The sequence below is a fragment of the Pseudomonas sp. LBUM1647 genome, assembly GCF_059716175.1.
In genome coordinates, this window is record NZ_CP166809.1 from 4,819,751 (window position 1) to 5,050,436 (window position 230,686).

The window sequence follows — 230,686 nt, forward strand, 5'->3', positions numbered from 1 at the left end:
GAGGACGGCTGGACAGGCGTCCACGAATGGGAAAAGGAGATGAACAAGGCCGATGCCAAGTTCGGACCGATCTTCGCCAAATTCGCGGCGATGCCCGTGGAAGAAGTGGCCACGGACCCGCTAGCGTTGAAAATGGGCGGTCGCCTGTTTGCCTCCAATTGCGCGGTCTGTCATGGCTCGGATGCCAAGGGCGCCTTTGGCTTTCCGAACCTGACGGACACCAGCTGGCGCTGGGGCGGCAACGCCGACACCATCAAAGCCACGATCATGGGTGGGCGCATGGCGGCGATGCCGGCCTGGGGTGAAATCTTTGGTGATGCCGGCGTTAAGAACGTCGCGGCTTATGTGCGCCATGACTTGGCCGGCCTGCCGTTGCCTGCCGACAACGGTGCCGACCTGCACGCCGGACAGCAAGCGTTCAGTACCATGTGCGTAGCCTGTCATGGGGCAAACGGCCAGGGCACTGAAGCCATGGGCGCGCCGAATCTGACGCAGCCGGCCGGCTTCATCTACGGTACAAGCCTGGCGCAACTGCAACAGACCATCCGTCATGGCCGCCAAGGCCATATGCCAGCACAGAATGAATTGCTCGGTAACGATAAGGTGCAATTGCTGGCCGCTTACGTTTACAGCTTGTCACAGGGGCTGAACACTGAGCGTTTGCAGGCTGAAGGCAAACACGAATAAATCTCGACCGCTCTGCTGCCGCATTCTCCCGGATGCGGCAGTTCCCTGCTTCTTTGCGACCAAGTGTCGCACCCCTCCGTTAGTCCTCCTTTCGGTTCCCCAGATTCGGGTCTAAGCTTTCTCGATGCGGACTGGCATGAGCCGGTTCCAGGTCGACCCAACCCGATGTGTTCGACGAATCTGCTCGATGACAAGCCGCAAAGGCTGGTAGATACCGGCTGTCGTGCCAATTGCCATCTGTCACCCGATCGTTGGGTTTGAACACACCCCGTTACATCCGACCTGACCCCCTCACCATTTTCGTCTGCTGCGACATTTTGCCCTTGGGCAATTTTGTCCTTACGCGGCGCATGGAAAGGCCGCAGAATCAGCTTTTGAAAGCATTGACCCAGGTCATGGCGCGTTGCAATGACCCCCCGCTTTCTCCATACTTGCGGCCGATTTTTACTCCTAATAAAACACCCAAACCGTGGAACCTTAGAATGAGCACAGCAATCAGTCCGACTGCTTATAACTATAAGGTAGTCCGCCAGTTCGCCATCATGACGGTGGTCTGGGGGATCCTTGGCATGGGGCTTGGTGTCTTCATCGCCTCACAGCTTGTATGGCCGGAATTGAACTTCGGTCTGCCGTGGACGACTTTTGGACGCTTACGCCCGTTGCACACCAACCTGGTGATTTTCGCCTTCGGTGGTTGTGCTCTGTTTGCCACTTCTTATTATGTCGTGCAGCGAACCTGCCAAACGCGACTGATTTCCGACAGCCTCGCCGCCTTCACCTTCTGGGGTTGGCAAGCGGTGATCGTCGGCGCGATCGTTACCTTGCCGCTGGGTTACACCACCACCAAGGAATACGCGGAACTGGAATGGCCCCTGGCTATTCTGCTGGCCATCGTCTGGGTTACTTACGGTCTGGTGTTCTTCGGCACCATCACCAAGCGCAAAACCAAGCACATCTATGTGGGTAACTGGTTCTACGGTGCCTTCATCGTTGTGACCGCGATGCTGCACATCGTCAACCACGCCTCCCTGCCGGTCAGCTTCTTCAAGTCCTACTCGGCCTACGCCGGTGCGACTGACGCGATGATCCAGTGGTGGTACGGCCATAACGCGGTGGGTTTCTTCCTGACCACGGGCTTCCTGGGGATGATGTACTACTTCGTTCCGAAGCAGGCCGAGCGTCCGATCTACTCCTATCGTCTGTCGATCGTGCACTTCTGGGCGCTGATCACCCTGTACATCTGGGCCGGTCCGCACCACCTGCACTACACCGCGCTGCCGGACTGGGCTCAGTCGCTGGGCATGGCGATGTCGATCATCCTGCTCGCGCCAAGCTGGGGCGGCATGATCAACGGCATGATGACCCTGTCGGGCGCCTGGCATAAGCTGCGCACCGACCCGATCCTGCGCTTCCTCGTTGTGTCGCTGGCCTTCTACGGCATGTCGACCTTCGAAGGCCCGATGATGGCCATCAAGACCGTCAACTCGCTGTCTCACTACACAGACTGGACCATCGGCCACGTTCACGCCGGTGCCTTGGGCTGGGTAGCGATGATCTCGATCGGCGCCATCTACCACATGATCCCGAAACTGTTCGGTCGTGTGCAGATGCACAGCATCGGCCTGATCAATACGCACTTCTGGCTCGCGACCATCGGTACCGTTCTGTACATCGCTTCGATGTGGGTCAACGGCATTACCCAGGGTCTGATGTGGCGTGCAATCAACGACGATGGCACCCTCACCTACTCGTTCGTCGAAGCGCTGCAAGCCAGCCATCCTGGTTTCATCGTTCGCGCCCTGGGCGGTGCGTTCTTCGCCAGCGGCATGCTGTTCATGGCCTACAACGTATGGCGTACCGTACGTGCCTCGAACCCGGCTGAAGCCAAAGCTGCTGAACAGATTGCTGTAGTTGGAGCTCACTGATGAAGCATGAAGCAGTCGAGAAGAACATTGGCCTGCTGGCCTTCTTCATGGTTATCGCCGTTAGCATCGGCGGCCTGACCCAGATCGTTCCGCTGTTTTTCCAGGACGTCACCAACAAGCCGGTCGAAGGCATGAAGCCTCGCACCGCCCTTGAACTGGAAGGCCGCGACATCTACATCGCCAACGGTTGTGTCGGCTGCCACTCGCAGATGATCCGCCCGTTCCGCGCTGAAACCGAACGTTACGGCCACTACTCGGTCGCCGGTGAAAGCGTCTGGGACCACCCGTTCCTGTGGGGTTCCAAGCGTACCGGTCCGGACCTGGCCCGTGTTGGCGGTCGTTACTCCGATGACTGGCAGCGTGCGCATTTGTACAACCCGCGCAACGTTGTGCCTGAGTCGAAAATGCCGGCTTACCCGTTCCTCGTGGAAAACAAGCTCGACGGCAAAGACACCGCCAAGAAAATGGAAGTCTTGCGCACGCTCGGCGTTCCTTACACCGACGAAGACATCGCCGGCGCCAAGGATGCTGTGAAGGGCAAAACCGAAATGGACGCGCTGGTGGCCTATCTGCAAGGCCTGGGCACCATCATCAAAAGCAAACGGTGATTTAGATGGATATCGGGATGATTCGTGGCCTGGGCACCGTTGTTGTGATGGTGGCCTTCATCGGTCTGGCGTTGTGGGTATTCAGCCCCAAGCGCAAGTCGGAGTTTGAAGACGCGACCTTGCTGCCTTTCGCGGATGATCCCGAAGCCATCAAGCACGTCGAGCAAGCTTCTAGGAGTAACAAAGAATGACTACGTTCTGGAGTCTGTACGTCACAGTCCTCAGTCTCGGCACGATCTTCGCCCTGACCTGGCTGCTGCTGTCCACCCGCAAGGGCCAGCGCAGCGAAGCCACCGAAGAAACGGTTGGCCACTCCTTCGACGGGATCGAGGAGTACGACAACCCACTGCCGAAATGGTGGTTCATGCTGTTCGTGGGCACCATCATCTTCGCCCTGGGCTACCTGGTGCTGTACCCGGGCCTGGGTAACTGGAAAGGCCTGTTGCCGGGTTATAACTACCTGGATAACGAAAAGCAGACCGCGTTCGCCAACGGCCAGAGCGGCTGGACCGGCGTTCACGAGTGGGAAAAGGAAATGGCCAAGTCGGACGCCAAGTTCGGCCCGATCTTCGCCAAGTTCGCTTCCATGCCGATTGAAGAAGTCGCCAAGGACCCGCAAGCCCTGAAGATGGGTGGCCGTCTGTTCGCCTCCAACTGCTCGGTCTGCCACGGCTCCGATGCCAAAGGCGCTTATGGCTTTCCTAACCTGACTGACGCCGACTGGCGCTGGGGCGGTGAAGCGGAAACCATCAAAACCACTATCATGGGCGGCCGTCACGCGGTCATGCCGGCGTGGGCTGAAGTGATCGGCGAGCAAGGCGTTGCGAACGTTGCCGCGTTCGTACTGACCAACCTCGATGGCCGCAAACTGCCGGAAGGCACCAAGGCTGACCCGGTTGCCGGCCAGAAGCTGTTCGCTGCCAACTGCGCGGTGTGCCACGGTCCGGAAGGCAAAGGTACGCCAGCAATGGGCGCACCTAACCTGACCCACCCGGCAGCGTTCATCTACGGCTCGAGCTTCGCTCAACTGCAGCAAACCATCCGTTACGGCCGTCAGGGCCAGATGCCTGCGCAAGAACAGCTGCAAGGCAACGACAAGGTTCACCTGCTGGCCGCCTACGTCTACAGCCTCTCTCACGGTGAGAAAGCGCCGGTAGCGGATGCCCAGTAAGGCAAACGCCTGATGCAACAAAAAACGGCCCCGCCAATGTGAATTGGCGGGGCCGTTTCAGTTTTTACCGAGTGCCTGTTTACTTAAGAACAGGGATGGTCTTATCGAGCTTTCGGCTAGGCCAGTTACTGTTACGTACAACGTTCACATTCAGCTCTTTACGATCCTTGGAGAAGCTGGCAATCAGATAGGTTTGCTGAGACGCGGCACCGCTCATGAATACGGGAACCTGACCAAAGTAGTCATATTTTGTCCAACTGTAATAGCTCCCCGAGACAAAGTGGTCGTGCCCACCAAAAACCGCTGTCACCTGATATTTCGCAATCATGCCCCTGAACCTTGCGATCTGCTCATCACTTCCCGCCCAATCAAAAACCTTGTGCATATTAAGAATGATGATCTTGCCTTGTTCCCGAGCAGCCTTTAAATCTCGCTCCAGCCAATCGAGCGACGGGGTAATGTCATACACAGTAGGTGCAATGGGATTACCACCAGAAAACTTTACGGCATAGGTCGGTTCATTGTTCAACTGAACCATATGAACATCACCAAAATCCTTCGAATAAGCAAGACTGCCGGAATAATGGCTCCCCCCTAACACAGCGCCCCGTACAGACAAATCCATCGAAGAAGCCTTCCCCCAATAACGCGCCTTTAGATCATTCACACTTCCAGCAGCACAATTATTCAGAAAACAGTCATTCACATTATTCGCGTAATCATGATTACCCAGCCCATAATCATACAACCCACCCAACTTGCCCTCAAAGACGGACTTCATGTAAGAGCGCTCACCGCCATGACCAAACGCGGTAACATCACCATTGATCATCACGGGAATACGCGCCGCCCCGCCATTCAACTGTCTGAAACTTGCAACGTCGGAATACTGCAAGCCAATGAGCTCCCTGGAACGCTTCTCCTTGTTTGGATCAGACACATTTTTATCTGTGAGATCACTCCAGGGATATTGTGGGTCGGACATAAATATCAAATGTCCTGGCATTTGCTCAACGGTCGCTGCATGAGAAGCAGGAACAAACACACACAGCGCAAAACAAGCCGCCAACTGACGAAACTTAAATAAACTCATAGAATTCCATTTCCATTATTAACAAAGTCAGTGCCGCCTTAATGGATAAGCACGTCACATACAAAACTAATCAAGTAGAAAAACAAACACAACCCACACTCACCGACAAAGCAATAAGGCATGTTTCACGATGCACGGATTCATTACCCCATTACTGAGTCCGCATAAAATTAACTAAGGATCATCTACACCAAACTCTCATCATGATCCTGCCCCCATTACGGGTACATCCAGACAGCTGCACAATCTGAAAAACCGTCCATACTGAACAAGTCAATTGATCTGCATCACGACTTGTTACATTTGCTACACCATCCACGAATTTTCCCCAACGCGACCAAAGGTCGCACCCTTGAACTAGAGCGACAGGCGTATCATTGCGCCACTGCAACACCTCTTTTTGACCGCGGTCGGCATGTACTGACTGAGGCATTTTTCCACTGCCGTGGGATGCAATGATGAGCAATCAGATTCCGGTACACGACGTCACTCCGCCTGCCAAGAACGCGAACAACAGCGTCGATCTCTACGCCTCTCGGGAAAAAATCTACACACGCGCCTTCACCGGCCTGTTCCGCAACCTGCGGATGATGGGCGGTGCCGGGTTGTTTCTGCTGTATTTCGGTACGGTCTGGCTGAGCTGGGGTGGCCATCAGGCCGTCTGGTGGAACCTGCCGGAGCGCAAATTCTTCATCTTTGGCGCAACCTTCTGGCCTCAGGACTTCATCCTGCTATCGGGAATCCTGATCGTCAGCGCCTTCGGCCTGTTTTTCATTACCGTGTACGCCGGCCGGGTCTGGTGCGGCTATACCTGCCCGCAAAGTGTCTGGACCTGGATTTTCATGTGGTGCGAGAAGGTCACCGAAGGCGACCGCAACCAGCGCATCAAGCTCGACAAAGCGCCCATGAGCGCCAACAAATTCCTGCGCAAGTTCAGCAAACACGCGATGTGGCTGTTGATCGGCTTCGTGACCGGTATGACCTTCGTCGGTTACTTCTCGCCGATCCGCGAATTGACCATCGACTTCTTCACCGGCGAAGCCGACGGCTGGTCGTATTTCTGGGTCGGTTTCTTCACCCTCGCCACCTACGGCAATGCCGGCTGGTTGCGCGAGCAGGTATGCATTTACATGTGCCCGTACGCGCGCTTCCAGAGCGTGATGTTCGATAAAGACACCCTGATCGTTTCCTACGATCCGCGTCGTGGTGAAGCCCGCGGCCCGCGCAAAAAAGGCGTCGACTACAAGGCCATGGGCCTGGGTGACTGCATCGACTGCACGATGTGCGTCCAGGTCTGCCCGACCGGTATCGACATCCGCGACGGCCTGCAAGTCGAATGCATCGGCTGTGCAGCCTGCATCGATGCCTGCGACAGCATCATGGACAAGATGGATTACCCGCGCGGCCTGATCAGCTACACCACCGAGCACAACCTGTCCGGGCAAAAAACCAATAAACTGCGCCCGCGCCTGATCGGCTATGCCACGGTGCTGCTGGCGATGATCGCCTTGCTGATGACCGCATTCTTCATGCGCTCGCTGGTCGGTTTCGACGTCAGCAAGGACCGCGTGCTGTACCGCGAGAACGCCGAGGGCCGGATCGAAAACGTCTACAGCCTGAAGATCATGAACAAGGATCAGCGCGACCACACCTACGTGCTCGAAGCCGCTGGCCTGCCGGACCTCAAGCTGCAAGGCAAGCGCGAGATCAAGGTCGCCGCCGGGGAGATTTTCAGCCAGCCGGTCGAACTGTCCAGCGCACCGGAGAAACTGCCATCGAGCACCAACGAGGTGAAATTCATCCTCAAGGATGCCGATGACGATAGCGTCCACATTGAAGCCAAGAGCCGGTTCATCGGCCCACAAGTTCGTTGAGAGAAGTGATCATGCCCGCAGCAAATGCCGCAAGTCCCTGGTACAAGCACCTTTGGCCGTGGATCATCATCGCCATCCTGGCGTGTTCCGTGACCCTGACCTTGTCCATGGTGACGATCGCGGTGAAAAACCCGGACAACCTGGTCAACGACAACTATTACGAGGCCGGCAAAGGCATCAACCGTTCCCTCGACCGTGAGTTGCTGGCGCAGACACTGCTGCTGCGCGCCAGCGTTCATCTGGACGACGTGACCGGCGAAGTCGACCTGCGCCTGAGTGGCAACAGCCAACCGAAAACCCTGGAGCTGAACCTGATCTCGCCGACCCAGCCGGAGAAGGATCGCAAGATCACCCTGGCGCGTAGCGAAACCGAACAGGGCCGCTACATTGGCCAGTTGAACGACAAGGTCGACGGTCGCCGCTTTGTAGAGCTGCTGGGCGTGCAGGATGACAAGACCTGGCGCATGTTCGAAGAAGAACAGGTCAGCCATGACAAGGATCTGCTGCTGGGTGATGAACCGCTGCAAGGCGCCGAAGACCTGAAAAAACCGTAAACCCTGCAAACCTGTGAAACCTGTAGGAGCTGTCGAGTGAAACGAGGCTGCGATCTTTTGATGTTGTTTTTAAAGAATAGCAAGATCAAAAGATCGCAGCCTCGTTTCACTCGACAGCTCCTACAGGGATGAGGCCCCTCCAGGACGATATCGACTTCACCCATGACCACCCAACTGTCCTGCTACCACTGCGCCCTGCCCGTCCCGGCCGGCAGCCGCTTCACCGCTACCGTCCTCGGTGAAACCCGCGAGTTCTGCTGCCCGGGTTGTCAGGCCGTGGCCGAAGCCATCGTGGCCGGTGGACTGGAAACCTATTACCAGCATCGCAGCGAGTCATCGGCCAACCCCGAAGCCTTGCCGGTGCAGTTGGTGGACGAACTGGCGCTGTACGACCGCGCCGACGTGCAAGCCCCCTTCGTCCGCCACGAAGGCGAACTCGCCGAAACCACCCTGTTGATGGAAGGCATCAGTTGCGCCGCCTGCGGCTGGCTGATCGAGAAACACCTGCGTGGCTTGCCGGCAGTGGCCGAAGCGCGCCTGAACCTGTCCAACCATCGCCTGCACGTGCGTTGGGCCGACGCGCAATTGCCGTTGAGCCAAGTGCTCAGCGAACTGCGCCACATCGGTTACGCCGCACACCCCTATCAAGCCGACCGCGCCAGTGAACAACTGGCCAGCGAAAACCGCCTGGCCCTGCGCCAACTCGGCGTCGCCGGGCTGCTGTGGTTCCAGGCGATGATGGCGACCATGGCCACCTGGCCGGAATTCAACATCGACCTCAGCCCCGAGCTGCACACCATCCTGCGTTGGGTCGCGCTGTTCCTCACCACCCCGATCGTGTTCTACAGCTGCGCGCCATTCTTCAAAGGCGCCATGCGCGACTTGCGCACCCGCCACCTGACCATGGACGTTTCGGTCTCGCTGGCCATTGGCAGTGCCTACATCGCCGGGATCTGGACCTCGATCACCGGCGTCGGTGAGCTGTATTTCGATGCGGTCGGCATGTTCGCACTGTTCCTGTTGGCCGGGCGTTATCTCGAACGTCGCGCCCGCGAACGCACCGCTGCCGCCACCGCGCAACTCGTCAATCTATTGCCCGCCTCGTGCCTGCGCCTGAGTGCCGACGGCCAGAGCGAGCGGATCCTACTCAGCGAACTGCGTATGGGCGATCAGGTGCTGGTGCACCCCGGCGCGATCCTCCCGGCTGACGGCAAGATCCTCGACGGCCAGTCGAGCATCGACGAATCCCTGCTCACCGGCGAATACCTGCCACAGCCGCGGACGCCGGGCGATGCCGTCACCGCCGGCACCCTGAACGTCGAAGGTGCGCTGACCGTGGAAGTCCTTGCCCTCGGCCAGGACACCCGACTGTCCGCCATCGTCCGCCTGCTGGACCGCGCCCAGGCCGAGAAACCGCGGCTGGCGGAAATTGCTGACCGCGCCGCGCAATGGTTCCTTCTGCTGTCGCTGATTGCCGCGGCCATCATCGGCCTGATCTGGTGGGAACTGGATTCTTCGCGAGCCTTCTGGATTGTACTGGCGATGCTCGTTGCAACGTGCCCGTGCGCCTTGTCCCTGGCCACGCCGACCGCCCTCACCGCCGCCACCGGCACGCTGCACAAGCTGGGTTTGCTGTTGACCCGCGGCCATGTGCTGGAAGGCCTGAACCAGATCGACACGGTGATTTTCGACAAGACCGGCACGCTCACCGAAGGTCGCCTGGCCTTGCGATCGATTCGCCCGCTCGGCGCGCTCAACAGCGATCAATGCCTGAGCCTGGCCGCCGCCTTGGAAAACCGCTCTGAACATCCAATCGCCCGCGCGTTTGGTCGGGCGCCGCTGGCCGCCGAAGAAGTCCACAGCACGCCGGGGCTAGGCCTCGAAGGCTTGGTCGGTGAGCAACGCTTGCGCATTGGCCAACCGGGTTTTGTCTGTGAACTCAGTGGCGCTGCCGTGCCATCGATGCCGGACGAAGCCGGCCAATGGCTGCTGCTCGGCGACAGCCAGGGACCGTTGGCATGGTTTGTTCTCGACGACCGCCTGCGTGCCGACGCGCCCGCCCTGCTCGCGGCTTGCAAGGCTCGCGGCTGGCGCACGCTGCTGCTGTCCGGTGACAGCTCGCCGATGGTCGCCAGTGTCGCCGCGGAACTGGGCATCGATGAAGCCCGTGGCGGTTTGCGCCCGGACGACAAATTGCAGGTCCTGCAACAGCTGCACAAGGAAGGCTGCAAGGTGTTGATGCTCGGTGACGGGGTCAACGACGTGCCAGTGCTGGCCGCCGCCGACATCAGCGTGGCGATGGGTTCGGCCACCGACCTGGCGAAAACCAGTGCCGACGCGGTACTGCTGTCGAACCGCCTCGATGCACTGGTCCAAGCGTTCAGCCTGGCTCGACGCACCCGCCGGGTAATCATCGAGAACCTGCTGTGGGCCGGGCTGTACAATGGCCTCATGTTGCCGTTCGCCGCCCTCGGCTGGATCACTCCGGTATGGGCCGCGGTCGGCATGTCCATCAGTTCGTTGACCGTGGTGCTGAACGCCCTGCGCCTGACTCGCATGCCAAACACGCCTGCGGTCAGTGCCACGCCAGAAACCCGCCCGCTGCCGGCCTGAGCCGCACGGGCATGGAGTCAAGATGCCAGCTCTCTACGTGATGATCCCGGCCGCGCTGCTGATCGTGGCCATCGCCATTTACATCTTCTTCTGGGCAGTCGACAGCGGTCAGTACGACGACCTTGACGGTCCGGCCCACAGCATTCTGTTCGACGACCAGGACCCGAACCACAAGGCCGCCGTCGACGAAGCCAGCGGCCATCCGGCCAAACCGGACGACAAGGCGCCACCTCATGCTTGAGTTGGCGCCGCTGCTGGTGTCTGCGGTGATTCTCGGCCTGCTCGGTGGCGGGCATTGCCTGGGCATGTGCGGCGGTTTGATGGGCGCGTTGACCCTAGCGATTCCCAAGGAACAACGCAGCCGGCGTTTTCGACTGCTGCTGGCCTACAACCTGGGGCGAATTCTCAGCTATGCAACGGCCGGCCTGCTGATCGGTCTGGCCGGGTGGGCGGTGGCCAACAGCCCGGCGGCGATGTTCATGCGCGTCATCGCTGGATTGCTGTTGGTCGCCATGGGCCTGTACCTCGCCGGTTGGTGGAGCGGCCTGACCCGCATCGAAAGCCTCGGTCGCGGCCTGTGGCGGCACATCCAGCCCGTTGCCAACAAACTGCTGCCGGTGTCGAGCGTCCCCCGCGCGCTACTGCTGGGCGCGCTCTGGGGCTGGCTGCCGTGCGGGTTGGTTTACAGCACCTTGCTGTGGTCGGCGAGCCAGGGCAATGCGCTGGACAGTGCGCTTTTGATGCTCGCGTTCGGGCTGGGCACCTGGCCGGTGTTGCTCGTCACGGGATTGGCGGCTGAGCGGGTCACGGCGTTGTTGCGCAAACGTAGCGTGCGGATGACGGGCGGATTACTGGTGATCCTGTTCGGCATCTGGACCTTGCCGGGGCCGCATCAGCATTGGCTCATGGGGCATTAAAGATCAAAAGATCGCAGCCTCGTTTCACTCGACAGCTCCTACATGGACCACGTATCCCTTGTAGGAGCTGTCGAGTGAAACGAGGCTGCGATCTTTTGATCTTGACACCCGTTGATGCAAATCAAGATGCCTCACCGCGCCTCCCCCTAGACTCGCTGACACTGCCAGCCTATCCGGGGGAATGCCCGCATGATGCTCGACGCCATTCGTTGGGACACCGATCTGATCCGCCGTTACGACCTGGCGGGACCGCGCTACACCTCCTATCCGACCGCGGTGCAATTCGATGGTCAGGTCGGCACGTTCGACCTGTTCCACGCCCTGCGCGACAGCCGTAAAGCCCTGCGCCCGTTATCGCTGTATGTGCACGTGCCGTTCTGCGCGAACATTTGCTACTACTGCGCCTGCAATAAAGTCATCACCAAGGATCGCGGCCGCGCCCAGCCCTATTTGCAGCGCCTTGAGCAGGAAATCCAGCTGATCGCCTGCCACCTCGACCCCGCGCAGAAAGTCGAGCAACTGCATTTCGGCGGCGGCACCCCGACCTTTCTCAGTCACGATGAACTGCGCCAGTTGATGGCCCAGTTGCGCAAAAGCTTCAACTTGCTGGACGACGATTCCGGCGACTACGGCATCGAAATCGACCCTCGCGAAGCCGACTGGTCGACCATGGGCCTGCTCCGTGAACTGGGATTCAATCGGGTCAGTATCGGCCTGCAAGACCTCGACCCGGCGGTGCAACGAGCGGTCAATCGCCTGCAAAGCCTGGAAGAAACCCGCGCGGTGATCGACGCGGCCCGCACGCTGCAGTTTCGCTCGATCAACATTGACCTGATCTACGGCTTGCCGAGGCAGACACCCGAGAATTTCGCCCGCACGGTTGATGAAGTCATCAACCTGCAACCGGACCGCCTCTCGGTGTTCAACTACGCGCACCTGCCGGAACGCTTCATGCCGCAACGGCGAATCAACAGCGACGAACTGCCGACACCGGCGCAAAAACTGGAAATACTCCAGGGCACCATCGAGCAGTTGACCAAGGCCGGTTACCGCTACATCGGCATGGACCACTTCGCGCTGCCCGACGATGAACTGGCGATTGCTCAGGAAGAATCGACCCTGCAACGCAACTTCCAGGGCTACACCACCCACGGTCATTGCGACCTGATTGGCCTGGGCGTGTCGGCCATCAGCCAGATCGGCGACTTGTATTGCCAGAACAGCAGCGACCTCAATCAGTACCAGAACACGCTGGCCAGCGCACAGCTGGCCACCAGCCGTGGTCTGCTGTGCAACGCCGATGACCGCCTGCGACGCGCGATCATCCAGCAACTGATCTGCACGTTCAGCCTGGAATTCGCGCAGATCGAACACGCCTTCAACATCGACTTTCAGGGCTACTTCGGCGAACTTTGGCCGCAGTTGCAGGGAATGGCCGACGACGGACTGATCGACCTTGATAACGAACGGATTACCGTACTGCCCGCCGGACGATTGCTCGTGCGTTCGGTGTGCATGGTGTTCGACGCGCACCTGGAACAGCAGAATCGCCAGCGGTTTTCGCGGGTGATCTAGCCATCACCTCACTGACCGGTCTCCGAAACGCTGACTTTACGACCCTGCGACAAAATCGCCGCGTGCCTGAATGTCCTCCCGTGGGTTACCCTTACGGCTTATGTGTGTTTTCCCACAAGGATTGAAGAAATGTCCGAGCCAGTAAAACTGCGCGCTCATAGCCAGGCCCATTGCAAGGACTGCAGCCTGGCCCCCCTCTGCTTGCCACTTTCTCTGAATCTGGAAGACATGGAAGCGCTGGACGAAATCGTTAAACGTGGCCGCCCGCTGAAAAAGGGCGAGTTCCTGTTCCGCCAGGGCGACACCTTCGATTCCGTTTATGCAGTACGCTCTGGCGCTCTGAAGACCTTCAGCCTGAGCGATGGCGGCGAAGAACAACTCACCGGCTTCCACCTGCCAAGCGAACTGGTCGGCCTGTCGGGCATGGACACCGAAAAACACCCGGTCTCGGCGCAAGCCATGGAAACCACCTCGGTGTGTGAAATCCCTTTCGAACGCCTCGACGAACTGGCGCTGCAACTGCCGCAACTGCGCCGTCAGTTGATGCGCGTGATGAGTCGCGAGATTCGCGACGATCAGCAAATGATGTTGCTGCTGTCGAAGAAAACCGCCGACGAGCGCATCGCCACGTTCCTGGTCAACCTGTCGGCGCGTTTCCGCGCCCGGGGTTTCTCGGCCAACCAGTTTCGCCTGAGCATGTCGCGCAACGAAATCGGCAATTACCTGGGCCTGGCGGTGGAAACCGTGTCCCGGGTGTTTACGCGCTTCCAGCAAAACGAACTGATTGCGGCTGAAGGCAAGGAAATCCATATCCTCGACCCGATCCAGCTCTGCGCCTTGGCCGGCGGCTCGCTAGACGGCTGATTTTGGCGATGGCGGCTGAGCGAAACGGTTCAGCCGCCGTTATACTGCGTCGTTTGCAGCCTGCCAGGACACCTCGACGATGGTCTTCGACTCCTTCGACATCAAATCCCTTATCCGCCCTGTGATCGACTTTCCCAAGCCGGGCGTGATCTTTCGCGACATTACCCCATTGTTCCAGTCGCCCACGGCCCTGCGCCTGGTGATGGACAGCTTCGCCCACCGTTATGTCGAGGCTGACTTCACCCACATCGGTGCGATGGACGCGCGTGGTTTTCTGATCGGTTCGGTCCTGGCCTATCAGTTGAACAAGCCGCTGGTGCTGTTCCGCAAGCAAGGCAAGCTGCCGGCCGACGTGCTGGCCGAGGGTTATGCGACCGAATACGGCGAAGCCTTCCTCGAAGTCCACGCCGACAGCCTGTGCGAGGGCGATTCGGTGGTGATGTTCGATGACCTGATCGCCACCGGCGGGACGCTGATTGCGGCGGCAAACCTGGTTCGACGCATGGGCGCGCGGGTTCATGAAGCGGCGGCGATCATCGATTTGCCGGAGCTGGGCGGGTCGCAGCGTCTGGAAGACATGGGGATTCCGACCTTTTGCCTGACGCAGTTTGCGTTGAGCGATAAGTAACAAACGTCAAAAGATCGCAGCCTTCGGCAGCTCCTACATTGGAATGGTGTAACCCCTGTAGGAGCTGCCGAAGGCTGCGATCTTTTGCTTCTAAAGTCCCATCTGCTTACTGATGATCTCGTTCATCACTTCCCGCGTCCCCCCACCGATCGACAAGATCCGGTTATCCCGATACAGCCGCTCCACCAGACTCTCGCGCATGTAGCCAAGGCCGCCGAGGATCTGCACAGCATCTGTGGTGATCCGATCAGCCGTATCGGTAGCAAAATTCTTGGCCATGGAAATCTCCTTGATCACACTCTGCCCCGCCGCCATTTTCGCCGCCTGGCGGTAGGTGAATTCCTGTGACACCTCCAGCGCCGTAGCCATTTCGGCAAGGCGATGCTTGAGCACCTGAAACTGGCCGATGGGTTTACCGAATGCTTCACGCTGGCGAGCCCATTTCAGGCTCTCTTCCAGCGCCAGTTGCGCGGTCATGTTGGCCATTAGCGCCAGCGCCAGGCGTTCGCTCTGGAAGTTGCCCATGATGCAGGCGAAGCCCATGTTTTCGGCGCCGATCAGATTTCCTACCGGCACCCGGCAATCGTCGAAGAACAGTTCGGCAGTGTCCGACGCCCACCAACCCATTTTCTTCAACTGACGGCCGACGGTGAAACCGGGCGTGCCCTTCTCGATCAACAGCAGGCTGATGCCACCGAACCCCGGCGCGCCGGTGCGCACCGCGACGGTGTAGAAATCCGCGCGGACGCCACTGGTGATAAAGGTTTTGCTGCCGCTGACCCGGTAGAACTCGCCGTCGCGCACGGCGCGGGTTTGCAGGTTGGCAACGTCGGAGCCACCACTGGGCTCGGTCACGGCCAGGGCACTGATCTTCTCGCCGGCGAGCACCTGCGGCACAACGCGATCGCGGACTTCAGGCCTGGCCCACTTGAGGATCGGCGGCAGACCGATGTCCAACGAGCCGAGCCCCGCCACCAGACCGCCGGAACCACAGCGCATCAGTTCCTCGCTGGCGGCCACCTTGGCGAACAGATCACCTTCGTGGCTGCCACCCAGGGCTTCGGGATAACCGATTCCCAGAATGCCCGCCGCGCCAGCCTTGAGGTAGAGCTCGCGGGGAAAGCTTTCAGCTTCTTCCCAATGGTCGATGTCCGGCAAGATCTCGCGCTCGACGAAACGTCTGACGCTGTCGCGGACCAATTGGTGACTGGGGTCGAAGTATTCCTGAAAGGCAGGCATCGGCGAGCTCCACTGAATGTTCAGCGAAGTTAACCGAGCGTTTGCTTGGTTTTCAACAGGATTGTGTGAATCAGGGAGACCGAGGCGTGCCATTCGCGAGCAAGCCCGCTCCCACATTTGATTTGTATACGCTGGAGATCAAATGTGGGAGCGGGCTTGCTCGCGAAGGCGTCAGTTCAAGCACTACAAAACGATCGGCTTACGCCCGGCAAACGAATGCGCCAGCGTCCCGCCATCCACCAATTCGAGCTCGCCACCCAATGGCACGCCATGGGCGATGCGCGAGGCGATCAGGCCTTTGTTGCTGAGCAACTGGGCGATGTAGTGCGCCGTGGCTTCACCTTCCACCGTCGGATTGGTCGCGAGAATGACTTCAGTGAACGTGCCCGCCTCTTCGATCCGCGCCAACAGTTGCGGAATACCGATGGCCTCAGGCCCGAGTCCGTCGAGTGGCGACAGATGGCCCTTGAGCACAAAGTAGCGACCACGGAAACCGGTCTGCTCCACTGCGTAGACGTCCATCGGCCCTTCCACTACGCAGAGCAAGGTGTCGTCGCGACGGGTATCGGCGCATTGAGGGCAGAGGTCGTCTTCGGTCAGTGTGCGACACAACCGGCAGTGACCCACCCCTTCCATGGCCTGGCTCAGTGCCAGGGCCAGTCGCGAGCCGCCGCTGCGATCACGCTCGAGCAGCTGCAACGCCATGCGTTGGGCAGTTTTCTGACCTACACCAGGCAAAATTCGCAGGGCGTCGATCAGTTGGCGAATCAAAGGGCTGAAGCTCATGGGGAAAAGTCCGACAAAACAACGAGACGCGGTTTATACCCGCGCCTCTGTTTAGCGTCAATTACTCAGTCCTGGGCGACCCGCACAACCAGTTTGCCGAAGTTGCGTCCTTCCAGTAGACCGATGAACGCTTCAGGTGCCTGCTCCAGGCCATCGACCACGTCTTCGCGGAACTTCACCTTGCCGTCGCGCACCCACGGCGCCATGGCGCTGACGAATTCCGGCTGACGATCACCGTAGTCGTCGAACACGATGAAACCCTGAATTCGCACACGCTTGGTCAGCAGCGTGCGCTGCAGTTGCGGCAGTCGATCCGGGCCGGTCGGTGCTTCGTGAGCGTTGTAGGACGCGATCAGTCCGCAGAGTGGAATTCGCGCCTTGGGCTTGAGCAACGGCAGCACGGCATCGAACACCTTGCCGCCGACGTTTTCGTAATAGATGTCGATGCCCTCGGAGCACGCCTTGGCCAATTCATCGGCGAAGTTCGGGCTCTTGTGATCGATGCAGGCATCAAAACCCAGGTCATCGACCACATAACGGCACTTGTCCGCGCCACCGGCCACGCCGACCACGCGCAAACCCTTGATCTTCGCTACCTGACCGACCACCGAACCCACGGCGCCGGATGCAGCCGCAACCACCAGGGTTTCGCCGGCCTTGGGCTGGCCGATGTCCATCAGGCCCATATACGCGGTCATTCCTGGCATGCCCAACACGCCCAACGCCATTGACGGGCTCGGCAGCCCGGACGGCACCGGAATGATGTTGCGACCGTCGCTGAGGCTGTGGCTCTGCCAACCGGTGGAACCGACCACCAGATCACCTTCGTGGAATTTCGGATTCAGCGAGCGCTCGACCCGGCTGACAGCGCCACCGGTCATCACCTCGCCGATTTCAACCGGAGCGGCGTAGGACGGCGCGTCGCTCATGCGTCCGCGCATGTAGGGATCAAGAGACAGGTAAAGGGTCTTGAGCAGCACCTGACCGTCGGCCAGATCCGGCAGCGCAATGCGCTCCAGACGGAAATTCTCCGGCGTCGGCGCGCCTACCGGGCGGGACGCCAGGACGATACGTTGGTTGAGGGTCAATGCTTGTGGCATGTGAGCTTCTCCTTTGATCGATGAATTCGGCGGTATAGGGAGCAGACCGTTGTGGTGGTGGCGCGTTCGATGTTTCGTCAGTTGTACCGAGGTGACTTCATCGCGGGCAAGCCACGCTCCCACAGGATTTAGGTGATCCCTGTGGGAGCGGCGGTGCGGCGATCCGACTTGCCCGCGAAGGCGACCGCACAGGCACCATAAATCCAACAGCCAGAAACAAAAATGCCAGGCGCGATGCCTGGCATTTTTTTGTAGCCCATCCGACGCGCTTTGGCGAATCAGAATGGCAGTTTCATACCCGGTGGCAGTTGCATGCCAGCGGTCATGCCGGACATTTTGTCCTGGCTGTTGGCTTCGATCTTGCGCACGGCATCGTTGACGGCGGCGGCGAACACAGCCTCCAGCATCTCTTTGTCGTCTTCACTCAAGCCTTCGACCAGGCTTGGATCGATGGTCACGCGCTTGACGTCGTGACGACCGGTCATCACCACGGTGACCATATCGCCACCGGCTTTACCGGTGACTTCGGCGTTGGCCAGTTCTTCCTGCATCTTGGCCATTTTTTCCTGCATCTGCTGTGCCTGCTTCATCAGGCCGGCCATGCCACCTTTCATCATGGGAATCACCTCAAAAGTACTTGGATAAAAACAGCTCCCGGCCCTTTCGGCCGAACGCCTTCAGTTATTAGCCCTGAGTGACCAGGGTCTCGACAGGTTCAATAGTATCGTTACGGACCACCGCACCGAACTGCTGCATCATTTGCTGGATGAACGGATCACCGTGAATCGACTCTTCGGCCTCGCGCTGACGGTTCGCACGGCGACGGGACGCAGCCTGGGCCGGCGTTTCCTGCTCGGGCTTGATCAACTCCATGCGCAGGGTCAGCGTACGCCCGTGAAATTGGTTCAACGCATCGTTCAAGCGACGCTGTTGAGTCGCGTTGAACAACGCGCTGTGGGCCGGGTCCAGGTGCATCAGCCAATTGTCACCCTCGACGGCGATCAGCGTGCAGTTGGCGGCAATGCTGCCGGTCATGCCGGAGATCGGCAGTTTCGGGAACAACTCCAGCCATTGCAACGCCAGACCGGTAGCCGGCATGGCGGCCGGCTCGGGCTCGGCTTCCGGCACTGGCTCAGCGGTGTGCTCGCTGGCCAGTTCATCGAGGTAGCTGTAGGCCGATTCGATATCTGGCTCGATGTAGTCCTCGTCCAGCGGCGGCTCATCGTCCAGTTCCATGCCCGGCGTCGCGGCATCGACGTCGGCTACCGACGGCTCCGGAATCGGCGCAGCGGCCCACTCCGGTGCGTCCGGCACCACGCTGTCAGGCGTCGGCAATGGCATCGGCGCCAAATCGGGCTGTTCGCTGGCAGTTTCCAGCACCGGCTCGACAGCGGGTTGCTGAACGACTTCGGGTTCTATCGGGTCGTTCCAGGGCAGATCGACGACGACTTCGACCGCTACAGCCTCAACGACATGCTCGGGCGCAACGACGGGCGCAACCGGCTGAGGCTCGGGCGCTTGTACTGGAGCAACCACCGCCGCAACCGGCGCAGGCGCGACGGGTGCAACTGCCGCCGCGACTACCGGCGCAACAACGGGCGCGGCAGCCACTGAGTTTGCGGAATCAACTGTGGCTTGGCTGATCCCCACTGGCTTTAGCGGTTGCCTTGGGGCGTCCGCGGTGTCTGCCGGCCGGAACGCGAGCATTCGCAGCAGGACCATTTCGAAGCCACCGCGCGGGTCCGGCGCCAGCGGCAAGTCGCGGCGACCGATCAGGCCCATCTGGTAATAGAACTGCACGTCTTCGGCCGGCAAGGCATGGGCCAGCGCCAGCACCCGATCACGGTCGCCATGACCGTTGTCGACGCCTTCAGGCAGGGCCTGGGCGATGGCGACACGGTGCAGCACGTTGAGAATTTCCGAGAGCACGCCGTTCCAGTCCGGGCCTTGTTCGGCTAGATGACGGACGGCTTCGAGCAAGGCCTTGGCGTCGCCTTCGATCAGCGCATGCAGAACGTCGTAGACCTGACCGTGATCGAGCGTGCCGAGCATCGCCCGCACGTCGGCAGCCATGACTTTGCCTTCACCGAAGGCGATGGCCTGGTCGGTCAGGCTCATGGCGTCGCGCATCGAACCGTCGGCAGCACGGCCCAGCAGCCACAGCGCGTCGTCTTCGAACGGCACGTTCTCGACACCCAGCACATGGGTCAAATGCTCGACCACACGCTCTGGCGTCATGTTCTTCAGAGAGAACTGCAGGCACCGCGAAAGAATGGTTGCAGGAAGTTTCTGCGGATCGGTCGTCGCCAGGATGAACTTGACGTAGGGCGGCGGCTCTTCAAGGGTTTTCAACAGCGCATTGAAGGAATGGCTGGAGAGCATGTGCACTTCGTCGATCAGGTAGACCTTGAAGCGCCCGCGGCTCGGCGCGTACTGCACGTTGTCGAGCAGTTCGCGGGTGTCTTCGACCTTGGTCCGGCTCGCGGCGTCGATCTCGATCAGGTCGACAAAGCGACCTTCATCGATCTCGCGGCACACCGAGCACTCGCCGCAAGGCGTTGAAGTGATACCTGTTTCACAGTTCAGGCATTTGGCGATGATCCGCGCGATGGTGGTCTTGCCGACCCCGCGGGTACCGGTAAACAGATAGGCGTGGTGCAGCCGCTGGCTGTCCAAGGCATTGATCAGAGCCTTGAGCACATGGGTCTGGCCGACCATTTCGCGAAACGAGCGCGGACGCCATTTACGTGCAAGAACCTGATAACTCATCGAAAACCGTCGCAACGAAGGAACAGAAGCGGCTAATGCTAGCGGAGCAAGGCCAAAATTGCATCCGGCGCGCTCGTCTAATCTGGCTAAGATGGTCTTTGGGGGGGCTTTTATCGGCTCGGGGTTTATCAATACCGGAGCGTTTATGCGGCTGGCCTTGGGGGCACTGCTGTTGATCAGCCTGAATGTCGCTGGCGCCGAGGCGCCGCTGCGCTTTGTGGTGCCCGACAGTTGGGCGATGCCGATGGTGCAACTGGAACGTGGCCATCCGACCCAAGGTATCCTGCACGACATAATGGTCAGCCTCGCGACCCAGGTCGGTGTACCTGCCGAATTTCACGTGTTGCCTCGGGCGCGGGTGCAAAACGCCATGGAGCACGGTGAGGTTGATATCCGCTGCTACGCCGCGCAGTCCTGGCAGCCGAATCAGTCCGGGGACTACATCTGGAGCATTCCGCTTTGGTTTCAGCGCGACCTGTTGATCAGCCGGCAAGATCCGCTCACCGCAGTGACGCCTGCAAACTTGCCGCGACAATCCGTTGGCACGGTGCTCGGCTACACCTACCCCACGTTGCAACCCCTGTTCGATGCCGACCGCCTGCATCGCGAAGACGCGCGCAACCAGGAACAGGTGCTGGAAAAACTCCTGGCCGGACGCTATCACTACGCCGTGAGCAATCAATGGACGCTGGATTGGTTCAATCAGCGCCTGCTGCCTGGCCGGCAACTGCAAGGCGTGGCGGTTTTGCAGGAACAGAGTGTCGGTTGTTATGTGCGCAACGATACCAAGGTGCCCGTGCAGCGCATTTTGCGCACCTTGGTGCGAATGAAAATGTCCGGGGAAATCGACGACATTATCCGGCTCTACATTGGTGGCGAGCCACTCAAGGCGCCCAATGGCAAGCCTTGACCCGCCTGCTCCAGCACCTGCCATTGCGCCGGAGCGACAAAACCCTCGACCCAGCCCGGTACTTCTGCGGGCGGCATCGGCCGGGCAATGAAACAGCCTTGAGCAACTTCGCAACCCAGGCGCAGCAGCAATTCACCGTGCTCGATACTTTCCAGCCCTTCGGCGATCACCTGCCGGCCAAAGGCCCGAGCCAGACCAATGACCGCCATGGTCAGGGCCAGATCATCACGATCATTAACGATGTCGCGCACGAACGACTTGTCGATCTTGATGGTTTGGGTTTGCAAACGCTTGAGGTAGCTCAGGGACGAATAACCGGTGCCGAAGTCCCCCAGTGAAAACTGCACCCCCAGCGCCTGACAGGCCTGTAAACAGGCGCTGACATGCTGGATGTTCTCGATCGCCACCGACTCGACGATTTCCAGATCGAGCATCTGCGGAGCCACCTGGGCATGCCGGGCGAGCACGTGTTTGAGCCGGTCGACAAAATCCGTGCGCTGGAAATGTCGTGCCGCAATATTAATGCTGACTGGCCAGCCCTGCCCCGCTTGCTGCCAGTGGTGCAACTGCGACAGGACCTGATCCATTACCCACTCACCAATATCGATGATCAGGTCCGTTTCTTCCACCAGCGGCAAAAAATCCCGGGCCGGCATCATGCCGTGTTGCGGATGCTCCCAACGCAATAACGCCTCGAAGCCGACAACCTCGCCACGACGCATGTTCACCTTGGGCTGGAAATGCACACGCAACTCACCGGCAGCCAGCGCCTGACGCACTCGCTCGACCGTCTGGTGAGTGGCCTTGACCTCCTGATCCCGGGACACGTCGAACAAATGAAAGCGATTGCGACCGCGTTGTTTCGCCACGTACATGGCCTGATCGGCATGACGCAGCAGGGTTTCGGCATCGTGATTGTCGTCGGGGAACAGGGTGACGCCGATACTGGCAAATACATTGACGCCCTTACCATGCAGCGAATACGGCGCCGAAATAGCGCCGAGCACCCGGTTCAACGCCGCACGCAGTTCCGGCAGATCTCGCACGTATCGCAACACCAGCACAAACTCGTCACCGGCCAAACGTGCCACCACATCTTCGCAGCGAACAATGGTTCGCAAACGCTTGGCCACCTCGACCAACAGCAGATCGCCACTGGCATGCCCGTAGCTATCATTGACCGCTTTGAAGCCGCCGAGGTCGAGCATGCATACCGCCAGCGGGATGTTTTCGTGACGGGAGAACTCCAGCGCCTGATCCAGCAAATCCGAGAGGAACGCGCGATTCGGCAGCCCGGTCAGCACGTCATGCCCCACCCGCCATTGCAGGGAATGCAGCAATTGGTGTTTTTCGCTGCGGCCATTCGGCGCTATCGCAAGGTCGCTGGGCTTACTCAGGCTGAACTCGGCGAAAAAACCGGTTTTGATCCCAAAACCATCAGCCGCTTCGAAACCGGCACCTACACCCCCAGCGTGGAAGCCTTGTTCCTGCTTGCCGATGTGTTGGGCGTGAAGCTGAAAGCCTTTTTCGCAGATTTAGGCGATGAAGATGAACAGCGGGCGTATCTGTTCGGTGTCATACATAAAGCCACCCCGAAGGATCTGGGAAAGCTGATTGCAGCGGTTGACCAGGCCTTGTCCAAGCCTTAGTGCCAGAAATGAAAAAGGCAGATTTGTCGAATCGACACATCTGCCTTTTGCTCATTCAGGTGCCTGAAAACCGCCCCACCCGGTATTGAAGATCGTGCATCGATAGTGGCCATCCGATACTCTTCGCATGAAATTAATTCAAAATGTAAGGGACTACGATGAAACACCTCCGCCCGATCCTCATGGCAGCACTGCTGTGCGCACTTCACGCCCCCGTGCAAGCGGCCAGCAACCCTCCCCCGGCGCCCGCTGAAGTTGCCCAAGCGCAGCAAACGCCCGAACAATTTCTCGCCACCCTGAAGCAGCAGCACGGCACCATCACCCTGCCCTCCGGCATTGCAACGCTGAAGCTCAGTAAAGAATTTTATTACCTGGACCCGAATGACACTGAACGCCTGCTGACCGAGGGTTGGGGCAACCCACCCGGCCACAAGACCTTGGGCATGATCATTCCAACAGCCGTAAACCCACTGACCGCCAGCGGCTGGGGCGTGATTGTCAGCTATAAGGACGACGGGCATATTTCCGACGAAGATGCGGCAAAAATCGACTATGCCGACCTGCTCAAACAAATGCAGGAAGAGGATGAGGAAGACAATAAGGAGCGGCAGAAGCAGGGCTATGCCGGCCTGCACCTGCTGGGCTGGGCCGAGCAACCGCACTACGACGAAACCAGCCACAAAATGTACTGGGCCCGGGAACTGAAAGCCGATGACGCCGAGGACAGCACGCTGAATTACAGCATTCGGGTGCTGGGCCGCAAAGGTGTCCTGGAGTTGAACGCTGTTGCCTCAATGGCAGACATGCCGATGATCAAGCAGGAATTACCCAAAGTCATCGCCTTTACCAACTTCACTGAGGGCAACCTGTACACCGACTACAACCCTGGAACCGACAAACTGGCGTCTTATGGCCTGGCGGCACTGGTGGGTGGTGGTCTGGCTGCCAAGGCCGGGTTATTTGCCAAGATCGGCATTTTCCTGCTGGCCGCGAAGAAGTTCTTGATTGTGGGACTGGTGGTGATAGCAGGCTTTGTCCGCAAGCTGTTCAGCCGAAAACCTTAAGGTTCTGGCCCTTCCGTGCTGCCGGGTGACGCTGGCAGCGCAGGATCTGCAGGCATGACAAACCCGCTACAGGACAGCGCAGCAGACGAACAAAAATAAGGTTTTTTAAAACGAGATGTATCGGAGGATGTTGCGCGCTCAAGCCCTCGAATCTGAGGACATGGCGTTATGGAGGCAACCCCACCAGCCACACCCCGGCACACAATGTTCCCGCTGTGGCTGCTTCCTTCCGGATCTGACCAGGTTCACGGGTAATCGTTGCGGGGGGACCGATGGGGTCACCATAACGACGCTCACCTGACGGCGAGCCGCGCCATTGTACCTATCTGAGACGAAGTTACAACCGTTCGGGGGGATTAAAAATATGAGAGAGCTCAAGCACTTGCTACTGCGCTTGCAACACCTCATCCGCCCGGCCGCCCTCTTGCTGGATCACCAGGTGGATGAAGTGCAGCTTGGAGATCACTGCTGGCGGCAGGACGAACGGATAGAAATCTGGCTGCCCCATGCTGCGCGACAGTTCATTCAGCATACCGGCCAGTTCGATCCACGCATTGACGAACGACAGGAACGCCGCGCCGCCGGGATGCTGTGGATCGTAGAGGGTACTTGGGGGAAACGGCTGATAGTCGAAGTCCATCTCCCTGGCACTCATCCCGAACCCCAACGCCGTATCCACTGCGTCCATCATGTGCAGGTAGTGAGCCCAGGTTTCGGCCCAATCTTCCCACGGATGCATGGTCGCGTAGGCGCTGACGTAATGAGGCTGCCAGTCGAGCGGCGCGCCTTGCTGGTAATGCCGTTCGAGGGCGTCGGCATAACTGGCGCGCTCGTCGCCGAACAGGCCACGGAACGGTTCCAGCCAATGACTGTTGGCGATCAGCCGGTCCCAGTAGTAATGCCCGACTTCATGCCGAAAATGCCCGAGCAACGTGCGATAAGGTTCGTGCATCTGCACCCGAATCTGCTCGCGATGAGCGTCGTCGGCTTCTTTGATATCGAGGGTGATCAGACCGTTGGCGTGACCAGTGGTTGGCGGCTTGCCTTCGAGGTCGACACCAATGAAATCGAAAGCCAGCCCGGTCTCTTCGTCCACGGTTTTGGGAATCACCTGCAAACCCAGGCTGACCAACTGTGCGACCAGACGCCGCTTGGCCGTTTCGACCTTGCGCCAGCGTTCGTGATTTTCGGCAATCGACAGGTCGGGGATGGTGTGGTTCAGGCTACAGGCGATGCATAACGCATCATGGTCATTGGCGGGCAACAGCCAATTGCACGCGGCCGGGGAATCGAGGTTGGCGCAGCGGCGCAAGACACCTGCTTCGGGATCGGCGTCGAGCAACCAGGTATCAGCCTGCAAGCCGGGCTGCAGCGACGATAGGCGACTCTGCTCCGGTTGATACCCCAACGCCGCCGAACACGCCAGGCACTGGCTGTTGCGAAAAAACAGCGACTGCCCGCAGCGGCACTGCCAGACCTTACTGTTGCGCGAGCTTTCGCCGATGAAGGGCGCGGCGATGCGTGTACTGAGCTGTTCGAAGAAGCGGTACATGGCGATCTCTCCCTGGGGCTTGCCAAGACTAGATCATTCCCGCGCCGTGATCGTTCCCGCGTTTTTGCGTGGGCAAAACCAAAAGATCGCAGCCTCATTTCACTCGACAGCTCCTACAGAGGATATGCATTTCAATGTAGGAGCTGTCGAGTGAAACGAGGCGGCGATCTTGGCGACCTTAAACGTTGATGCCGTGCTTACTCAGAAATTCGACAAACGCCTCTTCATCCAAAACCTTCAACCCCAGCTCATTAGCCTTTGCCAACTTCGAGCCGGCACCCGGCCCAGCGACCACACAATGAGTCTTGGCCGACACCGAGCCCGCTACCTTGGCACCGAGGCTTTCAAGTTTGTCCTTGGCGATGTCGCGGCTCATCAACTCCAGCGAACCGGTCAGCACCCAGGTCTGCCCGGCCAGCGGCAAGCCTTCAACGACTTTCTTCTCGCTCTGCCAGTGCATGCCGAAATCGCGCAGCTGTTTCTCGGCGGCTTCAGCAATTTGGCGATTTTGCGCAACCGCAAAAAACTCCCGAACCGAAGTGGCCTGTTTCTCCGGCAGCGCCTGACGCATATCCAGCCAGTCGGCGCTGAAAACCCCTTCAAGCGAACCAAACTTGTCCGCCAGTTTCTGCGCCCCACCCGGCCCGACCGAAGGAATATGCAACTTGTCGAGGAAACCGCCCAGCGTGGTGCTGGCGGCAAACTCGGCACCCAGCTCACCCTGATCCTGAATCTGCAGGCCGTGCTTGAGCAGGTCCTTGATCACCTGCTGGTTATGCGCATCTTCAAAGAAGCTGTGAATCTCGTGAGCCACTTCCAGGCCAACGTCCGGCAAATACGTGAGCACTTGCGGCAACGCCTGCTGAACCCGCTCCAGCGAGCCGAGAGAACGCGCCAGCACCTTCGCCGTCTCTTCGCCGACATCGGGAATTCCGAGGGCGTAGATGAAGCGTGCCAGGCTCGGCTTCTTGCTGTCTTCGATGGCGCTGAGCAGGTTCTTGCTCGACAGTTCGGCAAAGCCTTCCAGATCGACGATTTGCTCGAACGTCAGCGCGTAAAGATCGGCCGGCGAATTTACCAGACCTTCATCCACTAACTGCTCGACGCTCTTCTCGCCCAGGCCTTCAATGTCCATGGCGCGACGGGAGACGAAGTGAATGATTGCCTGCTTGAGTTGCGCACCGCAGGCCAGACGACCGACGCAGCGGTACACCGCGCCTTCACTGACGGTCTCGCGACCTTTGCTGCGCTTGACCAGTTGCGTGCGCTCGACATGCGAGCCACAGACCGGGCACTTCTCGGGAATCTGTACTGGTCGTGCGTTGTCCGGACGACGCTCCATGACCACCTGCACCACCTGCGGAATCACGTCGCCCGCGCGGCGAATGATCACGGTGTCGCCAATCATCAGGCCCAGACGCGCCACTTCGTCCATGTTGTGCAGCGTCGCGTTGGCCACGGTCACACCGGCGACCTTGACCGGTTTCAAGCGCGCCACGGGCGTCACCGCACCGGTACGACCGACCTGGAACTCCACGTCGAGCAATTCAGTGAGTTCTTCCATGGCCGGGAATTTGTGCGCGATCGCCCAGCGCGGTTCACGAGCACGGAAGCCCAGCTCACGCTGAGAGGCAATGCTGTTGACCTTGAACACCACGCCGTCGATTTCGTAGGGCAGCGAATTTCGGCGCTCACCGATGTCACGGTAATAATCCAGGCATTCATCAATGCCGTGAGCCAGTTTCAACTCATGACTGATCGGCATGCCCCAGGCTTTGAGTTGCTGCAGATTGCCAATGTGCGTATCAGCAATATCGGCCGAAATCTGACCGATGCCATAGCAGCAGAACTCCAGCGGACGGTTGGCGGTGATCTTCGAATCGAGCTGGCGCAAGCTGCCGGCCGCCGCGTTGCGCGGATTGGCGAAGGTCTTGCCGCCGACTTCCAGCTGCGTGGCGTTGAGGCGTTCGAAACCGGCCTTGGACATGAACACTTCGCCGCGCACTTCCAGGGTCGCGGGCCAGCCAGTGCCGTGCAACTTGAGCGGAATGTTGCGCACGGTACGGACGTTGACGCTGATGTCTTCGCCGGTGGTGCCATCGCCACGAGTCGCGCCGCGCACCAGCACGCCGTCCTGATACAGCAAGCTGACCGCCAGGCCATCGAGCTTCGGTTCACAGCTGTATTCCACCGCCGCGCCGCCGCCAAACAAATCGCCAACCGGCAGATCCAGCCCTTCGGTTACCCGACGATCGAACTCGCGCATGTCGGTTTCTTCGAAGGCGTTGCCGAGGCTGAGCATCGGTACTTCGTGACGCACCTGAGTGAACGCCGACAGCGCCGCGCTGCCAACACGCTGGGTCGGCGAGTCGCTGGTGATCAGTTCGGGATGGGCCGCTTCGAGGGCCTTGAGCTCGTGGAACAACCGATCGTATTCGGCGTCCGGAATGCTCGGCTCGTCCAGCACGTGGTAGCGATAGTTGTGCTGATCCAGCTCAGCGCGCAGCTCTAGAATGCGGTTTTTGGCGGCGGTCATGGGTGTTCTCTCATAAAGCAAAAGAGCAGCCGTGGCTGCTCAATCTCATTTCATCCAGATCAAGAGATCGCAGCCTCGTTTCACTCGACAGCTCCTACAGGCGAAGTGATTTTCTGTAGGAGCTGTCGAGTGAAACGAGGCTGCGATGTTTTGACCTTAGCGCTTCTGGGTCAGGGCGCGACGTTCAAACTCAACGATGCGCTGACGGTAATGCTCAATCGTCTGGGCAGTCAGCACGCTGCGCTGGTCGTCTTTCAGTTCGCCGTTCAGCTCCTGAGACAGTTTACGCGCCGCGGCCACCATCACATCGAAGGCTTGCTTCGGATGACGCGGGCCTGGCAGGCCGAGGAAGAAACTCACTGCCGGCGTGCTGAAGTGGTCGATGTCGTCCAGATCGAAGACGCCCGGCTTGACCGCATTGGCCATCGAGAACAGGACTTCGCCGTTGCCGGCCATGCTTTCGTGGCGGTGGAAGATGTCCATCTCGCCGAAACGCAGACCGCTTTCCAGAATGTTCTGCAACAGCGCCGGCCCTTTGAAGCCGGCGGCGTCGCGGCAGATCACGCTGATCACCAGCACTTCTTCGGCTTGCGGTTGTTCCTTGTCGCTGGCCGAACTCGAAGCCTTGGTGTCATCCGGGAAATCGTCGTCACGGCTGCTGAAGCTCGGGCCGCCGTCCAGATCCAGACTGAGGTTCATGTCGCCCTGGGAAGGCTCGCCATGGCCACGCTTGCCGCGCTTGGAACCCGACTCACGCGACTCACGGGCAGGCATGCTCACCGACGGCAGATCGTGCTCGTCCAGTTGCGGTTCTTTATGCGTATCCAGCACGCGGGGCGGGCCCAACAGCTCGGCGCTGGTGTCCTCTTCCGGCAAGTTGGACAAACTTCGGTCGAGACGGAATTTCAGTTTCCCCTTGCCGCCGCGCATGCGACGCCAGCCATCGAAAAGAATACCGGCAATGACAATAATGCCGATGACGATCAGCCACTCGCGCAGACCGATTTCCATGTAATCCCGTGCCTCTATAAAAAATGCTGAAAAATAAGAGGTTTACAACTCGTAAACCGCTTTAAAACGTGGCGCCAACTCTATGTTCTGACAGGCGTTTTGCCCACGTATACGAAAAATTGACATTAAACTAGCACGACCAAAGGCAACTTTACACCGTCTGTCACAATGGCTTGCGCGAATATGTCGATTGGCCAGCAAGTCAGGGCAGGTAAATAAGTCCTACAACTCAAAAATACCTCTCCTACAAGCGCCGACTCAGGCATCCACCATCGCCATCGCCTCCTCGACATCCACTGCCACCAAACGCGAGCAACCCGGTTCGTGCATCGTCACCCCCATCAGTTGCTCGGCCATTTCCATGGCGATCTTGTTGTGGGTGATATAGATGAACTGCACCGTCTGCGACATCTCTTTGACCAGTCGTGCGTAGCGTCCAACGTTAGCGTCATCCAATGGCGCGTCAACTTCATCGAGCATGCAGAACGGCGCCGGATTCAACTTGAAGATGGCAAAAACCAGAGCCAAGGCCGTCAGGGCTTTTTCGCCACCGGAGAGCAAATGGATGGTGCTGTTCTTCTTTCCTGGCGGCTGCGCCATGATCGTTACCCCTGTATCGAGTAGATCTTCGCCCGTCAGTTCCAAATAGGCGCGTCCTCCACCGAAAACTTTTGGGAAAAGGGCCTGTAAACCGCCATTGATCTGATCAAAGGTATCTTTGAAGCGGTTTCGGGTTTCCTTGTCGATCTTGCGAATCACGTTCTCGAGCGTATCCAGCGCCTCGACCAAATCGTCGTTCTGCGCATCCAGATAACGTTTACGCTCGGATTGTTGCTGGTATTCGTCGATGGCCGCCAGGTTGATCGCACCGAGGCGCTGAATCCGCGCGGCAATGCGCTCGAGTTCTTCTTCGGCGTCTTTCTCGTTGGCCTCGGCCACGAGCGTGGCGAGTACGCCATGAAGGTCGTAGCCGTCTTCAAGCAACTGATCTTCGAGCGCCTTGCGGCGCACGGTCAGGGCCTGCCATTCCATGCGCTGGGTTTCCATCTGGCCGCGAATCAATTGCGATTGCTGCTCGGCCTGGTTGCGACGTTTTTCCGCATCACGCAATTCACGGTCAGCGTCTTCAAGAGCGATCTGCGCAGTCTTGAGTTCTTCGTCGACGGTCATGCGTTTGTCGAGCAACTCTTCGAGTTTGAGGCGCAACTCTTCCAGCGGCGCCTCGCCCTCCTCCAGATTGAGGCTGAGCTGTTCGCGCTTCTCGGTCAGGCGCTCGGACTGCATTTCCAGACGTTCCAGCGCCTGACGCGTCGAGTCGTGTTGCGCCTTGAGCGAACCCAGACGCACCGCCAGTTGATGGGCGTGATCCTTGTGCTGCCGGGCTTCCTGCCGCACCCGATCGAGTCGCTCGCGCAAGCTGTCGCGCTGAGCCAGCAGCAACTCGCGCTGCTCGGTGTCCAGCGCCATGCTGTCGAGGGCTTCCTGCAATTGCAGACGCGCCTCGCCGATATTTTCGTGTTCCAGAGCGCGTTGCTCAGCCAGCTCGGTGAGCTCTTCGTCCAGTCGTGTACGGCGCAGGGTCAGTTGTTCGGCCTTGGCTTTACCGGCGGACAATTGCGCTTTCAGTTCACCTTGCTGACGCGCTTCGTCTTGCAGCAAACGACGCAGATGTTCGCGACCGTTTTCCTGCTGACGCTGCTGCGCCCTGAGATTTTGAAGTTGGGTTTCCAGGGTTTCGACCGTGGCTTCGCGCTCTTCGCGCTCAAGGCCCAGACGCTGGATTTCCTGACCACGAGCCAGCACACCGCTTTCCGCTTCGCTGGCCCGGCGCACGCGCAAGAAGTGCCGACCGACCCAGTAACCGTCGCGGCTGATCAGACTTTCGCCGGCCGCCAATTGACCACGCAAGGCCAAAGCCTGTTCAAGACTGTCGACCGGTTTAACCTGCCCCAGCCACGGCGCCAGATCGATCTGCGCTTCAACTTTATCGAGCAAGCTGCCGGGCACGCGCACGCCATCAGTGGCAGGGCTGAGCAAGCGCAAATCGCCTTGGGCAAAACCGGCCAGATCGAAATCGCCGAAGTCATCCACCAGCACCGCTTGCAGGTCGGCGCCGAGCACGGTTTCCACCGCCAGCTCCCAACCGGCTTCGACTTTCAGACCTTCGGCCAGACGCGGACGGTCCGCCAAATGTTGTTCGCGCAGCCATTCAGCGGTGCCGGTGCCCGGATCGAGTGCGGCTTGTTGCAAGGCTTCAAGGGAGGCGAGGCGACCGTTCAGACGCTGCAAATCGCCCTGAGCCTGCTGCTGATTTTGCAGCGCTAATTGCAATTCCTGACGCAGTTGCTCAAGGCGTTCGACCTGGGCTTCTTCGCTGGCCTGCAAGTCTTCGAGGGTCGCTTCACTCGCGGCCAATTGCTCGCTGAGTTCCATGATCGCCGCGTCTTCCGGGTCTGCCGAGAGCAACGCGCGCTCTTCGCCGAGACGCTTCTGACGATCGGCCAGTCGCTCCATGCTGGTTTCCAGCTGCTGGATGCGCGACTGCTGAACTTCGGACTGGCGACGCGGCTCGGCGGCCGTCAGGTTGAAGGTGTCCCATTGCTCTTGCCAGGCGTGCATGGTGGTTTCGGATTCTTCCAGCGCGGCGGCAGCTTCTTCGGCGGCGGCGCTGGTGACTTCCTGTTCGGGGGTGAGCATGTCCAGCTCTTCGCCCAGGGTCAGCAGCAAGGTGCGGTCATGACCCAAGTGAGACTCGGTTTCCAGACGCGCACGCTCGGCTTCTTTCAGATCGTCCTGCAGCTGGCGTAGGCGTTGCTGACCGTGCTGGATGCTCTGCTCGACCCGGGCAATGTCGCCGCCGACCGAATAGAAGCGCCCCTGCACCAGATTGAAGCGTTCGGACAGGTCGTGGTGCCCGTCCCGGAAGCGTTCGATAGCCGCATCGGCGTTGCGCTGCTCGGCCACCAGCGCTTCGAAGGTAACTTCCTGATTGCCGATGATTGCTTCGCGCTGACCGACCTGCTCGTTCAACGCCTGCCAGCGCAGCGCCGACAGTTGGGCCTTGAGCTGACGCTCCTCGCCCTTGTATTCCTGATACTTCTTGGCGGCCTCGGCCTGGCGGTACAAGCGTTCAAGCTGACGCTCGAGTTCTTCGCGCAGGTCGGTCAGGCGGGCCAGGTTTTCGTGGGTGCGGCGGATGCGGTTTTCAGTCTCGCGCCGGCGCTCCTTGTACTTGGAAATGCCCGCGGCTTCTTCGATGAAGTTACGCAGGTCTTCGGGCTTGGACTCGATCAGCTTGGAGATCATCCCCTGCTCGATAATCGAGTAGCTGCGCGGGCCCAGGCCTGTGCCCAAAAAGATGTCGGTGATATCGCGACGGCGGCATTTGGTGCCGTTGAGGTAGTAGGTGGTCTGGCTGTCGCGAGTCACTTTGCGGCGAATGGAAATTTCCGCATAGGCCGCGTATTCGCCGAGCAGGGTGCCGTCGGAGTTATCGAACACCAGCTCGATGCTGGCCTGGCTCACCGGTTTGCGGCTGGTGGAGCCGTTGAAGATGACGTCGGTCATCGACTCGCCGCGCAGGTTCTTGGCCGAACTCTCGCCCATCACCCAGCGGACGGCGTCGATGATGTTCGACTTGCCGCAACCATTGGGCCCGACCACCGCCGCCATGTTACTGGGGAAGTTCACCGTGGTCGGGTCGACGAAGGATTTGAACCCCGCCAGCTTGATGCACTTTAGCCGCACGCTTAAGCGTCCGTCAGGGCAGAAACCACCAGATCACTGCTGCGCTGGGCATACGCCGTCAGCACAATGCGGATCTGCGGAAAATCACGGGCCAGCACGGCGGCGAGCAAGCGTTCGAACAGTTCGAGGAACTCGCTCATCGAGGCCTTGCGCTGTTCCAGGGCGAGGAAATACGCGCGGCTCATGGCCGGCTGCAGATTCTCGACGGTTTCCTGCAAGTACGGGTTGTTGGCGAACGGATACGCGGCGCGCATCACACTGAAGCTGTCGTCGACAAAGGTGCGAATGTCCTGACGCTCGTAGCTGGCGGTCAGACGCTGCTGGATTTGCACGAACGGCGCCATATCGGCCTGGACTTGCCAGCCGCTGGCCACTGCATTGCCCAGCAGAATGTAAAGCTCGCTCATCAGCGTGCACAGGCTCTGGACCTTGTGAACCGTGAGTTCGGTTACGTGGGCGCCGCGTCGCGGCAGGATCGCGATCAGGTGGCGGCGCTCGAGGATCAGCAAGGCTTCACGGACCGAACCGCGGCTGACATTGAGGGCCAGCGTGACCTTCTGTTCCTGGATGCGCTCCCCGGGCTTCATTTCGCCACGAATGATGCGTTCGGCGAGGTGGTGAGCAATTTGCTCGGCGAGGCTGTCCGGCGCCTTGAACGTCATGGTTGTCCTTCAAACTCTTCGATTTGCACAAGCGGCGCAGTGTAGCGCACATGAAGGGTCATGGCGGAGTGCCCACTCGGCGGTTTTTGGCACGAATCCAGCAAAAAGCAGGCTATCCCGTAAGGGTCAATAATGAAGGAACGAGTCGTTGATCGACAAAATGCTATTTCCTGACCTTTAAGTCAGAAAATCATTGACCGCAAAGTCAGACCTGATAAATTCGGTTCAAGTCGGTTAACAACAATAATGAGTCTGCGAGGCCTTCCGTGATCCAGTTTTTACTTAACCAGGAACTCCGTAGCGAGCACGCCCTGGACCCAAACCTGACCGTGCTCAATTATCTGCGCGACCATGTGGGCAAACCCGGCACCAAAGAAGGCTGCGCCAGCGGTGACTGCGGCGCCTGCACCGTGGTGGTTGGCGAGCTGCAAACGGATGACGATGGCCGCGAACACATTCGCTATCGCAGCCTCAACTCGTGCCTGACATTCGTTTCGTCACTGCACGGCAAACAATTGATCAGCGTTGAAGACCTCAAGCACCAAGGCGAACTGCACAGCGTGCAGAAAGCCATGGTCGAATGCCACGGCTCGCAATGCGGTTTCTGCACGCCTGGCTTTGTGATGTCGCTGTTCGCGCTGCAAAAGAACAGCGATCAACCGGATGCTCATAAAGCCCACGAGGCGCTGGCCGGCAACCTCTGCCGCTGCACCGGCTATCGGCCGATTCTGGCGGCTGCCGAACAATCCTGCTGCGGCAAGCAAACGGACCAGTTCGACGCCCGTGAAGCCGACACCATCGCTCGCCTTAAAGCCATCGCCCCCACCGACATCGGCGAACTCAACAGTGGCGACAAGCGCTGCCTGGTGCCGCTGACCGTCGCCGATCTGGCTGACCTCTATGACGCTTATCCACAGGCTCGCCTGCTGGCCGGCGGCACGGATCTGGCGCTGGAAGTCACGCAGTTCCACCGCACCCTGCCGGTGATGATCTACGTCGGCAACGTCGCCGAGATGAAGCGCATCGAGCGTTTCGACGATCGCCTGGAAATCGGCGCCGCCACCGCCCTCTCCGATTGCTATGAGGCCTTGAAAGCCGAGTACCCGGACTTCGGCGAATTGCTGCAACGCTTTGCCTCCCTGCAGATCCGCAACCAGGGCACCCTCGGCGGCAACATCGGCAACGCTTCACCCATCGGTGACTCCCCGCCCCTGCTGATTGCACTCGGCGCGCAGATTGTCCTGTGCAAAGGCGAAGTCCGCCGCACGATGGCGCTGGAAGATTACTTCATCGATTACCGGGTTACCGCGCGTCAGGAAAGCGAGTTCATCGAAAAGATCATCGTGCCGCGTGCCAGCGCCGAACAACTGTTCCGCGCCTACAAAGTATCGAAACGTCTGGACGATGACATTTCCGCTGTCTGTGCCGCGTTCAACCTGCGCATCGACAACGGCGTGATCGCCGACGCCCGCGTCGCCTTCGGCGGCATGGCGGCAACGCCAAAACGCGCCAAGGCCTGCGAAACTGTATTGCTCGGTGCCACCTGGAACAACGACACCGTCGAACGCGCCTGCGCTGCGCTGGCCGAAGATTTCACGCCGCTCTCGGACTTCCGCGCCAGCAAGGAATACCGCCTGCTCAGCGCCCAGAACCTGTTGCGTAAATACTTCATCGAACTGCAAACACCGCACATCGAGACTCGGGTGACCGCTTATGTCTAATCATCACGCCGTAGAGAAGACCCAGGCCGAATTGGCTGAACTGTTCGCCAAGGACCTGACCACCGGTGTCGGCCGTAGCGTCAAGCACGACAGCGCCGCCAAGCACGTGTCCGGTGAAGCGCAGTACATCGACGACCGGCTGGAATTTCCAAACCAGTTGCATGTTTACGCACGCCTGTCGGACCGCGCCCACGCAAAAATCATCAGCATCGACACCAAACCTTGTTACGCCTTCGACGGCGTGCGCATCGCTATCACCCACAAAGACGTGCCGGGCCTGAAAGACATCGGCCCATTGCTGCCGGGTGACCCGTTGCTGGCCATCGACGACGTGCAGTTCGTCGGTCAAGTGGTGCTCGCCGTTGCGGCGAAGGACCTGGAAACCGCACGCAAAGCCGCGATGGCCGCGATCATCGAATACGACGATCTGGAGCCGGTGCTGGACGTGGTCGAAGCACTTCGAAAACGCCACTTTGTGCTCGACAGCCACACGCATCAGCGCGGAGATTCGGCCAACGCGCTGGCGACTGCTGAGCATCGTATCCAGGGCACGTTGCACATCGGTGGCCAGGAACACTTCTATCTGGAAACCCAGATCTCTTCAGTTATGCCGACTGAAGACGGCGGCATGATCGTCTACTGCTCGACGCAGAACCCCACCGAAGTGCAGAAACTGGTGGCCGAAGTGCTCGATGTGTCGATGAACAAAATCGTCGTAGACATGCGCCGCATGGGCGGTGGTTTCGGCGGCAAGGAAACCCAGGCCGCGAGCCCGGCGTGCCTGTGCGCAGTGATCGCGCACCTCACCGGCCAGCCGACCAAAATGCGCCTGCCGCGGGTCGAAGACATGCTGATGACCGGCAAGCGTCACCCGTTCTATGTCGAGTACGACGTGGGCTTCGACAGCACCGGTCGGCTGCACGGTATTGCCCTGGAACTGGCTGGTAACTGCGGTTGCTCGCCGGACCTCTCGGCGTCGATTGTCGACCGCGCGATGTTCCACGCCGACAACTCGTACTACCTGGGCGACGCGACCATCAATGGTCATCGCTGCAAAACCAACACCGCGTCGAATACCGCTTACCGGGGCTTCGGCGGCCCGCAAGGGATGGTCGCCATCGAAGAAGTAATGGACGCCATCGCCCGCCATCTGGCCCTCGATCCGCTGGCGGTGCGCAAGGCCAACTATTACGGCAAGACCGAGCGCAACGTTACCCATTACTACCAGACCGTCGAGCACAACATGCTCGAGGAAATGACCGCCGAACTCGAAGCAAGCAGCCAGTACGCCGAGCGTCGCGAAGCGATCCGTCGCTACAACGCCAACAGCCCGATCCTGAAAAAAGGCCTGGCGTTGACCCCGGTGAAATTCGGTATTTCCTTCACTGCCAGCTTCCTCAATCAGGCCGGTGCGCTGATCCACATCTACACCGACGGCAGCATCCACCTCAACCATGGCGGCACCGAAATGGGCCAGGGCCTGAACACCAAAGTCGCGCAGGTCGTGGCCGAAGTGTTCCAGGTGGAAATGGACCGCGTGCAGATCACCGCGACCAACACCGACAAGGTGCCGAACACCTCGCCGACCGCCGCGTCCAGCGGTGCCGACCTGAACGGTAAAGCCGCGCAGAACGCCGCTGAAATCATCAAGAAGCGCCTGGTTGAATTTGCCGCGAGGCAGTACAAGGTCAGCGAAGAAGACGTGGAATTTCACAACGGTCACGTGCGGGTTCGCGATCACATCCTGACCTTTGAATCGCTGATCCAGCAGGCGTATTTCGCTCAGGTGTCGTTGTCGAGCACCGGGTTCTACAAGACCCCGAAAATCTTCTACGACCGTAGCCAGGCGCGGGGCCGGCCGTTCTACTACTACGCCTTCGGCGCAGCGTGCTGCGAGGTGATCATCGACACCCTCACCGGCGAGTACAAAATGCTGCGTACCGACATCCTCCACGACGTCGGCGACTCACTGAACCCGGCGATCGACATCGGTCAGGTCGAGGGTGGTTTCATCCAGGGCATGGGGTGGCTGACCATGGAAGAACTGGTGTGGAACAACAAGGGCAAATTGATGACCAACGGCCCGGCCAGCTACAAGATCCCGGCGGTCGCGGACATGCCGCTGGACCTGCGGGTGAAGCTGGTGGAAAACCGCAAAAACCCGGAAGACACAGTCTTCCATTCCAAGGCCGTGGGCGAGCCGCCGTTCATGCTGGGTATCGCGTCGTGGTGTGCGATCAAGGACGCCGTTGCGAGTCTTGGCGACTACAAGCATCAACCGAAAATCGACGCACCGGCGACGCCGGAGCGGGTGTTGTGGGGCTGTGAGCAGATGCGCCAGTTGAAGGCGGCGAAGGCTGTCGAGGCTGAGCCTGAGTTAGCTTCGCTCTAAAACCGCGTCGCGGCCTTCGCGAGCAAGTCGAATCGTCGCACCGCCGCTCCCACAGGGGAATGCGTTCCAAACTGTGGGAGCGGGCTTGCTCGCGAAGAGGCCCGAACAGACAACAGAGATGTCGAGGTGAAACATGTACAACTGGATCGACGCCCTCGCCGACCTGCAATCCCAGGGTGAACCCTGCGTGTTGGTGACCATTATCGAAGAGCTCGGCTCAACGCCGCGCAATGCCGGTTCGAAGATGGTCATCAGCGCCAACCAGACCTTCGACACCATCGGTGGCGGGCATCTGGAATACAAGGCCATGCAAATCGGCCGCGAGATGCTTGCCAGCGGTAAGCAGGACACGCACCTTGAGCGCTTCAGCCTCGGCGCCAGCCTGGGTCAGTGCTGCGGCGGTGTGACGGTGTTGCTGTTCGAACCGATGGGCCAGGTCCAGGCGCAGATCGCCGTATTCGGTGCCGGCCACGTCGGCCGGGCGCTGGTGCCGCTGCTCGCCAGCCTGCCCTGCCGGGTGCGCTGGATCGATTCGCGGGAAGCCGAATTCCCGGAACAGATCCCCCACGGCGTACGCAAAATCGTCAGCGAAGAACCGGTGGACGAAATCGATGACCTGCCCGCCGGCAGCTACTGCATCGTCATGACCCACAATCATCAGCTCGACCTCGAACTCACCGCCGCGATCCTCAAACGCAACGACTTCGCCTACTTCGGCCTGATCGGTTCGAAGACCAAACGGGTGAAGTTCGAACACCGCTTGCGTGACCGTGGTTTCGACAGCGCCGTGCTGCAACGCATGCGCTGCCCGATGGGCATCGGCGAAGTCAAAGGCAAGTTGCCTGTGGAAATCGCCATCTCCATCGCCGGCGAAATCATCGCCACCTATAACGCCAATTTCGGCCAGCACACCGCCAGCGCCGGATCATCGATCGCCAAACTGCTGCCTGCCTCACGCCGCAGCCAAGCCACGAATTGAGAAATTTTATGCCTCTGACTCGCAAAGCCTACCGCGCCGCCATTCTGCACAGCATCGCTGATCCTGCCGAAGTCGGTATTGAAGCCTCTTATGAGTATTTCGAAGACGGCTTGCTGGTGGTTGATAACGGCCAGATCAGCGCCCTTGGTCACGCCAGCGACTTGCTGCCGACCCTGCCGGCCGACATCGAGATCACCCATTATCAGGACGCGCTGATCACCCCAGGCTTCATCGACACCCACATTCACTTGCCGCAAACCGGCATGGTCGGCGCCTACGGCGAGCAGTTGCTGGACTGGCTCAACACCTACACCTTCCCGTGCGAAAGCCAGTTCGCCGACAAGGCTCACGCTGACCAAGTCGCGGACATCTTCATCAAGGAACTGCTGCGCAACGGCACCACCACGGCGCTGGTGTTCGGCAGCGTGCACCCGCAGTCGGTGAATTCGTTCTTCGAGGCCGCCGAACAACTGGACCTGCGGATGATCGCCGGCAAGGTGATGATGGACCGCAACGCGCCGGACTACCTGACCGACACCGCCGAATCCAGCTATATCGAGAGCAAGGCGCTGATCGAACGCTGGCACGGCAAGGGTCGCCTCCACTACGCGGTCACCCCGCGCTTCGCCCCGACCAGCACCCCGGAACAGCTGACCCTCGCCGGCCAGTTACTCAGCGAATTCCCAGACGTGTACATGCAGACTCACATCAGCGAAAACCTCAAGGAAGTCGAGTGGGTCAAGGAGCTGTTCCCGGAGCGCAAAGGCTACCTGGACGTCTACGACCACTACAAATTACTCGGCGAACGTTCGGTATTCGCCCACGGCGTGCACCTGTGCGATGACGAGTGCGCGCGACTGGCGGAAACCGGCTCGGCGATCGCCTTCTGCCCGACGTCGAACTTCTTCCTCGGCAGCGGCCTGTTCAACCTGCCGATGGCCGAGAAGCACAAATTGAATGTCGGCCTCGGTACGGACGTCGGTGGCGGCACCAGTTTCTCGCTGCTGCAAACGTTGAATGAAGCGTACAAGGTCATGCAGCTGCAAGGTGCGCGACTGAGCCCGTTCAAATCGCTGTACCTGGCCACCCTCGGCGGCGCTCGCGCGCTGCGCCTGGAAAACAAGATCGGCACCCTGCAACCGGGCACTGATGCGGACTTCCTGGTGCTGGACTACAACGCCACACCGCTGCTCAGTTATCGCTTGAAGCAGACCAATAACATTGCCGAGACGTTGTTTGTGTTGATGACGCTGGGGGATGACCGGACGGTGTTGCAGACGTATGCGGCGGGGAATCAGGTGCATCAGCGCTAGGTTTTTTCGGGCACAAAAAAATCCCCCGCAGCTCTGCAGCCCCGGGGGATTTTTATTGCCTGTCAGAAGATCAAAAGATCGCAGCCTCGTTTCACTCGACAGCTCCTACATTGGAAAACGTACCCCTGTAGGAGCTATCGAGTGAAACGAGGCTGCGATCTTTTCAACAAGCAACAACCAACAATCAGAGCTTGACCGCTGGCCGCCCTGGCTTTTTGGTCTGCAACAAATGCGAGAACACCGCATGCAAATCATCCGACGCGCTTTCCTCGTCGAGGTTGAGTTTGCTGTCGATGTGATCCATGTGATGCATCATCAGGTCCACCGCCAGCTCAGCGTTGCGCGCTTCGATGGCGTCGATCAGCTGCGTGTGCTCATCGTAGGAACAGTGGGAGCGATTGCCGCTTTCATACTGGGCAATGATCAACGAAGTCTGGGACACCAGGCTGCGCTGGAAGCTGATCAGCGGCGCGTTTTTCGCCGCTTCGGCCAACTTCAAGTGGAACTCGCCCGACAGACGGATGCCGGCACCGCGATCGCCACGGGAGAAGCTGTCGCGCTCGTCGTTGACCATCTGGCGCAACTCGGCAATCTGCTCGGCAGTGGCGTGCTGCACCGCCAATTCAGTGATCGCACGCTCCACCAGACGCCGGGCCATGAACACCTGGCGAGCCTCTTCGACACTCGGGCTGGCGACGACAGCGCCACGGTTCGGACGCAGCAGCACGACGCCTTCATGGGCCAGGCGCGAGAGCGCGCGGCGAATGATGGTGCGACTGACCCCGAAAATTTCCCCCAGCGCTTCTTCGCTCAACTTGGTACCGGGCGCCAGACGCTGTTCGAGGATGGCCTCGAAGATATGCGCATAGACAATATCGTCCTGGGTACCGCTGCGGCCGGCTTTGCCTGCTCGCGGTTGTTTCTTTAGGGGTTGCAACTGTTCGTTCATGGGCACTCGAGTCGGAAGAACTGCGGCGAATTGACCGTGACTGTAATACGGCACAGTGGGTCGCTGGCAAGTATCGCGTAAAAAACACTGCGATTGTACACAATGGAGGGTGGCAACACGACTGTACGGCTGTTTGTCACTTCCGCTGTATTGCAACGACTGGTTACTTTTGAGTTTAGGCTTGAACGCAGAATCCTGTAGGAGCTGCCGAGTAAAACGAGGCTGCGATCTTTTGATCGTAGAAAATCAACATCAAAAGATCGCAGCCTCGTTTCACTCGACAGCTCCTACATTGGAAGACTTCACTTCGGAACATCTTCATACGTAAAAAGGAACACCGCTGTCATGAACGACGTCACGCACACGCAACTCCGCCCTTTTTCCGATACGTCGCCTTCTGCGATCGTCGCCGGCTTCATCGCGATGATGACCGGCTACACCAGTTCCCTGGTGCTGATGTTCCAGGCCGGGCAAGCGGCGGGTCTGACCAGCGGGCAGATTTCCTCGTGGATCTGGGCGATTTCGATTGGCATGGCGGTGTGCTCGATTGGCCTGTCCCTGCGTTATCGCACGCCGATCACCATCGCCTGGTCGACACCCGGCGCAGCGTTGCTGATCACCAGTCTGGGCGGCGTAACCTACGGCGAAGCCATTGGCGCCTACATTACCTGCGCGGTGCTGGTGACGATTTGTGGCCTGACCGGCAGCTTCGAACGGCTGGTGAAAAAGATTCCGGCGTCATTGGCCGCTGCGCTGTTGGCGGGGATTCTGTTCAAGATCGGCAGCGAAATCTTCGTCGCCGCGCAGCATCGCACCGCGCTGGTATTGGGCATGTTCTTCACTTATCTGGTGGTCAAACGTCTGTCGCCACGTTATGCCGTACTCGCCGCGCTGTTGATCGGCACGGCGCTGTCAGGGTTCATGGGCCTGCTGGACTTCAGCGGTTTTCATCTGGAAGTGGCGACGCCGGTCTGGACCACGCCGCACTTCTCCCTCGCCGCGACCATCAGCATCGGCATTCCGCTGTTTGTCGTGGCAATGACCTCGCAGAACATGCCCGGCATCGCCGTGCTGCGCGCCGACGGTTACACCGTGCCGGCCTCGCCGTTGATCACCACCACGGGCATCGCTTCGCTGCTGCTGGCGCCGTTCGGTTCCCACGGGATCAACCTGGCAGCCATCAGCGCGGCGATTTGCACCGGGCCGCATGCCCATGAAGATCGTAACAAGCGCTACACGGCGGCCGTCTGGTGCGGGATTTTCTACGGGATTGCCGGGGTGTTCGGCGCGACACTGGCGGCGCTGTTTGCCGCGCTACCGAAAGAATTGGTGCTGTCGATTGCGGCACTCGCGTTGTTCGGCTCGATCATCAATGGCTTGAGCATTGCGATGAACGAAGTGAAGGAACGTGAAGCGGCGCTGATTACCTTTATGGTCACGGCGTCGGGGCTGACGCTATTTTCCATCGGTTCGGCGTTCTGGGGGATTGTGGCGGGGGTGCTGACGTTGGTGATTCTGAATTGGCGCAAGGCCTGAAAGGCAAAAGATCGCAGCCTCGTTCCACTCGACAGCTCCTACACAGCTCTTACAACGATTGCGTCCACCCTGTAGGAGCTGTCGAGTGAAACGAGGCTGCGATCCTTCGATCTCCGCAAAAAAAAACGGCGACCCTTGGGTCGCCGTTTTTTAGAACATCAAGCTACCGGATTGATCGGCTTTTCCGGGTACCAGACGTCGATCAGCGGGCTGACAGTCGCTTCAGTCAGTTCGCTGCGGCCTTTGAGCCAGGCTTCAACAGCGGCACGCTGCTCTTCGGACACCGAGCCACGCTTCTGCAGGCAAACCAGACCGAAGTCGTCGCCGCCAACATAGCCCAGACCGTTGGCTTCCATGGCTTCTTTCAGGAACGCGTCGAGGAAAGCATCAATGGCTTCATCAGCCAAATCTTCTTTGAAATCCAGGTTCAGTTCGAAACCCAGCTCTTGAAATTCATCGACGCACAGTTTTTTGCGCAGACGCTGGGAACGGTTAGTCGCCATTGGAACAATCCTCATAAGTAATAACGGGCGGCACTTTAGCAGTTTAAGGCGCCGATTGCCCGTCTCTCTGGGCTGCAAGCCCTACCGTCGGTAAAAAATAGCGGATTAGAAGGCCAGGGCACGGCACAAGCCGCTACACCTTGGGGCATAATGCCGACACTTTCATGACCACTGAGGGAATTTATCTTCATGCCCTCGTCTTTTTCCCCCTCGGCTGTAGGGTTTTATTTCACATGATCAAATCTTTGCGTCCATTGTTACTGGCCGGTTTTCTGCTCCCGCTGGCCTTCTCTGTTTCCGCCGCTTCGATCAACACCGCGCTGTCGCCCAACGTTGAAAAAGCCCTCAAGGCCAGCAAGATGCAGGACAACGCCCTGTCGCTGGTGATGATCCCGCTCAACGGCCCTGGCACCCCGACCATTTTCAACGCTGACGTCTCCGTCAATCCGGCCTCGACCATGAAACTGGTCACCACTTACGCAGCGCTGGAAATGCTCGGCCCGAACCACCAGTGGAAAACCGAGTTCTACACCGACGGCACGCTCAGCGGCGGCATCCTCAACGGCAACCTCTACCTCAAGGGTGGCGGCGATCCGAAGCTGAACATGGAAAAGCTCTGGTTGCTGATGCGTGACCTGCGCGCGAATGGTGTGACGCAAATCACCGGCGACCTGGTGCTGGACCGCAATTTCTTCGTACAGCCGCAATTGCCGCAGTTCAACGACGACGGCAATGACGATAACAAGCCGTTCCTGGTCAAACCTGACGCGCTGATGGTCAACCTCAAGGCCCTGCGCTTTGTGGCGCGCAACGACAACGGCCGGGTGCTTGTGTCGGTTGAACCGCCGATTGCCACCATTCGCATCGAAAACCAGGTCAAAGCCGTCAACTCCAAGCAATGCACCGGTGGCGTGCGTTACAACCCGGTGACCCAGGCCGATGGCAGCGTGACCGTGACGGTTGGCGGCCAGTTGGGCGAGGGCTGCAGTTCCCAGACTTACCTGTCGCTGCTCGACCACGCGACCTACACCGCGGGTGCCGTGCGAGCGATCTGGAAGGAACTGGGCGGTAGCATTCAGGGCGTGGACCGTCTGGCGCCAACACCTAAAGATGCCAAGGTCCTGGCTCGGGCCTTCTCACCGGACCTGGCGGAAATCATCCGCGACATCAACAAATACAGTAACAACACCATGGCCCAGCAGCTGTTCCTGAGCCTGGGTGCGAAGTTCCGCACCGAGGCCGACGGTGACGATGCCAAGGCTGCACAGCGTGTCGTGCGTCAGTGGCTGGCGAAGAAAGGCATCACCGCGCCGCACCTGGTGATGGAAAACGGTTCCGGCCTGTCCCGTGCGGAACGGGTGAGTGCGCGTGAAATGGCCGGCATGCTGCAAGCGGCCTGGAAAAGCCCGTATTCGGCCGAGTTCATCAGCTCAATGCCGATTGCCGGCACCGACGGCACCATGCGCAAACGCCTGAAGACTACTGCGATGCGCGGTGAAGCCCACGTCAAGACCGGCACCTTGAATACCGTGCGGGCGATTGCCGGCTTCAGCCGCGACATCAACGGCAATACCTGGGCGGTAGTGGCGATCCTCAACGACAAGGCACCGTTTGGCGCGTCGTCGGTGCTGGATCAGGTGCTGCTGGACCTGTATCGCCAGCCGAAACTGCCGGAAACGGCTTCGGTGTTGTAACCTTTAAAATCAAAAGATCGTCCGAACGCGGCCCGAACCTTCGGCAGTTCCTACAGGTGTACACATAACCCTGTAGGAGCTGCCGCAGGCTGCGATCTTTTCAATTCACCCAAGATCTCCCGGCAGGCTTAGTTCATCTCTCCTTCAACCCGATCCCGTCCTGCCAGTTTCGCCGCATATACCCCCGAATCCGCCCGCAGCAGCAGCGCATCCGCGCCCTCCCCGACTCGCCAACTGGCAATCCCGAAACTGGCGGTCACTGTCCCGACGCCTTCGATCGGCGAACTGCGCAACCCTTGCCATAGCTGCAAGGCCAGGACATGGGCATGCTCGCCGTTGATATCCGGGCACAGCACCATGAACTCTTCGCCACCCAGGCGACAGAACACGTCGGTGCGCCGCAACCGATGGCCGATACGTTCGCACACGATCTGCAACACCCGATCGCCGACCGCGTGGCCATGCTGGTCATTGATGCGTTTGAAGTGGTCGATATCGAGCATGATCACCGACAGTTCGCCGCCACCGCGTTCGACCCGGGCCATTTCCGTAGTCAGGCGTTCCTGGAAATAGCGGCGGTTGTGGATCCCGGTCAGAGAGTCGGTGATCGATAGCGCCCGCAGTTCTTCTTCCACCCGTTTCAAGTCGGAGATGTCCGAGATGTAGCCGTGCCAGAGCACGCCGCCGCCGGGCAGTTCCTCCGGCGTCGCCTCGCCACGAACCCAACGCAGGCCGCGCAGGGGCAGCTGCACGCGGTACTCCTCGCGCCAAGGGCTGAGGGTGTCCGCCGACGCCCGGATCGAAGCGCGGACCCGGGTGGTGTCCTGCGGATGAATCCGCGTGAAAATCGCTTCGGCGTTGAACAACAGCACATCCGGTTCAAGTTCGTAGATCTCGCGAATACCGTCGCTGGCGTAGATCACGCTGAAGCGCCCATCGAACTCCATCTTGAATTGGTAAATCCCGCCGGGCACATGGGCGCTGAGTTTCTTCAACAACAGGTCCCGTGCCGCCAGGGCCTCGTGAACCCGCTTGCGCTCAGTGATGTCGATACAGATCGCCAGGTGCCCGACCCACAAGCCTTGCTCGTCGAGGACCGGGGTCGCCAGCATGTTCACCGTCAAATGGCTGCCATCGCTACGCAGCAGCGTCCATTCCCGCGCTTCGTGACCGCCCTCCTCGCCGCCCTCGACCAACATCGCCTGGCAGGTCGGAATCGGTTTGCCATAACGCGCGCTCAACTCCGCCGAACGTGCCAGGAGTTCTCGAGGCAGGTGCAGGTTTTCCAGGGTCATGTGGCCCACCACTTCGGCGCTGGTGTAGCCAAGCATTTGCTCGGCACCGGCATTAAAGGTTTGGATAACCCCGCGCAGATCAGTGGCGATGATTGCCACTTGGGTCGCGGCATTCAGCACGCCGCGCAACTGGCCATGGGTGCCGCGCAACTCCTGCTCGCGGGCGTGTAGTTCCTGGGTCCGTTGCTCGACCATTTTCAGCGCCCGTTGACGCTGACTGACCAGCACATAGAGCAAGGCACTGAGCAACAGACTGAGCAAGCCGCCCAGCACCACCAGAGTGGTCACCGAAGAGTGGTTGGCTCGCAGGAAGGCATCGCTGGGCTGAATGTCGACTTGATAGTCATGGTCGGCAAGCCGTAGCAGCCGGGTCGCGGCCAACTCACTGGGGGCCGGCGTGTTGGGGGACTCATAAAGCACTTCGTGCTGATCGTCTGTGGATAAGTCGAGTATGCGCACCGAAAGGTAGTCACGGCCGGCCTCCGGCAGCCCGTCTGCGAGCAACTGGCGCATGCTGATCACGGCCATGACATAACCGTACGGTTTCACCCCCGTAGCCGGACTATTGCGCAGCAGCACCGGTGCGACCAGCAGCACGCCGCGCGCATAGGCCGGTTCGATACTGACCAGATGCATCGGCTGCGATACCGCCATGCCGCCGTGCTGATCCGCCCGTTCAAGGGTGGAACGGCGCAAGGGTTGAGCCCACAAGTCGTAGCCCAGCGGCGAACCCAGTTTGCTTTGGGTCTGGCTATACAGCACCGCCACGTACTCATCCCGTTCGGCCGCCAGTTGCAGTTGGCCGTCGGCATTGAGTTCGCGCAGGGTGAAGTCGGGTAAACCCTCTGCACGCATCTGGCGTTCAAATACCGCGCGTTCGGCACCGGTTACCCGCTTGGCAAAGGAGTACGCCTGAGTCCGGTGCAGCAGCGGTTGGGTGTAACCGTCGAACTCCGCGCGGGAGACCGAATCGGAATTGGCAAAGAACCGGCGCAGGCCATCGAGGCGCTGCTCCTGATCTTCGAAGCGTTCTTCGATACGGCTGTAACGTTCACTGGCCAGCAGTTGGAAACGTTGCCGCAATTGATGGTGGAACAGATTCAGCGTCGACCACGCCAGCAATCCCGTGAGAATCCCGCCGACAGCCAATACCAGCAGCGCGATCAGCCAGGCCGAGACATCTTCACTGATAAAACCCAGGATCTTCGGGCGCACGGCGTGCAACGACATAGACGCAACTCAAAACGCCAGGTGCGGGAAAGCCCATTGGCCATGCGTTGAGTTATAGCTATTAGCCATCAATTTGACCAGCACAGAAAGAAGCCAAGAGCCTTTAAAAATCAAGGCTCTGTGGATCCAATCCCTTCAAGTGTCAACGAGCCGTGATTTTCCAGGCACGGTGGATCTTGCCATTACGGGCGAAATCCGGATCGATGGTCTGGGCAGTGATTTCTTCTACGGCGTAACGCTCGGTGAGGTTCTCCTCGAGCTGGAACTTGCGGAAGTTGTTGGAGAAATACAACACGCCGCCCGGGGCCAGACGCGCCATGGCCAGGTCGATCAATTGCACCTGGTCACGCTGCACGTCGAAGATCCCTTCCATGCGCTTGGAGTTGGAGAACGTCGGCGGATCGATGAAGATCAGGTCGTATTCATCACGGCAGGCATCGAGCCAGGCCATCACGTCGCCCTGCTCCAGACGGTTCTTCTCGGAGAAACCGTTCAGCGACAGGTTGCGACGCGCCCAGTCCAGATAGGTTTTCGACAGGTCGACGCTAGTGGTGCTGCGCGCGCCGCCCTTGGCTGCGTGAACACTGGCGGTTGCGGTGTAGCTATACAGGTTGAGGAAGCGCTTGCCGGCTGCCTCTTTCTGAATCCGCATGCGCATTGGCCGGTGATCGAGGAACAGCCCGGTGTCGAGGTAGTCGGTGAGGTTCACCAGCAGCTTCACGCCGCCTTCGTTGACCTCGACGAACTTGCCCTGTGCCGCTTGGCGTTCGTACTGCTTGGTGCCGCTCTGACGTTCGCGACGCTTGACCACCACGCGGCTCTTGTCGATGTTCAGGGCCTGCGGAATGGCGGCCAGGGCATCGAACATGCGCGCCGAGGCTTTTTCCGGATCGATGGATTTTGGCGCGGCGTATTCCTGGACGTGGACCCAATCCTGATACAGGTCGATGGCCATGGAATATTCCGGCATGTCGGCATCGTAGACGCGGTAGCAGTCGATGCCTTCACGCTTGACCCACTTGCCGAGGGCCTTGAGGTTCTTTTGCAGACGGTTGGCGAACATCTGCCCGCCTTCGCTCAAGCGCGGCTGCTCGATCACCACCGGTGCCGGTTTGATCGGGTTGCCGTTCTTGTTGTACTTCTCGTACTTGCCGGGTGCTACGTCGTTGTCTGCGACTTCGACTTCGGCTTGAACTTGTTCACGCTCGACCTGACGCTGTTCCGGAGTGCGACGTTCGCCGGTGACGAACTGGTCCGGCGTGACTTTGATCAGCAGCAACTTGCACGGCAACGCGCCGTTCCAGAACGAATATTGTTTGTGGCTGCGGATGCCCATGCGCTTGCCCAGGTCCGGGGCGCCGGTGAACACCGCGGCTTCCCAGTTCAAGCAAGCCTGACGCAGACGTTCGCCGAGGTTCTGGTAGAGATAGAGCAAGCTCGCTTCGTCACCCAGACGCTCGCCGTACGGTGGGTTGCAGATCACCAGGCCTTTCTGGTTCTGGTCCGGACGTGGCTCAAACGTCCCGACTTCGCCCTGGTAGATCTTGATCCACTCGCTCAGGCCGGCACGTTCAACGTTGTTGCGGCCCGGTTGAATCAGACGCGGATCGGCTTCGTAACCGCGAATCCACAGCGGTGGCTTGGCCAGACCGGCAGCGGCGCGTTCGGTAGCTTCTTCGTGAAGCTTTTTCCATAGCGCCGGGACGTGACCGAGCCAGGCGGTGAAGCCCCACTGCTCACGACGCAGGTTCGGCGCCATGTCGGCGGCGATCATCGCGGCTTCGACGAGGAACGTACCGACACCACACATCGGGTCAGCCAGCGCGCCGCCATCGGCCGCAATGCGTGGCCAGCCGGAACGGATCAGGATCGCGGCCGCGAGGTTTTCCTTCAGCGGCGCCGCGCCTTGCTGCAAGCGATAACCGCGCTGATGCAAGCTGTGGCCGGAGAGGTCGAGGGACAGGATCGCTTCGCCGCGGTCCAGGCGCAGGTGAATGCGCAGGTCCGGGTTGAGCTTGTCGATGGACGGACGGTCGCCCTGCGGCGTGCGCAATTTGTCGACGATGGCGTCCTTGACTTTCAACGCGCCGAAGTGGGTGTTGTCGATGCCCGAACCGTGACCACTGAACTCGACGGCCAGGGTGCCGTCGTTGAGCATGTGGTCTTGCCACTCGATATCCAGCACGCCGTGATAAAGGTCTTCGGCGTCCTTCATCGGGAAACGCTTGAGCACCAGCAGCACCCGGTTCGCCAGACGCGACCACAGGCACAGGCGATAAGCGGTTTCCATGGTGGCCATGCCGCGCACAGCCGAGGTGTGCTCACGCGCTTCTTCAAGGCCAAGCCCAACGGCTTCCTCGATGAGCAGGCCTTCAAGGCCTTTTGGGCAAGTGAGGAAGAGTTCGAAACGATCGGACATGGTAATTCCAGAGCCTTTAGCTAAGTGAACCGGCAACGCATTGCCGGCCCGGTTTTCAATCAGGCGCTTTTCTAAAAGAGCGCCCGCGTGGCACGAAGGTGTGCCGTCCCACCCCTGCAAGCTCGGGTTAAAAGAGCTTAGATGCAAAGACAGATAAAAAAGTTGATGCAACAAAATGTCATAAGTCGACCCTTCGTCGAATAGTCCCCTTGCTCAACAGGAGGCATTCTCACTAAAGGATTAACCCCATCATGCAGCGCGGGGCTGATCATACCGGGGTTTTGCCAATAAACACGGGACAACATCGTGTTACTTATCGCCATACCATCTTTATCGTTACGTCCTTATGACAAAACGATCATTCCCTCGATGTGACGCATTGGTTAGAACTCAATACAGGTTGACGCCGCAATGACGTCAACACCTTGGCTCGCGACGCCGGCAGCGAGCCCCAACGGCAGGAGTTTTTCTGCCAGACCTCAATTGAGGTCGACGCGATAAATACAGTCAACAAGTGAGGGCAACACCCTATGAGAAGACTTAAGCGTGATCCGTTGGAAAGAGCATTTTTGCGCGGATATCAATATGGCGTTGGTGGCAAATCCCGTGAGCTTTGCCCATTTACTCTACCGTCGGTACGCCAAGCCTGGATTAACGGCTGGCGAGAAGGACGCGGCGACAACTGGGACGGTATGACCGGCACTGCGGGAATCCATAGACTCAACGAACTTCACGCCGTCGGCTAACACAGGGCACACACTCCGACACGACAATCTGATTACGTAACGACTTACCACGCACGCCCCATCCGGGCGGCGGGCTTCGGCCCAGGGGCTCCTTCGAGGAGCCCTTTTTTATGCCTGCTCTAAACTTAGCGATGGACCCCTGTGGTGAGGGGGCTTGACTGTGGCGAGGGGATTTATCCCCGTTCGGCGGCGAAGCCGTCGTAATCCATTGGACGCGGTGTGGCTGGAAAAACAGGGGCCGCTTCGCAGCCCAACGGGGATAAATCCCCTCGCCACAGATAACTCACCTCACCACAGAAGCACTTGCCGCAGGGATTAGCGCAAGGCGGCGATGGCGTCTACGGATTCACGAATCAGCGCCGGGCCTTTATAGATGAAGCCGGAATAGAGCTGCACCAGGCTGGCACCCGCAGCGATTTTCTCAGCCGCGTGCTTGCCTTCGGTGATGCCGCCCACGGCGATGATCGGCAAGCGACCGGCCAACTCGGCCGCCAGCACCTTCACGGTGTGGGTGCTCTTGTCACGAACCGGTGCGCCGGACAGACCGCCCGCCTCGTCCCCGTGCTCCATGCCTTCTACGCCGACGCGGCTCAAGGTGGTGTTGGTGGCGATCACCGCGTCCATCCCGGTTTCGATCAGCGCTTGCGCGACCTGAGCGGTTTCTTCGTCGGTCATGTCCGGCGCAATCTTGATCGCCAGAGGTACATGTTTGCCGTGGCGCAGCGCCAGTTCTGCGCGGCGCGTCGCCAGGTCGGCCAACAATTGCTTCAGCGAATCGCCGAATTGCAGGCTGCGCAGGCCAGGGGTGTTCGGCGAACTGACGTTGACCGTCACGTAGCTGGCGTGGGCGTAGACCTTGTCCAGACAGATCAGGTAGTCGTCGACCGCCCGCTCAACCGGGGTATCGAAGTTTTTGCCGATATTGATGCCCAGCACGCCCTTGAACTTGGCCGCCGCCACTCGAGCCAGCAGGTGATCGACGCCGAGGTTGTTGAACCCCATGCGGTTGATGATCGCCTCGGCTTCCGGCAGACGGAAAATGCGTGGCTTCGGGTTGCCCGGCTGCGGACGCGGGGTGATGGTGCCGATTTCGACGAAACCAAAACCCAGTTGGGCAAAACCGTCGATGGCCGCGCCGTTCTTGTCCAGACCGGCTGCCAGACCTACCGGGTTCGGGAAGTCCAGGCCCATGACGGTCACCGGCATTTTCGCCGGTGCCTTGCACAGCAAGCCGTTGAGGCCCAAACGCCCGCCCGCGCCGATCAGGTCCAGGGACAGATCGTGGGAGGTTTCCGGGGAAAGTTTGAACAACAGCTGACGGGCCAGGGTGTACATGGGCGGGTTTGACTCTGGGCTACGAAAAGTGGCGGCGATTATAGCCGGGCATCGGGGTTGCAGGCGAGGCGCGCGACAAAATCAGCGAACGATGGCATATGCCTTGCACCGTCACTGACATCAGCACTCATGCCAACGGCGGGATGAGTCGAAAGACAAAGGCGTCGTCACTTGGCCTTGCCCTGGCAAGCAGCCCGGTACGGCGCTTTTTTTTTGGAAGGTGTTTAGCCATGAATGAAACCACAGCGGGCCCTCTGGCCTGGGTAAACGGCAGCGATGCCCCCGAAAAGACCGAAATCAACCTCGGCTTCATGGCCCTGAGTGACTGCGCCTCCATGGTGGTCGCGGCCACGCAGGGCTTTGCCCAACCTTATGGCCTGACCCTGAACCTCAAGCGCCAGTCGTCCTGGGCCAACCTGCGGGACAAACTGGTCAGTGGCGAACTCGATGCCGCCCACAGCCTGTACGGTTTGATCTACGCCGTGCATTTGGGCATCGGTGGTGTCGCGTCGACCGAGATGGCGGTGCTCATGGGCCTGAATCAGAATGGCCAGAGCATCAACCTCTCCCATGGCTTGCAGGCTCTGGGCGTGATCAGTCCTGAAGCGCTGGACCGGCACGTGCACCAAAGTCGCCCAAAACTCACCTTCGCCCAGACATTTCCTACGGGCACCCACGCCATGTGGCTGTATTACTGGCTCGCGAGTCAGGGTATTCATCCGTTGCAGGACGTCGACAGCGTGGTCGTGCCGCCGCCGCAAATGGTCGCGCACCTGCAAGCCGGGCGCATCGACGGCTTCTGCGTCGGCGAGCCATGGTCCGCCAGCGCGGTGCAGCAAAACTTGGGGTTCACGATGGCCACAACCCAGACCATCTGGCCCGATCATCCGGAAAAAGTCCTCGGTTGCACCCGCGCCTTTGTCGAGCAATACCCCAACACCGCACGGGCGCTGGTGATGGCGATCCTCGAAGCCAGCCGCTTCATCGAACAAAGCACAGAAAATCGCCGCAGCACCGCGAAGCTCTTGAGCGCGCCCGAATACCTCGACGCACCGCTCGACTGCATCGAACCGCGATTGCTCGGTGACTACGCCGATGGCCTGGGTAATCGCTGGCAAGACCCGCACGCCCTGCGTTTCCATGGTGGTGGTGAAGTCAACTTGCCGTATCTGTCCGATGGCATGTGGTTCATGACCCAGTTCCGCCGCTGGGGTTTGTTGCGCGACGACCCGGATTACCTGGGCGTGGCCCGCCAGGTCCAGCAACTAGACTTGTATCGAGAGGCCGCCACCGCCGTCGGTGTGGCCGCGAGTGATCAGCAAATGCGCAGCAGCCAGTTGATCGACGGAAAGGTCTGGGATGGCCTGGACCCCGCCGGCTATGCCCGCAGTTTCAGGTTGCACGCGATGAGCGACAGCTCGCCCCTTCTCGCCAGCCGCTGACAGGAGGCTACGAATATGTTGCGTATCCTGCTGATCAACGACACCGCGAAGAAAGTCGGTCGCCTGAAGGCGGCCCTGACCGAGGCCGGGTTCGAGGTGATTGACGAGTCGGGCCTGACCATCGACCTGCCCGCGCGCGTCGAAACGGTGCGTCCGGACGTGATTTTGATCGATACCGAGTCACCGAGCCGCGATGTGATGGAGCAAGTGGTGCTCGTGAGCCGCGACCAACCGCGGCCGATTGTGATGTTTACCGATGAACATGACCCCGATGTGATGCGTCAGGCGATCAAGTCCGGGGTCAGTGCCTACATCGTCGAAGGCATCCACGCACAGCGCTTGCAGCCGATTCTCGACGTCGCCATGGCACGTTTTGAAAGTGACCAGGCCCTGCGTGCCCAACTCAACGCCCGCGACCAGCAACTGGCCGAGCGCAAGCGCATCGAGCTGGCCAAAGGGTTGTTGATGAAAATGAAGGACTGCAACGAGGAAGAGGCCTACACCCTGATGCGCCGCCAGGCGATGAGCCGGCAGCAGAAGCTGATTCAAGTGGCGGAGCAGATCATCGCCATGAGCGAGTTGTTGGGTTGAAGAGCAAAAGATCGCAGCCTTCGGCAGCTCCTACATGGGATGCGTACACCCTGTAGGAGCTGCCGAAGGCTGCGATCTTTTTGCCTTAACAAAAATTCCGGATGTGGCACAGATCTCGCTAGGTAATCACTACAGGTAACCAACGGCGGTTGCCCCACCTACGACAAAGACGTCGCTCACCTCATTTGCCCTTTGGCGAATCCGGTGGCGGCGTTTTTTTGTTTTGGCCCCACAGACCGGGGCCGGTGGTGCGGCCGATGCGGCGCCCCACCTGCAAGCTCAAGACTCCTTCTCGAGACTCCTAACAGCTGAGGTGCGCGATGAATTCAAGCTTCTGGAAATCTGGCCATACCCCGACATTGTTCGCGGCCTTCCTCTATTTCGACCTGAGTTTCATGGTCTGGTACCTGCTTGGCCCACTGGCAGTGCAAATAGCCGCAGACCTGCACCTGACCACCCAGCAGCGTGGACTGGTGGTGGCCACACCGATTCTGGCCGGGGCGGTATTGCGCTTTGTAATGGGCTTGCTGGCTGATCGCCTGTCGCCGAAAACCGCCGGGCTGATTGGCCAGGTGATCGTCATCTGCGCCCTGTTCGGTGCCTGGAAACTCGGCATCCACAGTTATGAACAAGCGCTGGTGCTGGGCCTGTTCCTTGGCATGGCTGGCGCGTCCTTCGCCGTCGCCCTGCCGCTGGCGTCGCAATGGTATCCACCACAACACCAAGGCAAAGCCATGGGCATCGCCGGTGCCGGTAACTCGGGCACTGTGCTCGCTGCACTGATCGCCCCGGTGCTGGCCGCGGCTTTTGGCTGGAGCAACGTGTTCGGCTTCGCCCTGATCCCGCTGATTCTGACCATCATCGTCTTCGCCTGGTTGGCCAAAAACGCGCCTGAGCGGCCAAAAGCCAAGTCCGTGTCCGACTACTTCAAGGCCTTGGGCGACCGCGACAGCTGGTGGTTCATGTTTTTCTACAGCGTGACCTTCGGCGGCTTCATCGGCCTGGCCAGCGCCCTGCCCGGCTATTTCAACGACCAATATGGCCTCAGCCCGGTGACCGCCGGTTACTACACCGCAGCCTGTGTGTTCGGTGGCAGCTTGATGCGTCCATTGGGCGGCGCGCTGGCCGACCGTTTCGGTGGCATTCGCACCCTCTTGGGGATGTACACGGTGGCGGCGGTCTGCATCGCAGCGGTGGGTTTCAATCTGCCGAGCTCCTACGCGGCACTGGCACTTTTCGTCTGCACCATGCTCGGTTTGGGTGCCGGTAACGGCGCTGTTTTCCAATTGGTGCCGCAGCGTTTTCGTCGGGAGATCGGTGTGATGACCGGTTTGATCGGCATGGCCGGCGGTATCGGTGGGTTTGCACTGGCTGCGGGCATGGGCGCGATCAAGCAAAGCACCGGCAGTTATCAACTGGCCTTGTGGTTGTTCGCCAGCCTTGGCGTTCTGGCCTGGTTCGGTCTGCACGGCGTGAAACGTCGCTGGAGAACAACCTGGGGTTCGGCAGCCGTGACTGCTGCTCGGGTCTGAAGCCTCAATGAGCCTGCAACTGAGTTTTGCCGAAGCGAGCGCCATCGGCCCTCGCGAGGAGAATCAGGACGCCCTGCGCCTGGTGACTCCAGCCCCGGCGCTGGCGGCGAGCAAGGGTTACCTGTTCGCCATCGCCGATGGCGTCAGCCAGTGCGCCGATGGTGGCCTCGCCGCCCGCTCGACGTTGCAGGCCCTGGCGCTGGATTACTACGCCACGCCGGAAACCTGGGGCGTCGCGCAGGCACTGGATCGTCTGCTGCTGGCACAAAATCGCTGGTTGCAGGCCAATGGCGGTGGGCAACCGTTGCTCACCACCGTCAGTGCTTTGGTCATGCGCGGTAGGCGTTTTACCTTGGCCCATGTCGGCGATTGCCGGGTTTATCGCTGGCACGCCGACAACTTGCAACGGGTCAGCGAGGATCACGTCTGGGACCAACCGGGCATGCAGCATGTGCTCAAGCGAGCGTTGGGGCTCGATCAGCATTTGGTGCTGGATTTTCTCGATGGCGAACTGCGGTTGAACGAAAGTTTCGTACTGCTCAGCGACGGCATTTGGGCCGTGCTGGGCGACACCGCGATTGCGGCAATTCTGCGCGATCAACCGGATTTGAACAGCGCTGCGCAGACCTTGGTCAGTGCGGCGCATCTGGCCGGCAGCCAGGACAACGCCAGCGCCTTGCTGGTGCGGGTCGATGCCCTCGGTGAAACGAGCATCGGTGATGCGTTGGTTCATTTGCAGCAATGGCCACTGCCGCCAGCCTTGAAAGCAGGTCAGGCTTTCGAAGGCTGGCAGGTCGAAGGGATACTCGGCCAGAGCCAGCAGTCGCTGCTCTATCGGGTGCGCGATGGCCAACAACAACCCTGGCTGCTGAAAACCTTGCCGGGCGCGCTGCGTGACGATCACCTCGCAGGGCAGGCGTTGCTGTCGGAAGAATGGTTTCTCAAGCGCGTGGCCGGGCGGCATTTCCCTGAAGTCCATGCCGCCAGTCAGCGTCAGCATTTGTACTACGTGATGCGGGAATATTCCGGATCCACCTTGGCGGAGTTGCACGCCGATGTCGGACCGCTGCCTCTGCCCCAATGGCAGGATCTGGCCGAACTCCTGCTGCGCGCCGTTGGCATGCTGCATCGACGGCAGATTCTCCATCGCGACATCAAACCGGAGAACCTGCTGCTGGGGGACGACGGCGAGTTGCGCCTGCTGGATTTCGGCCTCGCCTACTGCCAGGGCCTGTCCGAAGACCAGCCTTCTGCCCTGCCCGGAACGCCCAGCTATATCGCGCCGGAAGCCTTTCGCGGGGAAGCACCGACACCGCAACAGGACTTGTATGCCGTCGGCGTGACCTTGTATTTCCTGCTCACTGGGCATTATCCCTACGGCGAAATCGAAGCCTTCCAGCGCCCACGGTTCGGGGTTCCTGTCAGCGCCAGTCGCTATCGACCCGACCTGCCGGAATGGATTGCGCAAAGTCTGGAGCGTGCCGTGGCGGCGGATCCGGATCAACGCTTTGAAACGGCGGAAGAATGGTTGTTGCTGCTGGAGCAAGGTGAGCGACGCAGTTTGAGCGTGCGACCCAGACCGCTGCTGGAGCGCGAACCATTGAAGGTCTGGCGGACCTTGGCGCTGGTGTCGTTGCTGGTGAACCTGGTGCTGCTGATTTTGGTGTTTCATGGCTAAAAGATCGCAGCCTGCGGCAGCTCCTACATGGGATCGCGTACACCCGTAGGAGCTGCCGCAGGCTGCGATCTTTTGACTTTCTGCTTCAAAACCGGGCGTCACGCCTTGAACCGGTGCACTAAAACACCCTCCCCCTCTAAGGAACGCCCGTAAATTCGGCCTTTTGGACAGTTGGCACAACCACTGCATTACCTCTCTCACCATACATAAAGCCCAGCCTTCAACGACGAAGGATGCGCTGCCCGAGAGAACGGGACCAGGACAAAGGCGTCCTCGCTAGGCAACTAGCGGGACGCCTTTTTTTGTTTGCGCAAAATTTGTCGAGCAAGACCTGAAAGCCCTGATGAGGCGAGTCTGAGCTCCCCGGAGAACCTGATGAAAAAACTAAAACTGGTGATGATCGGCAACGGCATGGCCGGGGTTCGTACCCTGGAAGAACTGCTCAAGCTGAGCAATGAGCTGTACGACATCACGGTCTTCGGCGCCGAACCTCATACCAACTACAACCGCATCCTGCTGTCACCCGTACTGGCCGGCGAACAGACTTTCGAAGAGATCGTGCTGAACGATCTGGACTGGTACCTGGAAAACAACATCAAGCTGCTGCTCAACCGCAAAGTGGTGGAGATCGACCGGGTGAAACGCCGGGTCATCGCCGAAGACGGCAGCGAGGCCGAATACGATCGTCTGCTGATCGCCACCGGCTCGACGCCGTTCATCCTGCCGATCCCCGGCAACACCTTGCACGGTGTGATCGGCTACCGCGACATCGCCGATACCCAGGCAATGATCGAAACCGCGAAAACCCACAAGCACGCCGTTGTGATCGGTGGCGGCCTGCTCGGCCTGGAAGCCGCCAACGGTCTGATGCTGCGCGGCATGCACGTCACCGTGGTGCACATCGGTGAATGGCTGCTGGAACGGCAACTGGACAAAACCAGCGGCCAGTTGCTGCAAACTGCCCTGGAAGCCCGCGGCCTGCACTTTCGTCTTTGCGAGCAAACCCAGGCCCTGCACGATGCCGGCAATGGCCGGGTCGGCTCGGTTGAGTTCAAGAATGGCGACATCATCCCCGCCGACCTGGTGGTGATGGCCGCCGGTATTCGGCCCAACACCGAACTCGCGGAAAAATCCGGCATCCCCTGCAACCGCGGGATTCTGGTCAACGACACCCTGCAAACCTACGACCCACGCATCTACGCCATCGGCGAATGCGCCAGCCACCGCGGCATCGCTTACGGCCTGGTGGCGCCGCTGTTCGAACAGGCCAAGGTCTGCGCCAACCACCTCGCCCAACTGGGCTTCGCCACCTACAAGGGCTCGGTGACGTCGACCAAATTGAAAGTCACCGGCATCGACCTGTTCTCCGCTGGCGACTTTATGGGTGGCGAAGGCACCGAAACCATCACCCTCTCCGACCCGATCGGCGGGGTCTACAAAAAACTGGTGATCAAGGATGACGTGCTGGTCGGGGCCTGTCTGTACGGCGATACGGCAGACGGTGGCTGGTATTTCCGGCAAATCCGTGAGAACCACGCCATCGACGAGATCCGCGATCATTTAATGTTTGGTGAAAACTCCATTGGCGACGTAGGACATCAAGGCCAGGACAAAGCCATGAGCATGGCCGACACCGCCGAAGTCTGCGGCTGCAACGGCGTGTGCAAAGGCACCATCGTCAAGGCGATTCAGGAACACGGGCTGTTCAGCGTCGACGACGTCAAGAAACACACCAAGGCTGCCAGCTCCTGCGGCTCCTGCGCAGGTTTGGTGGAACAGATTCTGATCAACACCGTGGGCGGCGCGGCGGACGTTAAACCGAAAAGCGAAAAAGCCATCTGCGGTTGCAGCGACTTGAATCACGGGCAAATCCGCCAGGCCATCCGCGAGCAGCATTTGCTGACCATCGCCGGCACCCTGAGTTACCTGAACTGGCGCACCCCGAACGGCTGCGCCACGTGCCGCCCGGCGCTCAACTACTACCTGATTTCCACCTGGCCGGGCGAAGCCAAGGACGACCCGCAATCGCGCCTGATCAACGAACGGGCCCACGCCAACATTCAGAAAGACGGCACTTACTCTGTCGTCCCACGGATGTGGGGCGGTGTGACCAATCCTTCGGAACTGCGGCGCATTGCCGACGTGGCCGACAAATACAACGTGCCAATGGTCAAGGTCACCGGTGGCCAGCGTATAGATTTGCTGGGGATCAAGAAGCAGGACCTGCCGGGCGTCTGGAAGGACCTCGACATGCCGTCCGGCCACGCCTACGGCAAATCCATCCGCACCGTGAAGACTTGCGTTGGCAGTGAGTTCTGCCGCTTCGGCACCCAGAACTCCACGCAACTGGGCATCGAGCTTGAACACGACCTGTTCAACATGTGGTCGCCGCACAAAGTGAAACTGGCCGTCTCCGGTTGCCCACGCAACTGTTCGGAAGCGGGCATCAAGGACGTCGGAATTATCGGCGTAGATTCGGGCTGGGAGATGTACATCGGCGGCAACGGCGGGATCAAAACCGAAGTCGCGGAATTCTTCGTCAAGCTCAAGACCGCCGAAGAAGTGCGTGAATACAACGGCGCGTTCCTGCAGCTCTATCGCGAAGAAGCTTTCTACCTCGAACGCACCGTGCACTACCTCCAACGGGTCGGTATGGAGCACATCAAAAAAGCGGTGCTGGAAGACCCGGAGCGGCGCAAGGCGCTCAACGATCGCCTGCAATTCTCCTTGTCGTTCGAACAGGACCCGTGGAAGGAACGCCTGGAACAACCGCTGCTGAAGAAAGAATTCGACGTCATCACGGTGAAGAATCTGGAGGTGCCGGCATGAACTGGCTGGATATCTGCGCACTGGAAGAAATCAATGCCCTGGGCTCGCGGATCATCGCCGGCCCGAAAGGCGACATCGCGATTTTTCGTACCAGCGACGATGAAGTTTTCGCACTCGATGACCGCTGCCCGCACAAGGGCGGGCCACTGTCCCAAGGTTTGATCTACGGCAAACGAGTGGCCTGCCCGCTGCACAACTGGCAGATCGACCTTGAGACCGGTGAAGCCCAGGCCCCGGACATCGGTTGCGCTCACCACCATTCAGCACGGGTCGAGAATGGCCGGGTGTTGCTGGCCCTGCGGGAAGCAAGCTGATGAACCAGATCACCGCTTCCACCTGCTGCTATTGCGGGGTCGGCTGCGGCGTGCTGATCGAGCATGACGGCGAGCGCATTCTCGGCGTCAGCGGCGATCCGGCCCACCCGGCCAACTTCGGCAAACTGTGCAGCAAAGGCTCTACCTTGCACCTCACCGGCGACCTCGCAGCCAGGGCGTTGTATCCCGAACTGCGCCTGGGCAAAGGCCTGGCCCGCAGCCGCACCGACTGGGACACCGCCCTCGATCATGCCGCCAGCGTTTTTGCCGAGACCCTCTTCGAACACGGCCCGGACAGCGTGGCGTTCTACATCTCCGGGCAATTGCTGACCGAGGATTACTACGCCTTCAACAAACTGGCGCGAGCGCTGGTGGGCACCAACAACATCGACAGCAATTCGCGCCTGTGCATGTCTTCGGCAGTGGTCGGTTACAAGCGCAGCCTGGGCGCCGACGCACCGCCGTGCAGCTACGAAGACCTGGAATTGAGCGACTGCGTGATGATCGTCGGCAGCAACATGGCCTACGCCCACCCGATACTTTTCCGTCGCCTGGAGGAAGCGAAATCCCGCCGGCCGCAGATAAAAGTCATCGTCATCGACCCGCGTCGTACCGACACCTGCGATTTGGCTGACCTGCACCTGGCGATTCTGCCAGGTACCGATGTCGCCTTGTTCCATGGGATTTTGCACCTGCTGCTGTGGGAAGACTGGGTCGACCGCGACTTCATCAAGGCCCACACCGAAGGCTTGGCCGAACTGAAAAACCTGGTGCGCGATTACACGCCGCAGATGGTTTCGCAGCTCTGTGGGATCAGCGTCGAGCAACTGCAGCAATGCGCCGAATGGGTTGGCACTTCACCGAGCTTCCTGTCGCTTTGGTGCATGGGCTTGAACCAGTCCACCGCCGGCAGCGCGAAAAACAGCGCACTGATCAACCTGCACCTGGCCACCGGGCAAATCGGCCGCCCCGGCGCAGGACCTTTCTCCCTGACCGGTCAGCCGAATGCCATGGGTGGCCGCGAAACAGGCAGCTTGTCGAACCTGCTGCCCGGCCATCGCGAGGCTGCCAATGCCGAACATCGCGCGGAAGTGGCGGACTATTGGGGCGTTGAACAACTCCCCGAAAACACCGGGCTTACCGCCATTGAACTGTTCGAGCAGGTGCGCAGCGGCAAGATCAAGGCGCTGTGGATCGCTTGCACCAACCCCGCGCAATCAATGCCGGATCAAACCGCCGTACGCGCGGCACTGCAAGCCTGCCCGTTCGTGGTGTTGCAGGAAGCGTTCCGGACCACCGAAACCGCCGCGTTTGCCGACCTGTTGCTGCCCGCCGCCAGTTGGGGCGAAAAGGACGGCACGGTGACCAACTCCGAACGGCGCATTTCCCACGTTCGTCGAGCCGTCGTCGCACCCGGCGAAGCCCGCTCTGACTGGGCGATCACCGTGGATTTCGCACAGCGCCTGGAAAAGCATCTGCGTCCCGGGCAAACCAGCCTGTTTGCCTTTGAAAACCCGGCGCAGGTCTTCGACGAGTACAAGCAATTGACCCGCGGGCGTGATCTGGACTTGTCCGGCATCAGTCATGCACTGATCGACCGCCTCGGCCCGCAGCAATGGCCCTTCCCCACTGGCGCCCGCGAAGGCACAGCCCGGCTGTACCTGGACGGAATTTTCCCGACGGCCAGTGGACGTGCACAATTCGTGGCCGACCCATACCGCGCCGCCAAGGAACAACGCGACGCGCGCTTCCCGCTGACCCTGATCACTGGCCGCCTGCGGGATCAATGGCACGGCATGAGCCGCACCGGCACCGCCGCACAGCTTTTCGGCCACGTCAGCGAAGCCGTGTTGAGTTTGCACCCGGATGAATTGCGTCGGCATCGGCTGCAATCGGGCGATCTGGTCAGCCTGAAAAGTCGCCGTGGCGCAGTGATTGTCGCCGTCGGCAGTGACGACAGCGTGCGACCCGGTCAGGCCTTTCTACCGATGCATTGGGGTGATCGCTTCCTCAAGGGCGGCGTCAATGCGCTCACCCAACCGGCTTTCGACCCTTTGTCGAAACAACCCGAACTCAAACACAGCGGCGTGTGCCTCGAACCTGTAAATCTCCTATGGCAGCTATTCGCCCTGATCGAGGGCGATGTTCAACAGCATTTTGAGACGCTACGACCACTCTGTGAGGCGTTTTCCTACGTCAGCCTCAGCTTGGCCGGCCGCGAACGCCCCGCGCTGCTGATACGCGCTGCCAGCGCCGTCGCGCCCGATCCGCAATTGCTGCGTGATATCGATCGATGCCTGGGACTCAACGATGGCCCGGTTTTGGCCTACGACGACCCACGGCGCTCCATCGGTAAACGGGTGCGGATCGAGAACGGCCGGATCACTGCAATTCGCCTGGCCGGTGAAACCCTTGCCCAACACTGGCTGCAAAGCCTGTGGCTGGAAGGTCGCGCTGACGAACAGCTGCGGCGCTGGCTGCTGGCACCGCTGAGCGCACCGCCGGGCAACACCAGTACGCCGGCCATCGGTAACAAAACCCTGTGCAACTGCAAAAACGTCAGCCAAAGCGCGGTCTGCGCCGGCATTAGCCGCGGTCTGGACCTGCAGGGTTTGAAACAAGAATTGGGCTGCGGCACGCAATGCGGCTCCTGCGTCCCGGAAATCAAGCGTTTGCTGGCCGCCACTGCGCAGCCGGTCGCCGTCAACTCGTGAGGAAAAACACTATGAGCGCAAAAGTCTGGCTGGTGGGTGCGGGTCCTGGCGATCCGGAATTGTTGACCCTCAAGGCCGTGCGGGCGTTGAGCGAAGCAGATGTGGTGCTGATCGATGACCTGGTCAACGACGCGGTGCTGGAGCATTGCCCGAAGGCGCGGATCATTCCCGTGGGCAAGCGCGGCGGCTGTCGCTCCACTCCTCAGGCATTCATTCATCGCCTGATGCTGCGTTATTCCCGCCACGGTAAATGCGTGGTGCGGCTCAAGGGTGGCGACCCGTGCATTTTTGGCCGGGGCGGCGAAGAGGCGCAGTGGCTGCGTGAACATGGGGTCGAAGTGGAACTGGTCAACGGCATCACTGCCGGGCTTGCCGGCGCAACGCAATGCGATATTCCGTTGACCCTGCGGGGCGTTGCGCGCGGCGTGACGCTGGTCACCGCCCACACTCAGGATGGCAGCAGTCTGAACTGGCAAGCCCTGGCCCAAGGTGGCACGACGCTGGTGGTGTATATGGGTGTCGCAAAACTGAGCGAGATTCGTGAGCAACTGCTGGCTGGCAGAATGGCGGCGGATACACCGGTGGCGATGATTGAAAATGCTTCCCTGCCACACCAACGGGAATGTCGGAGCGATCTGACGGCGATGGAAGAAGACGCCTGCAGCTTCGAGCTCAAAAGCCCGGCGATCCTGGTGATCGGTGCGGTCGCGGCCTGCAAAGAAAGTCAAAAGATCGCAGCCTTCGGCAGCTCCTACACAGCTTCTGCGTTCAACCTGTAGGAGCTGCCGCAGGCTGCGATCTTTTAAAAGCGACGCAAACCCCAATCTGAAACCCAAATCGCAGACAAAGAAAAGCCCGGCCTAAGCCGGGCTTTTCAGAGCTGCGCGCTAATTACTTAGCGTTAGCTTCAACCTGCGCTTCTACGCGACGGTTTACAGCGCGACCAGCTTCAGTTTTGTTGTCAGCAACTGGGCGGGATTCGCCGTAGCCAACAGACTGAACGCGGGACGATTCAACACCGTACTGGTTGGTCAGAACTTGCTTAACGGCGTTTGCACGACGCTCGGACAGTTTCTGGTTGTAAGCGTCAGGACCGACGGAGTCAGTGTGACCTTCAACAGTAGTGCTGGTGGATGGGTACTGCTTCATGAAGTCAGCGAGGTTTTTGATGTCGCCGTAGCTGTTAGGCTTGACTACCGACTTGTCGAAGTCGAATTTCACGTCCAGCTCAACACGAACAACTTCAGCAACTGCTGGGCAGCCGTCAGCGTCAACAGTTACGTTGGCTGGGGTGTCCGGGCACTTGTCAACGTTGTCGCAAACGCCATCGTTGTCGCTGTCGGAGCAGACTTCAGCTGGTGCTGGAACTGGAGCAGCAGCAGGCTTGGAGCCGCCACCGAAGTTCACACCGATACCGACGCTTGGAGCCCACTCGGTGTCGCCCTGGTCGATGTTGTATTGAGCTTCAACGCCAGCACGGGCATAGAAGTTCTCGGTGAAGTACAGCTTGGCACCGCCGCCAACGTTGGCGAAGGTGGAACGGTTACGACCGCTGGAGCCGTTCTGACCGATGCTTTGATCGGAGAAGCCAGCCGATACGTACGGACGCAGCATGTCGCCCGGGTTGTTGAAGTGGTACAGAGCGTCCAGAGCGGTGTTAGCGCCCTTGATGTTACGACCGTCGTCGGAACGCACGTTGTGCACTTCGTCGTAGCCCAGACGCAGTTCAACGTCGTCGGTCAGGAAGTAACCAACCGAACCACCGAAGAGGTTGCCGTTGTTCTTGAAGTTACGAGCGCTGTCGAATTGTTCTTTCTTGGCGAAGCCTTCGATTTCAACTGCGCCTTGGCCTTGTGCCAGAGCGCCGAACGAAGTGGCGGCAATCAAAGAACCAATGGCCAAGCCCAAGGTGTTTTTCAGTTTCATCCGTTAAATCCCCATCTGGTGATTGTGAAGCAGTCCCGCAAACCGGGGGACAACTCGGCGGCAAGTCTATCAGAACTTGCCTACACGTAAGAGATATTTGCGCCGAACTAAGTTTCAGCAATGCCTGCAAATTTCTCACGCAATTTATCTAGAGCACGTTTGTAACGCATTTTTGTCGCACTCAAACCCATGTGCATGATATCCGCGATCTCTTGAAATTCCAGCTCTGCGACAAATCGTAGCACCAGAATTTCACGGTCAATCGGGTTCACATACACTAACCAGCGATCGAGTCCACCCTTGTCCTCGGGTTTCGGCGCCTTTTCTTCAGACGCTTCCTCGAGGGGGTCCAGACTCAAAGCATCCATCAAGCGACGCTTTCGCCGTTCTTTCCGATACTGCGTGATGCATTCGTTGTACGTGATGCTATATAGCCATGTCTTGAACTTCGATTTGCCCTCGAAGTTCTTCAGACCATACAACACCTTCAACATCACTTCCTGACAGACATCGTCTGCGTCACGATCGTTCCCAAGATATCGAGCACAGACGTTAAATAATGTTCGCTGGTAACGCCGCATCAGTTCTTCATAGGCGCGCGTTACGTGAAACAGCTCGGTATGCGAGCGCGCGACCAACTCCTCATCAGAGAGCTCGCGGGGGTCGTAGCGCGTGGACAGCGATTGAGCTTTATTCAAAACAAGTCGGGCCGACAGTCAGGTCAATGTCCGCCGCAACCCTTTTCAGGGCATTTTTGCGGCGGCATACATTAGCAGGGTTTGCCGGGTTAGCGGCTACTCACATGCTGCTCCAGGAGGATCCGATTGGAGAGAGAGACTAGCTCACCCTCATCGGTCAGCAATGTGGTTTTAACCGTGCCGATCTCTTCGATCTGACCTTCGACCTCGCCAACACGCACTTGTTGCCCAACCTGATACAACTCACGCACATAGATTCCCGCAAGAATCTGACCGGCAATTTCCCGGCTTCCCAACCCCATGGCCAGCGCAACTGCCAGACCAACGGTAATCAATACGATCACAATCACGTGGTTGAGCAGGTCAGTCTTGACCTCCAACTGGCTGATTGCGACCGAAATACTGATGATAATCACCAGGCCCTGGGCAATTCGCCCCAGGCCCGCAGCGTAATCCAGCCCTACGCCCTCTGCCGCACCCCGCACCAGCCCATTGGCCAATTGCGCGAGCAAAACACCCACCAGCAGCACCAGCGCGGCGCCAAATACTTTCGGCAAATACAGCGCAAGCATGTCAAGCGTAGCCGAAACTCGCTCAAGTCCAAGGGATTCTGCGGCAGAAACCAGAAAAATCAGCAGAACGAACCAATAGACAATCTTGCCAATCAAGGTCGAGATCGGCACTTGAAGGCCGGCCCGGGACAGCAATTTTGTCAGACCGGTGCCGCCCATCAGGCGATCGAGTCCCAGCTTGGCGAGCAACTTGGACAACAAAGTGTCCAAAAGTTTCGCAACGACGAAACCCAACAGCAGCACAACCAGTGCGCCGAACAGGTTCGGGATGAAATTTGCAACCTTGGTCCATAACGCAGTCATTGCAGTGACGAGGCTCTGAGTCCAGAGATCAAGTTCCATATTCAATCAGCCTTATCAGCAGTGCGAACGGTAGGTTTACGGTGGCGGGAAACCGGAGCGACATGGGCCGATCCGTTATTCAGGGCGATCATCAGCGCGGGCAGCCAGCGGCCCAGCAGGCTGAACAGATCACCGGCGCCGACCTGGCGGTTGGCGGTTTTCAGTACACGCCCAAGGCACGCATCGTCGTCCCGGGTGGACGGTGATGCCTTGAGCATGTCACGCAAAGACTGTTCAAACGGATCGTGCATACGCACCTCTCGTGATGTCTGTGAAAGACGCGGTCAAATTTGCTCGGGTCACATGGATCACCCTCATACCCAGCGCAAACGTCGGAATAACCACCACTGCCCCAGCGCCACCGAGACCATCATCAGGCAAGCGATCAGGAAGCCATAGGGGCTTGCAGAGAACGGAATCCCGCCGACATTGATGCCCAGAAGACCCGCCAGAAAACTCATCGGCAAAAAGATCCCGGTGATGATCCCGAAGCGGTACATCGTGCGGTTCATTCGCACGCTCAAACGTCTATCTTCGGCCTCGAGGACCAACCCCACCCGCTCCCGGGTCAATTCCAGCTCCTCGAGATACCGGGTCAGGCTGTTGTTCAATTCGTTCCAGTAATCACCGTCGTCTTCGACGAACCAAGGCAGTTTTATCCGAGTCAGCTGACCGAAAATTTCCCGCTGCGGCGCAAGAAAACGTTTCAGCGCAGCGGCCCTTCGACGGATCTGCAAAACGGCGCCGTGCTCGGGTGTATACCGTTCGTCGGCATCCAGCTTTTCTTCTTCCTCATCGACCACTTCCGAGAGGCAACTCACCAGATCCTGCACCTTGTTGGTGAGGTATTGCGCCATATAAAGGATGAGTTCTGACGCCGTTTTCGGTCCTTTGCCTTCGGCGAGCTGCACCAGCAACTCATCGGTGGCGCGCAACGGACGCAAACGCAGAGAAATAACCCGCTGGGCCGACGCGAAAATCCGCACCGAGACCATGTCTTCCGGCTCGGCGCCCGGGTTCAGGTTGACCCCACGCAAAAATAGCAGCAGTTCGCTGTCGGAAAGCTGTAAGAGACGCGGTCGGGTGTTTTCTTCAAGTAACAGATCACAGCTGAATTCGCTCAGACCGCTGGATTTTCGCAACCAGGTCTGGGTTTGCGGGTGACTGCGATCCCAGTGCAGCCACAGGCTTTCATGGGCCTGCAACTGCAAGTCATCGAGTTCAGTCCGGGCTATCGAACGCGCACCGCCTTTACCGTCCAGCACCAGGGCATGCACCAGCCCCCACTGCGCGTTTTCTTCCTCGAACATCCTCATCCCTATGTTGGTCTTGCGCTTTATTCAGGCATCTTCAGCGGGCTTGGCGAGATGATCACGCCATTATTGTCCGCATAGATGTATTCGCCCGGACGGAACGTCACCCCGGCAAACGTCACTGAAACGTTAAGGTCGCCGAGCCCGCGACGGTCGGACTTCCTCGGGTGGCTAGCGAGGGCCTGCACGCCCAGATCGGTCTGCGCGATGATATCGACGTCGCGGATGCAACCGTAGATCACCAGCCCTTCCCAACCGTTTTTCGCGGCTTTCTCGGCCAGCATGTCACCCAGCAACGCGTGACGCAGGGAACCGCCACCGTCGACCACCAGTACCTTGCCATTACCCTTGAGTTCGACCTGCTCCTTGACCCGCGAGTTGTCTTCGAAGCACTTGATGGTGACGATTTCGCCGCCGAAAGAATCACGGCCGCCGAAATTGCTGAACATCGGTTCCAGCACCTGCACCAACTCCGGATAGGCGTCGCACAGATCGGGCGTAAGGTAATGGTTCATCGAGAAACTCCTGTAAAGAGGAAGACAATCGAGGATGTCGCAAAGTGACCGGAACAGCTCAATGCGTCATATCTTAGCCGCATGCCGATCAGAGCGAAATGCCCTTGTTAGAGCATCAGGCTCAGATTGCCGCGGCTAAATCCGGCTTTTCTCCCAGCAAAGGCGTTTGCTGATCGGCCAGCCACCGCGCCACGAACGGCCAGACTTCGGCTTGAGCAGCTTTGCTGACGAGCATTTCCACGTGACCAAAATTATCGCCAAAACCCTGCTCGCGGCCAAGGTTGATGAATTGCTTGTGTTCGGAGCCCACTTGATCAAACAGCTTGCGGCACGCCCATGCCGGATCCTGATGATCGCCCGCGGCACTCACGGCCAGCACTGGCAATTGAACCTCGGCCAATCCCGCCCACCAATCCTTGTCCGCATCGCCGAAGCGCCCGAACAGGCCATACCAGCGCATGCTTTCCAGGGCCAGGCCAATCGGCTCGTCCTCCGGGCCACGCTTGAGCCGTGAACCGGATAGCTGGGCGAAACGCTTGAGGATGAAGCGCCCGCTCCATTCCACCGGAGGAATCTTCAACGGCCAGTAGGTACGGCTTACCTGCGTACCGAAGAACGCCGCAGACGCGACGACAGGCTCGCCGATGTATTCCCCACCCAGCGCCGCCGCCAGCGTGATGCCGCCCAGCGAGTGACCGATCCAGTGCGGGACTTGCCCGCTCTGCTCGCGCACAAAGGCGCCAATGGCCGGCAGATCATAACGGGCGTAGTCGGCAACGCGGTTCTTGCGGTAGTTCTGATTGCGCTGGGACAGGCCGTGGCCGCGCATTTCGGGAATCCATACATCGAACCCCAGACGCGTCAGGTAGGCGCCCAGCCCAAGCCCTTTCGGCGAGAACCAGAACCGGCGATTGGAAAAGCTGCCGTGCAACAGAATCACCGGAACGCCACGCACGGACGGTTCATCGGCCATGCCAAGACGCGTCACAGCCAGTTCGACGGTGCCGTCAGGGCTGTTGCCGGGTTTCAGACGATAGACATCTTCGCTCAGATCACCGCGCCGCTCGGCGCTGATCAGGGCGACAGGAAATAGGTTGCTGCTGCTTTGCATAATGCTCTTGCACAAAAAAGGGCGGCATCCAGAGGAGCCCGCCCTACTTGAATCTCTAAAAAGGCCGGCCCGTGTAGGAGCGAGCCTGCTCGCGAAAGCGGTATATCAGCCGACACCGCTGCTGGATGTCAGTCCGTCTTCGCGAACAGGCTCGCTCCCACAGGAAGCGGCCCGTTCACTCACATCATCAAGCCGAAGCCTGACCTTCAGCCAGGAAGAACCAGGTTTCCAGTACGGAATCGGGGTTCAACGAAACGCTTTCAATGCCCTGCTCCATCAGCCATTTGGCCAGATCAGGGTGGTCCGAAGGACCCTGACCGCAAATACCGATGTACTTGCCAGCCTTGTTGCAGGCCTGAATCGCGTTGGCCAGCAGCTTCTTGACCGCCGGATTACGCTCGTCAAACAGGTGCGCGATGATCCCGGAGTCACGGTCCAGGCCCAGGGTCAGCTGGGTCAGGTCGTTGGAGCCGATGGAGAAGCCGTCGAAGAACTCGAGGAATTCTTCAGCGAGGATCGCGTTGGACGGCAGTTCGCACATCATGATGATGCGCAGACCATTCTCGCCGCGGGCCAGGCCATTTTCGGCCAACAGATCGATCACCTGGCTAGCTTCGCCCAGTGTACGGACGAACGGCACCATGATTTCAACGTTGGTCAGGCCCATCTCGTTGCGCACACGCTTGAGGGCGCGGCACTCGAGTTCGAAGCAGTCACGGAACGCTTCGCTGATGTAACGCGAAGCACCACGGAAGCCCAGCATCGGGTTTTCTTCTTCCGGCTCGTAGAGCTTGCCGCCGATCAGGTTGGCGTATTCGTTGGACTTGAAGTCCGACAGACGCACGATGACCTTTTTCGGGGTGAAGGCAGCGGCCAGGGTGCTGATGCCTTCAACCAGTTTGTCGACATAGAAGCCAACCGGATCATCGTAACCGGCGATGCGCTTGTCGACGCTGTCCTTGATGTCCTGCGGCAGACCGTCATAGTTCAACAGCGCTTTCGGGTGAACACCAATCATGCGGTTGATGATGAACTCCAGACGGGCCAGGCCCACACCGGCGTTCGGCAGCTGCGCGAAGTCGAAGGCGCGGTCCGGGTTGCCGACGTTCATCATGATCTTGAACGGCAGATCCGGCATGGCATCGACGGAGTTTTTCTTGATGTCGAAGCCCAGTTCGCCTTCGAAGATGTAACCGGTGTCGCCTTCAGCGCAGGAAACGGTCACGCCCTGGCCGTCCTTCAACAGCTGGGTAGCGTTGCCGCAACCGACCACGGCGGGGATGCCCAGCTCGCGAGCGATGATCGCCGCGTGGCAAGTACGGCCGCCACGGTTGGTGACAATGGCGCTGGCGCGCTTCATGACCGGTTCCCAGTCCGGGTCGGTCATGTCGGAGACCAGAACGTCGCCGGGCTGGACTTTGTCCATCTCGGACACGTCCTTGATGATGCGGACCTTGCCGGCGCCGATGCGCTGGCCGATGGCGCGACCTTCAACCAGCACGGTGCCGGTTTCTTTCAACAGGTAGCGTTCCATGACATTGGCCGAGGTGCGGCTCTTCACGGTTTCAGGACGGGCCTGAACGATGTAGAGCTTGCCGTCGTCGCCGTCTTTGGCCCATTCGATGTCCATCGGGCACTTGTAGTGCTTCTCGATGATCATCGCTTGCTTGGCCAGTTCGCTGACTTCGGCGTCGCTCAGGCAGAAACGTGCGCGATCAGCCTTGTCGACGTCGATGGTCTTGACCGACTTACCGGCCGTGGCCACTTCGCCGTAGATCATCTTGATGGCTTTACTGCCCAGGTTCCGACGCAGGATGGCCGGACGACCGGCTGCCAGCGTGCCTTTGTGGACGTAGAACTCATCCGGGTTCACCGCGCCTTGTACGACGGTTTCACCCAGGCCGTAGGCGCCGGTGATGAACACCACGTCACGGAAGCCCGATTCGGTATCGAGAGTGAACATCACGCCGGCGGTGCCGGTTTCGGAGCGGACCATGCGCTGCACGCCAGCCGACAGGGCAACCAGCTTGTGGTCGAAGCCCTGGTGGACGCGGTAGGAAATCGCGCGGTCGTTGAACAGCGAAGCGAACACCTCTTTGGCGGCGCGAATAACGTTTTCGACACCACGGATGTTCAGGAAGGTTTCCTGCTGACCGGCGAAGGAAGCGTCCGGCAGGTCTTCGGCGGTAGCGGAAGAGCGCACGGCCACGGCCATGTCAGGGTTGCCGGCCGACAGCGTGGCGAACGCGGTGCGGATCTCGGCGTTGAGCTTCTCGGGGAATTCGGCTTCCATGATCCATTGACGGATCTGGGCGCCGGTCTTGGCCAGGGCGTTGACATCGTCGACGTCCAGGGCGTCGAGGGCGGCGTGGATCTGATCGTTCAGGCCGCTCAGCTCGAGAAAATCACGATAAGCCTGAGCTGTCGTGGCGAAGCCACCGGGCACCGATACACCGGCACCTGCAAGGTTACTGATCATCTCGCCCAGGGATGCGTTCTTGCCCCCCACATGCTCTACATCATGGACGCCGAGCTTATCGAGGGAAACTACGTACTCTACCAAGGTGATCTCTCCACTAACTGTGTTGGAAAAGCTCAGAAGCCGGCTGCTCTATGGAGCGTTTGCCAGCTGTATGGCCTGGACCTGGAAAATAAGTGAGAATGCGGGCCACTGGCGGCCGGCAAATCGCGCCTACTATATCCAAGATTCGTCACTAGCTTAAGGCCCAAGGTGCAAATGAAACGATCTGCTTTCTTTATTTCCGACGGCACCGGCATCACAGCCGAGACCCTCGGCCAAAGCCTCCTGGCGCAGTTCGAAAACATTACCTTCAGCAAATTCACGCGGCCATACATCGACAACGTGGATAAAGCGCGGGCCATGGTACAACAAATCAACAAAGCCGCCGAAACCGACGGCTTTCGGCCGATCATCTTCGACACCATTGTCAATCAGGACATCCGTGAGATCCTCGCAACGTCCAATGGTTTCATGATCGACATTTTCTCGACCTTCCTGGCGCCTCTTGAACAGGAACTGACCGAGCATTCTTCCTACACCGTCGGCAAGTCCCACTCCATTGGCAGCAACTCCAATTACATGGAGCGGATCGAGGCGGTGAACTTCGCCCTCGACAACGACGACGGTGCGCGCACGCATTATTACGACAAGGCGGACCTGATCCTAGTGGGCGTGTCGCGTTGTGGTAAGACGCCGACGTGCCTGTACATGGCCATGCAATTCGGCATCCGCGCGGCCAACTACCCGCTGACCGAAGACGACATGGAACGCCTGCAACTGCCAGGCACCCTGCGTGCCCATCAGCACAAACTGTTCGGCCTGACCATCGACCCGGATCGTCTCACCGCGATCCGCAACGAGCGCAAGCCCAACAGCCGCTATTCGAGCTACGCCCAGTGCGAATTCGAAGTGCGTGAGGTGGAGAATCTGTTCCGTCGCGAGAACATTCCGCACATCAATTCCACGCATTTTTCGGTGGAAGAGATTTCGGCGAAGATTCTGGTGGAGAAAGGCGTGGAGCGGCGCTTCAAGTAGTTCTTTAGCGACTCTTAGACCGCTTTCGCGAGCAAGCCCGCTCCCACAGGGGATTTCGGTGGTACACAAATGTTGTGTCCACTGAATATCCAATGTGGGAGCGGGCTTGCTCGCGAAGAACGATCACTCGGTCTCAGCCAATGCTCCCACCAAAGCTTCAAACCCTTGAAGCAACAACCGATCATCCCCCGTCGAATTACACACACTCGCCCTGATGAACTGCGGCACCGCCCCATGCCCGACTGCAAACATCTCGGCGGTAGCCACCAGATAATTATTCGCCTTGAGCTCCTCAGCAATCTGCGAGGCCCGCCAAGGCTCGGACACTTCGACCCAGAAGTGCGGGCTATGGGGATGGGTTTTGTACGCCAACCCCTCCAACAGCCCACTGACCAGCGCCTTGCGCCGACCGATCTCAACAATCTGCTGGCCCAGCAACCGCTCGGTGATGCCGTTTTCTATCCACAGACTCGCCACCTCCAGCGACAACGGACTGGCCATCCAGCACGTCCCCCGCACTGCTGCGCTCAAGCGTCCGATCAACGGTTGCGGCGCATGCAGGTAACCGACTCGCAAACCCGCCGAAACCGCCTTGCTCAGGCTGCCGATCAGCACCGAGCGCTCCGGGGCGAAATGGCTCAAGGGTAACGGTCGCTGTTGAGCTAATACCGCGTGGGCTTCGTCTTCAAAGATCAACAGATTGTGCTGCCGACAGACCTCTACAATCGCCTCGCGCCGTGCGACGGACATCACAGCAGCCGTAGGATTCTGGATCGTCGGTGTGCAATACAGCGCCGACACACGATGGTTGCGGCAAACCTCCTCCAGCGCATCGGGCATCAGGCCTTCATCATCCATCCCGACGCCGATGAGTTTTATCCCGAGCTGGCGTGCGACGCTGATCAACCCCGGGTAGGTCAGGTGCTCCGTCACCAACGTATCGCCCGCCTTGAGCAACCCCATCAAGGCACACAACAGACCGTGCTGGCCGCCGTTCACGCAAACGATCTGCTCGGCATTCGGTACAAACTCTTTATGCCTGAGCCAATGCGCGCCCGCCGCACGATAGCGTGGCAAACCGACATCGGCGATGTAGCCGCTGATGTGTTGCAACGCCTCAGGATCAAGGGACAACGCTTGCAGGCTCTGACTCAAAAAAAGCGCTTCCTGCCCCGGAATCGGTTGATTGCGGCTCATGTCGAAAAACGCCCGAGGCTCATCACTGACATTGCGAAAGCCACCGTCCCGCGGCCGTTCCATCCCGCGCTGACGCACATACGTGCCGTCTCCTACTCGCGCGACCACCAATCCCACACGTTCGAGTTCACCGTAAGCGCGGCTGATGGTACCAATGGTCACGCCGAGGCTATCCGCCAGCAACCGATGAGGCGGCAATTTGCAGCCGGGCTCGATCAGCCCTTCAGCGATGCCTTTTTCGATCGCGTCGGCGAGGCGCTTGTATTTCACACCCAGACCGTTCGCCAGGCCGTCGCGCAGGATTGACACCATGGCAATACTTGTTTTGACAGTCATTCCAGCCCCGAATAGCGTGCTTGAAACAGGTTCAATCAGGGATAGACCTTTTGCAGATGAAGGTCAATTCCGAACATAAAAGGAGCTCGCTCATGTCCATTGCCGTCAGTGCACCTTCATGTACTGCAAAACCCTGGCTGGCCGCCCTGGTCACCAGCGTGTTGTTTCTGATCGTGTGCCTGAGCTGGGGCACCACGTGGCTCGGGATCAAGATTGCCGTTGAAAGCGTGCCACCGCTGACCGCCGCTGGCCTGCGGTTCCTCATCGCCTTCCCGCTGTTTCTCGGCTTCGCCCTGATACGTCGTGAGCCGCTGCTGTTTCCCAGAGAAAGTCGCTGGTTCTTTGTCTTCGTCACGTTGACGTATTTCAGCCTGCCGTATTACTTGCTCAACTACGGCGAGATGCACGTTTCGTCCGGCCTGACGGCGCTGCTGTTCAGCTGCATGCCAGTGTTCATCCTGCTGTTTTCCGCGCTGTTTCTGCGGGAGAAAATCTATCCCTCGCAAGTGCTCGGCATCGCCATCGGTTTCGGCAGCCTGTTCATGATCATCCGCAGCCAGGGGTTGCATCTGGACCATGCCGAGTTGTTCGGGGTGTTGGCGATTCTCTGCGCGGCGGTGATGCATGCGCTGTGTTACGTGGTGACTAAAAAACACGGTACGGCGATCAGCGTCATTACCTACAACACGCTACCGATCGGCATCGCCGGTTTGATGCTGTTTGTCGCGGGATTGCACTTCGAAACGCCTGTGTTTGCTGCGATCAGCCTGCGTTCCTGGAGCGCCCTGCTCTATCTCGGGCTCGTGGCGTCGGTGGGCGGATTCATTGTTTATTTCATACTGCTCAAACGCCTGAGCCCGATCATTCTGTCATTCGTATTCATCATTTTTCCGGTGTTCGCGGTGATCATCGGTGCCTGGTACGAAGGGCAAACCTTGTCCCGGGAACTGATGATGTACTCGGCGATTTTGCTGACGGGGTTTGCGATCACCAAATTGCCAATAGAAAAATGGCTGACACGGCCCCTGTAGGAGCTGCCGAAGGCTCGGGCCGCGTTCGGCAGCTCCTACGGGGGATTGGCGTTTATCCGATCAAATGACGAACAAGTCGACAAACCGGTTCACCGGCGTGGTTTCAAGCTTCGCCTGATCCTTGCACAACGCAAAAATCTCGGCGCTGCGTTGGGCGGTGAAGCGCGTCGCCAGGTTGGCCTTGAACTTGTCTTCCAGCAGCGGAATGCCGTCGGTGCGGCGACGGCGATGGCCGATGGGGTACTCCACCAACACGTTTTCGGTGCTGGAGCCGTCCTTGAAGAACACCTGTATCGCATTGGCGATGGAGCGTTTGTCGGCCTCCAGGTATTCGCGGGTGTAGCGCGGGTCTTCGACGATGACCATTTTTTCGCGCAGCACGTCGATGATCGGATGCGCCGCGTGGAAATCGTCCTCGTACTGCTCGGCCACCAGATTGCCGAACGCCAGCGGCACGGCTGTCATGTACTGAATGCAATGGTCACGGTCCGCAGCGTTGGCCAACGGGCCGACCTTGGAGATGATGCGGATCGCCGATTCGTGGGTGGTGATGACGATTTTGTCGATTTCGTGCAGGCGATTTCTGACTTGCGGGTGTAACGTCACGGCCGCTTCGCAGGCCGTTTGCGCGTGGAACTCGGCCGGGAAGCTGATTTTGAACAGCACGTTTTCCATCACGTAGCTGCCGTACTGTCGGGAGAAACTGAACGTGCGTTTGTCTTCGGGCTTGAGCGCCAGGTCGTTGTTGGTGTGGCTGAACAGCACGTCGTAAAAGCCCCATTGTTTGGCGGTCAGTACGCCGGGGATGCCCATCTCGCCACGCATTGCGATGTCCGCCAGACGCACGCCACGGCTGGACGCGTCGCCGGCCGCCCAGGATTTACGCGATCCGGCATTCGGCGCATGACGGTAAGTGCGCAGCGCCTGTCCGTCGGCGAAGGCGTGGGACAACGCGGACAACAACTGCTCTCGATTGGCGCCCATGAGTTTGGCGGTGACAGCGGTCGAGGCGACTTTCACCAGAATGACGTGATCCAGGCCTACACGATTGAAGGAGTTTTCCAGCGCGATCACGCCTTGGATTTCGTGGGCCATGATCATGGCTTCGAGCACCACGCGAACGGTCAGCGGCGCATCGCCATTGGCGAGGCGTTTTTGCGACAAGTGATCGGCCACCGCGAGAATGCCGCCGAGGTTATCGGACGGATGGCCCCATTCGGCGGCGAGCCAGGTGTCGTTGTAGTCGAGCCAGCGAACGATGCAACCGATGTCCCACGCTGCTTTGACCGGGTCGAGGCGATAACGGGTGCCGGGGACGCGCGCGCCGAACGGGACGACGGTGCCTTCCACCATGGGGCCGAGGTGTTTGGTGCATTCGGGGAAGCGCAGGGCCAGCAGGCCACAGCCCAACGTGTCCATCAGGCAGTTGCGGGCGGTGTCCAAAGCTTCTTTGGATTCGATTTTGAAATTGAGGACATAGTCAGCGATGTCCTGCAGGACCGTGTCGTAGTCGGGGCGGTTGTTCTGGTCGACGTTGGTGCTCATGTTCGATTCACTCTTGAAGTGGTTCGTTGATGGGACCTCGGTTCAGGGCAATCTCATTCTTATTATTGAAATGCGATCCCGTAGGAGCTGCCGAAGGCTGCGATCTTTTGATCTTGCCTTTAAAAAAATCAAGATCAAAAGATCGCAGCCTTCGGCAGCTCCTACGGGGGTATTTGTCAGTTAGAAAGAATCGCCCGGCACACGGACATAACCTTCCATCAACACCCGCGCACTGCGGCTCATGATGGCCTTGTTCACGGTCCACTCGCCGTTCACCTGGCTCGCCTCAGCACCCACGCGCAAGGTGCCGGACGGATGCCCAAAGCGCACGGCATTGCGTTCAATACCGCCCGCTGCGAGGTTCACCAGCGTGCCGGAAATCGCCGCCGCCGTACCAATCGCCACCGCCGCCGTGCCCATCATCGCGTGGTGCAACTTGCCCATGGACAACGCGCGCACCAGCAGATCGACATCGCCCGCCGCAATCGCTTTGCCACTCGAAGCAACGTAGTCCGCAGGCTTGGCCACAAAGGCAACCTTAGGCGTGTGCTGACGCTTAGCCGCTTCGTCCAGATCCTTGATCAGGCCCATGCGCAATGCGCCGTAAGCCCGAATGGTTTCAAACATCAGCAACGCTTTCGGATCGCTGTTGATCGCACCTTGCAGTTCGGTACCGGTGTAGCCGATGTCTTCGGCATTGACGAAGATGGTCGGAATACCGGCATTGATCATGGTCGCCTTGAAGGTCCCGACGCCAGGCACTTCGAGGTCATCGACCAGGTTGCCGGTGGGGAACATTGAACCGCCGCCGCCCTCTTCTTCCGCCGCAGGGTTCATGAATTCGACCTGCACTTCAGCGGCCGGAAAGGTCACTCCGTCGAGTTCGAAATCGCCGGTTTCCTGCACTTCACCGTTGGTGATCGGCACGTGGGCGATGATGGTCTTGCCGATATTGGCCTGCCACACGCGAACCACGGCAACGCCGTTGTGCGGGATGCGGCTGGCGTCCACCAAACCATTGCTGATGGCAAACGAACCGACCGCCGCCGACAGGTTGCCGCAGTTGCCGCTCCAGTCGACGAAAGGTTTGTCGATGGACACCTGACCGAATAGATAGTCGACGTCGTGATCGGCCTTGATGCTTTTGGACAGGATCACGGTTTTGCTGGTGCTGGAGGTCGCGCCACCCATGCCGTCGATTTGCTTGTCATACGGGTCGGGGCTGCCGATCACGCGCAGCAACAAGGCATCGCGAGCTGGACCGGGAATCTGTGCCGCTTCGGGCAGGTCTTTCAGGCTGAAGAACACGCCTTTGCTGGTGCCGCCACGCATGTAAGTGGCGGGGATTTTGATTTGAGGTGCGTGAGCCATTGGTGCTCCTTAAGGGCAGACACGGGACTGAAATCCCGTGCCCACACATCGTGTTTTTAGACGGCAACCGCCGACTCTTCGAGGAAGTCCTGAGCGAAGCGTTGCAGCACGCCGCCCGCCTCGTAGATCGACACTTCTTCGGCGGTGTCGAGGCGGCAAGTCACCGGCACTTCGACGCGCTCGCCGTTCTTGCGGTTGATCACCAGCGTCAGCTCGGCACGCGGGGTGCGCTCACCGATCACGTCGTAGGTTTCGCTGCCATCGATGCCCAAGGTCTTGCGGTCGGTGCCCGGTTTGAATTCCAGCGGCAACACGCCCATGCCCACCAGATTGGTGCGGTGAATGCGCTCGAAACCTTCGGCGGCAATCGCTTCCACACCTGCCAGACGCACGCCTTTCGCTGCCCAGTCGCGGGACGAACCCTGACCGTAGTCGGCGCCGGCGATGATGATCAGCGGCTGCTTGCGTTCCATGTAGGTTTCGATGGCTTCCCACATGCGCATCACTTTGCCTTCCGGCTCGACGCGGGTCAGCGAACCCTGTTTGACCTTGCCGTTTTCCTTAACCATTTCGTTGAACAGTTTCGGGTTGGCGAAGGTTGCGCGTTGCGCGGTCAGGTGGTCACCGCGGTGCGTTGCGTAAGAGTTGAAGTCCTCTTCCGGCAGGCCCATTTTCGCCAGGTATTCGCCGGCGGCGCTGTCGAGCATGATCGCGTTCGACGGCGACAGGTGATCGGTGGTGATGTTGTCCGGCAGCACCGCCAGCGGGCGCATGCCCTTGAGCGGACGAGCCCCGGCCAGCGCGCCTTCCCAGTACGGCGGACGGCGGATGTAAGTGCTCATCTCGCGCCAGTCGTACAGCGGCGTCACTTTCGGACCGGTGTCTTCGTGGATGGCGAACATCGGAATGTAGACCTGACGGAACTGCTCCGGCTTGACCGAAGCCTTGACCACTGCGTCGATTTCTTCGTCGCTCGGCCAGATGTCTTTCAGGCGGACTTCCTTGCCGTCGACCACACCCAGCACATCTTTTTCGATGTCGAAACGGATGGTGCCGGCGATGGCGTAAGCCACCACCAACGGCGGCGAAGCCAGGAACGCATTCTTGGCGTACGGGTGAATCCGTCCGTCGAAGTTGCGGTTGCCTGACAGCACAGCGGTGGCGTACAGGTCGCGGTCAATGATCTCTTGCTGGATCACCGGATCCAGCGCACCGGACATGCCGTTGCAGGTGGTGCAGGCGAAGGCGACGATGCCGAAACCGAGTTGCTCCAGCTCGGTCGTCAAACCCGCTTCGTCGAGGTACAGCGCCACGGTTTTCGAACCCGGCGCCAGGGACGATTTGACCCACGGCTTGCGGGTCAGGCCGAGCTTGTTGGCATTGCGCGCCAGCAGGCCGGCGGCGATGACGTTGCGCGGGTTGCTGGTGTTGGTGCAACTGGTGATGGCGGCAATAATGACAGCGCCATCCGGCATCTGGCCGGGCACTTCGGTCCACTGACCGGAGATGCCTTGGGCGGCGAGATCCGAGGTCGCAACGCGAGCGTGCGGGTTGCTCGGGCCGGCCATGTTGCGCACGACCGAGGACAGATTGAAGGTCAGTCCACGCTCGTATTGCGCGCCTTTCAGGCTGTCAGCCCACAGGCCTGTGGTCTTGGCATATTGCTCTACAAGCTGCACCTGCTCGTCTTCACGGCCGGTGAGTTTCAGGTAGTCGATCGTCTGCTGGTCGATGTAGAACATCGCTGCGGTGGCGCCGTATTCCGGGGCCATGTTGGAGATGGTCGCACGGTCGCCAAGCGTCAACGCGGAGGCGCCTTCGCCGAAGAACTCCAGCCACGCGCCAACCACTTTTTGCTGACGCAGGAACTCGGTCAGCGCCAGCACCATGTCGGTGGCGGTGATGCCCGGTTGCAGCTTGCCAGTCAGCTCGACGCCGACGCTTTCCGGCAGGCGCATCCAGGACGCGCGGCCAAGCATCACGCTTTCCGCTTCCAGACCACCGACACCGATGGCGATCACGCCCAGCGCGTCGACGTGCGGGGTGTGGCTGTCGGTACCGACGCAGGTATCGGGGAACGCCACGCCGTCACGCACCTGGATCACCGGAGACATTTTCTCCAGGTTGATCTGGTGCATGATCCCGTTGCCCGGCGGAATCACATCAACGTTCTTGAAGGCTTTTTTGGTCCAGTTGATGAAGTGGAAACGGTCTTCGTTGCGACGGTCTTCGATGGCGCGGTTCTTCTCGAACGCCTCCGGATCGAAGCCACCGCGCTCGACGGCCAGGGAGTGGTCGACGATCAATTGTGTCGGCACCACCGGGTTCACTTGCGCCGGGTCGCCACCTTGCAGGGCGATGGCGTCACGCAGGCCGGCGAGGTCGACCAGCGCGGTCTGGCCGAGAATGTCGTGGCACACCACACGGGCCGGGAACCATGGGAAGTCGAGGTCGCGTTTGCGCTCGATGAATTGCTTCAGGGATTCGGTGAGCGTGGCCGGGTCGCAGCGACGCACCAGGTTTTCCGCCAGCACGCGGGAGGTGTATGGCAGGGTGTCGTAGGCGCCAGGCTGGATGGCCTCGACAGCCGCGCGGACGTCGAAGTAATCCAGATGGCTGCCGGGCAGCGGTTTACGGAATTCAGTATTCATCGTCAGGACTCGGTCACGGTAGTTTCAAAAGGTGGGGCCTGGCTTCGGGCTTGAGGTTCACGCCGTCCCCTTGTGGGAGCGAGCCTGCTCGCGATAGCGGTATCACAGTCGACATTTATGTTGAATGTCAGTCCGTCATCGCGAGCAGGCTCGCTCCCACAGGGGTTCTCGGTTCCTTCAGCTACCGATGTTCAGGCCTTCACCATTCAGCGTTGTTCGATTGGCACGAACTTGCGCTGTTCGACGCCGACGTACTCGGCGCTCGGGCGGATGATGCGGTTGTTGGCACGTTGTTCGAACACGTGCGCCGCCCAGCCGGTCAGGCGCGAGCAGACGAAAATCGGTGTGAACAACTTGGTCGGGATGCCCATGAAGTGGTACGTCGACGCATGGTAGAAGTCGGCGTTCGGGAACAGCTTTTTCTGTTCCCACATGGTCTTGTCGATGGCTTCGGAAACCGGGAACAACACGGTGTCGCCCACTTCGTCAGCGAGTTTTTTCGACCAGCCCTTGATCACCTCGTTGCGCGGATCGTTGTCCTTATAGATCGCGTGACCGAAGCCCATGATCTTGTCCTTGCGCTCGAGCATGCCGAGGGTGCCTTTGATCGCCTCTTCCGGCGAGCTGAAGCGCTCGATCATTTCCATCGCCGCTTCGTTGGCGCCGCCATGCAGCGGACCGCGCAGCGAGCCGATGGCGGCCGTGACGCAGGAATACATGTCCGACAGGGTCGAGGCGCAAACCCGTGCGGTGAACGTCGAGGCGTTGAACTCGTGTTCCGCGTAGAGGATCAGCGAAACGTTCATCACTTTGACGTGCAACTCGCTCGGCTTCTTGTCGTGCAGCAGGTGCAGGAAGTGGCCGCCGATGGATTGTTCGTCGCTCACGCAGCTGATGCGTTTGCCATCGTGGCTGAAGCGATACCAGTAGCACATGATCGCCGGGAACGCGGCGAGCAAACGGTCAGTCACGTCGTGTTGTTCGGAGAAGTCTTTCTCCGGCTCGATGTTGCCCAGGAACGAGCAACCGGTGCGCATCACGTCCATCGGGTGGGCGTCGGCGGGGATGCGTTCCAGCACTTCTTTAAGCGCTTGCGGCAGGTCGCGCAGCTTGCTCAGTTTGCTGATGTAAGCGGCGAGTTGTGTTTTGGTCGGCAGTTCGCCGTAAAGCAGCAGGTAGGCCACTTCTTCGAATTGTGCGTCAGCCGCCAGTTCGCGAACGTCGTAGCCACGATAGGTCAGGCCTGCGCCCGACTGGCCCACGGTGGACAGTGCGGTTTGCCCGGCAACCTGGCCACGGAGCCCGGCGCCACTGAGTACTTTTGCTTCGGCCATTGCTGTCTCCAATCTTGAATTTGTTAGGGAATCGGCAAGTTGTGATTCATCAGGTTATTCGGGGTGATGCCGAAAGATCGCAGCCTCGTTGCACTCGACAGCTCCTACAGAGGAACACGATCTCTTGATCTTCATTTCTTCGCGGCAAACAACGCATCGAGCTTCTGCTCGAAGGTGTGGTAGTCGATGCGATCGTAAAGCTCCATGCGGGTCTGCATGGTGTCGATGACGTTCTGTTGCGTGCCGTCGCGGCGGATCGCGGTGTAGACGTTTTCTGCGGCCTTGTTCATCGCGCGGAACGCCGACAGCGGGTACAGCACCAGCGACACATCGGCAGCGGCGAGTTGCTCGGTGGTGTACAGCGGCGTCGCGCCGAATTCGGTGATGTTGGCCAGGATCGGCGCTTTCACACGGCTGGCGAACAGCTTGTACATGTCCAGTTCGGTGATGGCTTCCGGGAAGATCATGTCAGCGCCAGCCTCGATGCACGCGGCGGCACGATCCAGCGCAGATTCCAGACCTTCCACAGCGAGGGCGTCGGTGCGGGCCATGATCACGAAGCTGTCATCGGTGCGCGCATCGACTGCAGCCTTGATGCGATCGACCATTTCCTGCAGGGACACGATCTCTTTATTAGGACGGTGACCGCAGCGCTTGGCGCCGACCTGGTCTTCGATGTGAATCGCCGCCGCGCCGAACTTGATCATCGACTTGACGGTACGCGCGACGTTGAACGCCGAGGAACCGAACCCGGTGTCCACGTCCACCAACAGCGGCAGGTCGCAGACGTCAGTGATGCGGCGCACGTCGGTCAGCACGTCATCCAGGCCGGTGATGCCCAGGTCCGGCACGCCGAGGGAGCCGGCAGCCACCCCGCCACCCGACAGATAAATAGCCTTGAAACCGGCGCGCTTGGCCAGCAGCGCGTGATTGGCGTTGATCGCGCCGACCACTTGCAGCGGATGTTCGCTGGCGACCGCATCGCGGAATCGCTGGCCTGGAGTGCTCTTGTTGGAACTCATGACTCACCTCGTTCAGTGGCTGTCTGGTTTGCGCCGTCCTGGTAGTGACGAGCGATATTGCGTTTGGAGGCGCCGATATGGCGGCGCATCAACAACTCGGCTAGCTCACCGTCACGGTCGGCGATGGCGTCGAGAATTCGGTGGTGCTCGGCAAAGGCCTGACGCGGGCGATTGGGCGTGGTGGAAAACTGGATGCGGTACATGCGCACCAGTTGATAGAGCTCACCGCAGAGCATCTGCGTCAGGGTGCGGTTGCCGCTGCCCTGGATGATTCGGTAATGGAAGTCGAAATCGCCTTCCTGCTGGTAGTAGCCGACACCGGCCTGAAACGCCGCATCGCGCTCGTGGGTTTCGAGGACCCGGCGCAGTTCGTCGATTTCTTCGAGGGTCATGCGCTCGGCCGCCAGACGGCAGGCCATGCCTTCGAGGGATTCGCGGATTTCGTAGAGTTCCAGCAGCTCGGCATGGCTCAACGAAACCACCCGCGCCCCGACGTGCGGCACGCGAACCAGCAGGCGCTGGCCTTCCAGACGGTGGATCGCCTCACGCAACGGCCCGCGGCTGATGCCATAGGTGCGCGCCAGTTCCGGTTCGGAGATCTTGCTGCCCGGGGCGATCTCGCCCTTGACGATGGCCGCCTGAATGCGCCGGAAGACGTTCTCGGAAAGTGTCTCTGAATCGTCTTGGGCAATGACCGGGGGATCGAGTTGATCCAGCATATTGTCGACACCTTGAAAGCTGATGCCGCAAAAACTAGCGAATACAGACCTTTTAGTCAAAGGATAAATAGGTATTGTCGACAATCGTCTAATAACCGACTGCACCAGAACGACGCAGCCCTTCTGTTTATAGCCGCCTCCCGGCGCTGGCGCCATAAAACCACCGTGCTAGAATGCCGGCCGCATTTGTTTGTGACATCTGCACTGCTTGTCATAAACAGTTGATAGGCATACGAGGGAGCTTGCGCAGCGATGCCAGGGCCTTGAATCGAAGTACGGACCGCTGCGCACCAGGATTTATGAGACTCAAGCCCTTCCCCACCTTCCTTTATCTTCTTTGCCTGCCCGGTTTCGCCGCGGCGGGGGAAAAGACTGTTTACGGCCTCAACGAGTACGCCTCCCTGGACGGCATCGACCTGGAAGTCGCCGCCAAACTCGACACCGGGGCGAAAACCGCTTCCCTGAGTGCCCGTGACATCAAACGTTTCAAACGTAATGGCGAGTCCTGGGTGCGTTTTTACCTGGCGATCGACGCCGCGCACTCACACCCAATCGAACGGCCACTGGCCCGGGTCAGCAAGATCAAGCGCCGGGCCGGCGACTACGACCCGGAAGAAGGCAAGAAGTACACCGCCCGTCCGGTGATCGAGCTGAATATCTGCATGGGTTCGGCCTTACGCAGCATCGAAGTGAACCTAACCGACCGCAGCGCCTTCCAATACCCGCTCCTGATCGGCTCCGAAGCGCTGAAACGCTTCGATGCGCTGGTCGACCCCAGTCTTAAATACGCTGCTGGCAAACCCGCCTGCGCCACCGACGCTCATACCGCAGAGTAATTCCAATGCGCTCTCTTACCCTTCACCTGAAATTCCTGATCGCCATCCTGGTGGTGCTGGGTATTTCAGTCACGGCCTATCAGATCTTCGTGCTCGGCATCCCCGTGACCGAAGATGCCACCGACGACTTGTGGAACATCGACGCCAAAGTCGAGTTCGTCGCCAGTACCAAGGACCCGGTCAAGATCCAGATGTTCGTGCCGCCGCTGAGCCGCGATTACGTCAGCCTCAACGAGAGCTTCATTTCCAATAACTACGGCGTGGCCGTGAACCGTGCCGACGGCAACCGCAAAGTCACCTGGTCGGCACGTCGAGCCAAGGGCAATCAGACCCTTTATTACCGCCTGGTGCTGACCAAGCGTTACACCGGTGAAAAATCCAAGATCAAAGGCCCGACCTTCCGCGACAGCATCGCCGTCGAAGGCGCGGAAAAAGTCGCCGCCGAAGCCCTGCTCGCACCGATCCGCCAGCACTCGGCTGACGTCGAAACCTTCATCGGCGAAGCCATCAAGCGTGTCAACAATCTCAACGACGACAACGTGAAACTGCTGCTGGGCGGCGATCCGTCCCCCGGGCACAAGGCGAAAATCGTCGAATTGGTGCTGTCCATCGCGCACGTGCCAGTAGAAAAGGTCCACACCATTCGTCTGGTGGCCGACCAACCGCAAATGCCGGAACTGTGGTTGCGCAGTTTCAACGGCACCGACTGGCTGTACTTCAACCCGGAAACCGGTGAACAGGGCCTGCCGACCGACCGCCTGCTGTGGTGGACTGGCGACGAAAACCTGATCACCGTCGATGGCGGCAAGAAGGCCAACGTGACCTTCAGCCTGAACAACAGCGAAATGAACGCGATTCGCCTGGCCAAGCTGACCGACGAAAACACCGACGCCAACTTCCTCGAATACTCGCTGTACGGCCTGCCGCTGCAAACCCAGCAGACCTTCATGATCATGGTGATGATCCCGATCGGTGTGCTGGTGATTTTGATCCTGCGCAACCTGATCGGCATTCAGACCCTCGGCACCTTTACTCCGGTGCTGATTGCCCTGGCGTTCCGGGAAACCCAGCTCGGCTTCGGTATCGTGCTGTTTACGATCATCACGGCGTTGGGCCTGTCGCTGCGCTCCTACCTCGAACACTTGAAGCTGCAAATGCTGCCGAGGCTGTCGGTGGTGCTGACTTTCGTGGTGGTGCTGATCGCGGCGATCAGCCTGCTCAGCCATAAACTCGGTCTGGAACGCGGGTTGTCGGTGGCGCTGTTCCCGATGGTGATTCTGACCATGACCATCGAACGCCTGTCGATTACCTGGGAAGAACGCGGCTCCGGCCACGCCATGAAAGTGGCGATCGGTACGCTGTTCGCCGCGTCGCTGGCGCACCTGATCATGAGCGTTCCGGAGCTGGTTTACTTCGTGTTCACTTTCCCGGCGATCCTGTTGATCCTGGTGGGCTTCATGCTGGCGATGGGGCGTTATCGCGGCTACCGCCTGACCGAACTGGTGCGTTTCAAGGCCTTCCTGAAGAAGGCTGACGCCTGATGTTCGGCTTCTGGAAGACCTGGAAGGCCCTGGAAGCCCGGGGCATCATGGGGATCAATCGGCGTAACGCAGACTACGTGCTCAAGTACAACAAGCGCAGTCTGTACCCGATTGTCGATGACAAGATCATCACCAAGGAACGCGCCATCGCCGCCGGCATTCATGTGCCGGAACTGTACGGCGTGATTTCCACCGAGAAAGAAATCGACAACCTCGACGACATCATCGGCGGGCGCAACGACTTCGTGATCAAACCGGCCCAGGGCGCGGGCGGTGACGGCATCATTGTGGTTGCCGACCGGTTCGAGGGGCGCTATCGCACAGTGTCCGGCAAGATCATTGACCATGAGGAGCTCGAGCACCATATCTCCAGCATCCTGACTGGCCTCTACTCCTTGGGCGGTCACCGGGATCGGGCGCTGATCGAGTACCGCGTGACCCCGGACCAGATCTTCAAGAGCATCAGCTATGAAGGCGTGCCGGACATTCGGATCATCGTGCTGATGGGCTATCCGGTGATGGCCATGCTGCGGCTGCCAACCCGCCAGTCCGGCGGCAAGGCCAACCTGCACCAGGGCGCCATCGGCGTCGGCGTGGACTTGGCCACCGGTCTGACCCTGCGCGGCACCTGGCTGAACAACATCATCACCAAACACCCCGACACCACCAACGCAGTGGATGGCGTGCAACTGCCCTACTGGGACGGTTTCATGAAACTTGCCGCGGGCTGCTATGAGCTGTGCGGGCTGGGTTACATCGGTGTCGACATGGTGCTGGACCAGGAGAAAGGGCCGCTGATTCTTGAGCTCAATGCCCGGCCTGGGTTGAACATTCAGATTGCCAATGATTGCGGGCTGACGTTGCGCACGCATGCGGTTGAAGCGCGGTTGGAAGAGTTGAAGGCTCGTGGGGTTGTAGAGACGGTTCAGGAACGGGTTGAGTTTGTTCAGGAAATGTTTGGGCATATTCCTGCGGTTGAAGGCTGACCGGTGGCGAGGGGATTTATCGGAATGCCGCACCACCCCGTTGGACTGCGCAGCAGGCCTGATTTTGGGGCCGCTTCGCTGCCCAACGGGGATAAATCCCCTCACCACAGGTTTTGTGTAGCCGCTGCTGATCGGTCAGTTCCCGACATCCCCTCTAGGAGCAATTCCCCGAGGAGACTACAATCGCCCCCCCGCCTCGATGGCTGATCTGCCCCGCCCATGTTGACCTGTTCCGTACACCCGCTCCCCTATCGCGCCAACCCCGCCGAGTACTTCGCGGCGATTCGTCATGCCCCCGGTGCAGTGCTACTCGACAGTGGCAGGCCGAGTGCCGAGCGTGGTCGTTATGACCTGCTCAGTGCCTGGCCGCTGGAGCAATTAGCGGTACTGCCTGACGAAAGTGGCAGCGATTTCCTGCAACGTCTTCGCGACAATCTGACACGACTCGGTGAAGCGGCTGTTCCTGACGACTTGCCCTTCGCTGGCGGCCTCATCGGTTACCTGAGCTACGACTTCGGTCGGCATCTGGAAAACCTGCCCAGTCAGGCGCAGGACGATCTGCAACTACCCGACGCACGTTTCGGGCTGTATGACTGGGCACTGATCACCGATCACCAACTGAGTACAAGTCAGTTGGTCTTCCACCCGTCGCTGATCGACAGCGAACGTCAGCGCTTGATCGCACTACTCAGTGAGCCTTCAGTTGAAGCGGTCGAGCCTTTCACGTTGAAAGCCCCGATGAAGGCCGACCTGAGCGCTGACGAATATCGCCACGCGCTAGAACGCATTCAGCACTACATCCAGGCCGGCGACTGTTACCAGGTCAACTTCGCCCAACGTTTCCGCGCGCCGTGCCAAGGCGATCCATGGGCCGCGTATTGCGCGCTGCGAACGGCGTGCCCGACGCCATTTTCCGGTTTTCAGAGTCTGCCCGACGGCGGCGCGGTGTTGAGCCTGTCGCCAGAACGTTTCGTCAAAGTCAGCGAACGCCATGTGGAAACCCGCCCGATCAAAGGCACCCGCCCTCGCGGACTGACCGCAGCCGAAGATGCGGCAAACGCCGCCGAACTGCTGGCCAGCCCCAAAGACCGCGCGGAAAACCTGATGATCGTCGACCTGCTGCGCAATGACCTCGGCCGTACTTGCCGTATCGGATCGGTGCGGGTGCCGGAGTTGTTCAGCCTGGAAAGCTACCCGAACGTGCATCACCTGGTGAGCAGCGTAACCGGAGAACTGGCGGATGACCGGGACGCGCTGGACCTGATCGCTGGCAGCTTCCCTGGCGGCTCGATTACCGGTGCGCCGAAAATTCGCGCGATGCAAATCATCGACGAACTGGAGCCGACGCGTCGCGGGTTGTACTGCGGGTCTTTGCTCTATCTGGACGTGCGCGGCGAGATGGACAGCTCCATCGCCATTCGCAGTTTGCTGGTCAAGGATGGGCAGGTGTGTTGCTGGGGCGGTGGCGGAATCGTCGCGGACTCGGAGTGGCAGGCGGAATACCAGGAATCGATTACCAAGGTGAAGGTGTTGCTCGATACCTTGCAGAGCCTTTAGCTTTTGTGGCGAGGGAGCTTGCTCCCGCTGGGGTGCGAAGCGCCCCCAAAAACCTTTGCGACTGCTGCGCAGCCGAGCGGGAGCAAGCTCCCTCTCGCCACAGAATTGGATTTACAGACTCAAAGCTCGATTGGAAGCCTTGATGAACTCCTGCTTCAGCTCTTCAAAGCTGTGCACCGCCGGGAACTGCGGAAACTCGCGAATCACATTGTCCGGCGCATGGAACAGAATCCCCGCATCCGCCTCGCCCAGCATCGTGGTGTCGTTGTAGGAATCCCCCGCCGCGATCACCCGGTAGTAAAGGCTCTTGAAAGCCAAAACCGACTGGCGCTTGGGATCTTTCTGACGCAGCTGATAGCTCGTCACCCGCCCGGAATCGTCAGTAATCAGACGATGGCAGAGCAAGGTCGGAAAGCCCAGTTGACGCATCAATGGCTGGGAGAACTCGTAGAACGTGTCCGACAGAATCACCACCTGAAAGCGCTCACGCAGCCAGTTGACGAACTCGATTGCGCCATCCAGCGGCTTGAGCGTGGCGATCACTTCCTGGATGTCAGCGAGTTTCAAGCCGTGCTCATCTAGGATCCGCAGACGCTGCTTCATCAGCACGTCGTAGTCAGGGATGTCCCGGGTGGTAGCCCTCAGGGATTCGATCCCGGTTTTTTCGGCGAAGGCGATCCAGATTTCCGGGACCAGTACACCTTCAAGATCCAGACAGGCAATTTCCACAAGACACTCCCATTTGTATTGATTATTGAGTCGAGCGAGCAAAAGGACTGCCGAACTCTAGCGACTCAGGCCGGCCGGTGCAACGCAGAGGGCGCGCCAGCAGCTGTAGGTTTTTGTTACCATCAGGGCCATATAGAGCGCCCAGCGCCACCGACCTGTAGGAAGCCGCCCTGATGAGCCCAACGTTCGACGTCGTGGAACTCGCCACGACCTATGCCAACAAATCCGCCCAGGACATCCTGAAACTCGCGTTCGCCGAGTTTGGCGATGACCTGTGGATATCTTTCAGCGGTGCCGAAGACGTGGTGCTGGTGGACATGGCCTGGAAGCTGAACAAGAACGTCAAAGTGTTCAGCCTCGACACTGGCCGCTTGCACCCCGAGACCTACCGCTTCATCGATCAGGTGCGCGAGCACTACAAGATCGACATCGAACTGGTGTCGCCGGACTACACCAAGCTCGAACCTTTCGTGAAGGAAAAGGGCCTGTTCAGTTTCTACAAGGACGGCCATGGCGAATGCTGCGGCATCCGCAAGATCGAGCCGTTACGTCGCAAGCTCTCCAGTGTGACAGCCTGGGCCACCGGTCAGCGTCGGGATCAGAGCCCTGGAACACGCAGCGCCGTCGCCGTGCTGGAAATTGATACCGCGTTTTCCACCCCGGAACGCACCCTGTACAAATTCAACCCGCTGGCGCAAATGACCAGTGAAGAAATCTGGGGTTACATCCGCATGCTGGAGCTGCCGTACAACAGCCTGCACGAACGCGGGTTCATCAGCATCGGCTGCGAGCCCTGCACCCGTCCGGTGTTGCCGAACCAGCACGAGCGCGAAGGTCGTTGGTGGTGGGAAGAAGCGACGCAGAAAGAATGCGGACTGCATGCGGGCAACATCATCAGCAAATCCAAAGCTTAAAAGATCGCAGGCTTCGCCAGCTCCTACAGGGGTGCAATGTACACCTGTAGGAGCTGGCGCAGGCTGCGATCTTTTGATCTTAAAAATGTGTACACACGAATGTCACCATAGGTGCCATTTGTGTGTGCACTTTTCATTTCAGCGCCGCAAAAAGTTACACGCCCCTACCCTGTCTTCCTCAGTCGACCTTTCGTACAAATCCCGCTGAAAAATAAATACCTGTTCAAACAGTCAATTTATATCGCCTTTATTTCAGTCACTTATCGCTTACCGATAACAAAACGAAATTAGCGGCAGAATTCATAGATCACCGACTGGCATGGATCTGGCTTAAGTGCATACATGTTTTGTATACAATCACATCAAAACATACACACACTTTAGATCCGCAAGCCTGAAGCGCCCTATCCCGTACAGGCTGCAGATGCCCCGTAACCAATGATGCTGACTGCCCGCGACGAAGATTTGTCGAGCCAACGCTCATGCACAGTCATCGCGACGCCAAGCTCGGAGCCTGCCGGAATGCGTACTAGCCTCTCCAATAACAACATCGCGCTGGATCTGCCCTCCTTCCAACCCACTTCAACCCCTCACGACCAAACGTTTCAAGAACCCGTCGTACTCAGCCCTCGTCTGCACAACAAGGACCTGGCGCCGACCAAGGCCGAAGGTCGACGCTGGGGCCGCTACAGCATTTTCGCCCTGTGGACCAACGACGTTCACAACATCGCCAATTACTCCTTCGCCATCGGGCTGTATGCCCTCGGACTGGGCGGCTGGCAAATCCTGCTGTCTCTGGGGATCGGTGCGGCGTTGGTGTATAGCTTCATGAACCTCTCCGGTTACATGGGGCAAAAGACCGGCGTGCCGTTTCCTGTCATCAGCCGGATCAGTTTCGGCATTCACGGGGCGCAGATTCCTGCATTGATCCGCGCTGTTATCGCCATTGCCTGGTTCGGGATTCAGACCTACCTGGCCTCGGTGGTCTTTCGTGTACTGCTGACAGCGGTTCATCCAGGTTTCGCTGACTACGACCACAACTCGATCCTCGGTCTATCGAGCCTGGGCTGGGTGTGCTTCGTGGCGATCTGGTTCGTGCAACTGGCGATTCTCGCCTATGGCATGGAAATGGTGCGGCGCTACGAAGCGTTCGCCGGGCCAGTGATTCTGCTGACCGTCGCCGCCCTCGCCGCGTGGATGTACTTTCAGGCCAACGCGACGATCGCTTGGTCGATCCGCGAACCGCTGACCGGCGGCGAGATGTGGCGCAACATCTTTGCCGGTGGTGCGTTGTGGCTGTCGATCTACGGCACGCTGATCCTCAACTTCTGCGACTTCGCCCGTTCTTCGCCGTGCCGCAAGACCATCAAGGTCGGCAATTTCTGGGGCCTGCCGGTGAACATTCTGGTGTTCGCCAGCATCACCGTCCTGCTCTGCGGCGCGCAATTTCAGATCAATGGCCGGATCATCGAAAGCCCGACCGAGATCATCGCCTCGATTCCCAACACCTTCTTTCTGGTGCTCGGTTGCCTGGCGTTCCTGATCGTCACCGTGGCGGTGAACATCATGGCCAACTTCGTCGCCCCGGCCTTCGTACTGAGCAACCTGGCGCCCAAATACCTGACATTCCGGCGCGCCGGCCTGATCAGCGCGACCATCGCGGTGCTGATCCTGCCGTGGAACCTCTACAACAGCCCGCTGGTGATCGTGTATTTCCTGTCCGGCCTCGGCGCCCTGCTCGGCCCGTTGTACGGCGTGATCATGGTCGACTACTGGCTCGTACGAAAAGGTCAGGTCAACGTGCCGCAGTTGTACAGCGAAGACCCCAACGGCGCTTATTACTACAGCCGCGGAGTCAATTTACGCGCTGTCGCGGCGTTCATTCCTGCCGCGCTGATCGCCATCGTCCTGGCGCTGGTACCGGGTTTCGACAGCGTATCGCCCTTCTCCTGGCTGATTGGGGCCGGGATTGCCGGGATGCTCTACCTGATCATCGCCAAACGGCAGCCCCATTACGCAGACGTCAGCGGTGAAGCCATCGCCGTCGATAACGTCAGCCATTAATCCCTTGGCGGCCCGGCACCGTCGGGCCGCAGAACCACCCGCTATAAGGACTTCCCATGCGTATTCTCGTGGTCAACGTCAACACCACCGAGTCCATCACCCAGGCCATCGCGCGTTCGGCTCAGTCCGTGGCCGCGCCGGGCACGGAAATCATCGGCCTGACGCCCTACTTCGGTGCTGACTCCATCGAAGGCAATTTCGAAAGTTACCTGGCCGCCATCGCGGTGATGGACCGGGTGATGTCCTACGACCAACCCTTCGATGCCGTGATTCAGGCCGGTTACGGCGAACACGGCCGTGAAGGGTTGCAGGAATTGCTCAACGTGCCGGTGGTGGACATCACCGATGCGGCGGCCAGCACCGCCATGTTCCTCGGCCATGCCTACTCCGTGGTCACCACGCTGGACCGCACCGTGCCGCTGATCGAGGATCGCCTCAAACTGTCCGGACTCTGGGACCGTTGCGCGTCGGTGCGGGCCAGTGGTTTGGCGGTGCTGGAACTGGAATCCGATCCCGAACGTGCGCTGGAGGCAATTATTCGTCAGGCGGAATTGGCCGTGTTTGAAGACAAGGCCGAGGTGATTTGCCTGGGCTGCGGCGGCATGGCCGGGCTGGATGAACAGATTCGCCGGCGCACCGGGGTTCCGGTGGTGGACGGCGTGACAGCGGCGGTGACGATTGCCGAGTCGTTGGTGCGATTGGGGTTGTCGACGTCCAAAGTGCGGACCTATGCAACGCCGCGGCCGAAGAAAATTATTGGCTGGCCGGGGCGGTTTGGCAGGTAGACCGCGTTATCGTTCATCGCGAGCAGGCTCGCTCCCACATTTGATCTGTGTCGTTCACAAATCCGCTGTGGGAGCGAGCCTGCTCGCGATGGGCGCACCTCGGTCTTGAGGCTGGCTCAAAGAGCACTAAACCGCTGCCCCAACCCCTGCTCCGCAAACTGCTCAATAATAAAATCCACAAATGCCCGGGTCTTTCCCGGCAGCAGTTTGTGTTCAGCGTAATAAATGGAAATGTTGCCGTCGTCGACAAACCAATCCGGCAGCACCCGCTGCAAGGTCCCGGCCTCCAGATAGCCCACGGCAAACGGCATGCTCACCAGCGCAATGCCCAACCCTTGGGCGGCCGTGGCGCAGGCCGCCTCCGAATCGCTCATGGTCATCCGCGTCTTGAGTGTCAGCGGGCTGTGTTGCCGGGTGTGACTGGTCAATTCCCAGGAACGCACACGACCTGTCTGTGGCGATCGAATCAGGATGCCATCGTGATGCTTCAGATCATCGGGCTCGGCAATCACCTCACGCCTCGCAAGGTAGTCAGCTGACGCCACCAACACCCGATGGGCCGGTGTCAGCTTGCGCGCCACCACCCCCTGCGGCAGCTCGAATCCCCCACCAATCGCCGCATCGAAACCCTGAGCGATCAGATCGACCTGACGATTATCGAAATGCCAGTCCGGGTTGATCGCCGGAAAGCGCCGCAGAAACTCCCCGAGCAACGGCACGATGTACAAACGCCCGAACACCGTGCCCATGCTGACCTTCAACGTCCCCGCTGGTAGCCCCTCGGCGCTGGCCAGATTGGCCACGGCATTCTGGATCGTGTGAAGACTGGAACTCACTTCGCCGAGAAACCGATGACCCGCTTCAGTGAGCGTCAGGCTGCGAGTGCTGCGCTGAAACAGCCGCACACCCAGCCGCGCCTCAAGTTTGGCGACGCTCTTGCCCACCGCCGCCGGGGTCAGACTCAGACGGCGCGCGGCTTCGGCGAAGCTGCCGACCTCGGCACTGCGCACAAAGCATTCGATACTGCTGAAGGTTTCCATAAGTGCCACTATAAACTTTTGGTTTATACAGACTATCGCAATTACCGTCTACACAGCCGGTAATCCTGAATCGATACTAGGCTCCATCAACCGAGACATCTCGCCTCGGGACTTTGGAGATCGATATGACTACTCAGAACCTCAGCGGCAAAGTGGCTTTGATTCAAGGCGGATCCCGCGGTATCGGCGCAGCCATTGTCAAACGCCTGGCTGCTGAAGGCGCGACAGTCGCCTTCACCTACGTCAGCTCCACGGCCAAAGCCGAAGAATTGCAAAACAGCATCACCGGCAGCGGCGGCAAAGCCCTCGCTATCAAGGCTGACAGCGCCGACGCCGAGGCCATCCGCAACGCGGTGACCGCCACGGTAAAAGCCTTTGGTCGCCTGGACATTCTGGTCAACAACGCTGGCGTGCTGGCCGTTGCCCCCTTGGAAGACTTCAAACTCGAAGACTTCGACCAGACCCTCGCGATCAACGTGCGCAGCGTATTCATCGCCACCCAGGCCGCTGCCAAACACATGACCGAAGGCGGTCGCATCATCAACATCGGCAGCACCAACGCCGACCGCATGCCTTTCGCCGGTGGCGGCCCGTACGCCATGAGCAAAGCGGCGCTGGTCGGCCTGACCAAAGGCCTGTCCCGCGACCTCGGCCCGCGCGGCATCACCATCAACAACGTGCAGCCGGGCCCGGTCGACACTGACATGAACCCGGCCAGTGGTGACTTCGCCGAAAGCCTGATCCCGTTGATGGCGGTGGGTCGTTACGGCAAAGCGGAAGAAATCGCCAGCTTCGTCGCCTACCTCGTCGGTCCCGAAGCCGGCTACATCACCGGTGCCAGCCTGACCATCGACGGTGGTTTCGGCGCCTGATGTTCTGAATCACGCATAAAAAAACGCCGGCAACCCTGATCAGGTTGCCGGCGTTTTCATGTACGCAGCTTTAAGCCCATTCGAGCGCTGGCAAACCGCAAGCGCTCGGCTTGAACGCTTTCAGCGTACGAAGAATGCCATCGGCGTGTGCGTATTTTTCGTCAGCCATCGCCGCATCCGGGATCGCAATCGCGGTCATTCCGGCCGCTTTCGCCGCCGTGACACCGAACGGCGAATCCTCGAACACCAGGCAATCCTCAGGCGCGACACCCAGGCGCCGCGCCGCCGTGAGGAAGATGTCCGGCGCCGGTTTGGCCGCGCCGACTTCCGGATCATCGGCCGTCACGATGAAATCAAACAGCGCGAACCAGTCGCGATGCAAGGTGGTTTTCTGGCCGAACGACTGACGCGAAGAGCTGGTGCCCACCGCGATAGGAATGTTATTGGCCTTCAGATGTCGAACCAGCTCCTGTGCGCCAGGCATCGCCAGCGCTGTAGGAAAACGCTCGCGCATCAGCGGTTCGCGGATCACCAGGAACTCTTCGGCGGTAATCGGCAGGTCCAGCGCCTCGACCACATAGCGCGCCAGATCACCCGCGCCACGGCCGATGATGTTCTGTTTGACGCTCCAGTCGAAGACCCGACCGTAACGCGCAGCAATCATGGACGTGACCTCGGTGTAAATACCCTCGGTGTCCAGCAACAAGCCGTCCATATCGAAAATCACGGCCTTGATCGGGCCAATTTCATTCAGCGGTGCATTCATCGCATCTGATCCGGTTTCTATGACATCCCAGAGGCGGCTCAGGTACAGCCGGGTCCGCGATCGATTAAAGGATTCAGCAGCATAGCGAGCGCGGCGGGCATAGGGCAACGGGCAATGCCTGAACGGTACTAAAACCTGCGCCGAAGTGCTCTTCGTCATTTAGCGATTTCCCCTACACCAAACACTTACTTTCCCGACTTCTTTCCCCGCCGATCCCCCGCAAAGTCTCGCGCTTTGAATTGATCCGCGCGAGGGACTGCGAATGTTCATACCTGACAACCTCCTGGCCTTGAACAACACCATCGGGCTGCTGGTGGTCGCCGCCATGGACCCTGACCAGCCGAATGTCGAAGCGCTGCTCGATGACTTTCGACTGTGCCTGAACGACTACGACGTCTGGGCTGAAAGTTTCTGGACCGGTAGGGCACTGGATGTCGAGCAAGTGTTCAAGGTCGGCAACGAAGTCCGTCTTAGCGCGCCGAAGAATTCCACCACGCCAGTCAGTGCGACAGTCGCCGCGTGCCAGGCCAGCGGTCCGTTGACCCTGGTGCATATGTTTGAGGCCGCGCGTTTCGTGCCGATCGGCAATACGCCGGTAATGCTTGAACCTTTGCTTTCCGACGTAGCGGGTGAGCAGACGTTTGGCGAGCCGATCTACGACGAAATCGGCCCCAGCGGCATCCTGGAAATCCCCGATTGCCCGCGCGGCCAGCGTTATCGCATCACCTTCTTTCCCGATGTATCCGCTGATCACGTCAAAGCACTTTACGCCTCCTATCAGGGCGTCATCGGCGAGCTGGAAGGTTGGTTGCGCAATGAGTGGACGACCGAATTCGAACCAGCGTGGGCCGGGTTCTCCCAGGACGGTTTCATCAAGCGCTACGGCATGCTGCAACAGGCCGATTGGCGCGGCTTCGAGAACTCGCTGAACGGTTTGTGGGATGACGTGAAACAGATTTATGCCCTGATCGCAAACCTGCAGGCCAACAGCGAAAAACTCCTCGAATACCTGACTCAATCCGAGCTCGAAACGCTGCTGAACGCTTCGGCGGAGTCCATCGCCAACGTGTTGCTGATGCTGAGCGACGAGCCGTTGATGTTCATTCATCTCGCGGCGCTCACCAGTTGGCTGAGGATGCTGCCGCCACAGTACCTCGCCGAGGTCGTGGCGGAAATTCGTACGGAGATATTGATCAGTTTCTTACTCATGTGCCTTACCGGTCCTGCGGGACTGGAATTGCGTCTGAGTGCGAAGGCGCTGTCCAGGATCAAGTCCCCACAGACCCGGCAATGGCTGGCGGCCGCCAGTTTTCGATTGGCTGAGCTCACCGCCAAGTCCGACCTGACAGCCCACGCTGGTGCGCTCAAACCGCTGATGGTCAATGCCCGGAATGCACCGATCAATCCTGCACCCGCCGTGTCGTTGCAAATCACCGCGGGTGTTGCGCCGGTTCTGTTGGTGAAGAATCCGGTGGCCATTGCTCGCGACAAGTCTGAAGCCATGACCAGGATTGGCAGGCAGGAACATCGCGACGATGCCCCGGATCAAGCGAAAAACCCCAACGGTGACAGCGCCGATTGCGGACCGTTGACCTGTACCAATGGCTGTCCGGTATCGATGGTCACGGGCGAGGAACTGCTCACGCTGACCGACGGATCACTCGACGGGATTTTGCCGTTCGACTTCACCCGACTCTATCGCACCAGTGCGGTGGAGATCGATTGCGGGCTCGGATTCGGCTGGAGTCACTCACTCGCCCATCACCTGGAAATTGATGGCGACACCGTCATCTGGATCGACCACGAAAACCGCCGTACGACCTTTCCGCTACCGAATATCGAGCGCCCGACGATTCACAACAGCCTCTCGCGGGCAGCGATTTATCTAGGTGACGAACCCGAAGAGCTGATCCTCGCCCTGGCTGGCGAAAAAGCGCGTTTTTTCCACTTTCGTGCAGGACATCTGACGGCTATCAGCGATGCCTACGGCAATCGGCTGACGGTGCAGCGGGACTCTTCTGACAGGATCAAGCGCCTCGATAACGGCGCAGGGCGCTCCCTTCTATTGCGCTATGAGCGCCGGCACATGGTCGCCGTCGAGTATCAGCGTTTTCATCCGGCCGCCCCCCTGGAAGACGCCTGGCGTACTGAGCAGACGCTGGTTTCCTATCGCTACGACGCTCGTCATCGCTTGATCGAGGCGACCAATGCCGCCGGCGAAAGCGAGCGCTACGACTACGACGATCAGCACGTCATCCTGCAGCGGCAACTGACTGGTGGGGCGAGTTTCTTCTGGGAGTGGGAAAGGTCCGGCAAGGCGGCCCGATGTGTCCGGCATTGGGCGTCGTTTTCGCAGATGGACACGCGTTACGTCTGGGATGACGAGGGCAGTGTCACCGTCCAGAACATCGATGGCAGCGAAGAGGTTTACGACCACGACGACCGCGCGCGACTGGTGCGCAAGGTCGAGCTGGACGGCGGTGAACACCTCAAGGCCTACGACGACAACGGTCGGTTGCTTGCCGAGCAGGACCCGCTCGGCGCCGTCACCGAATACCGTTACGACGAAGTCGGACGGCTTATCGCGCTGATTCCGCCGGAAGACGAGCCGACGGCCTACGAGTATCGCAACGGTTTCCTGCACGCACGGTTTCGCGGCAAAGCCGTCTGGAGATATCAGCGCAACGCCCAAGGTGACATCACCGAAGCGACCGATCCTGACGGTCATGTCAGCCACTATCACTACGACGAAAAAGGCCAGCTGCTGTCGATCCGTTACCCGGACACCAGCCGGCATGTGTTCGTCTGGAATGGTTTGGGGCAGCTGGTTGAGGAAACGCTGCCGGATGGTGGTGTGCGGCGGTTTTCCTACGATGCGTTGGGGCGGCAGATTACCCGTCAGGACGAACACGGCGCCGTCACCCAGCACCAATGGGATGCCGTTGGCCGACTGATCCAGACGACGCTTCCCACAGGCGCGAGCCGCGCCTTCAGCTACAACGCCTACGGCAAGATCACCGCCGAACGCGATGAACTGGGTCGCGTCACCCGCTACGAATACGTCGACGACCTGCACCTGGTCAGCCGCCGTATCAACGCCGACGGCACCCAGCTGAAGTACCGCTACGACAACGCGCAGCTGTTGCTCACGGAAATCGAAAACGAATCCGGCGAAAAATATCTCCTGGACTACACGCCCAATGGCTTGATCCGACAGGAAACCGGATTCGACGGCCAACGCACGGCGTACGCCTACGACCTCAACGGCCAGCTGCTGGAGAAAACCGAGGTCGGCGAGGACGGCTCGCAACTGGTGACGGCTTATCAGCGGGATTCGGCCGGACGCCTGCTGGTCAAAACCCTGCCCGACGGCATCAAGGTTGAATACCGCTACGACAGCCTCGGCCGACTGGTCAGCGTCGATGACGGTCACGACCATCCGCTGGAATTCGAGTACGACCAGCAGGACCGGCTGATCGCCGAACATCAAGGCTGGGGCACGTTACGTTATGGCTACGACGCCTGCGGTCAGCTCCACCGCCTGCGCCTGCCGGACAACAGCAAACTTGATTACCACCACGCCAAGGGCGGTGCACTGATGGCCATCGACCTCAATGGCACCCGACTGACGTCGCATACGCTCTTCGCCGGCCGCGAACTAAACCGCCAACAAGGCCTGTTGCTCAGCGATTATCAGTACGACGACCAGGGACGTCTGAAAGCCCACTCTGTCAGCCAATACCTCCAACCACTGTATCGCCGCGACTATGCCTACAGCGCCAACGGCAACCTCGACTACATTGCCGACACCCGTCACGGCCAACGCAGCTACCAATACGATCCACTCGACCGACTGATCCGCGTCCGACACTCCCGCGATCAACAACCGGAAAGCTTCGCCCACGACCCGGCGGGCAACTTGCTGATGCAGGATCGCCCCGGCCCATCCACCGTCAAAGGCAACCGCCTGCTGATGCAAGGCGACCGCCATTACGACTACGACGCCTTCGGCAATCTGATCCGCGAGCGCCGCGGCACCGGGCAAAAACTGGTCACCGAGTACCGCTACGACTGCCAACATCGGCTGATCGGCGCCACCCTGCCCAACGGCAGCCAGGCGACCTACCGCTACGACGCCTTCGGCCGCCGCATCAGCAAAACCGTCGACGGCAAAACCACCGAGTTCTTCTGGCAAGGCGACAACCTTGTCGCCGAACACAGCCAGGATCACCACCGCAGTTACCTCTACGAACCCGGCACTTTCCGCCCGCTCGCCATGCTCGACGGTAAAGGCCCACACCAGGCCTGCCCGTTCTACTACCAACTCGACCATCTCGGCACACCGCAAGAACTCACCGACTACAGCGGCGAGATCATCTGGGCCGCCCGATACGCAGCGTATGGCCGCCTGACTCGACTCAACCGCGACACCCATCAGGTACTTGATCAGCCATTGCGGGTTCAGGGGCAGTATTTCGATGCGGAAACGGGCCTGCATTACAACCGGAATCGCTACTACAATCCGGATGTTGGACGGTATCTGACGCCGGATCCGAGCAAGTTGGCGGGTGGGTTAAACGGGTATCAGTACACGCGGAACCCGACAGGGTGGGTTGATCCGTTGGGGTTGAGTGAGTGTCCGGGTGGGGATGGGTGTAAGCGGTCGGCGTTTGGGGATGAGGATCCGGCGGGGAAGGCGAATGTTGATGAGGGGAATCCAAATCTTCCATTTCCAGAAACCGTCGACTGGACACCACACGGCTACAAACACAACCCATCAAAAAATATGACTTGGAAGGAAACGATAAACTCAACCAAGTCGGGGCCCGCCAAATACAAGCAAGGCATCGATGTTGAAATCATGGAACGAGACGCTTACAAAACCGGCTCTCCTACTACCAACGGAAAATCTTGGAAAGTCAAAGAATACGATACCGACATCGGTGCCAGCGAAGGAAAACCCAGTCGCTGGATACGCATCGAGCTAAGCGCCAGAACGATCCATGGACATCCAATCTCAGAGATCGAATATAGGAGACTAATGAAGTGATTGACCTAACATTCATCACGGGAAAAATCACTTACGATGAGCTTTCCGCACTGAGAAATATAGACCTCTCAAATCAGATCGACTTTCTGAAAGAGGACATGCTGCAAGTGGAGTATCACGATACACATTTGCTAGATGTAGGCTGGTATCCGTCGTTCGACATCAACGGTTCTTTTCAGATAAGAGTTATCAAGAATTATGACTGGGACATACCACTTGCGTTTTCAAAGGCCGGTACGATTCGATTACTTATCGAAGAAATAATCGCTGCTCAAAATCTGATAAACAAGGATAGATAACTGATTATCTGTTAATTGTTAATTGTTAATTGTTAATTGTTAGAAATCGCTCACTCATTTCACCAAAGCCCAGCAAGTTGCTGGGCTTTTATTTTTAAATAACAATTAGCCTACTCTCCCGAACCACGTGTTCCGCCACTAGCACTTCCCGTCCCTCCTCCCGAACTACCACTCATCCCAGAACTACCAGAGCCTCCAGACCCACTCCCAGAACCGCTCCCACTCGAACCTACACCACTCATCGCCCCGCTTCCCTTCTCCGGGCTGGTGCTATTTCCATTTGCATCACCACCATTCCCACCCTTAATAGTGTCAGGCGGCAGCGCCTTCTCGTCCGCGGAGCCCGCATTCATTTCGGAGTACGGCGGCATCCCGCCCTTATCCACAGGTGCATCGGTGCCGGAGGATTGTGCAAACGCCGACATTGAGCCGGTCGACAACACGCCGATCACCGTCAGGGCCGTCAATTTTGACCTCATCATGGTGTATCTCCTTTAAAAGGTGCGTACCTGACTTCTGGCAGTCATCGCTTTTTAAAGGTGCCGCACAATTGACGAGTGGCGCTGTGCCACAGCGTATTTCAGCTCGGCTCGTTTGAGCCATCTTCACCGGCAATGTCCGGGTCGTCAGGGTGAGCTTCAACATCCCCGCGCTTCACTTCATCAGAAGGCAACTGCTCTACAGCGGTGTCGTCATCAGGCGGACGTTGATCACGACTCAGGGGATCGGTCGGGGAAGGCAGCGGATATTCGGGGGTATCGTCGATGTCGGAGTCTTTCGGATCAGCGTTCATAAAACACCTCTCATGGGGGTCTGAAAAGTAGGCCCTGAAGTTTCGAGGATTGCGCCCTGCTTTGTGTTCGATCAGAGAGACAATCGGTCGTGTCCGTCGCGCAGCAGGGTCAATCTTCGTCCTCTTCCTCGTCTTCGAACTCGATATTTCCGACGTCGCCCGCATCATCGGAATCATTGAGCGGCACTGTTGCGTCATCCATCAGTGAGCCTGGGTCTTCGTTTCCTGGATCGTTAATGAACGGAAGCCCGCTCGGGCCTTTTTCTTCCTTGCCTTCTGTTTCAGGAGTCATGGCATGCCTCACAACATTCTGGGGTGTATGAAGTTCGAGGCGTCCCACGACCAAACGTTCCAGAGTCCTACTCCAGAAACGAAAAACCCGGTGCTAGGCCGGGTTCCTGGTGTAGTTCGATGTCGAATCAGTGATGTTTGTTCTTGTGCTTGTTTTTATGCTTATGCTTGTGGCCGCTACCGGAATGTGAACTGCCGCTATCGCTACCCAAGTTGTTGCCTACCGCCCCACCCGCCGCGCCGCCCAGGCCTGCGCCAATGGTCGAACCGGTAGAACCACCGAGGCTATTGCCGATCACCGAGCCACCGGCCGACCCCAGACCACCACCAATAGCCGCTTCTGTGCGACTGCCTTTGTTCGCGCCGACCGCGCTACCTGCCGCGCCGCCTACACCGGCGCCAATCGCGGCCCCCGTGCTGCCGCCCATTTGCTGGCCGACCACGTTACCTAGCGCACCGCCAATACCACCGCCAACTGCAGCGGTGCCGTCACCGGCTGCCATTGCACCTTGAGCGACCAAAAGTCCCAGAACCAACGTGGACAATGTCAAACGCATGATATGAACCTCTAAATTCCGTATCGGGGGTAAGAGAACGCGTTACGGATGGCGTGAGTCTAGCTTTTTCATCACGCCAGCGCTGATCGTTGGACAGCTGTAAATTCGAAGAGCGCGAAGAAGAAATATCCAGATACGAAAAGCCCGGCATCAAGCCGGGCTTTTTTGAGCTGATCGATCAGGATCAGTGACGCTTGTGACCTTTGGCCAGGTTGCTGCCCACGCCGCCGCCCAATGCGCCGCCCAAGCCTGCGCCGATGGTGGAACCGGTCTTGCCGCCCAAGCTGTTGCCGATCACCGAACCACCAGCCGCGCCGACACCACCACCAATGGCTGCTTTAGTGCGGCTGCCTTTGCGTGCTGCAACAGCACTGCCGGCCGCGCCCGCTACACCAGCACCAATCGCTGCACCGGTGCTGCCACCCATGCTCTGGCCGACCACATTACCCAGCGCGCCACCCAAACCACCACCGATGGCGGCAGTGCCATCACCCGCAGCCATCGCACCTTGAGCAACCAAAAGCCCCAGAACCAAAGCAGGCAGTGTTAAACGCATGACAAGAACCTCAAAAAAAGGGGGTAACCGAAAGGGACGAGATTGAATGCTTTAGAGGAGACAAAGTCCAGACACGCACGGGTACAACCTCGCAATAGGCGACGGTTGGACAGCGTTTTTAGAAAAGGTTTTATGACAGGCAAAAAAAAGCCCGCTGGGGAACGGGCCAGGTACTGCTTTCTAACGGATGAGTTGAGCCTACGTAGGTAGGTGTGAAAAGTTTGTGAAAAAAAACACCAACAGCGGGTTGTGTATCTGTAGTCCAAATCCCAACGGCCGACCTTGTGAAAATAAAAACCCCGCTCAATGGCGGGGGCTTTCCGGTTGACGGTTACATCCTGGAAGACGGCATCCTCTTGGGCAAGAATTTCGACTTTACAGTTCGGGGCGCCTTGGATTTCAATTTGGCGACCTGGACCCGGTTTTCACCAAAGCCCGCCATATACTCCGCTTGACCACACTGCACGCAATTGTTGATCGGAAACTCAGACCCGTCGTCTTCGATATACGAATCAGCCATACCTTTCCCCTCTCAAAAAAGGGTCGACACCGGCAAGCCCTATTTGCCCGAAAAATATCGACCTTCAACGCTTTTGAGACTAGTCAGTCATTACCGGACTTGTAGTTCAGATTATTGCGTCCCCGACGAACGGCCTCGTGACCACACTCACCTCAACTTGACCGCCGTCCCGGTCACAAACACCACCACCATCCCGCCCTTCCCGGCCGGCATGCTGATCTCATAATCAAGCCCCACCACCGCATCAGCCTGAAGTGCCCGCGCCCGTTCCTTCAACTCGTCGGTTGCCTGAATCCGTGCTTCCTTCAACGCCCGCTCCAATGTCTGAGAGCGCCCACCGAAAAAATCCCGCATCCCGGCGAACATATCGCGGATAACGTTGACACCCTGCACCGACTCGGCACTGACGATGTCCAGATAGGCGGTGATTTGTCGGCCTTCGATGGTGTGGGTTGTGGTGGTGATCATTAAATTTCCTTCTTCAAAGTCCGGGAATAGTTACTCAAGGCAACCTGGACAGATGTTGAGCCAACGCATCAAACGCCGGCAAGGTGACCGGATCGTTAGCCGAGTTACTGGCGACCGGATGGGAGGCGTAGCGAACAATCACCATCTCGGCTTTCGGGTCGACATAAATGCGTTGCCCATGGACCCCACGCGCCATGAAGGCTTCGCCCTCTTTGTCGGTCACCCACCACATTGAACGGTAGCTCCAACCCTTCAACAAATCGTAACGCGCCTGGGCGAATGCCTGCTCGTCGCCGCCGCGACGGAGGTCGTCAACCACCGCTTTGGGCACGATTTGCTGACCGTTGAACTGGCCGTCATTACGCAACATCTCGCCAAACCGTGCCAAGTCGCGCAAGCCCGTGCTCAAGCCGCCGCCAGCAAACGGGGTGCCAATGGAGTCCACCGTGAAATAGGCGTCCTGCTCAACCCCCAAACGGCTCCAGATCCGTTCCGACAACAACTGTGCGACGTTGCGACCGGTCGCTCGAGCGATGATCCAACCCAGGACATCGGTATTGACTGTCTTGTAGCCGAACGCGCTGCCGTGTTCGCCTTGCGGTTGAACCGTCTGCAAAAACTCGTAGTAACTACGCGGACCGCTGTAGTCCTTGGGCTTGGGCAGAGGGCTGCCAGCTTTTGCATGAGCCCAGACCTCGGCGTTCGGGTCGGCGTAGTCCTCGCTGTACTTGAGGCCGGTCGTCATATCCAGGACCTGGCGCACCGTGGCGCTGCCAAACGCGGAAGCCGCCAGTTCGGGGACGTATTCGGCGACGTGCTTGTTCGCATCGATTAGCCCTTCTGCCACCAACATCGCCCCTAATGTGCCGACCACGGACTTGGTCACCGACATTGCCGCGTGCTGGCCTTCAGGCTTCAGCACGCCAACGTAACGCTCGTAGACAACTTTCCCGCGATGCATCACCACAATCCCGTCGGTGTAGGTGGCCGCGAGGGATTGCTCCCAGGTCATCGCAGCCTTCGCGCCAAGCGGGACGAAGCTGACCGCATCGATGTCTTTGCGCAGCGCAGATATCAACGGAACCGGCGCGCCGAGCCCCCGTGAAACGTTGATGGTTGGCATCAGTTGACGGAAGTTCGAAACACTCCAGCGCATCGCCGGGAACTGGAAATAGCTGCCATCTTCGAAACGCACGGTGCGATCGGCAGGTGGTGGTGAGCCGACCATCCAGCCTAGTTTTGCGGGGTCGCTGGCTATGGCATCGGGGAAAGTTTTAGTCGTAGATGCGGTGGCGAATAAGGAGGCGGTACTCATCAACACGGCGGTGAGGGAAATAGCTATGCGGCGGGAAGCGGCGCGAGGGTGAGACATTGTGTCGATTCCATTCGAGGGGGGGTGGGCAGTCCAACAGGTGAAAGGGGAAGCTGAAGACCGTGCTTGCAAAGTCGTCGAACAGAGTTCACGCCCGTTGCACAGCCGAGATGCGGAGCTCTTTGTTCATTGACTACTGCCCAAGGTATTAGAGCAGCTTGACCAACACAGTTGTGACAGTGGCCACCGTGCCAATCAACCCAGTCGCTACAGCCACCGGATACCAAAAAGTTTCACGGGTCATCTTCCCGGCCTCGGCGTTCAGCTTGCGCTGCTCAGCCATCAGCTTGACGATCTCCACGTGAACCTTTTCCAGTTCGGCCTGTTTCATGGTGAATTCCTGCATAACGTGCGTTCGTCCTTCCAGATAATAGACCGCGTCATGTGCCTTGCCGTTGATTCATTTTGTACCCTAAAGGCGCAACGCGAATACCCCCTCCAGAAACGGCTCGTGTCAGTTGCTGAAACCTATGAAAGCACCCAACTACCTGGCTTTCCAGCATTACTTCCCACATGCCTATCACCCGTCCTACATGAATTTCGGAAGCACCTTCGCCGATGGGCGTGGGTCAATAACATGCCACCCACGAAATCCAGACGCCAGAAACCACAAAACCCCTGACTTCTTTCGAAATCAGGGGTTTTGGTTACATCGAATTTGGCGGTGAAGGAGAGATTCGAACTCTCGATACAATTTCTTGTATACACACTTTCCAGGCGTGCTCCTTAAGCCACTCGGACACTTCACCGTATCTCGTCAAACATGTTCTGTCTGTCGAGGCGCGCTAATGTAGTCGAAAGCTTTTCCGATGGCAAACTTTTTTTGCAGAATTTTCATGCGCTTAGCGTTTTAGTCGTTCGAGCAGGTTCCAGTCCATGGCAAACCCGCCAATCTCCGGCTTCGCGCCCTCCTCTATATAGAGGGGAATGCGCGGCTGACGTGGCGGGCGACGCTTGCCGGGCGGGGAAAGGGTGACTGGGCGGTCAGTCACGGCGCTTTACCTGGCCTACGACGGTGGGTAACGTCTGCCCTACTTTATTGAAAGGAATAGCGTCATGAGTGAGTTGATTTCCTACCATCTCGAAGACGGTATCGCGACCCTGACCTTGAGCAATGGCAAGGTCAATGCCATCTCTCCGGACGTGATTGCTGCGTTTAATGCCGCGCTGGATCAGGCGGTGACTGATCGTGCGGTGGTGATCATTACCGGTACTCCCGGGATGTTGTCGGGCGGTTATGACTTGAAGGTGATGACATCCGGCCCTAAAGAAGCCGTAGCGCTGGTGACTGCCGGTTCGACGCTGGCCCGTCGTCTGTTGGCGCACCCGTTCCCGGTGATCGTCGCGTGCCCTGGGCATGCGGTGGCCAAGGGCGCGTTCCTGCTGTTGTCGGTGGATTACCGCATTGGTGTCGACGGCCCGTTCACCATTGGTTTGAACGAAGTGCAGATCGGCATGACCATGCACCACGCCGGTATCGAGCTGGCCCGTGATCGTCTGCGCAAGTCGGCATTCCACCGCTCTGTGATCAACGCTGAGATGTTTAATCCGCAAAGTGCCGTGGATGCCGGTTTCTTCGACCTGGTGGTGTCGGCCGAAGAGCTGCAAGGCGCGGCGCTGGCGGCGGCTCGTCAGTTGAAGAAGATCAACATGACCGCTCACAAGAACACCAAGCTCAAAGTACGCAAGGCGCTGCTGGAGGCACTGGACAACGCGATCATCCAGGATCAGGATTTTTTGGTTTAAACCCAAACGTGCCGCACCGAAAAGCCCGACCGTCGTGTCGGGCTTTTTCTTACGCTCTCAGTTGAAAAGCCTACAACCGCTCTAGATCGCGTCTGACCCATAAGTCGGAAACATGCGCTCAAACATCGCCTATCTCCCACCTCTATAGCGGCAATTGCCGAAAACAGTGCACATCCGTACACTGCGCCACCTTTTGTCCCGGTGGGGCCTGTAAATGCTGTTTGTGTTTCGTATGTTATTGATGGGGCTGCACTTTATTCTGGCCGGTGTGCTTGGGATGATTCTCGGCCTGTGCCGACCGTTCAATCCGGACAACAGCCGAGTGTGTGCGCGTCTTTATGCATGGCCGGCGATGTGCATTTTGCGTCTGCGGGTGAAGGCCGACGTCGGACCGCTGATGGATAAGCCCGACAGTTGCGTGATCATCGCCAACCACCAATCCAACTACGATCTGTTTGTGTTCGGCAACGTGGTGCCCCGCCGTACCGTGTGTATCGGCAAGAAGAGTCTGAAGTGGGTGCCGCTGTTTGGTCAGTTGTTCTGGCTGGCGGGCAATGTGCTGATCGATCGCGGCAATGCGCAGAAAGCGCGCCAGTCGATGCTGACCACTACCCACACGTTACGGAATGAAGACACTTCGATCTGGGTCTTCCCGGAAGGCACGCGCAACCTGGGCGAAGAGTTACTGCCGTTCAAGAAAGGTGCCTTTCAAATGGCCATTGCCGCCGGGGTGCCGATTGTTCCGGTGTGTGTCAGCAGTTACGTTAAACACATGCGATTGAACCGTTGGCGCAGTGGGAAGATTCTGATCCGCTCGTTACCGGCGATTCCTACGGCTGGATTGAGCCTGGATGACATGCCGCTGCTGATTGCCCAGTGCCGCGAGCAGATGCGCGAGTGCATCGCTTCGATGGATCGGCAACTCCAAGCCGCATAAAAGAAACCCGCCTTGTGCGGGTTTTCTTTTGCCTGCGAGCTTTTGCCTATGAACTCAGCAGATTTCACTGACTCTCAAGCAGCAGACAGGGCTAAGCTGGACACTGCCTGCCACTGCCATCTTTGCTAATAGAAAGCTGCCAATAAGAAGTGAATCACTATCATGGGTAGAGTTGTTGCTGCTGCGGTTTATAGCGCCGGTAAGAAAGTCACCAATATAACCCTCGACGAAGGCGCTGCCTGGGCTGCAAAGCCTGGCCACTTTGTCTGGATCGGCCTTGAAGAGCCGAACGCCCAGGAGTTGTTCAATCTGCAACGCCAATTCAACCTGCACGAACTGGCCATCGAAGACGCCCTGGAAAAACACAGTCGACCCAAGCTGGAAACCTTCGGCGACGCACTGTTCATCGTCACGTACTCGCCTATCCGCAATGAAGGAAAACTGGAGTTCATCGAGACTCATATCTTTGCCGGCAAGGGCTACATCATTACCGCACGCAATGGTCACTCGGCGTCCTACGCCTATGTCCGACAGCGTTGTGAGGCGCGTCCGCTGTTGCTGGAGCACGGGGAAGATTTCGTACTCTATGCCATCCTTGACTTCGTGATCGAAAACTACCAGCCAATGGGTGAAGCGATCCATGCAGAGATCGATGAGCTGGAAAGCAACGTCATGTGTAGTTCTCTGAACGAGCGCGACATTCAAAAACTCCATAGTCTGCGCCGGGATGTCTTGCGTTTGCGTCGTTATGCGGCGCCGATGGTAGAGATTGGTGAGGAACTGCAAAAACTCAACTTTCCGTTCATCGACAAGAACATGCGCCCGTACTTTCGCGATGTGCAGATCCACGTCACGCGGCAGATGGAAGACTTGACGACCCTGGCGGACATTGCCAGCCAGACCATTGAAGTTGGGGTATTGCTGGAGGCGTCACGCCAAAGCGTGGTGCAGCGCAAGTTTGCGGCGTGGGCGGCGATTCTGGCGTTCCCGACGGCGGTGGCCGGGATATACGGGATGAACTTTCAGGACATGCCGGAGTTGAGTTGGCATTACGGTTATTTTGGGGTGTTGGGGGTCATTGCGGTGGGGTGCGTAAGTTTGTGGGCGAGTTTCAAGAAATCCGGGTGGTTGTGACCCTGTGGCGAGGGGGGCTTGTCGGAACGCCGCACCGCCCCGTTCGGCTGCGTAGCAGTCGTCGATGTGGTCTGTCAGGAAGAATGCTGGGGGCCGCTACGCGACCCAACGGGGGCAAGCCCCCTCGCCACAGGTTCGTTGTCAGCTCATTGAACCGATCCAGCTTCAGGCTTGTGCGCCACAAACCGCATCATCCACTCCGCAACGGTAGTGCCGTGATGTTCGTGCTCAAGGCTCGCCATACCTTTCGAGTAAATCTGCTCGCCCAGTGCTTGCTGACGAATATCTAACAGCGCACGCGAGTAATCGTGAATGAATTCCGGATGCCCCTGGAAGCACAGCACCTGATCGTTGATGTGGTACGCGGCAAACGGGCAGAAATCGCTGGAAGCGATGACCGTGGCGTTTTCCGGGAGCGCGGTGACCTGATCCTGGTGGCTGATCAACAAGGTCAGTTCTTCCCTCAGTGGGCTCATCCACGGCGCCTTGGCGGCGAGTTTGTAGTTGTGGGTGCCGACGCCCCAGCCTTGGGTCGCGCGTTCACTCTTGCCACCCAGCAGCAGCGCTAACAGTTGATGGCCGAAGCACACGCCCAGCAGTTTGTCGCCGCGCTCGTAGCGGGTCAGCAGGTAAGTCCTGAGGGTTTCAATCCACGGGTCGGTGCCGAAGGAATCGGCCTTGCTGCCGGTGACCAGATAGGCGTCGAAGGTCAGCTCATCGCCGGGATACTCGCCCTGCATCACGTTGTACACGGTGAACTCGGCAGCGATGGGTTGCTGCGAAAACAGACGCTGGAACATCTGCCCGTAACCCTGATATTGATCGACCAGTTCCGGACGCAGGATGTCGGTTTCCAGAATGCAGATGCGTAACGACATAAAAAATACCTGACACGTGATGGGAATAATGCACACCCCAGAGCCTGCCTTGAAACACAGTGGCAAGGCAAGCCCCGGAATGCGTCACCCGTCCCCTAGAACGCCTCCCCTTTAGCCGCTTTCTCCAGTAATAGCGCAGGGGGGGCGAATCGCTCGCCATACTGCTCCGCCAGGTACTGGGCGCGGGCGACGAAATCTTTCACGCCGTACTGGTTGATGAACTGCAGCGCGCCGCCAGTCCAGGCTGCGAAGCCGATGCCGAAGATCGAGCCGACGTTGGCGTCCGCCGTCGAGGTCAACACACCCTCCTCCACACAGCGCACGGTTTCGATGGCTTGCACGAACAGCAGCCGATCACGCACGTCCTTGGGCGAAATCTGCCCGTCAGCCTTCTCGAAACGGCTTTTCAGCTCTGGCCACAGATGCTTCTGCCCACGGGCCGGATAGTCGTAAAAACCACCACCCGCAGCCTTGCCCGGACGCTTGTATTCGTTGAGCAGCAAGTCAATCACGGCGAACGCCGGGTGCTCAATCAGCGGTTTCCCTTCTGCTTGCAGGTCTTTGGCGGTTTGCTGGCGGATATGGCTCATCAAGCTGAGGGAAACTTCGTCGGAGATCGCCAGAGGTCCGATCGGCATGCCGGCCTTGCGCGCTTCGGTCTCGATCATCGGCGCGCTCACGCCTTCGCCCAACATGGCGATACCTTCGTTGGTGAATGTGCCGAACACCCGCGAAGTGAAGAAACCACGACTGTCGTTGACCACAATCGGCGTTTTCTTGATTTGCTGTACGAAATCGAACCCGCGAGCCAGGGTTTCGTCGCTGGTGTGGGCACCTTTGATGATTTCCACCAAGGGCATTTTCTCCACGGGGCTGAAGAAATGCAGGCCGATGAACTTGCTCTGATCCGGCACGGCGGTCGCGAGGCCGCTGATTGGCAAGGTCGACGTGTTGGAAGCAATCACCGCATCCGGGCCAACGACTTTTTGCGCCGCCGAAGAGACGTTGGCTTTCAGATCGCGATCTTCAAACACCGCTTCAATGATCAGATCACAACCGGCCAGGTCGGCATCGTTTTCAGTGGGGTGAATTCGCGCCAGCGTGGCATCGCGCTGATCGGCACTCAATTGGCCACGCGCAACCTTCTTGTCCAGCAGCGCCGCCGAATGAGCCTTGCCCTTCTCCGCGGCCGCAAGATTGATGTCCTTGAGCACCACGTCGATGCCGGCCGACGCGCTGACAAAGGCGATTCCGGCGCCCATCATGCCTGCGCCCAACACGCCCACTCGACGCGTCACGTAAGGTGCAAAGCCCTGGGGCCGCGAGCCGCCGGCATTGATTTCGTTGAGCTGGAACCAGAACGTGCCAATCAGGTTTTTCGACACCTGGCCGGTGGTCAATTCGGTGAAGTAACGGGTTTCGATCAGGTGCGCGGTGTCGAAATCCACCTGAGCGCCTTCCACCACGGCGCAGAGGATTTTCTCTGGCGCGGGCAGACAGCCCTGGGTTTTGCTGCGCAGGATCGACGGCGTGATGGCCAGCATTTGCGCGACTTTCGGGTTCGACGGCGTGCCACCGGGAATCTGGTAACCCTTCACGTCCCAGCGCTGCACAACCGAAGGATTGGCGATAATCCAGGCGCGAGCCTTGGCCAGCAGTTCATCACGATCCGTCGCCAACTCATCAATCAAACCTGCCCGCAACGCCTGCTGCGGCCGGACTTTCTTGCCTTCGAGCAGATAAGGCAAGGCTTTTTCAATACCGAGCATCCGCACCATTCGCACCACTCCCCCGCCGCCCGGCAGCAGGCCGAGGGTCACTTCCGGCAGGCCGAGTTGCACCGAAGAATCGTCCAGCGCCACCCGGTGATGGCACGCCAGGCAGATTTCCCAACCGCCGCCCAACGCGGCGCCGTTGATCGCGGCGACCACCGGTTTGCCGAGGGTTTCCAGGGTTCGCAGCTGCCCTTTGAGCGTCAGCACCATGTCATAGAAGGCTTTGGCTTCAGGCTTGCCGACCTTGATCAGTTCATTGAGGTCACCGCCGGCGAAGAAGGTTTTCTTGGCCGAGGTGATGATCACGCCGGCGAGGGTGTCTTTGTCGGCAACGAGTCTGGCAACGCACGCGGCCATGGCTTCGCGGTAGACAGCGTTCATGGTGTTGGCGCTCTGGCCCGGCATGTCGATGGTCAGGACGACGATCTGATCCTGGCCTTTTTCGTAACGGATGGCTTCGGTCATGATGAAAGTGCTTCCTTGAAGTCGGTCGGGGCTCAGAGGCGTTCGATGATGGTGGCGATGCCCATGCCGCCGCCGACACACAGCGTCGCGAGGCCATAGCGCAGGCGTCGGGTTTCCAGTTCATCGAGCAACGTGCCGAGGATCGCGCAGCCAGTGGCACCCAGCGGGTGGCCCATGGCGATGGAGCCGCCGTTGACGTTGACCTTGTCCGGGTCGATCGCCATGTCCTTGATGAATTTCAGCACCACCGAGGCAAAGGCTTCGTTGACTTCGAAGAGGTCGATGTCTTCGACCCGCAGCCCGGCTTTGGCCAATGCCTTGCGGGTGGCCGGCGCGGGACCGGTAAGCATGATGGTCGGATCGGTGCTGGTGACCGCCGTGGCGACAATCCGCGCCCGCGGTTGCAAACCCAACGCCCGGCCCTTGGCTTCGGAGCCGATCAGCATCAGCGCCGCGCCATCGACGATCCCGGAACTGTTACCCGCCGTGTGCACGTGGTTGATCCGCTCAACATGGCTGAAGACCCGAAGCGCGGTGGCATCGAAGCCCATTTGCCCGATCATCTCGAAACTCGGCTTGAGCTTGCCCAAACCTTCCATGGTCGATCCGGCGCGGATGAATTCATCGTGATCGAGCAGGATAATGCCGTTCTGGTCCTGCACCGGCACCAGCGATTTGTTGAACGAACCGTCGGCCCTTGCCCGAGCAGCCTTTTGCTGGGAGTGCAGCGCATAGGCATCGACGTCTTGACGGCTGAAGCCTTCCAACGTGGCGATCAGATCAGCGCCCACGCCTTGAGGGGCGAAATGGCTGTGAAAACTGGTTTCCGGGTCCTGTGCCCAGGCGCCGCCATCGCTGCCCATCGGCACGCGGGACATGGACTCGACGCCACCGACCACCACCAGGTCTTCGAAGCCGGAACGCACTTTCATCGCGCCGAGGTTCACCGCCTCCAACCCCGAGGCGCAGAAGCGGTTGATCTGCAAACCCGCCACGCTGACGTCCCAATCCGCCACCTGGGTCGCGGTTTTGGCGATGTCGGAACCCTGGTCGCCGATGGGCGTCACGCAGCCAAGTACCACATCGTCGACCTGACTGGTATCGAGGGACGTGCGCTGTTGCAGCGCCGTGAGCAGCCCGGCAACCAGGTTCACCGGTTTGACGCTGTGCAAGGCGCCATTGGCCTTGCCTTTGCCGCGGGGCGTGCGTAACGCGTCGAAAATCAAAGCTTGGGTCATGACGTCCTCGAACCTGAGCGGGGTGTAAATACAGAGTCCCACTCTTAGGCCGAGCGGCCCTGGATTCAATGACCGCAGCGCTCACTGAGGTTGACGGTCACGCTCAGACGGACGGTAGGCAACGACCCAATTAACCGATTCAGGACACCAAGCTGTCTAGCAAACGGACGCCCAAGAAGCTGGCAATAGGCCTCATGCCTTTTTAAGAGCAATTTATGTGACGTCCATACGAAATGGATCTAAACCAAGCGTGACGCGGGCTCTAAGGTGAACTTGTACGAAGTTGTCGTCGGGTTTTGCCGAGGCGCTCGTCAAACAGGAAGTGCAACGCTCTGCCGTCATGGAGAAATGCAGGCAGGCATCAGGAAATAACAATAAAGGCGGTCAAGCCATGTTCAAACAATCGAAAGTACGTCAAGCCGGGCTCATTCTTTTCGCCACTACGCTGTTGTTGATTTTGCCGAACCTGACCAAGGTGATCGGCTAGTCGGTCAATAAAAAATACGGCGCCAGGTTTTATATCGCCCTCTAAAAATGTCACTGGCTCGCTACCCGGGCCAGCGTGGGTGTGCCAATCTTTGCGGCACTTCCACGACATGGACGGCGATCATTTGAAAACGCTCATTCTGTTCGGGGCCTTGCTGCTCAGCACGCCTCTGTCTGCCGCACAGCTGAACCTTGAGCTGGGCGCGAGCAGTCGCACCTGGCAAACCGAGGAGTTGCTCAAGCATCCTCAGGTTCAGACCATCACCATTAGCAACGATGTTTCCTACAAACGGGACATGAGCTATCGCGCTGTTCCCGTGGCTGCACTGTTGACGGGCATCAAGCCTGAAGACCATTTACAGGCGGTAGCCCTGGATGGTTTTGCCGCAGAACTGTCAGCCGCGCCGTTGCTCAATACCCAGGGTGCGCGCGCATGGTTGGCGATTGAAGAACCCGCCAAGCCGTGGCCACCGCTGTCGGAAGGCAAACCCGGCGCCGGGCCGTTCTATCTGGTCTGGACCGATCCGCAGGCGGGCGACATCAGCCCCGAGCAATGGCCCTTTCAAGTGGCGAGCATCAAGCGCTTGGCACCGGTGGCCGAGCGCTTCCCTGCCCTGCTGCCCGATCCGGCCTTGAAGGCTGACGATCCGGTGAATAAGGGCTTTGCGCTGTTTCAGAAGAATTGCCTGGCGTGCCATCGATTGAACGGCGCCGGGGATGCGCAGTTTGGGCCTGACCTGAATATTCCGTTTAACCCGACCGAGTACTTCGGCGCAGATTTCCTCAAGCGCTACATTCGTGATCCGCAGAGCTTGCGCCAGTGGCCACAGGCGAAGATGCCCGGGTTCTCGGCGACGGTGTTGCCGGACGGGGATCTGGAGAGGTTGGTGGGGTATTTGAAGCACATGGCTGGACGCAAAGTGGCGTTGACCAAATAAACACACACCTGTGGCGAGGGGATTTATCCCCGTTGGGCCGCGCAGCGGCCCTGAAACCTGCCTGTGATAATTCCACTGACACACTGTACTGCCTGATTTTTTAGGGCCGCTGCGCGGCCCAACGGGGATAAATCCCCTCGCCACAGGTCAGCCCCTCACCATAGAAGTCGCCCCGCCGCAGTGAATCGCGATTACTGTTGCTGGACGGAGATCACCGGCATCGGCGTCGGTGACACAAACACCTTCGCATGCATCTGCTCGCAACCACCGCCACGCCGCATGCCACGCACCGGGCAGGCATCCAGGTAATCCAGGCCCACCGCCAGTTTCAGATGACGCTCCGGCCGCGCCAATTCATTGGTCACGTCAAAGCTGTACCAGGCGTCGTCGAGCCAGGCTTCCGCCCAGGCGTGACTGGCCAGGTGTTCGCTGTTCTCGCTGTACAAATAGCCCGACACATAACGCGACGGAATGCCCAGGCTGCGAGCGCAGGCGAGAAACGCATGGGTGTGGTCCTGACAGACGCCCGAACGCCCGGCGAAGGCCTGCGCGGCGCTGGTGTCCACTTCGGTGGAGCCCGGCGTGTACGTCATGTGCTGGTTCAAGCCATGCATCAAATCGATCAGCGCCGTGCGATCCCGACGTTGCTTGCATTCTTTCTCGGCGAACGCACGCAGGGCTTCGTCGGCTTCGGTCAGGCGCGTGAAACGCAGGAACGGCAGCGCCGACTGGCTTTCATGCTCCGCCTCACGCAATTCGTCGATGTCCACCTGGCCACGAGCGCCGATGATGATCGCCTCATGAGGCTCATCCAGGGTCAGCACGTGCAGGATGTTGCCGAACGGATCGAGTTGCGCGCGCACCGGGCGCGGCAAGTCGAGTTGCCAGCTGAGCACGTGCTGGCGCTCGCTGTCGTGGGGGGTCAGTCGCAAGTACTGGATGCTCGCCCGCACCTGATCTTCGTAGTGATAGGTGGTCTCGTGGCTAATGGAAAGTCTCATGCAGCCTCCAGGTAGGAACTGTGTATGGCGTTACCCAACTGGCGCACCAGCGGGATGAACTCGGTCAGCCAGGCGTGCAGGCCTTCGTCGAGAATTTCGGTGATGCCGGTGTAGCGCAGGCGTGCGTCCATTTCCGCGGCCAAACGTTGCGCGGGACGGCCGTTGGCCCCCGGCAACTGGGCGAGGATCTGGTCGATTTCTTCAGTGCAGGCGCGCAATGAACGCGGCACGTCAGCACGCAGTAGTAGCAACTCAGCCACATGCCGGGCGCCGGGCGCATCGCGGTAGATCTCGGTGTAGGCCTCGAACGAGGACAACGCCCGCAGCAAAGCACTCCACTGGTAATAGGCGTGCGCCGTGCCGTCGCTGACCGCCTCGGCCTGATCGCCGGCCATTTCGTAGCGGGCGTCGAGCAGGCGCAGCGTGTTGTCCGCCCTTTCGATAAAGGTGCCCAAACGAATGAAGCGGAACGCATCGTTACGCATGATCGTGCCGTAGGACGCGCCGCGGAACAGGTGGGAGCGTTCCTTGATCCACTCGCAGAATCGACTCATGCCGTAGCGGCTCAAGCCCTGATCGGCAATCCCGCGAATTTCCAGCCAGGTGGCATTGATGTTTTCCCACATGTCGGCGGTGATTCGCCCACGCACCGCATGGGCACTGGCCCGCGCCGAACCGAGGCAACTGTAGATACTCGCCGGATTAGCTGCGTCCAGAGCGAAGAAATGCAGCAGCCGTTCGGCGTGCAAATCGCCGTGGCGTTCCAGGTAATCGTCCAGGGTGCCGGTGATCAGCAAAGGCATGGCGAGTTCATGCAGGCCGTCACCACGGCCATCCTGTGGCATCAGCGACAGCGAATAACTGATGTCGAGCATCCGTGCGAGGTTTTCCGCCCGCTCCAGGTAACGCGACATCCAATACAAATCCGAGGCAGTTCTACTTAACATGGCAGGCTTCCTTCAATCCTCGACCACCCAGGTGTCCTTGGTTCCACCGCCCTGGGATGAATTCACCACCAGGGAGCCTTCGCGCAGGGCAACACGGGTCAAACCGCCGGGCACAACCCGGGTTTCGCGGCCAGACAATACAAACGGACGCAGGTCGATGTGGCGTGGAGCGATGCCGTTTTCGACAAAGGTCGGACAGGTCGACAGGGACAACGTCGGTTGCGCGATGTACGCATGGGGCTTGGCTTTGATCCGCGCGCGGAAAGATTCGATTTCCGCCGCCGTCGCCGCCGGCCCGACCAGCATTCCGTAACCGCCGGAGCCCTGGGTTTCCTTGACCACCAGCTCTGGAAGATTGGCCAGTACGTGGGACAGTTCAGAGGGATTACGACACTGCCACGTCGGCACATTCTTCAGAATCGGCTCTTCATCAAGGTAGAAACGGATCATGTCCGTGACGAATGGATACACCGACTTGTCGTCCGCGACCCCGGTGCCGATGGCGTTTGCCAGCACGACATTGCCGGAGCGGTAGGACGACAGCAGTCCTGGAACGCCAAGCATCGAGTCAGGGTTGAACGCCAGCGGATCGAGGAACGCATCGTCGAGGCGACGGTAGATCACATCGACGGCTTTCGGCCCGTCCGTGGTGCGCATGAACACCTTGTCATCGCGCACGAACAGGTCCGCGCCTTCCACCAGCTCAACGCCCATTTCCCGCGCCAGAAACGCATGTTCAAAGAACGCGCTGTTGAAACGACCCGGCGTCAGTACCACCACGCTCGGGTTATCAATCGGGCTGGAGCTTTTCAGGGTGTCGAGCAACAGGTTCGGATAGTGATCGATGGGGGCAATGCGCTGGGCCGCAAACAACTCTGGGAACAACCGCATCATCATCTTGCGGTCTTCCAGCATGTAGCTGACGCCGCTCGGCGTGCGAAGATTGTCTTCAAGCACGTAGTACGTGCCGTCGCCATCGCGCACCAGATCGACACCAGAGATGTGGGAATAGATATCGCGGTGCAAATCCAGCCCTTGCATCGCCAACTGGTATTGCTCGTTGGCCAGCACCTGCTCGGCCGGAATGATGCCGGCCTTGATGATGCGCTGCTCGTGATAGAGGTCGGCGAGGAACATGTTCAACGCCTTGACCCGCTGAATGCAGCCGCGCTCGACGACTCGCCATTCACTGGCGGGGATGCTGCGGGGGATGGTGTCGAAGGGAATCAGGCGCTCTGTCCCTTGCTCATCACCATAGAGCGTGAATGTAATCCCGGCGCGATGAAATAACAGATCGGCCTCGCGTCGCCGTTGTGCCAAAAGCTCGTCAGGCGTTTCGGCCAGCCAACGGGCAAACTCCCGATAATGCGGGCGGACCTGGCCGCCGGCATCGTACATCTCATCAAAATAGGTGCGGATCATGCCGTACTCCTTGTCACCCGGACATCTGGGCTTCGCAAAGCCCGTGCCATCGGCATAAACGCTTTGATATCAATCAGTTGGATAATCGCACTGCACGCACCGCACCAATCCTGTGCGGTAAATGCCCCCACTTGATCGCCCCCGCTTCATTGCGAAGCAATGTTGTCGCCTATCACCAGCATAGCCAGAGTTGATTTCACTGCCCGGGAGTCGATGCGGATAATCCGCGCATTCGCTGAAAATCTTGACGAACTTCCCTTTAGCCGCCTGTTTAGGCCGCTTTTTTTTGCTTTTTTGAAACGTTATGAATCAAAAACATGATCAAGAGATCGCAGCCTCGTTTCACTCGACAGCTCCTACAGGAGAAAACGAGGCTGCGATCTTTTGACTTTTCAAACCTTGAAAACGAAAACGGCCAACCCTGAGGTCAGCCGTTGCTGAGTGTTGTCATTGTTCATAAGTTATGCGAGTCGCCCTCGTACCTCCTGCTTGACGCCCCATCCTTCGATGATGCCGCCCAAAGGCTCGACCACCGCCTCGAAATCCTGCTCAAAATCGCCGATACCGTCATAGGTGGCGTACATCACTTTGCTCAGTTCCAGGTACCACGCGCCGTCGTCGCGCACGCTGATTTGTGCATTCAAGGATTCACCACAGTAATGCCCTGCCGCCCTGCGTGCCCGCTCCTCGTCCGGAAAAATGGCGTAGAACTCGATGGGATGGAATCGTGAAAAGTCGAAGCCGCCTTCTTTCATGCGGCGCAAGACGCTGGTGCTGATGTCTTCTTGATAGGCTGTGCTCATGAAACGTCCCCCTCAGACTGATGGATAGACTTTCCGTATTCCCGGCACTCGCAACCGAATGGGGCGAGCGATGCGGCAACAACGTTGCCGGTGGGAAGCAAGCATGTAGCTGACAAGACCAGACCTTAGCGATCCGTTCGCTGATCTCGATTGCAGAGTAGCCTCAAGATAGAGCCGCTGCCAAGGCCTGGTTAGGAATGTGACAGGAGATGTTCAGATTGGCGTGATACTGAGGATTTCAATGCTGTACTGGGTCTTCAGACTTTTGACAGTCGGATCATCGGTGCGCCCTTCCAGATCGTTGAGGTCCAGTTCGGCAGCCACAGGCAGACACCGGGCGCGAATGAGCTTCGCGGCTTGTTCGTTGTTCGGGCATTCATCGCTCTCGAACACCTCGTCAACTTGTTCACCGTGATCATCAACGAAAGTGACTTTCCACTTTTGCATCAGGTGCCTCCTCGATAAAACCCATGGATGGGCTTACATGTATCTCGACATTCTTCCCCGGCCAATCGTTCAACCGGACCTTCTATAAGTGAAGCATGAAAAAAGGGCCGTCTCCGGTGTGTTTTCACACAACCTGAGAGGACCCTTTCTGGCTTGCTCGATATCAGTCGTTGCTAGGCTTGTTCACAGCCTGCAGGACGTATTGAGGCAAGGCGAACGCGCCGATGTGGATTTCCGGATTGTAGTAGCGGGTGATGATGCCGCTGCCGGCGAAGCGTTGCTGCAGGGTTTCGCGGGACAATTTGCGATAGGCGGTATTGGTCGCGCCCCAGGCGAAGGTCATGGCGCCGCCGATGTAGGTTGGCACGGCCGCCTGATAGAAGTGCCAGTCCGGGAACAGGCTGCGCAGGCGCCCGGCGGTGGTTTTGACTTCTTCGATTTGCATGAACGGCGTGCCGTTCTGGGTCACCAGGATGCCGCCTTCGTTCAGGCAGCGACGGCAGGCCTGGTAGAAGTTTTCCGAGAACAGCACTTCGCCCGGGCCGATCGGGTCGGTGGAATCGGAAATGATCACGTCGAATTTTTCGGTGGTGGTGGCGACGAAACGCATGCCGTCGTCGATCACCAGGTTCAGGCGTGGATCAGCGAACGCACCCTTGGAGTGGTTCGGCAGGAATTCTTTGCACATGTCGACCACGGTGCCGTCGATCTCGACCATGGTGATGTGCTCGATGCTGCGGTGCTTGGCCACTTCACGCAGCATGCCGCCGTCGCCGCCACCGATGATCAGCACGCGCTTGGCGGTGCCATGCGCCAGGATCGGCACGTGGGTCAACATCTCGTGGTAGATGAATTCGTCGGCTTCGGTGGTCTGGATCACGCCGTCCAGCGCCATGACGCGGCCCATGCGCGAGTTTTCGAAAATCACCAGGTGCTGGTGTTCGGTGCGCACTTCGTGCAGCAGTTTTTCCATGCGAAAACGCTGGCCGTAGCCTTCGTAGAGGGTTTCCAGATACTCGCTGGTCGGGGTGTTGCTCATGGGAAGTGCTCCGATGAATGCGGGTGGCAACGGACGGTTGCCCGCCCATGATGGCCAATCGATCAGCTCGATTGCCCCGGGAAAGGTGCGAATTCTAAGTTGCGGAACATGACAGGTCGAACCTTCGTCTGTCGGGTAGGCATAGAACAGTGTGGGAGCGAGCCTGCTCGCGATAAACGATAACGCGGTTTACAGGGAAACCGAGGCGTCTGCATCGCGAGCAGGCTCGCTCCCACAGGGGAAAGGTGTCGGCTTTGGGTGCGTATTCAGATTCGGACGTTGCCTCGTGGCCCGGCGATGGCCCAGATGATCAGGCCCAGCACCGGCAGCAGCAGGATCAGCAGCACCCAGATGATTTTCATCCCTGTGTCGGCACCACTTTTGAGCACGTTGATGATTGCCCAGATATCCAGGGCAAGAATAATCAGGCCAATCAGACCGTTGAACGTGGAACCCATGGTGTCGCTCCCTAAGAGTGGTTTGCACTCTTAGGATAGCCGGGCCTTGCGAGGGTTCCGTTTTTTAAACGTGGACGGCAATTTTGAGGGCTTCCAGCGAGGGTGCGGCAGCGATGCCGACTTTGGCGCACAACTCGAGCACGCGCGGCACGTCGTTGCCGTAGACCAGCACCACTTGCAGTTCGTCGTCGAGCAACTGACTGAAATTCATCAGCGTGTAACCGCCGTTTTCCTTGTTCATGCTGCTCATCTGCACCTGAATGCGATTGAGTGCGGTCAGGGCTTCAGTCTTGGCCAGTTGCTTGGGTTTGATATTGAAATCAACGCCGGGGCCGAACGAGGAAACGATCTGGGCGAACAGGTCCACATAGGTGTCGGCCTGGAACAGCACGGTCTCCGGCAAACTGCCGATGACGACCCACTCGCCCAGCGGAATCGGGAACGTGTCGTCGTAGTTGATATCCGGATTGGCCGTCAGAAAGGCCTCGGGATCGGCGTAGGCCTGGGCCGCTTCGTCAGCGACTTTCAGGATTTCGTCATCGCTCATGCACCCGGAGCTGATTTTGCTGATGAGTTCGACGAGTGCGGCTTTCATGGGGCGGAATCCTGTTGCGAGGGAATTTTGAAGGCGCGAAGAATAGCGCATTACGTCCCGCAATTCCTGTGCGCGAGCACAGCCGGGAATGTTGACACACATCAAGGTCCGACACGCGGAGTAGCGGCACAATACTGGCACCTTGCCGAAACTGTTTCCGCTATCAGAGAAGACCTCCATGGGTGCCTGGCTTAGCAATATCTCGCTGAAATACAAATTCTGGGCGGTCAACGCCGTCGCCTTTGTCACGACCTTGTTGTTGGTGTTGTACGCCGTGCAGCTCGAACAACAGGCCCGCAGCCATGCTTATCAGGCATCGGCACAAGCCCAGGCGCGACTGCTCAACGCCTGGCCTGCCGGGCAACCGCTCCCCAAAGCCGATAACGTGCTGACTTTCAGTCGCGGGCAGGCACCGTTGCTGAACGGGCAGCCGGTACTGGAACTGGCCGATACCAACGGCTGGGTCGGAATCAATGCGATGCCGCTGTTCGGCAGCAATCCGCTAATGGGCGCTGAAGTGTTTACGCGTACGGATGGCAACCAGGTCGCGGTGATTGCCCATGGCCCGAGCCTGACCCAGGTATTTGGTGAGCGCTTCCCCAACTATGCCGTGGCGGTGGCGATCCTGATGCTGGCGATGCTAGGTGCTTCGCAGTTGTTGATCCGCTTCCTGCTCAGCCAACTCAATACACTGAAGGACGTCATGCTTCACGTCGAGAAAACCGGTGACCTGTCGGCCCGTGTGCCGCTGGCCTGCACTGACGAGGTCGGGCAGATGGCCAATGCCTTCAACGCCATGCAGGCCGGTTACCAGCGGGTGGTCAACACCGTTGCCAGCACCGCCCGGCAACTGGATGTCGGCGCGGCGCGGCTGGCGTCGAGCATGAACGAGGTACGTCACGGCATGCTCGGCCAGCAAAGCGAAACCGATCAGGCCGCCACGGCGATCAACGAAATGACTGCCACGGTCTATCACATTGCCCAGCACGCCGGCGCCACCCGCGACCTCTCGCAAACCGCCGACACCCTGGCCGGCAGCGGGCAGGAAGTAGTCAGCCGGGTGCAGAAGTCGATTGCCGGGTTGTCCAGCGGGGTGCAACAGACTGCCGAGATGATTCAGCGTCTGGCCGAGGACAGTCAGAAGATCAACGGCGTGGTCAGTGTGATTCACAGCATCGCCGAGCAGACCAATCTGCTGGCGCTGAACGCAGCGATTGAAGCAGCCCGTGCCGGTGAAATGGGTCGCGGTTTTGCGGTGGTCGCCGATGAAGTGCGTAATCTGGCCAAGCGTGTGCAGACCTCAACTGACGAGATCACGATCATGGTTTCCGCGTTGCAGGCCGGGACTCGGGACGCGGTGGATTTCATGCAGGAAAGCTCGTTCAAGGCCGACGATTGCGTGCAGCAGGCTCAGGAGGCCGGCGCAGCCTTGGCGGAAATTACCAGCGCCGTGGCGCAGATGCGTGAAAGCAACACGCAGATCGCCGTAGCGGCCGAGCAGCAGAGCCACGTGGCCGAAGAGATGAATCGGGCGGTGGTGAGCATTCGGGATGTGACCGAGAACACCGTGCAGCAGACCGTGGATTCGGCGACTACCAGCAATGAGCTGGCGGCGTTGGCCGGGGAATTGAGCAAGGCTATAGGGCAGCTCAAGCTTTGACGGCCCCTTCGCGAGCAGGCTCGCTCCCACAGTGGATCTCTTTTGTACCAAAAAATAATGGTCACTGAAGATCACATGTGGGAGCGAGCCTGCTCGCGAAGGCGTCAGTTCAATCAACATCAATTCCGAACATGACACCTATCACTCCGATAGCCAGCCTTGATTCGCCGACTGGTTTGACCCGGCCTATTCTTTGTTCAAGAGCCTCAACGAACCAAGGATTACCATCATGGGCAAACGTCACCCCAACCTCCCCGCCTGGCAATGGCGAGCGTACCCGAACAATCACCAGCACCCGACCAATCTGGTGCTGCACCTGATTGCCGTACCGCTGTTCATCGTGGCGTTTCTGCTGATTGTCTCGGGAGTGTTCAGTCTGAGTTTCGCGAATGTCGCGATTGGCGTCATCGGCCTGCTTGCCGCCCTTGGCCTGCAACGCCACGGTCACCGCCTGGAGGCGCAAGCCGCCGAGCCGTTCAGTGATCGCAAAGATGCCGTGTCGCGCTTGCTGGTCGAGCAGTTTCTGACCTTCCCACGGTTCTTCCTGAGCGGCGGCTGGTGGCGCGCCTGGCGTGAGCGCCACCGTCGTCACTGATCAGGCGAAAATCGTCACCGTCTGCCGGCTCATGGCAATCAACTGACCGTTCGCGTTCCACAATTTCGCGGCCGCATGACCATAGCCGTCAGCGGCATGTTCGATTTCAACCAGGTATTTGCACCAGTCCAGCGTGCTCAATTCAAGCAACGGCTGAACGAATTCGATGGTCCAGGTCAGCGTGCTGCCCATCGCCGGTTTCTTCAGGTGCGGCAACAGTGCCGGTGGCCAGGCGTCGACCAGCGCCAGGATATGCGACTCGCTGACTGCCTCTTCCTTCACGTCCCCACGCAAGCGCACCCAGCCGCCCATCTCGCGGGATTTGTTGCCCGTGAACGGCAGACCGCCGACGCTCCAGCGCATCGCCAGATGCCGCATGAATTCCGGGGTCACGCCCTTGATGTAAGGCAATTCCTGGCAGTCGTCCCAGTGCTTCATCTCGGGTGCCGGTTCGGCGATCACCGCCACTTCCGACGGTCGCGAGGCGCCGAAGCTGCCCTGGACCAACGTCACCACCTGGCCCTTCTGCATCGCCCGACCCAGCACTTGGCTGACCGCTTTGCCTTCACGCAACACATCGACTTCAAAGCTGACCGGCACTTCAGGCTCGACCGGGCCGACAAAGGTGATCGCCAACGAGCGCACCGGACGATCCGCCGGGACTTTTGCGCGCATGGCTTCGTACTGCAAGGCGGCCACCAGGCCACCGAAACTGGCACGCCCCTGAGCCCATTCGGCCGGGATAGACAGCTCCAGCGGCTGGCTGTGGACAGCGTCGAGCAGATCGGAAAAGCGCATGGAAACCTCAGAGCGGGAAAAGGATGAAGGAATCTTAACCAGCCTGCGGGAGTGGCACAGCGCTTATTCCGGCCAAATTGACTGACAGATAGGCCGGATGTGCATGCCCTGTGTAGGAGCTGCCGAAGGCTGCGATCTTTTGATCTTTAGCGTCAGCGATTATGCCGAAAATCAAAAGATCGCAGCCTTCGGCAGCTCCTACAGGGCTACGGTGGTATCAGGATTTGAAACAGGCAGCGCTGAGTTTGTCGAGGACGCGGTCGGCGCGGCCTTCGGCCTTGGCCATGGCGGTTTTCCAGGCCGCGACGCAGGGCTGCAAATCGGCTTCCTGTTCGGCCCTGACCAGCCATTGCCAACAGTCGTGCCAATCGCCCAAGGCACCTTGCGCGGACTTCAAGCGTGGCATCGCCGCTTTCGGCAGTCGATCCAGTTCGGGATAGGCTTCGATGCCATAGCGCACGCGTTTGATCAGCAGGCGCAAACGGTGGCGATCGTGCGCCGGATCGTGCAGGGCCTGATCGAGTTTCTTCCATTGCTTGGCCAAACGTTTTTCGATGCGCTGACGCAAGCCCTTGAGCAATCCCTGACGCTGAGAGGCACGCAGAAAACGCGGAAAGGCGTCGAGGATCATCAGCAACTGCGCCACTTCAGGACTCGTCGCGACCGCCGGGTAAGCCTCGGCCATCTGCGCCATACGCCGCTGGGCAGCTTCGGGTTGATCATGTTCGAGCAAGTACGCCGCCAACACTTCGCGATCGCGCAACGGCGTAGTCAGGTCGCCGACCCGGGACGCCGCCGCTTCCAGCTGTTCGACACCGGGCAAGCCGCGCAATGGCCGCAGCAGACTGCGCAAACGGCGAACCGTGGTGCGCAGATCGTGCAGCGCTTCAGGGTCGGTGAGCGCACTCAAGCGTGCCTGACAGGCCAGCAACCGAACTTCCAGGCCCAGGACATGGGCCACCAACCGATCAACCAAGGCAGACATCGCTTGCTCCCTGAATCGAATTGCCCCTAATGCCTACATCATGCCTCAACGGCCGGCGCGCGACTCGCGAATATAGAAACGCGCCTTCTCGGCCTTCTTGGTGCAGCCTTCGAACCCTTCGAATTGCTGCTGAGTCTTGGCCGCCGTCAACAGCGATAGGGCCTTGGAGTAGCTGACGGTCCCGGCGAAACCTTCGGCCTTGGCCAGATCCAGTTCATGCCACGCCGCATCAAGCCCGCTGCCGCAGCTGTCACGGTAAGCGGTTTTGCCGGCGCAACCGGCAAGTGCCAGGGCAATCAAAGGCACACAGATCCAGGCTTTCATTACTCACACCTCAAAAATAGGTCAACAGTCGTGCAGGTAAGACGGTCTGGCGCGTGAAAAGTGCCTTGGCCCCGCCTCGGAAACTCTAGCGCTCGCGAGAATACCCATCTGCCACCAAAGAGTGTCGAAAAAACGACGCCCTCGCCTCGCGGAACGACCTTAGCGATTGAAGCGCGCCCCTCGATGGGTGCATTGTTGAACCTTGTCAGACGAGGGCGATTCATGAAAAAGCGTGTCGCGCTGGTGCTGGGCTCAGGTGGGGCCCGGGGCTACGCCCATATCGGGGTCATTGAAGAGATCGAACGGCGTGGCTACGACATCGCCTGCATCGCCGGATGTTCCATGGGCGCGGTGGTCGGCGGAATCTACGCCGCCGGCAAACTCGACGAATATCGCAACTGGATTGAAAGCCTTGATTACCTCGACGTCTTGCGTCTGGTGGACGTCAGTTTTCGTCTGGGTGCGATTCGCGGGGAGAAGGTTTTCGGACAGATCCGCAAGATCGTCGGCGAGATCAATATTGAAGACTTGCGCATCCCTTACACGGCGGTAGCCACCGACCTGACCAACCAACAGGAAATCTGGTTCCAGGAAGGCTGCCTGCACCAGGCCATGCGCGCCTCGGCGGCGATTCCCAGCCTGTTCACCCCGGTGATGCAGGGCAACCGCATGCTGGTGGACGGCGGCATCCTCAACCCTTTACCGATCGTGCCGGTGGTGTCGAGTCATTGCGACCTGATCATCGCGGTCAACCTCAACTCCACCAACCAGCGCCACTATCAACTGCCGGTGATCCAGCGCCCGGCGGCGTTCAAGACCCGTTTCGACAGCCTGATCAGCTCACTCGGTTCAAAACTGCCCTTCCGCCGTAAACAGGCGGAACAGTTGCTGCTGCTGGAAAAGGAAGCATTGATGGCAGAAGCGGCCGAGATCAACCCGTGGATCGAATCCGCCGAACCCGAAGCCCAACAACCGGCTGCCGCCCCAGAACGCGACGGCGCACCGAAGTCCGCCACCGGCTCGTTCATCATCGACAACGTTGGGCCGGCGTCTTTGCTGGACCTGATCAACCAGAGTTTCGAGGTGATGCAAACCTCATTGGCGCAGTACAAGATCGCCGGTTATCCGCCGGATATTTTGATCAACGTACCAAAGCGAGTGTGCCGGTTTTTCGAGTTTTACAAGGCGCCGGAATTGATCGCGCTGGGGCGGGAGATTGCGCGGGATACGCTGGATCGGTATGAGAGTGAGCGGGATTCCTGAGAATCTCGAGTGCAGCAACTGGCCTCATCGCGAGCAAGCTCGCTCCCACAATTGATCTTAGGTGGACACAAAATTTGTGTATCACCTAAATCCACTGTGGGAGCGAGCTTGCTCGCGAAGGGGCCGGATCATTCAATACAAAACTAAAGACTGTCCTCACTCAACAACCGATACCCGACCCCCGCCTCGGTGACGATGAACCGCGGCTGCGTCGGATCATCTGCCAGTTTCTGCCGCAAGTGCCCGACCACAATCCGCAAATAGTGAGTGTCTTCGGTATGGGTCGGCCCCCAAATATCCTTGAGCAATTGCTGCTGAGTGATGACCCGCCCCGGATGTCGCGCCAGTTGCGCCAGCACCGCGTATTCCTTGCGGGTCAGCGCGACTTCGGTGCCATCGAGCAATACCCGGCGATAAGCCAGATCCACGGTCAATGGGCCGAACATCAGCGCCGCCGGTTGAGCCTCTCCCACCGGCGCCTGACGCAACAACGCACGAACCCGGGCCAGAAACTCCTGAATGCCAAATGGCTTGGTCACGTAGTCGTTGGCGCCGCCGTCGAGCGCTTCGACTTTCTGCCCTTCACTGGCGCGCACCGAGAGCACCAGTACCGGCACAGTCGACCACTCGCGAAACTCGCGCAGCACTTGCTGGCCGTCCATGTCCGGCAGGCCGAGGTCGAGTACCAGCAGGTCCGGTTTATTCAGTGCAGCCTGGGCCAGGCCTTCGGTGCCAGTGCCGGCCTCCAGCACTTTGTAGCCCTGGGAAACGAGGCTGATACGCAGGAATTTGCGGATCTGCGGTTCGTCGTCGATGACCAAAATGGTCGCGGTCTGGCTCATGAATTCACATCAACAAAAAGAAGTGGCAAGAGAGTAGCGCAAACGCGTTCAGGCTTCACTTTCGTATCCCGGTTGAGTCTGCAACGGCAGGTGCAAGGTGATGCAGGTGCCGCGCCCTTCGATGCCATCGGCGACACTGATCCGCCCGCCATGGGCACCGACCATGCCCTGACAGATCGCCAGCCCTAAACCCGTTCCCTGCCCGCCACGATCACCGCGCGCGGCGGTGTAGAACATGTCGAAAATCTTAGCTCGCTCTTCCTGCGGAATCCCCGGCCCTTCATCACTCACCGAAAAAAACAGCTCGCTGTCGTCGGCCCCGGCGCGCAATTGCAGGCGGCCGTGAGATGGTGAAAACCGCGCGGCGTTTTCCAGCACGTTGACCAGCGCCTGTTCGATCAGCGCGGCGTGGACATACAGCAGCGGCAACTCCGGCGGCACTTCGGTGGTCACCTGCAACGGCGCCAGCACGGCGCGCAGACGATTGAGCGAACTGCCGACGATGTCGGCCGGCGACACCCAGTCCCGCGCCAGCTTCAGGGCACCGTGCCCGAGGCGGGTCATGTCCAACAGGTTTTGGATGTAGCGATCGAGGCGCTCGGCTTCATCGCGGGTGCCTTCGAGCAGTTCGCGGCGATCCTCCAGCGGGATCGCCTCACCGAGGGCCAACAGGCTGTCGATGCTGCCGCGCATGGAGGTCAGCGGCGTGCGCAGATCGTGGGACACCGAGGCCAGCAAGGCGCTGCGCAGTTGCTCGGTTTCGCCGTGCAGCCGAGCGGCTTCGAGGTCTTCGGCCAATTGCGCCCGGGCCAGCGCCTGGGCCAGAGGCTGGCTCAGCGCGGTCAACAAACGCCGACGCTGACCGCTCAAGGTCTGGCCCTCTTTGGCACACACACCGAGCAATGCCAGCGGCCCGTCTTCCACCGACAACGGCCACCACCACCAACGCCCGAACGGCAGCGTGCCGGTGCCCGCGCCGGCCGGTTGATCGTGTTGCCAGGCCCAATCGGCGGCAGCGCGCTCGGCTTCGGAAAACTCCAGCGGGCCACCGGTTTCGACTTTCCAGCCGCCCTGCCCGTCTTGATTGAGCAGGCAGAGTTGCAGATCACTCCAGCCATCAAGGTGCTGGGCCGCTGCGCTGACCACCGCCTGGCGGTCGGTGGCAGCGGTGAGTTTGCGCGACAGGTCGAGCAGTTCGGTGGTCTCTTCCTGAGTGTCGCGCAGCGCCTGCAATTGCCGCCGTTGCCGGGCCGCGAGGTTACCGGTAAGGGCCGCCATCAGCAGGAAGAACAGCAAGGTCAGCACGTCCTCTTCGCGCTGGATGCTGAAGGAGAAATTCGGCGGGATGAACAGAAAGTCATAGGTCAGAAACGACAGCGCCGCACAAGCCAGCGCCGGGCCAAGGCTGCTGCGCACCGCCACCAGCAACACCGCGGCGAGGAACACCAGCGAGATATTGGGCAGCGGCAAGACACTCGCCACCGCCCAGGCCAACGCACTGGCGAGCACCGTCGCCACCAGCGCCAGCGCGTAATCGAACCACACCAGTGCCTGCGCCGAACGCTGACGCGGTTGATGCTGTTCGTGATCGCTGTCGAGGACGTTGATTTCCAGCCCGCGCGCATCGCGCAGCAAACGCGACGCCAGTCCGCCGCCGAACAAACGTCGACGCAAACGCTGCCGCGACTGCCCCACCAACACCAGACTCGCGCGGCGTTCGGCGGCGTGCTGGATCAGGGTTTTCGCCACCTCGCCGGCGCGCAGCAGCACCACTTCGCCGCCGAGGCGTTCGGCCAATTGCTGGGCACTTTGCAGACGCAGGCGCGACTGCTCGTCGCGCACACTGCCGTTGTCCACATGCACCAGGCTCCACGGCAAATGCCGACGCTGGGCGACGCGACTGGCGTGACGCACCAACCGTTCGGCCTGTGCATCGCCATCGACGCCGACCAACAGGCGACCGCGCACCGCTGGCGCCGCTTGGCCGAGCTGGCGATAGCCCTGGGCCAAATCATCATCGACCTGAGCGGCGGCGGTTTGCATCGCCAGTTCCCGCAGGGCCGTGAGGTTGGTCTGGGTGAAGAAGGCATCGATCGCCGCCCTCGCCTGCTCCGGCACGTAGACCTTGCCATCGCGTAGACGCTCGAGCAGCTCGCGCGGTGGCAGGTCGATCAGCAGCAGTTCGTAGGCTTCTTGCAGCACCCAGTCCGGCAGGGTTTCGCGGACCTGCACACCCGTGATGCCACGCACTTTGTCGTTAAGACTTTCCAGGTGCTGGACGTTGACCGTGGTGAACACGTCGATGCCTGCCGCGAGCAGTTCCTGAATGTCTTGCCAGCGTTTGGTGTGGCGACTGCCGGGGGCGTTGCTGTGGGCCAGTTCGTCCACCAGCACCAGTTTCGGTTTGGCGGCGAGCAAGCTGTCGAGGTCCATTTCTTCGAGCATCACGCCACGGTATTCCGAGCGCACCAAGGGCTGCTGCGGCAAGCCGCCGAGCAGCGCTTCGGTCTCGGCGCGACCGTGGGTTTCGACCACGCCGGCAATGACTTTCACGCCTTGGCGCAGTTGGGTGTGGGCCGCTTGCAGCATGGCGTAGGTCTTGCCGACACCGGGTGCGGCGCCGAGAAAAACCTTGAGCCGGCCACGGCCATCGCGGGGCAGGTCTGCTAACAGCGCGTCGGCGCGGCCGGAGTCACTCATTTGTCATTGCCTTGTTCGTCTTGGGATTGGGGTGTTGCCATAAAAGATCGCAGCCTTCGGCAGCTCCTACAGGTGTACGCAAATCCAATGTAGGAGCTGGCGAAGCCTGCGATCTTTTGATCTACAGGTTTTCCAACGCGATGTTCAGCGCCAACACGTTCACCACCGGCGGCCCCACGAGTGGCTGCTCGATGTGCGCATCCATCAATTGTTGAAGGGTCGCCACCGGCAGATTGCGCGCCGCTGCAACACGCGCCAGTTGATAGGCAATCGCGGCCGGTGGCAAGTGTGGATCGAGGCCGCTGCCGGAGGTGGTGACCATCGCCAATGGCACTGGCCCCTGTCCCGGCACCAGCAGTTTGTTGGCATCATCGGTCACCCGAGTGGCCAGGGCCGGGTTGCTCGGCGAAAGGTTGCTGGCACCGCTCGCTACGGTGGCAAAGGCACCGGCCGATGGCCGTGGATGGAACCAGGCGTCACCGACGAAATCCTGCGCAATCAGCGACGAACCACGGACCTTGCCATCGGCGTCGTGGACCAGACTGCCATTGGCTTGATCGGGGAATGCGACCTGGGCGACACCGGTGACCACCAGTGGATAGGCAACGCCGGTGATCAGGGTCATCAGGACAAGCAGGCTCAGGGCCGGGCGTATCATTGTGGACATTTCAGAATCCTCGAATTTGGAGAAGTTGTGGGGGTGTCAGGGAAATCCACCCCTCACCCCAGCCCTCTCCCCACGGGGGAGAGGGGAAAGGGAGCCGATCTTTGTGCCTTTCAAACCTGAGTTCGACTCGGTCTTTCAGGTCGCTAAATTTCGCAAGACATCCGAGATCAGTCCCCTCTCCCCCCGGGAGAGGGTTAGGGTGAGGGGGTCGATTTAAGCCTCAAACCAAATGCAACGCCGTCAACAGCATGTCGATCGCCTTGATCCCCACAAACGGCACCAGAATCCCGCCCAATCCATAGATCAACAGATTGCGTCGCAACAACGCCGCCGCACTCGCCGCCTGCACCCGCACACCGCGCAATGCCAGTGGAATCAGCACCACGATGATCAAGGCGTTGAACACGATCGCCGAGAGAATCGCGCTCTGCGGACTGCTCAGGTGCATGACGTTCAGCACGCCGAGTTGCGGGTAGATCGAGGCGAACAGCGCCGGCAGGATCGCGAAGTATTTGGCTACGTCGTTGGCGATGGAAAACGTCGTCAACGCACCGCGGGTCACCAGCAGTTCCTTGCCGATCTGCACCACGTCCAGCAGTTTGGTTGGATCGCTGTCGAGGTCGACCATGTTCGCCGCCTCGCGCGCCGCTTGCGTCCCGTCGTTCATCGCCATGCCCACGTCCGCCTGGGCCAGGGCCGGGGCGTCGTTGGCGCCGTCGCCGCACATGGCGACCAGGCGACCGTCGTTCTGCTCGTGGCGAATGCGCGCCAGTTTCTTCTCCGGGGTGGCTTCGGCCAGCACGTCATCGACGCCCGCTTCGGCCGCAATCGCTGCAGCGGTCAGCGGGTTGTCGCCGGTCACCATGACGGTGCGAATCCCCAGTTTGCGCAGTTCGGCGAAACGCTCGCGAATGCCGGGTTTGACCACGTCCTTGAGGTGGATCGCGCCGAGCAATTTACCGTCGGCGCAGACCAGCAATGGTGTGCCGCCGCTCTGGGCGATCTTGTCGATTTCCCGGGACAGGGACGGTGCCACGTCAGCACGTTTCAGGCCGACGAAGGCCAGCAGCGAATCCACCGCGCCTTTGCGATACACGCGGCCCTGATAGTCGACACCGGACAGACGGGTTTCGGCACTGAACGGTACGACGGTCAGCAGTTCGGCGCTCGGCTCTGGCTGCGGATGCAGGCCACGCAGGTACTCGACGATGGATTTGCCTTCAGCGGTGTCATCGGCCAGCGAGGCAAACAACGCACCTTCGGCCAGTTCCTTGGCAGTGACGCCAGGTGCCGCGTAAACCGCTGTGCAACGACGGTTACCAAAGGTGATGGTGCCAGTCTTGTCCAGCAGCAGGACGTGCACGTCCCCCGCCGCTTCCACGGCGCGACCAGACTTGGCGATCACGTTCAGGCGAACCAGACGGTCCATCCCGGCGATACCGATGGCGGACAGCAAGCCACCAATAGTCGTCGGAATCAGCGTGACCAACAACGCCACCAGGAACACCAGCGGCAGGCTGCCGTTGGCGAAGTGGGCGAACGGTTGCAGGGTGACGACCACCAACAGGAAGATCAGGGTCAGGCCGATCAGCAGGATGTCGAGCGCCACTTCGTTCGGGGTTTTCTGGCGTTTGGCGCCTTCGACCAGAGCGATCATGCGGTCTAGGGTCGACTCGCCCGGGTTGACGGTGATGCGCACCAGCAGCCAGTCAGAGACCAGTCGGGTGTTGCCGGTGACGGCCGAACGGTCGCCGCCGGATTCGCGAATCACCGGCGCGGACTCACCAGTAATCGCCGCTTCGTTGACCGCTGCGATACCTTCAATCACCTCGCCGTCACCGGGGATCATTTCCCCCGCTTCAACGCGGACCACATCGCCCTTGCGCAGGCTGGTGGCCGGCACGACTTGAAAGGCGCCGTTGCTGGTTTTGCGACGGGCACTCAGACCTTCGCTACCGGCCTTGAGGCTGTCGGCGCGGGCCTTGCCGCGTCCTTCGGCCAGGGCTTCAGCGAAGTTGGCGAACAACACAGTGAACCACAGCCACAGCGCGATTTGCGCGGCGACGAAGGTCGGCACGCTGCCGTCGGGAATGAAGCACAGCACGGTGGTCAGGATCGCGGTCAGTTCGACCACCAGCATCACCGGCGCACGCTGCAATTGCCGTGGGTCGAGCTTGACGAAGGCTTGCACCAATGCCGGCCGCCACAGGGCCGAGATCGCGGTTTTCGGTTGTTCCGGCGCCTTGACGGTGGCGGTTTTAGTTACGGGCATATTCATCATTGATTCCTCAGAAGCCCATGCTCAAGTGTTCAGCGATAGGACCCAGCGCCAATGTCGGCAGGAAGGTCAAACCACCCACCAGCAAAATGGTCACGGTCAGCAAGGTCACAAACAGCGGACCATGGGTCGGGAAGCTGTTCTGGCCGATCGGTGCGGTTTTCTTCATCGCCAGGCTGCCGGCCAAAGCCAGTACCGGAAGGATGTAACCGAAGCGACCGATCAACATGCCAAGGCCCAGCATCAAGTTGTGAAACGCGGTGTTGGCACCGAAGCCGCCAAACGCCGAACCGTTGTTGGCACTGGCCGAGGTGTAGGCGTACAGCAACTGGCTGAAACCGTGAGCACCGGGGTTACTCACCGCCGCGACCGGGCCCGGCAGGCTCGCGGCAATCGCGCCGAGTACCAGCACGCCGACCGGCATCACCAGCAAGGTCACCACCAACAGTTGCACTTCTTTGGCCTGGAGTTTTTTGCCGAGGTATTCCGGGGTACGGCCGATCATCAGGCCGGCGAGGAACACGGCGATCAACACGTTCAACAACATGCCGTAGAGCCCGGCACCGACGCCGCCGAAGATCACCTCGCCGACCATCATGTTGACCAGCGCGACCATGCCGGTCAGCGGGTTGAGGCTGTCGTGCATGCCGTTGACCGAACCGTTGGACGCCGCCGTGGTAGTCACGGACCACAGCACGGTGGCGGTGGTGCCGAAGCGCGCTTCCTTGCCTTCCAGCGGCGCGGTCTGTTCGACGGCGACGTTGTTCAGGGTCGGGTTTGGTTGGTATTCAGCCCACAGCGACGTCGCGCCGCCGATCAGGAACAATGCAAACATGCAGGCCACAATCGCCCGGCTCTGACGCAGGTCTTTCACGTAGTGGCCGAAAGTGAAGACCAACGCCACCGGAATCAGGATGATCGAAGCCATCTCGAACAGATTGCTCCACGCCGTCGGGTTCTCGAACGGGTGCGCCGAGTTGACGCCGAAGAAGCCACCACCGTTGGTGCCCAGTTGCTTGATCGCAATCTGGCTGGCGGCCGGGCCGAGCGGGATCACCTGATCGACACCTTGCATGGTCACGGCATTCACGTAGTGCGCGAAGGTTTGCGGCACGCCCTGCCAGACCAGATACAGCGCCAGCAGCAAGCACAACGGCAACAAGCCGTAGAGGGTGGCGCGGGTCATGTCGACCCAGAAGTTGCCGAGGGTCTTGGTCGACTTGCGACCGATACCGCGGCACAGCGCAACCAATACCGCCAGGCCGGTGGCGGCGCTGACAAAGTTCTGCACGGTGAGGCCGACCATCTGACTCAGGTAGCTGAGCGACGCTTCGCCGCTGTAGGCCTGCCAGTTGGTGTTGGTCATGAAGCTGATGGCAGTGTTGAACGCCAGCGTCCACTCCTGACCCGGCAGGTTTTGCGGGTTCAGCGGCAAGTGGTCCTGGAACAACAGGATCGCGAACAACAGCAAAAAGCCCGCGAGGTTGAAGGCGAGCAAGGCCAGGGTGTATTTCTGCCAGCTCTGTTCGGCCTGCGGATCAACGCCAGCCACCCGATAACACCCGCGCTCTACCGGTCCGAGAATCGGCGAAAGCCAGGTGCGCTGCCCTTCCATCACCTTGTAGTAGAAGCGCCCCAGAAACGGCGCCGGAACCAATACCACCGCGAAGAACGCGAGGATCAGCCAATAGTCATAACTGTGCATAGCCGCTCCTAGTTCCGGTCCGCGCGCAACAGCGCAACCAACAGATAAATGAACAGCCCCACTGCCAGTAGCAGTGACACCCCGTCCAGAACGCTCATGGAAGTTCTCCGTGTTACGGCGTATTGCCGCGTGTGGAGTCATTGTCGGCAGGGAGGCTGTAAAGGAACGAGAGCGAGGGGTGCGGCGGGGAATAAAGAAAGCGTAAAGAGTGGGTTTATGGCTTCGTTACAGCTTGGTTTGTGGCGTCTGGACTGGCCTCATCGCGAGCAAGCTCGCTCCCACATTTGGAATGCGTTGGTCGTGACGACGCTGTCCATTGTGGGAGCGAGCTTGCTCGCGATGGCGGCATAAAAGACACCTCTGCCCCCAACTGGCGCACAAAAAACAGTCATTCGGGGGCAAACATCCCCGATACGACGCCTTTCTGCACTTTACGACCGCCATCACAACACTGGCACGCCCACTGCAAACGCCCTCTCCCGAGCTTTCCAAACCGTTCAGGGAGCAACGCATGAACACACAACTCAAACCCACGCTGGGCACGCTGCACCTGTGGGGCATTGCGGTCGGGCTGGTGATTTCCGGTGAATACTTCGGCTGGAGTTACGGCTGGGGCGTGGCAGGCACACTCGGTTTTCTGGTGACGTCCTTTATGGTCGCCACGATGTACACCTGCTTCATCTTCAGTTTCACCGAGCTGACCACCGCGATTCCTCACGCTGGCGGCCCCTTTGCCTACAGCCGCCGCGCCTTTGGCGAGAAAGGCGGACTGATCGCGGGGCTGGCGACACTGATTGAATTTGTCTTCGCCCCGCCGGCCATTGCCTTGGCAATCGGTGCCTACCTCAACGTGCAATTCCCCGCACTCGACCCGAAACACGCAGCGGTCGGTGCCTACATCGTGTTCATGGGCCTGAACATCCTCGGGGTGAAACTGGCGGCGACTTTCGAACTGGTGGTCTGCGTACTCGCAGTGGCCGAACTGCTAGTGTTCATGGGCGTGGTCGCTCCGGCGTTCAGCTTCAGTAACTTCGCGCTGAATGGCTGGGCCGGTTCCGATGTGTTTGGCGCCCCGGCGATTGCCGGGATGTTCGCGGCGATTCCCTTCGCCATCTGGTTCTTCCTGGCCATCGAAGGCGCCGCCATGGCCGCCGAAGAAGCCAAAGATCCGAAACGCACCATTCCAAAGGCCTACATCAGCGGCATTCTGACCCTGGTTTTGCTGGCGATGGGCGTGATGTTCTTTGCCGGCGGCGTCGGTGACTGGCGCACCTTGTCGAACATCAACGACCCGCTGCCGCAAGCGATGAAAACCGTGGTTGGCGAAAGTTCGGGCTGGTTGCACATGCTGGTGTGGATTGGCCTGTTCGGCCTGGTGGCGAGTTTCCACGGCATCATCCTCGGCTACTCGCGGCAGTTCTTCGCCCTCGCCCGGGCCGGTTACCTGCCGGCGTCCCTGGCCAAATTGTCACGTTTTCAGACCCCGCACCGGGCAATCATCGCCGGTGGCGTGATCGGGATTGCCGCGATTTATAGCGATGGTTTGATCAACCTGGGCGGCATGACGCTGACGGCGGCGATGATCACGATGGCGGTCTTCGGGGCGATCGTGATGTACATCATGAGCATGCTCAGCCTGTTCAAACTGCGCAAAACCGAACCGAATCTGGAGCGTACTTTTCGCGCGCCGTGTTACCCACTGGTGCCGTTCATTGCACTGGTGCTGGCGGTGGTCTGCCTGGTGGCAATGGCCTGGTTCAACACGTTGATCGGGTTGATCTTCCTGGCCTTCATGGCGGTGGGGTTCGTGTACTTCATGCTCACGGCGCAACTGCGTGCCGATGCACCGGCGGATGCGATGCTGACCGGGCTCTAACCTCCCCTGTAGGAGCTGCCGCAGGCTGCGATCTTTTGATTTTGGCGATGCAACTGACGCTAAAGATCAAAAGATCGTCCGAACGCGGCCCGAGCCTGCGGCAGCTTCTACAAGGATGTACAGTGTCTACGGCAGATCAGGCATAGAATGGAACCACTGCGAAAATTAATCGCTCAAAGTGGTATGCACGATCGATTGGCGAAATCCGCCAATCGGCCTGCCCTCAAGGAGAGCCCTATGCCCTGGTATGCCTGGTTGATTCTGATCGTTGCAATCGGCTCGATCGTTGGTGGTTTGATGATGTTGCGTGACACCGCCAACAAGGTCGATCTGACCGAGGAGCAACGCAAACGCGTCGCTGAACGCAACGCGCAAGCGGATGCCAAGGATGCGCAGGACCGCTAGATCAAAAGATCGCAGCCTTCGGCAGCTCCTACAGGGTTTTGCGCCAAGCACGACCAATGTAGGAGCTACCGAAGGTTCGGGCCGCGTTCGGATGATCTTTTCGCTTTATTTCTCCCAATCGGCCTTGGCAATGTGCAAGCCATGCAGCCCTTTGTACGCAGCACGTTCAGGCTGGCTCCACCCCACAAGCAACGAATCCTCCAACCGATAAATCTCCACCCCGAGCGGGCGACACACGCTTAGCGGGTCCTGCGCATCCGGCCCCCACATGGCCAGTGACAGGTCGCCGCCCGGGCAGGTCGAGAGCGCGCAGAGCAGATCGATTTCGGCAAAAAACTCCAGGTAATCGCCTTTCTGCGCCGGACAGGCTTTCATGAAGTACATGTCATCGTGGTTCAGGCCCGTGCACTGGAAAATGTTCAGCACGTCATGCACGTCGAACTCGGTCAGCCCATGAGGTAGCACTGCGCGGGTCAGGTTCGAATGGCAGTGATGGTGGAAGTCTTCGCCGGTGAGCATTTTGTTCACATAAGGGTCGCAGCGGGTGCCGAGCAAATCGTGCAAGCGAGCGCCATGTTCATCAATCCCGTAACCGGCCAGGCTGTCATCGGTGATGGTCACCAGCGGCCGCAGAAAAGGCAGGTTTGACCAGAGCCGGTCATGGGTGCTGACGTGTGCGCCCTGTAACTGCCGGGTCCGTGCCGCCCACAAACGCTCCCGGGGATCGTTGGCATTCCAGACGTTGAAATCCCCGACTTGCGGGCCGACGGGCGTGGTCACCCGGAACACATGCCCGGCCGGCACTTTCCAGGCGCGACCGGTGCGAATCGGCACCTCGAATTCCTCAATTAGCGTGCGCCCGTCCTTCTTGTCGCGGATCCGTTCGTAGAAGGCTTTGTCCACCTGCAAGGCAGAACCTTTGCTGACTTGATAGGCCGCCGGATAGTCTTTGTACATGGCACGAATCCTCGATCAGTGATGGGAAGAACGGGTAAGCATCTGCAACAAGAGGTTTTCAGAATCGTCGAGATACAGGCTCATGGCATCCTCGGCCGCGCGTTTGTCGCCCTCGGCCAACAACTCATGAATCTGCCGGTCACGCGCCAACCAGGGCGCCTGAAAACGAGATTCATCGGGGGCGGTGCAGAACACCAGGCGCAATTGCGCGACGACGTTAGTGAAGAACTCGTCGAACAGTGGACTGCGCAGCAATCCAACGATGTGTTGATGAAAGGCCAGGCTGTGGGTGCCGACGGCGCGCCAGTCTTCGCGCTCCCGGGCAAGCTCGGTGGCTTCCAGGGCTTCGAGCATCCGGTCGGATTGATAGTCGCGCAGCGGCTGACTCGCGCTGATGGCCTGCAGCTCCAGGGTACGCCTGACGTTGAACAGATCCCGCACGTCTTCGACGCCCAGCCTGCGCACCATCACGCCCTTATTGCGCACATAACGGGTCAGACCTTCCTGCCCCAGGCGATGCAGCGCTTCGCGAATGGTATTGCGGGAGGCGTTGTAGGCGGACACCAGATCGTTTTCCACCAACGCCATGCCGGGCAGCAACCGGCCGCCAATGATGTCGGCGCGCAACTCAAGCGTGATGTGGTCGGCCAGGGACAGTCCGCTGTTCATACTCATTGCCTCGTGATTGTTCAACAATCGTCAGTTAATGAGTAATCACTATTCGTGCCATGTGTTGAAACGACGTTCTACCAAGATCGACGCATCTGCATGCTTTTTAGAAGTAGAAGTACAATCACCATCCCATTTTCATTGGTTAATATGGCGCATTGTTGCGGAGATACCCGATGCGTTACTCGCAGGACAATAAAGCCCAGACCCACCAACGCATCATCAAGGAAGCGTCAGCACGCTTTCGCCGCGATGGCATTGGCGCGACAGGTCTGCAACCGCTGATGAAAGCACTGGGCCTGACTCACGGCGGCTTCTACTCGCACTTCAAATCCAAAGACGAACTGGTGGAAAAGGCTTTGCAAGCCGCAGGCGAGCAGGTCGATGTGATTTGCGCCGAGCTCTTCGCCCAGGATCGACCGCTGGAAGCGTTCATCGACGCCTATTTGTCCGAATGGCACCAGACTTCACCCGATGAAGGTTGCCCGTTGCCGACCATGTCATCGGAACTCGGCCTGCGCGGGCAGCAAAGCCCGACCACTGACGTGGTGCTCAACGCACGGCTCGAACAAGTGCAAGGCACTCTTGAAGACGAGGACGCCGCCGACCAAAGCATCGTCATCATGTCGACGCTGGTCGGGGCTTTACTGCTGTCACGCAGTGTCGAGAACCCCGAGCTGGCGCAGCGGATTCTCGACGTGACTCGCGCCTATCTCAAACAACCCCGGGACTAACCCTCCCAACGCTTGAACAGCACGCTGGCATTCACCCCACCAAACCCGAAGCCGTTGGACAGCGCGTATTCGATGGCCATCGGCCGCGCCTGACCGTGGACAATGTCCACACCTTGGGCGGCGGGGTCCGGGTTATCGAAGTTGAGGGTGGCCGGCACGACCTGATCGCGAATTGCCAACAGCGTGAAGATCGCCTCGATACCGCCCGCTGCGCCGAGCAAATGCCCGGTGGCCGATTTGGTCGATGTCACGGCGATTTTGTTATCCGTGCCGAACAACGCCTTGATGGCTGCCAACTCTCCCAAGTCCCCGACCGGTGTCGAGGTTGCATGAGCATTGAGATGCTGCACCTGCGCCGGCGAAATGCCTGCCTGGGCCAATGCCAGCGACATCGCCCGTCGCGCACCGCTGCCATCCTCGGGCCCCGCCGTCAGGTGATAGGCGTCGGCGCTGGTGCCGTAACCGACCAGTTCCGCCAGCGGTTGAGCACCGCGGGCCAAGGCATGATCCAGGGATTCAATCACCAGAAGGCCCGCGCCCTCCCCCATGACAAAGCCATCGCGGCCACTGTCGAACGGCCGGGAGGCACGCTCCGGGGTGTCGTTGTATCCGCTGGACAAGGCACGAGCAGCGGCAAACCCGGCGAGACTGACGCGGTCAATCGCCGCTTCCGCGCCGCCACACACCGCAATATCTGCCTCACCACAACGAATCAGCCGCGCCGCATCACCAATCGCCTGGACCCCGGCCGCGCAAGCCGTCACCGGAGCACCCAACGGCCCCTTGAAACCGTGCTGGATCGACACATGACCCGCGGCGAGGTTGACCAGAAATGAAGGAATGGTGAACGGCGACAGGCGTCGCGGCCCACGGCTGTCCGTGGTGCGCACCGCATCCGCTATCGCACCGAAACCACCCACGCCGGAACCGATAATGGTTGCCGTACGCTCCTGGGCATTGGCGTCCGCCGCTTGCCAACCGGCCTGCTCCAGCGCCTGACGCGCCGCTTCCATGGCGAACATAATGAAGCGGTCCATCTTCTTCTGCTCTTTGGGCGCCGTCGCCCGGTCCGGGTCAAAACCAGCCTCGGGATCGTCAGCCAGCGTCGGCACGGCACCCCCGACCTTGGCCGGCAAATCGGCAACCACTTCGTCCGGCAAATTGCGCAACCCGGAACGCCCGGCCAACAGACGCGACCAAACGGCTTCGACGCCAGAACCCAATGGCGACACCAGGCCCATGCCTGTTACAACTATTCGACGATCACTCATACCGCAAATACCTCAAGCCGATTCATGACGCCTCACTTGTAACGCGCGGCGGCCTTACTTTTGGAAAGATTCGGCGCCATTACATGACGCGCTGCAACGAAGGCATCCCAGTCGGCCGCATCCGGCAACGAAGGAATGGTGATCAACTCACCCTGGTCCAGACCCGACAACGCCGCATCGACCATATTATCGGCTTCCATGACCATATCCGCCGGAATCTGCGTTGCGTCTATGCCGGAGCGTTCCCAGATTTCGGTGCGTGTGACGCCTGGCAATACTGCTTGCACCTTGACCCCAGTGCCCTCCAGTTCGGCGTTCAACGACTGCGTCAGACTTAACACATAAGCCTTGCTGGCGCTGTAAGTGGCATTGAAGCGCTCGGGAAACAACGCCACCACTGATCCAATATTGATGATCGTCCCCCGACCCGCCTTGGCAAAGCTGGCGGCCGCTGCCGAGGCCAGTCGCGTGACCGTTGTCACGTTCAGTTGAATCAAACGTTCCAGCTGATCCATGTCGGCATTGGCCAACAAACCATCCGCTGCAACCCCGGCGTTGTTCAGCAGCAGGCTGATACTTGAATCACTGCGAAGACGCTGTTCAAGCTTCAGCACCTCATCCTTTTGCGTCAGATCCGCCTTGAGCACCTCGACCTGAACGCCATGCTCGGCGCGCAGCTTGCTCGCCGCAGCTTCCAGCCGCTCTTGATCACGAGCCACCAATAACAAATCAAAACCACGCGCCGCCAACCGCTCGGCGTAAATCGCACCGATACCGGAAGAAGCACCGGTGACGAGGGCCGTACCTTGGGACTGAGTGCAAGTCATGACAGTGCTCCTGGAGTGATTGAGGGAAAGACAAGCGCCTGAACCTCAGAACGCTTTGGCGAATGATTGATTTATTATAGGCATAATCTTAGCCGTATATGATAGCCGTAATTTTTCCCGCGTCGACGGAAGGTCCGCCTTTGTAGGAGCTGCCGAAGGCTGCGATCTTTTGAGCCACTCTCGCCAGAATGCAAAAAAGGCCGGTCAATGACCGGCCCTCTTGGCGTTGATCTACAAGCTTAGTTCACCTCAAGCTTCTCGCGATTCTTATCCAGAATGGCTTTTCCAATGCCCTTCACTTCGAGCAATTCGTCCACGGACGCAAACGGCCCATTACCCTCACGATAAGCAACAATTGCCTTGGCCTTGGCCTCGCCCACACCAGCCAACTCGCGCTGAAGGGTTGGCGCATCAGCCTGATTCAAATCGACCTTGGCGGACTCTGCCTTGGGAGAAACCTCCAACACCAACGGTGCATTGCCAGCCTCGGGCTTGGCCGTCGGCGCGGCAATGGCAGCAATAGAGGCGCTGGTGAGCAGGGCAAAAACCAGAGAGTAGAAATAGCCAGTACGCATAAATGAAGCTCCATGACATCGATTGAGAAAGCAGCTTTTCCGAAGCTGCCTTCCAAACTTAGGCGATGTCTGGAGCCTGTCAAAAATGTGTCCGTTACAGGATGTGAAACAATCAGGGTTCGAGACGACGTTGCTGGTAGATCCAGTCAACGATTTCGCCATCAGGGGTGTAGCCGCTGACGGTTTCGCGCAGGAGCTGGCGGACGCGAGCGTAATCATCCTGATCAACGGCCACCAACAACTCCGACAAACGCCCCTTGAGCACATCCCAGGGCAGATGATCTTCGTTGGCGCTCATGATCATCGGATGTTGCGTCGCTGCCACGTTGTCGCCGATCAGCAACTCCTCGTAAAGCTTCTCACCGGGACGCAGACCGGTGAATTCGATGGAGATGTCGCCTTGCAAATTCTTGTCCGAACGAACGCTCAAGCCCGACAGGTGAATCATCTTCTCCGCCAGCTCGACAATCTTCACCGGCTCGCCCATGTCCAGAACAAACACATCACCACCCTGCCCCATGGAACCCGCCTGGATCACCAGTTGTGCGGCTTCGGGGATGGTCATGAAATAGCGAGTGATTTTCGGATGCGTGACCGTCAACGGGCCACCGCATTTGATCTGGCGGTGGAACAGCGGGATCACTGAACCGGAGGAACCCAGCACATTGCCAAAGCGCACCATGGTGAAACGGGTCTTGTTGACCCGGGAGACATTGGCCTTGTCGCCGAACAGCACCGGGGCAATTTCACGACTCAACGCTTGAAGCGTCATTTCGGCGAGACGCTTGGTACTCCCCATCACATTCGTGGGGCGAACAGCCTTGTCGGTGGAGATCAACACAAAATTGGAAACACCAGACTGCAACGCAGCCTGGGCAGTGTTGAGCGTGCCGATGACGTTGTTGAGCACGCCTTCGGCGATGTTGTGCTCGACCATCGGGACGTGCTTATAAGCGGCAGCGTGGTAGACGGTGTCCACGCCCCAGGTCTTCATCACATCCAGAAGTTTGTCCTGGTGGCGGATCGAGCCGAGGATAGGAAGCAAACGAACAGGAACCGACTTCCTGCTGGCGCGCTGCTCCAATTCCGACAGAATGCTGTAGAGGTTGAATTCGCTGTGCTCGAACAACAGAAGCGTCGTCGGCCCAAGCGAGAAAATCTGCCGGCTAAGCTCCGCGCCGATAGATCCGCCAGCGCCCGTGACCATCACTGTCTTGCCTTTGATACAGCGTTCGAGCAGGTCTGGTTGCGCTGGTACCGAGTCGCGACCCAAAAGGTCCGCAATATCCACTTCCTGGATATCTTCGACCTTTACCCGGCCGCTGGCCAGATCGGTGAAGTTGGGTACGCTTCGGATATGGAGCGGGAAACGCTCCAAAACAGTGAGAATTTCCCGACGTCGTGCGCGGGTAGACGACGGCAGAGCCAGGAGAATTTCCTGCGCGCCGGTTACGTCAATCATCTGTTGGATGTGTTTGGGTTTGTAGACCTGTAGTCCTGCAATCGAACGATCCGCGATGCTCGGATCATCATCGATAAACGCCACGGGACGCATGACTCGGCCCATGCGAAGTGCCGCTACAAGCTGGTTGCCGGCCACACCTGCACCGTAGATGGCGACTTTGGTGAGGCGATCGTCGCGACTGGTGAACGGTACGTGCTGGGCGGCCGTGAACCAGTCGCCCATGAAGTATTGACGCATGCACAGGCGCAGGCCGCCGATGATGACGAGGCTGAGCCACCAGTAGTTGAAGACAATAGAACGCGGCACCACCGTTTCGTGGTTGCTGTACCAATAGACCACGACTGCCAGAATCAACGCAGACAAACTGACGGCCTTGATAATTGCAATCAACGCGTCGTTGCCGAAATAGCGCATCACTGCCCGATACATGCCGAAGCGGATAAACAGGGGAATGGCGACGACCGGGGCACTGACAAACAGCCAGAAATGAACCCTGAAAGGGTTGTACATATCATCGATACCCAGACGGACGATAAACGCCAACCACAAGGCAACCCAGACCAGAAAAATGTCTGTGGCAACCTGTATCAATCGCTTCTGGCGCCTGGGAAGCCCTACAAGACTCGCCCGGACCCGATCCATGAACTCTTCAAACACCTCAGCCTTCTCCCTTCAACTGCCGCATCACCGTGGTGAAACTTTACAGGCGCATCTCATGCACTTTAATCCTAAATAACAGAACTGTTACTCAGTTCTTCACCGATGGCCCTTCAAGCTCGCCAGCACGAAACTTGATCGCCAGCATAACCAGTGGAGCATAGGCCATAATCAAACCCAGGCTTGAGTTCAGGCCAAATTGCGTAACGCCTAGTGCGATAGGCAACAACCAAAGCAAATTGATCGCGCCCACCGCCACAGTAACCGGTAAATGGCTGCCAAACCGACGGGAGGCAAACTGATAGGCATGGCTGCGGTGTGCTTCGTAAATCTTGTCGCCCCTAAGTAAACGGCGAAACAGAGTGAAAGTCGCATCGACAATAAATACGCCGAGCAGAATCAGCCAACCCCATAGCAAGTCAGCAGAGACCCAGGCCGCTTGCAGTGAGAGCCCACCAAGGACAATCCCCAGGAATCCGCTCCCGGCGTCCCCCATGAAAATTCTGGCTGGGGGGAAATTCCAAAAGAGAAAACCAACTACGGACACGGCCAATAACAATGGAGCCCAGACCAAGTCCGTTGCACCACTCACCCAATACAGGAGGCAAGCCCCAAGGCAAACGCAAATCGCCTCGACGCTGGCAATGCCGTCGATACCATCCATGAAGTTGTATAGGTTAAGTAGCCATACCAGATAAAACGCTGCTAACACATGGCCAAACCACTCGAGGTCGAAGGTCCCCCCGCCGATTTCAACAACGGGTAACCCACCGATCCAGAACAGTAACCACGCCGACGCAGCGAAATGTCCCAACAAGCGCCAACGTGCTGCGATGTGTCCGTGGTCATCCATAAATCCGATAACGGCGATAATTGCTCCCCCACCGGCAATCGCAAAAAACGCCGAGAAAGGCATCAACCCAGCAAACAAGAGCATCCCCAAAGCTAATGTAAACGCCAGGACAATTGCCACTCCGCCACCTCGAGGTGTGGGAACTGAATGAGAACTACGGGCGTTGGGAATATCCATCAGGCTTCGAGACAGAGCGTAACGGCGCAGCGCCCAGGTGAGGGAAAAAGACACAGCAACGATGACAGGGATAAACCAGCCATAACTCATGATTTACGGGAATCCAGAAAATGTTGTGCCGTCAGGCTCAACGCTTTATCGAGGGTGACCGGAGGAGTCCAGCCTAATAGTTGTCGGTTTTTGCTGATATCAACCTGCAAGGACCCGAGAACACGATCCGACAGCGCTCGCTGGCCCAGTAATGCTGCCGCACCGCTCATGAGCCAGGCAGGTATTGGCAACAATATGGCAGGTCTGCCCAAGGCGCCCGCCAGCTTGCGCAGTAACTGTGTGGTCGACACGTCCTCGCCGTCACTGACCAGGAACACTTGATTGGCAGCCGCTGGGTGGTCGGAACAGGTCACGATAAAATCCACCAGATTGTCTATGGCGACGAGACTTCGCTGGTTGTGAACAGCGCCAAAAGGCAAGGGAACACCGCGATACAGCCAGCGCATCATGCTAAGAAAGTTGGCTTTGACCCCGGGACCGTAGACCAGCACCGGGCGGATGATCACCACTTCCATACCAGTAACTGCGGCAAGCTCCTTCAAGCCTTGCTCTGCCTCAAGCTTGGAGATCCCGTAGGGGTCAATCGGAGCAGGCACATCATCTGCGCTGTAGACGGTGCCGGGCTCAGCACCCTCTCCGTTCACCTTGATCGAGCTGATGAAAATAAAACGCTTCGTTCCGCTCGCTGCGGCTTGGCGAGCGAGGTTTAACGTTGCCTCGGTATTGACTTCACGAAACGCGCCCAGCGGATCGGAAGCAACTTCTTTCATAACGTGAACGCGAGCAGCCGCATGGACAACAACGTCGACGTCAGTGAGGGCTTCACTCCAATCGTTTGTACCATTGAGACTCGTCAGAGGTAGCTGGCGCACACCCGTCGGGAGCACAGCCGACGTGGCTCGGACCGGCGCCACAACAAAACAGTCAGGCAACTGCACCAATCGTTCAATCAGCGCGCGCCCTAGAAAACCACTGCCACCAGTAACCAGGAATGTTTTCGAACTCATGGGTGGCCCTTGGGAATACATAAGAACATCAATGCTCGGGCACTGTGTCGCAACACATCAAAGCAGAGATCGATAAATCTCAGCATAGGATTTCGCCATCGAATCAGCTGAAAACACTTCTTCGAAACGCCGCGCAGCCGCCTCTCCCATCGAAGCAGCAACTGCTGGCTGATTCCAGAGCTGGTTCATAGCGCCTGCCAGCGCAATAGAATCGCGGGGAGGAACGACAAGCCCTGTTTCACCTGCGATGTTGATGTAAGTGGTGCCGGAGCCAATCTCACAAGAAATCATCGGCTTTCCGTACATCGCCCCTTCAAGCAACGAAATACCGAAAGACTCGGATCTCAGGTGCGACGGAAAAACGAACGCATAGCACAGCGTTAGTAGAGCCGCTTTGTCTTCATCAGGTAAGCCACCAAGAAAATGCACATTCGACAGCCCCAATTGATTTGCCTGAGCCTTGAGCTCCATCTCAAGGTGGCCACCCCCAAGAATGACGACGGGCAATTGAGTGGTTTTTGCAGCCTCAAGCAGATAGTCCAGTCCTTTGTAGTAGCGCAGAGCACCCACAAATAGGAAAAAACGCTCCCCTAGACGCGCTCGCCAGAAATCCAGTTTTTCAGCTGAAGGCGTCGGATAGGTTTGACGGTCCAGCCCATAGGGAACAACGCGAACTTTGTCTTTGAAGCGCGTCAAAACCGGACTGCTTTCAGCGTAGTTGGGTGATGAAGCAACGATACAGTCGACGCTAGACAGGAAGCGGTTCATTAACGGCTGATAAAGCTTGAGGAGTGTCTTCTGCTTGACGATATCAGAGTGATAACTGACGACGGCAGGCTTGCGAATTCGACTGGCGAAATGCACAAGATCCATGTAAGGCCACGGAAAGTGATAGTGAACAATGTCTGCCTTCTGCGCCAGCTCCGCGAAATCCTTGAAAGCCGAAAGCGAGAAACCGGTGGATGCTACGTGCAGGTCGAGTTTGGAGCGATGAGTCAGGTGGTGTCCCACCTGTTCATTACGCGCCGCACCTCGCTTGCTGAGATAAAGCACTTCGGATTCAAAGCCGTGCTTTGCGCCACCTTCAGCAATCTGAAAAATGACCTGCTCAATACCGCCCATGGTCTCCGGGTAGTAGGTCTTGAAGAAGTGCAGAACCTTGATCATTGTCCTTTGACCACCTTCTGATAAACCTGAAGCGTTTCCATTGCGCATCGCTCCCACGAGAATCTCGCGGCATGTAGCAAGCCTTGCTCAACGGCGCTGGAGCGCCACGTTTCATCTTCCAGGCCTCGCTGGATGAGTCCAGTCAATGTCTCGACGTCCTTAGCTTCGCACATCAGGGCCGCATCACCAGCAACCTCTGGGAGTGATGAGCTGTTTGAACAAACGACCGGGACACCAGAACTCATGGCCTCCAGAACCGGCAAGCCAAACCCTTCATACAGTGAAGGAAAGGTAAAAAGACGAGCCCCGGCAAACAGCAGGGGTAGGTCTTCACTGGGGACAAAGCCTAGATAAAAGGCCCAGCCCTCACGCCGGGCACTTTCGAGCCGTTGGTGAATGCTTTCGTTGCGCCAGCCGTGATAGCCAGTCAACACCAAAGGCCAGCGCTTGCGGACTTCGATAGGTAGTCGGGAGTAGGCGTCAAGCAACGTCTGGATATTCTTGCGAGGCTCGATCGTCCCGACAAACAGACTGTAACCATCAACCGTAAGACCGTGGCGTGAAAGCGTGCTTCTGAGTTCATCCGCGCTACGAGGATGAAACTCGGCAGAACTGGCAAGCGGCACCGTATAGATACGCTCGATGGGCCAGGAAAAGTACTCTGCCAACTCTTTACGTGTGTACTCAGAGTCCGTAATCAGTGCATCTGCTCTTACCAGTGTAGTTTTAAGCTCTTTCTGCAAATAGCGCACGAGTTGGGGCGCATGGCAGTGAGACCAGGTGAACGGAGACAGATCGTGGAAGGTAGCAACACTGCGACCAGCAAAGGGCGGCAGATAATAATTCGGGCTATGGTAAAGAAAATCACCATGGTTTTTTAATGCGCGCTTCCTGAGCAGCGGCATAAGAAGTCGATACGCTTCAACCGCGAGGAAATTTTTCTGTACTGCTCGTTTCAAGCCATAGCCGTTGCCCGACTCGTCGGCAGCCGTAGGCAGCGCTGGTAGAAACCGCCGGCCGGCAAAAAATTGCAGGTCGGTGATTTCCGGGTTCTGCTGCAGTCGCAGCGCCAATTCATAGGTGTAGCGACCAATACCGGTCAGCGGGAAGCGGACCGGTTCAACAGAAAGAATTAACTTCATTTATTCAGCCGTCAACATCCAGCCAAGAGTTTCGCCCAGGGACGGTGTTGTCCAGCCAGGTACCAGCGCCCGCAACTTCGAGTTGTCCCCACACAAGGTTTTCACCTCATTGGCTCGCACAAAGGCCGGATTCACTTCGACCTCGATATCATGCCCGGTGAACCCTTTGCACATTTCGATGACTTCGCGAAGAGAATGGGTATTGCCAGAGCTGACATTAATAGTCTGCCCCAGCGGCTTCGCCTCGATAAGCCCTCGATATGCCTTCACCAAAGCGCGAACATCGCTGAAATCACGCCAAACATCGAGATTACCCAATTCGATCTTTGGCGCCCTGCGACGAAAATGAGAAACAATTTTCGGCAACAGGAAGTTCTCGGCTTGGCCCACACCGGTGTAGTTGAAAGGACGAGTGATGACGATTGGCAGGCGCTCGTGCCAAAGGTTGGCCATGTACTCCATGGCCAACTTGCTAACGGCATAATCGTTAGCCGGTGCCGGCGTTGTGGTCTCCGACAACAGGCCACCCGATGCATTGCCATAGACATTGGCGCTGCTGGCGATGAGTACGCAGTCCAGCGATTTTCCACTGGCTTCAACAGCCTCCAGCAGATTACGCGTCCCTATCAAATTGACCTGATAGAACGCGTCCGCTGCACCATGCCCGACAAACGCCAATGCCGCGAGATGCACAACAACATCCGGCTGAATCTTTGCCAGCAACGTACGCAGACCAGGGCCATCGGCCAAGTCCACCTGGTGATAATTGCGATCATCGGAAGGCTGACTGCCCAACCCGATAACCTCGTAGCCATGAGCCCGAAGTTCATCCGCCATGTAACGACCGGTGAAACCTTGAATACCTGTAATCAGCGCACGTTTGCTGGCAATGGTCATCAGAACGAAAATCCTTGTTCATTACGACGCAAGTCAGCTTCGACCATCATGCGGCACAACTCTTCCAGAGAAGTCTTCGGTTCCCAACCCAAAACTTCCTTGGCTTTGGCCGGGTTTCCGATCAACAACTCAACCTCGGTTGGGCGGTAGAATTTCGGATTGATGGTGATCAGCACTTTACCGGTGGCAGTATCAGTACCTTGCTCAGCCTCGGCAGCACCCGACCACGAAATAGTGATACCAACAGCCTTGAACGCCATGGAAACGAAATCGCGAACGGTCTCGGTGCGGTTAGTTGCCAATACAAAAGTATCCGGTTCATCAGCCTGCAGCATGCGCCACATCCCTTCTACGTATTCCTTGGCAAAACCCCAGTCGCGCTTGGCGTCGAGGTTGCCCAGTTCTATCTTGTCCAACAGACCCAGCTTGATCTTGGCAACGGAGTCAGTGATTTTGCGGGTCACAAACTCACGGCCACGCAGCGGGGATTCGTGGTTGAACAAGATACCGCTGGTGGCAAAAATCCCGTACGACTCACGATAGTTGATGGTCATCCAGTGAGCGTAGAGCTTGGCCACACCATAAGGGCTGCGCGGATAGAAAGGCGTGCTTTCGATCTGCGGGATAGCCTGGACCTTGCCAAACATCTCTGAGGTAGATGCCTGATAGAAACGAACCTTCGGATTAACGATCCGAATCGCTTCGAGAAGGTTTACCGCACCGAGACCGGTGATCTCTGCGGTAGTAATCGGCTGCTCGAACGAAACACCCACGAAGCTTTGCGCAGCAAGGTTGTAGACCTCGGTGGCTTCGGTGGTTTGCAGCAGGCGGATGCTGGCCGATAGGTCGGTCAGGTCATATTCGACCAAATGCAAATTAGGGTTGGACTGGATGCCCAACTCTTCGATACGCCAGAAATTAACAGAACTGGTGCGACGGTAGGTACCGTAAACGGTGTACCCCTTCTCCAGCAGCAGTTCCGCCAGGTAGGCGCCGTCTTGACCAGTGATGCCAGTAACGATTGCTTTCATGCGAATCCTCTAAACTCCATTTTGAGCCTTGGTTGGTTTGCTCATCAACATGCACCGCGGGCGCCGTAGCGACCATTCTAGTTCGTAATGATACCTAAATTGCCGTATCCGATCCACGAACCCCACATACCGCAAGATAGCCGCCGCGTTTACCATGGCATCTCTGGCGAGCAGTTCCACAGCAGTAGCGCTTCATAGCCTTCAACCGACTGCGCCTGCAGCAACCGCTCCAGTAAGTGGCGCAGCCACGAATAGGGTTCCTGGCCGTTGATAGTTTCCACCAGGCTGTAGATCTACGCGCTGGAGGCTGAGCCCCTGGGCGTGGCGCTGAACAGCCAGTTTTTGCGTCCGATGACAAACGACTTTATCGCTCTTTCGGCCGCGTTATTGTCGATCGGTAAAAAACCAGGCTCTACATAGCGCTCCAGCCGGCTCCAGATGTTCGCTAGATAATGTAGCGCCCTTCCCCGGAGCACTATGCGCCGTGACCTTCGGTTGAGTTTTATCCAGCCAGCTGTTCATCTGAGCGAGGATCGGCAGGGTCTTTTCCTCACGACCAGCGAAGCGCTGCTCATCACTAGCGTCCTTGAGCTCACGCTCAAAAATTGAGCAGAAGCAGTTGAACCACCTGGGTCAGTTTTCAGTCGGCAGAACAGCCTTTACTGGGTCAGTTTTCGATCAGCGGCAACAAAAAGGCCACTGACAGTGCGGCAACGTTTCGAAGCACGTCGAGTGTGTAGATACGTGCGAAACGATCGACGTGTTTTTTCATGGAATTCCATTCTCGTTATCTGAGATTTGTGTGGGAGCAATCTGCTCCCACACAAATATTGAGGCCTATTTGACTGGCTGGATTTCCAGCTTATCCAAACCCAAACCGAGCATGCGATCATCCTGACTCATGCCCAGCTGCTTGGGTGAAGCCGGAGAAGGAACTTTGATAATCAACGCATCGTCGCTCCCAGCGTTGCTGACGTTCAGGGTATAAGAGGAATTTTCCGCAGTCAGGGTGACTGGATACCGATGACCATCGACTTCTATGTTAAACACCTTATTTTCATTTGGGCCGAATGCTTTGGCAGTAAGGATAAGGTCAAATGTCGTCGGCAATGGTTTGACGAATTTAACGGCTACAGCGGCACCATCCGACCAAGCGCCCCAGCTTTCAGCGTGAGAAATCCCGGTAATTCTAGCTACTGTGTCCGGCCATGAAGCGCTGCTGAAATCTATTAGCACTGGATAGAGACTCGATATTTTTTTAGCAAGCGAGTATCCGTTGAACCTCATGACTTCGAATTCTCCCCTCGCAAATTCGACTTCGCCGACAGCTAGCACCCATTTTTTATCAGCAGGCGATTGAGCTGCGGTATAAGGAACACCGACGACATAGGAAAGATCACGGGCTGCGGTTATGTCGCCGACGTAAACCAATGCCCTCAATGTTGAAGCTATGTTTTCTCCAATCACCACTAATGTGGACAGCTCTGAGGGAGGTACATAGCTCTTGGCGAACAACCCGGCTTTGTCATACGTATCGATCACCATTCGCTGTCTGACCTCTGCATTATTGAATGCAGTGCTGACCGCGATGGACAACGGCAAGTACACAAACATAAAAAAAATGGCGCCAGAGCTTGCCGATTTATACCAGAGGAATACGGCGAATGCTGACAAGGCTGCCAGTAACATGAACCATTTTTCATTCACCGAGTATCCACGTAGCTCTGGACTATCGACGTGGCTAGGCGTGAAAGGGTGCATTTGGGTCAGCCCGGCGTAGGCAACGATAGCCAGTACTACAAGGGCCGTCCCCAGCCGCCAGTATTTGAGCTGCATACCATGAACCCGATCCAGCTGAGAGCCTGCTGCGATGAAGAGCAGCGGCAGCATGAAATCGTAGTACCTCATGTGCAATCTGAAGGCCGTCTCGACTACGTTGGTGCCCGCTACCGATGCTGTAAAGAGCGCGACAATGGCGATCAGGTTCAACAGCAGTGCCAAGGTGCAGATGGCGATTTTGTCTTCGGCCAGAATCGACTTGTTGGCGAACGCTTTTACGGTGCCGAATATAATGATTGCCAGGGCAGCCCCGAACATCAAGGCATTGGCAAGCAAATGCCCTTCAACGATTCGGGGTGCAGCCAGAAATATATCCAGATAACGTTGCAGCGTTGTCGCGCTTGACTCAAACGTTGAAGTATAGAAGTTGCCGAATAACGTAAGACCCGACTTACCAGCCACCAGAAAACTGACAATGAACTTGGTCGCGAACATCGTGACGACAAAAATCGCCGCGTTTCTCAGGCCCGTGGTCATCCATTTGTCGATGCATTTATAGGCGAAAAACAGGATACACAGGCAAAAGCCAGGGACCATGAATAAAGCGTGGGGTTTGACCAGCGATGTGCACCCCATTATAAAGCCGAAGATAAGCCATTTCTTTACGGGCGCCCGAGCATCGAGGCTCAAGAAATAGCAAACACTTATCCAGAACGCCATGAAGAACAGCGCTTCGGGCATGAAGTAGGCGGTGTAGCTGTTGATGGGCCCCAGCATGCTGAGGGCAACGATCAACACCGAAACGCGAGCGCCGCAGAAGCGCCTGGACGTCAGGTAAATAAAGGGTGCCGCGGCCACGAAAAACACTGAGTTGAAGAGCCTTGAACACTCCATGAACCCGCCGCCGCACAAGTTGGTCAACTTGTAGATGGCCAGATAAAGATAGTCCGGGATGTAGGCGGCAGAAAGCGGCATCAATCTGGACATCGAGCTATAGGTGTACTCGTCTCCTAGTACCCCAGGATAAAGCCCGATGGATCTCACCATCAGCAAGATCAGTGTAACTACCATGATTCCCATGATAGCCGTGGGTGCGCCCAAGCGTGACCCGTTTGAAAATTGCATACCGCCTTCCTATCTTTATTTATACCCGACCACACGATCAGGTATTTAGACTTTCACTATGACTTTACCGCCAGAACGATGCCAAACATGATGAAAAGCACGCCGACAAAATATTGCATCTGAAAGCGTTCACCCAGTATGAAGTGACTGCCAATCGGCACGAGAACAAACGCCATTGCCATTAGTGGGTAAGCCTTGCCTAACTCGATTTTTTGCAGAACCCACACCCAGGCAATAGTAGTTAAACCATACAATGCAAAAGCCGAGCCCAGTATCATAAGGGTTTTCAAATCAAAAAAAGTGCCTGCTCGCTGCAATGAACTTGCACTTACTTTAAACATGATCTGTCCGGCAGCTATACCAACCACACACAAGATAGCAATGACATAGACCATTAAAGGCTACCTTTAAGCTTAGATTTTACTTTCGCCAAGTGGAAAGGTCTTCTGGGAACGGAAGCAATATCCTGACCTAAAAACGCAAGTATGAATTGAATACCCAAAATGATCGGCAACGCAGAAAACATTACCGTACCGGCTGGAGTTGGAATATCCGTATACACGGAGCTTACCCAGTGCGAGGCGCCGAACAGAACGCCCCACACCAACATCAACAATCCGACCGGAAGCTCTATTGATGCCAGCGACATGTCTCTGAGGTAGTAGTTATAGAAAATACGCTTACCAAAATTGCGAACGTGTTTAACAAAAAACTCGCCAACGACTTTCGAAATTTTGAGGTTGCTCACTTCATCGCCATATTTGGCATGCATTGGAACGTCGATAACTACAGCGCGCAGCGTATTGAGCCTGAAGAGAATATCGGTTTCAAAAAAATATCGACGGCTGATTTTATTTAACGGCAGGTGTTTAGCGACGTCACGGTGAATCGCGGTATAGCCGTTGGTGGGATCGAACAGATCCCAGTAGCCTGAGGAAAACTTGGTCATGAAGGACAGAACGGCATTGCCGAACAAGCGAATTCTTGGCATTGCGCGGATTTCTTCCAAATCAAAGAACCGATTCCCTTTGGTGTAATCCGCTTCCCCATCGAGGATTGGATTAACAAAGTTCATGATCAGGGTGGGGTCCATCTGGCCATCACCGTCTATCTTGACGATTACATCCATGCCATCCTCAATCGCGGCCTTGTAGCCGGTCATCACTGCACCACCAACGCCCTGATTCTCAGGATTACGCAACACTACAACACGGGGATCGGAGCAGTTTTGCTTTACATATGCGCCAGAGCCTTCCGGACAGCAGTCGTCGACTACGTAAATGCGTTCGACTTCAGGGCCGATCTCTGCGATCACACCCAGGATATGTGCGATCACTTTGTAGGACGGAATCAAGACAGCTATCTTGTTTTGCCCATCCAGTTCGACAGCGCTGTTTATGCCTGACTTTATTTGGTCTTGGTGCCCGATGGTCATATCTCAATCTACCTACTGGTCTCAGTCTACTAGTGGATCAAACTTGGTTTGGCGGCGTCAGCGGCTTCAAATCAAAACGGCTTGCAATTGCTTTGCACTTTCTTCCCATGTCAACCAAGGCATCGTCATGGATGTAGGGTGTTCGCCACTTTCGAACAACTTCAGCCAAGCCTGGGTGAATTGCGCCAGTTCCTTGGCCGACATGCCTTGGAAATAAAACGCATGCTCGCCGACTATTTCCCGAAAAACCGGCAGGTCGCGGACGGCCAAAACCCTCGCCTTCGGATGCAGCGACAGCTTGTCGCGAAAATACATCCACCGAACTTTACCCATCATTTCCATGCTGATCACCCTGTGCTCAAAAATTGAACAGAAGCAGTTGAAAACCTAGGTCAGTTTTCAGTCGGAAGAAGAACTTTTACTGGCTAAGTATTCGGTCAGCGGCAACGCATTACCCTTCGGAAGCATCAAGCTTATTAAGTTCTCCACACTTTCTCTCCAGGTCAACCATGGTATTTTACTGGAATCAGGATGGATATTTTCATCGTACAGTTCCGACCACTCCAAAACAGCACCAGCTAAACTGTCAGCAGTCCGCCCGTCAAAATAAAATGCATACTCTCCAGCCACTTCATTAAAAACAGGTAAATTACGAGCAATAATCGGGATTCCGTGCTGTGCCGCTTCAATTAACGGTAGGCCGAACCCCTCTCCTTCCGACGCAGCGATAAGGCAGGTACATACTGAATAGACCTTCTCCAAGTATTCATCGCTAATCGCCTCAAGCCAAAACAACTTCTTGTTCAGCATTGGGTGAGTTTCGATTCTGCTCGAGAGCTCATCTACATTCCATCCACGCTTGCCAATTATAACCAACGCGGATTCACTACCTTCAGACCAAAGCTTTTCAAAAGCGGAAAGGGTTTGTGCTTGGCCTTTACGCGGTTCTAAGGTACCCACTTGCAGAAAGCTTTTACGTTCTGAAATTTTCTTTAGTGTACTAGCTGCCGAGTCAGGTAGCCCATACGATGGATTTGAGTTTTCTATATCAGCCCCTATATGAAACCAATTGATCATCAGTTTCCGTTCCCTGGCCTCACCATGCTCCATTAGCCAAGTATCGAGTTCTTCTGCAACCGTTTTGGATATGCAGAAAAACCCGTCCATATAACGGGATAACTTCAGCCACCGCTCGTGATCGGCAAAGGTACCTGTCGGAAAATAATCAGGTTTGAGCAAAGGGAGCAAATCATATAACACAAAAAACACCTTGATACCTTCACGTCGCAAGTGCCTATAGAAGGTCGCCTGCTTCACTTGTACTCCATGCTGCATGTCCAAACCGAGAAAAATGTCACCCTGAGCGAAGTCTATGTAACTATTGTCCTCGTCACCGCCATCTTCGCCTTTGAATTGACGCGTATAGCTGCGTGCGTAGCGATATCCGAACTCGTCGTCAGTCGCGAAGACCGGCTCCACCACGTATCCAGCCGGAGGATTAAGCAGCAGCTCGCGCAAGATGCTTCGAACCACACGCTGAACACCCGTTCTAGAATCGCGCTGGACCATTTCGGAAACATCGACCAATAACTGTCGAGTTGTAGAAGGAGTATGCATTGCAACGCATTGTGCAACACGCTTGAGCTCGGTTTCTGCCATCGCCACGCCATCACGGGCAATCTGACCAAGCAGCCAAGCTCGATGCTTGCCAGAGGCGATTTCATAATCAGCATCATAGTTTGCATGCTCACCGTGCCAGCGCTCAAAAGCCCGGAGCGTACGCTGCGCACTGATATCCCAGGTAAAGTTACGCGCCTGCACGACGCCATTTTCCTTTAATTGCCGATAAAGCGTCGGATCTCCAAGTACTTGCAGGATTTTGTCGGTAATTGCCCTTTCCGAATAGGGATCGAACAAGGCTTCGGGATTGCCGATCACCTCCGGCACACTGGTAGTGTTAGAACCTATGGCCGCGGCGCCACAAGACATGGCTTCGAGCACAGGAAGACCGAAACCTTCATGCTGAGACGCGAATACGTAAAGCGTGCACTGGTTATAGAACTGCACAAGCTCATCGTCGGTAACACGCCCAGTAATGACGACTTCCTCGAGAGACAGGCCGCATCTGATTATGTGCTGCTCAAATCGATATCGGTGATCATCCGGTAACCCCCCCACCAACACCAACTGATGCTCATGGCGGAATGTGATGGGTAATAACGCGTAGGCACTGATCAATCCCAGATGATTTTTACGATCGTCCGTGGCGCCGGAGTACATCAGATACGGTCGAGTTATCCGATACTTTTCATTCAATGCTTGGGTTTCAGCATACGTATAACTCAACGGAGTGAAAATATCGTCCACAGCAGCGGAGATATTGACGACCTGGCTCTCTGAAAAATTCAGATACTGAAGCGCTTCTTGCCTGGAAGACTCTGAAATGGCCAACATCAGATCGGCACGATTCAGATGGGTAATCTTTTCCCGGTATAACCGCTCAAAATCCGGATTCGGCTTTAGATAGACTTCACTCTGGATAAGCGGAATCAGGTCATAGAACGTAACAGCACAAGGCACCTTGAATGGTGAGCGACCAATACTATGAACTGCATTGTCGCCGAACCCTTCCATCAGGCTGGTGACATGCACAATGTCTGGATTCAGTGAAGCAAGAAACTCTTCCCTGATCAGCTCTGCAATATCTTTGCGAACATCATTCGCCGGATCGAACGCGTGGACCGGCCCCACACTGTGCCATACCTTGATATTTTCAGGCGGCAGCAATCCATCAAATGCATCACGGATAGTGTCGATAGTTTCAGGGAAAAGCCCATTCAATGCGAGTAAAAACTCGTGATCACCGCCATTCTTGACCATGGCCAATGCAAGCGCCATCGTATAACGCCCGATGCCTCTGTACCGGCTGCCAGTCTGGGTTCCCTGCATATCAATGACAATGCGCATCTACTGGCTTTCCTTCTGAGACATAAGGCGCGTAATTTCCTTATAAATGGCGCATCCCTTAGGGGACAACGGTGTATTGCCTGGAATGAACTCCTGAGGAGCACTTGCCTCCTCTCCCGTACCGCCGAAGAGATTGGAGAGGGCTGAATTATAACGAAGCAACCCCCTGCGATGAGCGAACAGGCGTATATGCTGATAAGGGAGTGGGTAACGCCTGAGGAGGCTTTTTGCCACATGATTCAAGCGTGGGCTCTTGATAGCAACTCGGATACATACAGCCAGAAAAGATCCTGCACCTTTCACGCTCTTTTGCAGAACGCGCTCAAACAACCCGTGCATCCAACGTAATGGGCGTGTCAGCCTCCAGGAATTACTGGCCTGAATAGCAACGAAGTTGGCCTCATGCTGATTCGAACGCATAAACCAAATGTGGGCATTTTCCTGCGATGCGCGCAAGTCATTACGCGCCGTACGGAGTTCCTCCTCCAGTCGTGCGGACTTCTCGATCCAAGTGTTCAGATCGCAGGATATCTGCGAAAGCTTTTCACCAGCAGCCCTAAACTCCGCCTCACTGATATTATTGACCTTCTTCTCAATAAGCTCGATGTGATTTTCTCGAAATTTCGAATCGACTTTATGTTCGACGTGATTCAAGTGCTGCTTCAACTTTTGCATGCCCTCCTCCACTGCCCCCATCCAAAGGACGAGAGAAGAGTCTTCGGGTGCGAATGATTCACCTGACAACCCACGATCGAACAGATCTAGCATAAAACCGAAGGACCATTGACTGGGTGGGAGAGCCCACAGTTGAGCAATCCAGCCATCAACCGGTGGTGCCAAGCTGGATGGGCTGATGGCCACTTCACGGAGGAATCCCGGCTGATCGACCTTCCCAGACATCACCTCTTTGACGAAGATCAGAAACGCTAGGTAAACGCTATGTGGCCATACTCCGTCCTCGGGCTTTGAGCCAATCGATCCAAAATCAATGAGACGTGCATGAGATCGTTCATCCACCAGAATATTCCATACTCGTAAATCGTCATGATAAAGACCCGACGCTTCCAGAACGGTCAATTGCTGCAGAATTCCCCTGATAACCTGCAGCGCGTCATATGGCTGGCGATGCAGGATCAAATCCAGCAACAACCGTCCAGGAATACGCTCCATGACCAGCCATGCTTCAAAATCACTGACACCTGCTTCATATAGGGCTGGAGCAGCAAAGCCCTCGGGAGGGCGTTGTAGAAATTTCGCCTCGTGTAGTATCTCCGCTTTCCCCCGCTCCGAATATTCACCGTTGATAGTAAAAACCTTGATCACATGCGTTTGCGAAAAAAAATACTTGCGAGCACCACGATGCGCCCCAGCAGCCATTGCATGTGATTCAGTAGTGCTGGACTCGATCACTCCCAGTAAGTCGCCGATACACCAATACTGATTACTGGCGATATACAGAGGGCGCTTGATATCCGCGAGATGTGTCTCATAACGAGAAACTTCATGGACGAAGTCTGCCCCGCTCAAAAGAGATCGAGGATCATCGGGTTGCGATGCACCCCAATATAAAGGTTCAGTATTGAGTGCGAACTCGCATACAAGCACCGCCCCCAATTCAAGAATACTGTTCAACAATGAAACAACAGCGTCCACACCATGTTGATAGATCAAATGATGGAAAACACTGAGGCCCAGGATGATATCGAAACGTTCATCAGCCAAACGATGCAGAACGTCCTCTATGCGGCCCACTTCGAAAGTCGCCTGAATCTGCGAATGTTCCTGCGCAAGCGCCCGGCAAACCGCAATGTTCTGCTCCAGGTAATCCACACCATGAACAGCTGCCCCCAGCTTTCCAAGGCTCATGCTGAAAAAGCCTTGGGCACATCCTAGATCCAGGACTTTGAGCGGTCGACCTAACTCTATCTCCAGAGCTCGGTAGACTCGAGCAATCTCCGCCAATCGATCATCACAGCCCCGGGAACAATTATCGGTGTATGACGGGTGATTGAATATCGGCTGGTAAAGCTCCGGCAGCTCGGCAATCAATTGCGACAACTCAGACATCTTTGACTCCGCTTTCCAAACTCGCTTCGCACACCGAGAACGTAGACTGTAAATCGATGATCCCCGAGAAGCTCACAGAGCGACTCACCTGAATCATGACCGAGTCATAGCGTCTATCGAGGGGAACCAGCTCATCCGTGGGGAAACCGGATGAAATGCCGAAAGAAACTAGGTAATGACCCTCGAAAAGACTGACTGGTAACGAAAACCGAAAAACCTTGAAATCACCGGCCCTAACCGAAATCAGCTCACGACTTTCCGACGTCAGGACCGAGTTGGTGCCATATAGAAAGATACCTTCCAGTGTCTTTATCAGGAAACCAGGGATGACACTGTCAAAATCCGCATCGAAGCGGACTTTAAAGTAGAAGTCGACCAAGCTGTTGCTAACGATCTGCGACGGAAATCGCTCTTCGTTTGCAACTATAAGGTAATCCAGTATTTGTGCACCTTTCTGCCCCCAGCGATACTCTTCTGGGTGATAGCCGGGGCGCATGCTGAATTCGTCCCCCCCCCCCATTTCCATGAACAACTTGGACGCTGGAAGAGGTGTCGATTGTTTCCCCACCCCCGATACTCTTTTGCCGAACAACTCATCCAGATAACGGTTGGTCACCTCACGAGACTTACCGTCCATCTCGACACGACCGTCCTTAAGCATGATCGCGCGCTCGCAATGTTTCACGACATCTCCTGGACTGTGTGAAACGAGCACAAGCGCAGTACCTTGCTCCTTGAAGTCGGAAATACGCTTGTAGCATTTTGCTTGAAAGTAGGCATCACCGACTGAAAGCGCCTCATCAACGATGAGAATCTCAGGCCTAAAGGCAGTCGCGACTGCGAAGCCGACACGCATTTGCATCCCGCTGGAATAGGTGCGGACCGGTTCATCAAAATAGGTTCCAATCTCCGCGAAAGCCTCGATATCCGAGATTGCCTGCTCGATCTGAGTGGTCGAGAAGCCCATCAGTCCTGCTGAATGAAAGACGTTCGCCCGGCCGGTCAGTTCAGGATTGAAGCCCATCCCCAACTCTAGAATGGCGGAGATCCGGCCATTGACTTGGACGCTGCCAGTACTGGGCTGCAACGTGCCTGTGATCATTTTTAACAGGGTCGACTTGCCAGCCCCGTTTTGCCCGACAATACCGATTGTCTCACCTGGACTAATGGTGAAATTGATATCTTTCAAGATCCAATGCTCATCGCGGGGCTTTGACGGCAGATAAAACCAGCTTGCTATACGCTGAAACTCCGAATGGTAGGTCTTATAGGACTTACCCAACCCGCTAACTACCAGCAAACTCATAACGCATCCACCATCTCAGGAACTGCGCGTCGGAACATGAAAAGCCCCAACAACATCAACGCAAAGGCCACACCAAGGGTGATGAGCGCCCGATGCAAGTCCGGAGACTGACCATACACCATAACACTGTGGTAGGCGCTGACAATGGAGAACATAGGATTGAACTCAAGTGTGCCTTTTAGATAATCCGGAATGATACTGACCGGATAGACAATAGGAGTGAACCAGAACCAAACTTGCAGCACGATCGGCACGACCTGACCGATATCACGAACGAAGACATTTAGAACGCCCAACACCAAACCCAACCCCACCGCCAACGCGACAACGCTTAATGTCAGGGGAATGAGCCACAGCATTTGAAGATTAGGAGCCTGTCCTAAAAGCGCGAAAACAATCAAAATAGCAATGAACAACAGCAAGTTGTTCAGCAGACAGGAGCCCACCACAATCACCGGCAAAGTAATCCTCGGAAAACTGATTTTCTTCATGAGGTTACCTTGATCTATGAATAGATTGAGGAATCGACTAATGATCTCCGAAAAAAGATTCCATGCCAGTGATCCAGCCATCAGATAAAGCGCATAGGCGTACTTGTTATCCACCCCTGGGAGTTTCGCTGCGAGGATGTTGGATAGAATCAATGCATAGATCGCCACCTGCGCAAGAGGGTGAATGATCATCCATAAACCACCCAACCGACTGCGCGAAAACCTCGTAATAAACTCGTTACGAATTGAAGAGAGGATAAAACCTCTATAGTTCCAGAGTCCTCGTAGCATACTCAGCATGCTACCCCCTGAATCAACCGCTCAATCTCTGCCACGCGGCACTGTACTTCACTGCAGTTACTGCGGCTTTCGACATTCAAGCGCAGTAAAGGCTCAGTGTTCGAACCCCGAAGGTTGAAACGCCACTCGAGAAACTCGACACTGATTCCATCCGTGGTATCTATTGTGGGGTTTTGCATCTCGTAATATTGCACGATCCTTTTCAGCGTGCTGAAAACATCATCGACCTTGTAATTGATTTCGCCGCTGCAGGGGAATGCTACGATCCGCTCATCGACAAGTTGAGCGAGTGTCTTGCCTGTTTCAGACATCAACGCAGCTACTAGGAGCCAAGGAATCATCCCGCTGTCGCAATACGCAAAATCGCGGAAGTAGTGGTGAGCGCTCATCTCCCCGCCATACACCGCATCTTCCTCACGCATACGCTCCTTGATGAACGCATGTCCGGTTTTGCTTTGAACGGCGATACCACCCGCCTGCTCGACCTGTTCGATAGTGTTCCAGGTCAGGCGCGGATCGTGGATGATTTTGCTGCCGGGGTGTTGCTTGAGCAGCATTTCGGCCAACAGGCCAACGAGGTAATAGCCTTCGATGAACCGACCGTCGGCATCGAAGAAGAAGCATCGATCGAAGTCACCGTCCCAGGCCAGGCCCATGTCGCATTGGTTGGCCAGCAGAGCCTGACGAGTCAGTTCGCGGTTCTCGGGCAGCAGTGGATTGGGTACGCCGTTCGGAAAATGGCCATCGGGCACTTCGTTGATGAATACCCATTGCAGCGGCAGTCGTGCAGCCAGAGCCTGCAGCACGGGACCGGCAGCGCCATTGCCCGGGTCTGCGAGAATCTTGAGGGGTTTCAAGGTGCTGACGTCGACGTAGGTGAGCAAATGGTCGATGTAAGCAGTCTTGTCGAACGCTTGGCGAACCGTGCCTTTTTCAGCCGCGACGGTGCCCAGCTCACCCTGATCGACACGCTGGCGGATGGCGTCGAGGCCAGTGTCGCCGCTGATAGGGCGAGACTCGGCCTTGACGAGTTTCATGCCGTTGTAGCCTTTGGGGTTGTGGCTGGCAGTGATCATCACGCCGCCATCAACCTTGTAGTGACTGGTGGCGAAGTAGACTTCCTCGGTGCCGCACAGCCCGATGTCGATCACATCGGCACCCGACTCGGTAATGCCGCGCATCAGCGCTGCCGCCAGAGGTGGGCTTTCGAGCCTCATGTCCTGGCCTACCACGAAGGTTGTCCCCTGCAACTCGGCAACGAGCGCGCGACCTATGCGGTAGGCGATGTCTTCGTTGAGTTGAGCGGGTACCTGACCACGAATGTCATAGGCTTTGAAGCATTGCGTCACGATAGGAGGAAACATTCTACTCACTAACTGAAATGTCCGATGCCGCCCTGAGGCGGCAACGGCAAGAATGGACCGCCAGGGCCTGATGCCGCTGGCGCGCTGCCCCCGCTAGACGCGGGGCTCGCTTCGGGTTCAGTGTTGTTACTTTTCGACGCGACCGTAGTTGTCTTCGAAACGCACAATGTCATCTTCGCCCAGATAGTCACCGCTCTGCACTTCGATCAGCACCAGATCGATAACACCCGGGTTCATCAAACGATGCTGATGACCAGCACGAATAAAGGTGGACTCGTTGGAGTTCAACATCAGCTCTTGCTGGTCGTTGACCACCATTGCCATCCCGCTGACAACGATCCAGTGCTCGCTTCTGTGATGGTGCATCTGCAAGGACAACGAAGCCTTGGGCTTCACAACAATGCGCTTGATCTTGAAGCGCTCGCCATTTTCCAGCGTCGTGTAGGTGCCCCAAGGGCGATGCACGGTACGGTGGAGTAAATGAACCGTATGACTGCTGGCCTTGAGCTGATTGACGATATGTTTTACGTCTTGAGCATGGTCCTTGTGAGCAATCATCACCGCATCCGGGGTGTCGATCACCAGCAAGTCCTCGACACCGACCAGCGCGGTTAGCCGACCTTCGCTGTTAACGTAGTTATTGCGCGAGTTATGAGACAGCACTTCGCCTTCAAAGCGGTTACCGTTCTCGTCAGGCTCGGTCAGCTCACTGACGGCGTTCCAGGATCCAATGTCGCTCCAGCCGATGTCGCAGGGAACGGTCGCAACTTTAGAGGAGCGCTCCATCAACGCGTAGTCGATGGAGATATCCGGAACCTCTGCGAACGCATCAGCATCCAGCGCCAGGCAACGGTACTTGGCGGATGAAGTAAGGCGCGATGCTTCAATCGTCCTGGTGACCGCTTCCACTACGTCCGGAGCATGCTGACGAAGCTCTTCGAGGACAGTGCCCACCCGGAAGCAGAACATCCCGGAGTTCCAGTAGTAGTTGCCTGCGGCAACATAACTTTGCGCGGTGTCAAGATTGGGTTTCTCGACAAAACGAGCTACTTTCAAGCCGCCCTTCAGCGGTGCATCTTTTTGCGCTTCGATGTAGCCAAACCCTGTTTCAGGGTACGTCGGCTGGATCCCGAAGGTAACCAACCAACCTTCGGCGGCCAGCGTCATGGCGCTGGCTACGGCCGCAGCAAATGCTTTTTCGTCCTTTATCAGATGGTCAGCCGCCAGCACCAGCATTTGGGCATCAGGACCATGGGTCGTTTCCAGCTGAAGCGCAGCAGCGGCGACGGCAGCAGCGGTGTTACGACCAAAAGGTTCCAGGATGAAACCTTGAGCATGCCTGGCTGTATTGACTGCGCCGTACTCGTCTTCGGTCTTGAACAGGAGTTCGCGGTTGGTCACCGTCAGAACTTCCACAACACCTTCCAGACACGAGGCACGGAGGAAGGTTTTCTGGATTAGATTCTGGCCATCTGGCAAATCCATGAACGGCTTTGGATGGGCTTCTCGAGAAACAGGCCACAACCGGCTGCCCACTCCGCCAGACAAAATTACGGGAATCAGTTCCATGCTCTAAATCCTTAATCCCCCTTCTGGCAAATACGTCCAGGAAGTGGGGCTCAGTTATATTTCCGGTTATTCCTGCATCGTCTCGATGCAAATTCTTGTTGAACCTGTCCCCAGGATGACAGCTCGGCTTCGATCCAAACCCGCTAGCCTCATGCCCGGTATCGCTCTAATTACCTAGCTCCAGCATTCATCGGATGCCCCTACCTGCAACACTGTGTATTGGAGGCAATCTAGACAATGCTGTCTCCTTTGGAAAGAAAAAGCGGATCATTGGAGGTTGAAATGCAATGCGGAGCAGGATCAGATAATTCTGCCGGCCATTCTACAGCTAGTACCGGGAATTAATAACTGATGCGGAAGGCTGGAGGCAAAAAAACGTTTGAAAACAAACAAGTGTTTCAATGCTAGCCATCAAAATAACATCAACCGCCAGCATCGATCAAATCTCAGCAGCCAGGTGCTTCCAGAAGTTTTTTCAAGTATTGCCCATAACCCGTCTTTCCCAGTCGCTCCGCCTGAGCTGACAGGTCAGCTGCAGATATCCACCCACTGTTGTAAGCAATCTCTTCCAGGCAAGCAACTTTCAACCCCTGGCGCTTCTCAATGGTATGCACGAAGTGGCTAGCCTCAAGCAGAGAATCGTGAGTACCCGTGTCCAGCCATGCGAAACCGCGGCCAAGGATTTCGACGTTCAGCTCATCCCGCTCAAGATAGGCACGGTTTACGTCGGTAATTTCCAGCTCGCCGCGTGCGGACGGCTTGATGCTCTTGGCGATCTCGACGACCTTGTTGTCGTAGAAGTACAGGCCGGTCACCACGTAATTGGATTTGGGCTTCTGCGGCTTCTCTTCGATGCTCAGCGCCCGACCGGTAGCGTCGAACTCCACAACACCGAAACGCTCAGGATCAGATACGTGATAGCCGAATACAGTCGCGCCTTGCTCTTGATTGCTCGCGGCACGCAGGTTTTCCGAGAAGCTCTGACCGTAGAAGATGTTGTCGCCCAAGATCAGACAGCAAGGGTTCTTGCCGATGAACTCTTCACCAATGATGAAGGCTTGCGCCAAACCATCCGGGCTAGGTTGTTCGGCGTAAGTAAGCTTGATGCCATACAGGCTTCCATCACCCAGTAATTTCCGGAAACAAGGCAAATCCTCCGGGGTGGAGATGATCAGGATTTCTCGCATTCCCGCAAGCATCAGCACCGACAGCGGATAAAAGATCATCGGCTTGTCGTAGATCGGCAGCATCTGCTTGGACACACCGAGGGTCAACGGATGCAGGCGCGTACCCGAACCACCGGCGAGAATGATGCCTTTACGATTGGTCGTGGTCATTTATTCAGAACCTCCCTAAGCATTCGGGTTACGCCACTTTGCCAATCCGGCAAGTGTAGAGAAAAGTTGTCACGTAGCTTCTGAGTATTCAAACGCGAATTCAGAGGGCGGCGCGCAGGTGTTGGGTAAGCGATCGTTTCAATCGGGTTGATCGCCGTTACGGCAAGCTGCTCGCCATTGGCTTGGGCAAAGCCGATCACATGGCTAGCATAGCTGTGCCACGACACTTCGCCACTGGCCGCCAAGTGATACAAGCCCGACAACTCGGGACGTTGCAGAACTTGCTGAATGGCCAACGCCGTCACGTCGGCAATCAGGTCTGCCCCGGTCGGGGCTCCGATCTGGTCAGCGATAACGCTCAAGGTTTGACGATCCTTGGCCAGACGCAGCATGGTCTTGGCGAAGTTGTTGCCGCGAGCGCCATAAACCCAGCTGGTGCGGAAGATCAGGTGTTTGCATCCCGTCGCGGTAATTGCTTGTTCGCCGGCCAGTTTACTGGCGCCGTAGTGATTCACCGGGGCGACTGCATCCAACTCTTGCCACGGTGCAGAACCCTGGCCGCTGAAGACGTAGTCAGTCGAGTAATGGATCAGCCAAGCACCCAGAGTCGCGGCCTCTTCGGCCATGACTTGGCTTGCCTGACCGTTCACAAGGTCGGCCAGCTCAATCTCGGACTCGGCTTTATCGACGGCGGTGTAGGCCGCAGCGTTGACGATGACGTCGGGTTTGACCTGACGGATCGTTGCGCGCAAAGCGTCGAGGTCGGACAGATCACCACACAAACCGTCGACCGCATGGCGATCCAGGGCGATTAACTCACCCAGCGGCGCGAGGGAGCGCTGCAGCTCCCACCCCACCTGACCGTTTTTTCCAAGCAGGAGGATTTTCATGCCTTGATCGAACGATCTGAGTAGTTCTGGTCGATCCACTGCTGGTAGCTCCCGCTCTTCACATGAGCGACCCATTCAGTATTATCGAGATACCACTCGACCGTTTTGCGGATGCCGGTTTCAAAGGTTTCTTCCGGCGTCCAACCCAGTTCACGCTGGATTTTGCTGGCGTCGATCGCGTAGCGCAGATCATGGCCGGGACGATCCTGAACGTAGGTGATCAGGCTGGCATGTGGACGATGAGCAGAATCCGGACGCAGTTCGTCGAGCAGCGCGCACAGGGTATGCACCACTTCGATGTTTTGCTTTTCGTTATGGCCACCGATGTTGTACGTCTCGCCGATAACGCCTTCGGTTACGACTTTGTACAGTGCGCGGGCGTGATCTTCGACATAGAGCCAGTCGCGGACCTGATTGCCTTTGCCATAGACCGGCAGCGGCTTGCCTTCCAGTGCATTGAGAATGATCAGCGGGATCAACTTCTCAGGGAAATGGCATGGGCCGTAGTTGTTCGAGCAGTTGGTAACCAGGGTCGGCAAGCCGTAAGTACGGCTCCAGGCGCGAACCAGGTGATCGGAACTGGCCTTGCTGGCGGAGTATGGCGAGCTTGGCTGATACGGCGTGGTTTCGGTGAAGAGGTCTTCCGGACCTTCGAGGTCTCCGTAAACTTCGTCAGTCGAAACATGGTGAAAGCGGAAGTTGGCTTTACGCGCATCATCCAGCGCAGCCCAGTAGTGGCGTGCAGCTTCCAACAGGGTGTAAGTGCCGATGATGTTGGTCTGGATGAACTCAGACGGACCAGAGATCGAGCGATCAACATGGGACTCAGCGGCCAGGTGCATGATCGCATCCGGTTGGTGTTCACGCAGGACGCGGTCAACCTGATCGCGGTCGCAGATGTCGACACGCTCGAACATGTAACGCGAGTTCTGGCTAACTTCGGCCAATGACTCAAGGTTACCGGCGTAAGTAAGCTTATCGACGTTAACGACAGAGTCGGTAGTGCTGGAGATGATATGTCGAATGACTGCCGAACCGATAAATCCCGCGCCGCCGGTTACTAGAATTTTCACGCGAAGCCATACCTTTGGAGTTACTGACAGGGAGCCAGTGTGAACTGAATCGGCAATACGCCACCATTTCAACAAGCGCAGCATATTACAGCTTCATAAAGATTCCACTAATGGATATGGACGAGCATAGGTGCTAATTCGACGTGCGCCACGTCTTTGTCACAATCAGACAAGGCGCTTGCGTGAAACTCTGGAAGTACGCCCCAGAAACCAACCCAGAATCGGCCCGATCACCATCCCAATCAGCAGAGCAGCAACCATGACCAGCGATACCGGTAGTTGCGGCCCCGCCCAACCCAGGAACAGTAGGGAAACCGATTGCTGATTCTCGAGAACGAACGCCAGGATCGCCAAAATCAGCAACAGGACGAATACGGCGAGCAGTACGCGCTTGAGGTTACGCATGAGCGGTTCCTTGAATAACGGAGGCCGTCAAAGCCCTTCCTCCTCGTCCTCGTTCACACGATCGCGCAATTCTTTGCCTGGCTTGAAATGCGGCACGAACTTGCCGTCGAGGCTGACGGACTGACCGGTTTTTGGATTGCGACCTACGCGCGGCGCGCGGTAGTGCAAGGAGAAGCTGCCAAACCCACGGATCTCGATGCGATCACCGGTGGCCAGACATTGGGACATTTGTTCGAGCATGGTCTTGATGGCCAGCTCCACATCCTTGGATGAGAGCAGCCCTTGATGGGTGACAATTCGTTCGATCAACTCCGACTTCGTCATATTTTTCCCTTCTTTTTCAAGCAGCTAGATCAGCGCTTCAAAGGTTTTAGCACGCCCCGATGAATTTGAACAGCCCGAGTTTTGACATATCTTTACCCACTAAGAGATGCACGATTTCTGATCACTGGAACGCTGATCATGCCCTCCTGGACTCACCTGCAGATAACCAGCATGGTGCGCGTCAGGTAGCCTGCGGGATTGAAGCCAAAGGGGTACTCGTCCTCGTCTTTGGCATCATCGGACCTGGCTACAACTTTATAGCCCGCCGCCTTGCACTCCTTGTTCGCTCGCTTGCGACACTTCTCCCATCCCGACCCCAGCCCCGAACAATCGATCTCGATGCCACTGACCCCACGTACCGCGTGAGTCTTGGCACTAGTGGTACAACCCGCCAATGTCAGTACTGCTATTACGACAATGAGCTTGTTCATTCGCTTCCTTAGGCCAGGCACGCCGCCAGACTGTCGCTCGCTTCAAGCTAGAGACTAGCTGTAAATAAACGATTGATCCTGTTAAAGAAAGAGACAGTTAGGGAGGAACAATGGTTCATCGTTGGATGTGAGGTAGCAAATGATCAAGATCAAAAGATCGCAGCCTTCGGCAGCTCCTACAAGTGAACATGTATGCCCTGAGCGGTGCGTTCGCCGAATCCCGCCCACAAAAAAGGGCGACCGAAGTCGCCCTTTTTCTATGGTCTGACAGAACTTAGTTCTGTTTTTCCATTTGTGCACGCAACAGGTCGCCCAGAGTGGTAGGACCAGCAGCGATGCTATCCGTAGGCTTGTCTTTCAAGCTCTGGATTGCTTCTTTCTCTTCAGCATCGTCTTTCGACTTGATGGAGAGCTGGATTACGCGGCTCTTGCGGTCAACGCTGATGATCTTGGCTTCTACTTCCTGGCCTTCTTTCAGAACGTTGCGCGCGTCTTCAACGCGGTCACGGCTGATTTCGGAGGCTTTCAGAGTCGCTTCGATATCGTCGGCCAGAGTGATGATGGCGCCTTTAGCGTCAACTTCTTTCACGATGCCTTTAACGATTGCGCCTTTGTCGTTCTCTTGAACGTACTCGGAGAACGGATCGCTTTCCAGTTGCTTGATACCCAGGGAGATACGCTCGCGCTCTGGGTCAACCGACAGGATAACGGTGTCCAGCTCGTCGCCCTTCTTGAAGCGGCGAACGGCTTCTTCGCCCACTTCGTTCCAGGAGATGTCGGACAGGTGAACCAGACCGTCGATGCCGCCGTCCAGACCAATGAAGATACCGAAATCGGTGATCGACTTGATGGTGCCGGAGATTTTATCGCCCTTGTTGAACTGGCCAGAGAAATCTTCCCATGGGTTAGATTTGCACTGTTTGATGCCGAGGGAGATACGACGACGCTCTTCGTCGATGTCCAGAACCATAACTTCCACTTCGTCGCCGACTTGTACGACTTTCGAAGGGTGGATGTTCTTGTTGGTCCAGTCCATTTCGGAAACGTGTACCAGGCCTTCAACGCCTTCTTCCAGCTCAGCGAAGCAGCCGTAGTCGGTCAGGTTGGTTACACGAGCGGTAACGCGAGTGCTTTCTGGGTAACGGGCTTTGATAGCAACCCATGGATCTTCGCCCAGTTGCTTGAGGCCCAGGGAAACACGATTGCGTTCGCGATCGTACTTCAGAACCTTGACATCGATCTCGTCGCCAACGTTGACGATTTCGGAAGGATGCTTGATACGCTTCCAAGCCATGTCGGTAATGTGCAGCAGGCCATCGACGCCACCCAGATCGACGAATGCGCCGTAATCGGTGAGGTTTTTGACGATACCTTTGACTTGTTGACCTTCCTGCAGGGATTCCAGCAGAGCTTCACGCTCAGCGGAGTTCTCGGCTTCGAGGACGCTACGACGGGAAACGACAACGTTGTTGCGTTTCTGGTCAAGCTTGATGACCTTGAATTCCAGCTCTTTGCCTTCCAGGTGCGTGGTGTCGCGCACTGGACGGACGTCAACCAGAGAACCTGGCAGGAACGCACGGATGCCGTTAACGTCGACAGTGAAGCCGCCTTTAACCTTACCGTTGATAACGCCCTTGACCACTTCTTCGGCTGCGAAGGCTGCTTCCAGAACAATCCAGCATTCAGCGCGCTTGGCTTTTTCACGGGACAGCTTGGTTTCACCAAAGCCGTCTTCAACCGAGTCCAGAGCAACGTGAACTTCGTCACCGACGTTGATAGTCAGTTCGCCAGCATCGTTGTAGAACTGCTCAAGCGGGATGAGTGCTTCAGACTTCAGGCCAGCGTGAACGGTTACCCAGCGAGCTTGGTAATCGATATCAACGATAACACCGGTGATGATGGAGCCTGCCTGAAGGTTCAGGGTTTTTAGGCTTTCTTCAAAGAGTTCCGCAAAGCTTTCGCTCATTTTAATTCCTGATGATAAGGGCGAAGAATACGCCCATCTCCACATCCCAGACGACGTGGGTTACGTTCATTTAAAGAAACAACGCAGGACTATGACTGGTCCCCTGCGGAGTCTCTTGGTCACCCGGCGATATCGCGGAGTGCGATCTCACTCATGATGCGTTCCAGCACCTGATCGATGGATAATTCCGTGGAATCCAGCTGTATGGCGTCAGCCGCCGGCTTGAGCGGGGCTACCGCTCGCTGGGTGTCACGCTCATCGCGGACACGTATCTCATCTAGCAGACTCGACAGACTAACACCATCGACTTTGCCCTTCAACTGCAAGTATCGACGGCGCGCACGCTCCTCGGCACTGGCAGTCAGGAATATCTTCAATGGTGCGTCGGGAAAAACCACCGTGCCCATGTCGCGACCATCGGCCACCAGACCCGGAGCCTCCTGAAATGCCCGCTGGCGCTGCAGCAATGCGTCGCGCACCGCCGGCAACGCGGCCACTTGCGATGCCCAGGCGCCTACCTGTTCATTGCGCAGATCATCAGTGACATCGTCACCTTCGAGGATGATTCGTTGCGGATGACCTTCGGTCGCACCGACGAACTGCACATCCAGATGAGCCGCCAACAGCTTCAGCGACTCTTCATTGGTCAGATCGACGCCATGGTTACGCGCGGCGAATGCCAGCAGACGGTACAGCGCACCGGAATCCAGCAGGCACCAGCCCAGGCGCTTGGCCAGAATCCCGGCAATAGTGCCCTTGCCCGAACCGCTAGGCCCGTCGATGGTGATGACCGGTGGCTTGATAATCACGACTGAGCCTCTTGTGCAACACGGATACCGACCTGTGCGCACAGCGCGAGGAAGTTCGGGAACGACGTCGCGACGTTGGCGCAATCATGGATGCGGATCGGTGCAGTCGCGCGCAGCGAAGCCACGCTGAAGGCCATGGCAATCCGGTGATCGCCGTGACCGTGCACTTCGCCGCCGCCGATCTGGCCGCCGTCGATAATGATGCCGTCCGGGGTCGGCTCACATTTGACGCCCAGCGCCAGCAAGCCATCCGCCATGACCTGAATCCGGTCCGATTCTTTAACCCGTAGCTCTTCGGCGCCACGCAGGATGGTGCGCCCTTCGGCACAGGCGGCGGCCACGAACAGCACCGGGAATTCGTCGATGGCCAGCGGAACCAGCGCTTCGGGAATCTCGATACCCTTGAGTTTAGCTGCACGTACGCGCAGGTCCGCAACCGGTTCGCCGCCGACTTCACGCTGGTTTTCCAGGGTGATATCAGCGCCCATCAGACGCAGAATATCGATCACACCGGTACGGGTCGGGTTGATGCCGACGTGCTCAAGCACCAGCTCCGAACCTTCGGCGATCGATGCGGCCACCAGGAAGAACGCCGACGACGAGATGTCGCCCGGCACTTCAATGTGGGTCGCGGTCAGTTTGTGGCCGGATTCGACCGAAGCCGTCGCACCGTTGACGCTGACCGGGTAGCCGAAGCCGCGCAGCATGCGCTCGGTGTGGTCGCGGGTTGGAGCCGGCTCGGTGACGGTGGTTTTGCCTTCGGCGTACAAACCCGCCAGCAGCAGGCAGGATTTAACCTGGGCACTGGCCATCGGCATGGTGTAGGTCAGGCCTTTGAGCTTGTTGCCGCCGCGAATGGTCATCGGTGGACGACCTTCAGCAGCAGTCTCGATCACGGCGCCCATTTCACGCAGCGGATTGGCCACGCGATTCATCGGACGCTTGGACAGCGAAGCATCGCCGGTGAGCGTGCTGTCGAAGTTCTGCGCAGCCAACAGGCCAGACAGCAGACGCATCGAAGTGCCGGAGTTGCCCAGATAGATCGGGCCCGGCGCAGGCTTCAAGCCATGCAGGCCGACGCCGTGAATGGTCACGCGACCGTGGTGCGGACCTTCGATCACGACACCCATGTCACGGAAGGCCTGCAAGGTTGCCAGGGCGTCTTCGCCCTCGAGGAAACCTTCCACTTCGGTAACGCCTTCAGCCAGGGAGCCGAGCATGATCGAACGGTGGGAAATCGATTTGTCGCCCGGTACTCGAATCCGCCCAGTCAGGCGGCCACCAGGTTGTGCCAGGAAAATCAGGTCGTTGGAATTCATAGCGTCCACATAAGCCCGGCGGGCCAGGATTTTACTGAAATGTTCGCGGGCAACCCGGGCGCGAGTGAACACGCCCAACAATTGGTGCCCATCCCCTGCATCGACCGCGTCGCGCAAGGCGTCGAGGTCGCTGCGAAATGTATCGAGTGTGCGCAGGACAGCTTCGCGGTTGGCGAGGAAGATGTCGTGCCACATGACCGGGTCGCTACCCGCAATTCTTGTGAAATCGCGGAAACCGCCCGCAGCGTAACGGAAGATCTCAAGGTTTTCATTGCGCTTGGCCAACGAATCGACCAAACCGAACGCCAACAAGTGCGGCAAATGGCTGGTTGCTGCCAACACTTCGTCATGACGCTCGACCTGCATGTGCTCGACATCGGCGCCCAATTCGCGCCACAACCGGTCGACCACTGCCAGGGCTTCCGGATCAGTCTGATCCACCGGCGTCAGAATCACTTTATGGCGACGGAACAGCTCTGAGTTAGAGGCTTCCACCCCGCTCTGCTCGGAACCGGCAATCGGATGCCCCGGCACGAAACGCGCCGGCATGCCGCCAAACGCCTCAGTTGCCGCCCGCACCACATTGCCCTTGGCGCTGCCGACGTCAGTCAGAATTGCTTGCCCCAGATCCATGCCGGCCAATTGGCCGAGCATTTTTTCCATGGCAAGAATCGGCACGGCCAGCTGAATCACGTCGGCGCCCTGGCAAGCAACGGCCAGGTCTTCTTCGCAGCGATCCACCACACCCAACTCAACCGCCAGTTTGCGCGACTGCGGGTCGAGATCGACCCCGACCACTTCGCGACACAGGCCGCTTTCACGCAAGCCCTTGGCAAACGAACCGCCGATCAGCCCCAGACCGACCACCACCAGGCGACCGATCATAGGTTCAGCAGATTGCAGTGCAGTGACATCAACCACGAGCCAGAACCTTGGTCAGCGCTTCGAGGAAGCGGCCGTTTTCCGCCGACAGACCGATGGTGATGCGCAAGTGGTTCGGCATGCCGTAATTGGCCACCGGACGCACGATCACGCCTTCGCGCAGCAAGCCCTGGAAGACCGGAGCCGCAACACGACCCAGATCGACGCAGATGAAGTTGCCCTTGGACGGAATCCAGCTCAGACCCAGCTCACGGAAACCTGCTTCCAGCTGTTGCATGCCGGATTCGTTCAGGCGACGGCTTTCAGCCAGGTACTCGGCGTCTTGCAGCGCAGCGCACGCAGCGGCCAGGGCCAGGCTGTTGACGTTGAACGGCTGACGCACTCTGTTCAGCACATCCGCAACCACCGCCGTGGACAAGCCATAGCCGACCCGCAATGCCGCCAAGCCATAAGCCTTGGAGAATGTGCGCGAAACCAGCAGGTTCGGGTACGCCGCCAGGAAGTCCAGGCCATCCGGCAAGTCGCTGCCTTCGGCGTATTCGATGTAGGCCTCGTCCAGCACCACCAGCACGTGTTCCGGTACGTCCTGCAGGAACTCGTCCAGCGCTTCGGCGCCGAACCAGGTCCCGGTCGGGTTGTTCGGGTTGGCGATGAACACCACACGGGTTTCGGCATCAATCGCGGCCAACATGGCCGACAGATCATGGCCCCAGTCTTTGGCCGGGATCACTTTGGCCGTAGCGCCGACGGCTTGCGTGACGATCGGATAGACCGCAAACGCATGCTCGCTGAACACGGCGTTCAGACCCGGCGCCAGATAGGCACGGGCGACCAGTTCCAGAATGTCGTTGGAACCGTTGCCCAGCGTCACCTGATTGAGCTCGACGCGGCACTGATCGGCCAGCAGGGTCTTGAGCGCAAAACCGTTGCCGTCCGGATAGCGGGTCAGCTCGGCCAATTCTTCGCGAATCGCCGCCAGAGCCTTGGGACTGGCGCCCAACGGGTTTTCGTTACTGGCCAGTTTGACGATGCTGGCCGGATCGATGTTCAGCTCGCGCGCCAGTTCGTCCACGGGCTTGCCCGGAACGTAAGGCGAAAGTTGTTGCACGCCCGGCTGTGCCAGAGCGAGGAAGTCACCACTCATTTGCTACCGCCCTTAGAGAACTGCTTTCGGGTAGGAACCCAGCACTTTGAGTGCCACTGCTTCCTGACTGATCTTTTCCAACACACCTTTGACCAGCGGGTCGCGGTGGTGGCCGACGAAGTCGATGAAGAACACGTAGGTCCATTTACCGCTGCGCGACGGACGCGTCTCGATTCGCGTCAGGTCGATGCCGTTGTCGTGGAACGGCACCAGCAACTCGTGAAGTGCGCCAGGCTTGTTGCTCATGGAGACGATGATCGAAGTCTTGTCGTCGCCGGTCGGCGGTACTTCCTGGCTGCCGATCATCAGGAATCGCGTGGAGTTGTCCGGGCGATCCTCGATTTTCTCGGCCAGACGGGTCAGCCCGTACAAGCCTGCGGCCATGTCGCCGGCAATCGCCGCCGAGTTCCACTCACCCTTGACCCGTTTGGCCGCTTCGGCGTTGCTGGACACCGCCACGCGCTCGACATTCGGATAATGGGCGTCCAACCACTTGCGGCACTGGGCCAGGGACTGGGCGTGGGAATAGATGCGGCTGATGCTGTCCGTCTTGGTGTTTTCACCGACCAACAGATGGTGGTGAATCCGCAGCTCGACTTCGCCACAGATCACCATGTCGTGTTCGAGGAAGCTGTCGAGGGTGTGGTTGACCGCGCCCTCGGTGGAGTTTTCCACCGGGACCACGCCAAAATTCACCGCACCGGCCGCTACTTCACGGAATACTTCGTCGATCGCCGCCATCGGCTTGCTGATCACCGCGTGGCCGAAGTGTTTCATGGCCGCGGCTTGGGTGAAGGTGCCTTCAGGGCCGAGGTACGCCACTTTCAGCGGCTGCTCGAGGGCAAGGCACGAGGACATGATTTCGCGGAACAGCCGCGCCATCTCTTCGTTGCCCAGCGGCCCCTGGTTACGCTCCATGACGCGCTTGAGCACCTGAGCTTCACGCTCAGGACGATAGAACACCGGCACTTCGCCTTCGGCCAGCGAGGCCATCTTTACTCGCGCAACTTCCTGGGCGCAGCGTGCGCGCTCACTGATCAGCTCCAGGACTTTCTCGTCCAGGGCATCAATGCGCAGGCGCAGTGCCTTGAGTTCTTGCTCAGACATTAGCCGTGTTCCTTCTCGAACTCTGCCATGTACGAAATCAGTGCGTTGACCGCAACGATGTCGACGGCGTTATAGATGGAGGCACGCATGCCACCCACGGAACGGTGACCCTTGAGGTTCAACAGGCCACGCTCTTCGGCACCGACCAGGAATGGCTTGTCGAGACGGTCGTCAGCCAGGCGGAACGGCACGTTCATCCACGAGCGATCCGACTTGTTGATCGGGTTGCTGTACAAGCCACTGGCGTCGATGAAGTCGTACAGCGTGCGCTGTTTCACTTCGTTCAGCTTGCCGATGGCTTCAACACCACCCTGCTCTTTCAGCCACTCGAATACCAGACCCGAGAGGTACCAGGCCAGGGTTGGCGGAGTGTTGTACATCGAGCCGTTGTCGGCCGCGACCTTGTAGTTGAGCATGGTCGGGCATAGGGAACGGGCGTGCCCCAGCAGGTCTTCGCGAATGATGTTGACGACGACGCCGCTCGGGCCGATGTTCTTCTGGGCGCCGGCGTAGATCATGCCAAAGCGCGAAACATCGATCGGACGCGAGAGAATGTCGGAAGACATGTCGGCGACCAGCGGAACATCACCAGTTTCCGGAACCCAGTTGAATTCCAGGCCGCCGATGGTTTCGTTCGGTGCGTAGTGAACGTAGGCCGCGTCTTTCGACAGGCTCCATTCGTTCTGACCGGGAATAGCGAAATAGTCGTAAGGCTTGGCGGTAGCGGCAACGTTGACGTTTCCGTAGCGCGAAGCTTCTTCGATGGCTTTCTGCGACCAGATACCGGTGTCGATATAGTCGGCGGTGCCGCTTTCCGGCAACAGGTTCAGAGGAATCTGAGCAAATTGCTGGCTGGCGCCACCTTGCAGAAACAGCACTTTATAGTTCGAGGGGATACTCAGCAGATCACGCAGATCCTGCTCGGCCTTGGTGGCGATGGACACGAACTCATCGCTGCGATGGCTCATTTCCATGACCGACAGGCCCTTGCCGTGCCAATCAAGGAGTTCACCCTGAGCGCGCTTCAGGACAGCTTCAGGAAGCGCCGCAGGACCGGCACAGAAGTTATAGGCTCTCTTGCTCACATCCAATCTCGCTCTGATTTGGTGGTATCACGCAATAAATCTGTACATCTGTACATCTGTAGGAGCTGTCGAGCGGAGCGAGGCTGCGATCTTTTAGGGCTAAGCGAAAGCAAGAGCTAGATCAAGAGATCGCAGCCTCGCTTCGCTCGACAGCTCCTACATTAAAAACAATTCCACAGGACAAACAACAAGGGGGCGAATTCTCATCCGCCCCCTGTCTGTCCGCTTACTCCTGCGGTTCTTCGTCAGCGGCGGCATCGAGCTGCTGATCTTCAACAACGTCGTCGATCACGACTTCGCCGTCGAACACCGCACCCTCTTCACCTTCTTCCAGCTCTTCACCTTCGACTTCCGACGGCTCCTGAACCCGCTCCAGACCTACCAGCGTTTCATCGCTGGCCAGTTTGATGAGGGTCACGCCCTGGGTGTTACGACCCAGACTGGAGACTTCGTCGACACGAGTACGCACCAAAGTGCCCTGGTCGGAAATCAGCATGATTTCCTCACCGTCGAGTACCTGGACTGCACCGACCAGACGGCCGTTACGGTCGTTGCTGACCATGGCGATAACGCCCTGACCGCCACGTTTGTACTCAGGGAACTCGGTGATCGCCGTACGCTTGCCGAAACCACGGGCCGAAGCGGTGAGGATCTGGCTGCCTTCTTCCGGGATCAGCATGGAAATCAGCTTCTGGCCTTCCGGCAGACGCATGCCGCGGACACCGCGAGCGGTACGGCCCATGGCGCGAACGTCGGTTTCCTTGAAGCGAGTGACCTTGCCGCCGTCGGAGAACAGCATGACTTCGCGCTCGCCATCGGTAATGGCGGCAGAAATCAGTACGTCACCTTCGTCCAGCTCCAGCGCGATCAGGCCGACGCTGCGTTGACGGCTGAAGGATTCCAACGGGGTCTTCTTCACGGTGCCTTTGGCAGTGGCCATGAAGATGAAGTGACCTTCGGTGTATTCGTCGACCGGCAGCATGGTGGTGATGTATTCATCACTGTCCAGCGGCAGCAGGTTGACCAGCGGACGACCACGGGCAGCGCGGGACGCTTCCGGGATTTCGTAGGTTTTCAGCCAGTACACTTTGCCTTTGCTGGAGAACAGCAGCAGCGTGGTGTGGCTGTTGGCGACCAGCAGGTGAGCGATGTAGTCCTCATCCTTGACGCCGGTCGCCGATTTGCCTTTACCGCCACGACGCTGAGCCTGGTACGCAGCCAATGGCTGGGTCTTGGCGTAGCCACCGTGGGAAATGGTCACGACGCGCTCTTCTTCCGGGATCATGTCACCCAGGGTCAGGTCGAGACGGGCATCGAGAATCTCGGTGCGACGCACGTCGCCGTATTCGGCGCGGATCACTTCCAGCTCTTCGCGGATCACTTCCATCAGGCGCGTGGCGCTGCTGAGGATACGGATCAGCTCGCCGATCTGGTTGAGGATCTCTTGATACTCGGCCAGCAGCTTTTCGTGTTCCAGACCGGTCAGGCGGTGCAAACGCAGTTCCAGAATGGCTTGCGCCTGCTCTGGCGACAGGAAGTACTTGCCTTCGCGCAGACCGTATTGCGGGTCCAGGGTCTCTGGACGGCACGAATCGGCACCGGCACGCTCAACCATCGCGACCACGGCGGAGGATTCCCACGCAGTCTTGATCAGCGCTTCCTTGGCTTCCGACGGCGTTGGCGAGGCTTTGATCAGGGCGATGACCGGGTCGATGTTCGACAGGGCAACCGCTTGACCTTCCAGAATGTGGCCACGTTCGCGGGCTTTACGCAGTTCGAACACGGTGCGGCGGGTGACGACTTCGCGACGGTGACGAACGAAGGCTTCCAGCAGGTCCTTGAGGTTCAGGATCCGCGGACGGCCGTCGATCAGCGCGACGATGTTGATACCGAACACCGCTTGCAGCTGGGTCTGGGCGTAGAGGTTGTTGAGGATCACCTCAGGCACTTCGCCGCGACGCAGCTCGATCACGACGCGCATGCCGTCCTTGTCGGACTCGTCACGCAGCTCGGTGATGCCTTCGAGCTTCTTCTCTTTTACCAGCTCGGCGATCTTCTCGATCAGACGGGCCTTGTTCAGCTGGTAAGGGAGTTCGGTGATGACGATCTGCTGACGGCCACCGACCTTGTCGATGTCTTCGATCATCGAGCGGGCGCGCATGTAAATGCGGCCGCGACCGGTGCGGTAGGCTTCGATGATGCCAGCGCGACCGTTGATGATCGCGGCGGTCGGGAAGTCCGGACCGGGGATGTATTGCATCAGCTCATCGATGGTCAACTCAGGGTTGTCGATGAGCGCCAGGCAACCGTCGATGACTTCACCGAGGTTGTGCGGCGGAATGTTGGTCGCCATGCCCACGGCGATACCGCTGGAGCCGTTGACCAACAGGTTGGGAATACGGGTGGGCATGACCGCCGGGATCATTTCGGTGCCGTCGTAGTTCGGCACCCAATCCACGGTTTCTTTGTGCAGGTCAGCCAGCAGCTCGTGCGCCAGCTTGGTCATGCGCACTTCGGTGTATCGCATGGCGGCGGCGTTGTCGCCATCCACGGAACCGAAGTTGCCCTGACCGTCTACCAGCAGGTAGCGCAGCGAGAATGGCTGCGCCATCCGAACGATGGTGTCGTACACCGCGGTATCACCGTGAGGGTGATACTTACCGATCACGTCACCGACAACACGGGCAGATTTCTTGTACGGCTTGTTGAAGTCGTTGCCCAGCTCGCTCATCGCGAACAGCACACGCCGGTGCACGGGCTTCAAGCCATCGCGCGCATCCGGCAGTGCCCGCCCGACAATTACGCTCATCGCGTAGTCGAGGTAGGACTGCTTCAGCTCGTCTTCGATATTGACCGGGAGGATTTCTTTGGCCAGTTCGCCCATGAGAAGCCTGATTCCTTTTTCTGGTGAAACTTCGTCACATCCATATGGGACGAACGAAGCTCGCCGCTGCAGGCTGAGTGCCATGCACCGACTTACGACAAATCAACGAGTTATGCCATGGATCTGCGCAGTAAAGGCAGCCACATCGGGCTACCTTGGAAACCGCCGGATGTTATCACAAGAGCCGCCACGCACCTATCCCCCTGATGCGCATGGAGCATAGTTAGTTGACCGGTGACAGGCTTGAAGGGGACTAGAGAGGCTTAGAGCAGAAATCGGCCGGCAATGGCTGATGTTTTATTGACCATTCAACTGCATTTTTCACTTGCAAACACCGACCCGTAGGAGCTGCCGCAGGCTGCGATCTTTTCGGGACCGCCACCGACTTGCGTCGGGAAGATCAAAAGATCGCAGCCTTCGGCAGCTTCTACAGTGTTCGTGCCAACCTTAATGCAGACGCTTACGACACATCAACTGCGCCATTTTCGCGGTGTCCGGGCGCTCGACGATGCCTTTTTCGGTGACGATCGCATCGATCAAGTCAGCCGGAGTCACGTCGAATACCGGGTTGAACGCATCGACATCGGCGCCGACCCGATTGCCGCCGACTTCCAGCAACTCGCGACCATCGCGCTCTTCAATCGGGATGTCATCACCGCTGGCCAGGTTCATGTCGATGGTCGAACTCGGCGCCACCACCATGAAACGCACGCCGTGGTGCATGGCGTTCACCGCCAGCTGATAGGTGCCGATCTTGTTGGCCACGTCGCCATTGGCGGTGATCCGGTCAGCGCCGACGATTACCCAGGTAATGCCCTTGGTCTTCATGATGTGGGCGGCGGCGGAGTCGGCATTGAGCGTGACGGGAATGCCTTCGTTGGCCAATTCCCATGCGGTCAGCCGCGAACCTTGCAGCCATGGACGGGTTTCATCGGCATAGACGCGCTCGATCATGCCCTCGATGTACGCCCCACGAATGACGCCAAGCGCCGTACCAAAGCCGCCGGTGGCCAGTGCGCCGGTGTTGCAGTGGGTCAGAATCGCCTGCGCGTTGCCCTGGTGCTTGCGGATCAGGTCCACGCCCAGTTGCGCCATGGTCAGGTTGGCTTCGCGATCACTCTCGTGAATGGCGATAGCTTCCGCCTCCAGCACCGCCAGCGGATCGGCGTGATGCTTCAGACGCTCAAGCCGGTCGCGCATGCGGCCCAGCGCCCAGAACAGGTTGACTGCGGTCGGACGAGAATCGGAGAGCAGCGCAAAATCCTCTTCCAGCGCCGCCTGCCAGTCACCGCCCTCGGCAAACCGCGCACGGGCCGCCAGCACAACACCATAGGCGGCACTGATGCCAATCGCCGGCGCGCCGCGCACCACCATCGAACGAATGGCCTCGGCCACGCCAGCAGCGCTGGTGTAGGCGATCCAGGTTTCCTCGAACGGCAAAATACGCTGATCCAGCAGGTAAAGGGCGCCATCACGCCAATCGATGGCCTTTACCTTCTCCGCAGCCAACAGTCGATCGCGCATCCCTCACCCCGCACACATGAACAAAAGCCGTCGATTATAGCGATCCCCCTGCGAAGACGCTCGGGTATACTTCGCCATCCTTTACAAAAGCTCTGGAACCGACTCTCGATGCCGAACACTGCCGCTGCGCTCGACTTGCTATTGCTGCCGACCTGGCTGGTACCCGTCGAACCCGCTGGCGTTGTCCTCAAAGAGCACGCCCTGGGCATCCGCGACGGACGCATCGTATTCATTGGCCCACGTTCAGCTGCGCTGAAGCTTAACGCAACCGAAGTCCGCGAACTGCCGGACATGTTGCTCTGCCCCGGCTTGATCAATGCCCACGGTCATGCGGCGATGACGCTGTTCCGTGGCTTGGCCGATGATCTGCCCCTGATGACCTGGCTGGAAGACCACATCTGGCCAGCCGAAGCCAAGTGGGTCGATGAAGCTTTCGTACGTGACGGCACTGACCTGGCGATCGCCGAGCAGATCAAAGGTGGCATCACCTGCTTCTCTGACATGTATTTCTTCCCGAAGGTTGCCAGCGAGCGCGTCCATAACAGCGGCATTCGCGCGCAAATCGCGATTCCGATCCTCGATTTCCCGATTCCAGGCGCCAGCACGGCGGATGAAGCCATTCGTCAGGGCGTCGAACTGTTCAACGATCTCAAGCACCACGAGCGTATCAAAGTCACCTTCGGCCCCCACGCACCCTACACCGTGGGCGACGAGAACCTGGAGAAAATCCGGGTGATCACCGAAGAGCTGGACGCCTCGATCCATATGCACGTACATGAAACGGCATATGAAGTGCAGCAGTCCGTCGAGCAGCGCGGCGAGCGCCCGTTGGCCCGCCTCGGGCGCCTGGGTTTGCTGGGGCCACGCTTTCAGGCCGTCCACATGACTCAGATCAGCGATGAAGACCTGGTGTTGCTGGTAGAAAGCAACACCAACGTGATTCATTGCCCGGAGTCGAACCTGAAGCTGGCCAGTGGTTTCTGCCCCGTGGAGCGCTTGTGGCAGGCGGGCGTCAATGTGGCGGTCGGAACCGATGGTTCGGCCAGCAACAATGACCTGGACCTGCTCGGCGAAACCCGCACCGCCGCCTTACTGGCCAAAGCCGTCGCCGGCTCGGCCACTGCGCTGGACGCTCATCGCGCCCTGCGCATGGCCACACTCAACGGCGCCCGCGCGCTGGGCATTGAATCCGAAGTGGGATCGCTGGAAGTCGGCAAAGCGGCAGACATCGTCGCGTTCGACCTCTCCGGCCTGGCGCAGCAACCGGTTTACGACCCGGTTTCGCAGCTTATATATGCCACCGGCCGTGATTGCGTGAAACACCTTTGGGTCGCCGGCAAGCAACTGCTCGACGACCGTCGCCTGACTCGCCTGGATGAAGAACAGCTCTGCGCCACCGCCAAGGCCTGGGGCCAGCGCATCAGCGGCCATACCGAATAGTAAGCACCCCGGACTCACCACCGGGGCAACAGGATTTTTCAAGTTTTAGAGGACTTAACCATGAGCAACGTCGACTACGCCGAAATCGCCAAATTCGAAGCCCTGGCCCATCGCTGGTGGGACCGCGAAAGCGAGTTCAAACCGCTGCACGACATCAACCCGCTGCGGGTCAACTGGATTGACGAGCGGGTCAACCTGGCCGGCAAGAAAGTCCTCGACGTCGGTTGCGGCGGCGGCATTCTCAGCGAGGCCATGGCCCAGCGCGGCGCTACCGTCATGGGCATCGACATGGGCGAAGCGCCGCTGGCGGTCGCGCAACTGCATCAGCTGGAATCCGGCGTGAGCGTCGAATACCGACAGATCACCGCCGAAGCGCTGGCTGAAGAAATGCCCGAGCAGTTCGACGTGGTCACCTGCCTGGAAATGCTCGAGCACGTGCCGGATCCCTCCTCAGTGATCCGCGCCTGCTTCCGCATGGTGAAACCCGGCGGCCAGGTGTTCTTCTCCACCATCAACCGCAACCCGAAGGCGTACCTGTTCGCCATCGTCGGCGCGGAATACATCATGAAGCTGCTGCCGCGCGGCACCCACGATTTCAAGAAATTCATCCGCCCGTCCGAGCTGGGTGCCTGGAGCCGCATGGCCGGCCTGACCGTCAAGGACATCATCGGCCTGACTTACAACCCGCTGACCAAGCACTACAAACTGGCCTCCGACGTGGACGTCAACTACATGATCCAGACCCTGCGCGAGGAGTAAGCCGATGCGTATCAGAGCAGTTCTTTTCGACATGGACGGCACTCTGCTCGACACCGCGCCGGACTTCATTGCGATTTGTCAGGCGATGCGCGCCGATCGCGGCTTGCCGCCGATGAACGACAAACACATTCGCGACGAGATCTCCGGCGGCGCCAAGGCGATGGTCGCCGTGACCTTCTCCATGGACCCGGAATCACCGGGTTTCGAGGAATTACGCCTGGAGTTTCTGGAGCGCTACCTCGCCGGTTGCGCGGTTCACAGCAAACTCTTCGACGGCATGGGCGAACTGCTGGCCGACATCGAGAAGGCCAACTTGATCTGGGGCGTGGTCACCAACAAACCACTGCGGTTCGCCGAGCCGATCATGCAGCAGCTTGGCCTGGCCCAGCGCTCGGCGCTGTTGATCTGCCCCGACCATGTGAAGAACAGCAAACCGGACCCCGAGCCGTTGATCCTGGCGTGCAAGATGCTCGACCTGGACCCGGCCAGCGTGTTGTTCGTGGGTGATGACTTGCGCGATATCGAATCCGGTCGCGATGCCGGCACCAAGACCGCCGCTGTGACCTATGGCTACATTCATCCGGACGATAACCCGCGGCATTGGGGCGCGGATGTGGTGGTCGATCATCCGCTGGAGTTGCGCAAGGTTTTGGATAGCGCCCTCTGTAGCTGCTGATCTGATGGTTCGTGGCGAGGGGATTTATCCCCGTTGGGGCGCGAAGCGCCCCCAAACCAGTCACTGCGGTGGGTCAGATACGCTGCATGCAATGATTTACGACTGCTTCGCAGCCGAACGGGGATAAATCCCCTCGCCACTAGTTCGATGCACGATTTTGTTGAGGTTTCTTATGTTTGATTATTCCGCCCGCCCAGAATTGCTCAAGGACCGGGTCATCCTGGTCACCGGCGCTGGCCGTGGCATCGGCGCTGCCGCCGCGAAAACCTTTGCCGCGCACGGCGCCACTGTGCTGTTGCTAGGCAAGACCGAAGCCAACCTGACTCAGGTCTACGACGAAATCGAAGCCGCCGGCCATCCACAACCGGCCGTGATCCCGTTCAACCTGGAAACCGCCCTGCCCCATCAATACGATGAGCTGGCAGCGATGATCGAAACCGAATTCGGCCATCTCGACGGTTTGCTGCACAACGCGTCGATCATTGGCCCGCGTACGCCGATCGAGCAGCTGTCCGGCGAAAACTTCATGCGTGTCATGCACGTCAACGTCAACGCCATGTTCATGCTCACCAGCACCCTGCTACCGCTGCTCAAGCTGTCCCAGGACGCTTCGGTGGTGTTCACCTCCAGCAGCGTCGGCCGCAAGGGGCGTGCGTATTGGGGCGCTTATGGTGTGTCCAAGTTCGCCACCGAAGGCTTGATGCAAACCCTGGCCGACGAAGTCGACACCGTGGCACCGGTGCGCTCCAACAGCATCAACCCGGGCGCCACCCGCACCAGCATGCGCGCCCAGGCTTATCCGGGTGAAAACCCGCTGAACAACCCGACGCCCGAGGAGATCATGCCGGTCTACCTCTACCTGATGGGTCCGGACAGCACCGGCATCAACGGCCAGGCGTTCAACGCTCAGTAACGCCCGCGCGTCGTTTTTGTGCCGCGACGGCTTCCCGTCGCGGCACTCAAAGTGCGTCGTAACTACCCCCATCACAAGTCAAACAACTGTCACCGAACGCCACGGCATTCGTCATCAACAGCTTCAATACTTTGATTTAGAACGCTTTTTATCCGATTGAACCGAATGGCACGACTTTCGCTCTAAATTTGCTCAGACACGCAGTGTGAAAGCAGACGGGCGGACGCCTGAGCCGACAGGTTACTTATCGTCGGTAAAGCGGACTAAACTTGCGCCAAATGTCCTACGGGACTGATGGACCAGTATGACGCGCAGCCCAAAGCCGCTCTCACCCAGCCTGTAAGACAGCCTTACTGCTTAGGGGCGCACGCCATAATGAAATCACCTTCCCAGACCAACGCAATTGACTTCGATAGCGCCAAATTGCAACGCCTGGGCTTTGGTCAGCAGCCTCCTCTTCTGGAGCGGCCCGTCAGCCTTGCGCAACTGCGCCAGCAATTGAACCAGCAGCTGCAAACCAGTCTTGAGCCGCAACGCATTCTCGGGCTCTTCTTCCGTGAGATTCAGCGACTTGTACCGCTTGACGCCTTGACGTACGAGCACAAGTCCAGCGACTTGCGCCTGGAATTCGGCCTGCGCGGCCATCATTCGATCAGCTACAGCCTCAGCCATGAGGGCGAGCACCTGGGCGAATTGGTATTCCGCCGCAATCAGCGCTTCAGTGAGCAGGAACAAGGCAACCTCGAGTCGCTGCTGTCCGCATTGCTGTATCCGATGCGCAATGCCTTGCTCTACCGCGCTGCCACCCAAAGCGCCTTGCGCGATCCGCTCACGGATACCGGCAACCGCATTGCCATGGATCAGACCCTGCAACGGGAAATCGAGATGTCGCGTCGGCATCTGCAACCCTTGTCGCTGCTGATGCTGGACATCGATCACTTCAAACGCATCAACGACAACCACGGACACAGCGCCGGCGATGACGTGCTCAAGGCCGTTGCAGCCTCGATCAAAAACCAGTTGCGCAACGTGGACATGGTCTTCCGCTTTGGTGGTGAAGAGTTCCTGATCCTGCTTTCCAACACGAGTCGTGAGGCGGCAGCCATGGTTGGCGAACGGCTACGATTTGCAGTGCAGGCAGAGGAATATTCGGCCGACGGCCATGCAATCGAGCTGACGGTCAGCCTTGGCTGCTCGACGCTATTGCCCGGCGAGTCTGCCGAGAGCCTGTTGCGACGGGCCGACAGTGCGTTGTATGTGGCCAAGCGCGAGGGACGTAACCGGTTGGCGATGGCGGGTTGAATGCCCAGAGCGGGCACGCTTGGTTAGCGGCCCGCAACGACTGGAATTAGCGCACAGCGCCGCGCAATTCCCCCACCAACCCTTGCAAGCGGGCTGGTTCTGCCACTTCAACCGACACCGCAGGCCCTGCCACCAGCGTCACCCGTGACCACAACCGGCGAAACACGCCCTTTTGCGGATCGCGGCTGAAGAAACTCCCCCACAAACCCTGCAATGCCAACGGAATCACCGGCACCGGCGTCTCTTCGAGAATCCGCTTCAGCCCACCCTTGAACTCGTTGATCTCGCCATCGGCGGTCAATTTGCCCTCAGGGAAAATGCACACCAACTCGCCGTCCTTCAGATACTGAGCAATGTGCGTGAAGGCTTTTTCGTAGATCTGAATGTCTTCCTGACGCCCCGCGATCGGAATGGTCCCGGCCGTGCGAAAGATAAAGTTCAGCACTGGCAAGTTGTAGATCTTGTAATACATCACAAAGCGAATCGGCCGACGCACCGCGCCACCTATCAGCAAGGCATCGACGAAAGACACGTGATTGCACACCAGCAACGCCGCGCCTTCATCGGGAATCAGCTGCAGATTGCGATGCTCCACGCGGTACATGGAATGGCTGAGCAGCCAAATCATGAAACGCATGCTGAACTCGGGGACGATGCTGAAGATGTAGGCGTTGACGCCGATGTTCAGCAGCGACACCACCAGGAACAGCTGCGGGATCGACAGTTTGACCATGCTCAGCAAGACGATCGAGACAATTGCCGAGACCACCATAAACAGCGCGTTGAGAATATTGTTAGCGGCAATCACCCGCGCCCGCTCGTTCTCGGGGGTACGAGACTGAATCAGCGCGTACAGCGGCACGATGTAGAAACCGCCGAACACTCCAAGCCCGAGAATGTCGATCAACACCAGCCAGGCGTGGCCAAAACCCAAGACTTCGATCCAGCCATGGCCTATATCGCTGTCCGGAATTCCACCGGAATGCCACCACAGCAGCAAACCAAACACCGTAAGACCAAACGAGCCGAACGGCACCAGACCGATTTCGACTTTGCGCCCAGACAGTTTCTCGCAGAGCATCGAACCCAACGCGATACCGACCGAGAACACCGTAAGAATCAGCGTCACTACGGTTTCGTCGCCGTGCATCCACTCCTTGGCATAGGCCGGGATCTGCGTCAGATAAATCGCCCCGACAAACCAGAACCACGAGTTGCCCACAATCGAGCGTGACACCGCTGGCGTCTGCCCCAAGCCCAGCTTCAACGTGGCCCAGGACTGGCTGAAAATGTTCCAGTTCAGACGCATTTCCGGGGAGGCGGCCGCAGCCCGTGGAATGCTGCGACTGGCCAGATAGCCGAGCACCGCAACACCGATGATCGCCGTGGAGACGATCGGCGCGTAATGACTGGAGGACATCATGATCCCGGCACCGATGGTCCCGGCGAGGATCGCCAGGAAGGTGCCCATTTCCACGAGGCCGTTGCCACCCACCAACTCTTCGTCACGCAAGGCCTGGGGCAGGATCGAGTATTTCACCGGCCCGAACAGCGCCGAGTGAGTGCCCATGGCAAACAGCGCCACCAGCATCAGCGACAGGTGATCGAACATGAATCCGACCGCGCCTACCGCCATGATGGCGATTTCCCCGAGCTTGATCAGACGAATCAACGCGTCCTTGGCGAACTTCTCCCCGAACTGCCCGGCCAGTGCCGAGAACAGGAAGAACGGCAAGATGAACAGCAGCGCACACAGGTTGACCCAAATCGAGCGGTCACCGTCGATAGTCAACTTGTAGAGAATGGCGAGGATCAGCGACTGCTTAAAGATGTTGTCGTTGAACGCCCCGAGCGACTGCGTGACGAAGAACGGCAGGAAGCGCCGGGTGCGAAGCAAGGTGAACTGTGAGGGGTGACTCATCTTCCATGTGTCCCTGATGTTGGGTAGAGAGTGGCGTGGATGCAGTTATTGGAATATCGAACGGCGATCCAGGCCACACATTACCTAAAACTTGCAGGTTATTTCTTTAATCCTGCAATGCACGGCGAGACAAACAACTCGCCCCGCCAGGCGCCCTGCACCGTCCGTTTGGCGACGATCAGCCACATCACCGCCAGCAACACCACCAGCACGCAGCCGAAGGCGCTGAAAAACGTCAGGCTCAAGGTGCTGGCCAGTTTCAACGTCGCCAGGGAATAGACGCCCAATGGGAAGGTGAAACCCCACCAGCCGAGATTGAACGGAATACCGACGCGCAGGTAACGCAGGGTGATGAGCACCGCGATCAGCATCCACCACAGACCAAAGCCCCATAGGGTGATCCCGGCCACCAACCCCAACCCTGCGGCGATTTCACCGATGCCCGGCAGACCGTTGGCAGCAAATATGGCCGGCGCGTCCGCGCCCAGCAGCAACATGCCCAGCGCCCCGGTGCCGATCGGGCCGAGCGCCAGCCAACTAGAAGCGGCCATGTTTTCGTGGGGCAATTTATGCAGCGCCATGCGCAGCAACAGAATGGTCAGAATGCTGAACGCCACCGGTAAGGAAAATGCCCAAAGCACGTAGCTTGTCACCAGCACCACCAGTTGCGAATGGGCATCCGCCAGGTGCGGCGCCAGCAGACCACCGCTGGCGGCCGCCACTTCTGCTGCCACCACCGGCAATAGCCAGACGGCGGTCATCTGGTCGATGCTGTGTTCCTGACGGGTAAACATCAGGTAGGGAATGAGCACGCCGCACGCCACAGACATCGCCACATCCAGCCACCACAGCACCTCGGCGACAGGAATCACGGCCTCGCCCCAACGCGGCAGACCGAACAGCAAGAAACCATTAATGATGGTCGCCAGGCCCATGGGGATGGTGCCAAAAAACATCGAAACCGTGGAGTGACCGAAAATCCGCCGCGCCTCATCGAAAAACAGCGCCCAACGCGTCGCGTATACCGCAGTGAACAAAACGAACAACACGATGTTGAACAGCCAAAGGGCTTCGGCAATCGCATGCAAACCGGCATTTGCGCCAGGCAGCTGCGCCAGCGCCAACGCCAGCACACCGGTGCCCATGGTGGCGGCGAACCAGTTCGGTGTGAACTGGCGGATGACTTCACGCGGATGCTGCAAATGACTGAAAGGTTTGAAACCGGCTGGGGCAGTGTTGGGGCATGTCATGGTGAACTCCTGTCCTCTGTTGAGGTGGAGTTCATGGTAGATCCGAATCGAATATCGATATAACGGGTAATATCTCTAACTGTTATCTGTTTTGCAGATATGCCATCAGGTGCAGACTTTCATGGACTGCTGACGCATCAACGCGAGCAGAGCGCCGACCGAGAGAGTAATCAGCACGGCGCCGTAACCATCGGTGGTGGCCACCAGCCCAAAGGTCCGGGTCAAGTTCCCGGCCAGCAACGACGGCAAGCAGAAGGCCAGATAACTGAGCACGTAGTAAGCCGACATCAACCCGGCCCGTTCATGGGGCAAGGCCAGCGGCACGACACTGCGCAATGCACCGAGGAAACCGGCGCCGAAACCGCACCCGGCCACCAGTGTCCCGACGAAAAACAGCGTAAGGCTGGCGCTGTGCACCGCCATCAGAATCAGTGCGACGCCGACAGGCAGCAGACTGCCGCCCAATCGCAAAACCTTGTCGGCCGGCCGATTACGCAGGGTGTAGATCATCAACGCACCGGTTACCGTCAACACGGCGACCGTCGCACCGCCAATCAGATTTGAGGTCGATCCGGTGGCCGTGCGCACCAGAGACGGTGCCAAAGAGGCGTAAAAACCACCGAGCGCCCACACCGCAATGTTAATCGGCAGCACCAGCCCCAACGCACGCCGCGCCTGGATCGGCACATGCAGTGTCGGACGCAGCGAGGCCCAGGCTCCCGGTTGGGGGCTGACGCTTTCCGGCAAACGCCAGATGTACAGCGCTTGCATCACAAACAGCGCGAACAGCACCCAATAGGTCAACTGCAATGGCAGTGGTGCAAACTCAGCCAACAAGCCGCAGCCCATCGCGCCCGCCGCCATGCCCAGCAACGGCGCCACACTGTTGACCAGCGGCCCTTGCTGGCGATCGGTGTCCAGCAGCGCCGCACTCAATACGGCCGTGGCCATACCCGTCGCAAAACCCTGAAGCACTCGTGCGCTGATCAACCAGGCGACACTGTCTGCGTTGATAAACAACAGCATCGCCAGCATGTTCATCATCACAGCGGTGAAGATCACCGGTTTGCGCCCCAGGTGATCCGAGAGCGAACCGACCGTGAGCAATGCCGCCAGCAAGCTGATCGCGTATACGCCGAAAATCAGGGTCAGGGTCGCTGCCGAGAATTGCAGGTGCTCCTGGTACAGGTGATACAACGGCGTCGGCGCCGTGGACGCCGCAAGAAAACTGAGTAAGGTGATCGCCAGGAACCACAGGCTTGAACGATTAGACGTTGAACTGGACATGGGCACACTCCGCAAAAGCTAACTTTTTGCTTTTGCGGAGTGTGCTACCGGCTAGCGCTTAAAGCAAATTCTTTGTGTTAAGGTCCGATGCATGGCTATTAAAGAAGGTTTACGCCCTGGCGGAAGAAGTGCCCGGGTGCAAGAGTCGGTTCACTCGGCAGTCCGCGATCTTCTCGAAGAGCAGGACCGCGCCACCGTAACCGTCCCACAAATCGCCGCGCGCGCCGGCGTCACGCCGTCGACGATCTACCGGCGCTGGGGCGATTTGTCAGTGTTGTTGGCGGACGTCGCCCTCGCCCGCATGCGCCCCGAGAGCGAGCCGGCCAATACCGGCAGCCTGCATGGTGACGTGCGCGCCTGGGCCGAGCAGTATCTGGACGAGATGAGTTCCGAGCCCGGCCGCAACATCTTGCGCGACGTGCAATGCAGCACCACGCCAGCCCTTTGCGCGACGATCATTGGCGGGCAGTTGCAGACGATTCTGGATCGTTACCCTGATCAGCCGAAGCCGAACGTTGATCGGCTGATCAACATGGTGGCGGCGCCGACGGTGTTTCGTATCCTGTTTTCAGCGGCGCCGCTGGAGGTTGAGGAATTGCATCGGTTGATCGAGATTGCGCTGAGTCAGTGATACCGCCATCGCGAGCAAGCTCGCTCCCACACTGGATGTATGTTGCTCACAAATAATGTGTTCACTGAAGATCAAATGTGGGAGCGAGCTTGCTCGCGATGAGGCCTGCACAAACACCCAAGATCCAACTGGCACGCACCCTGCGACACCCCGCCGCGCCGCGACCTTGGTCGACACTGACTAACCCCTGCCATCGTGCGAGACTGTCTGTCCGGGCGGGAGTCCCGGGTGTCTTTTGTCAGGAGTTCCCATGTCGCTGTCCAGCGGGCTGATCGCCGCCGTCGCCCTGGCCTATATGGCCATCATGTTCGCCATCGCCTTCTACGGCGACCGTCGCAGCACGCCGTTGCCGCCGCGAGTGCGCGCCTGGGTGTACAGCCTGTCGCTGGCCGTCTATTGCACCAGTTGGACCTTCTTTGGCGCCGTGGGCCAGGCCGCCGAACAGCTCTGGTCTTTCCTGCCGATCTACCTCGGGCCGATCCTGCTGCTGGTGTGCGCGCCGTGGGTCCTGCAAAAAATGGTGATGATCAGCAAGCAGGAGAACATCACCTCCATCGCCGACTTCATCGCCGCGCGTTATGGCAAATCCCAGTCGCTGGCGGTGGTAGTGGCGCTGATCTGCCTGGTCGGCGTGTTGCCCTACATCGCACTGCAACTCAAGGGCATCGTGCTCGGGGTGAACTTGCTGATCGGCGCCGGTGCCGACGCCATGGGCACTCGCGCCCAGGACACGGCGCTGATCGTGTCGCTGGTGCTGGCGCTGTTCACCATCGTCTTCGGTACCCGCAACCTCGACGCCACGGAACACCACCGCGGCATGGTGCTGGCGATTGCGTTCGAATCGCTGGTCAAGCTGTTTGCTTTTCTCGCGGTCGGCGCGTTCGTGACCTACGGCCTGTACGACGGTTTCGAAGACCTGTTCGACCAGGCCATGCTCGCCCCGCGTCTGGAAGAATACTGGAAGGAAACCATCAACTGGCCGTCGATGGTGGTGCAGACCGGCGTGGCGATGATGGCAATCATCTGCCTGCCCCGGCAGTTCCACGTGACCGTGGTGGAGAACATCGATCCTCAGGATCTGCGCCTGGCCAAATGGGTGTTTCCAGCCTATCTGGCGCTGGCGGCGCTGTTCGTCGTTCCTATCGCCCTCGCCGGTCAGATGCTGCTGCCGAGTTCGGTGCTGCCGGACTCGTTTGTGATCAGCCTGCCGCTGGCCCAATCCCATCCTGCCCTGGCGATGCTGGCGTTTATCGGTGGCGCCTCGGCGGCGACCGGCATGGTGATTGTCGCCAGCGTGGCGCTGTCGACCATGGTCTCCAACGACATGCTGTTGCCATGGTTGCTGCGGCGCAACAACGCCGAGCGGCCGTTCGAAGTGTTCCGCCAGTGGATGCTTTCGGTGCGCCGAGTGAGCATTGTGGTGATTCTACTGCTGGCCTATGTCAGTTATCGCCTGCTCGGCTCGACGGCGAGCCTGGCGACCATCGGCCAGATCGCCTTCGCCGCCGTGACCCAACTGGCCCCGGCCATGCTCGGCGCGCTGTACTGGAAACAAGCCAACCGCCGGGGAGTATTCGCCGGCCTCGCCGCCGGGACATTCCTCTGGTTCTACACCCTGATTTTGCCGATAGCGGCCCACAGCCTCGGGTTGTCCTTGAGCAGTTTCCCGGGGCTGGCTTGGTTGCACAGCAACCCGCTGAAACTGCCGCTCACCCCGTTGACACAAGGCGTGGTGTTGTCGCTTGCAGCCAACTTCACGCTGTTCGCCTGGGTGTCGGTGCTGTCGCGTACGAGGGTTTCGGAACATTGGCAGGCGGGTCGCTTCATCGGTCAGGAAATCAGCGCTCGCCCCAGCGCCCGTTCGATGCTGTCGGTGCAGATCGACGATTTGTTGCAGCTGGCCGCACGCTTCGTCGGCGAAGAACGCGCCCGTCAGAGTTTTATCCGCTTCGCCTACCGTCAGGGCAAAGGCTTCAACCCGAACCAGAACGCCGATGGTGAATGGATCGCCCATACCGAACGGTTGCTGGCCGGTGTGCTGGGTGCTTCTTCGACCCGGGCGGTGGTAAAAGCCGCCATCGAAGGTAGGGAAATGCAACTCGAGGACGTCGTCCGAATCGCCGACGAAGCCTCGGAAGTGCTGCAATTCAACCGCGCGCTGCTGCAAGGCGCGATCGAGAACATCACCCAAGGCATCAGTGTGGTCGACCAGTCACTGAAACTGGTGGCCTGGAACCGTCGCTATCTGGAGCTGTTCAACTACCCGGATGGACTGATCAGGCTTGGCCGCCCGATTGCCGACATCATTCGCTACAACGCCGAGCGCGGCCTGTGCGGTCCCGGCGAAGCCGAAGTGCACGTCGCCCGTCGCTTGCACTGGATGCGTCAGGGCCGCGCTCATACTTCTGAAAGACTTTTCCCAAATGGCCGTGTGATCGAGCTGATCGGCAACCCGATGCCGGGCGGCGGTTTTGTCATGAGTTTCACCGACATCACCGCGTTCCGCGAGGCTGAGCAAGCGTTGACCGAAGCCAACGAGGGCCTGGAGCGACGGGTCACCGAGCGGACCCACGAACTGTCGCAACTCAACGTCGCCCTGACCGAAGCCAAGGGCACCGCAGAGTCGGCCAACCAGTCGAAAACCCGTTTCCTGGCGGCGGTCAGCCACGACTTGATGCAACCGTTGAACGCGGCGCGACTATTCTCGGCCGCCCTTTCCCACCAAGACGACGGTCTCTCCGGTGAGGCGCAGAAACTGGTCCATCACCTGGACACTTCACTGCGCTCGGCCGAGGATTTGATCAGCGACCTGCTGGACATTTCCCGCCTGGAAAACGGCAAGATCAACTCTGATCCAAAACCGTTCGTGCTCAATGAGATGTTCGACGTCCTCGGTGCCGAGTTCAAGGCGCTGGCCCGCGACCAGGGTCTGAAATTCCGCGTCAGGGGCAGTACGTTGCGCGTCGACAGCGACATCAAACTGTTGCGACGAATCCTGCAGAACTTCCTGACCAATGCCTTCCGCTACGCCAAAGGCCCGGTGCTGCTAGGGGTTCGCCGACGCAAGGGAGAGCTGTGCCTGGAAGTCTGGGACCGTGGTCCGGGCATTCCGCTGGATAAACAGCAGGTCATTTTCGAAGAATTCAAACGCCTCGACAGCCACCAGACGCGCGCTGAAAAAGGCCTGGGGTTGGGCCTGGCGATCGCCGACGGGTTGTGTCGCGTGCTGGGTCATACCTTGCGCGTACGCTCCTGGCCGGGGCGCGGCAGCGTGTTCAGCGTCAGTGTGCCGCTGGCTCGAGCTCAAGCCGCCCTGCCGACCAAGAGCGCCGAACTCAACGGAAAATTGTTGAGCGGCACGCAGGTACTGTGCATCGACAACGAAGACAGCATCCTGATCGGCATGAACAGTTTGCTCACGCGTTGGGGTTGTCAGGTCTGGACCGCGCGCAACCGCGATGAATGCGCGGCGCTGCTCAGCGACGGGATGCGACCTCAATTGGCCTTGGTGGATTACCACCTGGACGATGGCGAGACAGGGACCGAGCTGATGGCATGGCTGCGAACCCGATTGGGTGAGCCAGTGCCAGGGGTTGTGATCAGCGCCGATGGTCGACCGGAGACGGTGGCCCAGGTGCATGCGGCGGGGCTGGATTACCTGGCTAAACCGGTGAAACCGGCGGCGTTGCGGGCGTTACTGAGCCGGCATTTGCCGTTGTAACGCCAAAGTCAAAAGATCGCAGCCTTCGGCAGCTCCTACACGGTTTGCGTATCCCCGTAGGAGCTGCCGAACGCTGCGATCTTTTGATCTTTGTAACTGTTATTCGGGCAACTCGGCCAACCCATCCACATCCGTCATCGCCCGTTCCAGCAAGTCTGCCGGCAGGCTCTTGCTCGCCCGCGCGCCAAGCAACTTGAGCTGCTCGGCGCGGCTGACCAGATTGCCGCGGCCTTCCGTCAGCTTGTTGCGCGCCGAGCTGTAGGCTTTATCCAGTTGCTGTAATCGATTGCCGACTTCATCCAGATCCTGGATGAACAACACGAACTTGTCGTACAGCCACCCCGCCCGCTCGGCGATTTCCCGGGCGTTCTGGCTCTGGCGCTCCTGCTTCCACAGGCTGTCGATGACGCGCAGGGTCGCCAGCAACGTGGTCGGGCTGACGATCACGATGTTGCGATCGAAGGCCTCTTGGAACAACGTCGGCTCAGCCTGCAATGCGGCGGAAAACGCCGCTTCGATCGGTACGAAAAGCAGGACGAAATCCAGGCTGTGCAAACCGTCGAGACGCTTGTAATCCTTGCCGGCCAGCCCTTTGACGTGAGTGCGCAGGGACAGCACGTGCTGCTTGATGGCGATCTGGCCGATGGCATCGTCTTCGGCCGCGACGTATTGCTGATAGGCCGTGAGGCTGACCTTGGAGTCGACCACCACCTGCTTGTCGCCCGGCAGATAAATGATCACGTCCGGCTGGAAACGCTCACCGTCCGGCCCCTTGAGGTTGACCTGGGTCTGATACTCGCGCCCCTTCTCAAGACCCGCGTGTTCAAGCACCCGTTCAAGAATCAGCTCGCCCCAGTTACCTTGGGTTTTCTGCCCTTTCAAGGCGCGGGTCAGGTTGGTGGCTTCGTCGCTCAGGCGCAGGTTCAGCTGTTGCAGCCGCTCCAGTTCCTTGGCCAGGGAAAAACGTTCGCGGGCTTCAGCCTGATAGCTTTCTTCGACGCGTTTTTCGAAGGACTGGATGCGTTCTTTCAATGGATCGAGCAACTGACCGAGGCGTTGTTGACTGGTTTCGGCAAAGCGCTGTTCGCGCTCGTCGAAGATTTTGCCGGCCAGCTCGGCGAACTGCGCTCGCAGCTCGTCTCGCGAGCCCTGCAGGTCGTTAAGGCGCTGCTGATGGCTTTCCTGCTGCTCACGTAGCTCGGCGTTGAGCGAAGCGGCCTGGGCGTCCAGGCGACGCAACTCAGCCTCTTTGCCGGCGCGTTCCAGGTTCCAGGCGTGGGCGGCGTCGCGTGCGTCGTCACGTTCGATCTGCAGCAGTTCGACTTCACGGCGCACAGCGGCCAGGTCTGCTTGTTTGGCGGCGTTGGCCTGGCCCAGATCACCGACTTCATCGCGACAGGCTTCGAGTTGCGCGTTCAATCCATCCTGAGCCAGATGGGCCATGGCCAGACGCTCTTCCAGCAGCGCAACCTCTGACTGCGTGGCGCTCGCTCGGCGCTGAAGTTGCCAGGCCAGTACCAATAACGGCAGCGCAGCGCCCGCCAGACCGAGCAATGCGCTGGTCAAGTCCATAGCCATAGCCACTCCTGCCAATGAAATAAAGCTTGAAGGTTAACCAAGGCGTCAGGTCTTGGACAGCTCAGTCTTCGATCAGTCCCAGTTCCTGCTGGGCGCGCCGATCCCCTGCCCGCGCGGCCGAACGCAAAAGGTCCTGGCCGATACGGCGATCCCGGGCATTCCCGCATTCACGGCACATCAGTTGACCGAGTCGGCTTTGCGCGGCCACGACCCCTTCACGGGCTGGCTGCTTGAGCAAACGTCCGGCGAAGTGTTTGACGTTGGGGTTTTCGCCCAGACGCGGGCTGTCCAGCAGCCACTCGGCCACACGCATCGAAAAGCGCTTGGGCGGGGTAACGCTGGGAGGTGTGGAGGTTGCAGAGACTGATACTGAGCGAAACTTCATAAAGCACTGTGGGGCAGATCGGAAGGCGCGCCACTCTACTCTTTTTTTCTTACAGGTAAAGCCTAAAAAAACCCGGCACGCCCGTCCTAGAGCAAGCGCTCGGGACAATCCACAGAAGCTGTGGATAACTCAGTGGACAACCGCCCTTGAACTCTCGCAAAGCCCTATGGAATGGGGCTCGCAGTCAAACTGACGATTTTTTCACCAGTAAAAAAAAGCGATGTTTTTCATTGACTTAAATTTTGGTTACAGGCACCCACTGCGTTTGAAGGGAAGATGACAGCGGCGTGACACCCTCCGTCACTTATGTGCACAAGTACCTTCGAGGCAGTTATATCGATGCGCTTTTTCGGCGCATTTTTTGCCTGCACCTGGGGATAAACCTTGGCAAACCCATGATCCAGGCCGGTCCTGGCCCGATGAGCCGTGACTACCAATGGTCGGAATTTGTGCTATTACAGGGCAAGTCCGCGGGTCATGGCGTTTTCCGAGCGCCAAACCGGACGTTGAATGACGGCGACCAGAGAACTTTTTTGCTAACACACTTCCCTTCAGCAATTCAATCCGTTAGTATCCGCGGCGTTAGTACCAAGCTGAAAGTCAATTCTGGTCGAACAAATCCCCCCGGTCAGCCTTCCCAAAGGAAGCCTCCACCGACAAAGCGGGATCGACCACCTCGATGGTTTCCAGGTAAACCTTGCGTCAACACAGCCTTTGAATCGAAAGCAAAGGGTGTTGCGAAGCTCACTTACTCTGACCGAACCAACCTGCAAATTGATCAGGATCTTCACCCCGGGCCCAGAACCTTTGCCCTTGATGTGTTGCCTGCCCTCCTAAGTACCTACCTGCCAGCCCAAGCGCGCCAATTTATCAGCGCTTCAAACTGGCTGCTTTGTTCCAGTCGGGTTCTTCGTTCGACCAATGGTGGTCGTCGTCACTGGAACGTTTTAACTTTGCACGGTTCTTATCCGTGTCGCTTGTAGGAACACCCAATGACTATGTCTACTCAAATCCACACCCAGGATGCCATTCGCACCCTAACCAATGCTTTTGCACCAATGAACTGCCTGATCATGGCTGCTCGCAAAGGCTGCTTCAGCTTCACTCTGGTCAACGAACACGGCATCGCTCGTCACAGCGAACGCCTCTACCCCGATCAATACTCCAGCGCCGAGCCGCTGCAGGCCGTGATCGAGCGTACCCGTCAGGCACTGGTTGCCTGATACGCCAGAAAGACTGAAAACCTCTAAAGCCTCGCTCAAAAAGCGGGGCTTTTTATTGCCCGATATTTCTCTTTTCACTGCCACCGCCTAAGCACTAAGCGATATAACGGTTATAACTCGCAGCCGGAAATATTTTAAAAACAGGCCTTTACGGCGCGAATATGACACTACACTTCAACTCAAGCGGATTCATCCGCTTCCGGCGAGCCCTGAGTCGATTCACCCGCTGCCAACGCTACCTTCAGGTATCGCCGACCATCCAAGTTTCGAGGGCTATATGGGTATCGCTGCCAGCGAACTGTGCCGTTATGTGATCCGCCCGACATTGATTTACCTCGGGCGCCATAGCGCAACTGCCGAATCCCTGCTGCTGGGCATTGCCGCCAGCCAGTCAGCCCTTGGAACGGCCCTGCATGACCGCCGTGGACACGGCCTGTACCGAATCGCCGAACCCCGCCATCAAGCACTTTGGGACCACTACCTGGCACTTGACCCGGAACGCGCAAGCCTGGTTCGTGGTCTGGCCAGCCAACATGCGTTCCTGAGTGGTCCGCACCTCGAATTGACCGTCAACCTGCGTTACGCCACAGCCATCGCCTGGCTGCTGGTAGAAGAACAGAACACCCCCCTCCCCGAAGCAGACGACCTACTGGGCATGGCTCGCATCTGGCGCCAGACCTTCCAGCCTCAAGGACGCCTGAGAGACTTCACCTGCGCCTGGCAAACCTGTGTTTCACCGCTGAATCAGGTCGCCTGCTGATCTGCTGTTTCCACAAGATCGCGCAACTGCTGCGATTTTGGTCGGATTGTCCTACAAAACCGCTCTAAATCAAGCCTCACAGCCTATAGCGCTGGGACGAAAATGTTGGTAATTTTCGCCCCGGTGATCACCAGGAGTTCTAATAATGAAAAAAGTAATGCTCAAAACCACCCTTAGCCTCGCCGTTACCTTGGCATCCACCCAAATCTTCGCAAGTGGCTTCGCCCTTAACGAACAAAGCATCAGCGGGATGGGGACAGGTTTTGCCGGGCGATCTTCTTCTGCCGACGACGCATCCACCGTTTTTGGCAACCCTGCCGGCATGTCTCGCCTCAAGCGCGAACAAGTGACCGGTGGTGTTGCATTTATCGACGCGCACGCTGATATCAGTGATGCCAGCTCCCGCCCGAATAGTGGTACCAACAAAGGTGACATGGTCCCTTTCATGGGCGTGCCCATGGGCTACTACGTAAAGCCAATCGATGACCAGTGGGCAGTCGGTTTCGGCGTCTACGCTCCATTCGGCCTGGTGACCGACTACGAGAACGGCTTCGCCGGCAAATACTTCGGCAGCAAGAGCGAAGTCAAAATCGTGACTCTCCAGCCAACCGTCAGCTACGCCTTCAACGACAAGGTGTCGATCGGTTTCGGTCCGACCATCAACCGCATCGACGGTACCCTGGAATCGAACCTGTCGCTGACCCCACGTGCACCGGACGGTGAAGTCAAGATCAAGGGTGACGACACGGCGCTGGGCTACAACATCGGTATCCTGGTTCAAGCCACCGACAGCACTCGCGTCGGCCTGACCTATCACTCGAAAGTGAAGTACAAGCTCGAGGGTGACACCAAGGTCAACTACGGCTTCCTCACGAACCTGCGTCAGAACCCGAACCAGAAGTACGACGCCTCGCTGGATATCACCACGCCTGAGTCGGTCGACTTCTCGGTCACTCATCAGCTGGACGACCAGTGGACCCTCTACGCAGGCAGCACCTGGACTCGCTGGAGCCGCCTGAAGGAAATCAGCGTCGAAAACAGCGGTGTTCCTGCTGCCCTGGCCCCCCAGTTCGGCACCATCACTGAAGAGCAGAACTGGCACGACACCTGGGCTCACGCCATCGGTGCTTCCTATCAGTTGAACAAGCAGTGGGTGCTGCGTACCGGCCTGTCGGTTGACCAGTCGCCGACCAACAACGAAAACCGCTCTCCACGCATCCCGACTGGCGATCGCAAGATTTTCAGCCTGGGCGCCGGCTGGAGCCCGACCGACGACCTGACCATCGACGTAGCGTATTCGTACCTGCGCGAAGAGTCGGTCAAGGTCAACAACAGCAACGGTGCACCTCGCAACCAGAGCTACAACGCCAAGTATGAAAACTGGGCGAACGGTTTCGGTGTTGGCGCGACCTACCGCTTCTGACGGTTCCTCACTCGCCGCCTGAACTGAAAAAGCCCCGCTCTCTTGTACAGAAGCGGGGCTTTTTAATGGGCGTCGATCAGGGTTGCGAGGCCAGTGCCTTCTCCACCGCCTCGATGAACTCAGGATCGTCAGGCTTGGTCAGGCTGGAAAAACTGGCAATCACCTTGCCCTTGCGATCGACCACGTACTTGTAGAAGTTCCACTTCGGCGCGGTGCTCTGCTTGGCGATGATCTTGAACAAGTGAGTCGCGTCATTACCGCGGACTTTCTGCGGTTCAGTCATGGTGAACGTCACGCCGTAGTTCACGTAGCAGACCTTGGCAGTCTCTTCGCCATCCTTGGACTCTTGCTTGAAGTCGTTGGACGGAACGCCGATTACTTCCAGCCCCTGATCCTTGTAACGCTGATTCAGCGCCTCAAGGCTTTTGAACTGCGGGGCGAAACCACAGAAGCTCGCGGTATTGACCACCACCAGCGGTTTGCCGGCGAAGCGCTGGCACAGGTCGATGGATTCCTTGGCGCGCAACTTGGGCAACGAGCCTTGCAAAAGCTCCGGGCATTCGGCGGCTTGAGCCAATCCACTAAACGCCACCAGTAACGCGGGAACTGCGAGCCAACGCATCAGCATGTCGGTGCATCCTTGAGAAATCGTCAAAAACGAAGTTACTCGCCCTCCTATCCTGCTAGCAAGCACCCATGCCCAGTTGCATCAACGCCAGCCCGCCCTGATGCCAGCCCCACCACGACAGGGCCAGCAGCAAGGCGCAGACAGCGACGACAGCGATCCGCGGCCAGAGACTGTTCATATCGCACTCATCTGTGTTTGCAGGCGCGCCACCGGCTGCTCACGCACCGGCCAGTTCAGGGCTGCAGCCAACAGGCTCAAGAGAATCGCTACCTGCCAGATCAAGTCATAGCTCCCGGTTCGGTCATACACCACCCCGCCCAACCAGCCGCCGAGGAACGATCCGAGCTGGTGAAACAGGAAAACAATCCCACCGAGCATGGACAGATTTCGCACGCCGAACAAGGTCGCGACGGTGCCGTTGGTCAAGGGCACGGTCGACAGCCACAGGAAGCCCATCGCCATGCCAAACAGGTAAGCGGTGGTCGTCGTGACGGGCGCCCACAGGAACAACCCGATCACCACTGCCCGCAGCAGATACAGGCCGGTGAGCAAACGTGGCTTGGACATCCGTCCGCCAAGCCAGCCCGCCGTGTAGGTACCGAAAATATTGAACAGCCCGATCAGCGCCAGCACCGTCGTGCCGACGCTCGCCGGAAGGTGCTGATCCACCAGATAAGCCGGCAAGTGCACGCCGATGAATACCACCTGGAAGCCGCAAACAAAAAAGCCGAACGCCAGCAGCCAGAATCCCGAATGGGAACAGGCCTCGCGCAGGGCTTCGGACAGTGTTTGTTCATGACCGAACACCGGCAGCGGTTTGTCCTTGAGCATGCTCACCAGCGGCACGATCAGGGCCACCAACAGGCCCAACACCAGCAATGCCGCGGACCAGCCGAGCCAGCCGATCAACCCCAGCGTACCGGGCAACATGGCGAACTGGCCGAAAGAGCCGGCAGCGCTGGCAATGCCCATGCCCATGCTGCGTTTCTCCGGCGGCACTGCGCGGCCGACCACGCCGAGGATCACCGAAAACGAAGTGCCCGACAGGCCAATACCGATCAACAAGCCGGCACTCAGGGACAAGGTCACGGCCGAATCCGACAGGCCCATGAACACCAGACCCACCGCATACAGGACACCGCCGACCAGCACTACTTTCGCGGCGCCAAAGCGGTCGGCCAGCGCGCCGGTGAAGGGTTGCGCCAGGCCCCAAATCAGGTTCTGCAAGGCAATGGCGAAGGCAAACGTCTCACGCCCCCAGCCGAATTCGGCACTCATTGGTGCCAGAAACAGCCCGAAGCCGTGCCGTACGCCCAAGGACAACGCGAGAATCAGCGCACTCCCCACCAACACCCAACCACACGTACGCCACATCGATGTCATTCTTATTCTCCGGTAGCGGGTATATACCCGCTTAAGATCGGAAAAACCGGCATCACGCCAGTTCGTCCAGCAGTCGCAGCAAGGTTTCGCGTTTCTCGGCACCCAGACGGTCAATCAACCGCTGTTGCGCCGCTTCCCAGGCTGGTAACGCCGCTTTCAGGCGTTCAACACCGGCCTCGGTGAGCATGACGATGCGGTTACGCATGTCTTCGCCCTCGACCAGCATCAACAGGCCTTCGCCTTCCAGCACCCGCAGATTGCGCCCCAAGGTGCTGCGATCCAGCCCCATGGCCTCGGCCAACGTGGAAATACTCGGTTTATCCAGACGCTGCAGATTACACAGCAGAGAATACTGGGCGACGTTGATCCCGAAGCCGTCGAGAGCGCCGTCGTAATGCCTGCTGACGCCACGGGCGGCGCGACGCAGGTTGATGCATAAACATTGGGAGTCGAGCATGGTGCGTGTATATACCCGCGGTTGTGTTAAATCAAGTTACATGATGTGGGAAGTTCAGCAGATCGCCAATCCCACCAGCACCGCGACCTCAAGGATTTCCAGCAACGCCCCCGCCGTATCGCCCGTCGTGCCGCCCAATCGGCGCAGCATCACTTGCCGCAGCCAGACAAACACCAGCGCCGCCAGCACCACTGCCAACACGCCGCTGAGGCCGGCAATCAAAACACACGCCAATGCACTCACCGCCAACACCTGCTTGCCCGCCAAACGCGGCAGATGATCGGCCAGCGCTTGCCCCAAGCCACCGGCGCGCACATAAGGCGTGGTCAGGAACAAGCCCAGCATCGCGCTGCGCCCGATCAACGGAACAATGATCAGGACAACGGCGTGTTGCTGCTCGATCAATGCCAGTAACGCGGCGAATTTGAGCAGCAACACCAGCACCAGCGCCACGACCGCAATCGGCCCGCTGCGCGGGTCCTTCATGATCGTCAACGTGCGCTCTCGATCGCCGAACCCACCGAGCCACGCATCGGCGCTGTCGGCCAGGCCGTCCAGGTGCAACGCGCCGCTGAGCAATACCCAAACCGTCAGCAACAGCGCTGCGTGAAGCAACAACGGGGTGCCGAGCAGCAGCCAGTTGAACGCCCACAAAATCCCGCCGAACAGCAGGCCGACCAGCGGATAAAACAGCAACGACCGCCCCAATTCCTGTGGTTCCGGGATGCCCGGCAGACGAATCGGCAGACTGCTCAAAAATTGCAGGGCGATCCAGAACGGCAACATGGTCAGATCGCTTCCTTTAACAACACGCCAGACTCGACCGTCAGCGAAAACAACGCGCCATGCCCGACTTCGACGTTGAGCAACTGCTCACGAGGCAATCCCCGCGCCTGAGCCAGCAACAAGCGCATGACTCCGCCATGACTGATCAGCAACACCCGCTCGCCTGCGTAGGCAACCTGCAAGCGTTCAACGGCTGCCAACACCCGCGTCGAAAAATCCACCACCGGCTCACCCTGAGGCGGCGTAAACGAATAAGGGTTGGCCCAGAACAATCCCAACGCCTCGGCATCGGTGTCCATCAGCGCGGCGGCGCTCTGCCCTTCCCAGGCGCCGAAGTGCAGCTCTTGCAGGTCTTTATCCAACTGCACTGGCAAACCCAGTTGTGCGCCGAGTTCTTCGGCGAACCGCGCGCACCGCTGCAACGGCGAGCTGACCAAACGATCCCAAGGCCCCTGCTCGACCACCGCCGCGCGCATCTGCGCCCAGCCCTTTTCAGTCAGCGCATCGTCAAGGCTGCCGCGCAAACCGCCGCCGAGTTCCGTTTCACCGTGGCGCAACAGGTCCAGGCGCAAGGTCATGCCGGACGGTCCGCCACGGCGGCCTCGGCGAAGGTCGCCATCTGCCCGTGAAGGTCGCACGCCAGACGCAGCAACGGCACGGCCAACGCCGCGCCACTGCCCTCGCCCAGACGCAGGCCGAGGTCCAGCAGCGGTTCGGCGTTCAGGGTTTCCAGCACATGACGATGACCCGGCTCGGCGCCGCGATGACCGAACAACAGCCACTGACGGCATTCAGGATTCAAGCGCACCGCGACCAATGCCGCGACGCTGCAAATGAAACCGTCCACCAGCACCGCGACGCCTTCCTGGGCACACGCCAGATACGCGCCGACCAGTGCCGCGATCTCAAAACCGCCGAGGTTGAACAGAGTTTGCAGCGCATCGCCACGCTGAGCGCTGTGCAATGCCAAAGCGCGCTCGATAACCTGGGCTTTATGACTGACACCCGCCGCGTTCAAACCCGTGCCCGGCCCGGCCAGATGCACCACCGGGCAACCGAGCAAGGCACAGGCCAACGCGCTGGCTGCGGTGGTATTGCCGATGCCCATCTCACCACCGATAAACAACTGCGCACCCGCCGCGATGGCGCGCTGCACGCTGTCGCGGCCGGCCTGCAAAGCGAGCTCGCCTTGAGCCGGCGTCATGGCCGCCCCTTCGACGAAATTCGCCGTGCCCGGGCCGATGTTCAAGTGACGCACACCCGGCAAATTCAACGACGGCGTCACCGTGCCGAGGTCGACGACTTCAAGGGATGCCCCGAGTTGCCGCGCCAACACGCTGATCGCCGCCCCACCACTGACGAAGTTGTGCAGCATCTGCCCGGTGACTTCCTGGGGAAATGCCGACACCCCTTCAACAACCACGCCATGGTCACCGGCAAAAATCGCGATCCACAGCTGATCCAGTCTCGGCTTGACCTGCCCCTGCAAGCCGGCCAATTGCACGGCCACCGACTCAAGCCGACCGAGGGAGCCGGCCGGTTTGGTCAGCTGTTGTTGACGGGCCTCGGCCTGCTCGACCGCTTGAGCATCGATCGGCTTGCAGGGGTTCAGCCACCAGAATTGAGTCATAACGCAGTTCCTTTCAAAGTCAGGGGCAGACCAGCGACGGTCAGGACGACACGCTGGCAGCGCTCGGCCAACGCTTGATGCAGCCAACCGGCTTCATCGACATAGCGGCGAGTCAATTCGCCCAGCGGCACGACACCCATTCCGGTCTCGTTGCTGACAAAAATGATTTCACCCGGCAACGACGCCAGGCAGTCCAGCAGCGCATCACGTTCGGCCGACAGACGCTCGATGTCGTCGAGCATCAGCAGATTGGTCATCCACAACGTCAGGCAATCCACCAGCAGGCAACGTTCGGCACCGGCGGTTTCGCGCAGGATGCGAGCGAGTTGCAGAGGTTCTTCGATCAACGCCCATTCGGCTGGACGACGGGCGCGGTGATGGGCCACCCGCTCGTTCATTTCACCGTCGAGGGGTTGGCTGGTGGCGATGTAAGTCACCTGAAGCAGACTCTCGGTTGCCAGTTTTTCAGCCAGGCGGCTTTTGCCGGAGCGGGCGCCGCCGAGGATCAGTTGCAGCATGGTTTATTCCTTCAAATTGGCGGTGTGGCTACTGGCCCCATCGCGAGCAAGCTCGCTCCCACATTGGAATGCGATCACCTGTGGGAGCGAGCTTGCTCGCGATAGGGCCGGAACAGTCACCTCAAATCCCACAGAGCTCCCGCAGCAGCGACGTATCCAGATGCTTCTCCACCAGATCCGCCAGCCGCTCGATATCGCGCTCACGCAACGCGTGATAATCCACGTCCTGCACCGCCTGCAAACCTGCCCAGCGCAACAGCGCACTGCACGCCGCGGGCGATTCAAACAGCCCATGCAGATAGGTGCCGAAAATCTGCCCGTCCACACTTTGCGCACCGTCGCAGCGACCGTCGTCCAGTTGCACCGCGGCGTTTTCCAGCGCCGGCCCGGTGGTGACGCCGGCATGAATTTCGTAACCGCTGACCGGCGCGTCTTCGAGCGCCAGACGCCCGCGCACATTGCGCAATTGCTTCTCTTCTTCGAGCTGGGTTTCGAACGCCAACAAACCCAGACCTGCGCTGGAACCCGGTGCGCCTTCGAGGCCCAGCGGGTCGTGTACCTGCTCGCCGAGCATTTGCAGACCACCGCAAATCCCCAGCACCTTTCCGCCGTAGCGCAGATGACGACTGATCGCGGTGTCCCAGCCATTCGCCCGCAGATACGCGAGGTCGCTGCGCACGCTTTTCGAACCAGGGAGAATAATCAGGTCCGCCGGTGGAATCGCCTGACCGGGGCCGACAAATTGCAGATCCACCTGCGGATGCAGGCGCAGCGGATCGAAATCGGTGTGGTTGCTGATGCGCGGCAGCACCGGCACCACCACTTTCAGCACCTGGTCGGCCTTGTCGGTCTGACGCTGATCGATGCCATCCTCGGCTTCCAGGTGCAGGTCCATCACGTAAGGCAGAACGCCGATCACCGGTTTGCCGGTGCGCGCTTCCAGCCAGTCAAGACCCGGTTGCAGCAAAGCGATATCGCCGCGAAACCGGTTGATGATGAAGCCTTTGACTCGCGCCTGCTCGCTGGGTGACAGCAGTTCCAGCGTGCCCACCAGATGCGCAAAAACCCCGCCGCGATTGATGTCGGCGATCAACACCACCGGACAATCCACCGCCTCGGCAAAGCCCATGTTGGCAATGTCACCGGCACGCAGATTGATCTCGGCCGGCGAGCCCGCGCCTTCGACCATGACCACCGGATACGCCACGCTCAACCGTTCGTGGGAGGCCAGCACCGCTTGCATCGCGATGGCTTTGTAATCGTGATAGGCGACTGCATTCATGGTGGTAACGGCGCGACCATGGATGATCACTTGGGCGCCGGTATCGCTGTTGGGTTTGAGCAGCACCGGGTTCATGTCGGTGTGCGGCTCAAGGTTGGCCGCCTGAGCCTGCACCGCTTGCGCGCGACCGATCTCGCCACCGTCGGCGGTCACGGCACTGTTGAGCGCCATGTTCTGCGGCTTGAACGGCACGACGCTCACACCCTGACGCGCGACCCAGCGGCACAACGCCGTCACCAGCGTGCTTTTACCGGCGTCGGAAGTCGTGCCCTGCACCATCAACGTAGTCATTGGGTTTCCCTAGCGTAGGCTTCGAACGCTTGCGCGAGACGTGTCCAGTCGGCTTCATCGGCGGGCAAACCGAAACGTACGCTGCTGGTGTGCGTGAACAACCGCAGCAGAATGCCGCGCCGGGCCATGAACTCATGCAGGGCTTCGGCGCGGTCGGTGATCAGCCATTGGAACAACGCGCAACCGCCCTGAGGTTTGAAACCGTGCTGTTCAAGCAGCAGCGCCAGACGCTCGCTGGCCTCTTCAGTGCGAACCCGCTGCCGGGCATGCCCTTCGGTATCCAGCAGACAGGCCTGACCCAGCACCCGCGTCGGCCCGCTGACCGCCCACGGCCCCACTTGCTCGGCCAGCAACTTGAGCAACTTGCGCTCGGCCAGCACGAAACCCAGCCGTACACCGGCCAGGCCGAAAAACTTGCCGAAGGAACGCAGCACGATCAACCCGACCTGATTGGCAAAAGGTGCCAGACTCAAATGCGGCGTGTTGTCCATGAACGCCTCGTCCACCACTAGCCAGCCACCGCGCTGGGCCAGCCGCGAGTGCCAGTCGAGCAGCCGACTCGGTGTCAGGCTCAGGCCAGTAGGATTGTTCGGGTTGACCACCACCAGCACGTCGAGGCTGTCGAGGTAGAAGTCGACTTCCTGCTCCAGCACTTCACGCACGATGTAGCCGTTACGGCGCCACGCTTCGGCGTGTTCGGCGTAACACGGCGAGAGCACGCCGACCTTGCCCGCCCGGCGCAAACGCGGCAGCAACTGGATCGCCATTTGCGAACCGGCCACCGGCAGCGCCTGAGCGGCGCCGTAATAATCACAGGCCGCCTGCTCCAGGCCGTCATCGGTTTCCGGCAAACGCGCCCAGGCCCGCAACGGGATCTGCGGGACCGGAAACGGCCAAGGCGCGAGGCCGCTGGACAGGTCGAGCCAATCGGCTTCGGCGATGCCGTAGTCGAGCGCCGCCTTGCGTAACCGACCACCGTGCTCAAGCATAGAATTCAGCTCCCACGCAGAGAATCAGCAGCCATAACCATACCCCGCGCTGGACCAATTGCCAGCCTCGGTCGATGGAGTCGGCGTCCGCCGGCACGCCTTCGCCCAATGGCGGACGCTGATGCAGTTCACCGTGATAAATCGCCGCCCCGCCCAACTCGACACCGAGCGCACCGGCACCGGCCGCCATCACCGGGCCGGCATTCGGGCTGTCCCAGGTCGGGCCCTGAGTACGCCAGCACCTCAGCGACAGCCGGGTTTTGCCCAGCAGCGCGTAGGTCAGCGCCACCAGGCGTGCAGGAATATAGTTGAGGACGTCGTCGATCTTTGCCGCCGCCCAGCCGAAACGTTCGAAGCGTTCGTTGCGATAACCCCACATCGCATCCAGCGTGTTGCTCAAACGGTAGAGCACCACACCGGGCGCACCGGCGACAGCAAACCAGAAGAGCGCAGCGAATACCGCGTCGCTGCCGTTCTCCAGCACTGATTCTGTAGCGGCGCGGGCGACTTCAGTTTTGTCCAGTTCGCTGGTCTGGCGGCTGACCAGATAACTGACACGTTTGCGCGCCTCGTCCAGATCATCGCTGCGCAGCGCCTTGGCCACCGGCTCGACGTGTTCACCGAGGCTGCGCATGCCGAGGGCGCAATAGAGCACGAGAATCTCGACGATCCAGCCGACATAAGGCGCCCAGGAAAACGCCGTGGCCAGCAGGGTCAGCGGCAACACTGCAATCACCCAGGCAGTCACGCCATGGCTGCGCCAGCCGCGACCTTCACCATTGAAACGTTGCTCGATGCGGTCGGCAAAACGGCCGAACGCCACCAGCGGATGCCAGCGTTTGGGTTCACCCAGCAGCGCATCCAGCGCAACCGCGGCGACACTCAACAACGCCACACTCATTGACTCACTCCCCAATAATTTTCATACAGCAACTCACTGAGCGGACGCGCCTGCGCCCAGCCTTCGAGTACCAGCATCGGCGCCGGATAGAATTCCTTGACCGGCCCCAGGCAAAGAACGGCCAAGGGCTTGGCTCCGGCGGGTAAACCCAGCAGGTCGGCCAGCGCTTGCGGCTCGAACAGCGAGACCCAGCCCATGCCCAACCCTTCAGCGCGGGAGGCCAGCCAGAGGTTCTGGATCGCGCAGGACAACGAGGCCATATCCATTTCCGGCATCGTGCGGCGGCCGAAGATATGACGCTCGCGATCGTCCATCAGCGCAGCGACCAGCACCTCAGCGCAGTCGTTGATGCCTTCGACTTTGAGCTTCATGAATTCGTCGGTGCGCTCGCCGAGGGCTTCGGCGGTGCGGATGCGTTCTTCTTCCACCAGTGACTGGATCTTGCCGCGCAGGGCTCGATCGCTGATGCGGATGAACCGCCAGGGCTGCATCAGGCCGACACTCGGCGCCTGATGAGCGGCTTCGAGCAGGCGCCGCAGCAACTCGGGCTCGACGGTGCCGCCGCTGAAATGACGCATGTCGCGGCGTTCGCCGATGGCTCGATAAACTGCTTCGCGTTCGGCCTCGGAAAATGCGTTGTCGGTCATGGCCTCTTCGCGAGCAAGCTCGCTCCCACAGGGTTTTGGTCAGGCGCAAATAGCGCGGCAACCGCCGATGGATTGGAGGGGAAGTAAAAGTGCACGTAGGACGCGGTCATCCGCCCTTCACGATAAACCGCCTCTGCCCCTCGCCCACCGTTAGGGCTCAGGCCACGAGCAATCGGCTCAAGCTCGGTGCTGGTCAGCGAGTGGTGATAGGTGTGGCCGCGCAACGAACCTTCCGGCAACTCCACCGCTTGCAATGCCAGCGCGGCCAGACGCTTTTGCATCACCGCATCACCGGCCAGCAAGCCGACCAGTTCAGCACGAGTACCTTCGACATCCGTCAAAGAATCGAGCAAATAAAGCATGCCACCGCACTCGGCCAACAACGGTTTACCCGCCGCATGGTGAGCGCGAATGGCGGCCAGCATCGTGGTGTTCTGTGACAGCGCCACATGGTGCAATTCGGGATAACCACCCGGCAGATAAAGACTGTCTGCCTCCGGCAATTGCGTGTCACGGATCGGCGAGAAAAACAGCAACTCGGCGCCCATGGCTCGCAGCAAATCCAGGCTCGCGCCGTAGGTGAAGGCGAACGCTTCGTCACGGGCCACGGCAATTCGAACGCCGGCCAACAGAGGCTCGACAGCGATCACATCAGGAGCGGCGAATTCCACCGCTGGTGGCAGCGCGACCTCGCAACTGCTGGCCAGTGCATCGGCCGCCGCATCGAGGCGCAGATCGAGATCGTTCAACTCACTGGCCTGAACCAGACCCAAATGGCGACTCGGCAATTCGATCCCGGTTTCCCGGGACAAAGCGCCGTACCAGCGCAAACCTTCAGTGAGGCTGCCTTCCAGTAATTGCGCGTGACGCAGGGTGCCGACGCGGTTGGCCAACACACCGGCAAACGGCAAGTCCGGCTGATAACGCGCCAGCCCCAGGGCCAGTGCGCCAAAGGTCTGGGCCATGGCAGTGCCGTCGATCACACCGAGCACCGGCACACCGAAGTGTCGCGCCAGATCAGCGCTGGACGGCGTACCGTCGAACAGACCCATGACGCCTTCGATGAGGATCAGATCGGCTTCGCCGGCGGCTTCCCACAACAGACGACGACTTTCCTGCTCGCCGACCATCCACATGTCCAGTTGATACACCGGCGCACCGCTGGCGCGCTCGAGAATCATCGGGTCGAGAAAATCCGGGCCGCATTTGAACACGCGAACCTTGCGTCCTTGATTGCGATGCAAACGGGCCAGCGCGGCGGTGACGGTGGTCTTGCCCTGACCGGAAGCCGGCGCGGCAATCAATACCGCCGGGCAATGACGTGGTTGACTCACAATTCGACGCCTTTTTGCGCTTTGATCCCGGCCTGGAACGCGTGCTTGATCACGCCCATTTCGGTGACGGTATCGGCCAGTTCGATCATCTCCGGCTTGGCGCCACGACCGGTGACCACCACGTGCTGCATCGGCGGACGGGCCTGCAAGTCGCTGAGCACTTGATCGAGATCCAGATAACCGTGCTTGAGCGCAATGTTCAATTCATCCAGCACCACCAGGCCGATCGACGGATCACGCAGCAATTCGCGGGACACCGCCCACGCGGCTTCAGCGGCGGCGATATCACGCTGGCGATCCTGGGTTTCCCAGGTGAAGCCCTCGCCCATCACATGAAAACGCACCTGCTCCGGGAAGCGCCGGAAGAACAGTTCTTCGCCGGTGCTGCTGCGCCCTTTAATGAACTGCACCACGCCACACTGCATGCCGTGGCCCATGGACCGGGCGAGCATGCCGAAGGCCGAGCTGCTTTTGCCTTTGCCGTTGCCGGTCAGCACCAGCAGCAGGCCGCATTCATTCGGCGAATTGGCGATGCGTTCATCGATCACGGCTTTTTTGCGCAGCATGCGCGCCAGATGACGTTCGTCACGATCGGGGGTATCAGTCATGGGGGAGCTCTCCGTTGAGGCTGGATAACGGCGGGCAGGCACAAGAATAGACGGCAAGAAGCCTGGCATCGCCCACCGTGATGCCGCTGGATGGATCAGGCCGGTCTCCGGGCTCATGAGCGGCGTTGGCCTGACTGCGCGCCTTCCCATGTCATACGACACAGTGGCTCAAGGCGCAGCCTTCACTCATTTACCGTTGCGGGGGCAGCGCCGGGATCATGACTCTTCGTCGCTTGAAGATAGTCACTCACCGGCTTCCCTGTTTCACTCTGTCGACCAAGGTCACAGAGCACCTGAAACAAGCCGCGAAGGTTAGAGGGTTGGGGATGGAGCGTCAATTGAAGACGGGCGGCCTGCGAGCGAATAACTGCCGTCGATCAATTATCTGACGCCAATCTTGTGCCACACTCTCAGCAGTGATATCAAAGAGCCATAAACTCACAACACAATAACAAGGGTGAGCCATATGCAAGGCATGATCATCAGCAATCCGAAGCTGGAATTCCTGCGCCCGGTGCTGGAACGCTGGTTTGACTGTATCGACCGCTACAACGCCGTGCGCGGCGATAACGACACGCCTTACTGGTTCGACGAAAAAGCCAACCTGAGCCTGCTTTCCGCCGCGGCCTGGATGGCGGAAATGGTTACGCTGCAACAAACACCGACCCGTAAACAGACTGAAGAAGGCGAACGCAATGGCCGCGCCGACCTGTTTATCGCGACCAGCGAAGAGCGCGCGTACCTTCAAGCCACTCAACGCTGGCCACGCGTCAACAGCCTGAACCTGACTCAAGCTTTGCAAGACATCACCAGCGACGCCAAGCGCATCAGCTACGCCAGCGACCTGAAACTCGGCTGCCTGTTCGTTGCACCGCAAAAAGCCCAACAAAGCGCTACTCCGGAAGAACTCCAGGACATGGTCGACGACCTGCAAAAGGAACACACCTGCGCGGTAGCCTGGTACTTCCCCTATGCCTATCGCAAGTTGCGCAACGAAGCCGGCAACTATCACCCCGGCATAGCCGTGCTGTTCAAAGAAGCCCGCGGCTGACCGGTTGAACCATCGCGCACCTGCGCTTCTCTATTGATTAGGTCAATGCATTCATAGGGAAGATCAGCATGCGCAAGCCTCAGCTCGTTCTCGTCATCGCGCTCGCCGGAGGGCTCGCCGCCTGTGGTGAAACCTCCAGCCTGCAAGTCTCCGACGGCACCGGCCCGTCACCCAAGCTGCCAGAACCGAACAAGACCCTGATCCCGACGGTGAACATCGCCCCGGCGATCGGCTGGCCGGACGGTGCGAAACCCATCGCCGCGACAGGGACTCAGGTGGCGGCATTTGCCGAAGGCCTCGATCACCCGCGCTGGCTTTACGTGTTGCCCAATGGCGACGTGCTGGTGGCCGAAACCAACGCACCACCCAAACCCGATGACGGCAAAGGCGTTCGTGGTTGGGTCATGGGCAAAGTCATGGGCCGTGCCGGCGCCAGCGTACCGAGCCCGAACCGCATCACGCTGCTGCGGGACAAGGACCACGACGGCATCGCTGAAACCCGCACGGTGTTCCTGGAAAACCTCAACTCACCCTTTGGCATGACCCTGGTCGGCAATGACCTGTACGTCGCCGACACGGACCGCTTGCTGCGCTTCCACTACGAAAACGGCGAGACGGCGATCAAGTCAGAGCCGATGAAGGTGATCGACCTGCCGGGCGGCACGCTGAATCACCACTGGACCAAAAACGTCATCGCCAGCAAGGACGGTAGCAAGCTGTACGTCACGGTAGGCTCCAACAGCAACGTTGCGGAAAACGGCATGGACAAGGAAGAAGGTCGCGCGGCGATCTGGGAAGTGGATCGCGCCACCGGCAACCATCGGATCTTCGCCTCGGGGATTCGTAATCCAAACGGGCTAGCCTGGGAACCTCAGAGCGGCGCACTGTGGACGGCGGTCAACGAGCGCGACGAAATCGGCAGCGATCTGGTGCCGGACTACATCACTTCAGTGAAGGACGGCGGGTTCTACGGCTGGCCTTACAGTTATTACGGTCAGCACGTCGACATCCGCGTCGAGCCGCAAAACCCCGACCTGGTGGCCAAGGCCATTGCGCCGGACTACGCGGTCGGCCCGCATACCGCCTCGTTGGGCCTGACATTCGCTGAAGGCAACAGACTGCCGGCGCAATTCAAGGAAGGCGCATTCATCGGCCAGCACGGCTCATGGAACCGTAAACCGCACAGTGGCTACAAAGTGATTTTTGTACCGTTCAGCGCAGGGAAACCGACCGGGCAGCCGGTGGATGTACTCACTGGTTTCCTCAACAACGAGGAAAAAGCCATGGGCCGGCCGGTAGGTGTAGTGATTGATCAGCAGGGTGATTTGTTGGTGGCGGATGACGTGGGCAACAAGGTGTGGCGCGTGTCGGCGGCCAAGTAAAAGTCAAAAGACGCAGCCTTCGGCAGCTCCTACAGGGTGTACACCATCCACTGTAGGAGCTGCCGAAGGCTGCGATCTTTTTCAATAGGCGCCTAGCGCTTACGGCACAGGGTTAATCCATCTCCCAACGGCAACAACGACAGGTCCACACGCGAGTCATCCTTCAAGGCACGATTGAGCGCCTGGATGGCTCGGGTGTCTTCGCTCTCGGGATTGTCCTCAAGCACCCGTCCGCTCCACAGCGTGTTATCAAACACCGCCAGACCGCCGACGCGCAGCAGACGCAATGCGTGCTCCAGATAGCGTGGGTAGTTGGCTTTGTCGGCGTCGATGAAGATCAGGTCGAATGACTCTTGCTGATCCAGCTGAGCCAGGGTTTCCAGCGCGGGCGCCAGACGCAGATCGATCCGCTCGGCAAGCCCCGCTTCCTGCCAGTAACGGCGCGCGGTGGCGTTGTAGTCGCCGGGAATGTCACAGCAGATCAGCGAACCGTCATCCGGCAATGCAGCTGCCATGCACAACGCGCTGTAACCGGTAAAGGTGCCCACTTCCAGCAGACGCTTGGCACCGGTGAGTTTCACCAATAGCGCGAGGAACTGACCTTGCTCGGGTGCCACCTGCCAGCGAGCCATGGGCAGCGCCTGGGTTTCGTCACGCAAACGCTTGAGCAGCGGCGTTTCGCGCAGGGAAACGTCGAGCAGGTATTGATACAGGGAATCGTCGAGATTGAGTGTGCGAGCGGTCATGACAACCTCTGCCATTTAGGGGTTGCGTGCCAAGTGCTCAGGTTGCAAGACGCGCTTGGCACTCAGATAGGCTTTCTGCCAGTAAGCTTTGGACAAGCTGTCGAGCTTCACCGTGCCGCCGGTGGCCGGTGCATGGACGAAGCGACCTTCGCCGACGTAGATCCCGGCGTGGCTGACCTGAGAACCGCCATTGGTGGCGAAGAAGATCAGGTCACCGGTTTGCAGGCCTTCCTTGCCCACACTGGCCGCCTGCATGCTGATCATCTCGCGCGTGGTACGTGGCAGGGAAATGCCGGCAACGTCACGGTAGACATAACCGATCAGCCCGCTGCAATCGAAACCCGAATCCGGCGTGTTGCCACCCCAGCGATACGGTGTGCCCACCAGGCCGAGCGCGCGGAACAATACGTCTTCTGCCTCAGGGGAGAATGCTTGGGAGGAGCTGAAAACAATGGGAGCGCGAACCACCGGCGCAGGTGGCGGTGTACGGCTGGCGCAGGCGCTGAGCAGCGCTGCGAAGAACATGATTGCGAGGCGGGCCGACGTCGACATATGCAGAGCATCCTGATCTGGCTGCGGCTTTTTCTGCAGGGGGCGCAGAAAAGAAAACCGCCTGCGCAGGACGCAGGCGGTTTGCCATCAATAATAGATCAGGATTCTAGCTGCTACGTAGCAAACTTCAAGTAAGACTTTAAGTTCACCTTACAAAAAGTCCGCTTACTTGCGAGCCGTGACGATCGTCGGGGCTGCAGTTGGCGCCATCGCCAGTGCACGCTTGGCTTCGATGAAGGTTTTGCTCCAGTAGCTGTCGCCCAGGCTATCGATCCGGACACCACCGCTGCGGCGGCTGCTGGAATGGATGAACTGGTTGTCACCCAGGTAGATCCCGGCGTGACTGACGCGACCGCGACGGCCATTGGTGGCGAAAAACAGCAAGTCGCCCGGCTCCAGTTTGCTGCGAGAAACCAGCGGAGCGTCGACGTTGATCATTTCGCGGGTGGAACGTGGCAGGTTCAGGCCGGCTTCTTCACGAAACAGGTAACCGATGAAGCCGCTGCAATCAAAGCCAGCTTCGGAGGTGCCGCCGAAACGGTAACGGGTACCGATCAGGGACATGCCGCGTTCGAGGATGCTGTCGGCCAGAACCGGAAGCTGGTACGACTTGCCGCCGGCGAAGTCTGCCAGTTCTTTTTCGGTGGCCGCTTCTTCCTGCTCAAGCGCTTGCTGATAAAGAACGGAAGATTGGGCGGTAGCAGAATTTTTAACCTGCTGTTGTTGCTCTTGCTGGGACACTGGAGAGTGGGCAGCGCAACCGAACAACAGGGTGACGAGTGCGAGGGGCACGAGGGGTGCAAAGCGATTTAGCATGGGCACGACCGTGGCTGATAGTTCTAAAGAAGCCGAGACTATGCCTACTATCAACCTCATTTGCAAATTCAATCGAACTTTATGTGACTTCTTGGTTTCGCGTTTACATCTAAGCGCTTAAGCCCGTTTTAGACGTTCGCGCAGCCTGCAACCCTGCAGGAAAGCGGATTTCTTGACGCCTGAAATATGCAAAATCCGCTGCAGGCCCTTGGTTTTACCAGCCTAGCGTTTCTTTCAGGAAGGGAATTGTCAGCTTGCGTTGAGCTTGAAGGGAAGCCTGATCGAGACGCTCAAGCAGCTCGAAAAGCGCACTCATGCTGCGCGTACCGCGAGTCAAAATGAAATGCCCGACTTCATCGGTCAGGTGCAGACCGCGACGAGAGGCGCGCAGTTGCAAGGCACGCAACTTGTCTTCGTCGGAGAGCGGACGCATCTGAAAGATCAGCGCCAACGTCAGACGGGATTTGAGGTCCGCCAGCTTCACCGGCAGTTCACGCGGGGATGTCGACGCGGCGATCAGCAGGCGTCGACCGCTGTCACGCAGACGGTTGAACAGATGGAACAGCGCCTCTTCCCAATCCGCCCGACCGGCCACCGCCTGCAAATCATCCAGGCAAACCAGTTCGTACTGTTCGAGGTTGTCGAGGATGGCGATGCCGCGATCAAGCAGTTCGGCCAACGGCAAATACACCGCCGGCTCCCCCAGTTGCTCGAAGCGCAGGCAGGCCGCCTGCAACAAGTGCGTACGCCCTACCCCGTCCTTGCCCCAGAGATAAATCAGGCTTTCGGTCCAGCCGGCGTCGGCTTCGCATAGCCGCTCGACATAGCCGAGTGCAGCGGCATTGGCGCCTGGATAGTAATTGATAAAGGTAGCGTCATCACGCAGACGCACACCTAGGGGCAGCTGAATCGGTTTCATGCTGACTGAACAGTTCCAAAGGAACCGTTAGTGGCCTCTGTGTAAAGTTTGCGAAGTTTATACCCGTCAGGCGGGTCGCACAATGCGACAGACCACAAGCAAAATCAAAGGTTTGCGTTAACACACTGGTTTTATGCCAGTTTCTTTGGCGGCGCATGTGACAGCTGCGCGAGGGATGTGGGCCAACCTGGCATGGAACCAGGCCGCCCGTTACCAACCATCAACGGACCTTAGCGTTCAGGCTCGTCGGCACCACTGTAGATATCCGAATCTTTATACAAATCATGCACATGGCGCACCAGCACCATGATCACCGCCGCCACCGGCAGCGCAAGCAGCACACCGGTGAAACCGAACAGCTCGCCCCCTGCCAGAATCGCGAAGATCACCGCCACCGGGTGCAGACCGATCCGGTCCCCCACCAGCAATGGCGTCAGCACCATGCCTTCCAGCGCCTGCCCCACCATGAACACCGCGACGATTCCGATCATGGGATACAGATCGCCACCGAACTGGAACAGACCGGCAATCAAGGCAGCACCGATCCCGATGACAAACCCCATATAAGGCACGATCGCCGCCAGACCGGCAATCAAACCGATCAACAGCCCCAGCTCCAGCCCTACCAACATCAGGCCGGCCGCGTAGATCACGCCCAGCGCCACCATCACCAGCAACTGTCCGCGCACGAACGCACCCAGTACTTCATGGCATTCACCCGCCAGGATCACAACGCGCTCTTCGCGGTCACGGGGCAGCAGACCGCGGATCTTGGCCATCATCAGGTCCCAGTCCCGCAGCAGATAGAAACTCACCACCGGGATCAGCACCAGATTCGCCAGCCAACCGATCAACGCCAGCCCGGAAGCCGTCGCTTGGCTCAGCACGACCCCGACAATGTCAGTGGTCTGGCCCATGTGCTCACTGATTGCAGCCTTGAGCTTGTCGAACTTCCAGAAATTATCCGACAGTCCAAATTTCGATTGCGCCCACGGCAGTGCGGTGTGCTGCAACCAGTCGAGCATCTGCGGCGCCAATTCGTACAAGCGGAACAGTTGCTTGGCGAGCATCGGCACCAACACCAGCAGCAAGGTCGTGAAGATCAAGGTGAACAGCGCAAACACCGCCACCACGCCCCAGGTCCGAGACAGACCGGCCCTCTCCAGCCGATCCACCAGCGGGTCGAACAGATAGGCCAGCAGCAACGCGACCAGGAACGGGGTCAGAATCGGATGCAACAACCAGACAAACACGCAGAGCAGAACCACCCCACCCAACCAGAACCAACGCCGCGTATCGGCCATGTACCACTCCATTTGCATCTATATAAAGAAAGAAAACCTTACCAACGGAATCGCAACTGCGGCACCGGAGCCGGACTGGGTGCTACAGCAGGCGCCGAACCGTCGGCCACAGGCTGAACAGGCGCCGTCGGTGCCGACGCCTCACCGGCCGGGACTTCCTGCAACTTCGCCAGGGACAACTGCGCCTTCAACTGTTCGGCGCTGCCATTGACCCGGTAGAGAATCCGGTCGCCGTCGACACTTTGCAGACGCGCACCAAACGGCTCCAGCAAACGCCCAAGCGTCGCGTAGTGCTCCAGGTTCATGCCCTGCACTTCGAGCAATTGTTCGCCCGAAGCACCCGGTTTGACGACAAAGCGAGGCGCCAGCCGTTCACTGACCGCCAGCATCACCGCATCGGCCACCGCGGCCTGATCCGCACCCTCTACGCTGCCCGCCTCCTTCTTGTCGCCCAGCCACAAATGCCACTTGGCCTGCCATTGGCCGCCCTCTTCACGGGCATGCACCGCGAGCAAGGCGTCAGCGTTGTAACGCTCCGACACCCCGCGCAGTGGCGTCGCGTCCGTTCCTTCCAGATTCGGTGCCGTGGCGACGATCTGCTCACTCAGATCTGCCAGCGGCAGGCGCAGCGGCAAACCACGGTGTTGAGCCGCTCGGCGCAGCGGTGCAGCACTGGCCTGGCCATCGCCGACCAGACTCGACCCCTCGGTGGAATCGTTCAACCACCAGCCGAGGATCGAGGGCCGGTTCGCCCCCCACAACGACAGCCCGGCACGGCGCAACGCTTGCTCGGTGGTGGCCGGGTCGAAATCGACCTTCAGCACTTCCGGCGGGCCGGCGTCAAAGCCGTACTGACTGATGATTTGCTGCGGGTCCTTGCGCAGTGCCGCCAACCCCGGGTTTTGCGCAGCCTTGGGATCACCGGTCAGTCGCAACACCAACGTATCCAGCGCTTGCTGGGTCGCTTGATCGCGCACCTCAGGGGTTTGACCACTGACAGGCTGACGCACCTGATACAGGTTTTTGACGGTTTCGGCATGACTCGCCAGGCTGACCAGTGACAAACAGCCTGCAAATAAAAATCTAGAAAAAAAACGCATGGAGGATTCCTGACGACAAGAGCGGCTGGAACAGGCCGCGTGAACCGGATTGAGCAAGGCTGTGACCACGCCCCCAAGCAAAACATTCACCCGACCCTGGTAAGTTTTTGCACTGTGCTAACGATAGACGGTTAATAGCGATACCTTATACAGCCATGAAGGATGCGGCCAACACGGGCAATGAAGGTTTTTTTAAGCGGATATGCCCCTGCCGTCGGCCTGAGGATGGCCGCTGCCCCTCAAGCCTGATAAAATCGCGCGCCTTCGCAGACCGGCAACAGCCGGGCACCCTGAAATTCGCGGATGGCAATCGCCTTCGTCAGTTTCGGTGGTCCCACTGGACTCGGTCCTTACCCCTGAATCCCCCCTAAAGGCCTGGATCATGAGCAAGCAACCCTCCCTGAGCTACAAGGACGCCGGTGTAGACATCGACGCCGGTGAAGCATTGGTCGAACGCATCAAGAGCGTCGCCAAGCGCACTGCGCGCCCGGAAGTCATGGGCGGCCTGGGCGGTTTCGGCGCCCTCTGCGAAATCCCGGCCGGCTACAAGCAGCCCGTGCTGGTTTCCGGCACCGACGGCGTCGGCACCAAGCTGCGCCTGGCACTGAACCTGAACAAGCACGACAGCATCGGCATCGACCTGGTGGCCATGTGCGTGAACGACCTGGTGGTCTGCGGCGCCGAGCCGCTGTTCTTCCTCGACTACTATGCCACCGGCAAACTCAACGTCGAAACCGCGACCCAGGTCGTGACCGGCATTGGCGCTGGCTGTGAATTGTCCGGCTGCTCCCTGGTTGGCGGCGAAACCGCTGAAATGCCAGGCATGTACGAAGGCGAAGACTACGACCTGGCCGGCTTCTGCGTCGGCGTCGTGGAAAAATCCGAAATCATCGACGGTTCCAAAGTCGCTGCCGGCGATGCCCTGCTCGCCCTGCCGTCTTCCGGCCCGCACTCCAACGGCTACTCGCTGATCCGCAAGATCATCGAAGTGTCCGGTGCCGACATCGAAAACATCCAGCTCGACGGCAAACCGCTGACCGACCTGCTGATGGCCCCGACCCGTATCTACGTGAAGCCGCTGCTCAAGCTGATCAAGGAAACCGGCGCGGTCAAAGCCATGGCCCACATCACCGGTGGTGGCCTGCTGGACAACATCCCGCGCGTTCTGCCAAAAGGCGCACAAGCCGTGGTTGACGTCGCGAGCTGGACCCGTCCTGCCGTGTTCGACTGGCTGCAAGAGAAAGGCAACGTTGACGAAAACGAAATGCACCGCGTGCTGAACTGCGGCGTGGGCATGGTCATCTGCGTTGCTCAAGAGCACGTCGAAACCGCCCTGAACGTCCTGCGCGAAGCCGGCGAGCAGCCTTGGGTCATCGGTCAGATCTCCACCGCTGCCGAAGGCGCGGCTCAGGTTGAACTGAAGAACCTCAAGGCTCATTGATGTCCCAGACCTGTGATGTGGTGGTGCTGTTGTCCGGCACCGGCAGTAACTTGCAGGCCTTGATCGACAGCACGCGGACCGGCGACAGCCCGGCCCGCATCGCTGCGGTGATTTCCAACCGCGCCGACGCCTACGGCCTGCAACGCGCCAGGGACGCGGGTATCGACACCCGCACCCTGGATCACAAAGCGTTCGAAGGCCGCGAAGCCTTCGATGCCGCGCTGATCGAACAGATCGACGCGTTCAACCCCAAACTCGTGGTACTGGCCGGGTTCATGCGCATTCTCAGCGCTGACTTCGTGCGTCACTACGCGGGTCGCCTGCTCAACATCCATCCCTCGCTGCTACCCAAATACAAAGGGTTACACACGCATCAGCGCGCGCTGGAGGCTGGCGACACCGAGCACGGCTGCTCCGTGCACTTCGTCACCGAGGAACTCGATGGCGGACCACTGGTCGTACAGGCAGTAATACCGGTAGAGTTGCACGATTCGCCGCAGAGTCTGGCGCAGCGAGTTCATACCCAGGAACACCTGATCTACCCGCTGGCTGTACGCTGGTTTGCCGAAGGTCGTTTATCACTCGGCGAGCAAGGTGCTTTACTGGATGGAAAGTTACTCGCGGCCAGCGGCCACTTGATTCGAACCTAGGAGATTTTATGCGTCGCGCCCTGCTCTTCGCTTGCGCTCTGCTCGCACTGCCCTTCGCGCAGGCTGCAGAACTTCAACCTTTCTCCGCCAGCTACACCGCTGACTGGAAGCAGTTGCCCATGAGCGGCACCGCTGAACGCAGCCTGACCAAACAAGCCAACGGCGCCTGGAAGCTCAGCTTCAAGGCCTCGATGATGATCGCCAGCCTGACCGAAGAAAGCACCCTGACCCTGGACAAGGACACCTTGCTGCCGCAGTCCTACCACTTCGAACGTGGCGGCCTGGGTAAAGCCAAGAAGGCTGACCTGGATTTCGACTGGACCAACAAAATGGTCACCGGCACCGACCGCGGTGACCCGGTCAAGATCCCGCTCAACCGCGGCATGGTCGACAAATCCACTTATCAGCTCGCCCTGCAGCACGACGTGGCCGCTGGCAAGAAAAGCATGAGCTATCAAGTCGTCGACGATGGTGAAGTCGATACCTATGATTTCCGCGTGCTGGGTTCGGAAAAGGTCGACACCAAAGCTGGCCAGATCGAAGCAATCAAGGTCGAGCGCGTGCGCGACCCGACACAAAGCAAGCGCATCACCGTCCTGTGGTTCGCCAAGGACTGGGATTACCTGCTGGTTCGTCTGCAACAGGTTGAAACCGACGGCAAGGAGTACAACATCATGCTCCTCGACGGTACGGTCAACGGCAAGGCTGTCAAAGGCAGCTGATCCGGCTCGACACAAAAATCCGGAATCCGATAAGGGTTCCGGATTTTTTTTGCCTGCTGAAATTCAGATCCGCGCCAGCGCCTGTGCCAGGTCGGCGCGCAGGTCTTCGACATCCTCGACTCCCACGGACAACCGCACCAACGCATCGCCGATGCCGAGTTGCGCACGGGTGTCTGCGGGGATGGTGGCGTGGGTCATGATCGCCGGGTGCTCGATCAGGCTTTCCACCCCACCCAGGCTCTCGGCCAAGGCAAAGATCCGCACACTCTCGAGGAAGCGCGTGGCGCCAGCCAGGTCGCTGTTCAGGTCGAGGGAAATCATCCCGCCGAAACCGCGCATCTGCCGCTGCGCCAGTGCGTGCTGCGGGTGCGACGGCAGGCCCGGATAATAGACGCGCGCCACCTGCGGCTGACGCTCCAGCCATTGCGCCAGGTCCAGCGCGTTGTTGCAGTGGCGCTCCATGCGCAGCGCCAGGGTCTTAACGCCGCGCAGGGTGAGGAAAGCGTCGAACGGCCCGGCGATCGCGCCCACCGCGTTCTGCAGGAAACCCAGACGCTCCGCCAGGTCTGCGTTTTGTCCGACCACCGCGATGCCGCCGATCACGTCGGAATGGCCGTTCAGGTACTTGGTGGTCGAGTGCAGCACGATGTCGAAGCCCAGCTCCAGCGGGCGCTGTATCCATGGGCTGGCAAAGGTATTGTCGGCCACACAAATGATGCCTCGCTGGCGGCAGATGCGCGCGATGGCAACGAGGTCGGTGAGGCGCAGTAAAGGATTGCTCGGCGTCTCGACCATGACCATCCGCGTGCCGTCCTGCAGCGCCGCTTCGAAGGCCGACAAATCAGTCAGGTCGACGAAGCTGAAGCGATGCCCGGCGCTGCGCCGGCGCACCTTGTCGAACAGGCGGAAAGTACCGCCGTACAGGTCGTTGCCGGAGACGATGTGCGAATCAGCATCGAGCAATTCGAGCACGGTGGAAATCGTCGCCAGCCCGGACGCGAACGCGAAGGCCTGGGTGCCGCCTTCGAGGTCTGCAACGCAACGCTCCAGCGCAAAGCGCGTCGGGTTGTGCGAGCGCCCATAGTCGAAGCCTTTGTGCACTCCGGGGCTCTGCTGCAAATAGGTGGAGTTGGCGTAAATCGGCGGCATCAGCGCCCCGGTGGACGGATCGGGCGTTTGCCCGGCATGGATCACACGGGTGGCGAAGGCGCGTGGCACAGCGTTTTCATCGTGCTGACTCATGTAAGCGATCTCCGTAGGTGAATGAGCATGTCGACTCGAGTAATCAAGCCGTAGAAGCCCGAAGCGTCAGCGATGATCGCCACCAGCCCACGGTCGAGCTCCGCCCGCAGTTCAGCCAGACTGGCGCTTGGAGGCAGGGTTTGCAGCTTATCGGTCATCGCGCTGGCCACGCTCGCGCGAAAGTGCGAAGCCTCTTCTTGCATGCCAAGCAGAATGTCGGACTCGTCGATCACGCCGACCAGCCGCTGCCCGCCCTCCAGCACCGGCAGTTGCGACACATCAGCCAGGCGCATGCGCTGGAACGCGGTGAGCAGCGTATCGTCCGGGCCCACGCTGATCACCCGGCCATCCTCGAAGCGCCGTGAGATCAGGTCGCGCAGATCGCCGTAATGTTTGTACTGCAACAGGCCCTGATCGTTCATCCACTGGTCGTTGTAGACCTTCGACAGGTAGCGCGTGCCGGTGTCGCAGACGAAGCTGACGACCCGCTTCGGCTCGGTCTGCTCGCGGCAGTAACGCAGCGCCGCCGCCAGCAGTGTGCCGGTCGAAGAGCCGCCGAGTATGCCTTCGGCGCGCAGCAGTTGGCGTGCATGATCGAAGCTTTCCTCGTCGCTGATCGAGTAGGCGTGGCGCACGCTGGACAGGTCGGCAATCGACGGAATGAAGTCCTCGCCGATGCCCTCCACCGCCCAGGAGCCGGGCGTGCTCATGGTGCCGCTGCGGCTGTATTCGGCCATCACCGAGCCGACCGGATCGGCCAGCACCATGACCAGGTCCGGTTGCACGCGGCGAAAGAAACGAGTCAGCCCAGTCAGCGTACCGGCCGACCCAACGCCGACAACGATGGCGTCCAGATCATGCTGAGTCTGCGCCCAGATCTCCGGCGCGGTGCTGCACTCGTGGGCCAGCGGATTGGCCGGGTTGTTGAATTGATCGGCGAAGAAGGCGTCGGGAATTTCCAGCGCCAGCCGTGCCGCAACATCCTGGTAGTAATCGGGATGGCCCTTGCCAACGTCGGAGCGGGTGATGTGCACCTCGGCGCCCATCGCCTTGAGGTGCAAAACCTTCTCGGTGGACATCTTGTCCGGCACCACCAACACCACTCGGTAACCCTTGGCACGGCCGACCAGGGCCAGACCAAGACCGGTGTTGCCGGCGGTGGCCTCGACGATGGTGCCGCCGGGACGCAAGCGGCCATCGCGCTCGGCGGCGTCGATCATCGCCAGGCCGATGCGATCCTTGATCGAGCCGCCGGGGTTCTGCGATTCGAGCTTGAGGAACAGCGTGCACGGGCCGGTATCGAAACGGCTGACGCGCACCAGCGGCGTATTGCCGATCAGTTCGAGCACGGCGGGTCGGGAGTCAGTGGGCATGTCGTCACCTCGCTACGGAAATTAGCACTGGATGGACAGCAACCGGCGGCGGATCATCGCGCACCAGTCACAGGCAAAGTCTCGCTTGGACCATAGGCCGGGATGGCGCCACCCGCAACCTTGCACAGCTAGCCGGTAGCGTCGCCGGAACGACAAAGCCCCCCGACGTTCAGACCGAGAACCGCGCCACCATCGTATTCAGATCGACCGCCAACCGAGACAGCTCCTGGCTCGCCGCACTGGTTTGATTCGCCCCGGCCGACGTCTGCAACGCAAGATCGCGAATGTTCATCAGGTTGCGATCCACCTCGCGCGCGACAGCCGCTTGCTCCTCTGAGGCACTGGCGATCACCAGGTTGCGCTCATTGATCAGGGTAAACGCCGTGGCGATTTCCTCCAGCGCCGTGCCCGCGGCTTTCGCCACTTCCAAGGTCGAACGCGCGCGAGTGTTGCTCTGCTGCATCGAGCTGACCGCAGCATCGGTGCCTTGCTGGATGCCAGTAATCATCTGCTCGATTTCCTGGGTCGATTGCTGCGTCCGGTGCGCCAGCGCCCGCACTTCATCGGCCACCACCGCAAATCCGCGTCCGGCACTCCCGGCCCGCGCCGCTTCGATGGCCGCGTTCAGGGCCAGCAAGTTCGTCTGCTCGGCAATCGAGCGAATCACATCCAGGACTTTGCTGATGCCATAAACTTTCTGCGCCAGGTCCTCGACCTGAGTCGCATTGGCCGTGACATCGTCGGCCAGGGATTCGATGGACAACACGGTCTGATGCACCTGTTCGCGACCGTGCTGGGCGATCCGGTCGGATTCCCGAGACGCTTCGGACGTGGCCACCGCATTGCTCGCGACCTCCTCCACCGCAGCGGTCATCTGATTCACCGCCGTCGCGGCCTGGTCGATTTCCAGGCTCTGCTGATGCAGGCCCCGGGTGGCCTCTTCAGTCACACAACTGAGTTCTTCCGAAGCCGAGGCCAATTGGCTGGATGAGTCGGAAATACGCCGCAGGGTTTCGCGCAAACTCCCCTGCATGCTCTTGAGGGCGTGCAACAGCCGCGCCGGCTCGTCCTTGCCGGTGATGCTGATATCACCGGTGAGATCGCCGCCAGCCACCCCTTCAGCCACCTTCAACGATTGGGAAAGCGGCACGACGATGCTGCGGGTCAGCAGCAGCGCCAGGCCGATGGTCATCAGCGCCGTCAGGCCGATCATCACCCCGACCCAGACCCGCGAATGGCTGAACACTTGGCGCCCCGCCTCCGTCGCCAGGTTAGCGTTGTGCTTGTTCAATTCGACCAATGCCTTGAGGGTGACGGTGATTTCATCGGCCAACGGACTCATCTCGCCATTGAGGATGGCGGCCGCCTCTTCCACCCTTCCCTGGGCAGACAGCGTCATCACCTGAGTCTGGAACTGCAGGTATTGTTGCTCCGAAGCTTTGAAGCGGTCGAACAGCACACGCTCTTCGGGCAGCACGATCAGCGCGTCATAACGCTGCTGAGGCTCACTGAGGTTGCCTTTGAGCTCGTTGAGTTTGCTGACGTTTTGCGCCAGCGCCTGCGGGTCGCGATTGAGCAGCAGGCGCATGGTCAGCGCCCGCAGCCGCAGCATGTCCTGATTCATCTCCCCGACCGCCATCACGCTGGGCAGCCAGTTGTCATCGACCTGATCGGACTGCGCGCGCATGTTCGACATTTGCATCAGGGCGAACGCCCCCAATCCAAACACCATCAACGCCAGCAGGCCAAAACCCAGGCCCGCGCGCGGCGCAATATTGAGACTTCTGATACTCATTAATCTGGTTCCTTCCAAAAGTGCCGCCTCAATCCTGCAGCGGGTTGCCTTAGAAGGTATCGGCCCTGAGAGATTTTGCGTAAGACGAAAAAGTGATATCAAAACGCCTTACTACTTCGATCGTCGGGCGGTAACGATTCAGCGCACGGCAATGGGTACGCAAGAAAGTGGAACGCGTAACAGGAGGAGTGCTCTATACCTTCAAGGTCTTTTTTGATCGAATGACTTTTCCTGTTACCTGCGAGGTTTCCCATGACTGTCACCGTCAATACCGTTTCCGCCGAAGGTTTTCGTCACAGCGTACAGATCGATGACCACGAACTCTTTGCCGACGTACCGACACTCGCCGGCGGCGAAGGCTCGGCGCCCGAGCCACACGATTACTTCGACGCGGCCCTGGGCGCCTGCAAGGCCCTGACCCTGAAGATGTACGCGAAGAAGAAAGACATCCCGCTGACCGGTGTCACGGTCGAAGTCAAACGTGACAACAGCGAAGAGCAGAAAGGTAAATATGCCCTGCACGTCAAATTGACCCTCAAGGGTGTGCTCACCGACGCTCAACGCGATGAGCTGCACCGCGTGGCCGACCGTTGCCCGGTCCACAAGTTGATGACCACCACCGACGTCAGCATCGAAACGCACCTGTCTGAAGGTGCCTTCAGCCAATAGCGGCAAGGGCTGCGCAAGCGGGTTATGCTCCACGCATTACCCGCTCAGCCTGGAATGCAGCATGAACACTCCGCTCGTGATCCGTCCACGCGCCGAAGATGTCGAGGGTCAACCGATTCTTCGCCCGCTGCCGTCAGCCAAATGCCGCAGCGTCGGGCCTTTCGTGTTTTTCGACCACATGCTCGAAACCCGTTACGAGGCGGGAAAAGGCATGAACATCCGACAGCATCCGCACATTGGTCTGTCGACCCTCACGTACTTGTTCGAAGGAAAAATCCAGCACAAGGACAGCCTCGGCTCCGACCAAGTGGTGGACGCCGGTGATGTCAGCTGGATGACGGCGGGCAGCGCGATTGCCCACGTCGAGCGCACGCCTGAGGCGTTGAAGGACAGCGGCTTCACCCTGCACGGTTTGCAGATTTGGCTGGCCTCACCGAAAGATAAAGAGCACGGACCCGGACACTACAGCCACCATTCGGCGGCCACGCTGCCGGTCAGCGATAACCTGGGAGTAAAGATCCGGATGATTGCCGGGTCAGGCTTTTGCCTGGAGTCACCGGTCCCGGTGCTTTCTCCTACCTTGTATGCCGAATTGAACCTGCAAACGGCGACCACATTGCTGATTCCAACCGAGCATGAAGAGCGGGCGTTGTATGTGCTGGACGGCGAGGTGCAACTGAATGGCGAGCTGATAGAACCGCATTCGCTGGTGGTGTTGCCGGTCGGGGAAGAGATGACGCTGTTTGCTGA

General features: G+C 58.8%; 195 protein-coding genes, 1 tRNA gene, 1 other RNA gene, 4 pseudogenes and 1 riboswitch (2 of these 202 cut by a window edge). Of the genes and pseudogenes, 70 read left to right on the plus strand and 131 right to left on the minus strand.

What is annotated here, in order from left to right; all coding sequences use genetic code 11:
* From ccoP (ACA059_RS22150) to ccoP (ACA059_RS22170), 5 genes are all read left to right on the plus strand, one after another.
* A protein-coding gene (ccoP, locus tag ACA059_RS22150) for a cytochrome-c oxidase, cbb3-type subunit III (protein ID WP_497631015.1) crosses the window boundary here: on the plus strand, positions 1-687 show its 3' portion. The gene continues 267 nt to the left of window position 1, outside the view; 687 of the gene's 954 nt are visible here — the last part of the coding sequence; its start codon lies beyond the left edge, outside the window; its stop codon occupies positions 685-687.
* A 482-nt stretch (positions 688-1,169) separates the two neighbouring features.
* Positions 1,170-2,612 (plus strand): cytochrome-c oxidase, cbb3-type subunit I, encoded by a 1,443-nt coding sequence (gene ccoN / locus ACA059_RS22155; RefSeq protein ID WP_008157290.1) that lies wholly within the window; start codon positions 1,170-1,172, stop codon positions 2,610-2,612.
* Positions 2,612-3,220 (plus strand): cytochrome-c oxidase, cbb3-type subunit II, encoded by a 609-nt coding sequence (ccoO, locus tag ACA059_RS22160; RefSeq protein ID WP_018925301.1) that lies wholly within the window; start codon positions 2,612-2,614, stop codon positions 3,218-3,220. Before ccoN ends, ccoO begins: the two co-directional genes overlap by 1 nt.
* Before the next feature lie 5 nt (positions 3,221-3,225).
* On the plus strand, positions 3,226-3,411 hold the full coding sequence (locus ACA059_RS22165; protein ID WP_003175465.1) for a CcoQ/FixQ family Cbb3-type cytochrome c oxidase assembly chaperone: 186 nt from the start codon (positions 3,226-3,228) through the stop codon (positions 3,409-3,411).
* Complete coding sequence (gene ccoP / locus ACA059_RS22170; RefSeq protein WP_415770252.1) at positions 3,408-4,391, plus strand: cytochrome-c oxidase, cbb3-type subunit III; 984 nt, start codon at positions 3,408-3,410, stop codon at positions 4,389-4,391. Before ACA059_RS22165 ends, ccoP (ACA059_RS22170) begins: the two co-directional genes overlap by 4 nt.
* A 79-nt stretch (positions 4,392-4,470) precedes the next feature.
* Here ccoP (ACA059_RS22170) and ACA059_RS22175 read toward each other — a convergent pair whose 3' ends face one another.
* Positions 4,471-5,484 (minus strand): metallophosphoesterase family protein, encoded by a 1,014-nt coding sequence (locus tag ACA059_RS22175; RefSeq protein WP_497631017.1) that lies wholly within the window; start codon positions 5,482-5,484, stop codon positions 4,471-4,473.
* A gap of 458 nt (positions 5,485-5,942) precedes the next feature.
* Here ACA059_RS22175 and ccoG point away from each other — a divergent pair, with 458 nt between their 5' ends.
* The 8 genes from ccoG to ACA059_RS22215 all read left to right on the plus strand — a co-directional run bounded on the left by ccoG (position 5,943) and on the right by ACA059_RS22215 (position 14,509).
* On the plus strand, positions 5,943-7,358 hold the full coding sequence (gene ccoG / locus ACA059_RS22180) for a cytochrome c oxidase accessory protein CcoG (protein WP_497631018.1): 1,416 nt from the start codon (positions 5,943-5,945) through the stop codon (positions 7,356-7,358).
* 11 nt (positions 7,359-7,369) lie between these two features.
* Positions 7,370-7,912 carry a FixH family protein gene (locus ACA059_RS22185; protein WP_497631019.1) on the plus strand — a complete coding sequence of 181 codons (543 nt, stop codon included), beginning with the start codon at positions 7,370-7,372 and terminating at the stop codon, positions 7,910-7,912.
* Positions 7,913-8,074: 162 nt separating this feature from the next.
* Positions 8,075-10,525: a heavy metal translocating P-type ATPase gene (locus ACA059_RS22190; RefSeq protein WP_497631020.1), complete on the plus strand. Its 2,451-nt coding sequence runs from the start codon at positions 8,075-8,077 to the stop codon at positions 10,523-10,525.
* 22 nt (positions 10,526-10,547) lie between these two features.
* Complete coding sequence (ccoS, locus tag ACA059_RS22195) at positions 10,548-10,766, plus strand: cbb3-type cytochrome oxidase assembly protein CcoS (protein WP_007905420.1); 219 nt, start codon at positions 10,548-10,550, stop codon at positions 10,764-10,766.
* Entirely contained in the window at positions 10,759-11,442 is a 684-nt protein-coding gene (locus ACA059_RS22200) for a sulfite exporter TauE/SafE family protein (RefSeq protein WP_497631021.1), read from the plus strand. Before ccoS ends, ACA059_RS22200 begins: the two co-directional genes overlap by 8 nt.
* Before the next feature lie 192 nt (positions 11,443-11,634).
* Positions 11,635-13,017: an oxygen-independent coproporphyrinogen III oxidase gene (hemN, locus tag ACA059_RS22205; protein ID WP_497634710.1), complete on the plus strand. Its 1,383-nt coding sequence runs from the start codon at positions 11,635-11,637 to the stop codon at positions 13,015-13,017.
* Positions 13,018-13,146: 129 nt separating this feature from the next.
* Positions 13,147-13,881 (plus strand): fumarate/nitrate reduction transcriptional regulator Fnr, encoded by a 735-nt coding sequence (gene fnr / locus ACA059_RS22210; RefSeq protein WP_008146816.1) that lies wholly within the window; start codon positions 13,147-13,149, stop codon positions 13,879-13,881.
* Positions 13,882-13,960: 79 nt separating this feature from the next.
* Positions 13,961-14,509 (plus strand): adenine phosphoribosyltransferase, encoded by a 549-nt coding sequence (locus tag ACA059_RS22215; RefSeq protein WP_008146813.1) that lies wholly within the window; start codon positions 13,961-13,963, stop codon positions 14,507-14,509.
* A 90-nt stretch (positions 14,510-14,599) separates the two neighbouring features.
* Here the strand turns inward: ACA059_RS22215 and ACA059_RS22220 are convergent, their stop codons facing one another.
* The 5 genes from ACA059_RS22220 to dnaX form a co-directional block, all read right to left on the minus strand.
* Complete coding sequence (locus tag ACA059_RS22220) at positions 14,600-15,748, minus strand: acyl-CoA dehydrogenase family protein (protein ID WP_497631022.1); 1,149 nt, start codon at positions 15,746-15,748, stop codon at positions 14,600-14,602.
* 183 nt (positions 15,749-15,931) lie between these two features.
* On the minus strand, positions 15,932-16,534 hold the full coding sequence (recR, locus tag ACA059_RS22225; protein WP_046047871.1) for a recombination mediator RecR: 603 nt from the start codon (positions 16,532-16,534) through the stop codon (positions 15,932-15,934).
* Positions 16,535-16,599: 65 nt separating this feature from the next.
* On the minus strand, positions 16,600-17,634 hold the full coding sequence (curA, locus tag ACA059_RS22230) for an NADPH-dependent curcumin/dihydrocurcumin reductase (protein ID WP_497631023.1): 1,035 nt from the start codon (positions 17,632-17,634) through the stop codon (positions 16,600-16,602).
* Between the two features lie 278 nt (positions 17,635-17,912).
* Entirely contained in the window at positions 17,913-18,251 is a 339-nt protein-coding gene (locus ACA059_RS22235; RefSeq protein WP_008028561.1) for a YbaB/EbfC family nucleoid-associated protein, read from the minus strand.
* A gap of 67 nt (positions 18,252-18,318) precedes the next feature.
* Complete coding sequence (gene dnaX / locus ACA059_RS22240) at positions 18,319-20,403, minus strand: DNA polymerase III subunit gamma/tau (protein ID WP_497631024.1); 2,085 nt, start codon at positions 20,401-20,403, stop codon at positions 18,319-18,321.
* A gap of 145 nt (positions 20,404-20,548) precedes the next feature.
* Here dnaX and ACA059_RS22245 point away from each other — a divergent pair, with 145 nt between their 5' ends.
* Positions 20,549-21,313, plus strand: coding sequence for a substrate-binding periplasmic protein (locus ACA059_RS22245; protein WP_497631025.1), 765 nt, complete (start codon positions 20,549-20,551; stop codon positions 21,311-21,313).
* On the opposite strand, the pseudogene ACA059_RS22250 reads toward ACA059_RS22245, so the two are convergent.
* Positions 21,268-22,668 (minus strand): annotated as a pseudogene (locus tag ACA059_RS22250) (putative bifunctional diguanylate cyclase/phosphodiesterase); the annotation flags it as partial. The gene ACA059_RS22245 and the pseudogene ACA059_RS22250 overlap by 46 nt on opposite strands.
* Between ACA059_RS22250 and ACA059_RS22255 the strand changes: the two are divergent.
* Complete coding sequence (locus tag ACA059_RS22255) at positions 22,645-22,962, plus strand: helix-turn-helix domain-containing protein (protein WP_497634711.1); 318 nt, start codon at positions 22,645-22,647, stop codon at positions 22,960-22,962. The pseudogene ACA059_RS22250 and the gene ACA059_RS22255 overlap by 24 nt on opposite strands.
* 158 nt (positions 22,963-23,120) lie before the next feature.
* The gene (locus ACA059_RS22260) at positions 23,121-24,026 is read left to right on the plus strand and encodes a DUF2167 domain-containing protein (protein WP_497631026.1); all 906 of its coding nucleotides are present in this window, start codon (positions 23,121-23,123) and stop codon (positions 24,024-24,026) included.
* Positions 24,027-24,204: 178 nt separating this feature from the next.
* Here ACA059_RS22260 and ffs read toward each other — a convergent pair.
* From ffs to ACA059_RS22290, 6 genes are all read right to left on the minus strand, one after another.
* Positions 24,205-24,301: signal recognition particle sRNA small type (gene ffs / locus ACA059_RS22265), an RNA gene on the minus strand.
* 110 nt (positions 24,302-24,411) lie between these two features.
* A complete protein-coding gene (locus ACA059_RS22270) occupies positions 24,412-25,578 on the minus strand; it encodes a zinc-binding metallopeptidase family protein (RefSeq protein ID WP_497631027.1) in 1,167 nt (388 codons plus the stop codon).
* 178 nt (positions 25,579-25,756) lie between these two features.
* The gene (gene ligA / locus ACA059_RS22275; protein ID WP_497631028.1) at positions 25,757-28,114 is read right to left on the minus strand and encodes an NAD-dependent DNA ligase LigA; all 2,358 of its coding nucleotides are present in this window, start codon (positions 28,112-28,114) and stop codon (positions 25,757-25,759) included.
* A gap of 156 nt (positions 28,115-28,270) precedes the next feature.
* Complete coding sequence (gene zipA, locus ACA059_RS22280; RefSeq protein ID WP_497631029.1) at positions 28,271-29,125, minus strand: cell division protein ZipA; 855 nt, start codon at positions 29,123-29,125, stop codon at positions 28,271-28,273.
* Between the two features lie 258 nt (positions 29,126-29,383).
* The gene (gene smc, locus ACA059_RS22285) at positions 29,384-32,872 is read right to left on the minus strand and encodes a chromosome segregation protein SMC (RefSeq protein WP_497631030.1); all 3,489 of its coding nucleotides are present in this window, start codon (positions 32,870-32,872) and stop codon (positions 29,384-29,386) included.
* A gap of 2 nt (positions 32,873-32,874) precedes the next feature.
* A complete protein-coding gene (locus ACA059_RS22290) occupies positions 32,875-33,534 on the minus strand; it encodes a GntR family transcriptional regulator (RefSeq protein ID WP_046047881.1) in 660 nt (219 codons plus the stop codon).
* A gap of 266 nt (positions 33,535-33,800) precedes the next feature.
* Between ACA059_RS22290 and xdhA the strand changes: the two genes are divergently transcribed.
* From xdhA to guaD, 4 genes are all read left to right on the plus strand, one after another.
* Positions 33,801-35,255 carry a xanthine dehydrogenase small subunit gene (gene xdhA / locus ACA059_RS22295; protein ID WP_497631031.1) on the plus strand — a complete coding sequence of 485 codons (1,455 nt, stop codon included), beginning with the start codon at positions 33,801-33,803 and terminating at the stop codon, positions 35,253-35,255.
* Positions 35,248-37,647, plus strand: a complete 2,400-nt coding sequence (gene xdhB, locus ACA059_RS22300; RefSeq protein WP_497631032.1) for a xanthine dehydrogenase molybdopterin binding subunit — start codon at positions 35,248-35,250, stop codon at positions 37,645-37,647. Before xdhA ends, xdhB begins: the two co-directional genes overlap by 8 nt.
* 133 nt (positions 37,648-37,780) lie before the next feature.
* Positions 37,781-38,626: a xanthine dehydrogenase accessory protein XdhC gene (gene xdhC / locus ACA059_RS22305; RefSeq protein ID WP_497631033.1), complete on the plus strand. Its 846-nt coding sequence runs from the start codon at positions 37,781-37,783 to the stop codon at positions 38,624-38,626.
* A gap of 8 nt (positions 38,627-38,634) precedes the next feature.
* Positions 38,635-39,939: a guanine deaminase gene (gene guaD, locus ACA059_RS22310; RefSeq protein WP_497631034.1), complete on the plus strand. Its 1,305-nt coding sequence runs from the start codon at positions 38,635-38,637 to the stop codon at positions 39,937-39,939.
* A gap of 184 nt (positions 39,940-40,123) precedes the next feature.
* Here guaD and ACA059_RS22315 read toward each other — a convergent pair whose 3' ends face one another.
* Positions 40,124-40,888: a GntR family transcriptional regulator gene (locus ACA059_RS22315; protein WP_129442830.1), complete on the minus strand. Its 765-nt coding sequence runs from the start codon at positions 40,886-40,888 to the stop codon at positions 40,124-40,126.
* Positions 40,889-41,233: 345 nt separating this feature from the next.
* Between ACA059_RS22315 and ACA059_RS22320 the strand changes: the two genes are divergently transcribed.
* Positions 41,234-42,424 carry a benzoate/H(+) symporter BenE family transporter gene (locus ACA059_RS22320; protein ID WP_497631035.1) on the plus strand — a complete coding sequence of 397 codons (1,191 nt, stop codon included), beginning with the start codon at positions 41,234-41,236 and terminating at the stop codon, positions 42,422-42,424.
* A gap of 158 nt (positions 42,425-42,582) precedes the next feature.
* Here ACA059_RS22320 and ACA059_RS22325 read toward each other — a convergent pair whose 3' ends face one another.
* A complete protein-coding gene (locus ACA059_RS22325; protein WP_007896965.1) occupies positions 42,583-42,927 on the minus strand; it encodes a YggL family protein in 345 nt (114 codons plus the stop codon).
* A gap of 233 nt (positions 42,928-43,160) precedes the next feature.
* Here ACA059_RS22325 and dacB point away from each other — a divergent pair, with 233 nt between their 5' ends.
* Positions 43,161-44,621 carry a D-alanyl-D-alanine carboxypeptidase/D-alanyl-D-alanine endopeptidase gene (gene dacB / locus ACA059_RS22330; protein ID WP_497631036.1) on the plus strand — a complete coding sequence of 487 codons (1,461 nt, stop codon included), beginning with the start codon at positions 43,161-43,163 and terminating at the stop codon, positions 44,619-44,621.
* 128 nt (positions 44,622-44,749) lie between these two features.
* Here the strand turns inward: dacB and ACA059_RS22335 are convergent, their stop codons facing one another.
* Complete coding sequence (locus ACA059_RS22335; RefSeq protein ID WP_497631037.1) at positions 44,750-47,146, minus strand: sensor domain-containing diguanylate cyclase; 2,397 nt, start codon at positions 47,144-47,146, stop codon at positions 44,750-44,752.
* A gap of 142 nt (positions 47,147-47,288) precedes the next feature.
* On the minus strand, positions 47,289-49,565 hold the full coding sequence (rlmKL, locus tag ACA059_RS22340; RefSeq protein ID WP_497631038.1) for a bifunctional 23S rRNA (guanine(2069)-N(7))-methyltransferase RlmK/23S rRNA (guanine(2445)-N(2))-methyltransferase RlmL: 2,277 nt from the start codon (positions 49,563-49,565) through the stop codon (positions 47,289-47,291).
* A 530-nt stretch (positions 49,566-50,095) separates the two neighbouring features.
* On the opposite strand from rlmKL, the gene rmf reads away from it, so the two are divergent.
* Complete coding sequence (gene rmf, locus ACA059_RS22345) at positions 50,096-50,311, plus strand: ribosome modulation factor (RefSeq protein WP_003223300.1); 216 nt, start codon at positions 50,096-50,098, stop codon at positions 50,309-50,311.
* Positions 50,312-50,626: 315 nt separating this feature from the next.
* Here rmf and ACA059_RS22350 read toward each other — a convergent pair whose 3' ends face one another.
* Entirely contained in the window at positions 50,627-51,646 is a 1,020-nt protein-coding gene (locus ACA059_RS22350; protein ID WP_134421785.1) for a quinone-dependent dihydroorotate dehydrogenase, read from the minus strand.
* A 230-nt stretch (positions 51,647-51,876) separates the two neighbouring features.
* Between ACA059_RS22350 and ACA059_RS22355 the strand changes: the two genes are divergently transcribed.
* From ACA059_RS22355 to cobA, 8 genes are all read left to right on the plus strand, one after another.
* Positions 51,877-53,088 carry a CmpA/NrtA family ABC transporter substrate-binding protein gene (locus ACA059_RS22355; protein WP_497631039.1) on the plus strand — a complete coding sequence of 404 codons (1,212 nt, stop codon included), beginning with the start codon at positions 51,877-51,879 and terminating at the stop codon, positions 53,086-53,088.
* Positions 53,089-53,103: 15 nt separating this feature from the next.
* Positions 53,104-53,679 (plus strand): ANTAR domain-containing response regulator, encoded by a 576-nt coding sequence (locus ACA059_RS22360; protein WP_008146285.1) that lies wholly within the window; start codon positions 53,104-53,106, stop codon positions 53,677-53,679.
* 320 nt (positions 53,680-53,999) lie between these two features.
* Positions 54,000-55,211, plus strand: a complete 1,212-nt coding sequence (locus ACA059_RS22365) for a nitrate/nitrite transporter (RefSeq protein ID WP_046047894.1) — start codon at positions 54,000-54,002, stop codon at positions 55,209-55,211.
* A 7-nt stretch (positions 55,212-55,218) separates the two neighbouring features.
* The gene (locus ACA059_RS22370; protein ID WP_497631040.1) at positions 55,219-56,889 is read left to right on the plus strand and encodes a bifunctional protein-serine/threonine kinase/phosphatase; all 1,671 of its coding nucleotides are present in this window, start codon (positions 55,219-55,221) and stop codon (positions 56,887-56,889) included.
* A gap of 375 nt (positions 56,890-57,264) precedes the next feature.
* On the plus strand, positions 57,265-59,718 hold the full coding sequence (gene nirB / locus ACA059_RS22375) for a nitrite reductase large subunit NirB (protein WP_497631041.1): 2,454 nt from the start codon (positions 57,265-57,267) through the stop codon (positions 59,716-59,718).
* On the plus strand, positions 59,715-60,032 hold the full coding sequence (nirD, locus tag ACA059_RS22380) for a nitrite reductase small subunit NirD (protein WP_008146292.1): 318 nt from the start codon (positions 59,715-59,717) through the stop codon (positions 60,030-60,032). Before nirB ends, nirD begins: the two co-directional genes overlap by 4 nt.
* Positions 60,032-62,746: a nitrate reductase gene (locus tag ACA059_RS22385; protein WP_497631042.1), complete on the plus strand. Its 2,715-nt coding sequence runs from the start codon at positions 60,032-60,034 to the stop codon at positions 62,744-62,746. Before nirD ends, ACA059_RS22385 begins: the two co-directional genes overlap by 1 nt.
* Before the next feature lie 11 nt (positions 62,747-62,757).
* Positions 62,758-63,525 carry a uroporphyrinogen-III C-methyltransferase gene (cobA, locus tag ACA059_RS22390; protein ID WP_497631043.1) on the plus strand — a complete coding sequence of 256 codons (768 nt, stop codon included), beginning with the start codon at positions 62,758-62,760 and terminating at the stop codon, positions 63,523-63,525.
* A 112-nt stretch (positions 63,526-63,637) separates the two neighbouring features.
* Here cobA and ACA059_RS22395 read toward each other — a convergent pair whose 3' ends face one another.
* The 8 genes from ACA059_RS22395 to ppsA form a co-directional block, all read right to left on the minus strand.
* Positions 63,638-64,672, minus strand: coding sequence for an OmpA family protein (locus ACA059_RS22395; protein ID WP_497631044.1), 1,035 nt, complete (start codon positions 64,670-64,672; stop codon positions 63,638-63,640).
* Between the two features lie 107 nt (positions 64,673-64,779).
* A complete protein-coding gene (gene sigX, locus ACA059_RS22400) occupies positions 64,780-65,370 on the minus strand; it encodes an RNA polymerase sigma factor SigX (protein WP_008146300.1) in 591 nt (196 codons plus the stop codon).
* An 89-nt stretch (positions 65,371-65,459) separates the two neighbouring features.
* Complete coding sequence (locus ACA059_RS22405) at positions 65,460-66,284, minus strand: mechanosensitive ion channel family protein (RefSeq protein ID WP_008027407.1); 825 nt, start codon at positions 66,282-66,284, stop codon at positions 65,460-65,462.
* A 2-nt stretch (positions 66,285-66,286) separates the two neighbouring features.
* On the minus strand, positions 66,287-66,535 hold the full coding sequence (locus ACA059_RS22410) for a hypothetical protein (RefSeq protein WP_008146303.1): 249 nt from the start codon (positions 66,533-66,535) through the stop codon (positions 66,287-66,289).
* Between the two features lie 63 nt (positions 66,536-66,598).
* Entirely contained in the window at positions 66,599-67,594 is a 996-nt protein-coding gene (gene cmaX, locus ACA059_RS22415) for a divalent cation transporter CmaX (RefSeq protein WP_497631045.1), read from the minus strand.
* Between the two features lie 26 nt (positions 67,595-67,620).
* Positions 67,621-68,112: a ribonuclease E activity regulator RraA gene (gene rraA / locus ACA059_RS22420; protein ID WP_497631046.1), complete on the minus strand. Its 492-nt coding sequence runs from the start codon at positions 68,110-68,112 to the stop codon at positions 67,621-67,623.
* A gap of 121 nt (positions 68,113-68,233) precedes the next feature.
* On the minus strand, positions 68,234-69,223 hold the full coding sequence (locus ACA059_RS22425; RefSeq protein ID WP_497631047.1) for an alpha/beta fold hydrolase: 990 nt from the start codon (positions 69,221-69,223) through the stop codon (positions 68,234-68,236).
* Between the two features lie 187 nt (positions 69,224-69,410).
* Positions 69,411-71,786 carry a phosphoenolpyruvate synthase gene (gene ppsA / locus ACA059_RS22430; protein WP_095128801.1) on the minus strand — a complete coding sequence of 792 codons (2,376 nt, stop codon included), beginning with the start codon at positions 71,784-71,786 and terminating at the stop codon, positions 69,411-69,413.
* A 174-nt stretch (positions 71,787-71,960) separates the two neighbouring features.
* Between ppsA and ppsR the strand changes: the two genes are divergently transcribed.
* Positions 71,961-72,779, plus strand: a complete 819-nt coding sequence (gene ppsR / locus ACA059_RS22435) for a posphoenolpyruvate synthetase regulatory kinase/phosphorylase PpsR (RefSeq protein ID WP_046053150.1) — start codon at positions 71,961-71,963, stop codon at positions 72,777-72,779.
* A gap of 123 nt (positions 72,780-72,902) precedes the next feature.
* On the opposite strand, the gene ACA059_RS22440 is transcribed toward ppsR, so the two are convergent.
* Positions 72,903-74,312 (minus strand): aminotransferase-like domain-containing protein, encoded by a 1,410-nt coding sequence (locus ACA059_RS22440; RefSeq protein WP_497631048.1) that lies wholly within the window; start codon positions 74,310-74,312, stop codon positions 72,903-72,905.
* 137 nt (positions 74,313-74,449) lie between these two features.
* Here ACA059_RS22440 and ACA059_RS22445 point away from each other — a divergent pair, with 137 nt between their 5' ends.
* Entirely contained in the window at positions 74,450-75,343 is an 894-nt protein-coding gene (locus ACA059_RS22445; protein ID WP_497634712.1) for a DMT family transporter, read from the plus strand.
* 60 nt (positions 75,344-75,403) lie between these two features.
* On the opposite strand, the gene prpD is transcribed toward ACA059_RS22445, so the two are convergent.
* The 6 genes from prpD to ACA059_RS22475 form a co-directional block, all read right to left on the minus strand.
* Complete coding sequence (prpD, locus tag ACA059_RS22450) at positions 75,404-76,888, minus strand: 2-methylcitrate dehydratase (RefSeq protein ID WP_497631049.1); 1,485 nt, start codon at positions 76,886-76,888, stop codon at positions 75,404-75,406.
* Positions 76,889-77,068: 180 nt separating this feature from the next.
* Entirely contained in the window at positions 77,069-78,259 is a 1,191-nt protein-coding gene (prpF, locus tag ACA059_RS22455) for a 2-methylaconitate cis-trans isomerase PrpF (protein ID WP_497631050.1), read from the minus strand.
* Between the two features lie 56 nt (positions 78,260-78,315).
* Positions 78,316-80,910, minus strand: a complete 2,595-nt coding sequence (gene acnD / locus ACA059_RS22460; RefSeq protein ID WP_497631051.1) for a Fe/S-dependent 2-methylisocitrate dehydratase AcnD — start codon at positions 80,908-80,910, stop codon at positions 78,316-78,318.
* Positions 80,911-81,116: 206 nt separating this feature from the next.
* Complete coding sequence (gene prpC, locus ACA059_RS22465) at positions 81,117-82,244, minus strand: bifunctional 2-methylcitrate synthase/citrate synthase (RefSeq protein ID WP_095128807.1); 1,128 nt, start codon at positions 82,242-82,244, stop codon at positions 81,117-81,119.
* A gap of 131 nt (positions 82,245-82,375) precedes the next feature.
* The gene (gene prpB, locus ACA059_RS22470; protein WP_008146328.1) at positions 82,376-83,266 is read right to left on the minus strand and encodes a methylisocitrate lyase; all 891 of its coding nucleotides are present in this window, start codon (positions 83,264-83,266) and stop codon (positions 82,376-82,378) included.
* The gene (locus tag ACA059_RS22475; protein ID WP_177327884.1) at positions 83,263-83,982 is read right to left on the minus strand and encodes a GntR family transcriptional regulator; all 720 of its coding nucleotides are present in this window, start codon (positions 83,980-83,982) and stop codon (positions 83,263-83,265) included. Before ACA059_RS22475 ends, prpB begins: the two co-directional genes overlap by 4 nt.
* 302 nt (positions 83,983-84,284) lie before the next feature.
* Between ACA059_RS22475 and rloA the strand changes: the two genes are divergently transcribed.
* The 4 genes from rloA (at position 84,285) to pabB (ending at position 88,905) form a co-directional block, all read left to right on the plus strand.
* Complete coding sequence (gene rloA / locus ACA059_RS22480; protein ID WP_008146333.1) at positions 84,285-84,821, plus strand: retropepsin-like aspartic peptidase RloA; 537 nt, start codon at positions 84,285-84,287, stop codon at positions 84,819-84,821.
* 5 nt (positions 84,822-84,826) lie between these two features.
* Positions 84,827-86,362 carry an osmotic stress tolerance membrane protein RloB gene (gene rloB / locus ACA059_RS22485; RefSeq protein WP_095128809.1) on the plus strand — a complete coding sequence of 512 codons (1,536 nt, stop codon included), beginning with the start codon at positions 84,827-84,829 and terminating at the stop codon, positions 86,360-86,362.
* Positions 86,362-87,348 (plus strand): alpha-L-glutamate ligase-like protein, encoded by a 987-nt coding sequence (locus tag ACA059_RS22490; protein WP_497631052.1) that lies wholly within the window; start codon positions 86,362-86,364, stop codon positions 87,346-87,348. The genes rloB and ACA059_RS22490 overlap by 1 nt, the downstream gene beginning before the upstream one ends.
* A 219-nt stretch (positions 87,349-87,567) precedes the next feature.
* Positions 87,568-88,905 (plus strand): aminodeoxychorismate synthase component I, encoded by a 1,338-nt coding sequence (pabB, locus tag ACA059_RS22495; protein ID WP_497631053.1) that lies wholly within the window; start codon positions 87,568-87,570, stop codon positions 88,903-88,905.
* A gap of 111 nt (positions 88,906-89,016) precedes the next feature.
* Here pabB and thrH read toward each other — a convergent pair whose 3' ends face one another.
* Positions 89,017-89,634, minus strand: coding sequence for a bifunctional phosphoserine phosphatase/homoserine phosphotransferase ThrH (gene thrH / locus ACA059_RS22500; protein WP_497631054.1), 618 nt, complete (start codon positions 89,632-89,634; stop codon positions 89,017-89,019).
* A 173-nt stretch (positions 89,635-89,807) separates the two neighbouring features.
* Here thrH and ACA059_RS22505 point away from each other — a divergent pair, with 173 nt between their 5' ends.
* The 3 genes from ACA059_RS22505 to ACA059_RS22515 all read left to right on the plus strand — a co-directional run bounded on the left by ACA059_RS22505 (position 89,808) and on the right by ACA059_RS22515 (position 93,397).
* Positions 89,808-90,548, plus strand: coding sequence for a phosphoadenylyl-sulfate reductase (locus ACA059_RS22505; protein ID WP_149420209.1), 741 nt, complete (start codon positions 89,808-89,810; stop codon positions 90,546-90,548).
* Positions 90,549-91,070: 522 nt separating this feature from the next.
* A complete protein-coding gene (locus tag ACA059_RS22510) occupies positions 91,071-92,612 on the plus strand; it encodes an NCS1 family nucleobase:cation symporter-1 (protein WP_497631055.1) in 1,542 nt (513 codons plus the stop codon).
* 56 nt (positions 92,613-92,668) lie between these two features.
* Positions 92,669-93,397, plus strand: a complete 729-nt coding sequence (locus ACA059_RS22515) for an aspartate/glutamate racemase family protein (protein ID WP_497631056.1) — start codon at positions 92,669-92,671, stop codon at positions 93,395-93,397.
* Positions 93,398-93,513: 116 nt separating this feature from the next.
* Here ACA059_RS22515 and ACA059_RS22520 read toward each other — a convergent pair whose 3' ends face one another.
* Positions 93,514-94,437 carry a LysR family transcriptional regulator gene (locus ACA059_RS22520; protein WP_497631057.1) on the minus strand — a complete coding sequence of 308 codons (924 nt, stop codon included), beginning with the start codon at positions 94,435-94,437 and terminating at the stop codon, positions 93,514-93,516.
* Between the two features lie 125 nt (positions 94,438-94,562).
* Between ACA059_RS22520 and ACA059_RS22525 the strand changes: the two genes are divergently transcribed.
* Entirely contained in the window at positions 94,563-95,309 is a 747-nt protein-coding gene (locus ACA059_RS22525; protein WP_497631058.1) for a 3-oxoacyl-ACP reductase family protein, read from the plus strand.
* Between the two features lie 70 nt (positions 95,310-95,379).
* On the opposite strand, the gene ACA059_RS22530 is transcribed toward ACA059_RS22525, so the two are convergent.
* On the minus strand, positions 95,380-96,075 hold the full coding sequence (locus tag ACA059_RS22530) for an HAD-IA family hydrolase (RefSeq protein ID WP_497631059.1): 696 nt from the start codon (positions 96,073-96,075) through the stop codon (positions 95,380-95,382).
* A 262-nt stretch (positions 96,076-96,337) separates the two neighbouring features.
* Here ACA059_RS22530 and ACA059_RS22535 point away from each other — a divergent pair, with 262 nt between their 5' ends.
* Positions 96,338-101,125: an RHS repeat-associated core domain-containing protein gene (locus ACA059_RS22535; RefSeq protein WP_497631060.1), complete on the plus strand. Its 4,788-nt coding sequence runs from the start codon at positions 96,338-96,340 to the stop codon at positions 101,123-101,125.
* Entirely contained in the window at positions 101,122-101,424 is a 303-nt protein-coding gene (locus tag ACA059_RS22540) for a hypothetical protein (RefSeq protein WP_497631061.1), read from the plus strand. The genes ACA059_RS22535 and ACA059_RS22540 overlap by 4 nt, the downstream gene beginning before the upstream one ends.
* A gap of 580 nt (positions 101,425-102,004) precedes the next feature.
* Here ACA059_RS22540 and ACA059_RS22545 read toward each other — a convergent pair.
* The 9 genes from ACA059_RS22545 to ACA059_RS22585 all read right to left on the minus strand — a co-directional run bounded on the left by ACA059_RS22545 (position 102,005) and on the right by ACA059_RS22585 (position 106,973).
* Entirely contained in the window at positions 102,005-102,217 is a 213-nt protein-coding gene (locus ACA059_RS22545; protein WP_150655250.1) for a hypothetical protein, read from the minus strand.
* A gap of 109 nt (positions 102,218-102,326) precedes the next feature.
* Entirely contained in the window at positions 102,327-102,509 is a 183-nt protein-coding gene (locus ACA059_RS22550; protein ID WP_282479668.1) for a hypothetical protein, read from the minus strand.
* 127 nt (positions 102,510-102,636) lie between these two features.
* Positions 102,637-103,065: a glycine zipper domain-containing protein gene (locus tag ACA059_RS22555; RefSeq protein ID WP_497267178.1), complete on the minus strand. Its 429-nt coding sequence runs from the start codon at positions 103,063-103,065 to the stop codon at positions 102,637-102,639.
* Between the two features lie 184 nt (positions 103,066-103,249).
* Positions 103,250-103,621: a hypothetical protein gene (locus tag ACA059_RS22560; protein ID WP_059404653.1), complete on the minus strand. Its 372-nt coding sequence runs from the start codon at positions 103,619-103,621 to the stop codon at positions 103,250-103,252.
* A 667-nt stretch (positions 103,622-104,288) separates the two neighbouring features.
* Positions 104,289-104,609 (minus strand): YbjQ family protein, encoded by a 321-nt coding sequence (locus ACA059_RS22565; protein ID WP_095130296.1) that lies wholly within the window; start codon positions 104,607-104,609, stop codon positions 104,289-104,291.
* Positions 104,610-104,643: 34 nt separating this feature from the next.
* Positions 104,644-105,924: a serine hydrolase domain-containing protein gene (locus ACA059_RS22570; protein ID WP_497634713.1), complete on the minus strand. Its 1,281-nt coding sequence runs from the start codon at positions 105,922-105,924 to the stop codon at positions 104,644-104,646.
* Positions 105,925-106,129: 205 nt separating this feature from the next.
* On the minus strand, positions 106,130-106,312 hold the full coding sequence (locus tag ACA059_RS22575; protein WP_123364738.1) for a hypothetical protein: 183 nt from the start codon (positions 106,310-106,312) through the stop codon (positions 106,130-106,132).
* Between the two features lie 328 nt (positions 106,313-106,640).
* A tRNA-Ser gene (locus tag ACA059_RS22580) sits at positions 106,641-106,730 on the minus strand.
* Between the two features lie 93 nt (positions 106,731-106,823).
* Positions 106,824-106,973 carry a hypothetical protein gene (locus ACA059_RS22585; protein ID WP_185049171.1) on the minus strand — a complete coding sequence of 50 codons (150 nt, stop codon included), beginning with the start codon at positions 106,971-106,973 and terminating at the stop codon, positions 106,824-106,826.
* A 64-nt stretch (positions 106,974-107,037) separates the two neighbouring features.
* On the opposite strand from ACA059_RS22585, the gene ACA059_RS22590 reads away from it, so the two are divergent.
* The 3 genes from ACA059_RS22590 to ACA059_RS22600 all read left to right on the plus strand — a co-directional run bounded on the left by ACA059_RS22590 (position 107,038) and on the right by ACA059_RS22600 (position 109,798).
* Positions 107,038-107,727, plus strand: coding sequence for a crotonase/enoyl-CoA hydratase family protein (locus ACA059_RS22590; protein WP_497631062.1), 690 nt, complete (start codon positions 107,038-107,040; stop codon positions 107,725-107,727).
* A 214-nt stretch (positions 107,728-107,941) separates the two neighbouring features.
* Positions 107,942-108,664: a 1-acylglycerol-3-phosphate O-acyltransferase gene (locus ACA059_RS22595; RefSeq protein WP_497631063.1), complete on the plus strand. Its 723-nt coding sequence runs from the start codon at positions 107,942-107,944 to the stop codon at positions 108,662-108,664.
* A 162-nt stretch (positions 108,665-108,826) separates the two neighbouring features.
* The gene (locus tag ACA059_RS22600) at positions 108,827-109,798 is read left to right on the plus strand and encodes a magnesium and cobalt transport protein CorA (RefSeq protein WP_497631064.1); all 972 of its coding nucleotides are present in this window, start codon (positions 108,827-108,829) and stop codon (positions 109,796-109,798) included.
* A 146-nt stretch (positions 109,799-109,944) separates the two neighbouring features.
* Here ACA059_RS22600 and ACA059_RS22605 read toward each other — a convergent pair whose 3' ends face one another.
* The 3 genes from ACA059_RS22605 to ACA059_RS22615 all read right to left on the minus strand — a co-directional run bounded on the left by ACA059_RS22605 (position 109,945) and on the right by ACA059_RS22615 (position 114,154).
* A complete protein-coding gene (locus ACA059_RS22605) occupies positions 109,945-110,676 on the minus strand; it encodes an amidotransferase (RefSeq protein ID WP_497631065.1) in 732 nt (243 codons plus the stop codon).
* 95 nt (positions 110,677-110,771) lie between these two features.
* On the minus strand, positions 110,772-112,916 hold the full coding sequence (locus tag ACA059_RS22610) for a 3-hydroxyacyl-CoA dehydrogenase NAD-binding domain-containing protein (RefSeq protein WP_497631066.1): 2,145 nt from the start codon (positions 112,914-112,916) through the stop codon (positions 110,772-110,774).
* Between the two features lie 32 nt (positions 112,917-112,948).
* Positions 112,949-114,154 (minus strand): acetyl-CoA C-acetyltransferase, encoded by a 1,206-nt coding sequence (locus tag ACA059_RS22615; protein ID WP_497631067.1) that lies wholly within the window; start codon positions 114,152-114,154, stop codon positions 112,949-112,951.
* Positions 114,155-114,750: 596 nt separating this feature from the next.
* On the opposite strand from ACA059_RS22615, the gene ACA059_RS22620 reads away from it, so the two are divergent.
* On the plus strand, positions 114,751-115,578 hold the full coding sequence (locus tag ACA059_RS22620; RefSeq protein WP_497634714.1) for a c-type cytochrome: 828 nt from the start codon (positions 114,751-114,753) through the stop codon (positions 115,576-115,578).
* Positions 115,579-115,769: 191 nt separating this feature from the next.
* On the opposite strand, the gene ACA059_RS22625 is transcribed toward ACA059_RS22620, so the two are convergent.
* The 8 genes from ACA059_RS22625 to ACA059_RS22660 all read right to left on the minus strand — a co-directional run bounded on the left by ACA059_RS22625 (position 115,770) and on the right by ACA059_RS22660 (position 122,290).
* Positions 115,770-116,579 carry a transglutaminase family protein gene (locus ACA059_RS22625; protein ID WP_111450674.1) on the minus strand — a complete coding sequence of 270 codons (810 nt, stop codon included), beginning with the start codon at positions 116,577-116,579 and terminating at the stop codon, positions 115,770-115,772.
* A complete protein-coding gene (locus ACA059_RS22630; RefSeq protein ID WP_497631068.1) occupies positions 116,576-117,526 on the minus strand; it encodes an alpha-E domain-containing protein in 951 nt (316 codons plus the stop codon). Before ACA059_RS22630 ends, ACA059_RS22625 begins: the two co-directional genes overlap by 4 nt.
* Before the next feature lie 12 nt (positions 117,527-117,538).
* A complete protein-coding gene (locus tag ACA059_RS22635) occupies positions 117,539-118,948 on the minus strand; it encodes a circularly permuted type 2 ATP-grasp protein (protein ID WP_074874854.1) in 1,410 nt (469 codons plus the stop codon).
* A gap of 461 nt (positions 118,949-119,409) precedes the next feature.
* The gene (locus ACA059_RS22640; RefSeq protein ID WP_008148805.1) at positions 119,410-119,751 is read right to left on the minus strand and encodes a ribonuclease E inhibitor RraB; all 342 of its coding nucleotides are present in this window, start codon (positions 119,749-119,751) and stop codon (positions 119,410-119,412) included.
* A gap of 213 nt (positions 119,752-119,964) precedes the next feature.
* Positions 119,965-120,198, minus strand: a complete 234-nt coding sequence (locus tag ACA059_RS22645; protein WP_129442539.1) for a hypothetical protein — start codon at positions 120,196-120,198, stop codon at positions 119,965-119,967.
* A gap of 163 nt (positions 120,199-120,361) precedes the next feature.
* Positions 120,362-121,237 (minus strand): polyamine aminopropyltransferase, encoded by an 876-nt coding sequence (speE, locus tag ACA059_RS22650; protein ID WP_347804214.1) that lies wholly within the window; start codon positions 121,235-121,237, stop codon positions 120,362-120,364.
* A 266-nt stretch (positions 121,238-121,503) separates the two neighbouring features.
* On the minus strand, positions 121,504-121,695 hold the full coding sequence (locus ACA059_RS22655; RefSeq protein WP_008148797.1) for a PLDc N-terminal domain-containing protein: 192 nt from the start codon (positions 121,693-121,695) through the stop codon (positions 121,504-121,506).
* A 64-nt stretch (positions 121,696-121,759) separates the two neighbouring features.
* Positions 121,760-122,290, minus strand: a complete 531-nt coding sequence (locus ACA059_RS22660; RefSeq protein ID WP_497631069.1) for a hypothetical protein — start codon at positions 122,288-122,290, stop codon at positions 121,760-121,762.
* A 178-nt stretch (positions 122,291-122,468) separates the two neighbouring features.
* Between ACA059_RS22660 and ACA059_RS22665 the strand changes: the two genes are divergently transcribed.
* On the plus strand, positions 122,469-123,950 hold the full coding sequence (locus ACA059_RS22665) for a methyl-accepting chemotaxis protein (protein ID WP_497631070.1): 1,482 nt from the start codon (positions 122,469-122,471) through the stop codon (positions 123,948-123,950).
* Between the two features lie 229 nt (positions 123,951-124,179).
* Positions 124,180-124,545, plus strand: coding sequence for a terminase (locus ACA059_RS22670; RefSeq protein WP_497631071.1), 366 nt, complete (start codon positions 124,180-124,182; stop codon positions 124,543-124,545).
* Here ACA059_RS22670 and ACA059_RS22675 read toward each other — a convergent pair whose 3' ends face one another.
* From ACA059_RS22675 to ACA059_RS22685, 3 genes are all read right to left on the minus strand, one after another.
* Positions 124,546-125,343: an acyl-CoA thioesterase gene (locus ACA059_RS22675; protein WP_497631072.1), complete on the minus strand. Its 798-nt coding sequence runs from the start codon at positions 125,341-125,343 to the stop codon at positions 124,546-124,548.
* A gap of 217 nt (positions 125,344-125,560) precedes the next feature.
* Positions 125,561-126,328 (minus strand): CHAD domain-containing protein, encoded by a 768-nt coding sequence (locus tag ACA059_RS22680; protein ID WP_497631073.1) that lies wholly within the window; start codon positions 126,326-126,328, stop codon positions 125,561-125,563.
* A gap of 45 nt (positions 126,329-126,373) precedes the next feature.
* Positions 126,374-126,652 (minus strand): hypothetical protein, encoded by a 279-nt coding sequence (locus ACA059_RS22685; protein WP_010461623.1) that lies wholly within the window; start codon positions 126,650-126,652, stop codon positions 126,374-126,376.
* Between the two features lie 222 nt (positions 126,653-126,874).
* Between ACA059_RS22685 and ACA059_RS22690 the strand changes: the two genes are divergently transcribed.
* Positions 126,875-127,915: a patatin-like phospholipase family protein gene (locus ACA059_RS22690; RefSeq protein WP_497631074.1), complete on the plus strand. Its 1,041-nt coding sequence runs from the start codon at positions 126,875-126,877 to the stop codon at positions 127,913-127,915.
* Between the two features lie 143 nt (positions 127,916-128,058).
* On the opposite strand, the gene ACA059_RS22695 is transcribed toward ACA059_RS22690, so the two are convergent.
* From ACA059_RS22695 to kdpF, 6 genes are all read right to left on the minus strand, one after another.
* Positions 128,059-128,757 (minus strand): response regulator, encoded by a 699-nt coding sequence (locus tag ACA059_RS22695; RefSeq protein WP_497631075.1) that lies wholly within the window; start codon positions 128,755-128,757, stop codon positions 128,059-128,061.
* Positions 128,758-128,805: 48 nt separating this feature from the next.
* Positions 128,806-131,457, minus strand: a complete 2,652-nt coding sequence (locus ACA059_RS22700) for a DUF4118 domain-containing protein (RefSeq protein ID WP_497631076.1) — start codon at positions 131,455-131,457, stop codon at positions 128,806-128,808.
* A gap of 121 nt (positions 131,458-131,578) precedes the next feature.
* Positions 131,579-132,124, minus strand: coding sequence for a potassium-transporting ATPase subunit KdpC (gene kdpC / locus ACA059_RS22705; RefSeq protein WP_497631077.1), 546 nt, complete (start codon positions 132,122-132,124; stop codon positions 131,579-131,581).
* Between the two features lie 220 nt (positions 132,125-132,344).
* Positions 132,345-134,402 (minus strand): potassium-transporting ATPase subunit KdpB, encoded by a 2,058-nt coding sequence (gene kdpB, locus ACA059_RS22710; RefSeq protein ID WP_497631078.1) that lies wholly within the window; start codon positions 134,400-134,402, stop codon positions 132,345-132,347.
* Between the two features lie 10 nt (positions 134,403-134,412).
* Entirely contained in the window at positions 134,413-136,107 is a 1,695-nt protein-coding gene (kdpA, locus tag ACA059_RS22715; protein ID WP_497631079.1) for a potassium-transporting ATPase subunit KdpA, read from the minus strand.
* 8 nt (positions 136,108-136,115) lie between these two features.
* A complete protein-coding gene (gene kdpF / locus ACA059_RS22720; protein WP_007899818.1) occupies positions 136,116-136,205 on the minus strand; it encodes a K(+)-transporting ATPase subunit F in 90 nt (29 codons plus the stop codon).
* Positions 136,206-136,618: 413 nt separating this feature from the next.
* Between kdpF and eat the strand changes: the two genes are divergently transcribed.
* Both eat and ACA059_RS22730 read left to right on the plus strand, forming a co-directional pair.
* Positions 136,619-137,983 carry an ethanolamine permease gene (gene eat / locus ACA059_RS22725; RefSeq protein WP_497631080.1) on the plus strand — a complete coding sequence of 455 codons (1,365 nt, stop codon included), beginning with the start codon at positions 136,619-136,621 and terminating at the stop codon, positions 137,981-137,983.
* Positions 137,984-138,220: 237 nt separating this feature from the next.
* Positions 138,221-138,388 carry a DUF2897 family protein gene (locus tag ACA059_RS22730; protein WP_497631081.1) on the plus strand — a complete coding sequence of 56 codons (168 nt, stop codon included), beginning with the start codon at positions 138,221-138,223 and terminating at the stop codon, positions 138,386-138,388.
* A 105-nt stretch (positions 138,389-138,493) separates the two neighbouring features.
* On the opposite strand, the gene ACA059_RS22735 is transcribed toward ACA059_RS22730, so the two are convergent.
* Positions 138,494-139,345, minus strand: a complete 852-nt coding sequence (locus ACA059_RS22735) for an urea carboxylase-associated family protein (protein ID WP_497631082.1) — start codon at positions 139,343-139,345, stop codon at positions 138,494-138,496.
* Positions 139,346-139,360: 15 nt separating this feature from the next.
* Positions 139,361-140,014 (minus strand): GntR family transcriptional regulator, encoded by a 654-nt coding sequence (locus tag ACA059_RS22740; RefSeq protein ID WP_497631083.1) that lies wholly within the window; start codon positions 140,012-140,014, stop codon positions 139,361-139,363.
* A 176-nt stretch (positions 140,015-140,190) separates the two neighbouring features.
* Here ACA059_RS22740 and ACA059_RS22745 point away from each other — a divergent pair, with 176 nt between their 5' ends.
* Complete coding sequence (locus ACA059_RS22745; RefSeq protein WP_497631084.1) at positions 140,191-140,748, plus strand: TetR/AcrR family transcriptional regulator; 558 nt, start codon at positions 140,191-140,193, stop codon at positions 140,746-140,748.
* Here ACA059_RS22745 and fabF read toward each other — a convergent pair.
* The 35 genes and pseudogenes from fabF to mtnA all read right to left on the minus strand — a co-directional run bounded on the left by fabF (position 140,745) and on the right by mtnA (position 183,451).
* Positions 140,745-142,019 (minus strand): beta-ketoacyl-ACP synthase II, encoded by a 1,275-nt coding sequence (fabF, locus tag ACA059_RS22750; protein WP_497631085.1) that lies wholly within the window; start codon positions 142,017-142,019, stop codon positions 140,745-140,747. The two genes, ACA059_RS22745 and fabF, sit on opposite strands and share 4 nt — an antisense overlap.
* Positions 142,020-142,051: 32 nt before the next feature.
* On the minus strand, positions 142,052-142,846 hold the full coding sequence (locus tag ACA059_RS22755) for an SDR family NAD(P)-dependent oxidoreductase (protein ID WP_497631086.1): 795 nt from the start codon (positions 142,844-142,846) through the stop codon (positions 142,052-142,054).
* Positions 142,847-143,085: 239 nt separating this feature from the next.
* Positions 143,086-143,421 (minus strand): ComEA family DNA-binding protein, encoded by a 336-nt coding sequence (locus ACA059_RS22760; RefSeq protein WP_497631087.1) that lies wholly within the window; start codon positions 143,419-143,421, stop codon positions 143,086-143,088.
* A 112-nt stretch (positions 143,422-143,533) separates the two neighbouring features.
* Positions 143,534-145,528 carry a polysaccharide biosynthesis protein gene (locus ACA059_RS22765; protein WP_497634716.1) on the minus strand — a complete coding sequence of 665 codons (1,995 nt, stop codon included), beginning with the start codon at positions 145,526-145,528 and terminating at the stop codon, positions 143,534-143,536.
* 106 nt (positions 145,529-145,634) lie between these two features.
* The gene (locus ACA059_RS22770; RefSeq protein WP_497631088.1) at positions 145,635-146,663 is read right to left on the minus strand and encodes an MraY family glycosyltransferase; all 1,029 of its coding nucleotides are present in this window, start codon (positions 146,661-146,663) and stop codon (positions 145,635-145,637) included.
* Complete coding sequence (locus tag ACA059_RS22775; RefSeq protein WP_497631089.1) at positions 146,660-147,631, minus strand: UDP-glucose 4-epimerase family protein; 972 nt, start codon at positions 147,629-147,631, stop codon at positions 146,660-146,662. Before ACA059_RS22775 ends, ACA059_RS22770 begins: the two co-directional genes overlap by 4 nt.
* 57 nt (positions 147,632-147,688) lie before the next feature.
* Positions 147,689-148,798: a glycosyltransferase family 4 protein gene (locus ACA059_RS22780; RefSeq protein WP_497631090.1), complete on the minus strand. Its 1,110-nt coding sequence runs from the start codon at positions 148,796-148,798 to the stop codon at positions 147,689-147,691.
* Positions 148,795-149,940 carry a glycosyltransferase family 4 protein gene (locus ACA059_RS22785; RefSeq protein WP_497631091.1) on the minus strand — a complete coding sequence of 382 codons (1,146 nt, stop codon included), beginning with the start codon at positions 149,938-149,940 and terminating at the stop codon, positions 148,795-148,797. Before ACA059_RS22785 ends, ACA059_RS22780 begins: the two co-directional genes overlap by 4 nt.
* A complete protein-coding gene (locus tag ACA059_RS22790) occupies positions 149,941-150,837 on the minus strand; it encodes a GDP-mannose 4,6-dehydratase (protein ID WP_497631092.1) in 897 nt (298 codons plus the stop codon).
* Positions 150,837-151,868, minus strand: a complete 1,032-nt coding sequence (gmd, locus tag ACA059_RS22795; RefSeq protein ID WP_497631093.1) for a GDP-mannose 4,6-dehydratase — start codon at positions 151,866-151,868, stop codon at positions 150,837-150,839. Before gmd ends, ACA059_RS22790 begins: the two co-directional genes overlap by 1 nt.
* Before the next feature lie 149 nt (positions 151,869-152,017).
* Positions 152,018-152,468, minus strand: a pseudogene (locus ACA059_RS22800) (IS66 family transposase); the annotation flags it as partial.
* 237 nt (positions 152,469-152,705) lie between these two features.
* Complete coding sequence (locus ACA059_RS22805) at positions 152,706-154,772, minus strand: ArnT family glycosyltransferase (RefSeq protein ID WP_497631094.1); 2,067 nt, start codon at positions 154,770-154,772, stop codon at positions 152,706-152,708.
* A gap of 56 nt (positions 154,773-154,828) precedes the next feature.
* Complete coding sequence (locus ACA059_RS22810) at positions 154,829-155,167, minus strand: DMT family transporter (protein WP_497631095.1); 339 nt, start codon at positions 155,165-155,167, stop codon at positions 154,829-154,831.
* Positions 155,167-156,207: a glycosyltransferase family 2 protein gene (locus tag ACA059_RS22815; protein ID WP_497631096.1), complete on the minus strand. Its 1,041-nt coding sequence runs from the start codon at positions 156,205-156,207 to the stop codon at positions 155,167-155,169. The genes ACA059_RS22810 and ACA059_RS22815 overlap by 1 nt, the downstream gene beginning before the upstream one ends.
* A gap of 66 nt (positions 156,208-156,273) precedes the next feature.
* Positions 156,274-156,502, minus strand: a pseudogene (locus ACA059_RS22820) (glycosyltransferase family 1 protein); the annotation flags it as partial.
* A gap of 104 nt (positions 156,503-156,606) precedes the next feature.
* Entirely contained in the window at positions 156,607-159,174 is a 2,568-nt protein-coding gene (locus tag ACA059_RS22825; RefSeq protein ID WP_497631097.1) for a glycosyltransferase family 4 protein, read from the minus strand.
* The gene (locus ACA059_RS22830; protein WP_497631098.1) at positions 159,175-161,241 is read right to left on the minus strand and encodes a methyltransferase domain-containing protein; all 2,067 of its coding nucleotides are present in this window, start codon (positions 161,239-161,241) and stop codon (positions 159,175-159,177) included.
* Positions 161,234-162,547 carry an ABC transporter ATP-binding protein gene (locus tag ACA059_RS22835; protein ID WP_497631099.1) on the minus strand — a complete coding sequence of 438 codons (1,314 nt, stop codon included), beginning with the start codon at positions 162,545-162,547 and terminating at the stop codon, positions 161,234-161,236. Before ACA059_RS22835 ends, ACA059_RS22830 begins: the two co-directional genes overlap by 8 nt.
* Positions 162,544-163,338 (minus strand): ABC transporter permease, encoded by a 795-nt coding sequence (locus ACA059_RS22840; protein WP_497631100.1) that lies wholly within the window; start codon positions 163,336-163,338, stop codon positions 162,544-162,546. Before ACA059_RS22840 ends, ACA059_RS22835 begins: the two co-directional genes overlap by 4 nt.
* Positions 163,332-164,702: a phosphohexomutase domain-containing protein gene (locus tag ACA059_RS22845; RefSeq protein WP_497631101.1), complete on the minus strand. Its 1,371-nt coding sequence runs from the start codon at positions 164,700-164,702 to the stop codon at positions 163,332-163,334. The genes ACA059_RS22840 and ACA059_RS22845 overlap by 7 nt, the downstream gene beginning before the upstream one ends.
* 126 nt (positions 164,703-164,828) lie before the next feature.
* A complete protein-coding gene (locus tag ACA059_RS22850) occupies positions 164,829-166,271 on the minus strand; it encodes a mannose-1-phosphate guanylyltransferase/mannose-6-phosphate isomerase (RefSeq protein ID WP_497631102.1) in 1,443 nt (480 codons plus the stop codon).
* A 446-nt stretch (positions 166,272-166,717) separates the two neighbouring features.
* Positions 166,718-167,608: a glucose-1-phosphate thymidylyltransferase RfbA gene (gene rfbA, locus ACA059_RS22855; RefSeq protein ID WP_497631103.1), complete on the minus strand. Its 891-nt coding sequence runs from the start codon at positions 167,606-167,608 to the stop codon at positions 166,718-166,720.
* Complete coding sequence (rfbD, locus tag ACA059_RS22860) at positions 167,605-168,498, minus strand: dTDP-4-dehydrorhamnose reductase (RefSeq protein WP_497631104.1); 894 nt, start codon at positions 168,496-168,498, stop codon at positions 167,605-167,607. The genes rfbA and rfbD overlap by 4 nt, the downstream gene beginning before the upstream one ends.
* Entirely contained in the window at positions 168,495-169,571 is a 1,077-nt protein-coding gene (rfbB, locus tag ACA059_RS22865) for a dTDP-glucose 4,6-dehydratase (RefSeq protein ID WP_497631105.1), read from the minus strand. The genes rfbD and rfbB overlap by 4 nt, the downstream gene beginning before the upstream one ends.
* A 165-nt stretch (positions 169,572-169,736) precedes the next feature.
* Positions 169,737-169,976, minus strand: a complete 240-nt coding sequence (locus ACA059_RS22870; protein WP_497631106.1) for a LapA family protein — start codon at positions 169,974-169,976, stop codon at positions 169,737-169,739.
* A 27-nt stretch (positions 169,977-170,003) separates the two neighbouring features.
* Complete coding sequence (gene ihfB, locus ACA059_RS22875; RefSeq protein WP_003369729.1) at positions 170,004-170,300, minus strand: integration host factor subunit beta; 297 nt, start codon at positions 170,298-170,300, stop codon at positions 170,004-170,006.
* 152 nt (positions 170,301-170,452) lie between these two features.
* Positions 170,453-170,731, minus strand: coding sequence for a hypothetical protein (locus ACA059_RS22880; protein ID WP_283183660.1), 279 nt, complete (start codon positions 170,729-170,731; stop codon positions 170,453-170,455).
* A gap of 274 nt (positions 170,732-171,005) precedes the next feature.
* Positions 171,006-172,697, minus strand: coding sequence for a 30S ribosomal protein S1 (gene rpsA / locus ACA059_RS22885; protein WP_283183659.1), 1,692 nt, complete (start codon positions 172,695-172,697; stop codon positions 171,006-171,008).
* A 119-nt stretch (positions 172,698-172,816) separates the two neighbouring features.
* A complete protein-coding gene (gene cmk, locus ACA059_RS22890; protein ID WP_129442406.1) occupies positions 172,817-173,506 on the minus strand; it encodes a (d)CMP kinase in 690 nt (229 codons plus the stop codon).
* Positions 173,503-175,710, minus strand: a complete 2,208-nt coding sequence (locus tag ACA059_RS22895) for a bifunctional prephenate dehydrogenase/3-phosphoshikimate 1-carboxyvinyltransferase (RefSeq protein WP_497634717.1) — start codon at positions 175,708-175,710, stop codon at positions 173,503-173,505. The genes cmk and ACA059_RS22895 overlap by 4 nt, the downstream gene beginning before the upstream one ends.
* 28 nt (positions 175,711-175,738) lie before the next feature.
* Positions 175,739-176,851 (minus strand): histidinol-phosphate transaminase, encoded by a 1,113-nt coding sequence (gene hisC, locus ACA059_RS22900; RefSeq protein WP_497631107.1) that lies wholly within the window; start codon positions 176,849-176,851, stop codon positions 175,739-175,741.
* Between the two features lie 12 nt (positions 176,852-176,863).
* Positions 176,864-177,958 (minus strand): prephenate dehydratase, encoded by a 1,095-nt coding sequence (gene pheA / locus ACA059_RS22905; RefSeq protein WP_007899727.1) that lies wholly within the window; start codon positions 177,956-177,958, stop codon positions 176,864-176,866.
* Positions 177,958-179,043, minus strand: coding sequence for a 3-phosphoserine/phosphohydroxythreonine transaminase (serC, locus tag ACA059_RS22910; RefSeq protein WP_497631108.1), 1,086 nt, complete (start codon positions 179,041-179,043; stop codon positions 177,958-177,960). The genes pheA and serC overlap by 1 nt, the downstream gene beginning before the upstream one ends.
* Positions 179,044-179,269: 226 nt before the next feature.
* Positions 179,270-181,927, minus strand: a complete 2,658-nt coding sequence (gene gyrA, locus ACA059_RS22915) for a DNA gyrase subunit A (RefSeq protein ID WP_008148713.1) — start codon at positions 181,925-181,927, stop codon at positions 179,270-179,272.
* A gap of 447 nt (positions 181,928-182,374) precedes the next feature.
* Positions 182,375-183,451 (minus strand): S-methyl-5-thioribose-1-phosphate isomerase, encoded by a 1,077-nt coding sequence (mtnA, locus tag ACA059_RS22920; protein ID WP_497631109.1) that lies wholly within the window; start codon positions 183,449-183,451, stop codon positions 182,375-182,377.
* 108 nt (positions 183,452-183,559) lie between these two features.
* Here mtnA and ACA059_RS22925 point away from each other — a divergent pair, with 108 nt between their 5' ends.
* From ACA059_RS22925 to ACA059_RS22945, 5 genes are all read left to right on the plus strand, one after another.
* Positions 183,560-184,891 (plus strand): TRZ/ATZ family hydrolase, encoded by a 1,332-nt coding sequence (locus ACA059_RS22925; protein WP_497631110.1) that lies wholly within the window; start codon positions 183,560-183,562, stop codon positions 184,889-184,891.
* A 60-nt stretch (positions 184,892-184,951) separates the two neighbouring features.
* On the plus strand, positions 184,952-185,650 hold the full coding sequence (gene ubiG, locus ACA059_RS22930; RefSeq protein WP_033055822.1) for a bifunctional 2-polyprenyl-6-hydroxyphenol methylase/3-demethylubiquinol 3-O-methyltransferase UbiG: 699 nt from the start codon (positions 184,952-184,954) through the stop codon (positions 185,648-185,650).
* A 4-nt stretch (positions 185,651-185,654) separates the two neighbouring features.
* Positions 185,655-186,326 carry an N-acetylmuramic acid 6-phosphate phosphatase MupP gene (gene mupP / locus ACA059_RS22935; RefSeq protein WP_497631111.1) on the plus strand — a complete coding sequence of 224 codons (672 nt, stop codon included), beginning with the start codon at positions 185,655-185,657 and terminating at the stop codon, positions 186,324-186,326.
* A gap of 172 nt (positions 186,327-186,498) precedes the next feature.
* Positions 186,499-187,239, plus strand: coding sequence for a YciK family oxidoreductase (locus ACA059_RS22940; RefSeq protein WP_033055825.1), 741 nt, complete (start codon positions 186,499-186,501; stop codon positions 187,237-187,239).
* A gap of 375 nt (positions 187,240-187,614) precedes the next feature.
* Entirely contained in the window at positions 187,615-188,541 is a 927-nt protein-coding gene (locus ACA059_RS22945; RefSeq protein ID WP_497631112.1) for a GGDEF domain-containing protein, read from the plus strand.
* A 46-nt stretch (positions 188,542-188,587) separates the two neighbouring features.
* Here the strand turns inward: ACA059_RS22945 and ACA059_RS22950 are convergent, their stop codons facing one another.
* The 3 genes from ACA059_RS22950 to ACA059_RS22960 all read right to left on the minus strand — a co-directional run bounded on the left by ACA059_RS22950 (position 188,588) and on the right by ACA059_RS22960 (position 192,999).
* On the minus strand, positions 188,588-190,462 hold the full coding sequence (locus tag ACA059_RS22950) for an MFS transporter (protein WP_497631113.1): 1,875 nt from the start codon (positions 190,460-190,462) through the stop codon (positions 188,588-188,590).
* Between the two features lie 98 nt (positions 190,463-190,560).
* Positions 190,561-191,712, minus strand: a complete 1,152-nt coding sequence (locus ACA059_RS22955) for a TDT family transporter (protein WP_497631114.1) — start codon at positions 191,710-191,712, stop codon at positions 190,561-190,563.
* A 105-nt stretch (positions 191,713-191,817) separates the two neighbouring features.
* Positions 191,818-192,999 carry an MFS transporter gene (locus ACA059_RS22960; RefSeq protein ID WP_497631115.1) on the minus strand — a complete coding sequence of 394 codons (1,182 nt, stop codon included), beginning with the start codon at positions 192,997-192,999 and terminating at the stop codon, positions 191,818-191,820.
* 91 nt (positions 193,000-193,090) lie between these two features.
* Between ACA059_RS22960 and ACA059_RS22965 the strand changes: the two genes are divergently transcribed.
* Together ACA059_RS22965 and ACA059_RS22970 are read left to right on the plus strand one after the other, a co-directional pair.
* Complete coding sequence (locus ACA059_RS22965; protein WP_497631116.1) at positions 193,091-193,630, plus strand: TetR/AcrR family transcriptional regulator; 540 nt, start codon at positions 193,091-193,093, stop codon at positions 193,628-193,630.
* Positions 193,631-193,880: 250 nt separating this feature from the next.
* Complete coding sequence (locus ACA059_RS22970) at positions 193,881-197,351, plus strand: hybrid sensor histidine kinase/response regulator (protein ID WP_497631117.1); 3,471 nt, start codon at positions 193,881-193,883, stop codon at positions 197,349-197,351.
* 99 nt (positions 197,352-197,450) lie between these two features.
* Here the strand turns inward: ACA059_RS22970 and ACA059_RS22975 are convergent, their stop codons facing one another.
* Both ACA059_RS22975 and ACA059_RS22980 read right to left on the minus strand, forming a co-directional pair.
* Positions 197,451-198,815: a DNA recombination protein RmuC gene (locus ACA059_RS22975; RefSeq protein WP_497634718.1), complete on the minus strand. Its 1,365-nt coding sequence runs from the start codon at positions 198,813-198,815 to the stop codon at positions 197,451-197,453.
* Between the two features lie 175 nt (positions 198,816-198,990).
* Positions 198,991-199,314 carry an SEL1-like repeat protein gene (locus ACA059_RS22980; protein ID WP_080931979.1) on the minus strand — a complete coding sequence of 108 codons (324 nt, stop codon included), beginning with the start codon at positions 199,312-199,314 and terminating at the stop codon, positions 198,991-198,993.
* Positions 199,315-200,312: 998 nt separating this feature from the next.
* Here ACA059_RS22980 and ACA059_RS22985 point away from each other — a divergent pair.
* The 3 genes from ACA059_RS22985 (at position 200,313) to ACA059_RS22995 (ending at position 202,720) form a co-directional block, all read left to right on the plus strand.
* Positions 200,313-200,537, plus strand: coding sequence for a hypothetical protein (locus tag ACA059_RS22985; protein WP_007898912.1), 225 nt, complete (start codon positions 200,313-200,315; stop codon positions 200,535-200,537).
* 277 nt (positions 200,538-200,814) lie between these two features.
* Positions 200,815-201,297 carry a hypothetical protein gene (locus tag ACA059_RS22990; RefSeq protein WP_149629091.1) on the plus strand — a complete coding sequence of 161 codons (483 nt, stop codon included), beginning with the start codon at positions 200,815-200,817 and terminating at the stop codon, positions 201,295-201,297.
* 145 nt (positions 201,298-201,442) lie between these two features.
* Positions 201,443-202,720: an OmpP1/FadL family transporter gene (locus ACA059_RS22995; RefSeq protein ID WP_497631118.1), complete on the plus strand. Its 1,278-nt coding sequence runs from the start codon at positions 201,443-201,445 to the stop codon at positions 202,718-202,720.
* Between the two features lie 76 nt (positions 202,721-202,796).
* Here the strand turns inward: ACA059_RS22995 and ACA059_RS23000 are convergent, their stop codons facing one another.
* The 14 genes from ACA059_RS23000 to cobO all read right to left on the minus strand — a co-directional run bounded on the left by ACA059_RS23000 (position 202,797) and on the right by cobO (position 214,174).
* Complete coding sequence (locus tag ACA059_RS23000; protein WP_056744048.1) at positions 202,797-203,348, minus strand: glutathione peroxidase; 552 nt, start codon at positions 203,346-203,348, stop codon at positions 202,797-202,799.
* 55 nt (positions 203,349-203,403) lie between these two features.
* Positions 203,404-203,526 (minus strand): hypothetical protein, encoded by a 123-nt coding sequence (locus ACA059_RS23005; protein ID WP_008148682.1) that lies wholly within the window; start codon positions 203,524-203,526, stop codon positions 203,404-203,406.
* Positions 203,523-204,731: an MFS transporter gene (locus ACA059_RS23010; RefSeq protein ID WP_497631119.1), complete on the minus strand. Its 1,209-nt coding sequence runs from the start codon at positions 204,729-204,731 to the stop codon at positions 203,523-203,525. Before ACA059_RS23010 ends, ACA059_RS23005 begins: the two co-directional genes overlap by 4 nt.
* Positions 204,732-204,783: 52 nt before the next feature.
* Entirely contained in the window at positions 204,784-205,188 is a 405-nt protein-coding gene (locus ACA059_RS23015; RefSeq protein ID WP_033055842.1) for a MarR family winged helix-turn-helix transcriptional regulator, read from the minus strand.
* A 54-nt stretch (positions 205,189-205,242) separates the two neighbouring features.
* On the minus strand, positions 205,243-205,974 hold the full coding sequence (locus ACA059_RS23020; RefSeq protein WP_497631120.1) for an adenosylcobinamide-GDP ribazoletransferase: 732 nt from the start codon (positions 205,972-205,974) through the stop codon (positions 205,243-205,245).
* Between the two features lie 2 nt (positions 205,975-205,976).
* Positions 205,977-206,552 carry an alpha-ribazole phosphatase family protein gene (cobC, locus tag ACA059_RS23025; protein ID WP_497631121.1) on the minus strand — a complete coding sequence of 192 codons (576 nt, stop codon included), beginning with the start codon at positions 206,550-206,552 and terminating at the stop codon, positions 205,977-205,979.
* Positions 206,549-207,604, minus strand: a complete 1,056-nt coding sequence (gene cobT / locus ACA059_RS23030; protein WP_497631122.1) for a nicotinate-nucleotide--dimethylbenzimidazole phosphoribosyltransferase — start codon at positions 207,602-207,604, stop codon at positions 206,549-206,551. The genes cobC and cobT overlap by 4 nt, the downstream gene beginning before the upstream one ends.
* Positions 207,601-208,122 carry a bifunctional adenosylcobinamide kinase/adenosylcobinamide-phosphate guanylyltransferase gene (gene cobU, locus ACA059_RS23035; protein ID WP_497631123.1) on the minus strand — a complete coding sequence of 174 codons (522 nt, stop codon included), beginning with the start codon at positions 208,120-208,122 and terminating at the stop codon, positions 207,601-207,603. The genes cobT and cobU overlap by 4 nt, the downstream gene beginning before the upstream one ends.
* A 121-nt stretch (positions 208,123-208,243) precedes the next feature.
* Complete coding sequence (locus tag ACA059_RS23040) at positions 208,244-209,695, minus strand: cobyric acid synthase (protein WP_497631124.1); 1,452 nt, start codon at positions 209,693-209,695, stop codon at positions 208,244-208,246.
* Complete coding sequence (cobD, locus tag ACA059_RS23045; protein ID WP_497631125.1) at positions 209,692-210,684, minus strand: threonine-phosphate decarboxylase CobD; 993 nt, start codon at positions 210,682-210,684, stop codon at positions 209,692-209,694. Before cobD ends, ACA059_RS23040 begins: the two co-directional genes overlap by 4 nt.
* Positions 210,677-211,585: an adenosylcobinamide-phosphate synthase CbiB gene (gene cbiB / locus ACA059_RS23050; protein ID WP_497631126.1), complete on the minus strand. Its 909-nt coding sequence runs from the start codon at positions 211,583-211,585 to the stop codon at positions 210,677-210,679. Before cbiB ends, cobD begins: the two co-directional genes overlap by 8 nt.
* Positions 211,582-212,232, minus strand: coding sequence for a 5,6-dimethylbenzimidazole synthase (gene bluB / locus ACA059_RS23055; RefSeq protein WP_497631127.1), 651 nt, complete (start codon positions 212,230-212,232; stop codon positions 211,582-211,584). Before bluB ends, cbiB begins: the two co-directional genes overlap by 4 nt.
* Positions 212,229-213,566: a cobyrinic acid a,c-diamide synthase CobB gene (locus ACA059_RS23060; RefSeq protein ID WP_497631128.1), complete on the minus strand. Its 1,338-nt coding sequence runs from the start codon at positions 213,564-213,566 to the stop codon at positions 212,229-212,231. The genes bluB and ACA059_RS23060 overlap by 4 nt, the downstream gene beginning before the upstream one ends.
* On the minus strand, positions 213,563-214,174 hold the full coding sequence (gene cobO, locus ACA059_RS23065) for a cob(I)yrinic acid a,c-diamide adenosyltransferase (protein WP_046048017.1): 612 nt from the start codon (positions 214,172-214,174) through the stop codon (positions 213,563-213,565). The genes ACA059_RS23060 and cobO overlap by 4 nt, the downstream gene beginning before the upstream one ends.
* An 81-nt stretch (positions 214,175-214,255) precedes the next feature.
* A riboswitch (cobalamin riboswitch) is annotated at positions 214,256-214,486 on the minus strand.
* A gap of 154 nt (positions 214,487-214,640) precedes the next feature.
* Between cobO and ACA059_RS23070 the strand changes: the two genes are divergently transcribed.
* Both ACA059_RS23070 and ACA059_RS23075 read left to right on the plus strand, forming a co-directional pair.
* Positions 214,641-215,225, plus strand: a complete 585-nt coding sequence (locus ACA059_RS23070; protein WP_309678127.1) for a hypothetical protein — start codon at positions 214,641-214,643, stop codon at positions 215,223-215,225.
* A 68-nt stretch (positions 215,226-215,293) separates the two neighbouring features.
* Positions 215,294-216,607: a PQQ-dependent sugar dehydrogenase gene (locus tag ACA059_RS23075; protein ID WP_497631129.1), complete on the plus strand. Its 1,314-nt coding sequence runs from the start codon at positions 215,294-215,296 to the stop codon at positions 216,605-216,607.
* Between the two features lie 92 nt (positions 216,608-216,699).
* Here the strand turns inward: ACA059_RS23075 and ACA059_RS23080 are convergent, their stop codons facing one another.
* The 6 genes from ACA059_RS23080 to ACA059_RS23105 all read right to left on the minus strand — a co-directional run bounded on the left by ACA059_RS23080 (position 216,700) and on the right by ACA059_RS23105 (position 222,044).
* Positions 216,700-217,353: an O-methyltransferase gene (locus tag ACA059_RS23080; protein WP_497631130.1), complete on the minus strand. Its 654-nt coding sequence runs from the start codon at positions 217,351-217,353 to the stop codon at positions 216,700-216,702.
* 15 nt (positions 217,354-217,368) lie between these two features.
* Positions 217,369-217,905 carry a C40 family peptidase gene (locus ACA059_RS23085; protein WP_497631131.1) on the minus strand — a complete coding sequence of 179 codons (537 nt, stop codon included), beginning with the start codon at positions 217,903-217,905 and terminating at the stop codon, positions 217,369-217,371.
* A 165-nt stretch (positions 217,906-218,070) separates the two neighbouring features.
* Complete coding sequence (locus ACA059_RS23090; RefSeq protein ID WP_497631132.1) at positions 218,071-218,721, minus strand: C40 family peptidase; 651 nt, start codon at positions 218,719-218,721, stop codon at positions 218,071-218,073.
* A 214-nt stretch (positions 218,722-218,935) separates the two neighbouring features.
* Complete coding sequence (hda, locus tag ACA059_RS23095; protein ID WP_008148645.1) at positions 218,936-219,640, minus strand: DnaA regulatory inactivator Hda; 705 nt, start codon at positions 219,638-219,640, stop codon at positions 218,936-218,938.
* Between the two features lie 230 nt (positions 219,641-219,870).
* Positions 219,871-220,944, minus strand: a complete 1,074-nt coding sequence (locus ACA059_RS23100) for an AI-2E family transporter (RefSeq protein ID WP_497631133.1) — start codon at positions 220,942-220,944, stop codon at positions 219,871-219,873.
* A gap of 38 nt (positions 220,945-220,982) precedes the next feature.
* Positions 220,983-222,044: a DUF2066 domain-containing protein gene (locus tag ACA059_RS23105; protein WP_497631134.1), complete on the minus strand. Its 1,062-nt coding sequence runs from the start codon at positions 222,042-222,044 to the stop codon at positions 220,983-220,985.
* Positions 222,045-222,426: 382 nt separating this feature from the next.
* Here ACA059_RS23105 and purM point away from each other — a divergent pair, with 382 nt between their 5' ends.
* Genes purM through ACA059_RS23120 form a run of 3 tightly spaced genes read left to right on the plus strand, consistent with a single transcriptional unit; the run spans position 222,427 to position 224,857 of the window.
* A complete protein-coding gene (gene purM / locus ACA059_RS23110; RefSeq protein ID WP_008148639.1) occupies positions 222,427-223,485 on the plus strand; it encodes a phosphoribosylformylglycinamidine cyclo-ligase in 1,059 nt (352 codons plus the stop codon).
* Complete coding sequence (gene purN / locus ACA059_RS23115) at positions 223,485-224,135, plus strand: phosphoribosylglycinamide formyltransferase (RefSeq protein ID WP_008148637.1); 651 nt, start codon at positions 223,485-223,487, stop codon at positions 224,133-224,135. Before purM ends, purN begins: the two co-directional genes overlap by 1 nt.
* 8 nt (positions 224,136-224,143) lie before the next feature.
* Positions 224,144-224,857 (plus strand): DUF3108 domain-containing protein, encoded by a 714-nt coding sequence (locus ACA059_RS23120; protein ID WP_102614662.1) that lies wholly within the window; start codon positions 224,144-224,146, stop codon positions 224,855-224,857.
* A 63-nt stretch (positions 224,858-224,920) separates the two neighbouring features.
* On the opposite strand, the gene ACA059_RS23125 is transcribed toward ACA059_RS23120, so the two are convergent.
* The 4 genes and pseudogenes from ACA059_RS23125 to ACA059_RS23140 all read right to left on the minus strand — a co-directional run.
* Positions 224,921-226,099, minus strand: a complete 1,179-nt coding sequence (locus tag ACA059_RS23125; protein WP_497631135.1) for a trans-sulfuration enzyme family protein — start codon at positions 226,097-226,099, stop codon at positions 224,921-224,923.
* Positions 226,096-227,472, minus strand: coding sequence for a pyridoxal-phosphate dependent enzyme (locus ACA059_RS23130; RefSeq protein ID WP_497631136.1), 1,377 nt, complete (start codon positions 227,470-227,472; stop codon positions 226,096-226,098). The genes ACA059_RS23125 and ACA059_RS23130 overlap by 4 nt, the downstream gene beginning before the upstream one ends.
* A 169-nt stretch (positions 227,473-227,641) precedes the next feature.
* Entirely contained in the window at positions 227,642-228,685 is a 1,044-nt protein-coding gene (locus tag ACA059_RS23135) for a methyl-accepting chemotaxis protein (RefSeq protein ID WP_497634719.1), read from the minus strand.
* 96 nt (positions 228,686-228,781) lie between these two features.
* Positions 228,782-229,267, minus strand: a pseudogene (locus tag ACA059_RS23140) (MCP four helix bundle domain-containing protein); the annotation flags it as partial.
* A 252-nt stretch (positions 229,268-229,519) separates the two neighbouring features.
* Here ACA059_RS23140 and ACA059_RS23145 point away from each other — a divergent pair.
* Positions 229,520-229,936 (plus strand): OsmC family protein, encoded by a 417-nt coding sequence (locus tag ACA059_RS23145; RefSeq protein WP_129442309.1) that lies wholly within the window; start codon positions 229,520-229,522, stop codon positions 229,934-229,936.
* 61 nt (positions 229,937-229,997) lie between these two features.
* Positions 229,998-230,686, plus strand: the 5' portion of a protein-coding gene (locus ACA059_RS23150; protein WP_497631137.1) for a pirin family protein. Its footprint extends 172 nt past the window's final position; the window shows 689 of its 861 coding nt (coding positions 1-689); it begins with the start codon at positions 229,998-230,000; its stop codon lies beyond the right edge, outside the window.

Bases quoted from the DNA above. Each gene is read 5' to 3' on its own strand.
- ACA059_RS23015 (WP_033055842.1), bottom strand. From the start codon at position 205,188: ATGCTCGACTCCCAATGTTTATGCATCAACCTGCGTCGCGCCGCCCGT.
- ACA059_RS22235 (WP_008028561.1), bottom strand. From the start codon at position 18,251: ATGATGAAAGGTGGCATGGCCGGCCTGATGAAGCAGGCACAGCAGATG.
- ACA059_RS22755 (WP_497631086.1), bottom strand. From the start codon at position 142,846: ATGACTTGCACTCAGTCCCAAGGTACGGCCCTCGTCACCGGTGCTTCT.
- ACA059_RS22635 (WP_074874854.1), bottom strand. From the start codon at position 118,948: ATGATCCGCACCTATTTTGATGAGATGTACGATGCCGGCGGCCAGGTC.
- hda (WP_008148645.1), bottom strand. From the start codon at position 219,640: ATGAAACCGATTCAGCTGCCCCTAGGTGTGCGTCTGCGTGATGACGCT.
- guaD (WP_497631034.1), top strand. From the start codon at position 38,635: ATGCCTCTGACTCGCAAAGCCTACCGCGCCGCCATTCTGCACAGCATC.
- ACA059_RS23130 (WP_497631136.1), bottom strand. From the start codon at position 227,472: ATGCCCACTGACTCCCGACCCGCCGTGCTCGAACTGATCGGCAATACG.
- pheA (WP_007899727.1), bottom strand. From the start codon at position 177,958: ATGTCTGAGCAAGAACTCAAGGCACTGCGCCTGCGCATTGATGCCCTG.
- ACA059_RS22660 (WP_497631069.1), bottom strand. From the start codon at position 122,290: ATGAAAGCCGCACTCGTCGAACTCATCAGCAAAATCAGCTCCGGGTGC.
- ACA059_RS22955 (WP_497631114.1), bottom strand. From the start codon at position 191,712: ATGACATGCCCCAACACTGCCCCAGCCGGTTTCAAACCTTTCAGTCAT.
- ACA059_RS22425 (WP_497631047.1), bottom strand. From the start codon at position 69,223: ATGCAAAGCAGCAGCAACCTATTTCCTGTCGCCCTGATCAGCGCCGAG.
- curA (WP_497631023.1), bottom strand. From the start codon at position 17,634: ATGCCACAAGCATTGACCCTCAACCAACGTATCGTCCTGGCGTCCCGC.
- ccoG (WP_497631018.1), top strand. From the start codon at position 5,943: ATGAGCAATCAGATTCCGGTACACGACGTCACTCCGCCTGCCAAGAAC.
- cobC (WP_497631121.1), bottom strand. From the start codon at position 206,552: ATGACCTTGCGCCTGGACCTGTTGCGCCACGGTGAAACGGAACTCGGC.
- kdpA (WP_497631079.1), bottom strand. From the start codon at position 136,107: ATGCACAGTTATGACTATTGGCTGATCCTCGCGTTCTTCGCGGTGGTA.
- ACA059_RS22770 (WP_497631088.1), bottom strand. From the start codon at position 146,663: ATGAGTTATGGCTGGTTTATCCCTGTCATCGTTGCTGTGTCTTTTTCC.
- ACA059_RS22670 (WP_497631071.1), top strand. From the start codon at position 124,180: ATGGGCAAACGTCACCCCAACCTCCCCGCCTGGCAATGGCGAGCGTAC.
- ACA059_RS22630 (WP_497631068.1), bottom strand. From the start codon at position 117,526: ATGTTAAGTAGAACTGCCTCGGATTTGTATTGGATGTCGCGTTACCTG.
- rloA (WP_008146333.1), top strand. From the start codon at position 84,285: ATGAGACTCAAGCCCTTCCCCACCTTCCTTTATCTTCTTTGCCTGCCC.
- ACA059_RS22625 (WP_111450674.1), bottom strand. From the start codon at position 116,579: ATGAGACTTTCCATTAGCCACGAGACCACCTATCACTACGAAGATCAG.
- ACA059_RS22395 (WP_497631044.1), bottom strand. From the start codon at position 64,672: ATGAAACTGAAAAACACCTTGGGCTTGGCCATTGGTTCTTTGATTGCC.
- nirB (WP_497631041.1), top strand. From the start codon at position 57,265: ATGAAAAAACTAAAACTGGTGATGATCGGCAACGGCATGGCCGGGGTT.
- ACA059_RS22260 (WP_497631026.1), top strand. From the start codon at position 23,121: ATGAAACACCTCCGCCCGATCCTCATGGCAGCACTGCTGTGCGCACTT.
- rfbA (WP_497631103.1), bottom strand. From the start codon at position 167,608: ATGACCACGACCAATCGTAAAGGCATCATTCTCGCCGGTGGTTCGGGT.
- ACA059_RS22835 (WP_497631099.1), bottom strand. From the start codon at position 162,547: ATGAGTTTGCTGGTAGTTAGCGGGTTGGGTAAGTCCTATAAGACCTAC.
- rmf (WP_003223300.1), top strand. From the start codon at position 50,096: ATGAGAAGACTTAAGCGTGATCCGTTGGAAAGAGCATTTTTGCGCGGA.
- ACA059_RS22740 (WP_497631083.1), bottom strand. From the start codon at position 140,014: ATGAACAGCGGACTGTCCCTGGCCGACCACATCACGCTTGAGTTGCGC.
- prpF (WP_497631050.1), bottom strand. From the start codon at position 78,259: ATGGCTCACGCACCTCAAATCAAAATCCCCGCCACTTACATGCGTGGC.
- ACA059_RS22675 (WP_497631072.1), bottom strand. From the start codon at position 125,343: ATGCGCTTTTCCGATCTGCTCGACGCTGTCCACAGCCAGCCGCTGGAG.
- recR (WP_046047871.1), bottom strand. From the start codon at position 16,534: ATGAGCTTCAGCCCTTTGATTCGCCAACTGATCGACGCCCTGCGAATT.
- ACA059_RS22525 (WP_497631058.1), top strand. From the start codon at position 94,563: ATGACTACTCAGAACCTCAGCGGCAAAGTGGCTTTGATTCAAGGCGGA.
- ACA059_RS22775 (WP_497631089.1), bottom strand. From the start codon at position 147,631: ATGAGTTCGAAAACATTCCTGGTTACTGGTGGCAGTGGTTTTCTAGGG.
- purM (WP_008148639.1), top strand. From the start codon at position 222,427: ATGAGCAAGCAACCCTCCCTGAGCTACAAGGACGCCGGTGTAGACATC.
- ACA059_RS22550 (WP_282479668.1), bottom strand. From the start codon at position 102,509: ATGACTCCTGAAACAGAAGGCAAGGAAGAAAAAGGCCCGAGCGGGCTT.
- ACA059_RS22565 (WP_095130296.1), bottom strand. From the start codon at position 104,609: ATGATCACCACCACAACCCACACCATCGAAGGCCGACAAATCACCGCC.
- prpC (WP_095128807.1), bottom strand. From the start codon at position 82,244: ATGGCCGAAGCAAAAGTACTCAGTGGCGCCGGGCTCCGTGGCCAGGTT.
- ACA059_RS22840 (WP_497631100.1), bottom strand. From the start codon at position 163,338: ATGCTGAGTATGCTACGAGGACTCTGGAACTATAGAGGTTTTATCCTC.
- ACA059_RS22745 (WP_497631084.1), top strand. From the start codon at position 140,191: ATGCGTTACTCGCAGGACAATAAAGCCCAGACCCACCAACGCATCATC.
- ACA059_RS22825 (WP_497631097.1), bottom strand. From the start codon at position 159,174: ATGCGCATTGTCATTGATATGCAGGGAACCCAGACTGGCAGCCGGTAC.
- ACA059_RS22255 (WP_497634711.1), top strand. From the start codon at position 22,645: ATGCAGCAATTGGTGTTTTTCGCTGCGGCCATTCGGCGCTATCGCAAG.
- ACA059_RS23100 (WP_497631133.1), bottom strand. From the start codon at position 220,944: ATGGCCGATACGCGGCGTTGGTTCTGGTTGGGTGGGGTGGTTCTGCTC.
- ACA059_RS22440 (WP_497631048.1), bottom strand. From the start codon at position 74,312: ATGACTGTCAAAACAAGTATTGCCATGGTGTCAATCCTGCGCGACGGC.
- kdpF (WP_007899818.1), bottom strand. From the start codon at position 136,205: ATGAGCGTTCTGGACGGGGTGTCACTGCTACTGGCAGTGGGGCTGTTC.
- bluB (WP_497631127.1), bottom strand. From the start codon at position 212,232: ATGACCGACAACGCATTTTCCGAGGCCGAACGCGAAGCAGTTTATCGA.
- ACA059_RS22950 (WP_497631113.1), bottom strand. From the start codon at position 190,462: ATGAGTCACCCCTCACAGTTCACCTTGCTTCGCACCCGGCGCTTCCTG.
- fnr (WP_008146816.1), top strand. From the start codon at position 13,147: ATGTCCGAGCCAGTAAAACTGCGCGCTCATAGCCAGGCCCATTGCAAG.
- kdpB (WP_497631078.1), bottom strand. From the start codon at position 134,402: ATGAATATGCCCGTAACTAAAACCGCCACCGTCAAGGCGCCGGAACAA.
- rlmKL (WP_497631038.1), bottom strand. From the start codon at position 49,565: ATGTCCGATCGTTTCGAACTCTTCCTCACTTGCCCAAAAGGCCTTGAA.
- hisC (WP_497631107.1), bottom strand. From the start codon at position 176,851: ATGAGTGGTGACTTCCTCGCTCTGGCACAGCCGGGCGTGCAACAACTT.
- ACA059_RS22595 (WP_497631063.1), top strand. From the start codon at position 107,942: ATGCTGTTTGTGTTTCGTATGTTATTGATGGGGCTGCACTTTATTCTG.
- ACA059_RS22870 (WP_497631106.1), bottom strand. From the start codon at position 169,976: ATGCGTAACCTCAAGCGCGTACTGCTCGCCGTATTCGTCCTGTTGCTG.
- ACA059_RS22545 (WP_150655250.1), bottom strand. From the start codon at position 102,217: ATGAACGCTGATCCGAAAGACTCCGACATCGACGATACCCCCGAATAT.
- ACA059_RS23085 (WP_497631131.1), bottom strand. From the start codon at position 217,905: ATGTCGACGTCGGCCCGCCTCGCAATCATGTTCTTCGCAGCGCTGCTC.
- ccoN (WP_008157290.1), top strand. From the start codon at position 1,170: ATGAGCACAGCAATCAGTCCGACTGCTTATAACTATAAGGTAGTCCGC.
- ligA (WP_497631028.1), bottom strand. From the start codon at position 28,114: ATGACCGCCGCCAAAAACCGCATTCTAGAGCTGCGCGCTGAGCTGGAT.
- ACA059_RS22830 (WP_497631098.1), bottom strand. From the start codon at position 161,241: ATGTCTGAGTTGTCGCAATTGATTGCCGAGCTGCCGGAGCTTTACCAG.
- ACA059_RS22995 (WP_497631118.1), top strand. From the start codon at position 201,443: ATGAAAAAAGTAATGCTCAAAACCACCCTTAGCCTCGCCGTTACCTTG.
- ACA059_RS22640 (WP_008148805.1), bottom strand. From the start codon at position 119,751: ATGAGCACAGCCTATCAAGAAGACATCAGCACCAGCGTCTTGCGCCGC.
- rraA (WP_497631046.1), bottom strand. From the start codon at position 68,112: ATGAACCATTACCTTACGCCCGATCTGTGCGACGCCTATCCGGAGTTG.
- dacB (WP_497631036.1), top strand. From the start codon at position 43,161: ATGATCAAATCTTTGCGTCCATTGTTACTGGCCGGTTTTCTGCTCCCG.
- cobD (WP_497631125.1), bottom strand. From the start codon at position 210,684: ATGCTTGAGCACGGTGGTCGGTTACGCAAGGCGGCGCTCGACTACGGC.
- ACA059_RS22505 (WP_149420209.1), top strand. From the start codon at position 89,808: ATGAGCCCAACGTTCGACGTCGTGGAACTCGCCACGACCTATGCCAAC.
- ACA059_RS22555 (WP_497267178.1), bottom strand. From the start codon at position 103,065: ATGCGTTTGACATTGTCCACGTTGGTTCTGGGACTTTTGGTCGCTCAA.
- ACA059_RS22535 (WP_497631060.1), top strand. From the start codon at position 96,338: ATGTTCATACCTGACAACCTCCTGGCCTTGAACAACACCATCGGGCTG.
- ACA059_RS22845 (WP_497631101.1), bottom strand. From the start codon at position 164,702: ATGTTTCCTCCTATCGTGACGCAATGCTTCAAAGCCTATGACATTCGT.
- ACA059_RS22615 (WP_497631067.1), bottom strand. From the start codon at position 114,154: ATGACCCAAGCTTTGATTTTCGACGCGTTACGCACGCCCCGCGGCAAA.
- ACA059_RS22695 (WP_497631075.1), bottom strand. From the start codon at position 128,757: ATGAGCCAGACCGCGACCATTTTGGTCATCGACGACGAACCGCAGATC.
- ACA059_RS22185 (WP_497631019.1), top strand. From the start codon at position 7,370: ATGCCCGCAGCAAATGCCGCAAGTCCCTGGTACAAGCACCTTTGGCCG.
- cobU (WP_497631123.1), bottom strand. From the start codon at position 208,122: ATGCTGCAACTGATCCTCGGCGGCGCCCGCTCCGGCAAAAGCCGCCTG.
- cobA (WP_497631043.1), top strand. From the start codon at position 62,758: ATGAGCGCAAAAGTCTGGCTGGTGGGTGCGGGTCCTGGCGATCCGGAA.
- ubiG (WP_033055822.1), top strand. From the start codon at position 184,952: ATGAGCAACGTCGACTACGCCGAAATCGCCAAATTCGAAGCCCTGGCC.
- cobT (WP_497631122.1), bottom strand. From the start codon at position 207,604: ATGACTCAATTCTGGTGGCTGAACCCCTGCAAGCCGATCGATGCTCAA.
- ACA059_RS23105 (WP_497631134.1), bottom strand. From the start codon at position 222,044: ATGCGTTTTTTTTCTAGATTTTTATTTGCAGGCTGTTTGTCACTGGTC.
- cbiB (WP_497631126.1), bottom strand. From the start codon at position 211,585: ATGAGTGTGGCGTTGTTGAGTGTCGCCGCGGTTGCGCTGGATGCGCTG.
- ACA059_RS22850 (WP_497631102.1), bottom strand. From the start codon at position 166,271: ATGGAACTGATTCCCGTAATTTTGTCTGGCGGAGTGGGCAGCCGGTTG.
- ccoO (WP_018925301.1), top strand. From the start codon at position 2,612: ATGAAGCATGAAGCAGTCGAGAAGAACATTGGCCTGCTGGCCTTCTTC.
- ppsR (WP_046053150.1), top strand. From the start codon at position 71,961: ATGAAACGATCTGCTTTCTTTATTTCCGACGGCACCGGCATCACAGCC.
- ACA059_RS22335 (WP_497631037.1), bottom strand. From the start codon at position 47,146: ATGTCGTTGCACGCCGTGCGCCCGAAGATCCTGGGTTTTATCAGTGAA.
- ACA059_RS22785 (WP_497631091.1), bottom strand. From the start codon at position 149,940: ATGAAGTTAATTCTTTCTGTTGAACCGGTCCGCTTCCCGCTGACCGGT.
- prpB (WP_008146328.1), bottom strand. From the start codon at position 83,266: ATGAGTTCCAACAAGAGCACTCCAGGCCAGCGATTCCGCGATGCGGTC.
- gmd (WP_497631093.1), bottom strand. From the start codon at position 151,868: ATGAAAGCAATCGTTACTGGCATCACTGGTCAAGACGGCGCCTACCTG.
- ccoS (WP_007905420.1), top strand. From the start codon at position 10,548: ATGCCAGCTCTCTACGTGATGATCCCGGCCGCGCTGCTGATCGTGGCC.
- ACA059_RS23070 (WP_309678127.1), top strand. From the start codon at position 214,641: ATGCAAGGCATGATCATCAGCAATCCGAAGCTGGAATTCCTGCGCCCG.
- ACA059_RS22515 (WP_497631056.1), top strand. From the start codon at position 92,669: ATGCGTATTCTCGTGGTCAACGTCAACACCACCGAGTCCATCACCCAG.
- ACA059_RS23135 (WP_497634719.1), bottom strand. From the start codon at position 228,685: ATGATCGGCCTGACGGCGCTGATGACCATCGGCCTGGCGCTGCTGCTG.
- ACA059_RS22490 (WP_497631052.1), top strand. From the start codon at position 86,362: ATGTTCGGCTTCTGGAAGACCTGGAAGGCCCTGGAAGCCCGGGGCATC.
- ACA059_RS22590 (WP_497631062.1), top strand. From the start codon at position 107,038: ATGAGTGAGTTGATTTCCTACCATCTCGAAGACGGTATCGCGACCCTG.
- rpsA (WP_283183659.1), bottom strand. From the start codon at position 172,697: ATGAGCGAAAGCTTTGCGGAACTCTTTGAAGAAAGCCTAAAAACCCTG.
- ACA059_RS22365 (WP_046047894.1), top strand. From the start codon at position 54,000: ATGAATTCAAGCTTCTGGAAATCTGGCCATACCCCGACATTGTTCGCG.
- xdhB (WP_497631032.1), top strand. From the start codon at position 35,248: ATGTCTAATCATCACGCCGTAGAGAAGACCCAGGCCGAATTGGCTGAA.
- ACA059_RS22685 (WP_010461623.1), bottom strand. From the start codon at position 126,652: ATGAAAGCCTGGATCTGTGTGCCTTTGATTGCCCTGGCACTTGCCGGT.
- xdhC (WP_497631033.1), top strand. From the start codon at position 37,781: ATGTACAACTGGATCGACGCCCTCGCCGACCTGCAATCCCAGGGTGAA.
- ACA059_RS22560 (WP_059404653.1), bottom strand. From the start codon at position 103,621: ATGCGTTTAACACTGCCTGCTTTGGTTCTGGGGCTTTTGGTTGCTCAA.
- ACA059_RS22645 (WP_129442539.1), bottom strand. From the start codon at position 120,198: ATGCAAAAGTGGAAAGTCACTTTCGTTGATGATCACGGTGAACAAGTT.
- ACA059_RS23080 (WP_497631130.1), bottom strand. From the start codon at position 217,353: ATGACCGCTCGCACACTCAATCTCGACGATTCCCTGTATCAATACCTG.
- ACA059_RS22370 (WP_497631040.1), top strand. From the start codon at position 55,219: ATGAGCCTGCAACTGAGTTTTGCCGAAGCGAGCGCCATCGGCCCTCGC.
- ACA059_RS22220 (WP_497631022.1), bottom strand. From the start codon at position 15,748: ATGCCTGCCTTTCAGGAATACTTCGACCCCAGTCACCAATTGGTCCGC.
- ACA059_RS22410 (WP_008146303.1), bottom strand. From the start codon at position 66,535: ATGCACGATCCGTTTGAACAGTCTTTGCGTGACATGCTCAAGGCATCA.
- gyrA (WP_008148713.1), bottom strand. From the start codon at position 181,927: ATGGGCGAACTGGCCAAAGAAATCCTCCCGGTCAATATCGAAGACGAG.
- ACA059_RS22355 (WP_497631039.1), top strand. From the start codon at position 51,877: ATGAATGAAACCACAGCGGGCCCTCTGGCCTGGGTAAACGGCAGCGAT.
- ACA059_RS22575 (WP_123364738.1), bottom strand. From the start codon at position 106,312: ATGAAACAGGCCGAACTGGAAAAGGTTCACGTGGAGATCGTCAAGCTG.
- ACA059_RS23040 (WP_497631124.1), bottom strand. From the start codon at position 209,695: ATGACTACGTTGATGGTGCAGGGCACGACTTCCGACGCCGGTAAAAGC.
- ACA059_RS22270 (WP_497631027.1), bottom strand. From the start codon at position 25,578: ATGTACCGCTTCTTCGAACAGCTCAGTACACGCATCGCCGCGCCCTTC.
- ACA059_RS22895 (WP_497634717.1), bottom strand. From the start codon at position 175,710: ATGATCGGTCGCCTGGTGGTGGTCGGTCTGGGGCTGATCGGCGGTTCG.
- ACA059_RS22980 (WP_080931979.1), bottom strand. From the start codon at position 199,314: ATGAAGTTTCGCTCAGTATCAGTCTCTGCAACCTCCACACCTCCCAGC.
- ACA059_RS22945 (WP_497631112.1), top strand. From the start codon at position 187,615: ATGAAATCACCTTCCCAGACCAACGCAATTGACTTCGATAGCGCCAAA.
- ACA059_RS22245 (WP_497631025.1), top strand. From the start codon at position 20,549: ATGCGGCTGGCCTTGGGGGCACTGCTGTTGATCAGCCTGAATGTCGCT.
- ACA059_RS22610 (WP_497631066.1), bottom strand. From the start codon at position 112,916: ATGACCGAAGCCATCCGTTACGAAAAAGGCCAGGATCAGATCGTCGTC.
- ACA059_RS22385 (WP_497631042.1), top strand. From the start codon at position 60,032: ATGAACCAGATCACCGCTTCCACCTGCTGCTATTGCGGGGTCGGCTGC.
- zipA (WP_497631029.1), bottom strand. From the start codon at position 29,125: ATGGAAATCGGTCTGCGCGAGTGGCTGATCGTCATCGGCATTATTGTC.
- ACA059_RS22320 (WP_497631035.1), top strand. From the start codon at position 41,234: ATGAACGACGTCACGCACACGCAACTCCGCCCTTTTTCCGATACGTCG.
- rfbD (WP_497631104.1), bottom strand. From the start codon at position 168,498: ATGAAAATCCTCCTGCTTGGAAAAAACGGTCAGGTGGGGTGGGAGCTG.
- ACA059_RS23010 (WP_497631119.1), bottom strand. From the start codon at position 204,731: ATGACATCGATGTGGCGTACGTGTGGTTGGGTGTTGGTGGGGAGTGCG.
- ihfB (WP_003369729.1), bottom strand. From the start codon at position 170,300: ATGACGAAGTCGGAGTTGATCGAACGAATTGTCACCCATCAAGGGCTG.
- ACA059_RS22985 (WP_007898912.1), top strand. From the start codon at position 200,313: ATGTCTACTCAAATCCACACCCAGGATGCCATTCGCACCCTAACCAAT.
- nirD (WP_008146292.1), top strand. From the start codon at position 59,715: ATGAACTGGCTGGATATCTGCGCACTGGAAGAAATCAATGCCCTGGGC.
- prpD (WP_497631049.1), bottom strand. From the start codon at position 76,888: ATGAGCACCAACGTCGACCAGAACAACCGCCCCGACTACGACACGGTC.
- ACA059_RS22805 (WP_497631094.1), bottom strand. From the start codon at position 154,772: ATGCAATTTTCAAACGGGTCACGCTTGGGCGCACCCACGGCTATCATG.
- ACA059_RS23020 (WP_497631120.1), bottom strand. From the start codon at position 205,974: ATGTTGCCGTTCTGGATCGCCCTGCAATTTTTGAGCAGTCTGCCGATT.
- dnaX (WP_497631024.1), bottom strand. From the start codon at position 20,403: ATGAGTTATCAGGTTCTTGCACGTAAATGGCGTCCGCGCTCGTTTCGC.
- eat (WP_497631080.1), top strand. From the start codon at position 136,619: ATGAACACACAACTCAAACCCACGCTGGGCACGCTGCACCTGTGGGGC.
- cmaX (WP_497631045.1), bottom strand. From the start codon at position 67,594: ATGTTCGAGGAAGAAAACGCGCAGTGGGGGCTGGTGCATGCCCTGGTG.
- kdpC (WP_497631077.1), bottom strand. From the start codon at position 132,124: ATGTCCACAATGATACGCCCGGCCCTGAGCCTGCTTGTCCTGATGACC.
- ACA059_RS22765 (WP_497634716.1), bottom strand. From the start codon at position 145,528: ATGGATCGGGTCCGGGCGAGTCTTGTAGGGCTTCCCAGGCGCCAGAAG.
- ACA059_RS22790 (WP_497631092.1), bottom strand. From the start codon at position 150,837: ATGACCATTGCCAGCAAACGTGCGCTGATTACAGGTATTCAAGGTTTC.
- ACA059_RS23145 (WP_129442309.1), top strand. From the start codon at position 229,520: ATGACTGTCACCGTCAATACCGTTTCCGCCGAAGGTTTTCGTCACAGC.
- mtnA (WP_497631109.1), bottom strand. From the start codon at position 183,451: ATGCGCGATCGACTGTTGGCTGCGGAGAAGGTAAAGGCCATCGATTGG.
- ACA059_RS22880 (WP_283183660.1), bottom strand. From the start codon at position 170,731: ATGAACAAGCTCATTGTCGTAATAGCAGTACTGACATTGGCGGGTTGT.
- ACA059_RS22990 (WP_149629091.1), top strand. From the start codon at position 200,815: ATGGGTATCGCTGCCAGCGAACTGTGCCGTTATGTGATCCGCCCGACA.
- ACA059_RS22325 (WP_007896965.1), bottom strand. From the start codon at position 42,927: ATGGCGACTAACCGTTCCCAGCGTCTGCGCAAAAAACTGTGCGTCGAT.
- ACA059_RS22350 (WP_134421785.1), bottom strand. From the start codon at position 51,646: ATGTACACCCTGGCCCGTCAGCTGTTGTTCAAACTTTCCCCGGAAACC.
- ACA059_RS22600 (WP_497631064.1), top strand. From the start codon at position 108,827: ATGGGTAGAGTTGTTGCTGCTGCGGTTTATAGCGCCGGTAAGAAAGTC.
- ACA059_RS22780 (WP_497631090.1), bottom strand. From the start codon at position 148,798: ATGATCAAGGTTCTGCACTTCTTCAAGACCTACTACCCGGAGACCATG.
- purN (WP_008148637.1), top strand. From the start codon at position 223,485: ATGTCCCAGACCTGTGATGTGGTGGTGCTGTTGTCCGGCACCGGCAGT.
- ACA059_RS22665 (WP_497631070.1), top strand. From the start codon at position 122,469: ATGGGTGCCTGGCTTAGCAATATCTCGCTGAAATACAAATTCTGGGCG.
- ACA059_RS22315 (WP_129442830.1), bottom strand. From the start codon at position 40,888: ATGAACGAACAGTTGCAACCCCTAAAGAAACAACCGCGAGCAGGCAAA.
- hemN (WP_497634710.1), top strand. From the start codon at position 11,635: ATGCTCGACGCCATTCGTTGGGACACCGATCTGATCCGCCGTTACGAC.
- ACA059_RS22360 (WP_008146285.1), top strand. From the start codon at position 53,104: ATGTTGCGTATCCTGCTGATCAACGACACCGCGAAGAAAGTCGGTCGC.
- ACA059_RS22405 (WP_008027407.1), bottom strand. From the start codon at position 66,284: ATGGAACTTGATCTCTGGACTCAGAGCCTCGTCACTGCAATGACTGCG.
- ACA059_RS22690 (WP_497631074.1), top strand. From the start codon at position 126,875: ATGAAAAAGCGTGTCGCGCTGGTGCTGGGCTCAGGTGGGGCCCGGGGC.
- ACA059_RS22605 (WP_497631065.1), bottom strand. From the start codon at position 110,676: ATGTCGTTACGCATCTGCATTCTGGAAACCGACATCCTGCGTCCGGAA.
- ACA059_RS22190 (WP_497631020.1), top strand. From the start codon at position 8,075: ATGACCACCCAACTGTCCTGCTACCACTGCGCCCTGCCCGTCCCGGCC.
- fabF (WP_497631085.1), bottom strand. From the start codon at position 142,019: ATGAGTGATCGTCGAATAGTTGTAACAGGCATGGGCCTGGTGTCGCCA.
- ACA059_RS22175 (WP_497631017.1), bottom strand. From the start codon at position 5,484: ATGAGTTTATTTAAGTTTCGTCAGTTGGCGGCTTGTTTTGCGCTGTGT.
- ACA059_RS23125 (WP_497631135.1), bottom strand. From the start codon at position 226,099: ATGAGTCAGCACGATGAAAACGCTGTGCCACGCGCCTTCGCCACCCGT.
- ACA059_RS22940 (WP_033055825.1), top strand. From the start codon at position 186,499: ATGTTTGATTATTCCGCCCGCCCAGAATTGCTCAAGGACCGGGTCATC.
- ACA059_RS23090 (WP_497631132.1), bottom strand. From the start codon at position 218,721: ATGCTAAATCGCTTTGCACCCCTCGTGCCCCTCGCACTCGTCACCCTG.
- ACA059_RS22810 (WP_497631095.1), bottom strand. From the start codon at position 155,167: ATGGTCTATGTCATTGCTATCTTGTGTGTGGTTGGTATAGCTGCCGGA.
- ACA059_RS22570 (WP_497634713.1), bottom strand. From the start codon at position 105,924: ATGAGTACCGCCTCCTTATTCGCCACCGCATCTACGACTAAAACTTTC.
- ACA059_RS22620 (WP_497634714.1), top strand. From the start codon at position 114,751: ATGGACGGCGATCATTTGAAAACGCTCATTCTGTTCGGGGCCTTGCTG.
- ACA059_RS23075 (WP_497631129.1), top strand. From the start codon at position 215,294: ATGCGCAAGCCTCAGCTCGTTCTCGTCATCGCGCTCGCCGGAGGGCTC.
- ACA059_RS22735 (WP_497631082.1), bottom strand. From the start codon at position 139,345: ATGTACAAAGACTATCCGGCGGCCTATCAAGTCAGCAAAGGTTCTGCC.
- ACA059_RS23000 (WP_056744048.1), bottom strand. From the start codon at position 203,348: ATGCTGATGCGTTGGCTCGCAGTTCCCGCGTTACTGGTGGCGTTTAGT.
- ACA059_RS22960 (WP_497631115.1), bottom strand. From the start codon at position 192,999: ATGTCCAGTTCAACGTCTAATCGTTCAAGCCTGTGGTTCCTGGCGATC.
- ACA059_RS22200 (WP_497631021.1), top strand. From the start codon at position 10,759: ATGCTTGAGTTGGCGCCGCTGCTGGTGTCTGCGGTGATTCTCGGCCTG.
- cobO (WP_046048017.1), bottom strand. From the start codon at position 214,174: ATGACTGATACCCCCGATCGTGACGAACGTCATCTGGCGCGCATGCTG.
- ACA059_RS22965 (WP_497631116.1), top strand. From the start codon at position 193,091: ATGGCTATTAAAGAAGGTTTACGCCCTGGCGGAAGAAGTGCCCGGGTG.
- mupP (WP_497631111.1), top strand. From the start codon at position 185,655: ATGCGTATCAGAGCAGTTCTTTTCGACATGGACGGCACTCTGCTCGAC.
- ACA059_RS22730 (WP_497631081.1), top strand. From the start codon at position 138,221: ATGCCCTGGTATGCCTGGTTGATTCTGATCGTTGCAATCGGCTCGATC.
- pabB (WP_497631053.1), top strand. From the start codon at position 87,568: ATGTTGACCTGTTCCGTACACCCGCTCCCCTATCGCGCCAACCCCGCC.
- ACA059_RS22700 (WP_497631076.1), bottom strand. From the start codon at position 131,457: ATGAGTGACTCCGGCCGCGCCGACGCGCTGTTAGCAGACCTGCCCCGC.
- ACA059_RS22760 (WP_497631087.1), bottom strand. From the start codon at position 143,421: ATGCGTACTGGCTATTTCTACTCTCTGGTTTTTGCCCTGCTCACCAGC.
- ACA059_RS22815 (WP_497631096.1), bottom strand. From the start codon at position 156,207: ATGACCATCGGGCACCAAGACCAAATAAAGTCAGGCATAAACAGCGCT.
- ACA059_RS22655 (WP_008148797.1), bottom strand. From the start codon at position 121,695: ATGGGTTCCACGTTCAACGGTCTGATTGGCCTGATTATTCTTGCCCTG.
- ACA059_RS22290 (WP_046047881.1), bottom strand. From the start codon at position 33,534: ATGACGTTCAAGGCGCCGGACAGCCTCGCCGAGCAAATTGCTCACCAC.
- speE (WP_347804214.1), bottom strand. From the start codon at position 121,237: ATGAGCAACACCCCGACCAGCGAGTATCTGGAAACCCTCTACGAAGGC.
- ACA059_RS22510 (WP_497631055.1), top strand. From the start codon at position 91,071: ATGCGTACTAGCCTCTCCAATAACAACATCGCGCTGGATCTGCCCTCC.
- ACA059_RS23120 (WP_102614662.1), top strand. From the start codon at position 224,144: ATGCGTCGCGCCCTGCTCTTCGCTTGCGCTCTGCTCGCACTGCCCTTC.
- ACA059_RS22970 (WP_497631117.1), top strand. From the start codon at position 193,881: ATGTCGCTGTCCAGCGGGCTGATCGCCGCCGTCGCCCTGGCCTATATG.
- acnD (WP_497631051.1), bottom strand. From the start codon at position 80,910: ATGAATACTGAATTCCGTAAACCGCTGCCCGGCAGCCATCTGGATTAC.
- ACA059_RS22530 (WP_497631059.1), bottom strand. From the start codon at position 96,075: ATGAATGCACCGCTGAATGAAATTGGCCCGATCAAGGCCGTGATTTTC.
- ACA059_RS22165 (WP_003175465.1), top strand. From the start codon at position 3,226: ATGGATATCGGGATGATTCGTGGCCTGGGCACCGTTGTTGTGATGGTG.
- rloB (WP_095128809.1), top strand. From the start codon at position 84,827: ATGCGCTCTCTTACCCTTCACCTGAAATTCCTGATCGCCATCCTGGTG.
- ACA059_RS22925 (WP_497631110.1), top strand. From the start codon at position 183,560: ATGCCGAACACTGCCGCTGCGCTCGACTTGCTATTGCTGCCGACCTGG.
- ACA059_RS22215 (WP_008146813.1), top strand. From the start codon at position 13,961: ATGGTCTTCGACTCCTTCGACATCAAATCCCTTATCCGCCCTGTGATC.
- ACA059_RS22680 (WP_497631073.1), bottom strand. From the start codon at position 126,328: ATGTCTGCCTTGGTTGATCGGTTGGTGGCCCATGTCCTGGGCCTGGAA.
- ACA059_RS22520 (WP_497631057.1), bottom strand. From the start codon at position 94,437: ATGGAAACCTTCAGCAGTATCGAATGCTTTGTGCGCAGTGCCGAGGTC.
- ccoP (WP_415770252.1), top strand. From the start codon at position 3,408: ATGACTACGTTCTGGAGTCTGTACGTCACAGTCCTCAGTCTCGGCACG.
- ACA059_RS23005 (WP_008148682.1), bottom strand. From the start codon at position 203,526: ATGAACAGTCTCTGGCCGCGGATCGCTGTCGTCGCTGTCTGCGCCTTG.